This window comes from Herbaspirillum sp. WGmk3, assembly GCF_023952535.1.
Taxonomy (GTDB): Bacteria; Pseudomonadota; Gammaproteobacteria; order Burkholderiales; family Burkholderiaceae_D; genus Herbaspirillum; species Herbaspirillum huttiense.
Genome location: NZ_JAKYWT010000001.1, coordinates 980,164 through 1,210,259, shown reverse-complemented (window position 1 = coordinate 1,210,259; position 230,096 = coordinate 980,164). Strand labels below are relative to the sequence as shown.

The following is a 230,096-nucleotide window of genomic DNA, read 5'->3' as shown; positions in this document are numbered from 1 at the left end:
CTGCCCCCGCAGTTCCGGGCAATGTGTCCTCTTTCAAAGGTTTTCCATGCGCCGTAGCCTCTTTTCGCTGTTGACCGTCCTCGGCCTGCTGGCCGCGCTGCATGCCTGGATAGGCTGGCAGCTGTTGCCGGCCCTGACCACCCACGCGGGCTGGATCACGTTGGGCGCAGCGTTGTTGCTGCTGTCCTTCCTGCTGATGCCGGTAGCGCTGACCGTGCCTTATCTCAAGCGGCGCGGCCTGTCCGAAATCGCCGCCGACCGCGTGGCCTGGGCCGGCATGCTGGCCATGGGGGCGTTCTCTTCGGCGCTGCTGCTCACGCTCTTGCGCGCGCTGGCGCTGGCCGCGCTACCGTGGCTGCACCTGCCGCCCATCCAGCAGCACGAGATGGTGGAACTGAGCGCCTGGCTGGTGCTGGCCCTCACCGCAGCGGCCACGGTCATCGGCTATCTCAACGCCCGCCGCACCGCTGCCGTGGTGGAGGTCAGCGTGCCCATCGCCAACCTGCCCGCAGCGCTGGAGGGCTTCACCATCGTCCAGATCAGCGACATCCACGTCGGCCCCACCATCAAGGCGCCCTATCTGCAAGCCATCGTCGACAAGGTCAATGCGCTGCAGCCCGACGTGGTGGCCATCACCGGCGACCTGGTCGATGGCAGCGTGCGCCAGCTGGCCCCGCACACCGCGCCGCTGGCGCAACTGCGGGCGCGGCATGGTGCCTACTTCGTCACCGGCAATCACGAGTACTACTCCAATGCCCACGAATGGATCGATGAAGTCCGTCGCCTGGGTGTGACCGTGCTGATGAATGAACACGTGGTCCTGCGCCATGAAGGGGCGGGTCTGGTGCTGGCCGGGGTGACGGACTACACCGCCCATCATTTCGACGAAGCCCATCGCAGCGATCCGCACGCCGCCATTGCCGATGCGCCCACCGGCCATCCGCGCGTGCTGCTGGCGCACCAGCCGCGCAGCGCCACGGCGGCCGTCGAGGCCGGTTTCGACCTGCAACTGTCGGGCCATACGCATGGCGGACAATTCTTCCCGTGGAATTTCTTCGTGCCGCTGCAACAGCCGTATGTGGCCGGGCTCAAGCGCCTGCAAGGCCTGTGGGTCTACGTCAGCCGCGGCACCGGCTACTGGGGCCCGCCCAAGCGGCTGCTGGCCCCGTCCGAAATCACCCGCGTGCGCCTGACCACCCGCTGAACCGAGTCACTCCTCGTCCAGCCGCGCCAGCCGCCGCATGGCTTGCGGCGGTTGGCCGAACAGCCGCAGGCAGGCGCGCCGCATGCGCTCGGCATCGCCAAAGCCGGTGGCGCGGGCGATGCTCTCCAGGCTGTCCTGTGATTGTTCGATGCGCAGCCGCGCCGCTTCTGCGCGCATCTGTTCGATGGCGCGCGCCGGGGTCTGGCCGGTCTCGGCCGCAAAGCTGCGATCGAACTGGCGGCGACTGAGACAGGCCACTTCGGCCAGCGTGTCGACGGTCACTTCCTGATGCAGATGTGCGCGCGCAAAACTGAGTGCGCGGCGGATGCGCTCCGAGCCCCCATCCATTTCCTGCAAGGCCGAGAATTGTGACTGGCCGCCCGGACGGCGGTGATACACCACCAGTTCGCGCGCCACCGATTTGGCCAGTTCCGCACCGTGGTCTTCCTCGATCAGGGCCAGCGCCAGGTCGATCCCGGCGGAAATGCCGGCCGAGGTCCACACCTTGCCATCGCAGGAATAGATGCGGTCGCTGTCCACCTTCACCTGCGGATGCATCTGTTGCAGCTTGGCCGCCATGCGCCAGTGCGTGGTGGCGCGCTTGCCATCGAGCAGGCCTGCGGCCGCCAGCACGAAAGCCCCGGTGCATACACCGGCGATGCGGCGCGAACGGTTGGCTGCGCGCAGGATGTAGCGGCGCAGTGCTTCGGACACCAGCCCCTCGCGCGGCGCACCGCCCCCCGCCACCACCAGCGTATCGAAACTCGCGCGGCCAATGCGCTCGGTCTGGATCATCGCCCCGGCCGAACTGCGGATCAGGCCGCCCGGCTCGGAATGCAGCGTGATCCGGTAGAGCGCGCGTCCGCTCACGCGGTTGGCGGCATCGAAGGCCGACAGCGGGCCGGTGAAATCGAGCATGCTGCAATCGGCAAAAATGAGGAAGGCGATGTCGCGCGCGGGCATGGTGCAGAAAACGTCAAATGGCCGGGAATGCCGGAATTATGACATTCAAGCCATGCGGCTGCACGCCACACTGCAAGGCCTGATCCTTACCGGAGACTGCCTTGTCCACGCTATCCACCCATCCCGCCACCGTCCCCGGCAGCCCGTCGGCCCATCGCTGGAAGGTCCTCGCTGCAGGCGTTGCCGCCAATGCCAGCTTCTCGGCCGTGTTCTCCGGCCTCCCCGTGACTTCGCTGGTGCTGCGCAGCGACTATCACCTGAGCAATGCGCAACTGGGCCTGGCGCTCGGATTGCTGAGCCTGGGCGTGGCCCTGGGCGAACTGCCCTGGGGCGTGCTGACCGATCGCCTGGGGGACCGCAAGGTGCTGCTGGCCGGACTATTGGGGACCAGCGCCGCGCTGTGCCTGTTGATGGCGATGGCGCGGCCGGGGCAGGGCGGTTCGGCCTTCGTGTGGCTATGCGTTGGTCTCACGCTGGCAGGATTGCTTGGCGGCAGTGTCAACGGCGCCAGCGGACGCGCCATCATGGCCTGGTTCGCAGAGGGCGAGCGGGGACTCGCCATGAGCATCCGCCAGACGGCAGTTCCGCTCGGCGGCGGTATCGGCGCCTTGCTCTTGCCCACGCTGGCTGCGCGAGCCGGCTTCGGTGCGGTGTATGGCTTCCTGATGGCCCTGTGCCTGGCCAGCGTCGCGCTGGTGTTGCTGTGGCTGCGCGAGCCGCACAAGGCATCGCACGCGCACGCGGCAACCCCGGTTGCGATGCCGGCCCTGCGCAGTCCGCTGGTGTGGCGGCTGGCACTGGGCACCGGCCTCTTGTGTGCGCCGCAGGTGGCGCTGATCAGCTTCGGCGGCATCTTCCTGCATGAAGTGGGGCAGGCCGGTCTGCTCCTCATCAGCGTGTTGCTGACGCTGGTGCAAGTGGGCGCAGCGGTGGCGCGCATCGCCAGTGGCCGCTGGACCGACCGGCGCGGCCAGCGCCGTCCTTATCTGCGCGCTTGCGCATTGGGCAGTGCGCTGCTGTTCCTGCTGCTGGGCGTGTCTTCGCTCAGCGGCCTCTCCATCTCTCTGCAATGGCTGGGCGGCGTGCTGGTGGTGGCGGGCGTGGTGGTCTCCGCATGGCATGGCGTGGCCTATGCCGAACTGGCCGTGGCGGCGGGTCCGGCACAGGTTGGCACCGCGCTGGGGCTGGGCAACAGCTGCGTGTTCGGCGTCTTCTTCCTCACCGCCCAGGCCATTCCGCTGCTGCTGCACTGGCACGGCTGGCCCGCCGTGTGGATAGTCACGGCAGGGGTGGCCTTGCTGGTGTGGCCGCTGTTTCCACCTGCGCGCAAGGCACCGGCATCAAGCTGATCTGGCGAAAAAGACCGGTCTTAGACGACCGGTCTAATTTTCCGTTAGAATGGGCCGCATGCGAGAACACTACGACCACAACAAGCGTCACATCCTGCAAGCCGGCCATGCGCTCATTGCGCAGAAGGGCTACACCGGCGTCGGCCTGGCCGAGATCCTGGCGGCGGCGCAGATTCCCAAGGGTTCCTTCTATCACTACTTCGGATCGAAGGAACAATATGGCCGCGAACTGATCGAGCATTATGTGGCAGGCTATCTGGACCGGCTGGATCACGTCCTGTCCGACCGCAGCCAAGGCGGCAGCGCCCGCGAGCGCCTGCTGACCTACTGGGGATACTGGCTGGAAAGCCAGTGCTGCGAAGAAGCCGAGCAGCGTTGCCTGGTGGTCAAGCTCTCCGCCGAAGTGGCCGACCTCTCCGACGACATGCGCCAGGTATTGCACGGGGGCACGCAGCGTTTCATCGAACGCATCGCCGCCTGCATCGAGGAAGGCATCGCCGAAGGCTCGCTGCACACTGTGCTGCAACCGCTGGCCACGGCCACCATGCTGTACCAGCAGTGGCTGGGTGCCAGCCTGCTGTCCAAGCTGGGCCGTGACCGCGCACCGATGGAAGCGGCCATGCTGGTCACGCGGCACGTGCTGGTCGCACCGCAGTAATCAAGCCATATCAGGCCAGAAGGATTCGATGGCGCGCCGCGCCTCTCAATGAACCGAATACGGAAAGGATTTCCATGACTCAATTGCCCAAGACCAACCGCCGCATCGTCCTCGCTTCGCGTCCCGCTGCCGCTCCCACTGCAGAAAATTTCCGCCTGGAAGAAGTGGCCATTCCGGAAGTACAGGAAGGCCAGATGCTGCTGCGCGGTGAATGGCTCTCGCTGGACCCCTACATGCGCGGCCGCATGAGTGATGCGCCTTCCTACGCACCGCCGGTGGAAATCGACGGCGTCATGACCGGCGGCGTGGTGTCGCGCGTGGTCAGCTCGCGCCATCCCGATTTCAAGGAAGGCGACCTGGTCATGGCCTATACCGGCTGGCAGGAATACGCCATCTCCGACGGCAGCGGTGCCAACAAGCTGCCCGCCGATTTCGCCCATCCCTCGCATGCGCTGGGCGTGCTGGGCATGCCCGGCTACACCGCCTACGCCGGCCTGATCGACATCGGCCAGCCGCGCGCCGGTGAAACCGTGGTCGTGGCCGCCGCTACCGGTGCGGTCGGTTCGCTGGTCGGCCAGATCGCCAAGCAGCGCGGCTGCCACGTGGTCGGGATCGCCGGTGGCGCGCAGAAGTGCGAATCGGCAGTCAAGGAACTGGGCTTCGATGCCTGTATCGACCACCGTGCGCCCGACTTCGCCGCGCAACTGAAGGCGGCTTGCCCGCGCGGCATCGACGTGTATTTCGAAAACGTTGGCGGCGCCGTCCTCGATGCGGTTATCCCGCTGCTCAACATTCACGCCCGCGTGCCGGTGTGCGGCCTGATCGCCCACTACAACGGCGGCGGCCTGGCCACCGAGAGCAGCGCCATTCTGCGCCGCTTGCTGACGCAGCGCATCCGCGTGCAGGGCTTCATCATCTTCGATTACTACGTCAATCGTCCCGACCTGTATGCGGCCTTCCAGAAGGAAGTCGGCACCTGGCTCAAGGAAGGCAAGCTGCACTACCGCGAAGACGTGGTGCAAGGCCTGGAGAAGGCCCCTGAAGCCTTCATGGGCCTGCTGCAAGGCAAGAACTTCGGCAAGCTGGTGGTGAAGCTGGACTGAGTCCGCGCACCGTCCACCGCACGCCTTTTCCGGGGAAGCTACCCGGCCACCGGCACGGCCTGTGAAGGCCGTGCCGACTCGACAAGGATTCCTGCATGATTCCGTTTTCCGTCCTAGATCTGTCGCCGATCAACCAGGGCAGCACCGCCGCCCAGGCCTTCAACAACAGCAAGGAACTGGCACAGCGCGCCGAAGCCCTGGGCTACAAACGCTACTGGCTGGCCGAGCACCACAACATGCCCGGCATCGCCAGCGCGGCCACGTCCCTGGTGATCTCGCATGTGGCGGCCAACACCAAAACCATCCGCGTCGGCTCGGGCGGCATCATGCTGCCCAACCACTCGCCGCTGGTCATCGCCGAGCAGTTCGGCACGCTGGAGTCGCTCTACCCCGGCCGCATCGACCTGGGCCTGGGCCGCGCGCCGGGTTCCGACCAGCGCACCGCGCGCGCCCTGCGCCGCCACATGGGCGGGGATACGGCAGACAACTTCCCGCAGGACGTCATCGAACTGCAGGAATATTTCGACGAACCCTCGGACTACCAGAACCTGCGTGCCGTCCCGGGCAGCGGTCTCAAAGTGCCGATCTGGCTGCTGGGTTCCAGCATGTTCAGCGCCCAGCTGGCGGCCGAACTCGGTTTGCCGTTCGCCTTCGCGTCGCACTTTGCGCCGGGCTTCATGAAGTCGGCCGTGCAGATCTACCGCGAGCGCTTCAAGCCGTCGGCGACCTTGAAGAAGCCTTACGTTATGCTGGCCTTGAACGTCTTCGCCGCCGATACCCAGCGCGAAGCCGAGCGTCTCTTCACCTCGCTGCAGCAGCAGTTCCTCAATCTCATCCGGGGCACGCCCGGCCAGCTGCGCCCGCCGGTGGATGACATCGATGCGCTGTGGCAGCCGGGAGAACAGGCCCATGTCGAGCGCTCGCTCTCCTGCGCCGTGGTCGGTGACCGCGAGACCGTGGAAGAAGGCCTGCAAGCCTTCATCGATGAACATGCGCCCGATGAGCTCATCATCACCGCGCAGATCTACGATCACGCGGCGCGCCTGCACTCCTTCGAGATTGCAGCACAAGCGCGCGAGGCATTGAAGGAATCGGTCACCATCTGATCGACGGTTTGCACGTAAAAATGGCGGCAGGGACTTCAGTCCTTGCCGCCATTTTTTCATCCCTGCGAGGTGATGCAGGTGATGCGGGTGATGACCTTATTCCATCCCCAGCATCCGCGCGAGGCTGTTGCCGCTCTTTTCGCTGACCAGATGAATGTGTTCCTCCAGCGAGACCAGATGCGCTTCCATGGCTGCCACCGCACCCTCGCTATCGCCGCGCTCGATCAGGTCGACGATATGCGTATGTTCATCGTGCTCGCAGGCTGCATATCCGGCCGGCTCATGCAGCGCCACGATCAGCGAGCAGCGTGACACCAGTTCGCCCAGATAGCGCTGCAGCGTGGCATTGCGCGACAGCTCGGCTACCCGCATGTGGAAGGACGAGGCCAGGCGCGCCCAGTGGGTCTGCGCATAGCTGTGCATGACCTGGTGCTCTTCCTTGAGCTGGCGGCGCAGCTTGGCCAGGTCGGCGCGCGTCGCATTGCGCACGGCCAGCCGCATGATGGCGCCTTCCAGTGCGCGCCGCGCCTCGAAGATCTCGCGGGTCTCTTCCGGTGTCGGCATGGCCACCACGGCACCGCGATTGGGCCGCAACTCGACGATGTGTTCGTGCGCCAGTTTCTGCAGCGCCTTCTGCACCACCGTGCGCCCCACGCCGAACAGTTCGCACAGCGCCGCCTCCGGCAGCTTGGTGCCGGGGGTGAGGCGCTGGCTCATCACGCTGTCGAAGACGGTCTGGTAGATGCGCACGATGATGTCCTCGCCCGCTTCGCCTTCCAGTACCAGGGGCGCGGTATCGGCCAGGTCGTCGTGCCGCACGCGCGGACGGCCGGGGCGGCTCTGGCGGGCCGGTGCCGCTGCCGGTTTGGTGGCGTGCTCCTGGGACTTGCCAGTTCGGGAAGTCGGCTTGGCCGTCTTGCGGGGAGAGAGGTCGCTCATCGTCTAGTCATGGGGTGGATCATGCCCGGTCTCACGGTGCTGCCTGCAGGCTGCGCCACAGGCGCGTCGCCAGCCCGATCAGGGCCAGGTCGCTGCCGGCCGGGCCGAGCAATGATACGCCGATCGGCAGTCCGGCGGGAGTGGTGAAGGGCATGCTCACCTGCGGCAAGCCCGCCAGTCCGGCCACGCAGGTCAGGCGGAAGGTGCGCGCACGCACCTGGTCGATCTCGGCCGCCGTGGCGTCACGCAAGGGCGCCACGCTGGATGCGGACGGCATCACCGCCACTCCGTCGGCGCCCAGCAGGGAGCGTACACGATGCCGCACCAGATCCTGTTTCTCGCGCGCGGCGCGGGCGGTGTCGGCGCTGATGTTCTGCGCCATGTCCCAGCGCGCCTGCACCGCAGGACCGAACACCGGACGCGCGGAACTGATCCACGCCCCATGGCATTGCCAGGCATCGAAGGCCGAGGCATGGATGTAGGCCTGACGCCACCTCTCCAGTTCGCCTTCGTCGCCCGACAGCCGCATGTGCTCGCCGGGCAGTTCGCTGCGCAGTGCGTCGTAGACCCGCTGCACGACCGGATGGAACTCGGCCTCGGCCAGTTCCAGCAGATCGAACGGCAGCAAGACCTTGCGTAGTTGCGCGGATCCGGTCTTGGGCAGCAGCACCTGCCCGACCCGTTCGAAGGTCCCCGCATCATGCGCCAGCCAGGTGGCCGTATCGAAGCTGGGGCACAGCGGCGCCATGCTGGCCGTGGAGAGCAAGCCGAAGCTGGTACGCAGGCCCCACACGCCGCAATAGCTGGCCGGTACGCGGGTCGAGCCGCCGGTGTCGGTGCCCAGCGCGAAGTCGCACAGGCGCGCCGCCACCGCAGCGGCCGAGCCGCTGGAGGAGCCGCCCGGCACGCGCTCCGGTGCGGCGCTGTTGACCGGCGTGCCGTAATGATGGTTGTCGCCGTGAATGCTGTAGGCCAGTTCATCGGTCAGGGTCTTGCCGACCAGCGTGGCGCCGGCCTGCAGCAACTGCTCCACCAGCGCATTGCTGCGCGTGGGGATGGGATGGCTGCGCAGCCAGTCCGGGTTGCCGGCGCCGGTCGGGTGGCCGGCCACGTCGAACAAGTCCTTGGCAGCGAAGCGCAACCCGGCCAGCGGGCCGCTGGCAGCGCCCGGCAGGGTGAAGCGGCCATGCGGCACGAAGGCGCCCACGTGGTCATTGATCTCGAAAGCGGTGGTGCGGGTGGCCGTGGCCTGGGCAGTGCTCAATTCATTCTCCTGGTGCGTCATGCCGGCTCAGAACGGCTGGCGTAATTGTTCGAGGCTGTCCACGTGGTCGCAGATCGCGCCGGGTGTGGTGAACCAGATCTCGCCGCGATCGCGCGCCGCCGCCAGGTGCTGCAGGGCGGTGCGCAGATGGCGCAGGCGATAAGGCTGGCCGACCAGGTAGGGATGCAGGGCAATGCCCATCACCAGTGGCTGGCGCAGCGCCTGTTCACGCATCTCGTCGAAGTTGTCCACGATCATGCGGGCGAAGTCGCGGCCATCCATCTGGCGCGCCACGATCATGGGGATGTCGTTCAATTCCTGCGGATAGGGAATCGACCACAGCGTCTCGCCGGTGCGGGTGCGCATGCGTACCGGCTGGTCGTCATGGGCCCAGTTCAGGTTGTAGCGATAGCCGGTTTCCTGCAGCAGGTCGGTCGTGACCAGGCTCTCCGAAATCCAGGGCGAGAGCCAGCCCGTGGGCTCTACCCCGCTCTCAGCCTGGATGCGGGTGCGGCAGTGGCGCAGCAGGGCCGCTTCGGCTTCCTCGTCCAGCGTGCCTTGCTGATGCGCATTGGTGTGGCCGTGACCAATCAGTTCATCGCCGCGCGCGGCGAAGGCTTCCACCAGTTCCGGGCAATGATCGTAGAGCGCGGTGTTGATGAGCACGCCGGCCGGCAGGCCCAGTTGCTCGAACAGTTCCAGACAGCGCCAGGCACCGACACGGTTGCCGTATTCACGCCAGGCATAGTTGAGGACGTCGGGCTCCGGACAGACCGGTCCCAGCTTGGCACCCAACCCTTCACCGAAGGCGAAGTGCTCAATGTTGAAGCCCAGGTATACCGCCAGTCTCGCGCCATTGGGCCAGCAATAGTCGGGCCGGCGATGGATGGGCGAATAGCCGAAGCGGCCATGCGAGCGCAGCACGCCATAGGCATCCCGTCCATCATCATGGCCCAGCGCTTCGCCCGCATTGGGCGGCAGGATCGTCGCTTGCATGCGGCCTCCTTACAGCTCGGCCAGGCCGGCGCGCACCAGCAGGCGTTCGGCACTGTCGTTCCACACATCCATCTGCACGATCAGCCCGTGGCGGATGACGTAGCGGTCCACGTAGCGATTGCCTTCGAAGGCCTCGCCATCGGGCCACACGCCAAACAGCGTGCCACGGTTGTAGACGATGGCTTGTTCGACCGTGGCACCGGCTACCACTTCAGTGCCCTCGAAACGCTTCTTGACCCAGCCATAGCGGGTGGCGTTGAAGGCTGCGCATTGCGCCGGGTCGATCATTTCCCGGCCGCCGGTAAAGCGGATCTTCAGCTCCGGCGAGACGAAGCGGCGCGCGGCCACGGGGTCGGGAATCATCAGCACGCGCAGGTATTCGTCCACCAGGGCGGCCGGATCATAGGGCAGGGGAGGCAGGGTTGTTCCCTGTCCGGTGATTGATGATGGTGCGGCGTGCATCATTTTCTCCATGGTTTGCACAAGCGTTGTGCATTATTGAATGCAAGTTAAATATCCGATCAGCAGCAATATGCCGTATTTAATGCCGCCACTATAAGAGAGATATTGTCGGCAAAAAATAATGCTTCCTGCTGCGCTTGGCATAGCCCTTGCATAAGTCATGCCGGGCAAAGCCACACACTCACTTCTCGGAACCTTATGGAGGCAACACCATGATTCGCCTGACCCGCCGTACCCTCATCGCCGCCGCAGCCGCGACCCTCGCCGCCGCGCTGTCGCCGCTGGCATTGGCCGCCGACCCCATCAAGATCGGCCTGGTCACGGCCCTTTCCGGCCAGTCGGCCCAGGCCGGCGAAGCCTTGACGCGCGGCATGAGCATCGCCATCGACGAGATCAACGCCAAGGGCGGCCTGCTGGGCGGGCGCAAGCTGGAACTGGTGCGCCGCGATGACGAAGGCAATCCGGCCAAGGGCGTGGTGGCCGCGCGCGAACTGATCTTCAAGGAAAAGGTGGCAGTGCTGTTCGGGGGCCTGGATACGCCGGTCTCGATGGCCATCGTGCCCATCATCAACCAGGAGAAAGTGCCCTTCGTCGGCCCCTGGGCAGCCGGCACCGGTGTGACGAAGAATGGTGCCAATCCCAACTACGCCTTCCGCGTTTCGGCAGTGGATGAACTGGTGGACAAGGCCATGCTCAACTACGCGCAAAAGACCTTCAAGAGCAGCAAGGCCGGCCTGATCCTGGTCAACAACCCGTGGGGCGAATCGAATGAAAAAGGCATCGTCGCCGCGCTCGCCGAGAAGGGCCTGAAGCCCGCCGGCATCGAGAAATTCGAAGCCAGCGACGTCGACGTGGTGCCGCAACTGAGCCGCCTGAAGGCGGCCGGTGCCGACACCCTCTATCTGGTCGGCAACGTCGGCCCCTCGGCCCAGGTGGTCAAGTCGCTCGACCGCATGGGCTGGAAGGTGCCGGTGGTCTCGCACTGGGGCCCGGCCGGCGGCCGCTTCACCGAACTGGCCGGACCGAACGCGAAGAACGTGCACTTCATCCAGACCTTCAGCTTCTTCGGCAAGCTCTCGCCGGTGGGCGAGAAGGTGGTGGCCGAACTGAAGGCCAAGTACCCCGCCATCAAGGGCCCGGACGACATCACCCCGGCCGTGGGTGTGGCCAATGCCTATGACGGCATGCAACTGGCCGCACTGGCCATCGCCAAGGCCGGCTCCACCAACGGCGATGCGGTGCGCGAAGGCTTCTACAAGATCGACCGCTATGAAGGCCTGATCAAGACCTACGTCAAGCCCTTCAGCCCGACCGTGCATGACGCCCTGCAAGCCGATGACTACGTCTGGGCGCAATTCATCGACAACCGCATCCTGCCGGTTGGCCTGGCCCAGTAACACCTTTTGCAAAGACGATGCGCCACCCTGCACGCGCGGGCAGGGTGGCGCCAGGAGAACGCGATGCTGCTGTTGTCGGCACTGATCAGCGGATTCGGACTGGGCAGCATGTACGGTCTGATGGCGCTGGGTTTTTACATGACGTATGCCGTCTCCGGCACCGTCAATTTTGCGCAGGGCAGTTCCATGATGCTGGGGGCCGTGCTGTGCTTCACCTTCGCCCAGACGCTGGGCTGGCCGATGTGGCTGGCCATCGTGCTGGCGCTGGCCGCCTGCGCGCTCTACGGCATGCTGGTCGAGGTACTGGCCGTGCGTCCCTTCGCGCGCCAGGGCTCCAATGCCTGGCTGATGTCCACCGTGGCCCTGGGCATCGTGCTGGACAACCTGGTCATGCATACCTTCGGCAAGGAACCGCGCAGCCTGCCTTCGCCGCTGGCGCTGTCCTCCATCGAACTGGGCGGCATGGGGCTGGGCGTGTATCCGCTGCACCTTCTCATTCCCGCCATCGGCCTGGCGCTGGCCGCACTGCTGCACACCATCTCGCGCCGCACGCGCTGGGGCACGGCCCTGCTGGCCGTGGTGCAGAACCGTGATGCGGCGCGCCTGATGGGCATCCCGATCACGCGCGCCATCGCGGTCGCCTTCGCGCTCTCGACACTGCTGGCCGGCGTGGCGGGCGTGCTGATTGCGCCGCTGTTCAACGTCAATGCCGACATGGGCACGCTGTTCGGCCTCAAGGCCTTTGCCGTGGCCATCCTCGGCGGCATCACCAGCGCCTGGGGCGTGATGATCGCGGGCCTGCTGTTTGGCATGGCCGAGGCGCTCATCACGGCCACCCTCGGTTCCGGCTATACCCAGATCATCACCTTCGCGCTGGTGATCGCGGTGCTGGCCATTCGTCCCAATGGCCTGTTCGGCCGCGCACAGGTGAAAAAGGTATGAATCGTTTACCCCATTCCATCGCCCGCAGCCTGCAGGCGGCGGCCCATCCGGCAGCGGCTCCTGCGCCAGGCAGGGTCAAGCTCGGGCTGGGCACGCCCGCTGCCCTGGCGTTTTCTGCCGTCGGCCTGATCGCGGCCATCACGCTGGCCTTGTCGATCAACAGCTACTACGTCTTCGTGCTGGCCGGTATCGCCCTGGTGGCCATCGTCGGCATCGGACTAAATGTGCTCATCGGGCTGACCGGCCAGGTTTCCTTCGGCCATGTCGGCTTCTACGCCGTCGGTGCCTATACGGTCGCCATCCTCACCACCAAGGCCGGACTCTCCTTCTGGCTGGCCTGGCCGCTGGCGGCCGTGGTGGCGGGGGCGCTGGGCGTGCTGCTGGCCTTGCCGGCGCTGCGCGTGAAGGGGCCATATCTGGCGATGATCACCATTGCCTTCAGCTTCATCATCCAGCACGCCATCATCGAACTGCGCGACCTGACCGGCGGCCAGAACGGCATCATGGGCCTGGCTGCGCCCGCCTTCCTGGGTTTGCAGGCGGAGCGTGCGATTGCGGTGCTGGGACTGATCACGGCCGCCGTCGTGCTGGCCGCCTACTGCTGGCTCTCGCGCGGCAGCTGGGGCGCGGCCATGCGCGCGGTGCGCGACAGCGAGACGGCCGCCGAATCCATCGGCCTGAATCCGCTGGTCATCAAGACCGTGGCCTTTGCACTCTCGGCGGCACTGGCCGGTCTGGCCGGCGGTCTCTTCGCACCGCTCTCCACCTTCGTCACACCGGATACCTTCAGCTTCATGCAGTCCATACTGTTCGTGCTGGTGGTGGTGCTGGGCGGCTCGGGTTCCATCCTCGGTCCGGTGATCGGTGCCGTCATCGTGGGGGCCTTGCCGGAATTGCTCTCCAGCCTGGAGGACTATCGGCTGCTGTTCTTCGGAGCCTTGCTGCTGCTGGTGCTGTGGGTGGCCCCCGATGGCGTGACCGGTCTGCTGGGCAAGCTGGCGGCACGCCTGCGCAAGCCGGTGGAGGCCGTTCCCGCTGCCGCCTTGCAGGAGGATGCAGAAGAGGTTGCGCTGCCGGTACGTGCGCGCCGCACGCTGGCTGCCGATGGCCTGACCATGGTGTTCGGCGGTGTGCGCGCCGTCAGCGATCTCGGCTTCGAGGTCCCCGGCGCTGCCGTTACCAGCCTCATCGGACCGAACGGTGCGGGCAAGACCACGGCGCTGAACATGCTCTCCGGTTTCTATCGTCCCAGCGCCGGCCAGTTCACGCTGGGCCAGACGCCGCTGGCAGGGTTGCCCGCCTTCCGCATCGCGCGCCACGGCGTGGCCCGTACCTACCAGACCTCGCAACTGTTTGGCAGCCTCACGGTGGCCGACAACGTGGCCCTGGCCTGTGGCCGTGGGCGTCTGGGCGGACTGCTGTCGGCGCGGGGTTTCGTCTCCGGCGAAGTGCGTGCGCGTTGCCGCCAGCTGCTCGATTTTTGCGGCTATCGCGGTGCGCTCGATATCCCCAGCGCCGATCTGGCCCACGTTGACCGCCGCCTGGTGGAAATTGCGCGCGCGCTCGCGGCCGATCCCGATGTGCTGCTGCTCGACGAACCGGCTGCCGGTCTCTCGCGCGAAGACAAGACCCTGCTGGCGCAACTGCTGACCCGCATCGCCGAGGCCGGCATCAGTGTGGTGGTGGTCGAGCATGACATGGAACTGGTGATGCAGATCTCGCGCCGCATCGTGGTGCTCGATGCCGGCCAGCGCCTGGCCATCGGCACGCCGCAGGAAGTGCAGAACGATCCGGCGGTGCGCAAGGCCTATCTCGGCGAGGGCACGCAACAGGCCGTAGCGGCCGTGCGCGCTGCCGTCAGCGGCGCGGACGAATTGCTGGGCGTGGGCGAGCTGGTCACCGGCTATGGGGCCGAACCGGTCCTGCACGGCATCAACCTGCAGGTGCGCCAGGGCGAGATGATTGCGCTGCTGGGCGCCAACGGTGCCGGCAAGTCCACCCTGATGCGCTCGCTGGCCGGGCTGCATCGGCCGGTGCAGGGCGGCATCCACGCCGGTGGCGTGAACCTCATGCACCTGCGCGCCGAACAGATCGTGCGCCACGGCGTGGTGCTGGTGCCGGAGGGACGGCAGGTGTTTCCCGAACTCTCGGTGCTGGACAATATCCGCCTCGGTGCCTTCCTCTATCCGCAGGATGTGGAGGCGCGCGTGGAAGAAATGCTGGGCCGTTTCCCGCGCTTGCGCGAGCGCCTGCATCACCGTGCCGGGTTGCTCTCCGGTGGCGAGCAGCAGATGCTGGCCATTGCGCGCGGGCTGATGTCGCGTCCGCGCGTGCTGTTGCTGGATGAACCTTCGCTGGGCCTTGCCCCCAAGGTGATCGCCGAATTGTTTGCCGCCCTCGATCAACTGCGCCGCGAAAACATGACCATCGTGCTGGTGGACCAGATGGCTGCACTGGCGCTGTCACTGGCCGACCGCGCCTACGTCATCGAAGGCGGACGCGTGGTGGCGCAAGGCACGGCCGCCGAGATCGCCGCCAATGATGCGCTGGCCAAGGCCTATCTCGGCGCGCATTGACACTGAGTCACAGCAAGGATTGCACATGGAATCGACCCAGCCTTACGCCGTCAACCTGCCCGACGTGGTGGCCGAAGTACGCCAAGCGTTTGCACGCTACGAAGTCGCGCTCACCACCAACCAGGTCGAGGTCCTCGATGAACTGTTTCTCGACGGCCCGCACACCGTGCGCTACGGTGCCACCGAGAATCTGGTCGGCACCGAGGCCATCCGCGCTTTCCGTCAGGGACGTTCACCGAAGAACCTGATGCGCAGCCTGCGCGCCACTGTCATCACTACCTATGGCCGGGACTATGCGGTGGCCGATACCGAATTCACGCGCGAGGGTGAACCGCGCATCGGCCGCCAGAGCCATACCTGGCTGCGTTGCCCGCAAGGCTGGCGCATCGTGGCCGCGCACGTTTCGTGGATGGATGCGCCCAAAGCGCCGGCCGCCTGAAAGCCCGGCCATCCGCAGGTATCATCCTCGCAGCAGTTTTTTCATCTCGACAAGAACATCAGGAGTCAGCCATGTTGTACAGCAAGACCTGTCTGGGCGGAATGGTCACCGCTCCCCATCACCTGGCCGCGCAGGCGGGCGCGCAGATCCTGCGCGAGGGTGGCAATGCGGTCGAAGCCATGGTCGCGGCGGCGGCCGCCATCGCCGTGGTCTATCCGCACATGAACGGCATCGGCGGCGATGGCTTCTGGGTCATCAGCGAACCGGGACAGGAACCGGTGGCCATTCGCGCCTGCGGTCCCTCGGCGGCGCTGGCGACCAAGGAGTTCTATGCACAGCACGGCCACAGCGCCGTGCCCACGCGCGGGCCGCATGCGGCGCTGACGGTGGCCGGTGCGGTCGGTGGCTGGGCCGCGGCACTGGAGCATGCGCGCCGCTATGGCCGCGCGCTGCCGCTGCCGGTGCTGCTGGCCGATGCCATCCGCCATGCGAAGAACGGTGTGCCCATCACCCGCTCGCAACATGAACTGACCCGCGACAAGTGGGACGAGCTCAAAGACCAGCCCGGCTTTGCCGCCACCTATGCCGCCGACGGCATCCCGGCCCAGGGCAAGGTGCTGAAACAGTCAGCCCTGGCGGACAGCCTGTCGCGCCTGGCCGAGGCCGGTCTGGATGATTTTTATCGCGGCGATCTCGCGCAACGCCTTGCTGCAGGCCTGGAAGCGGCTGGCAGCCCGGTGCGCCGCAGCGACCTGGAAGCCTTCCGCGCGCAGGTGGTCAAGCCGCTGATGGTGCAGTTAACGTCAGGCCGCGTCTACAACCTGCCACCGCCGACACAGGGCGTCTCGGCCCTGATGATCATCGGCCTGTTCGATCGTCTCGGCATCGCGCAGGCCGAAGGCTTCGACCACATCCACGGTCTGGTGGAAGCCACCAAGCGCGCCTTCATCCTGCGCAACCAGCACGTCACCGATCCGGCCCACATGAGCGTGGATGCTGCGCACTGGCTGCTGGCCGAGGCGCTGGAGCAGGAAGCCAAAGAGATCGACATGCAGCGCGCCGCCCCCTGGCCGCATCCCGCCAATCCGGGCGACACCATCTGGATGGGCGCCGCCGACGCGCAAGGCCGCGTGGTGAGCTACATCCAGAGCATCTTCTGGGAATTCGGCAGCGGCGTGGTGGTGCCCGACACCGGCATCGTGTGGCAGAACCGGGGTGCCAGCTTCACCCTGGATGACGGGGCCAACCAGCTGCAACCGGGCAAGCTGCCCTTCCATACGCTGAACCCTTCGCTGGCACGCCTCAACGATGGCCGCACCCTGGCCTACGGCACCATGGGCGGGGAAGGGCAGCCGCAGACCCAGGCAGCGGTCTTCACGCGGCACGTGCTGTTCGGCCAGAACCTGCAGGCGGCCGTGAGCGCACCGCGCTGGCTGCTGGGCCGCACCTGGGGCGATGTCTCCACCAACCTGAAGGTGGAAGGGCGGGTGCCGGCCGCCACCATCGACGCCTTGCGCCAGGCCGGCCATGAAGTGCAGGTGGTGGAGGACTACACCGACATGATGGGTCACGCCGGTGCCGTGTGCGTGCATCCGGACGGGCTGATCGAAGGGGCGACCGATCCGCGTGCCGATGGCGTGTGTGCCGGAGTCTGACGGGCTGCTCGTCCTTTCTGCATTGCCATCCTCTGCGCTCCCGGCACTGCCGCTGTGCGCGCCGCTTCTCGCGGAGGGCGAAGATCCTCACCAAGACTCGCCCTCCGTTGTCTTTTTGCATTTCCCGTTTGACAGGAAATGACGCTTATTGCGCTCTTTTATCGCTTTTGTCTCCACTTTGAATCGAGAGGATTGATGAGTTTTTTGCCGTAGAAAAAAATTCTCGAAGTTTTTCTGGAAATGCGATGAAAAACCATAGCTGTTCTGGCAAGATGCCGTAAACCTATGCGGTTCACAGGGGAGCCGTCATGCATCAAGCCGCGTCGCAATTTTGTCTGAATTGAACAAGAATAAAGCCCCATCCCCGCCCAATCTGTCGTCGCTGATTACGCTGGGGGTGGTCATTACCGTGCTCATCACGACCGTGTCGGTACTGATCCTGGTGGATCAGTTCACGCGCGGCTATGCGCGTTCCGAAAGCGAAACGCGCATGAAGCAGCTGGCCTGGCAGATGCAGGATGCGCTGGAGCGCGGCATGAACGAGCGCGAAATCGACCTGCGCCTGCTGGTGCAGCGGCCGTCGGTCCGTTCCGGCCGCGATCTGCCGCGCATCCGCCGGGTCTTCAACGAACTGCAGGCCAACGTGCCGCATTACGCCTGGATCGGCCTGGCCAATCCCGAGGGCATCGTGCAGGTGGCCACCAACGGCTTGCTGGAAGGGGCCAGCGTGGCGCAGCGCCCCTGGTTCCAGGAAGGCAGCAAGGGCGAGTACAGCGCCGACTTCCATCCGGCCGTGCTGCTGGCGCAGAAGCTGCCGCCGCAATCCAATCCCTGGCGTTTCGTCGACCTCTCGGCCCCGGTGCATGATCTGAACGGCCATTACCTCGGCGTGGTCGGCCTGCATCTGTCGTGGTCCTGGGCGCGCGACATCGCCGCCAAGCTGCTCGACCCGGCCGGCAACCGCTATGACGTCGACGTCATCATCGTGCGCGACGATGGCACCGTCATCCTCGGCCCCAAGGGCATGGAAGAGACCAAGCTCGATACCGCCAGCGTGCGCGCTGCGCAAGGCAGCGACAATGGCGGCTCGCTGATCGAGACCTGGCCCGATGGCCGCCGCTACGTCAGCGGCTATGCCCGCACGGGCGTCAAGGGCGGCATGAAGCTGCACTGGAGCGTGATCGTGCGCCAGCCCGAGACCGTGGCGCTGCAGGCCTTCCGTGATCTGGAAAAGCGGGTGATCGTGGTCGGTGCGCTCTCCGGGGCGATCCTGGTACTGCTGGCCTTCTTCCTCGCGCGTCGTCTGGTGGCCCCCATCAACGCGCTGTCGGCCGCGCTGGAGCAGCGTGCCGCGGGCCGTGGCGACCTGCCCATTCCGCAGGTGAACAGCTACCGCGAGATCCAGCTGCTGTCCTCGACCCTGGTCAACATGGTCGAGCGCGAAGAGACCTACCTGCGCGAAGTGCGCTCCCTCAACGAAAGCCTGGAGCAGCGCGTGGCCGAGCGCACCAGCCGCCTGCACGAGACCGCCAGTGCCTTGCAGGAAGCGCTGGACCAGCAGCAGGCCAACCAGATCCAGCTGGAAGAGAGCGCCGCCGAACTGCGCGCCATCCTGGAAAACGCCCAGGATGCCTTCATCGCCGCTGACGAACAGGGCCGCGTGGTCGAATGGAACCGCCAGGCCGAACTGCTGCTGGGCTGGCCGCGCGACCAGGCCATGGGACGCGACATGGCCGAACTGATCATTCCGCCGGACATGCGTGCGGCCCACAATCGCGGCATGGCGCAATTCCTCAAGGATGGCACCAGCGTCGTCATCAACAACCGCATCGAGCTGCAAGCCCAGCATCACGATGGCCACGAGCTGCCCATCGAGATCACGGTCGGCCACGTCAAGCGCCAGAGCGGCCACCTGTTCATCGCCTTCCTGCACGACATCACCGAGCGTCTGGCCTTCCGCGACCAGATGCGCGAGCTGGCCCTGACCGACGTGCTGACCAGCCTGCCCAACCGCCGCGCCTTCAGCGACCGCCTGCCCGAGGGCATGATGCGGGCGCGCCGGGCCGACCAGTTGCTGGCGCTGTTCTTCATGGACATCGATGGTTTCAAGGGCGTCAATGACCGCTACGGCCACGAGGCCGGCGACGAACTGCTGGTGGAGTTCGCACGCCGCCTGCAACGCTCGGTGCGCGATGTCGATACCGTGGCCCGCCTGGCCGGTGACGAATTCGTGGTGATCCTGGAAAACCTGCAGACCCAGGAAGACGCGCTGATGGTGGCGCAGAAGATCCTCAATACCATCCGCGAACCCTTCCAGCTGACGCACTCCACCGTCAACATCTCCAGCAGTATCGGCGTGGCGGTCTACCAGCCCAACCTGGACGGCGAAGTCGGCCCCGAGGAACTGCTGTCCATGGCCGACAAGGCCATGTACGCCGCCAAGCGCCTGGGCAAGAACCGCGTCGAGCTGGGACGCGCGGGCGACGTCTGATCCGCCGGGCGCGATCGCGCCCGGTTTCCGCTTTCCTTCCTTTCCCTTCTTTCTCTCTCCGGACTCGTCATAGCTGACGAGCCGCTCCGTCTCATTTACGGTTTGTTTACGCTCGCGCGCCAAACATTTACCGGGATTTGATGCTGCTTTCCCTATCGTTCGACTGTCTCGTTTTCCGTCCCTGGAAGCGAACAACAACGTCAACAATGGAGTGGGAAATGTTGCAAACGGATTTTCTCTACATAGGCATGCTGCTCGTCTGCGGCCTCTCGATGTGGGCCTTCATCGCCCTTTGCAGCCGTCTGGAACGGCAGGAAGGGGAGAAGAAATGAACCTCATGTATCTGCTGGGGCTGGTGGTCTCCATCGCCCTCCTGCTGTACCTGGTCTACGCCCTGATCAAGCCGGAGGATTTCTGACATGGACAGCAACAATTATTTCCAGCTCGGCCTCTACCTGGCCGTCCTGCTGGTCCTCTCCCTGCCGCTGGGCTGGTACATGGCCCGCGTGATGGAAGGCAAGTCCCGCGTGAACCGTCTCTTCGGCGGCATCGAGCGCGTCTTCTATCGCCTCTGCGGCATCAGCCGCGAGCACGAGATGGACTGGAAGCAGTACGCCATCGCGGCCGTGCTGTTCAATTTCCTGGGCCTGATCGTGGTCTACCTGCTGCAACGCGTGCAGCAATGGCTGCCGCTGAACCCGGCCGCGCTGGCCAACGTCAGCCCGGATTCGTCGTTCAACACGGCGCTCAGTTTCGTCACCAACACCAACTGGCAGGGCTACGTGGGTGAAGCCACCATGAGCTACCTGACCCAGATGGCCGCACTGGCCGTGCAGAACTTCCTGTCGGCCGCCACCGGGATCGCCATCGCCTTCGCCCTGATCCGTGGCTTCGCCCGCCACAGCAGCAAGGGCATCGGCAACTTCTGGGTCGACATGACCCGCAGCACGCTGTACGTGCTGCTGCCGCTGTCGGTGGTGTTCGCGCTGGTACTGGTGCAGCAGGGCAGCATCCAGAACTTCCGTGCGTATCAGGACGTGAAGACGCTGGAAGTGACCAACTACACCGTGCCCAAGCTGGACGCCGCAGGCCAGCCCCTGAAAGATGCCAAGGGCGAACCGGTGACTGAAGCGCAAAGCACCGACAAGCAGACCTTGCCCATGGGCCCGGTGGCATCGCAGGAAGCCATCAAGATGATCGGTACCAACGGTGGTGGCTTCTTCAACGCCAACTCGGCGCACCCGTATGAGAACCCGACGCCGCTGACCAACTTCCTGCAGATGCTGGCCATCCTCATCATCCCGGCAGCACTGTGCACCAGCTTCGGTGTGCTGGTCGGCGACCGTCGCCAGGGCTGGGCCATCCTCGCCTCGATGACGATCCTGTTCGTGGTGTTGACGCTGGTGCTGATGTACGCCGAGTCGCAACCCAATCCCATGCTCGCTTCGCTGCACGCTTCCGGCACCGGCATGATGGAAGGCAAGGAGACCCGCTTCGGCATCCCGGCCTCGGCGCTGTTCGCCTCCATCACCACGGCCGCGTCCTGCGGTGCGGTCAATGCCATGCATGACTCGCTCTCGCCGCTGGGCGGACTGGTGCCGATGCTGCAGATGCAGCTGGGTGAAGTGGTGTTCGGCGGGGTCGGCTCGGGCCTGTACGGCATGCTGATCTTTGCGGTGCTGGCGGTGTTCATCGCGGGCCTGATGATCGGCCGTACGCCTGAATACCTGGGCAAGAAGATCGGCGTGTTCGACATGAAGATGATGTCCATCGCCATCCTCATGACCCCGGCGCTGGTGCTGATCTTCACGGCCCTGTCGGTGATGGTGGAGGCAGGCCTGGCCGGTATCGCCAACCCCGGTGCGCACGGATTTTCGGAAATCCTTTACGCATTCAGCTCGGCCGCCAACAACAACGGCAGCGCCTTCGCCGGGCTCTCGGCCAACACGCCGTACTACAACATCACCACCGGCATCTGCACCTGGCTGGGCCGCTTCGGCATCATCGTGCCGGTGCTGGCCATGGCCGGTTCGCTGGCCGGCAAGAAGCGCCTGGCCGCCACCTCCGGCACCCTGCCCACGCATGGCCCGCTGTTCGTGGCGCTGCTGATCGGCGCGGTGATCCTGGTCGGTGCCCTGACCTATGTGCCGGCGCTGGCGCTGGGACCGGTGGTCGAGCACCTGCAGATGATGGCGATGTAAATGATTGGATGGATTCCGCCGGGCACTGCGCCCGGTGGAGCAACCCGCAACGGATACCCTTATGACTACCCCTTCCAGCAATACTCCGGCCAGCAGCACCCAAGCCGTGCCGGCCGATGCCATTCCTTCCGCCGCGCAGACTGCGCGCTGGATGTTCGATCCCAAGATCGTCAAGCCGGCCCTGGCCGATTCCTTCCGCAAGCTGTCGCCGCGCGTGCAATGGCGCAATCCGGTGATGTTCGTGGTCTACCTCGGCAGCATCCTGACCACGCTGCTGTTCATCCAGGCCATCACCGGCAAGGGTGAAGCCCCGGCTGGATTCATCTTCGCCGTCGCTGCCTGGCTGTGGTTCACGGTGCTCTTCGCCAACTTCGCCGAAGCCCTGGCCGAAGGCCGCAGCAAGGCGCAAGCCGCCGCCCTGCGTGGCGTCAAGAAGAGCGTGATGGCCAAGAAGCTGCGCAGCAGCGACCAGACACGCGGTGGCGTCGCCGCTGCCGCCGCCAAGTGCGAAGTGGTCGAAGGCGGCAGCCTGCGCAAGGGTGACCTGGTGCTCATCGAAGCGGGCGATACGGTACCCGCCGATGGCGACGTCATCGAAGGCGTGGCCACTGTCGACGAGAGCGCCATCACCGGTGAATCGGCCCCGGTGATCCGCGAATCCGGCGGCGACTTCTCGGCCGTCACCGGCGGCACGCGCGTGCTGTCGGACTGGATCGTGGTACGCGTCTCGGTCAATCCGGGAGAAGCCTTCCTGGACCGCATGATCGCCATGGTCGAAGGCGCACGTCGTCAGAAGACTCCCAACGAACTGGCGCTGACCCTGCTGCTGGTGGCACTGACGCTGGTGTTCCTGCTGGTGACGGTGACCTTGCTGCCGTTCTCGATCTTCTCGGTCACTGCCGCCGGTGCTGGCTCGCCGGTCACGGTGACGGCGCTGATCGCCCTGCTGGTGTGCCTGATCCCGACCACCATCGGCGGCCTGCTCTCGGCCATCGGCGTGGCCGGCATGAGCCGCATGATGCAGGCCAACGTGATCGCCACCTCCGGCCGCGCGGTGGAAGCCGCCGGTGACGTCGACGTGCTGCTGCTGGACAAGACCGGCACCATCACGCTCGGCAACCGCCAGGCCGCCGCCTTCATGCCGGCACCGGGCGTGGCCGAGCGCGAACTGGCCGATGTCGCCCAACTGGCCTCGCTGGCCGATGAAACGCCGGAAGGCCGCAGCATCGTGGTGCTGGCCAAGAACCGATTCAACCTGCGCGAACGCGAGATGGCCAACCTGGGCGCGGAATTCATTCCGTTCTCGGCCCAGACCCGTGTCTCCGGCATCGACATCGGCAACCGCCGCATCCGCAAGGGCGCTGCCGACGCCATCCGCAAGCTGGTGCGCTCGGCCGACCAGCGCCTGCCGGCCCAGGTGGAAAGCGATGTGGAAGCCATCGCCCGCCGTGGCGGCACACCGCTGGTGGTGATCGAATGGAACAACGAGGCGGCCGTCATCAACCAGGGCGCACCGATCCGCATCCTCGGTACGGTGGAGCTGAAAGACATCGTCAAGGGCGGCATCAAGGAACGCTTCGGCGAACTGCGCCGCATGGGCATCAAGACCATCATGATCACCGGCGACAACCGCCTGACCGCCGCGGCCATCGCCGCTGAAGCCGGGGTCGATGACTTCCTCGCCGAAGCCACGCCGGAACAGAAGCTGGCCCTGATTCGCCAGCACCAGGCCGAAGGCAAGCTGGTGGCCATGACCGGCGACGGCACCAACGACGCCCCGGCGCTGGCCCAGGCCGACGTGGCCGTGGCCATGAACAGCGGCACCCAGGCGGCCAAGGAGGCCGGCAACATGGTCGACCTCGATTCCAATCCGACCAAGCTGATCGAGATCGTCGAGATCGGCAAGCAGATGCTGATGACGCGCGGCAGTCTCACCACCTTCAGCATCGCCAATGACGTAGCCAAGTACTTCGCCATCATCCCGGCCATGTTCGTGGCCAACTATCCGCAGCTGGGCGCGCTCAACGTGATGCGCCTGACCAGTCCCGATTCGGCCATCATGTCGGCGGTGATCTTCAATGCGCTGGTGATCGTGGGACTGATCCCGCTGGCCCTGCGCGGCGTGCGCTATCGCGCGCTGGGTGCGGCCGTGCTCCTGCGCCGCAACCTGCTGATCTATGGCGTGGGTGGCCTGCTGGTGCCGTTCGTGGGCATCAAGCTGATCGACCTGCTGCTGACCGCCTTCGGTCTGGTCTGAACCCGATTACGACTCTCAAGGAAAGTCACATGAAAACCTCGACTCCCCATCCGCTGCGTCCGGCCATCACGCTTTTCATCCTGTTGGGCGTGTTGCTGGGCGGCCTGTATCCGCTGCTGGTGACCGGTCTGGCGCAAGCGTTCTTCCCGCAGCAGGCCAATGGCAGCCTGATCGAACGCCAGGGCCAGGTGGTCGGCTCGGAGCTGATCGGCCAGAACTTCACCAGTCCGGCTTATTTCTGGGGCCGCCCCTCGGCCGCTGGTACCTTCCCCAACAATGGCATGGCCTCCGGCGGCAGCAATCTGGGCCCGACCAATCCGGCCCTGAAGCAGGCCGCTGAAGACCGCGCCAAGGCCTTGCAGGAAGCCGATCCCGACAACAAGGGAGCCATCCCCATCGACCTGCTGACGGCCTCGGCCAGTGGCCTGGATCCGCACATCAGCCCGGCTGCGGCCGAGTACCAGGCCGGCCGTGTGGCCCGTGCCCGTGGCCTGACGGTGGCCCAGGTACGTGCCCTGGTGCGCGTCAACAGCGAGGCACCGCAATGGGGCTTGTTCGGTGAACCGCGCGTCAATGTGCTCAAGCTGAACCTGGCGCTGGATGCGGCGGCGCCCTTGCCCAAGACGGAAGCGGCCAAGTAAGTCCTTCGCTGTCTGCAGGATGGCCGGTGGCACGCAACCCGCGTGCCACCGGCTTTTTGCCACTACAATGCAGCAACCCTGAACGCCCGATATGAACGCCCGCCCCGATCCCGACGACCTGCTGGAACGCGTGATGCGCGACGAAGAGCGCCAGGCGCGCGGCCGCCTGAAGATCTTCTTCGGCTTCTCGGCCGGTGTCGGCAAGACCTTCGCCATGCTGGAAGCCGCCCAGGCGCTGGTCGCGCAAGGCACGGACGTGATCGCCGGCGTGGTCGAGACCCATGGCCGCGCCGAGACCGAGGCCCAGCTTGCCGGCCTCACGCGCCTGCCCATGCGCATGGTGCCCTACCGCGATCGCCAGCTGCCCGAGTTCGACCTGGATGCCGCACTGGAGCGCAAGCCCGGCGTGATCCTGGTCGACGAACTGGCGCACTCCAACGTACCCGGCTCGCGCCATGCCAAGCGCTGGCAGGACATCGACGAACTGCTGCGCGCCGGCATCGATGTCTACACCACCCTCAACGTGCAGCACATCGAAAGTCTCAACGACGTGGTCGGCCAGATCACCGGTATCCGCGTCTTCGAGACGGTGCCCGACCATGTCTTCGATGAAGCCGACGATGTCATGCTGGTGGATATTCCGCCCGATGAATTGCTGGCTCGCCTGCAGCAGGGCAAGGTCTACCTGCCGCAGCAGGCCGAGAAGGCCGGGCGCAATTTCTTCCGCAAGGGCAACCTGATCGCGTTGCGCGAGATTGCCTTGCGCCGGACGGCCGACCGCGTCGATGCCGACATGCGCCAGTACCGCGCTGACCGCTCCATCGCCCAGCTGTGGCAGGCGCGCGAGCGCATCGTGGTGGCGGTCGGCAGCGGTGCCGGCGAGGAACGCCTGATCCGCGAAGCGGCCCGCCTGGCCGCCAAGCTGCAGGCCGAATGGCTGGCAGTCCACGTGGATCTGCCGGGCCAGCGCCAGGCGATGGAGGCGCGCGAACGCGTGGTCTCTTATCTGAAACTGGCGCAATCCCTGGGCGCGGAAACGGCCAGCATCAGCGGTGAGGAATTGTCCGCCGCGTTGCTGCAATTCGCCCGCAGCCGCAATGCCGGCAAGCTGGTGATCGGCCAGGAAGAGGGCGGCCTGCGCCACTTGCTGCGCTGGCCGCGCGGCACTCTGGCCCAGCGCATCGCGCGTAGCGGTGGCGAGATCGACCTCTACACCATCGCCCGCAGCCGCACCCGGGTGCCGCAGGAACAGACCCGCACCGACAGTGCCGCCAGCGCCGCCGAAGCCCTGCTCACGCGCCGGCGCCGCACGCGTGGCACGCTGTGGGCGGTGGCCAGTTGCATGGCCACCACGACGCTGGCCTTCGTGCTCGATGGCAAGCTGCATCCGGCCAACGTCATCATGCTGTACCTCGTCGGTGTGATGCTGGTGGCGATGCGCTATGGCCGCGCGGCTTCGGCGCTGGTATCGGTGCTGTCGGTGCTGTCCTTCGATTTCTTCTTCGTCGATCCGCGTTTTTCCATCACGGTGTCGGACGCGCAGTACCTGCTGACACTGGCCGTGATGCTGGCGGTGTCGCTGTTCATCAGCTCGCTCACCGCGCGCCTGCGCCGCCAGGCCAGCGTGGCCATGCAGCGTGAAGGACGCGCCGCCAATCTCTACATGCTGGGCAAGGAATTGTCGGCGCTGCTGACGCTCGACCAGATCCTGGAAATCGGCCGCCGTCATCTGGCCGCCGTGTTCGGGGCGCGCATCGCCTTCTTCCTGCCCGACAGCGCCGACCAGCTGCGCCTGGCCGAGCCCGAGCAGGACAGCGGCGGTCCGCACGTCCTCAAAAGCGTGGACGCGGGCGTGGCGCAATGGGTCTACGACAACGGCCAGGCCGCCGGCAAGGGCACGGCCACCTTGCCCTCCGCAGCGGCGCTGTACCTGCCGCTGACGGCCACCATGCGCACGCGTGGCGTGCTGGCCTTTGCCATCGAAGGTGCCAGTGAAGAGGAGCGCCAGCTGGCTGCCGCGCAACTGGCCCTGCCCGAGAATCGCCAGATGCTGGAAATTTTCTGCTCGCAGATCGCCATGGCCATCGAGCGCCTGCACTATGCCGAGGTGGCCCAGGATGCGCTGGTGACCATGGAATCGGAACGCCTGCGCAATTCGCTGCTCTCGGCCATCTCGCATGACCTGCGCACGCCGCTGACCTCGCTGGTGGGCAGCGCCGACGTGCTGGCTGCCAACGAGCGCCTGGACGAGGATGCTCGCGCCATGGCGCGCACCATCAGCGAACAGTCGCAGAAGATGGTCGGGCTGATGAACAACCTGCTGGACATGGCGCGCCTGCAGGCAGGCGTGGTGACCTTGAATCGCCAATGGAATGCGCTGGAAGAATTGACCGGCTCGGCCCTGCGCCTGCTCTCCAAAGCATTGGAAGGGCGCCAGGTGGACACGCGCATCGCGCCGGACCTGCCGCTCTTGCGCGTCGATGCGGTATTGCTGGAACGGGTGCTGGCCAACCTGGTGGAAAATGCCATCAAGTATTCGCCTGCCGGCAGCCCCATCGCCATCAGTGCGCACGTGGAAGACAGCGATGGCCAGCCCCAGGTCAAGGTCTGCGTGAGCGATCACGGGCGCGGCTTTCCGCCGGCCATGACGCAGCACGCCTTTGAAAAATTCACGCGCGGCGACAATGAATCGTCCACCCCCGGCGTCGGCCTGGGCCTGGCGATCTGCCGTGCCATCATCGAGGCGCATCAGGGCCGCATCTGGATCGCGCCGCAGGAAGCCGGGCAGGGTGCGACCGTCTGCTTCATGCTGCCGGTGGAAACGCAACCCGCCCTGCCGGAGGAATAAGGACACCCCATGCAAGAACACGCAGGCAACATCGTCTTCATCGAAGATGATCCGCACATCCGCAAACTGGTCAGGAGTGCGCTCGAACAGGAGGGCTTCATCGTCCACGAAGCCAAGAGCGCACGCGAAGGCGTCACCGAAGCGGGGACCCGCAAGCCTGACCTCATCATCCTCGACCTCGGTCTGCCCGATGGCGACGGCAAGCAGGTCATCAGCGAGATCCGCAACTGGAGCAGCGTGCCCATCGTGATCCTCTCGGCCCGCACGCAGGAGTCCGAGAAGGTGGAAGCGCTCGATGCCGGCGCCGACGACTACCTGGTCAAGCCCTTCGGCATGCCCGAGCTGCTGGCCCGCATGCGCGCGCAATTGCGCCGCCATGCGCGGGCGTCAGGCGCAGGGCAGTCCAGCGGCCGCTATCGTCTTGGGGATGTGGTGGTGGACCTGCCGGCCCGCAGCGTGAGCCGCAACGGCGAGGCGCTGCACCTGACGCAGATCGAATATCGTCTGCTGGCCACCCTGCTGCGCGATGCCGGGCGCGTCATCACGCACCGGCAATTGCTCGTGGCCGGATGGGGTCCTTCGCATGCGGAGGATGGCCACTACCTGCGCATCTACATGCAGCGCCTGCGCCAGAAACTGGAGCGCGATGCGGCCCAGCCGGTGCACATCCTCACCGAAATCGGCGTGGGTTATCGGGTGGCCGATGTGGTGGCCGAATGAAACTGAAGTGAACCGGCCTCAGGGCCAGTTCAGCAGCGGCAGGGCCAGCACCACCATCACGATGCAGCCCAGATTGAGCAGCAGACGCTGGCGCTTGAGCACGAACGAGAGCAGCCAGGCTCCGGCCAGAAAGACGATGAAGTTGGCCAGGTATTGCTTGCCGGCAGCGGCCACCGGCAGCTCCGGTGCATCGGCCAGTCCCGAGAATTTCCAGGCGCAGACCAGGGCGGCCAGCACGGCGCAGTTGAAATAGGTATTGACGGTCGGGAAGCTTTCTTCCAGATGATCGGAGACCTCCACGCTCTCGCAGCGGCCTTCGCGATAGAGCGCTTCCAGCCAGTGCCATTCACCACGCCAGCGATAGAGCAGGGTGCCGTCTTCGCGCGTCTCCTGGGCATGCGGGGTGCCGAGCCGCGCGTTCATGAACTCAGGTGCGGTGTTGCGCCATTCGGCGGTCTGGGCGGCGCGGAAGCGTTGTTCCAGCGCGCGCGCCTTGCGGCGTCGGCCCAGTTGCTTCAGGGCCAGCTGGGCCAGGGCCAGGGAATTGAACAGGTAGATCCACTGCAGGATGGTGGCGTAGTCGGCTTGCATGGGCAGGTCGGTCAGTAGGGGCAAGGATAAGGATGCCGCATCTTGCCGTCAGCCCGCCCGATTGTCCAGCCCGGCTGTGTGCCCAGACGGGAATGCCCGCCAGACGGCGGTTCTAGCGCGATATGAACCTAAAGATCCCCCCAGATATCGATCTGGCGGCGGATCTGGCCGGTGCGCGCATCGCAGATGAAGAGAACTTCCCGCAGAGCATGGCGCACCACGTAGCGGAAGTATTCGTGGTCGGTGCGGGCCACGAATTCCTCGCTCTCAATCTTGCCGGGCATGAAGTCGCTGATCTGGCGTCGGCACTCCTCGCGATGCTGCAGGGCCTGCGGCGAGGGGCCGTAGTCTTCCGGTGCGCGGTAGGGCGCAACGGCCTGGGTGAGCGGCGCGATGCTGGCGCAGAGCACGAAGATCAGCAGCGCCACCAGCACGCAGCGATAGCGCCGGCGCTGGGCGGTACGCAGGAACAGATGGCGCGGCGAGAGCGGGTGGAGGCGATCCTCGCCACGTTTCCAGTGCAGACGGCTACGCATGATGATGCACCTCCTTGTGATGTTCTCTTGTCAGAAGACGGACAGGGCTCAGAAGCTCTTGTTGACCGAAGCGATCCACTGGTTGCTGCCGATGTTCTTGCCACGCAGCGTGTAGCCGGCGTCGGGCGCATTGCTGCCGGTCCAGGCCAGCCCCAGCACGTAGCCGGAGAAGTCGCGCGTGAGCCCCAACTTCCAGTCGGTGTAGGAGAGGTTGGAAGCATTGGCGCCGGTATAGCGCTGGCGGCCGATGTGGGCCAGTCCGGTGATGCCGGCAAAGAGTTCATGCGTCACGGACAGGTCGGCATAGGTACTGCCGCGCGTATCGGCATTGCCGAAGGTATTGCCGGTGCTGTACGAATACTTGAAGGCGATCCACTTGGCATCCACGCCGAGGTAGACCTCGGTGGTATCGGGTTTGGTCATGCCGGCCGGATAGCTGCCGGGATAGGCGTAGTGCAGCACGCCGATGTCGCCGGTGAGCCAGTCGGTGAGTGCTGGTTTCCAGCCGCCGTAGAGATCGGCTTCGAGGCTGGCGGAGGCGGCCGGGTTGGTATCCGAGATCCAGCTGATGTTGGACATCCAGACACCGGCATACAGGCCATTGTCATGGGTCAGATCGAAGCCGCCTTGCAGGGCCGGTTTCTGGTTGGTCTGGGTGGTGCCGCGGAAGACGTACTGGCTGACGATGCCGATGTTGCCGGCCAGGTGCAGCGGGGAGGCGTTGGCCTCCGGGGTGGTGGGTGCGGCTTCCTGCGCCTGGGCCGGAGCGATCACGGCGATGGCCAGAAGCGCGCCGGCAGCGGCCAGGGTAGCCAGACCGGCCAGTTGCGCATGGCGCAGGCGACGCTGGCCCAGCGGTGCCATGTCTTGCTGTGCGGGATCCTGGATGTGTTGTTGTGTGTGGCGGTTCATGATGCTGGTGGCTCCGTGGTTGAAGAGCCGCAAGCTTAGATTTTGATGCGTTTAATCCGGGTAAAACTTTGCTGCCGGACTGTAAACGTCGCGTAAAGGAGGAGCGTCATTCCTGAGCGCCGGTAATCACTTGCATCGAAGTACTCCGCTCTTTTGCCATACATCAAAACACGGGCGCGCTGCCTCGAAATTTTTTGTTGTGCGTCCGAAGGAATTTCTAAGTTTTCCTGATTTGTCCCGGCGACTGATCTTTTCACGACTGATCGGTCGCATATTCCTGCCCTTGCGCTTGCATGCCGCTTGCGCTGTTCTGGCAGGAGCTTGTATGGACGCACCCCCGACATCAATCCGGACATCGATTCCGCCCACGGCCGAGGCCTTCCGGCAATGGGTGGCCGAGCCGCAGCATCGGCGTTTCATGCGCCTGCGCTTTCCCCATGGCGATGGCCCGGATGCGCCCTTGCTGGTGCAGCGGCTCGATGCCGAGGAGTCGCTCTCGCGTGACTTTTCCTTTGTCGTGGAACTGCTCACCGATGATGCGCACCTGCCCCTCAAGTCCATGTTGGGCAAGCTGCTGGTGATCGAGCTGGTGCGGGAAGATGGTCACCTGCGTTACTTTTCCGGGTACGTGTTCGCGTTCTCCCGGCAACGCGCCGATGGAGCGGTGGTGGTCTACGAAGCGCAGCTGGGGCCCTGGTTCAGACTGCTCTCCTGGCGGCGCGATCACCATCTTTTCCATGACAAGACCCTGCATCAGCAGACCGCCGACATCTTCGCCGACTACCCGCTGCATGCACGCTGGCAGTGGCAGGTCAGCAGTGGCGATGCCACCATGACCGACGCCTTCCAGTACGGGGAGAGCGATCACAATTACCTGAGCCGCCGTTGGGAAGCCGCCGGCTGGCATTACTGGTACGAGCACGATGCCAGCGGCCATACCCTGATCGTGGGCAGCGACAGTTGCCAGCAAGCCGCCATCGATGGCGAACAAAGCGTGCGCTTCCACGCGAACGGCGGCAGTGCCGAAGACGATGCCATTGACCGCTGGTCGCCGCAGCGCGAGATGGCGGCGAGCAGCGTGGTGCTGGGCAGCTTCGATTTCAAGTCGCCGACACCGCGCTGGATGGAGGTGCCGACGCTCAATCGACAGGGCGTGGCACCGTCCATCGAGCACTATCTCTACACCGGCCACCATGGCTATCGTGACAGGGACGATGGCGATGCGCAGAGCCGCTTGCGGATCGAGGAGATCGAGGCCCGTGCGCGGCAGGTGGAAGGGCAGGGCAACTGTCGCACCATGATGCCGGGGCGCTGGTTCCGGCTGGTGGGGCATGTCGAGTGTCCGCGCTTTTGCGGGCCATCGTCCCGGGGGCGGGACGAGTTCCTGATTCTGAGCGTCCGTCATCGCATCCACAACAATTACTTTCCTCTGGCGGCGCAGGATGCCGTGCCTCCTTACCGCAACGAATTCCGCTGCATGCGCCGCCAGATCCCCTGGCGTCCAGGTCCCGGCTACAACAGTCAGGTGCCCATTGCACGTGGCGCACAGACCGCTACGGTGGTGGGCGTGCCGGGGCAGCCGGCGCTGTGGACCGATGAATACGCACGGGTCCGCGTGCAATTCCACTGGGATCGCGAGGGGCGTCATGACATTGGCAGTTCCGCCTGGATCCGCGTGGCCAGTCCCTGGGCGGGCGCGCAGCTGGGCGCGCTGGCCTTGCCCCGGGTTGGCGCGGAAGTGCTGGTGCAATGGCTGGATGGCAACCCGGACCGGCCCGTCATTGTGGGTAGCCTCTACAACGCTGACCATCTGCCGCCCTGGGCGCTGCCTGCACAGCGCGCGCTGACCGGCCTGCGCAGCCGCGAGCTCACCGACGATGGCGGCAACCGTGCACTGGGCCGCAGCAACCATCTGATTCTCGACGACACGGCCGGACGCCTGCAGGCGCAGTTCAGGAGCGATCAGTATCACAGCCAGCTGTCACTGGGCCACCTGTGCCGCATCGACGACCAGCAAGGCCGCCAGGAGGCACGCGGCCAGGGATGGGAATTGCGCACCGATGCCTGGGGAGTGCTGCGGGCCGGACGCGGCATGCTGGTCACTACCGAAGCCCGGCCCCGCGCACGCCGCCACGCCAAGGACCTGGGCGAGACCCTGGCGCGGCTGGTGCGCGCCCGCCAGGAGCAACAGGCACTGGCGCGCCTGGCCCAGCAGGCCTCGGCGCAGGAGGCCGATGCGCAGCAGGCGCAGGTAGCCGCCGCCTTGCATGCGCAGAACCAGGCCCTGCGCGGCAACGATGGGCCGGATGAGGAGGAGGCTTTCCCGGAACTGGCCACGCCGCTGCTGGTGCTGGCCAGCCCGGCCGGCATTGCCGCCAGCAGCGGACAGGATATGCATCTGGCCAGCACCGCAGACACGGCGGTCACGGCTGGCCGCCACCTTGCCCTCAGTGCGGGTGGCGGCTTCTTTGCCAGCGTTCGCGAGAGCCTGCGGCTGTTCGTGCAGAAGGCCGGGCTGCGCCTGGTGGCGGCGGCCGGGGACATTGATTTGCGCGCGCTATCGGACGGCATTCATCTGCTGGCCAAGCTGAAGATCACCCAGAGCGCCGATGAAATCGTCCTCAGTGCGCATCAGCGCATCCTGCTCAATGGCGGCGGCAGTTATGTGCGGCTGGATGCGCAGGGGATAGAACTGGGGACGCGAGGGCAGTTTCAGGTGCGGGCGAGCGTGAAGCATTTTGAAGGCGGGAATGCGATGCCGGCGCCGCAGGTGGAGGGGGCGGGGATGGCGGTGTTTGATGAGCGTTTCAGATTGGTGGATGAGCTCAAACGACCGCTAAAGAACGTCCGCTACCGGGCTCGTAGCAGCAGTGGAAGAACCTGGGAGGGGAGGAGCGATGTCCAAGGATGGACACCGTATTTCAGTACTGATCGGCCGGAAAATCTGGAGATCGAGATTTTGCATGAGGTAGAAGAGGAGACAAATGATGCAGCCGTTGATGCAGAAAAAGAAAAGGAAGAAAAGGAAGCTGAGCCGCAAGATAGCCAAGAGCGCCGGGACGACGAATCGGACGGAGGGGTCTGGCGTCGAGGTAATCGTACACAAGGATGATGCTGGAGAATGGATCAAGCCGACGACTGGAGAAATTTTTTATATCAATGAGGATGCGCTATTTCCAGACTTGGAATTTGAATTCATGACTGATGTGCCAGGACCTTATGTGTGGAAATGGGTGATGATCTGGAGCGCTCAGGTAAGCAGCCTGAGCGAAAAGGCGAGAGGGAGAACTGTCAAGAATCTCAGCAAGTCAGGAACATTCACACAGGACGACAGACATTGGGATGCCCGAAAAATTGGCGCTGTTATTGGCGGCACGCTGAGGGTAGTCGTACAGGTCGGTCAAAGGGAATTCATCCGAACGGTAAAGGTGTTGGCAAAGCAGCCCGGTGCGGATCGCATCAAAGCCTACATTCGGACTCGCGATGAGCCACTAATGGAGAGGTTGATCCAGCAGGAGTCCCGGTTCAAGCACGTCATCAACAAGGACCTGGAACCCATTGTTGCCGGAGATAGAGGGTTTGGTGTGGTTCAGCTTACCAACCCGATGCCGGGTTATTCGCAGATATGGAGCTGGAAAGAAAACGTCGATGCCGGGATTGCCCTGCTGCGGAAGAAGCGGGCTGCAGCAAAAAGAGATTTTGAAAAAGAAAAGCCTGTTTCATACACAGAGGAGATGCTGGATACGGAAACTATCACGCGATGGAATGGCGGAAAGTACCACGAATGGGATCAAGACAAGAAGAAGTGGGTCCGTCAGAAAAGCATCCTATGTGATACGAAGACGGGAAATATCGGATGGGATATGACGCTGGAGTCGAATTCCGGAAAAACGGAAAGTGAACTGCACGACCGAGATAAATTGACTTATTCAAAGATGAAGGCGGGACAAGATGAAGAACATGCTTGGAAATATTCGGGAGTTTGTTATGCGGACCATATCGCTGCGAAATAAAATTTTTATTCTCTTGTTGGTCCTGCCGTGGTCTCCCTTTGCAGGAGAGCTTCCCAAGATCAGTGAAAAAATCCTTTCTCAATATCGCGAGCAATCCAAAGAGGGAAATCCGTCATGGAAATATGTGCTGGTTCATGCGGACGGTTCGGAGGCGAATACCGGTAGTTCGGCGCGGCCAGTCTATTTGCTCAACATCAGCGCAGACCCCGCGAGCAACTTGATTTCTTCATCCGAGATCGACAAGCTCGTCAAGGGGGAGTTCAGCCTGGAACTTCAATCCGACACGCTCCTGAGTCAGGGGCAGACGGACTACATCGTTCTTGCCATGTCACGACCTGCACAAAACAACCCACGCTATGTCCCCTGCATGATCGGTGCTGGCGAGGATCGAGCCTATCTGTTGGCCATCTCTTCGGGAACGCTGAAGGTCGTCAACCGATTCTTTGGGGGCTGTGCAACCAGTTATGAGGTGATCCGAGAGGGCGCTGACCTTGGATACCGGGTTGCCGAGGAGGGGCAAACACGCCGAACGGTGCGATACATGTTGCGTGGCGATAGCATCGTCAGGGAGCCTGACTATCGCAAGACAGGCGACTCAAAATGAACCTGCCCTCTCGGAACCTGATTCATGGATTTTCAAATCGATCCTGTATGCGCAGTATTGATGTGGACGCTTCGGAATTCAATCAATAATTTTAGAACTACGGGACAGGAGCTTTGTATGCGTATCAGTTTCAAGACGGTGTGTTTCGGGATGGTCTTCTTGTTGGGAGTGGCGAGCGCTTGTGCTGCGGTCGTGTTACCAGAAGAGAAATTGGCGAAAATAAGAAAAACGCATTTCTTGCGTAGTGATGGGCTTCCGCAATACGCCTTTGTGTATGAAGACGGTGGTAACTGCTGCGAGATGCCGCCGCTAACGCCGGTGTATTTGCTTAATCTGCTGGTCCATGGGCCTCTTGAGCTGCTGTTTTCGGAAGAGATCAATGCCTTGCTCAGCAAGAAATTCGTCCTGGAGATCGATAACGATAGTCTCATCCGATCAGGCAAGACACATTACGTCCTAATGACCATCGCTCCTTCGGAGCAACAAAGCGACGCCTATCCGCGCTGCTCCAGTGGCGATCCGGAGAAGAAGGCTTATCTTCTCAAACTGACCAGGTCCAAGGTGGACATCATTCATCGCAATATGCTTGGCTGCGACACAGGGTACTCGATGGTGATGGATGGAAAACCACTCGGCTATGAGGTGAATCATGTCGGGGAACCAGTGGAGTTTTTGCGCGTGCGTGACGGAAAAGTGATTCGTCAGATCATGCCTGTGGAGTAGCGCGGACTACCTGCAGAAAGAGCGCTCGCCTCTCACTTGACTCGCCCTGATGACAAGAAGGAAGTTCCTCATGTTCACCCCGCCGAACCTCGACATCGAATCCATCCCCGACGATTTCATCCGCGCCGTCCTCTTCCCCTTCGCCATGGCCGACTACGACGGCGAGCAAGCCATCCGCCTGAGCGCGGTGCCGGATTCCGATGTGCTGCAGGGACTCCCCATCGACCTGGTCAACGAGGCCTTGTCGGCCGCCCAGGAAGCGGGCCTGATCGAGATGGTGGAAGAACGTCCCGGTGCCATCGCCATGACCCCGCTGGGCAAGAAGAAATTCCTGCTTGTGCGCGACGGCTTCTACGACGACGATGCCATCGACGATCTGCGCCGCATCCTGGCAACGCTGGACCTGCGAGCCTTGCGCCTTTCCGGTGACTACCGCCAGCACCGGCAGAGCTGCACGGCGCTGGCCGCTTGTCCGGATCAGCCTTGCCCGCGCACGGGCCGCTGGCTCGCAAGGCGGCTGGAACAGCGGCAATGCGAATTGCGCGAAGGGGATGCCATGCCCTTGCCCGAAGTGGACGCGCAGGACCGGCCCGTTTTCTGGTATCTGATGAAGACCTGATCAATATCCCCGTCCAGCCCAGTTGGGCGGCCGCTTCTCCAGAAACGCCTGTATCCCCTCCATCGCCTCCGCATCCATGATGTTGCAGGCCATCACCTCGGCTGCATGCGCATAGGCATCGGGCAGCGCCATCATCTGCTGGCGGTACACCATGGCCTTGCCGCGCGCAATCGAGATGGCGGGCTTGCTGCAGATCTCGCGCGCCAGCGCTTCGGTGGCCGCATCGAGTTCATCCGCACGCACCGCCTGGTTGATGAGTCCCCATTGCGCGGCGGTGTCGGCATCGATGAATTTGCCGGTCACCAGCATCTCGAAGGCGCGCTTGATCGGCAGGTTGCGCGTCAAGGCCACCGCCGGGGTGGAACAGAACAAACCGACGTTAATGCCCGAGACCGCAAAGCGCGCAGCCTCGCTGGCCACTGCCAGGTCGCAGGCCGCCACCAGCTGGCAGCCGGCTGCCGTGGCCAGTCCCTGTACCTTGGCGATGACCGGCACCGGCAGCGCGCGCAAGGACTGCATCAGGCGGCTGCAACGATCAAACAATTGCTGGTAATACGCCTGCTCGGGCGTGGCGCGCATCTCGCGCAGGTCATGGCCGGCGCAGAAGGCGCGGCCGTTGGCGGCCAGGATCACGCAGCGTACCTGCGGGTCCTGCGCCAGTGCATCGAGCTGCGCCTGCAAGGCCTCCAGCATCGCTTCGGAGAGCGCATTGAATTGCGCCGGCCGGTTCAGGGTGAGGGTGGTGATGCCCTGCGCGTCATGGCGCAGCAACAGGTCCTGGCTTGCGTCTTGCATGGTGTCTCCTCCATTGGTGATGGGCACCGTGTGTTGCCTTACACCATGCCCAGCAATGCTTCCAGATCTTCGTCCTCGCCCTGCGGCGCGGACATGTCGAGCACGCTTTCAATGTGATGCAGGTGCGCCAGCATGGTCGCCACGGCGTCTTCGGTGCGGCCGGCGGAGATGGCGTCGATGATGTCGCCATGGTCGTCGTGGGTGCAGGCCGGCACCGTCGGCGAATCGTACAGCACGATGATGAGACAGGTCAGCGATGCCAGCTCGCGCATCATCTTGCTCATCACCGGGTTGTCCACCATGTCGGCGATGCGGATGTGGAATTCGCCCGAGAGCCGGATGATGGCGCGCCGGTCATTGCTGGCGCGGGCTTGCGCTTCTTCGGCCACGTGGGCGCGCAACAGCGCGATGTGCTCGGGCCGCGTGTGCTCGCACAGGTGGCGCAGCAGCGCCGGTTCCAGCAGGCGGCGCGCGGCAAAGATGTTGCGCGCCTCTTCCGGCGTCGGGCTGGCCACGAAGGCGCCGCGATTGGGGATGGTCGTGATCAGGCCCTCATGCGCCAGCCGCGCCAGCACCTCGCGCACCCGCGTACGGTTCACGCTGAAGATGCCGGCCAGCTTCTCCTCGACCAGCTTGGTGCCCGGCGTGAGGCGGTGTTCCATGATGGCCCCGACGATGCGCTCATAGATGGCGTCGCCGGCCAGCGGGCGCACGCTGAAGGCCTGGCCGGGCAGGGGGCTGGTGTCCGGATGCTCGTGCTTGCTGGTTTTCTTGCGGGGGCTGCTGGCGGAAGTCGGGCGCATGGGTCTCTGTGATGACATGGGTTTGCCCGCCATGATAGCGGAAAATTGTGGAAATGGATTGTCACAAAATGGGGTGATGAATGTTGCACTCTTGCGGGGCGGATTTGTGCTCCGGCTTGGCTGGATTGGATTGCTTTGGTGCGTGCGCTCTCGTTTCTCGTCGGCAATTGAAGTCGGAAAATTCTATGGAAAAGCCCGTTGCAAAAGGGATTTGGGACGATTTCCCAAACCGTGCGACGGGCGTTTTTCAAGCTGGCACAGGCTTTGCATAAACGGTGGCAATAGAAAAAAGGATTGTCACAAAATAATTCGTTCCGATTGTCCACCTGGGAGAAAACCATGCAACAGCAAGTCCGCAAGTCCCCCTCCGGCCTGTTCTTCAAGGCGCTTGCCCTGGCCGGCCTCGTGGCCTGCAGTACCTTGGGCGCCGGTTCGGCCATGGCCCAGGCCAAGCCCAAGATCAAGCTGGCCTATGCCAAGTGTGCGCACTGCATGTCCATGGCCATGGTGCCGGGGCTGGCGCAGAACGTGGAGATCGAAGGCATCAACTTCACCGCCGGCAGCGATGCGCTGACTGCGCTGGTCTCCAAGAGCGTGGACATCGCCCAGGTCACCTACCTGGCCTACGTCAGCGGTCTGGACAAGGGCTTTGACCTGGTGGCCGTGTCGGGCCAGGTCAACGGCGGTTCGGAGATGCTGGTCGGCAAGGACAGCAAGCTGGCCTCGGATGACTGGGCCGGACTCAAGAAGCTGATCGCGCAATACAAGGCCGAAGGCAAGCCCTTCCGCATCGCGGCCTCGCGCGGCAATGCGCAGGACCTGCACATGCGCGGCGAACTGGCCGGCCACGGCATCGATCCGTCCAAGGACGTGCAGTTCGTCAACATCCCCAACCCTTCCGACCACGCCGCTGCACTGTCGCGCGGCGAGGTGGAACTGATCTGTTCGGTCGAGCCCTTCGCATCGCAGATCCGCATGACCGGGGTTGGCAAGCATTTTGCGTATCCGTATGACCAGGCGGCGGGGCGTCTGACCAACCTGATCGTCACCCGTTCGGATGTCATCAAGGAGCATCCTGCCGAGGTCAAGGAAACCGTGGCCGCCGTGGTCAGGCTGGTGGATGGCCTGCAGAAGGACAAGCAGGGCTGGATCAACAGCATCGTCAAGGGCACCGGCCTCGATCCCAAGATCGCCACCGAAGCCCTCAACAATGCCTATCCCGACTACCGCATGTACCGCACGCAAACCAAGGCCATCGCCGGGATGATGAAGGATCTGAAATACGTTTCTACCGATGTGTCTGCGCTGGCCGAGAAGAACATGGACTACAGCTTCCTGATGAGCGTGACCGGCAAGCCCAAGACCGAACTGGGTTATTGATCCAGCACCCCACAGCATTGAAGGAATCATCATGAGCGGATGGAAACAATCCCTGTCGGAAGCCAAGTGGCGCTTTGCGGTGCCGCTGTTGCTGGTGCTGTTCTGGGAGGCCTTCTCCCGCTCGGGCGTGATTCCGGCGTCGCTGCTGCCGGCACCTTCGCGGGTGTTCGCCACCTGGATGGACTGGATCTTCGGCATCAATGAAGCGGCCCAGGACAGCAGCGGCAAATGGATCTACGACGCCATGGCCAGCTGCCTGCGCGTGACCGCCGGCTACCTCATCGCGGCGCTCTCGGGCATCGCCCTGGGCGTGGCCATCGGCTGGTGGCGCTGGGTCGAGCGCACCATCGAACCGACGGTGCAGATGCTGCGGCCGATTCCGCCGGTGTCGTGGATTCCGCTGGCCATCATCTGGTTCGGCATCGCCAACAAGCCGGCCATCTTCCTGGTGTTCCTGGGGGCCTTCTTCCCGATCCTGATGAATACCGTCCACGGCGTCAAAACCGCCGACCGCAATCTGCTGCGCGCGGCCGCCATGGCCGGTGCAAAGCAGAGCCAGTTGCTGCGTTTCGTGATCCTGCCGGCGGCCATGCCCAGCATCTTTGCGGGCCTGCGCATCGGCATCGGCAGCGCCTGGATGCTCACCGTCACCGCCGAGATGGTGGCCGTCAAGAGCGGGCTCGGCTATGCGCTGTGGGATTCGTATTACTTCCTGCGCTATGACCTGGTGATCGCGGCCATGATCAGCATCGGCCTGCTGGGTTTCCTGGCCGACTGGATCCTCAAGCAGATCATGCATTCCATGCTGCGCTGGCAGCACGTGGCCACCGTGCAGGGCAAGGCCTGAGCACGCATTCAACCATCAAGGACATCGCATCATGGCATTCATCGAATTGAACGATATCGTCAAGGTCTTCAAGGACCGCAAGCGCGGCACCGACATGCTGGCCATCGACCACGTGAGCCTGCGTCTGGAGAAGAAGGAATTCCTCTGCCTGCTCGGCCCCTCCGGTTGCGGCAAGTCCACGCTGCTGAACATGATCGCCGGTTTTGAATTCCCGACCAGCGGCGTGGTCACGGTGGCCGGCAAGCCCATCACCGGCCCCGGCGCGGATCGCGGCATGGTGTTCCAGCAGGCCAACCTCATGCCCTGGCTGCCGGTGTGGGACAACGTCGCCTTCTCGCTCAAGCTGCAGGGCAAGAGTGCGGCCGAGCGGCGCGCGGCAGCCCAGCCCTTCATCGAGACGGTCAAGCTCAAGGGCTTCGAGAACCACTATCCGAGCGAACTCTCGGGCGGCATGGCGCAGCGTGTCGGCATTGCCCGCGCGCTGTTGCAGAACCCCTCGGTGATCCTGATGGACGAACCCTTCGCCGCCCTCGATGCGCAGACCAAGATGGAGATGCAGGAAGAACTGGTGGCCCTGTGGCAGCGCTATGAGGGCACCATCGTCTTCGTTACCCATAGCGTGGACGAAGCCCTGATCCTGGCCACCAAGGTGGCGGTGATGACGCATCGTCCGGGTCGCATGCGCGAGCTGATCGACATCGATCTGCCGCGTCCGCGCGATACCACCACGCCCGAATTCAACCAGTACAAACGCCACGTGCTGAGCCTGATCCGCGAGGAATCGGCGCTGGCCCATGCCGACGCTGCACTGCTGGCAGCCTGAAAGGAAACAAGATGATCCCACGCACCCTGCTCGGCATGCTCACGCCGTCCTCCAACACCACGCTGGAGCCGGTCACCACCGCCATGCTGGCCGATATCCCGGAAGCCAGCGCCCACTTTGGCCGCTTCCGCGTGACCGAGATCGCGCTGTCCAACCAGGCGCTGGCGCAGTTCGATGACAGCGAAATCCTGCGCGCCGCCGAACTGCTCTCGCATGCCAAGGTTGGCAGCATCGCATGGAATGGGACGTCCTCGGGCTGGCTGGGTTTCGATGCCGATGAGCGCCTGTGCCGCCGCATCACCGAAGCCACCGGCATCCCGGCCTGCACCTCGGTGCTGGCCCTGAACGAGATCTTCGATCTCACCGGGGTGAAGCGCTTCGGGCTGGTCACGCCTTACCTGGACGACGTGCAGGCCGCCATCATCAAGAACTATGCGGCCTCGGGCCTGGAGTGCGTGTCCGAACGCCACCTGCGCAAGCAGGACAATTTCTCCTTCTCCGAAGTAGGCGCGCAAGAGCTGCGCGCCATGGTGCATGAGGTGGCCAAAGACAAGCCGCAGGCCATCACCATCTTCTGCACCAATCTGCGCGGTGCGCCGCTGGTGGAAGAACTGGAGCGCGAGGTCGGCATCCCGATCTACGACACCATCTCCACCGTGGTGTGGAAATCGCTGCAGCAGGCCGGGGCCGATCCCTCGCGCATTCGCGGCTGGGGCAGCCTGTTCCGCGACGTGCGCTAACGCTCACGCTGGCGCGGGCACCGGCCGCAGCGGCGGCCTCTTCCATTTTCATCTTCAGTCTCACGCCCCGGCGCATGCCGGCGGCGCGGGGTGATACACGCTTGTTCGAAAGGAATACGGATGGACAGCTTTGACCTGGTGATCCGCAACGGCACTGTTGCAACGGCCTCCGACATCATGCAATGCGACGTCGGCATCAAGGACGGCAAGGTCGCCATGCTGGGACGGGGCCTGCCGCCCGGCCGCGAGGAGATCGATGCCAGCGGCAAGCTGGTGCTGCCCGGCGGCGTGGATGCGCATTGCCACCTGGACCAGCCGATGGAAGAGGGCCTGCGCATGGCCGACGATTTCCGCAGCGGCACCATCTCGGCCGCCTGCGGCGGCACCACCACGGTGATCCCGTTTGCGGCCCAGGCCAAGGGCGGCTCGCTGCGCGCGGCCGTGGAGGATTATCATCGCCGCGCCGAGGGCAAGGCGGTGATCGACTATGCCTTCCACATGATCGTCAGCGACCCCAGCGAAGAGGTGCTCAAGAACGAACTGCCGCAACTGGTGCGCGAGGGCTATACCTCCTTCAAGATCTACATGACCTATGACGATCTCAAGCTCAATGACCGCCAGATCCTCGACCTGCTGGCGCTGGCCCGCAGGGAAGGGGCGCTGGTCATGGTACACGCGGAAAATGCCGACTGCATCGGCTGGCTCACCGAGCAGCTGGAAGAGGCCGGCCTGACCGCGCCCAAATATCACGCCCACTCGCGCCCGATGATGGTCGAGCGCGAAGCCACCCATCGCGCCATTGCGCTCTCGGAGCTGGTGGATGTGCCCATCCTGATCGTGCATGTCTCCGGCCGCGAGGCCATCGAACAGATCCGCTGGGCGCACGGCCACGGCCTGCGCATCCACGCCGAGACCTGCCCGCAATACCTGGTGCTGACGGCGGATCACCTCGATGACGGCTACCACGGTGCCAAGTGCGTCTGCAGCCCGCCGCCGCGCGACAAGGCCAACCAGCAATATGTCTGGGATGGCCTGGCCAGCGGCCTGTTCACGGTGTTCTCTTCGGACCATGCGCCCTTCCGCTATGAAGATCCGCAAGGCAAGAAGCCGGGCGGCAAGGAGGTGCCGTTCCGTTACATCCCCAATGGCACGCCGGGACTGGAGACGCGCATGCCCATCCTGTTCTCCGAAGGCGTGGGCAAGGGCCGCATCGATCTCAACCGCTTCGTGGCCCTGACCGCCACCGACCCGGCCAAGATGTATGGCCTTTATCCGCGCAAGGGCACCATTGCCATCGGCGGCGATGCCGACATCGCCGTCTGGGATCCGCATCGCCAGGTCACGGTCAGCAACAGCATGCTGCATCACGACGTCGACTACACCCCCTATGAAGGCATGCAGCTGACGGGCTGGCCGGTGCTCACGCTCTCACGCGGCGAGATTGTCTGGCGCGATGGTGAGGTACTGGGCACACCGGGGCGCGGGCAATTCCTCCCCTGCGGCTTGCCGGATCCGGCCCGGCCCAAGGTGCAGATTCCTGACTAACAGGAATTTATAAATAATTTATCGATTAATTGTCAGTTTGGCCTTTAGCGCGCGTGTTGCAAGCCGTAATGTGCATGGGGGGAGGATCGCCATGCATTGCCTGGCGGCAAGCTGGGGCCGCGTGGTCGTGTCATTCCCGCCAATGACGTTCCGTTCGACATTTCCGACAACGACCACGCCTCCACGCCCATGATGAATCGACTCTCGCTGAAGAAAAAACTCTGGCTACCCCTGGTGTTTTCCTGGATAGCCTTGCTGTTCCTCTCCGTCTGGCACGCATACCAGACCCGTGACCTGCAGATCGCCGAACGCCAGCGCGGCCTGGAGGACGTGACCGAAATGGCCTATACCACCGTGGCCGGCTTCGCCAAGCTGGAGGCCGACGGCAAGCTCTCCCGCGCCGAGGCGCAGCAGGGCGCCATCGCCCGCGTGCGCGACCAGCGCTATACCGGTGACGGCTACGCCACCCTGGTGGGTGCGGACTCCACCATCGTCATGCATCCCATCAACACCAAGCTCGATGGCCGCAACATGCTCTCCTTCAAGGATGCCAAGGGCAACGAGCTCTACAAGATGATCGCCGCAGCCGGTGCCTCGCCGGCCGGCAAGGGTTTCCTCGAATACTGGTGGCCGCGCCCCGGCAGCGACAAGCCGAGTCCCAAGATGGGCTTCGTCAAGCGTTTCAAGCCCTGGAATTGGGACCTGATCTGCAGCGTCTATTCCGATGACATCGAGGCCGACTTCCGCCGCGCCCTGGTACAGGCCGTAGTGGTACTGGTGGCCTTGGGCGTGCTGCTGTCCATCATCGCCGGACTGGTCTCGCGCAACATCTTCCGCTCCATCGGCGGCGAGCCCGCCGAAGCCGCCGAGATGGCCCGCAAGATCGCCGGCGGCGACCTCACCGGCACCATCCGCACCAGCGGCGGCGACCAGCACAGCCTGGTGGCGGCCGTGGCCTACACGCGTGACCGCCTGGTCGATACCGTGCAGGGCATCCAGGGCGCGACCACCTCCATCAAGACCTCGGTCGATGAAATCGCCAACGGCAACATGGACCTCTCCAACCGCACCGAGCAGCAGGCCGGTTCGTTGGAGGAGACCGCCTCCGCGATGGAAGAACTGACCTCCACCGTCAAGCAGAACGCCGCCAATGCCCAGCACGCCAACGAGCTGGCCTCGGGGGCTGCCAAGGTGGCGATCCAGGGCGGCGAAGTGGTGGGGCAGGTGGTGCAGACCATGGCCTCCATCAATGCCTCCTCACGCAAGATCGTGGACATCATCAGCGTCATCGACGGCATCGCCTTCCAGACCAATATCCTGGCCCTGAATGCCGCCGTGGAAGCGGCGCGCGCCGGTGAGCAGGGGCGCGGCTTTGCCGTCGTCGCTTCCGAAGTGCGCTCGCTGGCCCAGCGTTCGGCCGCAGCTGCCAAGGAGATCAAGCAGCTGATCGATGACTCGGTCGGCAAGGTCGATGCCGGTACCCACCTGGTGCAGCAGGCCGGGGAGACCATGCAGGAAGTGGTGGCCAGCATCCAGGGCGTCTCCACGGTCGTCAGCGAGATCGCCACCGCCAGCCACGAGCAGAGCGCCGGCATCGAACAGGTCGGTGAAGCCATCACCCAGATGGATGAAACCACCCAGCAGAATGCCGCCCTGGTGGAACAGGCCGCCGCCGCCGCGCAGTCGCTGCAGGAGCAGGCCGACAAGCTGGTCAATCTGGTCGGCGTCTTCACCCTGGATCGACAGGGGCAGGGGGGCTTGGCCGTGCGCTGAGGCTGGGCGGCCGCCTGGCCGCTTTTTCTTTCACATCGACCAAAAGCGGGGCGGTTGCTGCGGGACGGCAGGCCGCCCTTTTTACATGGGGCGCTCGCCGGCCCGCAGTGGTGCATGCTGCACCAAATGCGTTATCGCGGATAAATAATTTTCAAAAATGCGATTTGGCAGCAGGAAGTGCTGCCAAGAGCGTTTCCTGCCATCAAATACGGCAGCACTATTGGCCGCCTCTTCTCTACCATGGGAGCCGTTTGGATGCGCTGCAGCATGCCTGCTGCAACGCGCCGTGTCCCCTCTGGAGCCCCTGATGTCCACCGCCATTGCCGCACCCGCCCGATCCGCCAGCCCCGCTTCCTCCCGGCCGCAGCCGATGAGCCGGCTGTTCCTGGTGTGCGTGGTGGTGGCGATCTGCATCTGGGGCGGCAACTGGCCGGTGATGAAGTTCGGCAGCCAGTTCATCCCGCCGCTGTGGTTTGCGGCCAGCCGTTTCCTGTCGGCGGCCATCCTCAGTTTCATCATCGCCGCAGCCCTCGGCAAGCTGCGCCTGCCCACCCGCCAGGAGTGGCCGGTGGTGGCCGGGGTGGGCGTGCTGCAGATGGGCCTGTTCACGGCCCTGGTGACCGGCGCGCTGCACTTCGTCATGCCGGGCCGCGCTTCGCTGATCGCCTATGCCACCTCGATCTGGGTGGTGCCGGGCGCAGCGCTGGTGTTGAAGCACAAGCTGAGCACCCAGCAATCGCTGGCCACCGTCTGCAGCTATGCGGGCATGGCCGTGATCGTGCTGCCGGCACTGCTGCATGCAGACATGCACAGCATGATCGGCTACCTGATGCTGGGCGCGGCGTCGCTGTCCTGGGCCATGAACATCCTGCAGATCAAGATGACGCCGGGCGTGAAGCTGGACTTCGACCTGCTGCCCTGGCAGACCCTGGTGGCCGCGGTACCGCTGTGCGTGCTGGCGCTGCTGGTGGATGGCGCGCCGACCTTCCTGGCCGATCCGCACTCCTGGGGCGTGATTGCCTACACCGGTCCGCTGGCTACTGCGCTGACCTTCCTGATCGTGCTGCAGATGACCCAGCGCCTCTCGCCGGTGACGGTGTCGGTGTGCATGCTGGGGGTGCCGGTGGTGGGCCTGACGCTGTCTTCGCTGATCTTCGGCGAGACGCTCTCGGCGGACCTGCTGCTGGGCATGGGCCTGCTGTGCCTGGGCCTGGTGTTGCCGGCGCTGCCGTCGCTGGGTTTGCGCCGTGCCCTGAGCAAGGCCTGATTTTTCGGACTAGCGATCAGTGAGATAACGCGCAACGCGCTCACCGAGCAATTCGCGCAGGGCACGCACGGTGGGCGAGAGGCTCATCCGGTGCGTGCACACCAGATTCAGCGGCGAGGCCTCGCCCTGGTAATCCTCCATCAGCGCTTCCAGTTTTCCGTTGCGCAGGTCGGCCAGCACGTCCAGCCGCGACTTGTAGGCAATGCCCCGGCCCTCCACGGCCCAGCGGTGTACCAGTTCGCCATCGTCGCAGACGCGGTCGCCGCTCACTTGCACTTGTACCGGTGTGCCGTCCTTGAAGAAAGTCCATTGCGAATGCAGCATGTCCGACAGCAGATAGCGCAGGCAATTGTGCTGGCGCAGGTCGGCCGGCGTGCGCGGGCGGCCGTGGCGGGCGAGGTAGTCGGGCGAGGCGCACAGCACGCGGCGGTTGTCCGGGGCCAGGGGCAGGGCTACCAGGCTGGAATCTTCCGGCGGGCTGTAGCGGATGGCCACCTCCACCGGCTGGCGGAACATGTCGGCCACACGATCGCTGATGCGCACCTGCAGGCTCACCGCCGGATGCTGGGCGAGGAATTCATCGAGCCACTGGCACATCAGGTTGCGCCCGAGATCGGAGGGCACCGACAGTGACAGGTTGCCGCCGACCACGCGCCGGCCATGGGCCACGGCATCGCGTCCGGCATTGACTTCGGCCAGCACGTTGCGGGCGTATTGCAGGTAGCGTTCGCCATCGGGTGTCAGGCGCAGGCTGCGGGTGGAGCGCGCCAGCAGGCGTGCGCCGAGTTCGCCTTCGAGGCGTTTCATGGCGGCACTGGCCACGGCCGGGGTGACATCGTGTTGACGGGCGGCAGCGGAGAGGCTGCCGTTGTCGGCGGCACAGACGAAGATGGCAAGGTCTTCCAGGCGGATCATGAGCGGGAACGATGAAGAAGACGAATCAAAGCGCTCATTCTACTTTCAATTTATTTTTGAAAATGTTTCTGCCACGCTCCGCTTTTTTGAAACCGCATCCTGCCCGATGATGTCATTCAAGCCGCAGTCGATCATTGATGCGCATTTCAGAGCATTAAGCAAAATTGAATGCTCAACGCCAACACCATTAAACGCAAGGAACCCCCATGAGCCTGCTCCACGCCGCCCGCAAACGCCACTCCACCAAGGCCTTCGATCCCAGCCGCAAGGTCCCCGAGAACATCATCGCCGAACTGCGCGAGCTGCTGCGCCTGGCCCCGTCCTCGGTGAATTCGCAGCCCTGGCATTTCGTGGTGGCTTCCAGCGATGCCGCCAAGGCCCGCATCGGCAAGGCTGCCGAAGCCGGTTATCCCTACAACCTGCCCAAGATCCTCAACGCCTCGCATGTCCTGGTGCTGTGCGCCCGCACCGGCATCAGCGAACCGCACCTGGAAACCCTGCTGGAGAAAGAAGAAGCCGACGGCCGTTTCGTCAACGCCGAGGCCAAGGCCGGCCAGCGCGGTTCGCGCCTGCTCTACAGCAACCTGCATCGCTATGAACTGAAGGATGCCCAGCATTGGATGGAAAAGCAGGTCTACCTGGCCCTGGGCACGCTGCTGCTGGGCGCGGCCGAACTGGAAGTGGATGCGGTGCCGATGGAAGGTTTCAATGCCAAGGTGCTGGACGAAGAACTGGGCCTGCGCGAAAAGGGTTTCACCAGCGTGGTGCTGGTGAGCCTGGGCTACAGCGGTGCCGATGACTTCAACGCCAAGCTGCCGAAGTCGCGCCTGGCGGCCGAGACCGTCTTCACCGACCTGTAATCGGCAGCACGCGCTGGTCCCTCACACCTGATGGATCAGCGCATTGGCTGCCTGCTGCAAAGCGGGCAGCACGCGTGCCAGTGTTTGTTCCTGCGATTCCACCGCCAGCGGAAAGCTCAGACTGAGCGCACCCACCACCTTGGCATGCCGATTCTTGAGCGGCACCGCAATGCCACGCACACCGGTCTGCAATTGCTGCTCCACCAGCGCATAACCCTGCTGGCGTGCCTGCGCGATCAATTCGTAGAGGCGATCCGGATCGGTGATGGTGTGGGGCGTGAAGGGCGTCATGGCACAGGTGGCCAGCCACTCGCGCACCTGCTGCTCGGGCAGCGCGCCCAGCATCACGATGCCGGGTGAAGCCAGTTGCGCCGGCACCCGTGCGCCCAGCACGAAGCCGGTGGTCATTACGCGTGATGTGCCATTGCGCGCGATGAAGACCAGGTCCCAGCCATCGAGCACGCTGGCATAGACGGCCTCGCCGGTCTGCCCGGTGATCTGCTGCAGGTGCGGCTGCAGGATGCGCGGCAGCGGTGCCGAATCGAAATACGACCAGCCCACTTTCAGCACCCTGGGCGTCAGGGCGAAGGTCTTGCCTTCGCTGTGCAGGTAGCCCAGGTGTTCCAGCGTGAGCAGGTAGCGCCGCGCCGCCGTGCGCGAAAGCCCGGTGCGGGCCGCCACTTGCGCCGAGGTCATGCGCTGGTTGTCGTAGTCGAAGGCTTCCAGGATCAGCAAGCCCTTCTCCAGTCCGGCGATCCAGTCGCGCCGGGCCAGGCCGCCTTCGCCGGCCTCGCTGCCATCTTCCGGCGCGTCGATTTTCTCTACATCGCTCATCGCGGATTCCTCTTGTGCATGCTCCTCATACCCACATCATCAGCGTGTTGGCCGTGGTCTGCAGGGCCGGGACGCCGCGCGCGATGGCGTCCTCGCGCGAGCAGGCGGCGATGTTGGAGGTCACGCTCAGGGCGCCGATGACGCGGCCATTGCGGTTCTTCACCGGGATGGCGATGCCGCGCATGCCCATCTCGAACTGGTTCTCGGTAATGCCGTAACCCTGCTTGCGCATGGTGACGATCTCGGCAAAGAGCGCGGCCTTGTCGGTCATGGCCATGTGGGTGTGCGGGATCAGGGTCACGCGGTCGAGATAGGCGGTGATCTCCGCATCCTCGCGCATGCCCAGCAGCACCCGGCCGGCCGTGGTGGTGTAGGCCGGCAGGCGCGTGCCGGGTTCGAAACCGGCATTGACCAGCTGCGCGGCCGTGACGCGGGTGACGTAGACGATCTCGTCGCCATCGAGCAGCGAGAAGTTGGTGGACTCCTGCAGCTGCTGCGTCAGTCGCTGCAGGAAGGGCACCACCGCGCGCGGCACCCGCGCCGATTCCAGATAGGACTGGCCCAGGTTCAACAGGCGCGGCATGAGCCAGAATTTCTTGCCGTCCGAGGCCGCCATGCCGGTATGCACCAGCGTCAGGAGATAGCGGCGCGCAGCGCTGCGGGTCAGGCCCACGCGCTCGGCCACTTCGCTGGCGGTCAGCTGCGGCGACTCGCTGGTGAAGGCGGTGATGACGTCAAAACCCTTCATCAATCCTTCGATCAGGTCTCGCTTCTGGATGTCCAGTTCTACCGAGTTTTGGTCGATCATCGTAAAAAAAGTCCAGAAATGAGTGATTGGCGAACAAGTTGCGCGATTATCGCACGCTTTGCTTCATATCGGCCTTTTTGCGGGGGGTGGGCTTGGCTATACTCGGCTCCGAGACAAATCATCGGGATCATGATGAACACCATAGAAAACAATCCTGTCCCCACCAATCCGCTGGGCATCGATGGCATCGAGTTCATCGAATACGCCACCACCGAGCCGCTGGCGCTGGGTGCCGTGCTGGAGCGCATGGGCTTCGAACAGGTCGGTCGCCATCGCTCGCGCGAAGTGGTGCTCTACACCCAGGGCGAGATGAACGTGATCGTCAACGCCGACGTATCGGCCTGGTCGGGTTTCGACCATGAGGTGCAGGCCACCAACCTGAGCGCCATCGCGCTGCGGGTGCGCGATGCCAACGAGGCCTATCGCCGCGTCACCGAACTGGGGGCCTGGCCGATTCCCACCCGCGCCGGGGCGATGGAACTGAACATCCCGGGCGTGCATGGCTGTGGCGACTCCATCATCTACTTCGTCGACCGCTATCGCGACTTCTCCATCTACGACGTCGACTTCAAGCCCTCCAGCCAGGAGCGGCGCAAGACCACGGCGCTGTCGGGCATGCATTTCTTCGGCCTGGTGCAGGCCGTGGGGCCGGAGCGCACGCGTGAATGGATCGACTTCTATTCCTCGTTGATGGGATTTTCGGTGCTGCCCGAGGGGCAGTTCTTCGGCATCCTGCCCAAGGGCAACCTGCTGGCCAGCCCCTGCCGCCAGTTTTACATCCAGCTGGTGGAGCCGCCCGAAGGCACCGAAGACATCCAGTGGGAAGAAGAGTGGCTGCGCCTTGGCCTGGGCACGCCCGACGTGCTGCAGGCGGTGCGGCAATTGCAGGAGCGCGGCGTGATCTTCGTCGACCGCGCGCCTACCCAGATCAGCGAGCGCGGTGCGCTCACCCAGCTTTACAAGGGCGGCGTCAGTTTTGAACTGGTCCGCAGCCAGAAAGACAAGAACTGAGACCATGAAGGAAATCACAGGCACGACCCGCACCTTCCCCGTCATCGGCTGGCCGGTGGAACAGGTGAAGGCACCGACTCTGTTCAACGCGTATTTCAAGCGCCACGGGCTGGATGCGCGCGTGATCCCGTTCAAGATCGAACCGGAGCGCTACTGCGAGGCCGTGCGCATGTTCATGAAGACGGAAAACGTGGGCGGCATCTTCGTCTCCATTCCGCACAAGCCCATGACCCTGGAGGCGGTCGAACAGGCCACCCTGCGCGCCCGTGTGGCCGGTGCCTGCAATGCGGTCTATCGCGATGCCGAGGGTGTGGTCTGGGGCGACCTGATCGACGGCGAAGGCTTCATCCGCGCACTGGCGCGCACCGCCGCCGACCGTCCGCTGGTGTGGAACAGGACGCGCGCCCTGGTGGTCGGTACCGGCGGTGTCGGTTGCGCCATCGTCGCCTCGCTGGCGGCGCAGGGCGTGGCCGAGATCAGCGTCTTCGATACCAATCGCGCCGGGGCCGAAGCCTTGCTGGCGCGCGTGGAGGCGGCCTATCCGGCGACCCGCGTGCGCTTTGCGCAGCCCGACGCCAGCGGTGTCGACCTGCTGGTGAACTGCACGCCGCTGGGCATGCACGTGGGCGACCCGATGCCCTTCGCGCTGGAAGGCGTGAGTACGGAGGCCATCGTCGCCGACTGCGGCATGAAGATCGAGATGAGCCAGTTGCTGGTGCAGGCGCAGGCCAAGGGCTGCCGCATCCAGAAGGGCAAGGAGATGCTCATCGAGCAGGCGCCGCTGTATCTCGAACTGTTCGGCTGGCCGGGTGTGGCCGCGGACGACTTCCGTCATCTGGAGGCATTGTGAACCTCGACAATTTCGGCATGGATACCATCACCCTGCCGGGTGGACTGGAATCCAAACTGGCCGCCTCCAAGGCGGCTGGTTTCTCGCAGCTCATGCTGTGGTCCAAGGACCTGGTCGGCTATCCCGGCGGACTGGAGGCGGCCGTCAAGCTGGTGCGCGAAAGCGGCGTGCGCGTCACCGGCATCCAGGTCATGCGCGATTACGAAGGCCTGCAGGGCAGCCTGCACGACTACAAGGTGGACGTGGCCCGCAACCTGCTGCAGATCTGCAAGGCGGTCGGTGCGCCGCTGCTGATGGTGTGCTCCTCGACCTCGCAACACGCCAGCGGCGACACCCGCCACATCGCGCGCGACCTGGCCAAGCTGGCCAACCTGGCGGTGCCGCTGGGCATCCGCGTGGGCTTCGAGGCCTTGTCCTGGGGGCGTCACATCAATCAATACATGCAGGCCTGGGAAGTGGTGGAGATGGCCGATCACGCCAATCTCGGCGTGGTCATCGATTCCTTCCACATCCTTGCCAATCGCGGCGCGCTGGAAGACCTGGATGCCATTCCCGGCCGCCGCATCGTCATGGTTCAGCTGTCCGATTTCATGTGGCGCGAGATCCGCACGCCCGAAGAACGGCTGGAGACGGCGCGCCATCTGCGCGTCTTCCCCGGCGAGGGCGAGCATTCGCTGGAGCTCTCCGACATGGTGCGCCGCCTGCATCGCGGCGGCTATCGCGGCGACTACAGCTTCGAAGTGTTCAACGACGATTACCTGCAGATGTCGCCGGCCGTGGTGGCCGAACGCGCGCGCCGCTCGGCCAAGTGGGTGACCGACCAGGTGCTGCGGCGCGGCCTGCGGGTGCGTGAAGCGGTGGCCGCGTAAACGCACAAACCGATCCTTAACCTGCATTCAACAATCAGAAATCAGCATCAGCAATCGGCATCAGCAGCACCACCGGCTCGCCACAACAAAACCATAGCGAGCGGGTTTGACGATGCGACACCGTCCTTCAGGGAGCGGGCCGCATGATCACAACAGAGGAGACCCCATGACACCGCAGCGCCCTTCATCCTGATCCACCGGCCCCTTCCCTGAACACGCCAGGGTGCAGCGGGCCCTCCGTTTCCTCCCGTTCGGAACATGCCGCGCAGCGCGCCGGCAGGGGACGCATTGCGTGTGCCGGGAGTCACGCTCCACCACCATCACCACAACCACAAACACAACAGAGATCCGAGACATGACACCACGATCCACCCGCCCGACAAGCGCACTGCGCACGCCCGTCGCCATGGGCCTGCTGCTGGCCGCCTCCACCACGGCCCTGGCGCAGAGCACCAGCAACGTCACTCTGTATGGCACGGTCGACCAGTACCTGGGCTACATGCACAGCAGCAGCGGCAAGAGCCTGTGGGCGCTCAACGATGGCGCGATCCTGCGCAGCCGCATCGGCCTCAAAGGCTATGAGGATCTGGGCGGCGGCTATGCCGCCACCTTCACGCTGGAAAACGGATTCGCCGGCGACACCGGCGGCCTGGCCAACAGTACACGTTTGTTCGACCGCCAGTCCTGGGTCGGCATCAAGACCCCGGCCGCAGGGGAATTCCGCGTGGGCCGCCAGAACAGTGTGCCCTTCTTCATCGGCGGTGCCATCGACTACACCGAGCGCACCACCTATGGCTCCATCATCAATACCTTCGGCGTGCCGTCGCGCTTCGACAATGACCTGTCGTGGAAGTCGCCGCGCTGGGCCGGCTTCCAGTTCGATATCCACTACGCCATGCCGGAGACCGCAGGCGAGGGACTGGGCCGCCGTGGTGTCTATCAGTTCGGTCTGGATTACACTAACGGCCCGTATCGCGCAGGCTATGCCGGCCTGGTGGCAAAACCCAATGCCGGCGGCCTGTACAGCAATACGGTGCAATACCATAACGTGTATGCCGACTACGACTATGGCCCGGGCAAGATCTACCTGGCCTACGTACGGAGCAACAACACCACCGCCAACGCCAATGGCAACAATGCCGCGACCATCCTCAACAATGTCAGCAATCCCAACAATTTCTTTGCCGGTAACGATCCGAATATCCAGCGCTTCTACAACGTCTACCAGGTCTCGGCGGACTATCGCCTGACCCCGCAGCTGCGCATCGGCGCGCTGTATGGCGTGATGGTCGACACCTCCCACAAGGATGGTGGTGCACAGGGCGGCAACGTGGGCGCCTACTATGACCTCTCCAAGCGCACCACGCTCTATGGATTCGCCAACTACATGAAGAACCAGGCCAATGCCGGCTGGCGCTTCAGCGGCTCGGCCGGACCGGGCAGCAACCTGGCCGGGGCCGACATCAATGGCAAGAGCCTGATCGGACTGCAGATGGGTATCCTGCATCGCTTCTGAGTTCGCCCCTGAGCCAGCCATTTCTTAATATCGGCAGGCCGTCATCGCATCAGCATGACGGCCTGCCCGGCAACACCACGGAGACACCATGCAATCCTCTCATTCCAGCGATCACTCGCAGCAGAGCAAGAAGGCCGCCGCCAGCGGCTGGATCGGCTCGGCGCTCGAATACTATGACTTCTTCATCTACGCCACGGCTGCTTCGCTGATTTTCCCGCAGCTGTTCTTCCCCAAGGGCGATCCGACCACCGCCATCATCGCCTCGCTGGCCACCTATGGCGTGGGCTATGTGGCACGTCCCATCGGCGCCTTCGTGCTGGGCCACCTGGGCGACACCCACGGCCGCAAGAAGGTGCTGCTGTGGTGCATGTTCCTGATGGGTTTTTCCACCATCGGGGTCGGGCTGTTGCCGACCTATGACCAGGTCGGCCTGTGGGCACCTGCACTGCTGGTCATCATGCGCCTGGCCCAGGGCTTTGCCGTGGCTGGTGAAATCTCCGGGGCCAGTTCCATGATCCTGGAGCACTCGCCCTTCGGACGGCGCGGCTACTACTCCAGCTTTACCCTGCAAGGGGTGCAGGCCGGGCAGATCCTGGCGGCCGCGGTGTTCCTGCCGCTGGCGCATTACATGCCGGCCGAGCAGTTCAATGTGTGGGGCTGGCGCATTCCCTTCCTGCTGAGTTTCCTGGTCATCATCGCCGGCTGGATCATCCGCCGCACCGTGGATGAGACCCCGCTGTTCAAGGCCACCGACAAGAATGAACTGAAGCGCCGCTCGCCGGTGGTGGAAGCCTTCCGCGACAGTTCGCCCAACATGCTGCGCGTGGTCTGCATGGCGCTCATGAACGTGATCCCGGTGGTGGCCACCATCTTCGGCGCGGCCTATGCGGTGCAGCCGGCCTATGGCATCGGCTTCGCCAAGGATGTCTACCTGTGGATTCCGGTGGTCGGCAATATCGTGGCGGTGCTGGTGATTCCCTATGTGGGCAAGCTGTCGGACCGCATCGGCCGCCGTCCGCCCATCATCGTCGGTTCCTTGCTGGCGGGCCTGTTCGCCTTCGCTTACCTGTATGCGATCAGCATCCGCAACGTCGAACTGGCTTTCGTGATGTCGATCCTCATGTGGGGCGTTGTTTACCAGGGTTACAACGCGGTCTTCCCCAGCTTCTATCCGGAACTGTTCCCGGCCCGTTCGCGCGTCTCGGCCATGGCCATCGCGCAGAACGTGGGCACCGCCATCACGGCCATGCTGCCGGCACTGTTCACCGCCGTGGCACCTCCGGGCTCCAGCAATATCTGGCTGACCGTGGGCGGCATCGCCTTCGGCATCACCATCGTGTCGGCACTGGCAGCGCTGTCCGCCCGCGAGACCTATCGCATCCCGTTGGAAAAACTGGGCGAGCGTGATGCCCAGCCGATGCCGCTCAACGAGTATGAGCGTCTGCGTGCGCAGGCTGATCTGGAAGGGCGTTACGCCAAGTCCTGATCCGGTCTGGCTGTAGAAAAGAAGTAAAAAAAGCGCTGTTCCTTGTGAGGGGAACAGCGCTTTTTGTATGGCAGGTAAATTATTTCCAGTCGTGCTCGGGATCGATGCGCTTGCGTCGCAACAGCATCAGTGTACCCAGCAACAGCAGCAATACCACCACCACCGCGCCCACGCCCATGCCGATGCGCGCCACCAGCAGCAGCGGCGAACGCGGGCCGCCCTGGCGGATCACGGCCACGTCCTCGGGTTTTACCTTGAGCTCAGGGTTGCCGTAATACTTCAGCAGATAATTCGACAGCGCTGCCACATCCTCGTTGGAGAGTTTGTTGAGCGCATTGGGCTGGTCACCGAAGGGCGGCATGAAGACATGGCCGCCGTCTTCGGTCTCGCGTTCCACACCATAGAGGATGGTGGCGATCAGGTTGTTGGCATTGACGCCCGCCGTGGCCGAGTTGTGGAACAGCGAAGGATAGTAGCCATCGCGCGTACCTTGTCCGTTGTAGCCGTGGCAGGAAGCGCAGCTGGCCGAGAACAGGCGCGCACCGCGGATCTCCTCGGGACTGTCGGCGCCCAGCGTGCGGCCACGGAACTGCGCCAGCGCATTGCCGGCCTTGCCCTGTTCGAAGCGCGTGCCCAGCGTGGGCGGCGTCGACGAATCCGGGCCGACGGCCGGGGTCTCCTTGAGGTAGACGGCGATGGCGCGCAGGTCCTCGTCGGTCAGTTTGGAGAAGCTGTGCGTGATCGCCTCGGCCATGCTGCCGGCGGCCTGGGCACGGCCTTCCACGCGGCCGGTCTTGAGATAGGCGACCAGCTCATCCTGGCTCCAGGTGCCGATGCCGGCCGTGGGATGCGGCGTGATGTTGGGCGCATACCAGGGGCCGACCTGGGCACCGGAGAGCGCGAGATTGGTTTTCTCCTGCATCAGGAAGCCGCGCGGTGTATGACAGCTGCTGCAATGCGCCGGGCCTTCGGCCAGGTAGCGTCCGCGCAGCCATTGCGCAGAACGCTGCGGGGCCGGGGCCAGCGGCTGGTCCTTCAGGAACAGCGCATTCCACACCTTCATCGACGCCCGGATATTCATCGGGAAGGGCAGGGCGGTCTCGCGGGTGGCGGTATCGACCGGTGCCACGCCCTTCATGAAATACGCATATAGCGCATGCACGTCTGCATCGTTCAATGCGGCATACGCGGTGTACGGCATGGCCGGATACAGGTTGGCGCCATCGGCGCGCACGCCGCGCCGCAGGGCGGCGGCGAATTGCGCTTCGCTGTAGTTGCCGATGCCGTGCGACTTGGAGGGCGTGATGTTGGTCGCGATGATCTCACCGACCGGCGAGGCGATGGCCAGGCCACCGGCCATGGGTTTGCCGCGCGGCGCGGTGTGGCAGGCGATGCAGTCGGAGGCCACCGCCAGGTAGCGGCCGCGCTCGATCAGTGCCGCTTCGGGCGAGACGGCCGGAGCCGGTGCTGCAGCGGGCACATCAGGTGGCGCGCTCGCCGGCTCGGGTGTCTGCGCCATTGCAGACGTGGCCAGCAGGGCAGCGGCGAGGGCGAGGAGGTTCAATGGTCGCATGCTCGTCCTCAGGCTTTCTGCAGTTGACGCACGATGGCATCGGCCGCCTTCAGGCCCAGTGCCGCCATGCTCAGGGTGCTGTTGCCGCAGGCGGTGCTGGGCATGGCCCCGCCACCGGGCAGGAACAGGTTGTCGTGATCGTGCGCGCGGCAGTCGGGATCGACCACCGAATTGGCCGCATCCAGTCCCATGATGGTGCCGCCCATGATGTGCTTGCTCTGCGCAAAGGCGGGGCTGACCTTGATGTCGGTGGCGCCCATGGCTTGCGCGATCTTGCGGCCGATGGGCAGCGAATACTGTTCGGCCGACTTGCGGGTGTAGTCGCCCACGTCGTAATGGATGGACGGACGCGGCAGGCCCAGCCAGTCCTTCTTGGCCGAGAGCGTGAGGCGGTTGTCGGCATCGGGCAGCACTTCATGCGCCAGCACGACGTCGGCGGTGCAGGCGGTCATGCGGCGGATTTCTTCGTCCAGCGCCTGGCCGACCAGTCCCTTCTTCAAGGCGGCGAACGTGACGAAACGATTGCGCGCGAAATTGTTGTAGCGGAAGTAGGCGCCCGCATGTTCGGAACGGAAGCTGCCCTGCGAGGTTTCCATGATGCCGCTGTTGACCACCGGACCGACACCGGACCAGTAGGGTTCGGACAGCGTGAGCGTCATGGTCAGTTGCGGATGGTCCATCATGTTGCGGCCGACCTGGTCGGAGCTGTTGGCCAGTCCGTGCGGGTTGCGGCTGTTGGCCGACATCAGCAGCAGCTTGGGCGTTTCGATGCCGTTGCAGGCCAGCACGAAGATCTTGCCGGTGACGCGATGGCTGACCTTGTTGGCATCGAAGTAGTTGACTGCGTTCACGCGGTTGGCCTCATCGGTCTCGACCCGGTACACCACGGCATCGGTGAGGATGGTGGCACCCTTGGATTCGAGGCGCGCCAGTGCGGTGGCGGCGTCGTACTTGGCACCGACCGGACAGACCGGCACGCAGTTGTTGTTGGCGCAGCAGGCCGGGCGCTCATCGTAGGGCATGCCGCTGTTGCGCGCCTGGGCCGTCGGGATGTTGTGGTAACCCAGTTCCCGGACCACGTCGGTGAAGCGTTGCTCGCCCGGGCTGAAGGGCAGGGCCGGCATGGGGTAGGGCGCCGAGCGTTGCGGCGGCCATTGCAGGGCCGGGTCGGACGGACCGCAGATGCCCAGCTTGTGTTCGACGCGGGTGTAATACGGTTCCAGCACGTCGTAGCCGAAGGCCCAGTCGCGGCCCACGCCATAGAGCGTGTGCAGCTGCATGTCTTCCGGCGTCAGGCGCCAGCAGGTGCCGGCCCAGTGCCAGGTGGAGCCGCCGGCATAGCGGATGAAGGTCTGGGCGTATTTGTCGGGACCGGAGAGTTCCAGGTAGTGATCGTCCGGATTCTCGCTGGAGGGCATGGGATGCGGTGCCCACGGACGCGGCGGATAGCAGGAGGAAGGATCGCCCTTGAGCGCCAGCGGCAGGTTGCGGAAGTTTTCCACCACCTCGGCGCGCGCCACGCGCGGGCCGGCTTCCAGCATCAGTACGGGGATGCCGGCATCCAGCAGTTGTTCGGCGATGAGCACGCCCACCACGCCGGTGCCGACGATGACCACCTCGGCCTTGTTGTTGCTGTTCATACGTTGATTTTCCACAGGTTGCAGGGATCAGAAGCGCGGCATGTCGGCCAGCGGCACCGTGACCTGGCGCCAGCGGTTGGGACCGCTGATGCCGTAGGAGGGGATGGCGACCACGTCCAGCGTGGTCTGGTAGGTCAGCGCTTCTTCGTAGGTGAAGACCGTGGCATTGCGCTTGGGCGAAGAGCAGCCGGTATACCAGGCGAAGATGATCCAGTAGGCCAGCGTCTGCTGCGGGCCGGCGGGGATATCGGCGAAGAAGTCTTCCACCTTGCGGGCCTGCTTCTGTTCGGCGATGGCCAGCAACTGGCGCATCAGGGTGTCGAGGTCGGCGTGTTCGCGCGCGGCCACTTCCAGCATGCGCGCGCCCACCGCCGGATTGAGGCGGTGATTGACCAGCAGCGCGGACAGGCGCATGAAGGGGGCCAGTTGCGGGCTGTCAGGCTGCGGGATGGCCCAGGAAGGCAGGCTGGACAAGGCGACGTAGCTGCCCAGCAGGCTCACGCCGGTCAGCAGCAGGCTGCGCCGGGACATGGTGACTTGACGGGGAAATCGGTTCATTGGCGGCGTTGGCATGTGCCTGGTGCGAGGAGGGCCCGAAGGCGGCGGCCTCGATGGCCAAGACGATGCGGATTGTGGTGGAGAGGGAGTGAAGCTGTCTGTCGGCTGTATTGCTGGTGTTTGCGCTGCTGTATCGGTGCTGTATCGGGATATCGGTGCGACTGTATTGCTTGCGGATCGCTGACTGTTTGCTGACGTGATACTGCAGTTTGATCGCTGCGCATGTTAACAGGGTTTGCCCCGGCGTGCAGGGCGCTGTTGCAGCAAGGCATCTGCCGGGTAAAACGCCTTCTCTTCCGGCGATTGGTTGGCGGGAGAGTTCGTGATAATCCCTGCGGGGAATGGCAAGCCCTGCGCAGGATCGGCAGAGCGGGCCACGATGACAGGCGTGACATTCAATACGATCAGGGGCGGTGACGATGGGGTGGTTCAAGAATCTGAAGATTGCCAGGAAACTGCAGCTGGCATTTCTGGCAGTGCTGTTGCTGATGGCGGTGCTGGGTATCTTCTCGATCAGCCAGCTGGCCAAGGTCAAGAATGCGTCCTCTGAAATCTCGCGTGACTGGATGCCGGCACAGAAGAAGCTGGGCGACATCAAGCTGTACTTCGTGCGCCTGCGCGGCACCGAATCGCAACTGGCGATCTACGACGGCGATGTCGAGGCGATGAATGGCCTGGTCTCGCGCAGCCAGGCCATCCTGACCGGTCTGGACAAGACCATGAAGGATTACGCCGCCACCCTCGATACCCCGCAGGAGCGCGAGATCTATCCCAAGGTCGCGGCGCAGATAGCGGAATTCCTGGCCGAGCACAAGAAGATCGTGGCCGCCTTCCTGGCCAAGGACAATGCGCAGGGGCGCGATCTCTTTCTCGGCTACTCCAACAAGCTCTATCCGCAGATCCTCGCTGATCTGGAAAAGCTCATCAAGATCAACCAGGAGGGCGGCGATGCCGCCACCGCCGGTGCCGATGACACCTTCAGCCAGTCGCGCGTGGGCGTGCTGGGACTGCTGATCGCGGCCCTGGCCATCGGCATGGGCCTGGCGATCACCATGGGGCGCATCATCGCCGCCCCCTTGCAGGATGCCGTGGGCATCGCCCGCCGCGTGGCCGGGGGTGACCTGGGGGCCGAGATCAGCGTGCACAGCAAGGATGAAACCGGCCAGCTGCTGCAAGCCCTGCAGACCATGAACGAGGGCTTGCGCCAGGTGGTGGGCCAGGTGCGCAATGGCACCGACAGCATCGCCACCGCCTCCACCGAGATCGCCACCGGCAACCTGGACCTGTCGCGCCGTACCGAGCAGCAGGCCACTGCCCTCGAAGAAACCGCTTCGGCCCTCGAAGAACTGACCTCCACCGTCAAGCAGAATACCGACAACGCCCGCCAGGCCAACCAGCTGGCCATGGCCGCCTCGGGCGTGGCCGCGCGTGGCGGCGGCGTGGTGGGCGAGGTGGTGCAGACCATGGAAGCCATCAACGATGCCTCCAACCGCATCGTCGAAATCATCAGCGTGATCGATGGCATTGCCTTCCAGACCAACATCCTGGCCCTGAACGCCGCCGTGGAAGCGGCCCGTGCCGGCGAGCAGGGGCGCGGCTTTGCGGTGGTGGCCTCCGAAGTCCGTTCGCTGGCCCAGCGTTCCGCTTCCGCTGCCAAGGAGATCAAGCAGCTCATTGACGATTCGGTCAGCAAGGTCGGGGCCGGTACCACGCTGGTGCGCCAGGCCGGGTCGACCATGTCGGAAGTGGTGGAGAGCGTCAAGCGCGTGACCGATGTGGTCTCCGAGATCTCGGCGGCCAGTACCGAACAGAGCGTGGGGATCGACGAGATCAACCGCGCCGTCTCGCAGATGGACGAAGTCACGCAACAGAACGCGGCCCTGGTGGAGCAGGCCGCCGCCGCCGCGCAATCCATGCAGGAACAGGCGGCCGGCCTGGCCAATACGGTCAGCGTCTTCAAGCTGCGCTGATTCCCCGCAGTCCGTGGCCGGGCCTGGCTGGCCGGCCACGCGTACTGATGAGCTTGCGGCCACCCCCCTACCTCCCGCCGCCTTCCCGGCCCCTGCGGCCTTCCTCCCGCGATTGCGCGCGGCGCAGCTATTTACCTCCCCAAGGTGCAACTTTTGCGGTGTATGACAACCTTAGTCATACCGTGGGCAATCGTATAATGACGAAAAACTCGTCAGAACTCATTTCATCAATAGGCGTGAGATGCGTTCTGTCCAGAAAGGGCGCTGGCAAGGAGCGCAACGCGGCCAGCGCCCTTTCTGGACAGAACCCGGAGGGAGCGGCCCGTTTGGGCGAATTGCTGCGTTACGAATTTGGGTCAAGACGCCCAGTCTTGACCCAAATTCGCGCCTTGCACTTCATCCCAAACGGGACTCGCTCGCACTCACGCCTATTGATGAAATGAGTTCTAAATCTTTGCACAATAATAAGCACCGAGCCTTCATCCACATGAGCCATCTCCCGCAGTCTCCCTTACCTGCTGCCGCTGCGACGCTGCGGCCCAGCCGCATTTCGTTGATCAGCACGGGCATTGCCGGTTTCGACGAAATCCTGGGCGGCGGCCTGCCGGCGGGCAGCCTCTATCTGATCCAGGGACTGGCCGGGAGCGGCAAGACCACGCTGGCCTCGCAGGTCGGTTTTGCGCAGGCACGCAGCGGCAACAAGGTGATGCTGCTGACGCTGATCGCCGAATCGCACGCCAAGATGCTCAATCATGTGAGCAATTTTGACTTTTTCGATGAGAGCCTGGTCGGCGACCAGATGCAGATGTTGAGCGGCTACGGTGCGCTGGCCAGCGAAGGCCTGCGCGGCCTGCTGCGCCTGATCAGTGCCGAACTGAATCGCCATCGCCCGGCCATGCTGATCATCGACGGGTTCCGCTCGGTGCGGGATTCCGGTCCGTCGGACCTGAACCTGTCCGAATTCATGCATTCCCTGAATGCGCTGGTGTTCACCATGAATTGCACCACCCTGCTGCTGTCGCCGGTGGAAGGCAACATGCCCGAGTCCGAAAACACCCTGGTCGATGGCGTCATCGAACTGAGCCAGCACGAGTCCGGCATGCAGCTGGAGCGCGAGATCAAGGTCTTCAAGCTGCGCGGGGCCAATCACCTGCTGGGCAAGCACGTCTTCGAGATCAACCAGAGCGGGGTCGAGATCTTCCCCCGCTTCGAAGCCACCGCCACTCGCGCCGGCAAGGTGCCGGGTACCTCGGATCGTTATGTCAGCGTCGGTATCCCGTCCTGGGACAAGTGCATCGGCGGCGGCGTGGTCAGCGGTTCGCTGACCTGTCTGCTGGGCAGCCCCGGCGTGGGCAAGACGCTCATGGGGCTGCACTTCATCGAACAAGGCTTGAAGGACGGCCAGCAATGCCTGATCCTGGGCTTCTACGAATCCCCCGAACGCCTGCTGGCCAAGGCCCGCAAGGCCGGCATGCAGCTTGATGAACATATCGATAGCGGCGCGCTGCAGGTGATGTGGCAGCTGCCGCTGGAAATGCTGTGCGACGACCTCGCCAAGCGCATGCTGGACAACATCGCGCGCCGTGGCGTGACGCGCCTGTTGATCGATGGCGTGGATGGCCTGCGCAGCATCGTGGTGCAGCAGCAGCGCATGCGTCCCTTCCTGGTGGCGCTGACCAATGAACTGCGCGCGCGCGGCGTGACGACTTTCATCACCGAGCAACTGCCGTACTTCCGCGAATCGCAGCCCCAGGTCGACCCCAATTCCTCGCAGCTGTACGAAAACATGATGCTGCTGGAATACGTGGTGAAGGACAGCGTCAACCGCCGCCAGATTTCCGTGATGAAACTGCGCGAGAACGGCTACGACGGTGCCAGCCGCCTGATGAACATTTCGGATGCCGGCATCGAGATCGATGGCCTGGTGACCCCACTTGCCGCGCCGGTTGCGGATGGACGTTGACCATGTCCGGAGCGTCACCCCCACAGCAGGCGGCACTGCCCCTGCTCCTGATCGTCGACGATGAGATCGATATCACCGATACCTATGCCATGCTGCTGGAGCTGCATGGCTATCGAGTGGTGACCGCCATGCACGGGGCCGACGCGCTGGCCAAGGCGCAGCAGGCCTGGCCGGACCTGGTCATCTCGGACTGCATGATGCCGGTGATGAACGGGCTCGAGCTGTGTGCGGCCCTGCGCGCGTTGCCGGGAGGCGCCACGCTGCCCATCATCCTGTGCAGCGGTGCTCCGGAACGTCACGATCTGTCGCAATCCAGTCACAACCTGTTCCTGCGCAAGCCGGTCTTCTTCGAGCAAATGCTGGCCGAAATCCAGCGCCTGCTGACCCCTCGCCCCTGATCCTTCCCCCCGCCTGAGTCCGCCTGCAGCCAAGCTCTGCCTTGGCCGGGCGCGGCCTTGCGTCTTGCTTCCCTTCGCTTTTGCCGGCACGCACCTGGCGGCGTGCCGGCCCCGCCTGTGCCTTGCGTTTGCGCAATGTTGTCCAAGTTTCAGGAATTTCCTGATATCGCGTTTTGTCGCCAACCATCACCATCAGTCACAACAAGTCACCGTGACATCTGGTGCGGGACAGAGGGCAGGAGGGAGACGTGGTGGCAACTATCAGCAAGGCACCGACCGTGATGGTCGTGGAAGATCATCCCGAGTCGCGCGAGATGCTGTGCGGCATCTTGCAGCAGGGCGGACTGCAGGTGGTGGCGGCAGCCGATGGCGTGGATGCCATCGCGCAGATGCAGGAGCAGGCCCCCAGCCTGGTGCTGACCGACCTGCGCATGCCGCGCATGGATGGCATGGAGCTGGCGCGCTACATCAAGTCGCATGAACGTTTTTCCTCGATTCCGGTGGTGCTGATCAGCGCCCACCTGCCGGCGGCCAGTGCGCGCATTCCCACGATCGCCGCTTTCCTGCTCAAACCCTGTTCGGTCGACCACCTGCTCGGGACGGTCACCGGCCTCTTGCGCCAACACGCGCAAAGCCAGGCCCAGTGGAGTTTTCAGGTGTAAGGCATCTGCGAGTTTTTATGATTTTATCCGCAGATATTTTCTGTATAACGTTGTGATTATGGAAAGCATTTCCACGCCTGCAGCTGGCTCCGGGGTCAGGTTCCGGAGGGGGAGCGGGGATGCTCCGGCAGTCATAAAAACAGGTTTCGTCCGGAACATAAGAGTGATGAAAGTACTTATCGTAGAAAGCGATCTCGACTGGCGTAACACGTTGAGCGCACATGTGGGGGAATTGGGTTACGAGATCTCGGTCTGCTCGGCACTGGGCCAGGCCAGGGACATCCTCAAGAGTCGTCAGCCCGACATCCTGTTATCCGACATCGGCTTGCCAGACGGCAGCCTGCTGCCCGAACTGGCATCGTTGCGGCAGAATTTCCCGTCCATGGGCATCATCATCCTGACCGCTGCTACCCGCAGCGAGGAACGGGTGCGCTGTATGAGCGACGGGGCCGATTATTACCTGGTCAAGCCGGTCAAGCTGGAAGAAGTCTCGGCCACGCTGACGGCCCTGGCGCGCCGCATGAAGACCGCGCCGCACCAGAGTTCGCCGCAGTCGGAGAAATGGGCCTTCAACCGCCGCTCGGGACGCCTCTCCAGTAATGGCGCGGTGGCACTGCAATTCACCGACAAGGAAAGCACTGCCCTGGCGGCGCTGCTGCAAAGCCCCAACTATCCGGTCTCGCACGCGCAATTGTTCGACCTGCTGCGTTCCGGCGGCGAGGAATACGATGCGCATCGCATCGATGCCCTGATCTACCGCGTGCGCCAGAAATTGCGCTCGCTGGAGGAAGCGCCCATGCAAATCCGCAACATCTATGGCGAAGGCTTCCTGATGCTGCGCCGGTCCTCGGCGGTCGATATCGTGCTGGAATCCTGAGGCTGCGCTGCTGCTGCCGGCTCGCATGGGCGGGGGGCGGGCAGGGCGCTCCCGGATTTTGGTCAGTTGCTTCACATTGTCATGAAGCTCGCTTTGCAGCAGTGGCTGCCTGGCGGGCTTCTTTGCTTTTCCAGGTCAGGAAACTTCATATCGGCCCGGAACCGGCAGGGATGCTGCCAGCGCCTGCCCGGGCAGCAAGAAATGCTGCGTTGCGGAAGCTTTGCCGGTTTTTGGGGTATCATTAAGCAAGTTTCGACGCTAAATCGTATTTCTTCGCTTTACGTTTTCCGCTGAATCTGTCCTTCGCAGACATGTCCTGATCTTTCCTGGCATGCCCTCTGCGGCCACCCGAACGAACAAGTTGAAGCAGGCCATCCGGCCCGCTGCGGCATTGCCATGGGCGTCATTGTCCCGGGGCGATGTGGCGGCGGACCGGATCGCCGCTTTGCCGTTAGTGAACCATCATGACCACTTCCGCTGAATCTGCTGAATTTACCGGGGCTCTGAACGAGTCCCAGCACCGACCGCTCACTTCCTCCGACTACCGCACCCTGGGGCTGTCCGCCCTGGGCGGCACGCTGGAGTTCTACGACTTCGTCATCTACGTGTTCTTCGCGGCGGTGGTCGGCAAGCTGTTCTTCCCGGCCGACATGCCGGAATGGCTGCGCATGCTGCAGACCTTCGGCATCTTCGCCGCCGGTTACCTGGCGCGTCCGGTGGGTGGCATCATCATTGCCCACTACGGCGACGTGATCGGCCGCAAGCGCATGTTCACGCTCTCGATCTTCCTGATGGCGGTGCCCACGCTGGTCATCGGCCTGTTGCCGACCTACGCCAGCATCGGCGTGGCCGCGCCCATCCTGCTGCTGTTGATGCGTACCCTGCAGGGCGCTGCCATCGGCGGTGAAATGCCCGGTGCCTGGGTCTTCGTGGCCGAACACGTGCCGGCCAACCGCTACAGCTTCGGCGTCGGTTCGCTGACCGCCGGCATCACCGGCGGCATCCTGCTGGGTTCGCTGATGGGCATCTTCATCAACAGCGTCTACGCACCGGCTGAAGTGGCGGGCTACGCCTGGCGCATTCCCTTCATCCTGGGCGGCGTGTTCGGACTGGTCTCGGTCTACCTGCGCCGCTATCTGGAAGAGACCCCGGTGTTCCGCGAGCTGGCGGCGCGCCGCAAGGAATCCAATGAACTGCCGCTCAAGACCGTGCTGCGCGAACACCGCGCCGCCAGCGTCCTGACCGCGGGCATGACCTGGTGCCTGTCGGGCGCGGTGGTGGTGGTGATCCTGATGACGCCGTCCTACCTGCAGACCGTACACCACTTGCCGGCCAAGCTGGTGATGCAGGCCAATTGCGCCGGCACCCTGATGCTGACCATCGGCTGCCTGGCCATCGGCTGGCTGTGCGACCGCATCGGTACCCGCGCCAGCATGATCATCGGCTGGGGTGGCCTGGGCCTGTCGACCTGGTGGTTCTACGGCCAGCTGCCGGGTTCGCCCGAGTCGCTGATCTGGGGCTATGCACTGGTGGGCCTGTTCGTGGGCAGCATCTCGCTGACCCCCATCGTCTCCACCCGTGCCTTCCCGCCGCCGGTGCGCTTTACCGGCCTGTCCTTCGCCTACAACATGGCCTATGCCGTCTTCGGCGGACTGACGCCGGTGCTGATCTCGCTGTGGATCAAGGCCGACCCGCAGGGCCCGGCGCTGTACGTGATCGGCCTGTCCATCCTGGGCGTGCTGCTGGCCTTCGTGCCGATGAGCAGCAAGGGCTACAAGGCCTGATCGCTCCCCTCCTGCAAGGCTGACCAGGCCCGGTGACCGCAAGGTGCCGGGCCTTGGTTTTTTGGGCGTCGGCTCGCGTACAATGCCGCCCAACCGGAACTCCACCTCGCCGACGACCATGCCCCTCGCCTTCCTGCCCGCGCGCTTTGCCAGGCGCAGTTGCCTGTGTCTGATCTGGATGCTGCTGGCCGTGCTGCTGGCGGCGTGTTCCCGCCATCCCCTCCCTGCCGAAAAGCTCTCCCAGGACGTCTACATCTGGCAGCGCCAGTGGACTCCGTCCCTGCGCACCGCACTCTCCGCTTCCAATGCCCAGGTGGCGCGCTGGCACGTGCTGGCGGCCGAACTGGGGGCCTCCGGCCGCTGGATCGACATCACGCCCGATGCCGAGGCGCTGGCCAATACCGGCCGCCCGCTGCTGATGACGGTGCGCATCAACGGCCAGCTGGCGCGCTTCGATGCGGCCGCGATCCAGGATCATCTGCTCGCACTGCTGGCCGCCTGGCGCCAGCGCGGCCTGCAACCGGCTGCGCTGGAAATCGACTACGACTGCGCCACGGCGCGCCTGCCCGAATACACCGCCTTCCTGCGCAGCCTCAAGGCCCGGATTGCACCGACGGATCTGACCGTGACGGCCTTGCCGACCTGGCTGGCCAGCCCGCAGCTGGCGCCACTGCTGGCCGTGGCCGATGCTTCCACGCTGCAGGTCCACGCCGTGCTCGATCCGCGCCTGGGCCTCTTCGATGGCGAGCGCGCCCGCGACTGGATGCGCCAGTACGCCGCGCAGACGCGCCGCCCCTGGCACGTGGCGCTGCCGGCCTATGGCTCGCGCGTGAGCTGGGACAGCCAGGGCCGCATCGCCGCAGTCGAAAGCGAACGTGCGCTCCTGACCGGCGGCCTGGGGCGTGAACTGATGGCTGAACCGCAAGTGATGGCGCGCTTCGTGGCCGAAGTGGAAGCGGCCCCGCCGCCGGGACTGGCCGGGCTGATCTGGTTCCGCCTGCCGACCGGCGATGACCGCCGCGCCTGGAGTCTCTCGACCTGGCTGGCCGTGCTGGAACGCAAGCCCCTCAAGGGCGGCCTTGCCGTGCAACTGGTCGCCGGACAGGGCAACGACGCGCCCGCCGATATCCGCATCGACAATGCCGGCAATGCCGACGCGCCCTTGCCGCTGCGCGTGCGGGTGAACCTCGCGCCACGGGATGCAGCGTCTTCAGGGAACGTCTGCAGTGGTGACGGCATCAATGGCTACACGCTGGAAAGCGATGCCCGGGGACGCTACCTGCGCCTGGGCCAGGCCGGCCTGCTGCGCGCCGGCAGCAGCCGTACCATCGGATGGCTGCGCTGTGCCGACGGCACGCCGGCCCCCGAACTCACACTGGAAATGGGATCCTGATGACAAACATGAAGTGTTCTGCCGCTGCCCCCCGCGCCACGGGCCAGCGCAGCCTGCCCCGCCTGGGCCGCATGACCAAAATCGCCTGCGCCGCCAGCAGCCTGCTGGTGCTGGGTGCGGCCACGGTGGTGGCCTGCGGGCCGGATTTCCCGCTGCAATTGCTGGATGACCGCGCCGGTACCCTCAGCAATACGCCCGCCAATTCCTTCGCCTGGGAAGCTGCGCACCTGGTGACGCCGGCCGACAAGCTGCAAGCCGATGAGCGCAGCGGCTACGAACAGGCCGCCGGCCAGCCTGACGATCCGCGCTCGCTGCGCATGATCGAGAAGGGCCAGCTGGAGGGCGCCCAGTGGGCTGCCCTGCAGGCCATGCGCGCCGCTTCCGATGGCGAGTCCGCCTATGCGGCCGGTGCGGCCCTGCCGCCTGCCATTCGTCTCTACACGGCAGGGGCGCAGGACTTTCGCGCCAATGCCCTGGCAGCGGCACGCCAACGTTTCGAAGCGGTACTGGCACTGCCGCCGCAGCAGGCCAGCGAACGCGCCGTGTGGGCGGCCTTCATGCTGGGCCGTCTGCACGCCATCGAGGGGCGGCGTGCCGAGGCGATTGCCAGTTTCACCAGAGCGCGCACGCTGGCCGCGGGCGGCGCGCCCGATCCGCTGGGGCTGGCCGTGGCCAGCTACGGCGAGCAGGCGCGGCTGATGCTGTCGGGGCAGAGCGGTCCCTGCAACTGGTCCGATTTCAATGAAGGGCGGGATTGCGGCGAGACCATCCCGCCGGCCGATTTCAAGCAGGCGATCCGCTTGTATGCAGAGCAGGCGGCACGCGGGTCAACCAACGCGCAGGATTCGCTGACGGCACTGGCCTCATGGAGCCTGGGACACGCCGACATCAGCGCGGCGCTGATCGATGATCCGGTCGCACAGCGCCTGCTGGTGGCCTATGCGCTGGCGCGCGTGGGCGACATGGCCGAAGGCAGCGGCAACGGCGACAGTTACTACGATCCGTCCGCGCCCAACAGCGGTTCGTCCGGCTATCCCGATGCGGCGCGCAGTGCCAAGGTCAAGCCCAACAGCGTTCTGGTGACCCTGGTCGATGCCCTCAAGCGGCGCGGCCTGGAAAAGATCGAAGGGGCCGACCGCGTGGCCGCGCTGGCCTATCGCACCGGCCGCTACGACCTCGCTGCCACGCTGGCGAACCGGCAGGAGACCGCCTTGTCCTGGTGGGTACGCGCCAAGCTGGCGCTGCGCAAGGGGGACACCGCCGCCGCCGTGCAAGCCTACGCGCGCGCTGCGCAGGCCTTCCCGCGCAATGACGCCAGCCTGGACCCATCCAATGCCAGCCTGCTCATGGGCGAACAGGGCGTGCTGACGCTCTCGCGCGGGCAATATGTGGAAGCGCTGGCGCAGTTCCACCAGGCTGCCAGCGACAGCGCCCGCCAGTCACGCGGTGGCTACTACGGCGACTATGCCTACGCCAATGACATGGCCTATGTGGCCGAGCGCGTGCTGACCACCGATGAACTGAAAACCTACGTCGATGCCCATGCCCCGGCCTCGCCCATGCCGGCACCGGAGGCCGTGGCCAAGGCGGTGCAGAAGCAGGGTGGAGGACCGCAGTCGGTGCGCTGGGTGGCCGTGGGCCTGTCGGCCATAACCGTCGAAGACAACCTGCGCCAGCTGCTGGCGCGGCGCCTGGTGCGCGACGGGCGCGTGGAAGAAGCGCTGCCCTACTTCCCGGACGATCGCGACGAGCGCTTCATCCAGAGCACCTACGATGCTGAGGGCCACGAAGTCCCGGCCGGCTGGCGCATGCGCGCCAAGGCGCGCGAGTACGGCCAGGCACTGGACCGCGGGCAGCATGCCTGGCGCGCCAGCAGCCGTGCCCAGGGCTGGTACGAGGCCGCCGTCATTGCGCGCCGCCAGGGCATGGAGATCATGGGCTATGAACAGGGACCGGACTATGCCGTCTACGGCGGCAGCTATCCGGGCGGTGCCGGACGCGGCATGGGTATGTATGGCAACGAGGACAAGCCATTGCCGGACAACCCGCAAGCCAGAGCCCAGGCCGATCTCCCCGGTCCGCTGGTGACCGACGGCGAGCGCCAGCGCTATGCCGCCACTGAAGCCAAGCCCTACAAGCGTTTCCATTACCGGGATATCGCGGCGGACTACGTCATGAAATCCGCCGATGCCTTGCCCGCGCGCTCGCAAGCCTTCGCGGCGGTGCTGTGCCAGGGGGTGAATTTCGTCTATTACGATCAGCCGCGTGCAGAACAACTCTATCTGCGCTACGTGAAGGAAGGGGCGGCGGTGCCGTTTTCGGCCGACTTCGGCCAGAACTGCGTGGAGCCGGATTTTGCCGCTGCCGCCCGCTTCCCGTACGTGCAGGCATGGCGCACCACGCGCCGCTGGGTGGCGCAGCATCGCGCGTTGAGCGCGGCGCTGTTGCTGGCGGCCGTGGCGGGCGCAGGATTGGGCGTGGCGCAATGGCGCCGCCGCCGGCGTGCGGCAAAGCCGGTCGCCTGAGTTTCAGTTGACCAGCTCGCGCTTCAATTCGGAGATGAGGGCGGGATGCAGCGAGCCGGCACAGAGGAAGGCCGGCCACTGCCCCTTGACCAGATCCATCTCGCGCTCATCGCGGCATAGCAGGATCACCGGCACGTCGGCCAACTGCTCCTGCGCCTTGAGGTAATGCGCCAGGCGCAGGCCACTCATGCCTTCCATGGCCAGCTGGGCCAGCACCACGTCGGGCCGGTCCAGGGCAATGTGCTCGATGGCGTCAGTACCGCTGCTGGCGATCTGGATGTCGATGTCGTTGATGGCCAGCCATTCGGTCAGCGCACGGCTGACTTCGGGCTGAGTGGTAGCGATCAGGGCGGTCTTGTGCATGAGCGGGCTCTCGCGAAGTCGTGGGGGCAAGCTCATCATGCACCGGCGGCAACATGCCTGCCATCGGGTTTTTCCTGAGCCCGGCCGCGCTACATGCTGCTCATGGCTTCGCAGCTTTCTGCGCAACGCTGGCAGGCAGCCGCACATTCCTGCATGCCCTCATTGTCGTTGCAGCGGTCCTGGCATTGGCGGCAAACTTCGGCGCAGACAGCGCAGATCTGCCTACAGTATTGTGAACCCGCCAATTGCCAGTTCGCCGAGAGCTGGCACAGTTCGGCACATTCCATCAGCAAGCGCACATCGTCCGCAGCCAGCTCCTGGGCGCCAGCCGGGCTGAGGCCAAAGGCTGCCTTGCGACAGGCGTCATGGCATTGCTGGCAGGCCTGCATGCAGGTCAGCATGGAGGAAGACGAGGAGCTCATCTGCTGGCTCTGTCTGGCTTGCGATGGGCTCGATTGGCCGACATTGCCGGTATCGAAGACGGTACGGGTGTCCTGGGTGGTGGTCATGATGCTCTCCTTGTATGGGTTGAGCCTGGCGATGTTTGCAGACATGCTCAGGTATTGACGATCTCCCCGCCATTGGGATGCAGCACCTGACCGGTCATGTAGGAGGCGCCTTCGGTGGCAAGAAAGACATAGGCCGGTGCCACCTCATCGGGCTGTCCCGGCCGTCCCAGCGGCACGTTCTTGCCGAAGCTGGCCACTTCTTCCTCACTGAAACTGGCGGGAATCAGGGGCGTCCAGATCGGCCCCGGTGCCACTGCATTGACGTGGATGCCGGCCGGTGCCAGCTGCTGCGACAGCGAACGCGTGAAGGCCACGATGGCGCCCTTGGTGGCGGCATAGTCCACCAGATGCTTGCTGCCGCGATACGCGGTCACCGAGGTGGTGTTGATGATGCGCGCGCCCCGCGTGAGGAAGGGCATGGCTTCCTTGACCAGATAGAACATCGAGAAGATGTTGGTGCGGAAGGTGTGCTCCAGCTGCTCGGCCGAGATCTGTTCGATGCTTTGTGCGGGGTATTGCTGGGCCGCATTGTTGACCAGCACGTCCAGCCTTCCATAGGCATCCATCACGGACCGCACGGCGCTGCGGCAGAACTCCGGCGAACCGACGTCGCCGGGGATCAGCAGGCAGGGTGCATCCATGGCCTGGATGTCTTTCTGGGTCAGTCGCGCATCCTCTTCCTCATCCAGATAGACGATGGCCAGCTTTGCCCCTTCGCGCGCATACGCCAGCGCCACGGCACGGCCAATGCCGCTGTCGCCGCCCGTGATGAGCGCGACCTTGCCTGCCAGCCGCCGTCCGGGTTGGCCGGCCGGTGCGCTGTGCGGGCGCGGGTGCATCTCTTGTTCGCTGCCGGGTTGATGGGTTTGGTGCTGGGGCGGAAGGCCTTCGGGTTTGGTATCGCTCATGCTGTCCTCCATGTATGGATGGCTTATAGTAAAAAGTCCATACGAGCCGGTCTGTAGTCCCGCACCGTGATGTGGGTGCGGTCGCTCACTGACGGTGATGACGGAGAGGCTGAAGATGAGGTGCGTGCCGACCTCTAATGCACGAAGCCGCCCTTGATGAAGCGTACCGGTTCGGCATCCATGGCAGCGATGAGCTGGTCGATGCCGCCGGCCGCTTCTGCATTCGCGGGCTTGGCCGCTGCGCCTGCCAGGGGAGAGCGGCACAGCATGTCGCTCTGCGACCAGGCCCCGTCGCTGCTGCGCGCACGCAGCCAGCCGTCGCGGTCGGCGATCAGTTCGGTGCCGGGCAATTGCGACACCGTCAGGCCCGTGAGGATGGCGATGGCGCGCAAGGCGCTGGCGTCATGGCTGGCGCAATCGATGGTGCCGACCGCGCTGCGCGGCGCACCAGCATCGCTGCCCAGCAGCACCGATTGCAGGCGCGGATCTTCCGCCGGTGCGCTGGCCCCCGCCACTACCAGCCGGATGCGCTGGCCCTGCCATTGCCGTGCATGCGTCACGCTGGCGCGGCGGCAATCCAGCGCCAGGTCGGGCAGGGCCACCGGACGCGGCCAGGTGCCGGTCTCGCGGGCCGCCACGCCGGCGGCATTGGCTTTCATGAAATCGATCAGGTCCCAGCGCTCGGTCACGCTCAGGCGCTCGGCATAGCCGGGCATGCTGCCCTTGCCATGACGCAGGCTCCAGTAGAGGTCGCCGTCGAAACGCCGCCACAGCAAGCCACTGGACAGGTTGGGCGGGGCGATCGGCAGCGACAGGGCAAGGGGCGTGTTGCCGCGTCCATCGGCGCCATGGCAGGCCAGGCAATGGCGTGCATAGACTTGCTCACCGCGCACGATGCTGGTGGCTGAAAAAGGCGCAGGAGAGGTCTGGAAACTGGTCGGCGTGGCCGCCGTGGTGAGCAGCGTGGCATCGGGCCATGGCGCGCACCAGCCCAGCGCCAAGGCGACGCCCAGCAGCGGCCAGCGGCCGCGCCGCCAGCGCCAGGCCAGGGCCAGCAGCAGCAAGGCTGCGCCCTGCCAGGCCAGCGCGGCGAGCAGGGCGCGCACCACGTTGCGGTCGATCAACATCACTTCGCCGGACAGGCGCAGTGCAAAGGGCCAGGCCGGCTGGCCATCGATGGTTGGCACCAGATGCAGCCAGCCCAGCAACTGCAACAGGCCTAGCTGCAATGCCTGCATGGTCTGCAGGATCAGGTTGATGCAGGCTTCCCAATCGAGCTGCAGGCTATTCGTCCACGACATCGCTTACCAGCTGTCATCCAGGCCCAGGTGGCGCAAGGCTTCGTGGCGCAACTGCGCCAGCTTCGGATCGCCGCGATGGCGCGGGTAGGGCAGGTCGACCTGGATCTCGGCGCGGATGGCGGCCGGCCGCTGGCCGAAGATGATGACCCGCTGCGCCAGGAACAGCGCCTCTTCCACATCGTGCGTCACCAGCAGCGAGGAGAAACCGCGCCGCTGCCACAGCGCCACCAGTTCGCTCTGCATGGACAGGCGCGTGAGCGAGTCCAGCTTGCCCAGCGGTTCATCGAGGATCAGCAGTTGCGGATCATTGACCAGCGCCCGCGCCAAGGCCACGCGCTGGGCCATGCCGCCGGAGAGCTGATGCGGGAAGACATCGGCAAACTCCTCCAGGCCCACCAGCGTGAGCGCATCGTCCACGCGATGGCGCTGCTGCTTGAGCAGGCCGCGTGCCTGCAGGCCCAGGGCGACGTTGTCCCAGACGGTGCGCCAGGGATAGAGCGTGGGGTCCTGGAACACCACGATGCGCGAGGGATCAGGCCGGGTGATGGGCTGGCCGTCTTGCCGGATGTGGCCGGCCGTGGCCGGTTCCAGCCCGGCCACCAGGCGCAGCAGGGTGGACTTGCCGCAACCGCTGGGACCGAGCAGGGCGACGAATTCGCCGGGCGCAACCTTGAGCGAAACCTCGTCCAGCACTTGCAGCGGGCCTTGCCCGCCCTTGCGCTCGAACCAGTGGCTGACCTGTTCGATATCGATCTGCGCGCCGGTCACGCCGGCCTCGGTAGTGGCCGACGAAACGGCGGCGGGAGAAGTGATGCTTACCATTTGACGGTGCCTTTCTGCCACGACAGGGCGTGATCGCGGACCTTGAACAAGAGCGTGATGAGTCCCGAGCACAGGATGGCCATCACGAACAGCGCCGCATACATGTTGCTGTAGGCGGCCCAGCCCTGGGCCCATTGCAGGTACCAGCCCAGCCCGGCTTTCACGCCCATCATCTCGGCCGTGACCAGCACCGAGAAGGCCGCGCCCAGTCCCATGAAGAGTCCGACGAAGACCTGCGGCAGTGCCGCCGGAATCGCGACCCGCAGCACCAGGAAGCGTTCCGACGCGCCCAGCGTGCGGGCCACGTCGTAGTAGCTCTTGCTGACGGCGGCCACGCCTGACCACGTGAGCACGGCAATCGGGAAGAAGCTGGCCAGTGCGATCAGGAACACCGCGGCGGCATAGCTGGAGGGCGCGAAGAAGAAGGCCAGCGGCAGCAGCGCCGAGGCCGGCACCGGCCCCAGGAAGCGCAGCACCGGATGCACCCAGTAACCGGCGATGCGCGACCAGCCTATCCATACACCGACCACGAAGCCGACCGTGGCACCGCTGGCAAAGCCGTGCGCCAGCAGCCGCAGCGAATGCGCGGTGGACAGACCCAGGCGCGGCCAGTCCTCGCCATAGACTTCGATGAGCGCTTGCGGCGGGGCGAAGAAGGGCGTGGGCAGCACGCCCAGCTTGGCGGTCAGGATTTCCCACACGCCCAGCAGCAGCGGCAGGGCGATCAGCCATTGTGCCGCCGGACGCAGCAGGAACACCACGCGCGCCGTCCACGGGCCGCCCACCGACAGCAGCGCCAGCACGGCCGCCACCGTCAGTGCGGCCACGCCGAATTCATCGGTATAGGCCCAGTCGGAAAATCCGACTTCCTTGTTCGGCCATTGCAGCACCAGCGTACCCAGTGCCAGCCAGGTGACGGCAGCCAGCAGGCCGCCGCGCCATAGATTCAGGCGGGCAACGCGTTGCAGAGCGGCCGCTGGCGGCGCAGCGCCAGCTTGCCCGGGCAGGTGATCAGTGGTGGTAGTCATGTCATGCTCCGTTGTAGAGGGCGGGCTGGCGATCAGGCCAGTACATCGACCGTCACGTGATTGGCGAAGCGCGCCGGATCGGTGCTCTTCTTGAGCACGCCTGCGGTGTGGAAATCACGCGCGAAGTATTCGACTTCAGAGCGCAGCACGGTGCCGGTCGGATGGTTGTGATAGGTGAGGTCGGTGAGCAGGGCGCGCAGGTCTTCCACCGGGATCTTGGGGGAATATTTGGCGTAGAGCTTGGCGGCTTCGTTGGGGTTTTCCGCCACGTAGTCCGAGGCCTGGATGATGGCGCGCACCACGGCTGCGGCCGCCGGCCGGTTGTTGCGCACGAACTCGCCACGCGCACCGGTGATGCAGCAGATCTTGTCCTGGTATTCGCCCTTGGCGTTGTTGCCGATCTCGGCGAAGACGCCGCGATTGCGCTTTTCGATCAGGTAGAGATTGGGGTCGCCGTCGGCGATGGCTTGCACTTCGCCTTTCTTGACGGCCACGTCCAGCAGGTCGGCCGGATAGACGCGCCACTCGACGTCCTTCTCCACATTCACGCCGCGCTTGGCCAGGTGGATGGCAAAGAAATTCTTGGCCGGGCTGTTGATGTCGGACACGCCGATGGTCTTGCCCTTGAGCTGCTTCCAGTCCGAGACACCGGCCTCCTTGACGCCCAGCATGCGCAGGCAGCCGCCGTGGGCCGAGCCGATCACCTTGACGTCGAAGCCCGATTCCAGCGGCTTGAGCCAGCGGTGGATCAGCCCCACGCCGACGTCGGCCTTGCCGGTGGCCAGGGCTTCGAGCAGCTGGTCGGTGGAGCCGCCCCAGTTGAGCAATTCCACCTGCAGGTTGTTCTTTTCGAAGAAGCCCTTTTCTTGCGCCACCACCACCGGCGAGAGGCAGAAGGCGACCTGGCTCCAGGCGAAGGTGACCTTCTGTGGCGGGCCGGCCGACCAGGCCTGGCTGGCCGCCAGCGTGCCGCCCACACCGGTCAGTGCGGCCAGCGCGGCACCGCCACCGGCACGCAGCAGGCTGCGGCGTTTGGGGCTGGCGAGATCGGCGTGGAGGTCTTGGTCGGGCAGCAGGATGTCTTGGGTCATGGTGGCGTGGCTCCGCAAATGGAAGGAAGGGGGCTGGGACCGGCATGGACAATGCACGCCCAGCTTTGTCAGAACGCCAATATGCAATAGCGCCGCGTGATCGCAAACGAACAAGATCGACAATGGATATGCGACAGGAAATGGCTATCGATATGCGGATTGCTTCCTTGCTCGCGGCCGTGGCGTGGCGGGACACTGGCTGCCTTTTTTCGCCTCATCCACCCTTGCCTGCAGGAGGACGCCATGACATCCCTGAACCATTACCTGAGTGAAAAACGCAGTGCCGTGCTGGCGCGTGAAGCCCTGATCGCGGCCGGCAATGCCGGCCCCAACCAGCTGGCTGCGCGCGTGAGCGCCGAGGGCCGCAGCGGCGTGCGCCGCATCCGCATCCGCGACCACCAGGTCATCAGCGACAGCCCGCCGGACTTCGCCGGCTACAACCTGGGACCGAGTTCGCCGGAGCTGCAACTGGGCGTGCTGGGTTCGTGCGTCACCCACATCTTCCTGATCCAGGCAGCGCACCGGCAGGTCCCCATCGATTCGCTGGAGGTGGAAGTCAGCGGCCGCATCGACCCGCGCGGCGGCCGTCCCGGCCATGAAGACATTCCGGTCTGGCCGCATGACATCGGCTATGTGGTGCATCTCGACTCGCCCGCGTCAAAGGAGGAAGTGCAAGCCCTGTTTGAAGCCGTGGAGGCGACTTGCCCCATCCTCAATCTGTTGAGGAACCCGCAGCAGATCCGCGCCGAAGTGCGCCATCGCCAGACCGAGGCCGCCGAGGCCAAGGCCGGCGGCCATGGTGCAGAAAACGTCATCGCCTGAAACGCCGCCTGCCTGCGCTGGCGACGCCGTGCAGGCCGGGTCGCAAGCGCATGGCGCAAATGATTTATAGTCTGGGTCTGAACCGGCGCAGACCGGTTGCTGCGGACCGCAGCCATCCGTTGTCCACAGAGAGGGAGACATGTCCACACCCGATTCATCCACCCGGCAGCTCTGGCGCTTGCGCGAGTTCGTGACCGGGTTTGCCGGGCTGCTCGATGCGCGTGCTGACCAGGCCGCCATCCTGCATGGCGGCGCTGCCTTGCTGCGCAACCTGGTGGCCCACGATGACTGGCTGCCGGATGCCTATGCCCAGCCGCATCCCGAGCGCTACCAGCAGTTCCTGCTGCATGCCGATTCGGCGCAGCGTTTCTCGGTGGTGAGCTTTGTATGGGGACCGGGCCAGCGCACACCCATACATGACCACACGGTCTGGGGTTTGATCGGCGTGCTGCGCGGGGCCGAGCATGCGCAGTCCTTCGCCTGGCAGGAGCAGCAGCTGCAGCCCGTGGGGGAACGCGCGCTGTTGCAGGCCGGGCAGGTCGAGGCAGTGTCGCCGGATCTGCCACCGCTGCACGATGTGCATCAGGTCAGCAATGCCTTTGCCGACCAGGTCTCGATCAGCATCCACGTCTATGGTGCCAACATCGGTGCCGTGCGGCGTTCCGTCTACCATCCCGATGGACGGCGGGTGCCGTTCATCTCCGGTTATTCCAATTCCACCTTGCCCAATATCTGGGACCAGTCCACCGACGCTGCCACACCATGAGTCAAGAACACGCTACTGCTTCCCTGCCCGTGAGTTCCTATGCTGAAGTCCGCGCCGCCTTGCTGGCGCGCGAGGAAATCGCCCTGCTCGACGTGCGCGAGGAAGCGCCGCATGCGCAATCCCATCCGCTGTTTGCCGCCAATTTTCCGTTCTCGCATCTGGAGTTGAATGCCTTTGCCCGGCTGCCGCGCCGCGATGTCCGCATCGTCACGCTCGATGATGGCGAAGGCCTGGCGGTCCGCGCCGCGCTGCGCCTGCGTGCGCTCGGCTACACGCGCGTGAGCGTGCTGGCCGGCGGCGTGCGGGGCTGGCGCGAGGCCGGGGGCGAGCTGTTCCAGGACGTCAACGTGCCCAGCAAGGCCTTTGGCGAACTGGTCGAATCGAAGCGTCATACACCGTCGCTGGCGGCCGAAGAGGTCAAGGCCCTGCTCGACAGCGGTCAAGACGTGGTGGTGGTCGATGCGCGCCGCTTCGACGAATACCAGAACATGAACATCCCCGGTTCCATCAGCGTGCCCGGTGCCGAGCTGGTGCTGCGCCTGCCCGCCATTGCGCCCGATCCCAGGACGCGCGTGATCGTCAACTGTGCAGGCCGCACGCGCAGCATCATCGGTACGCAGTCGCTGGTCAATGCAGGCCTGCCCAATCCGGTCCATGCATTGCGCAATGGCACCATCGGCTGGACGCTGGCGGGGCAGACGCTGGAACACGGACAGGCACGCCGCTTCCCGGAAACGGTCGAGGCCAGCCAGCGCGAACAGGCGCGTCGGCAGGCGCGCAGCGTGGCTGATCGTGCGGGCGTCAAGCGCATTGCACTGGCACGCCTGGGTGAACTGGCGCAGCCGGACCGCACCGTCTACCGTTTCGATGTACGGACGCCCGAGCAATACCGATCCGGACATCTGCCGGGCTTCCTCTCCGCGCCTGGCGGGCAGCTGGTGCAGGAAACCGAGATGAATGCCCCCGTGCGCGGTGCCCGCATCGTGCTGGTGGATGACGATGGCGTGCGCGCTGACATGACTGCCTCATGGCTGGCACAGATGGCGTGGGAAGTGTTTGTGGTCGACGGCGTGACGGCGGCCGATTTCACGGTCAGCGGCGACGCCCCGCGCGAGCTGCCGGTGGCGGCACTGCGGCCCGAGCAGCGCATCAGCGCGCAGCAGTTGCAGCGCTGGCTGCAGGCCAATGACGGTACGGTGGTGCTGGATGTGGCCCTGAGCGCGCGCTATGTGGCCGGACATGTTCCGGGGGCCTGGTTCGTGTTGCGCTCGGAGATGGCGGCGGCAGCGCGCCGCTTCCCCTCGGCCACGCGCTTCGTGATCACGTGCGGCAGCGCCTTGCTGGCGCAGTTTGCGGTGCCGGACCTGCAGGCGCTGGTGAGCCAGCCGGTGTTCCTGCTGGAGGGCGGCAACGCGGCCTGGTCACAGGCCGGCCTGCCGCTGGAGAAAGGCGAGACCCATCTGCTATCGCCGCGCATCGACCGCTATCGCCGTCCCTATGAAGGGACCGACAATGCGGCCAGCGCCATGCAGGCTTATCTCGATTGGGAATTCGGCTTGGTGGAACAATTGGGGAGGGATGGGACGCATGGGTTCTTCGTGATCTGAAGAACGCGTGTCGTCTGGAAGAAATTTGATCGTTCAAGCTTGAAATGAAAAACGGCCCACCGAAGTGGGCCGTGTTCCATATCATCTGTCCTGTGGGGGAGGCTGACGCCCGCGTGTCCACAAGCTCACCGAAAAATGGTAGCACACGTGGCAATGGATAGGAAGATGGAACATGGGCAATACCTTGACGGCATCGCAAATCGACAACATCATCGGCGCGCTTTCAGCCACCCGACTGGCGACTTTCCAGGGCGCGGCGGGTTTCTCCGCCAATACCCATCCCATCGACAAGTACAGCTGGCATGCCTTGATGTCTGCGGCCTTCTTTGCGTCATTGCATGTGTGCGAGGTCACTGTCAGAAATGCCGTGGACAGCGCCCTTTGCAGTACCTATGGGAAGGACTGGCCATGGAATCGCAATTTCGAGCGCAGCCTGCCCAATCCCAAAGGACCGCATTTTCAGCCCCAGTCCGAGTTGATGCGTGCGCGGGGAAAAATGCAGAGCGGTGCCACAGGCAAGGTCATCGCCGAGCTCAGGTTCGCTTTCTGGTGCCATCTGTTCACCGTGCGCTATCAAGGACGTATCTGGGACAGTCAGATCCTGCATTGCTTTCCCAATTTTCCGCATCCGGTTCGGCCCGCACAAGCCCGGCAGGTGATTCACGCGGAACTGGAGCGCTTGCGCAGGTTCCGCAACCGTATCGCTCATCACGAGCCGATTCTGGCCGATCCGCTGGCACATCTGCAGTCGAGCATCCAGTCGCTGCTGCATTGGCGTTGCGCCGATCTCGCTGGTTGGCACGCGCAGTGGGAAACGGTCACTCGCCATTTGCAGTGCAAGCCGTGAACGCGGATCGCGATGCGATGCGATGAGACTGTCCGTCTCGTTTGCAAGATAACTTGTCGCTTAACAGCGTCACATTGTTGTCACAGGAATGAAATATGATCCGCGGTCTATCCAAAAATCACGACGCGGGCGAGCACGGTGGAAAGTCATTTCAGTCTGACTCCGGCGACAGGGAGCAAGTTGTTCCAACCGACAGCGGGAGCGCTGGCGGTCCAGGTGCCGGTGGTGCAGTTCGATGAGAACAACGCTACCGTCCTGGAGATCTTCGGCCAGCACAAGGAGCTGGTGAGCCTGCCCGTGGTGGAGCGGCAGCGGCCCATCGGGCTCATCAGCCGCCACATCTTCATGTCCCAGATGTCCAAGCCGTATCACCGCGAGCTCTACGAGCGCAAGAGCTGCATCGCGTTCATGGACAAGGACCCCCTCATCGTCGAAGCCGATACCCCCATCGAAACTCTGGGTGCGCTGGCCGTGGCCTCGGGCGACAAGACCCTGGCCGATGGTTTCATCATCGTCGACCAGGGCCAGTTGGCCGGGCTCGGTGCGGGCCTGGCCCTGATGCGCGAACTGGTGGCGATGCAGGAAGAGAAGAATCGCCAGGTCATGCAAAGCATCGACTACGCCAGCGTGATCCAGCGCGCCATGCTGAGCGCCTCGCGCGCGGCCATGACCGAGGCGCTGGCCGATGCCTGCCTGGTGTGGGAACCGCGCGATGTGGTCGGCGGCGACTTCTATCATTTCGAACCGCATCCCGGCGGCTGGTTTGCTGCGGTCGCGGACTGCACCGGCCATGGCGTGCCGGGCGCCTTCCTGACCCTGATTGCTTCCTCGTCACTGAAGCAGGCGCTGGAACTGCACGGCCCGCACGATCCGGCACGTCTCATGCGTGAAGTGAACCGCAGCATGAAGCGCGTGCTGGGACAGCACGGCCAGTCCGGCAAGCCCTCCGAATCGGACGACGGCATGGATGCCTGCTTCTTCTGGTTCGACAGCGCCACCCGCACCCTCACCAGCAGCAGCGCCAAGATGCCGCTGTTCCTGCTGGTGGCCGATGGCACCGAGGTGCTGACCATCGAAGGCAAGCGCGTCGGCTTGGGCTACGTCGATACGCCCGACGACATGCAGTGGGACAACCACAGCCAGCACCTGGCGCCGGGGTCCATGATCTTCGTCTGCACCGATGGCGTGATCGACCAGATCGGTGGCCCCAAGCACATCGCCTTCGGCAAGCAGCGCCTGCGCCGTACCCTGCTGGAACACGGCAGCCTGGCCATGCCGGCACTGGGCCGCGTGGTGATGGACATCCACGGGCATTACCAGGGCACGCAGCGGCGGCGTGACGACATCTGCTTCTTCGGCGTCCGCCTGGATGCCGCGCAGCCAGGCTCTCAACCAGATTCTCAACACGGAACACACGCATGAACGGTATCCAGCAGGAGTGGGCGGAGTTCCACAGCTATGTCGCACGGCGCGACATCGTCTTCTACTACGTCGGCTATTTTTCCCAGACCATCATCGCCGCCATGGCCGAGGCCGTGAAGCTGCGCGCCGAGCATACCGGCGCGCTGGCGCAGACCCGGCGCAAATTGTTCTCTTCCTTCATCGAGATGGCGCAGAACATCGTGCACTACTCGGCAGATCTGCATGAGAAGGAAGGAAAAGTCACAGAGCCGCCAATGCGCCATGGGGCGGTCTACATCACCCAGACCGATGGCCGCTACTTCCTGCATTGCGCCAATCCGGTCGATGCCGAGATGGCCGACAAGCTGCGCGAGAAGCTGGAACACCTGCGCTCGCTGACCAATGAAGAAATCAAGGCGGCCTACAAGGAAATGCTGCGCGCCGAAACACCGGCCGACAGCAAGGGTGCGGGCCTGGGTTTCCTGACGGTGGCGCGCGATGCCAGTGCACCGCTGGACTTCGAATTCTCCCAGCCCGCCGCCGATGGCGCGCAGACCTTCTATCTCCGGGCCACCATCTGAGGGCCCGCTGCCTCTGACACACGACACCATGGACAATTTATTCATCGCCGCCAGCGCCAGCTCTCCCGAAGTGGACTTCCGCTTCGACCAGCGCACGCTTTCGCTGAAGGGCGAATCCTATCCCGAGAATGCCGCCCAGTTCTGGGGCGAGATCATTACCACCTTGCGCCGCTTCCTGGCCGACGATGAGCAGGGCAGCACCATCACCGTCAACGTGGCGCTGGCCTACTTCAACAGCTCCAGCACCAAGATGCTGTTCTCGCTCTTCGATGCCCTGAACGAGAAGGCCGAGAGCGGCACCGAAGTGGTCCTCAACTGGTACCACGACGAGGAAGACGACACCATCTTCGAATTCGGCCAGGAGCTGCAGGAAGATTTCGCCGCGCTGGTCTTCCACGATCACGCGGTCCAGAGCTGATGGACGGCGGCGACCTTTTCGCGGCCGAAGCCGAAGCCCTGCACCGCGCCAATGCGGTGCTGGCCGATCCTGCCAGCGAGCCGGCCAGCCATCGCGCAGCGCTGGAAGAACTGGTACAGCACTATGGCCAGCTGATGCGACAGAGCCGCCGCCTGATTTCGCGCAGCGACCGCACCGAGCGCGAACTGAACCTGCTCAATGCGCGCCTGAAGCAACTGAGCGATGAGCTCGATTACAAGGCGCGCCATGACAATCTCACGGGTGCGCTCAATCGCGGCGCTGTGTTCGAGCAGGCGCACCAGATCCTGCAGCAATCTCCGATGTCCCTGATCGTGCTGGACATCGATTTCTTCAAGCGCATCAACGATGAATTCGGCCACCCGGCCGGTGATGCGGTGATCCGCGAGCTGGTAGCGCGCCTGCGCACCACGCTGGCAGGCAATGGCGTCATCGGGCGCGTCGGCGGCGAGGAGTTCACCATCCTGCTGTCCGGCGTGGCGCTGGAGCAGGCCGTGATCCTGGCCGGACGGATTCGCCAGGCGATTGCCGGTGACCGCTTCCAGTGCCTGCCGGCGCGGCCGGTCACCTCCAGCTTCGGTGTGGCCTGGGCCGCCGCCGGCAGCGATTTCGAGGAAGCCTACGCGCGCGCCGACCAGGCCTTGTATCAGGCCAAGCGCGGTGGACGCAATCGGGTGGAGTCGGAGGAATCGGTCACCGGCTGAGCTCCGGTGACCGTGATGGAGCGGGGGCAGGGCAAGTGGGCGGTATCGGCCGCCCCGTCAGTTTTCTTCACTCAGTAGCGCGTCATCGCCGCCACCAGCGCGGCCAGCGAGCCCGCGTTCATCTTGCGCATGACCTGCTGGCGATGGGCCTTCACGGTCCGTTCCGAGGTCCCCAGTTCGGCGGCGATCTGCTTGTTCAGCCGTCCTTTCACCAGACGTTCCAGCACTTCGCGTTCGCGACGGGTGAGGGTCTTGAGGCGCTGGTGATGCTCCTGCCGCTGCTGCATCTGCGGGCCCGATTCATCGAAGGGCATCAGCGCCCCGCGGAAGGCTTCCACCAGCTGCTGGCGCACCATCGGCTGGGTGCCGGCATCGCCGGCCGGACCGCTCATGAGGCGCTGGCCGGGGTCGTGCGGGCCGTAGCGCTTGTCCTCCGGGGAGGAGGCCGGCGGTGCGCCGGTGATGACGATCAGTGGCCGGCCCAGTTCACGTTCATCCAGCAGCGAGCGCAGACGTGGCGCGTCGAGGTTCTGCATGTGGACTTCCAGAACCAGTCCGCCACGCGCGGTACCGGTGGTGTGCTGCAGAAACTGGTCGGCCGAGGGGTGATGGGCGACATGGAATCCGGCGGCTTCCAGCAGCCGGACCAGCGGTCCGCCGTGAGAATCTTCACCACCGACGATATGAGCGAGATGTGCAGTTGTCATGTTTTTCTTCCTTGACCGATAGGGACGCATCGAACGGGTTCAATGGGCTTCACCGCTCCCTTGCCGGGGAAACTGTTGCAGTTGACAAGGACATGCGGGAAGAAAAACGCAGTTTTACCGGGATGTCGAAAATAGTCGACGAAGCTTGAAATTCAGGCCGGTAAGTTCAAATTTATTCGGAAATTTCCTCGTTATTTTTCGATATCGTGTTGCGGCGCAGTGGCCGATGAGGGCAAGCGGCCGAAATGCCGGCCTGATCGCCATCAGGAAGACGGCCCTCGTCCTCCTGGCATGCGGCTTGATGCGCACCGCCAACTCCAGCGCCAACGCCAACAGCCGGCTCATTGCCGGCTGCGTTGTTCGGACGGTGCTGCAGCGGGGATCAGGACGCTGAGGACTGCAAGGCTGCGTCCTCGACGGGGGGGGCGCAATACACCTGCGCCCGGCCGTGCGCTTTGGCCTGGTACAGGTTCTGGTCGGCCAGGGCAATCAGCGCGGCCGGCGTGCTGCTGTGACCGGGTACATCGACCGAGGCCACGCCGATGCTGAGCGTGACGAATTCGCTGGCTTCGGAGCGGGCATGCGGCAGGTGCAGGCGGGCCACGGCGTCGCAGACGTCGCGTGCCAGTTTCAAGGCCTGCTCGCGGCCTGCCATGGGCAGGATGCAGGCAAATTCCTCGCCGCCGTAGCGCGCCACGCAATCATAGCTGCGGTGGAAGTTGCTGCGGATGGCGTGCGCCACTTCGGCCAGGCAGTGGTCGCCGGCCTGGTGGCCGTAGTGGTCGTTGTACTTCTTGAAGTAGTCGATATCGATCATCAGCAGCGACATGGCCTGGCCGGAGCGCTTGCACAGCTCCCATTTCTCGGCCAGCTCGCTGTCGAACTTGCGGCGGTTGAACAGGCCGGTGAGCGAATCGGTGACGGCGATGTTGCGGTAGAAATCGGATTGCAGTTTCAGCGTCAGGTGCGTCAGCACGCGCGCCTTGAGCACCGTGCCGTTGATCGGTTTGCTGATGAAATCCACGCCGCCCGCATCGAAGCCCTTGACCTCGTCTTCCTCGCTCTGCAAGCCGGTCAGGAAGATCACCGGAATGCCCAGCGTGGCGGTGTTCTGCTTGAGCCGTTCGCAGGTCTCGTAGCCGTTCAGGCCGGGCATGTTCACATCCATCAGGATCAGGTCCGGCACCACCTTCTCGCACAGCTCGATGGCCTGCAGGCCGCTGGTGGCCATGAAGATCTCGTAGTCACCCTTGAGCAGGGCATTGGCGAGACGGATGTTGATGGGCTGGTCATCGCACAGCAGTACGCGCGGACGGCTGCCGCGCAGGGATGAGAGTTCTTCCAGGATGCGTTTCAACGAGGTTCTCCGAAATGGTCATCGAGATGGGCCAATGCCGCCGGGAAGTCGAGTTTCTCGATCAGTTCCCACAACTGCTGGTAGCGCGTCTGCTGCATCAGCCCATGGCGCTTGCCGATGGCTTCGGCCAGGTCCAGCGCTTCGAGGTTGCTCGACAATAGCAAGGCCCGCAGCGCCTGCCTATCAGGAAAATCGGAAGCCTCTGCTGTCGCTGTCGCCGTCGCCGGCTCCGCGCCGGCCTGCGGCGCAGCCGGCCCCGGTGAGCCGGAAACACCCTGCAGCGCCTGCATCGCCAGTTGCTGCAAGACCACACCCGCATCGCGCCGCACCGCGACCAGTTCTTCGCGCCAGGCCGGGAAAAGACGATCGGACGGCACTCCTTCGCCAGCGCGGCACACGCGCTCGCTCCCGGCGAAATACGCCGCCAGGCCGCTGGCCCCGATGGTGGCGCACAAGCCCTTGAGCGCATGGGCGGCCTGCTCGATGCCGCCCTGCGAAGCCTGCGCCAGCGCCGCGTCGTAGTCCGCGAAGAGGCGTTCCAGTTCCGGCCCGGCGGCATCCAGCGTGGTGCGATAGACGTCGCTGGCCTGACGGTAGCGGCGCATCAGGTCAGCGTAGACGTCGACCTGCTGGCGGTCGGCGGGCTGTATGTCCACGCGCGTGGCCTCGGCGGGCAGCGTCTCTTGCGCAGCGATGCTGCGCTCATGCTGGAGATGCGCCAGCAGTGTCGGCACCAGCGTACTTACGTCGATGGGCTTGGCGATGTGTCCCGCCATGCCGGCATCGATGCAGCGGCGGCGGTCTTCCGGCGAGGCATTGGCGGTCATGGCCAGGATCGGGATGTGGCGCAGATCCTGCTGGCGGCGGATGCGCCGGGTGGCTTCGATACCGTCGATGCCGGGCATCTGCAGATCCATCAGGATCAGGTCGTAGTGGCGCTCCGGATCGCAGGCCATGGCCACGCCCGTGCTGCCATTCTCGGCGCAGCTGATGTGCGCGCCATACAGGGACAGCAGGCCGGTGGCGACCTGGCGATTGACGGCATTGTCTTCCACCAGCAGGATATGCACGCCTTCCAGTTCGCGCGCGGCCTCGCCGGCGGGCGCATGCTCGGCCTCGGCAGGCTCGTCCGCTGCACGCGCCTGCGACAGCGGCGTGGCGTCCTCGATTTCCATGGGAAGGTCGAACCAGAAGCGGCTGCCGCGTCCCGGTTCGCTGCTCACCTGCAACTGGCCGCCCATGAGCTGCACCAGATGGCGGCTGATGGCCAGCCCCAGCCCGGTGCCGCCATAGCGGCGGGTGGTGGAGGCTTCGGCTTGGGTGAAGGCATCGAAGATGTCCTGCAGCCGTTCCGGGGCAATGCCGATGCCGGTGTCGCTGACTTCCACCCGCAGCATCACTTGCCGGGTGCTGTCCGCCGCCAGCCGCCGCAGCTCCACGTCAATGCGGCCCAGATGCGTGAACTTGAGCGCATTGCTGATCAGGTTCACCAGCACTTGCTGCAGTCGATAGACATCGCCTACCACGCGCTGCGGCAGGTCGCCATCCAGCTCGATGTGCAGGCTGACGCCCTCCTGCGGCGGGTTGCCGGCCAGGATCGCGGTCAGGTCGTGGCGGAAATGCTCCAGCGAGAACGCCTGCATATCCAATTGCACCTGCCGGGCATCCATCTTGGAGAAATCCAGCAGGTCATTGAGCAGGTTGAGCAGGGACTTGGCCGAGATCTCGGCCTTGTTCAGGTAGTCGCGCTGGGCCGGTTGCGGTTGCGTTCTCTGCAGCAGCTGGATCATCCCCAGTACGCCATTCATGGGGGTGCGGATCTCGTGGCTGACGCTGGCCAGGAACAGGCTCTTGGCGGAGTTGGCCTGTTCGGCCTTCAGACGCGCCTCGACCAGGTTGTTTTCGAATTCGATGCGCTGGGTGATGTCCAGGTTGATGCCGATCACGCGCACCGGCGCGCCCATGCCGTTGCGGTCGACGTGGGCACGTGCCTGCACGAAGCGGATGCTGCCGTCGGCGCGCACCACGCGAAACACCGGCTCGAATTCTCCGGTACCGGCCAGCGCCGCCTGCAGGGCCGATTCGACATAGCCGACATCGTCGGGATGCACGCGCCTGCGCCAGCCCTCATAGGTGGTCACCTGCCCGCTGCGGCCATCGCCGATGCCGTAGATCTCGGCGATCTGGCGGTTGAACTCAAAGGTGTCCCCGGTACGGTCCCAGACCCACACGCCCAGCTTGGCCACTTCGGCGGCCAGCATCAGCTGGTCGCGGGCGGCCGCCAGTTCGGCTTCCTGCTGGCGCTGCAGGCTCATGTCCATGGCGATGTAGAGGTCGCCGATGTGGCGCTGGCGGTGATCCAGCATGGAGGTCTGCTGACGCGTGACCGGCAGCGTCACGCCATCCTTGCGGCGGTAGCGCAGGTCGCTGACGGCCTTCTCGTCCAGTGTCGCCTGGGCGCGGATGGCGGGATGGTTGAGGCGGCCCGAGAAGGCTTCCTCCTTCATCTGCCCGATCACGTCCTCGGCGCGATAGCCCAGCATGCGTTCGGCCCCGCGATTGAACAGCGTGATCACGCCGTCCGGTGCCGTGGCGATGATGGCTACGCCGGTGGCCGAACTGAGCACGTTGTTGAGCAGGGCGTTGGACTGCTGCACCTGGTCCAGCAGCGACTGGTTCTGGGCCAGTGCCTCGCTGAGCTGGTTGCGGTTGTGGGTGATCTCGGTGACGTCGTGCGCCACGACATAGAAGCCGTTGACTTCACCTTGTTCGTTGACGTCGGGGATGTAGGTGGTGAGGACGTGCTTGTAGCCGTTGACGGCATCGGTGAAGGTGCGCTCGAAGGTTTGCTTCTCTCCGGCCAGCACCGCGTCAATATGGGGCAGGGCGCTTTCATACAGTTCCGTGCCGACCAGATCCAGCATGTACATGCCGGTGATTTCCCCATGCTCACGCCCGAAGACACGCTCGTAGGACGCATTGGCGAAGCGGTTGATGAGATGCTTGTCCCAGTAGCCGACCAGCGAGGGCATGACGTTGAGCACGGTCTGCAGCATGGTTTTGGCCTGGTGCAGCGCATGGGTGCGCTGCTGCACGGTCAGCTCCAGTTCCTCGTTGATGCGGTGCAGCTGGCGCTCGATGCGCTTCTCGCGGGTGATGTCGCGCAGCATGAAGGCCTTCCCGATCTGCCGGCCTGCACCATCGCGCAGCGGGAACATCAGGGCCGAGGCGTAGCGTATCGACTCGCCCTGCAAGCTGATCACGTGGGGCTCCTCCTGCTGGCTGGTGCCGGGACTGAAGCCTGGGGAAGTGGAGCGTGTACTGCCCTGCTGGTCCAGCTCGCGCAGCGCTGCGTGCGTGGAGAGGGCCGTGCCCAGTGCACGTCCTTCGGGCAGGCCCAGGGTGTCGCTGGCCCCCCGGTTCCATGAAGTGATCAGTCCCCGGGCATCGGTGGTGACGATGGCGTCGGGCGAGCTGTCCACCACGGCAGCCAGCAGGGCACGGGCTTCCTGCAGCTTGCGTTCACGGGTGGAGAAAACCTGATAGGCCAGCGCGCTGGCCAGGATCAGCATGGCCAGCGTGATGCAGGAAAGCAGCGTGGCACGATCACTGATGAACTGGTGGGCCTGCGCGTATTCGGGAGCGGCCCGGATGCTCAGTTTCCAGGCCCGGCCATAGAGAGGTACGGCCGTTTCCAGACTGACGGCACCCTCGATCTGGTCAAAGCCGCTGCTGCGGAACAGCTCGACGGCTGCGGTATTGCTGGCGACGTCCTCCACCAGAATCTCCAGCGCATGCATGTTCCAACGCCGGCTCAGTTCGGAGAGGATGTCATGCACCGACAGCGGCGCGTAAGCCCAGCCGAGGATTCTTTCCTGACGCTGCTCCATGGTCGGCGGCGTGACCGAGCCGGCATAGATGGGCAGCAGGAACAGATAGGCATTGGCCGTCCGGCCTTCCTTCTGCACCAGCCTGATCGGTGTGGTCAGTTCCGCGCGGCCGGTCAGCATGGCGTGATCGGCGGCCGAGCGGCGTTCCGGCGACGAGGCGATGTCCAGGCCCAGGGCCGGCCGGTTGGGGGCGAGGGGCTCGATGTATTCGATTACGTAGCGGTCGCCGGGGTTGTCGGCGAGCTGGGTGATGCCGGAAAACAGCAGGCGGTCTTCGCGCATCTTCTTCTCGTAGGCGGGCAGCGCCGCGAGCGGAACGTGGCGGATGAAGCCGAATCCGCCGGCCCAGGGAAATTCCTGAGCCAGATCGCGGCTGTCCATGTAGCGCAACAGTTTTTCGCGGCTCAGGTCGTCCGCACCGATGGCCAGGATGGCCCCCCGGGTACCACGCAGGCCGTGTTCGTAACGGCGCAGCAGGGATTCGATGTCGTCGCGGATCCAGCGGCTGTCCAGCGCCAGGCTGTCGCGTACCTCCTTCTGGTTCAGGTGCGACAGGCCGGCCACGCCGGCCAGCAAGAGGCTGAAGGCGATCAGCAGGAACAGGCAGGTATTTCGGGTGATTCTTGTCATGGTGTCATTTTTTATAGTGGAACAGCATCGCGTCCCCCAACGCGAACGGGCGCAACGCGCCCGGTCATGCTGATTGCACCAGCCCTGAGGCGGCCGGGCAATCGGGAAATTCCCGGGTCCGCCTGCCGGCTGACAGGTTTCCCCTCAAGCCTTTTGCGGACCGACAAGCACCGGTTGCATCAGTGCAACACGATCCTCGCCTTCAGCGGCATCTCATCGATCTGCTCGAAGCGCCGCAAGCGTGCCAGGATGGCTTCGTCCAGTACGTGTTCCTTGTTCAGCAGCAGCACGCCGGACTTGGTGCGCAGGTCCTCGGCCAGCTTCATGCCGACCCGCAGCTCGGCCGGGGACAGCAGGCGGGTCTGCTGTTCCAGCGCCATGCGCTGCTCTTCCATCATGGCGATGAAGGTGTTGACCACCACCGGGTCATAGCGATGGCCGGCATGCGTGCGCAGCATGGACAGCGCTTTCTCGGGACTCACGTTGTGGCTGGTGATGCCGCCATTGCACAGACCTTCGAAGTCGCGCACCACGGCCAGGATGCGCGAGCCCAGCGGGATGGCGTCGCCTGACAGGCTTTCCGGCACGCCCCGGCCGTCATGGCGCTCGTGCTGGTGGCGGATGATCTCGCCGGTCTCGGCCAGGGTCGGGATGGGTGTCAGCAGCATCTGGCCCTTGACCGGATGCCACAGGAACCGCTGCAATTCATCGCTGCTCATCTTTTCGATGGGCTTCTTCACAAGTTCATCGGACAGGTCCAGCTTGCCGATGCCGTGCAGCATGCCGGCCATCATCATCTCCTTGGCGTGATGGGCGGTCATCCCCATGCGCAGCCCCAGCTGTTCGCACCAGCGTGCGATGCGGGCGGACTGGCCGTTGGCCAGGCCGGCGCGCAGTTCACTGATGTCGGAGAACACGTGCAGCATGGAGAGGAAGGCCTTCTGTTCCTCTTCCTGGGCGTTCTCCAGGAACAGCACGGTCTGGCGCAATTCTTCCGTACGCGCCTGCACCTGACGTTCCAGTTGGCGATTGAAATCGGCCAGTTGCAGGTTCTGTTCGCGCACCTTGCGTTCCAGCGACATCTTCTGCTTGCGCAGCTGCTGTTCCTCCAGCGCATGGGTCACGATCATGAGCAGCTCGCGGTCTTCCCAGGGTTTGGAGAGGTAATGGTGGATGCCGCCATCGTTGATGGCCGAGATGGTGCTGCCGATCTCGGAATACCCGGTCAGCAGGATGCGCATGGTGGCCGGCCATTGCTGCTTGACCTGGGCCAGGAACTGGGCGCCGTTCATACCGGGCATGCGCATGTCGGAAATGACCAGGTCGACTTCGGCGCTGGCCAGGATATCGAGCCCGGCCTCGGCGCTGGTGGCGGTCAGCAGGCGATAGCCCTGCGGCCGGAAGGTGCGTTTCAAGGCCGACAGGATGCTCTGTTCATCATCGACCAGCAGCACGCAGGGCGGCGGCAGGGCGAACGGGTCGGCTTGTTGCAGGGTCTGGAGTTCCTGGCTGTGGATGGCGGTCATGATGCTTCTCCTGGTTCGCCCGATGCCTTGCACGGCGGCGGGGCGCTGGCGGGATCGATGGGCAATTCGATCCGGAAGGTGGTGCCTTTGCCCGGTGCACTGCTGACATGAATATCGCCGCCATGCTTCTTGATGATGCCGTAGGACAGCGACAGTCCAAGCCCGGTCCCGCTGCCGACCGGCTTGGTGGTGAAGAAAGGTTCGAAGATGCGGTTGATGTGTTCCGGCGCGATGCCGTGCCCGGTATCGCTGATGGAGACGGCGACGCGTTGGCCGCAGCGTTCGGTGCGGATGGTCACGCTGCCGCGCTCCTGGATGGCCTGGGCGGCATTGACCAGCAGGTTCATGAAGACCTGGTTCAGTTCCGAGGCCAGGCACTTGATCATGGGCAGCTCGCCGTATTGCTTGATGATGGTGACCTTGTACTTCAGTTCGTTGTTGGCGATGTTGAGCGTGCTGTCCAGGCCGCGATGCAGGTCGGCCATCTGCCAGTTGCTCTCGCCGGTGCGCGAGAAATCCTTCAGCGACTGCACGATGTTCTTGACGCGTTGCAGGCCTTCGTTGGATTCGGCCAGCAGCTCGGTCACGTCTTCGCTGAGGAATTGCAGGTCGGCGCGCTCCTCGAAGGCCTGCACCTCCGACTGCGCCACGCTGGAGGGCAGGCTGCCGTTGGTGACGCACTGGTACAGTTTGATGCCTTCCAGCAGCGTGGCCACATAGTTGCCCAGGGTGTTGAGGTTGGCGTTGACGAAGCCGATCGGATTGTTGATCTCGTGCGCCACCCCGGCGGCCAGCTGGCCGATGGAGGCCAGCTTCTCGGACTGCATCAGCTGGGCCTGGGCCATCTTCAGCTGTTCGATCAGGGCGCGCTGTTCCTCGGCCTGGCGCTGCAGGGTGTCTTCCATCTGCTTGCGGCCGGTGATGTCGGTCATCAGGCCGATGACTTCCAGCGGCGTGCCCTCGGCATCGCGGATCAGGCGCAGGGTGTCGTGCATCCACAGGTAGCTGCCGTCGTGGGTGCGGAAACGGTATTCGTAGATCTTCTGGTCCTCCACGAACAGCATGGCCAGGCTGGAGAAGATCGCTGCCGTGTCGTCGGGGTGGATGTGGTTGAACCAGAAGTTCGGGTCGTCCAGCATTTCCCAAGGCTCGTAGCCCAGCACGCGGGAGGCGTTTTCGCTCACGAAGGTGAGCTGGAAATCGCCCGAGGGCACGCTGCTGTAGATGATGGCGGGGGTGTTGCCGATGATGTGGCGATACCGTGCATTGGCCTTGACCAGCGCCCGGGTGTCGGGCGCGTCATCGGCATGGGTGCGTTGGCTGGCGCACTCGTTGGCCATCAATGCTTCGCTGTGTCCCATGTTCGCCTCCTCAGCGATGGCTCCGGATCAGGGGCTGGAGCCGCGCCCTCCATATCAGGCAGCGCGGGGCAGGGCCACGCGCTTGTTTTCCTGCGTGGGCAAGGCCACGGCCGTAGCTGCCATGCCGTCCAGGTTGAACACGCTGATGGCCTGGATCATTTGCTGCGTCGACTCCTCCAGGCTGCCGGCGGCGGCCGCTGCTTCTTCCACCAGCGCTGCATTGCGCTGGGTCACTTCATCCATCATGACCACGGCTTCGTTGACCTGGTGGATACCGGTCTGCTGTTCGCCCGAGGCGGCGGTGATCTCGGCCACGGCGGTGGCGGCCTGCGTGACCGAGCGCATGATGCCGCCCATGGTGTCGCGCATGTCACCGGCCAGCTTCACGCCGGCACCAACCCGCTGCGAGGATTCGTCGATGAGCTGTTTGATTTCCTTGGTGGCCTGGGCCGAGCGTTGTGCCAGGTTGCGGACTTCACCGGCGACCACTGCAAAGCCGCGTCCCTGTTCGCCGGCGCGCGCTGCTTCCACGGCGGCATTCAAGGCCAGGATATTGGTCTGGAAGGCGATACCGTCGATCAGTCCGGTGATCTGCTTGATCTGCTCGGCGCTCTTGTGGATGGCATCCATGGTGTCGTTGATGTGGTGGATGGAGGCTTCGCCATCGCGCGTGGTGGCCAGCGCTTCTTCCACCAGGCGGTTGGCCTGACGGGCGTTCTCGCTGTTCCGGGTCACGGTGGAGGCCAGCTCTTCCATGCTGGCAGCGGTTTCTTCGAGGCTGCTCGCTTGTGATTCGGTACGCGAGGAAAGGTCCATGTTGCCGCGTGCGATCTCGCCGGTGGCCTGGGCAATGTGCATGCCGCTGCGGCGCACGTCGCCTACCGATGCCACCAGATTGACCCGCATCTGCTCCATGGCCTGCAGCAGGGAACCCATTTCATCGCGGCGCGCCTGCAGGTCGGCGGCCGACAGATCGCCGCCCGCGACCCGGCGCGCCTGCGCCACGGCACGCCGCAAGGGGTTGAAGATGCGCGTAGCCAGGGTCATGCGCAGGAGCGCCAGGCTGCCCAGGGCGACGCCGGTAGCGGCCAGGGTCGGCAGGCTGCTGGCGTGTTCGGCACACTGCCCGTTGAGGAAGGCCAGCGCACAGATGCCGGCGGCCGCAGTGCCCAGGCCCAGATCCAGCCGTGTCTTCAGCGATACCTGCGATACCTGGCGCAACTTGCCGCGCAGGCCGGTCGGCACCACTTCTCCGCGATGCACCGCGATGCGGGCGCTTTCCTTCTTGAGTTCCTTGTAGGCCTGCTCGGCGGCGGTGATCTCGGCGCGCGTGGGCTTGGTGCGTACCGACATGTAGCCGGTGCATTTGCCGCGTTCCCAGATCGGCGTGACGTTGGCCTTGACCCAGTAGAAGTCGCCATTCTTGCAGCGGTTCTTGACCAGTCCGGTCCAGGGCAGGCCGGCCTTGAGCGTGCTCCACAGGTCGGCGAAGGCCAGCTCCGGCATGTCGGGATGGCGCACGATGTTCTGCGGCGCACCGATCAGCTCTTCTTCCGTGAAGCCGCTGATGTGGATGAAGGTCGGGTTGACGTAGGTGATGCGGCCTTTGATATCGGTCTTGGAGACGATCGAGGCATGGGCATCGATCTCGCGCTCTTGTTGAGTGACGGGCAGGTTGAGACGCATGATCGATTCCTGAAAAATTGATTGATGGAATCATTAAAACACAAATTCATTGAAATCGCTAAAAAAATGATTCTTTGTGGGAATAACCGTTAAATTCGTTGTTGCGGCCCCACTGTGTTATCAAGGCGAAAACGCTTTTTCAATGCGCTTGAAATATCTCATTAGTCATTGATTTATAAGGGTAATCGTAGTTTATTCAGGCGTGGTTCACGGACTTTCCCCAAGCCATGCAAAGACGATTCACTCATTTATAAAATGATTAAATTGATTTAATCGGTTAATCGCGATCTAATGATGAGCATCAGACAGAAATTCCGGGGCAAACGGGCCGCGAAGCAAGCGGCAGCACAAGGGGGTGATGTGAACAACAAGAACAAGGTGGTGGTCCTGACCGTCATTGCCACCATCGTGGCGGCCACTGTGCCGGTGATCGGCATGCTGTGGCTGTCGCGCCAGGCGGTGATCGATGCCGAGCACGAGCGCCTGACGCGCTATGCCGAGTCGGTCGTGGATCGCGCCGAGGCCACTTTCCAGAATACCCAGCGGGCGCTGAAGTCGATGTCGCCGCTGCTGCTGTTTCCCTGCTCGGATGAGCACATCGCGCAGATGCGCCTGATCGCCGTCAGTTCCGGTGCCATCGAGGAAATGGGCTACTACGAATACGGCCAGCTCAAGTGTACCTCCTGGGATCGCCGCGCGCAGGCGCTGCGCCGTCCGCAGCCGGAGGCGGTGTTTGCCACGGCTGACGGCGTCGGTGTGGCGCTGGAGCAGGCTTCCTACGTCACCGATGGTCCCAGCATGATGTCCATCCAGTACGGTGCCCATGCAGCACTTGTGCATCGCGAACGCTTCGTCGACGTGGTGCTGGAAGATGGCGTGCACGTGGTGCTGGCACGCAACGGTTTCGGGCTGGTCGCGCAATACGGCATGCCCATCGCCAGCGGCATGGCCGGTCGAGCCTTGCGCGGCGTGGGCAATCAGGATTTCGATGGGTTCTTTGTCTCCACCATCAGCCGCGACGGCTGGACCGCCGCCGCCATCATTGACGGCCAGCATGTGGTGGAGACCATGACCAGCGAGCAGCGCTGGTTCCTGCCGGTGGGCGTGCTGCTCGCGCTGGGACTGGTGATGCTGGTGCTGCGGGTATCGCAGGCGCGCCTGTCGCCGCTGGCGGATTTGCAGCTGGCGGTGCGCAAGAAGGAATTCATTGTCTACTACCAGCCCATCATCGAGCTGGCCAGCGGCCGCTGCATCGGTGCCGAGGCACTGATCCGCTGGCGACGGCCGGATGGCAGCATCGTGCGGCCCGACCTGTTCGTGCCGCTGGCCGAGGAGAGCGGACTGATCCTGCCCATGACCGATCAGGTCATCGCGGCCGTGGTGCAAGAACTGGGCGATACCCTGCGCGCCGACCGGGCCCTGCACGTGGCGGTCAACGTCGCTGCCCACGATATCAAGACCGGCCGCATCATCGACGTGGTCAGCCAGACGCTTGCCGGAACCGATATCCGCACCGAGCAGTTGTGGATGGAAGCCACCGAACGCGGCTGCATGGACATTGCCTCGGCCCGCGTGACGCTGGCGCGGGCGCGCGAACTGGGGCATTCGATGGCGCTCGATGACTTCGGGACCGGCTATTCCAACCTGCAATACCTGCAGGGCCTGCCCATGGACGCGCTCAAGATCGACAAGTCCTTCGTCAGCACCATCGGCACGGGCGCAGCCACCAGCGCCGTGATCGATCACATCATCGCCATGGCCAAGAGCCTGAATCTGTTCATCGTCGCCGAAGGCGTGGAAACCCTGGAGCAGGCCGCCTATCTGGGCCAGCACGGGGTCGACTTCGCCCAGGGCTGGCTGTTCGCCAAGCCCTTGCCGGCAAACGAGTTCATTGATTTCTACCGGGCCACGCTGGCCGATTACGGTACCGGGCCGGAGAGCATTCGCAGCGACCGCACGGACCTTGCGTCGACCCCCTTGAATGCCTGAGCGCCACAGGGTGAATTTTCCGGCCTGATCCGTGCCGGGCCGTGCTCAGTTCAGCATGGCCCTGCTGCAGTGGCTCGCACGCGCAAGGCCAGCGCCAGTGCCTGATCCATCCCCGCCATATGGCGTACCAGCATGGCCGGGATCATGCCCATGACGATATCGGCCAGCGGCGCGTTGCCATCGTCCAGATAAGGCCGCAGCCGGTGCAGCAGCGCCAGCAGTTCCGCATGGTCGCGGCGATGGGCGCGCAGATCGCTGTAGCCCATCTCATCCATCATCTTTTCTTCTTCCCGGAATCCTGCCTCGATCTGCGCCACCAGGGCTGCATAAGCGCTGGCAAAACCGGCTGGCGGCACGATCGCCAGCGCGGCCACGCTCTCAAGTACCTCACGGTGCTCGGCATCCATCTCCGCCAGCAGGGCCGGAATGCGCTGGGCCAGTCCGTTGCTGTCGTCAGACGGGGCGAGGGAAACGACACGATCGGCAGTGGGAATCATGGCCAGCCTCCTGATACAGGGCGCGACCGTACGCAGGTCGGGGCGGAGACATCCGCATCGCCGGCAGGGCGCGGGCGTGCCGGAGGGATGTTCACTGCCGATTCTAGGAGCCTGGCCTCGAAATAATTTGAGATAGCTCAAGCCAGCCCGGATTGGCGGGGTGCTGCACCGCGGCCATATGAAGAAAAGCCCCACGGCACCGTCAGGGTGGCGTGGGGCCGGTCTTGCCGGCCGACGGGGTGTCGGCCGTGCGCTTGTAAAAAGCGCCGTTCCTGGCTCTGCAAGTAGGTGCCGTCAGGGGGGCAGCACCTTGCGCAGCATTGCTGCCAGTTCAGGCGGGGAAAACTTGGCGACATAACCATTGGCGCCCACCGAACGCACATGGTCTTCGTTGGCGGCACCGGTCAGTGAAGAATGGATCACCACCGGCAATTGTTTGTAGAGGTCCGAGGCCTTGATCTTGCGGGTCAGGGTGAAGCCATCCATCTCCGGCATTTCGAGGTCGGTCAGCACCATGGCGACCTTGTCGGTGAGCGACTTGTGTTCCTGTTCCGCTTCGCGGGCCAGCTCCTGCAGTTTCTTCCAGGCTTGCAGGCCGTCGGTCATCATCACGTAGGGCAGCTTGAGATCGTTGAGGCACTGCTCGATGAGGGCACGCGCCATGCGCGAGTCGTCCGCAGCCAGGACCACCGAGCCCGGCTTGATCTTCAGTTCGTTGCTGCCCGGCGGGGGCGGCTGCATCTGTTCCTTGACCGGCGAGACCATGTTGAGGATCTGTTCCACGTCCAGCACCTGCACCAGGCGGCCACCATCCTGGGCCGAGTCGAGGCGGGCGATGCTGGTGACCACGTTGCCGGAGGCATTGGAGTCGGCCGGCAGGACCTGGCTCCAGTCCAGGCGCACGATCTCTTCCACCGATTCCACCGCGAAAGCCTGGGTGTGCCGGGCGAACTCGGTGATGAGCAGGATGTTCAGTCCATGGCCCGGCTTGCAGCCGGCCACTGCCGGCAGGTCCACCACCGACATCACCTGGCCGCGGATGTTGACCATGCCCAGCATCGGGGAGCGCATGCCGGCGGCGGCGGTGATGTCCATCATCGGGACGATCTCGCGGATCTTGAAGACGTTGATGCCATACAGCTCGCCCGGCTTGTCGGTGGTCCCTTCCGGGTTGCCGAGGCGGAACAGCAGCAGTTCAAACTTGTTGCTGGAGGTCAGGTTGGTGCGTTCGTCGATTTCTTTTTGAAAGGCGTCCATGTCGTCCCCGAGGTTCAGAATTGTTCCCAGTCACCGTTGTCGGCGCTGTCGTGCTGGCTTTTGGCCGGTGTGGCCGGGCGTGCCGCCGGTGCCGTCTGGCCCAGGCTTCTGGCATGCGGTGCGGCTACTGCCGGACGGGCCGGAGTGATGTTGCGCGCCGCGGCGGCGGCCATCGCCGGCTTGGCATGCACCGTGGCCGGAACGTCGCTGGCATCGAGGCGGAACACACCCACCGTCTGGCTCAGGCGCGCCGCCTGTTCCTGCAGGGCCTTGGCGGCGGCAGCAGCCTGTTCCACCAGAGCGGCGTTCTGCTGGGTGTTTTCATCCATCTGTACCACCGCATTGTTGATCTGCTCGATGCCCTGGCTCTGCTCGGCCCCGGCGGCGGTGATCTCGGCCACGATGTCGGAGACGCGCTTGACGCTGGCCACCACCTCGTTCATGGTCTGGCCGGCTTCGCCGACCAGCTTGGTGCCGGTATCGACCTTGGCCACCGAATCGTCGATCAGGGCCTTGATTTCATGGGCGGCCGAAGCGCTGCGCTGGGCCAGCGACCGCACTTCCGAGGCGACCACCGCGAAACCGCGTCCCTGCTCCCCGGCACGGGCCGCTTCCACGGCGGCGTTCAGGGCCAGGATGTTGGTCTGGAAGGCGATCCCGTCGATGACGCCGATGATGTCGGCGATTCTGCGCGACGATTCATTGATGGCATCCATGGTGTGAACAACCTTGCCCACTACCTGGCCTCCGGCTTCGGCCACCTCCGAGGCAGAGACCGCCAATTGGTTGGCCTGGCGGGCATTGTCGGAGTTCTGGCGCACGGTGGAAGTCAGTTCTTCCATGGCCGAGGCGGTTTCTTCGAGGGCACCGGCCTGCTGTTCGGTACGCGAGGACAAATCCATGTTGCCGGTGGCGATTTCGGCCGAGGCGGTGCTGATGGTGTCGGTGCCGGTACGGACTTCCTGCACGATGTTGAGCAGGTTGTCGTTCATCTGTTTCAGGGCGGCCATCAACTGGGCGGTTTCGTCGCGGCCGCCGTCGGCGGGGATGCGGGCGGTGAGGTCGCCTTCGGCCACCTGGCGGGCAATCGAGACGGCCTGGGTCAGCGGACGCGAGACCAGGCGGGCAATCCACCAGGACAAGGTCAGGGCCAGCAAGACACAGATGGTGATCAGTACGAAGATGGCCATGCGCGCTTGCTCGTACACCTTGCCCGCTGCCAGTTCCGAGGCCGCAGCGCCTTTGGCGTTGACCTCGGTCAGTTCATTGATCATGTCCTGCAGCTTGCGATAGACGGGCGTGGAGTCGGCAGTGAGGACCGTATAGGCTGCCTGCTTCTGGCCATCAATGAACAGCTTTTCCATGCGCTCGTGGGCGGCCTTGTAGGCGGCGATGTTGCGTACGATTTCGGGTTGCAGCTCCTTTTCGCGCGGATCCGAGACCAGAGTGGCATAGCGCGCCATTTCCTTTTCGAGCAGCGCCATCTGCTTGTTGCCACGTTCGCGCGCAGCCTGTTCTTCCTTCTTGTCGTCGGTCAGCACCTGCTGCATGTCGAAGCTGCGCGAACGGGCCAGCGCCAGGCTGATCTTGGACAGGCTGTCGATGCTCGGCAACCAGTCACGCGCCAGCTCGGCAGAACTCTTGTTGACTTGCTCAAGCTGGATCAGCGAGAAGCCCCCCAGACCCACAATGAACACCAACACCACCAGGAAACCGGCGTTGAGCTTGTGGGCGATCTTCAGATCGTAGAACCATTTCATGATGACACTCCTGATCAAGGCGCTGGATTTGGAATAGTGATGTGCGCTCAGGAACCATCATAGGACGGCCAAACAAATAAATCAAATAAAACAATTTAAGCAGTTGTTTTATTTCCTTAAGGATTTTCCTGAATCCTGAGGAAATTTGGCGTTTTCATGCTTTCTGCAGCCACTTTTCGACGGCATTCATCAGCCCGACCTGGGTGAAGGGTTTGCTGAGGTAGTCGTCCATGCCGGCGTCGAGGCAGCGCTGGCGGTCGCCTTCGATGGCGCTGGCGGTCAGGGCGATGATGGGCGTGCGCGGGCGGCCGTTGGCCTGTTCAAAGGCGCGGATTTCGGCGGTGGCCTGGTAGCCGTCCATGATGGGCATCATGCAATCCATCAGCACCAGGTCATAGCTGGCACTGCGGAGGGCATCCAGGGCCATCTGGCCGTTTTCCACCTCTTCCAGGATGCAGCCGCGGCGCGCCAGCAGGATGCGCAGCAACTGGCGGTTGATTTCGGTATCTTCGGCCACGAGGATGCGCGCCCCGGTAAGGGGCGAAGCTGCACCTGCAGGCGCAGGCGGCGGCGTCAGCGCCGACAGCGGGGGCAGCTGCGCGGGAGGCGCTGGCGGGAAGGAGGCTGCGCTGGCGGGGGCTTCCGGGGCAAGTGAAGCCTTATTCTTCATTACCGTCTCCGGGGCCGCGTCCGGGCGGGCTGCAGCCACCCCTTCCGGGCAGAGGATGTCGAAACTGAATTTGGTGGACTGGCCCGGCACGCTCTGGCAGGCGATCTTGCCGCCCATCAGTTCCACCAGATTCTTGCTGATGGCCAGGCCCAGCCCGGTGCCGCCGAAGCGGCGCGAAATCGAGGTGTCGGCCTGGGTGAAGGGCTGGAACAGCTGGGCCAGCGCTTCCGGGGCAATGCCGATGCCGCTGTCGGCGATGGCGAAGAAGAGCCGCCAGCGCTCCGGACTTTCTTCTTCACGTTGCGCCGACATGCTCAGCCGCACATAGCCGGCCTGGGTGAATTTGATGGCATTGCTCAGCAGGTTGCCCAGCACCTGCTTCAGGCGCGAGGGGTCGCCGACCAGACAGAGCGCGTCTTCGCAATCGATGCGCACGTCCAGCTGCACGTCCTTGTTGTGGATCGAGGGCCGGTACAGTTCGGCCACCTCACGCACCAGCCGCGCCGGGTGGAAGGCCACGCCCTCCAGATCGAGCTTGCCGGATTCGATCTTGGAAAAATCGAGGATGTCGTTGATGATGCGCACCAGTCCGCCGGTGGCGTTGTGGATGCTGTCGGCATAGTGCTGCTGTTTGCTCGACAGGCCCGATTCCATCAGCAGTTCGGACAGGCCCAGGATGCCGTTCATCGGGGTGCGGATTTCATGGCTGACCATGGCCAGGAAACGCGACTTGGCCTCGTTGGCATGGTCCGCTTCTTCCTTCAGTTCCAGGGCCAGCTGCGCATCCTGCTCGCGCCGCTGGACCTGGCGCAGGGCCACGCCGAAGCCGCCGATGAGGCCGACCAGACTGATGGCCGCCACCAGCATCAAGGGATACATCGATTCCAGCCATTCGCTGAAATAGACCTTGTCGGTCACACCGATTTCCAGATACATCGGCGCATTGCGCACCGGCCGGTGGATGCCCAGCCAGTGGGCTTGCATGAAGTAGTAGGGTTGCTTGGCGTCGGTGCCGGGCGGGCGCGGCAGGTGCAGGTCGGCCAGCGGCTTGATGTCGCGCCGCACGGTGGTGTCGTGCACCAGGGAGGTGGCGATCAGGGGTTTCTCGTCCTCGCGTGCGAGCAGGATGGAAAAGGGTTTGTCCTTGGTCACCGCACTGAAGAAATCTTCAAAGAACGCGCAGGGCAGCGCCACCACCACGATGGCCAGCATGCGGCCCTGGCGATCATTGATGCGGCGGGTCAGATAGAAGGTCGGCACCCCGGCCGCGCGCGAATTGACCGTTTCGCTCAGGAAGTCTGCGGTCGAGCCATTCTGGCTGTGATGAAAGAAGTAGTCGCGGTCGGTGAGGTCCAGCGGCGGCGCCGGGAATACCCGCGAGAGGCTGATGATGCGGCCCTGGGCATTGCTGATGCCGATGCCCGAGATGAAGGGCAGGCCGCGGATCTTTTCGCGCATGGTCTGCGAAAACTCGGCGGTACTGACGTGCGCGCGCAGCTGGACGTCGTCATTGATGTTGGCCGCTTCAATGTCGTACTGGATGCTGTCGAGTACCAGCCGGGCCGAGGAGATGGTCTGGGCGGTGCTTTCGGCCAGCACCGTGGACAGCGTGGCCAGGTCGTTGCGCCAGTCGTTGAGGCTGGCGCGGTACAGCAGGCTGCCGGAAATGATGACGGTCGCTGCCAGCAGCCCCAACAGCAGGGCACCGAGCGTGACGGCGGATTTGCGGATGCGCGGCGGTGCGGGCGGCGAGCCGGGAGCGGGCGTGGATGGCGTCATGGGCAGGGCGGGCAGGGAAGATGCGCCCGTGCAGGTCAGGACTGGGGAAGGGAGCGCGCGCAGCGCCCGATTTCATCCAGCACCAGCGCAAAGCTGGCCTGCAATTGCGCCAGTTCTTCCGGACGCGGCGTCTGGCCATTGCGGGCGGCCTGTTCGGTCTGCTGCAGCAGCATCGTCAGCGCCTGGGCCTGGAACATGGCACTCATGCCTTTGAGGCTATGGCTTTCGTGCCGGCTGCGCTCGGCATTGCCATCCCGGGCGGCCTGCTCCAGCCGGGCAAAGATGGCCGGCGCGCTGTCGGCGAAGGTGCGCGCCAGTGAGGCGACGGTGCCGGTGTCCCCGCCCACCGCTTCCAGCAGTTGGCTCGGGTCGATGTGGTGATAGTCGGTCAGTGACTGGCCCAGTTGCACGGTAATCCCCTCTGTTCTCATGGCTTGGCGGCCGATTTACTTCGGCTCTTGCAGCGGCAATGTGAAGCTGAACGTCGATCCTTGATGTTGTTTGGACTGTAACATGAGTTGGCCCCCCATGAGCGTCACCAGCCGTTGCGCGATGGTCAGCCCGAGGCCCGCGCCGTCCTTGGCGCGGCGCTCACTGTCATCGGCCTGGGTGAACTTCTCGAAGATGGTATCGAGTTGCCCGGCGGGAATGCCGATGCCGGTGTCCTTGATGCGGATCGCCAGCTGGTCGCTGCTGCGGTCAACTTCGACCAGCACGCGCCCGGTGTCGGTATAGCGCACGGCATTGCCAATCAGGTTTTCCAGCACGCGCAGAACCTTGCGCTGGTCGCATACGATGATCTGCGGGACGTCGTCGCTGATGCGGCATTCCAGCTGCAGGCCCTTGGTCTGGGCTGCCTGGTAATGGCGGGCGATGGCCTGGCTGACCAGTTCGCGGATGTTCTCCGGTTCCCGATGCACGGCCACGCGGCGGTCTTCCAGGGCCGTGACCTCGAGGATGGATTCGACCAGTCCCAGCAGGCGGTTGCCGCTGTCGTTGATGGCGGTGGCGTATTGCGCCAGCGGCGACTCGCCCAGTTCCTCACGCAGCGCATCCGAATAGCCCAGCACGCCGTTGAGCGGGGTACGGAATTCATGCGACATGTTGGACAGGAAGCGCGACTTGGCGTGGCTGGCCTGCATGGCTTCCTGGCGGCTCCTGACCAGCGAGCCGGCCAACCAGATCAGTGCGGCATTGAAGATCAGCACGGCCAGGGTGATCAGCGAGGCCAGCGTCAGGGTCCGGTTGCGTTCACGGTAATAGGGGGCCAGGCGCTCTTCGATATCGATGCCCACCGAGGCGTAGAGCGGATAGTCGCGCAGCTTGTGGAAGGCGTAGATGCGCTCGCGGCCATCGATGCGGCTGGCAGCCTCGATCACGCCGTTGCCTTGTGCCAGCATGGCCGCGAGGACCTTGCTGCCGTTGACCTGTTCGCCCATGGAATCCATGTCACCGGTGCGGCGTACGCGTGCCACACCGTCGGCACCGAGCAAGGTGATCACGCCATGGTGCCCGACATCAATCTGGTGGTACAGGCTGGTGAAATATTGGGGATCGATGGACACCACGATCACGCCGCCAAAGCCGCCGTCAGGACGGTTGATGCGGCGGGTCAGCTGCAGCGACCATTTCTTGGAGACGCGCCCGAGCACCGGCTTGCTGATGAACAGCTTGTCCTCGCCACCCTGCATGTGCACCTGTACGTGCTCGCGGTCGGCCAGGTTCAGCGGAGTGAAGGGCTTGCTGGAGAGCACCACGTCACCCTTGGCATCGACGATGGTGAAGAGGTTGTAGACATTGCGTGCCACCAGGCCTTTGGAGATCTCGGTGGCCAGGTCCAGCGACTGGCCGCGCTCGGCATAGCGATAGCGCAGATAGAGCGCGGCCTGGTCGGCGGCCTCGATGGTGCGGTAGGCATGTTCGAGGAACAGCCGCGACAGCGACTGGGCATCGCGGCGGGCATCCTGCAGATGGTTCTCGCGGCTGGCGTTGAGTTCCTTGAACGCCCCCAGCCAGAGACCGCAGATCAGCAACAGCGAAAACAGGCCCAGGGCCAGGCGCAGGTCGATGCGCGCGAACCGGAGGGGGAGAGGGGGGTGTTTCCGGTCATCCATGGCACTGCTGGCCTTTCCTGGTTGATCCCTTAGCGGGTCTCGCGCTCCCTGCGGGCACAGCAGGCCCGCATGTAACCGCGCAATTCATCAAAATTGACCGGTTTGGGGAAGAACACCACCCCGGCCGGAATACCGCCGCGCATGGCCATCTCTTCCGCATCCAGGCTGCTGACGATGGCAATGCTCACATCCTGCAGCTCCGGATCGTGGAGGATGGTCTTGACCACTTCGTAGCCATCCATGCCTTCCATCACGATATCGGCCAGCACCACGTCGGGTTTGCTGCGCGCGATCTCCAGCAGCGCCTTGTAACCGTTGTCGCAATACACCAGATCCAGCGGCAAGCCCCAGGAACCGAGGGCACCGGCATACAGCTCGCGCTGCAGGCGGTTGTCCTCGATCACCAGTACGGCGGTGCGGCCGTTGCCGGGACGCGCTGCCGGACTGCTGCGTCCGTGCTCGGCCGTCTCGCCGGACGACGAGGAGCCCGGTGTGGACTTGTAGGCATGCACTGCCGCCAGCGGAATGCGGCGGTGCCCGCCCTTGGTCTTCCAGGCCTCAATGATGCCGGCCTCCACCAACTGCTGGACGGAGGACACCGAGATGCCCAGGATGTGCGCCGCTTCCTGCGTGGTGCACACCTCGGAGCTGGTTGTCTTTGCGGTTTTCATAAATTCATTATCGGTATTTTACACAAATAAATCAAATTCATTAGATAGAATTTGAATTCGGTATAATCGTTTTTCGACGAAAAGCAACAGTGCTGCACATGGGCAAGCCTTTGACGGCCCATTATGCAGAGAATTTCGTGAGTTCGTCAGATTTTGTGTATTTTGCCTGCGTTTACCGCAGGCGGCAGCAATTATCGCGCGCTGGGAGCGCCTGCCGCTGCGGTTTCAGAGGGTATCGAGCTGGCTGCGCAGGTCGGCCGCGCGTTGTTGCAGGGCCTGGACATCGTCGGGCTGCATTTTTTTGATCTGCTGATAGGCCATGCCCATGCGCGGGTTGTTGCCGAAGGTGGATTGATGGCGCAGGAAGAAATCCCAGTACAGGGCATTGAAGGGGCAGGCGTCGGCGCCGGTTTTCTGCTTGGGATCGTAGGCGCAGCCTTGGCAATAATCGCTCATGCGGCCGATGTAGGCGGCGCTGCTGACATACGGTTTGGTGGCGATGATGCCGCCATCGGCCCACTGGCTCATGCCGAGGGTGTTGGGCAGTTCCACCCACTCGAAGGCATCGATGTAGATGCCCAGGTACCAATGGTGCAGTTCCTTGGGATCGAGCCCGGCCAGCAGGGCGAAATTGCCGATCACCATCAGGCGCTGGATGTGATGCGCATGGGCCGTCTCCAGCGACTGGCCGATGGCGTGGCGCAGGCAGTTCATGCGGGTTTGTCCGGTCCAGAACCAGGCTGGTAGCGGCAGGCGGTGCGCCAGTGCGTTGCGCTCGTCATAGCCGGGCATCTGCGACCAGTAGATGCCACGCACATATTCACGCCAGCCGATGATCTGACGAATGAAACCTTCCACCGCCGCCAGCGGCGCTTTGCCTTCCCGCCAGGCCTCCTCGGCGCGGCGCACCACTTCCAGCGGATGCAGCATCTTCACATTGAGCGCGAAGGACAGCAGCGAGTGAAACAGGCGCCGGGCCTTGCTGCTCATAGCGTCTTCATAGTCGCCGAAGTGCGGCAGCACGGTGGTGATGAAGTGATCCAGGTGCTGCAGGGCTTCGGTACGGTCCAGCGGCCAGCGCAGCTGCGTGGCCTGGGGCTCGCCGAAGCTGCGCACACCTTGTGCCTGCAGCATCTCCCACAGGACGCCATGGTCGTGCGGCTGGCGCCAATCCCGGGGCTCGGGCGGATTGCCGGGCCAGCGCTTGCGATTGTCGTGGTCGAAATTCCATTGGCCGCCTTCGGGCTTGCCGTCGGCATCGAGCAGCAGTTCGAAGCGGCGGCGCATCTGACGATAGAAATGCTCCATCAGCCATTGCTTGCGGCCTTCAAAGAGGCGCGGCAATTCATTGCGCGCAGTGAGGAAGTGTTCACTGTCGACCACGGCGGTCTGGCCCTGATGGGCTTGCGCCCAGGTGTCGCCCCATTGCTGCAGGGCCTGGTCGACGCGCCATTCATCCGGTGCCTGCCATTCAACGCGGCTGGCCTGGTAGTGCGCGGCCAGGGCATCGAGATTGTCTACCAGCGACTGGCGGTTGCTGGGATCATCCAGACGGATATAGCGTACCCGGTGTCCGGCCGCGCGCAACTGCTCGCCGAAGGCCCGCATGGCCGCGAAGATGGCCAGGATCTTTTGCGCGTGATGCAGCACGTAGTCGGTTTCGGAACGCACTTCCATGAGCAGATAGACCACCTCAGGATAGGCGTGGTCGAACCAGGAATGCTGCGCATTCAACTGGTCGCCCAGGATCAGGCGGAGGGTGGAGGCGGGAGTGGCGTGCGTGTCGGTCTTTTTCTTCATGATCTGCGAACGGAAAATCGCTCAGGCAGCGTGCTGACGGCCATAGCGCCCCAGCGCCACGAACGCCGCCAGCTTCAGCACGCAAGGCAGGGCCGCGTAGACCAGCGGCAGGCTGCTGCTGGGCCCTTGTCCGGGTTGGTAATCGAGGGCTGACAGCAGTGGCAGGGCGATGCCCGCCAGTGCCAGGGCCAGCTTGCCCAGCATGGTCAGGATGCCGAAGGCGGCACCCACCGAAGCGCGCTGCGTGACCACCCGCGCCAGCAGGACGGGGGGCAGCAGCAGGTCGGCACCCAGTGCTGCACCGGTGGCCAGGCACACCAGCAGAAACGCCCAGCGGTCGCCCGGCCCCAGCAGGACCGCACCGACAAAGCCGGCAATGGAGAGCAGCATGGCCTGACGCCAGCAGGCGATGGTGCCGAAGCGGCGTGCCAGCGCGCTCCAGAGCGGCAGTCCCAATGCGGCGGCACCGAAGTAGGCTGCAAGAAAGCCGCCGGCCAGCGCGCGTTCCTGTAATTGATCCTCGATGAAGAACAGCGCCAGCGTAGCCGGGATCGCGGCCGACAGGGCATTGAGCAGATAGGGCGGCAGCAGCGAACGAAACGCCCGGTTGGCCCACAGCCCGCGCAGCGATACGACCCAGCGCTCGCCCTGCGCCATCATCGGCGGAGCCGGCTGGCGCAGCAGCAACAGCAGCGCCACGCCCAGGACCGCGCCGAAGAACAGGCAATACCAGGTAATGCGCTGGTCGATCAGCGCCGGATCGGCGGCCAGGATGCCGACCGGCACCACACTGGCCAGGATCACGCCGCCCAGCCCCGCACCTTCACGCCAAGGGACGGCGCGCATGCCTTGTTCCGGCAGGCGCGAGCCCCACGACAGATAGGCGATGCTCAGCATGCTGTGCGCGCCATAGGCCAGCACCAGCATCGCCACCAGCCACACCATGGCCGCCTGCGGCGTGGAGGGTGGCTTCCAGAGACAGATGAAGGCAACTGCAAGCACTACCCCGGCAGCCGCCATCCAGCGCTTCTGGCGTTGCGCCGAGCGATCCAGCAAGTGACCAAACAGGGGATCCTGCAGCATGTCCAGCAGGCGCGCGGCGAACAGCACCCAGCCCAGCGGTGCCAGGGCCACGCCGACATGGCTGGCGTAGTAAGCCGGGATCTGCACGAACAGCGGCAGCGCGGCCATTGCCAGCGGCGCGCCCAGCAGGCCGTAGGCGGCATTGCTCAGGCGCGCGGAGGGGGGCGTTGCGGGCTGCGCGGCTGTGCTCAAGGCGTTTCCCCGAGCAGGCGGCGGCGCAGGCTTTCATCGCGGCTGGGCTGGCCCAGCCAGATGTTGAAGAAAGAGCGGGCCAGTTCGGGATCGGCGATCTCGGCCAGCATCTTGTCGCGGTCATACAGGCGCATGCCGCGCTGGGGCAGGTATACACCGACCAGCTCGTCGCCGTCGGCGACGTCGACGAAGGCGCGGTTCAGTTCGCTTTTCCAGCGCGCCAGTGTCGGGCCGGCGATGGGGGCCGGGCTCATGCGCTGGATCTCTTCAATGGAGGTGGAGGCCAGCTTGTCGCGGCTGATCTTGACCTTGTAGTCGAGTTGCAGCGCAAAGGGCTGGCTTTCATCCAGCGGCTTCTGCGCTGCCCACAGCGTGGCCTGATAGATGCGGAAACCCAGCCAGGTCATGGTGCCGCTGCCCACGGTCTGGATCTGCGCGGGCAAGGCTTCGCGCCAGGGTTGTGCAGCGTGTGCGGCGCGGCCGGGCCAGAGGGTGAACAGCGCCATCAGGAACAGGGCGCAGCAGGTGAGATGCAGGCGCCGCTTGCGCAGACCTTGGCGCAGATCGAGGGAGCGAACGGTGGCATTGGGCATCGGGGGTCTCCTCATGGGCAAGAAGCAGCATCACAGTCTTGTCAGCGAGCAATACAGTGCGCTGCATGCCGCCAATACAGTCGGCGGTGTTCTTCAGTACACGCTGAGAGCCTTGGCAATACAGTCTGCAAGGCGATCAGCAATACAGTGACGAGGTGTCAGCAACACCTCCGACAACAAGATTACTACCAGTATAAGATAAAAGATACTGATCGGTATTTAATATTTACCAATCGGTATTGGTGGTGGGGTGTACGGAAAAAATCGTGCGCAGCGCTGCTCATCGTGTCCACTTGCGCTCATAGTCCATTTCCTCGAAATGCTGCAGCAGGAAGTCGATGAAGACGCGCACCCGGGCCGGCAGATGCTTGCGGCCCTGGTAGGCGATGTTGATGGTCAGGCGCGGCAGGTCCCATTCGTCCAGCACTGGCACCAGGCGGCCGGCGACGACGTCGTCATAGATGATGTAGTTGGGCTGGATCAGGATGCCCAGGCCTTCCAGTGCTGCTGCGCGGATGATCTGGCCATCGTTGGACTGCATCAGGGCAGTGATGTCGAGCTGCCGTTCGCGGCCATCGCGATGGGTGAAGTGCAGCAGGTTGGGATGGTTGGAGTGGCTGTACACCAGCAGGTCGTGCGCGGCCAGGTCATCGAGCGCGCGCGGCACGCCGCGAGCGGCGAGATAGCCGGGCGAAGCCGCCAGGATGCGGCGCGTGGCGGCCAGCCGGCGCACGGCGATATTGGAATCCGGCTCGAACTCGCGGGTGCGGATGGCGACATCGATGCCGCTGTCGAGCAGGTCGACGTAGCGGTTGGCCGCGACCACCTCCAGCGTGATGTCCGGATAGAGACGATGAAAGCGCGGCAGCAGCGGGCTGATGTGCTTCATGCAGAAGGACAGCGAGGAAGTCACCCGCAGCAGGCCGCCGGGGGCGACGCTGTTGGCATTGACCAGGGCTTCGGCTTCCTTCATTTGCGTGAGCGCCGCCTTGCAGTGGCGATAGAAGGCCTCGCCCGCCTGGCTCAGCCCCAGCCGGCGCGTGCTGCGTTCCACCAGGCGCGCGCCCAGGCGCTCTTCCAGCGCGGCCAGGCTGCGGCTGGCGGCAGCATTGGACATCCCCAGCGCCTCGGCGGCGCGCGAAAGGCTGCCCAGCTCGGCCACCTGCACGAAGAGTTCGAATTGATTCCAGCGGTCCATGGGACGGGCTTTCCGGGAAGGGGGAGCAGGCCGAAGTGGAAAACAGTTTTCCACTTTCGTCATATATCTGCGAAAAGATAAGACCTATATTACCGCTCAGCGGAAAAATCAGTCCAATCACAACACACACGCACAACACACAACAGCGACGAGGAGACCATGCTCAATCTCAATGAAGACACCATCACCCAGGCCGTGCTGGCGCGCCATGCCGGCATGCCCGATGAACGGCTGCGCCAGATCATGACCAGCCTGGTGCAGCACCTGCACGCCTTCGCGCGCGAGGTACAACTGACCGAGGAGGAATGGTTCGAGGGCATCCGCTTCCTCACCGAGACCGGGCAGCTGTGTTCCGACAAGCGCCAGGAATTCATCCTCCTGTCCGATACCCTGGGACTGTCGACGCTGGTGATGGCGCAGCAGAATCACAAGCCCGCCGGCTGCACCGAGGCGACCGTATTCGGTCCCTTCCACGTGGAGAATTCGCCGGTCTATCCGCTGGGTGCGGATATCTCCAACGGAGCCAAGGGCCAGCCCTGCTTCGTCAGCGGCAGCGTGCGCGGGCGCGATGGCCAGCCCGTCGCGCATGCCAGGATGGAAGTGTGGCAAGCCGATGAGGATGGCTTCTATGACGTCCAGTATCCCGACCTCGACCAGTTGCAGGCGCGCGGCACGCTGCATACCGATGCGCAGGGACGCTACCACTTCCGCAGCATCCTCGCCAATTCGTATCCGATCCCGCATGACGGACCGGTCGGCAAGATGCTGGAGACGCTGGGCCGTCATCCTTGGCGGCCGGCGCATCTGCATTTCCGCATCCAGGCCGAGGGATATGAGACGCTGATCACCCATGTCTTCCGCCGCGGGGACGCGTATCTGGAGTCCGATGCCGTCTTCGGCGTGCGCTCCACGCTCATCGCCGACTGGCCGCGCCATGAGGCCGGACGCGCGCCCGATGGCAGCACCTGTGAGCAACCGTTCTACACGCTGGACTATGATTTCATCCTCAATCCTCAGCGCACCTGATCCTGCCATGTCCCTGCCTGCCAACAACAGTTTTACCTATACCAGTTCCGCCGCCCGTGTGATCTTCGGTGCCGGCAGCCTGCAGCACCTGGTGCGCGAAACCGACCTGCTGGGCGCGCGTCGCGCCCTCGTGCTGTGCACGCCCGGCCAGCGCGCCGAGGCCGAGCGCGTCGCCGCCCTGATCGGTGAGCGCTGTGCCGGGATATTCGACCAGGCCGTCATGCACGTGCCCATCGAGACCGCGCGCCATGCCCGTGAAGTCGCACGCGAACTCGGTGCGGACTGCGCCATCGCCATCGGCGGCGGTTCCACCATGGGATTGGGCAAGGCGATCGCACTGGAATCCGAACTGCCCATCCTGGCCATCCCGACCACCTATGCCGGCAGCGAGATGACGCCCATCTATGGCATCACCGAAGCCGGCCTCAAGAAGACCGGGCGCGATGCGCGCGTGCTGCCGCGCACGGTCATCTACGATCCCGAACTGAGCGCGGGTTTGCCGCTGAAGCTGTCGGTGACCAGCGGCATCAATGCCATGGCGCATGCAGCCGAAGGCCTCTATGCGCCGGATGCCAACCCCATCATGTCGCTGCTGGCCGAAGAGGGGTTGCGCGCACTGGCGGAGGGCTTGCCGCAGCTGGTGGCGCGCAGCGCTGATCTGGCCGCGCGCAGCCAGTGTCTGTATGGGGCCTGGCTGTGTGGCACGGTGCTGGGCAATGTCGGCATGTCACTGCATCACAAGCTGTGCCACACGCTGGGCGGCAGCTACAACCTGCCGCATGCCGAGACGCATACCGTGATCCTGCCGCACGCGCTGGCCTACAACGCACCGGCGGCACCGGAAGCCATGCAGCGCATCGCGCGCGCCCTGGGGACCGACGATGCCGCGCAAGGTGTGCATGCATTGGCTGCCCGGCTGCAGGCACCGTTGTCCCTGCGCGAGCTGGGCATGCCGCATGAGGAGCTGGATCGCTGCACCGACATCGCCCTGCAGAATGCCTATGCCAATCCGCGCCCGCTGGAGCGGACGGCATTGCGGGCCTTGCTGGAGAATGCCTGGCAGGGGCGTGCGCCTGAGTGACGTATAGTGTGGCGGTGCAAGCGTTACGTAGACAACGTTGAGACCATCAGGAGACCGCCATGCCACGAACCACCCGCAGGCCCATGCTGTATCCGGCCTTGTTGAGTCCTTGCCTCATCGCGCTGCTCGCCGCATGCAGCAGCGCGCCCGAGAAGCCTGTCACCGACACGCCGGTGAGCACGCCGCAAAGCTGCACCGCCTTGCGTACCTTCACCCTTCCGGCCGCAGCCATCGGCCTGCCCACGCGCGGCGCACGCGTGACGGCCATCGAGAGCGTGGTTGCGAGCGGCGACGGCGCCAAGGCTGTTGGTGCTTACTGCAAGGTGAGTGGCGAGATCAGCCCGGTCGATCCCGCTGCACCGGCGATCCGCTTCCAGGTGGACCTGCCGGCGCAGTGGAATGGAAAGGCCCTGATGTTCGGTGGCGGCGGCTATGACGGCACCATTCCGGACGTGGCCGCCAACGTCCCTGCCGGCGCGGCCACGCAGCCCGGTCCCTTGGGGCGCGGCTATGCCACCTTCGCCAGCGATTCCGGCCACCAGGCCAATGCCACCACGTCGCGCGATGGTTCGTTTGGCAGCAACGACGAAGCCTTGCGCAATTTCGCGGGCGATGCCTTGAAGAAGACGCGCGACGCGGCGCTGGCCATCGTCACCGCCCATTATGGACAGCGGCCTGCACGGGTGTATTTCGCCGGCGGCTCCACGGGCGGACGTGAAGCCCTGGCCATGGCCAGTCGCTGGCCGTCTGATGTGGATGGCGTGATTGCCTTGTATCCGGCCTGGAATGCCGTCGCACTGAACCTGCAGTTTGGCCGCATGACGCAGGCCATGGCGCAGCCGGGGGCTTATCCCGATGCGGCCAAGCGCAAGCTCCTGTTCGATGCCGCCATGGCGGCGTGTGACCGTCTTGATGGGGTGGCCGATGGCGTCATCAGCAACGTTGATGCCTGCAATGCGCGTTTCGATCCGGCCACGGCCTCGCTCAACGGCAAGCCCTTGCGTTGCGAAGGCGGAGGCGAGGGCGGCGACGGTTGCCTGTCGGACGCGCAGATTGCTGCCTTCAAGGTCTTCAGCACGCCGCTGGAGTTGCCTTATCCACTGGCCAGCGGCGAGACGCGCTATCCGGGATTCAACATCTGGGGCACGGATTGGGGCATGGGCACGGGCAGTCCTTTCCAGGCCATCATCCAGACACTGGGACTGGGCACCGAGCAGCCCGCCAATCCGATGCCGGGCGTGAGCAGCAAAGGCAGTCCGCCGTATCACAGCACCTTCTGGGATCAGTGGGTGCGCTACTTCGTTACGCGCGATGTGAACTTCAATCCGCTGGCGCTGGATCCGCTGCGGCCGGGCGGATATCAGGCGCGGGTGGTGGCATTGAACGGCTTGCAGGATGTGAATCAGACTGATCTCTCGGCCTTCCGCAACAAGGGCGGCAAGATCCTGATCGCGCATGGCACGGCCGATGCGCTGGTCAGCACGCAGGCCACGCGGCAGTATCTGGGGCGCTTGCAGAAGGCGATGGGGGAACAGCAGCTTGAGGGCTTCGTGCGTTATTACGAGATCCCCGGCTATGGGCACGTGTTTGGTACGGCTTTCAATGCGTCCTGGGATTCACTGACTGCGCTGGAGCAATGGGTGGAGCAGGGGAAGGCCCCGGTGGATCAGATCGTGGTGGATACCACCGTGGTACCGGGCCGCAGCCGGCCGCTGTGCCGTTATCCGGCCTGGCCGCAGTATCGCGGGAGCGGGTCCGTGAATGAGGCGGGGAGTTTTGTTTGTGTGGGGCGGTGAGGCATTGATGCATTTACGCATCAATGTTTGGCATAGAGTCTGGCGACGACCATTCCAACGCGGCTGACTTTACCCGTGATGACCTCTTGGTCGCCCTGCGCCAGGATCTGCAACAAGGCCCGGACTTCCGGGTTTCTCCCGTGCTGGCCGATGAGAAAGCCGACGGGGTTGGCGTATAAGCGGTAGCGCATGACCATGCTCCAAATAGATGAGGGCATACGCTAGCTTTTTTGCGGTCCGGCCACAAGATGTACATGAAGAGGAGGCCGGCTTGAACCGGCCCGTTCATCTCCATGCCAGACGTCAATCCACCTCAGGCCGCAACTCATCCTGGAACTGCGCCACTTGTGCACCGCGCACCGAGCAGCCGATGCGGCTGCCGGGGAAGGCGGGGTCGCGCGAGGGTTCGATGACCAGGGTCCGTTCCCCCAGCACGTTGGACTGGCCGCGGTAATAGTCGAAGCGCGTCGTGCGGTGCCAGCCGCCGCGATCGAAGATTTCCATGCGCACGTAGTTGCCGTCCAGTTCGCGGCTGGTGCGCTTGAAGTTGGGGATGGCCGCGCCCAGCACCTTGGCCAGCTGTTCCGGCGCGGCCGGGCTGTAGAAGCCCCAGCTCATCTTCTGCAACTGGCCGTTGCTTTCCGTGCGCTCATCGTAATAGCCGCTCAGGGTCTGGCCGTAGGCCTGCGCGCTGCCAGCGGCCGCAATGCGGTTGCTGCCGGGTGTGCGACGGTCCGGCACATCGATGCTGGCTACCGGGCCCTTGAGCGTGACTACGAAGGCCGGCGGCAGGCTGCCGGAGAACTGGCGCAAGGTGGCCGCAAAGCTGGCGTCGCAGCTGGCCAGGGCCTTGATCACGTTCTCGTACGGTCCGCGCTGGTCGGTCACTGCGCTTGCCTGAACCTTGTTGCGCAATTCATTGCGGGCCTCGTTGCGCTGTGCTGCTTGCTGCGCCTTGATCTCCAACCGCTGCTGCTTGATCTGCAGCTTTGCCATCCGCTCTTCCGGCGTGGAGCAGGCGGTGGTCAACAGAAGTGTGCCGGCTGCGAGCAGCCAGGTGCGTGATGCGGACATGATTTCCCCTTGAAGTGTCTGCTGGTTGTAGGTCTTGTGTGTTGCTCCGGAGTGCCACTGTATTGCTCGCGCCATGCGAAGGTGTATTGCTCCGGTTTGCTGCTGTATTGCTTTGGTCTTGCTTGTGTATTGCCACTGTATTGCTGGCTTCTGGCTACGCTCCCAGCGCCGTACTGCTAGCCGCCATCTCCAGCAGCGCCTGCAGCGCAAGGTCTTGGGTACGATGCTGCCGCGCCGGCCTTGCAGTACATACGCACAGGTGATAGTGCGTCCCTTGCTCGTGATGCAGAAACGGCGTGGCATCGGCGGCCACGGGACCTTCGTGCCGGGCGGCATTGTGACGAAATTTGTAATCGGCCTCCTTGCCACACCACAGGCGATAGAAGGCGGCTTCCCGTTCATCCCCGCTGAGCTCTGCCAGGCCAGACAATTCTTGCGGCGTGAAGGCGAGATCGGCCAGTGAAGACAGGTCGCGTGCGGGAGCCGGTGCTTCGATGTCCACTCCGATCTGCGTGCCTACGCTGACGCCGCAGGCGATCCAGCCACGGCTGTGCGAGAGGCTGGCCGCTGGCTGTGTGATGCCATCAGCGGGCGCGCCGGCGATGCGCACCAGCGGGGCGGCACCGTGCCGTTCGCTCACTTCGATATCGTCCAGGCGGCAACCGCTGGCCTGCATCAGCGCATGCCGCATCAGCAGCCGCGCCAGCAGGAATTCGCAGGCGCGCTGCGGGCGCAGGAAGCCTTGCAGGCGCGTGCGCTCATCCGGAGACAGGACCGCAGCCAGCCGGCCCAGCGTGGCCGGGCACGCGTCCGCGCCGACGAAGGCGCGGCCATCCACGACCCAGGCCACGGTGGATGGCATGGCGGCTTACTGGCCCAGCTTGACGATGTCACCCTTGAGGGCGACACCGGCCATGGTGGCACCGGCGTGGCATTCGAACTGGGTGGCGCTGGCCATTTCATTCTTCTTGTAATAGCTCACGATGTTGACCACGCCATTGCCGCCCAGCTCGCGGGCCTTCTTGTGCAGCTGTACCAGCGCCGAGAGGAAGACCCACTTGCAGGCCTCTTCATCACTCTTGCCGACGGCATTGGTCTTCTGGTTGGTGACGTCGGTGGCGATCTTCTCCAGCACTGCCGGGTGCGCCTGGCCGGCAAAGTAGAACTTGACCGTGCCATCCAGGATTCCTTCCTTGTCCTTCATGTCGGCGGTACTGTCCAGCGGCAGCAGGTGCTTGGTATCGCGCGCCTGGGCCGGCAGGGCGGCGGCCAGCGCCAGGGTGAGTGCGAGGGTGAGGGAAATTGTCTTCATATCGCTTGTTTTCCTTGTCATGAGTGGATGCAGAGGGAGGGGCAGGAGGAGGTCAGGGCCAGCGCCTGAAGATCAGCGAGGTGTTGATGCCGCCGAAGGCAAAGTTGTTCGACATCACGTACTCGCACTGCAGCGCCCGGCCATCGCCGGTGAGGTAGTCCAGGTCGCCGCACTCCGGGTCGGGCTGCTGCAGGTTGATGGTGGGGGCGAACCAGCCGTGGCGCATCATCTCGATGGACAGCCAGGCTTCCAGCGCTCCGCAGGCCCCGAGGGTGTGGCCCATGTAGCTCTTGAGCGAGCTGATCGGCGTACCGTTTCCGAACACGCGCGCGGTGGCCTGGGTTTCGGCCATGTCGCCCTGGCGCGTACCGGTGCCGTGCGCATTGATGTAGCCGATGGCCGAGGGCGGCAAGCCGGCGTCGTCCAGCGCCATCTGGATGGCTGCCTGCATGGTGGCCGCATTGGGATTGGTGACGTGGGCACCGTCGCTGTTGGTGCCGAAGCCGACGATCTCGGCATAAATACGGGCACCGCGTGCCTGGGCGTGTTCCAGGTCTTCCAGGATCAGGCTGCCTGCCCCTTCGCCCAGCACCAGGCCGTCGCGGTCGCGGTCGAAGGGGCTGGGGGTGAGCAGCGGCGTGTCGTTGCGCACGCTGGTGGCGTAGAGGGTGTCGAAGACGGCAGCCTCGGTGGCGCACAACTCTTCCGAACCGCCGGCCACCATCGCCACCTGGCGCGCGCTGCGGATGGTTTCATAGGCATAGCCGATGCCCTGGCTGCCCGAGGTGCAGGCGCTGGAGGTGGTGATGATGCGGCCGGTGATGCCGAAGAACACGCCCATGTTCACCGGTGCCGTATGCGCCATCATTTTGAGGTAGGTGTTGGCATTGATGTCGCGGGTGTTCTTCTCGGCGAACATCATGGCGAAGTCGGCAATGGCATTGGGCGTACCGGCCGAAGATCCGTAGGCGATACCCAACTGGCCGCTCTTGAGCAGCGGATCTTCCAGCAGCCCCGCATCGGCCAGAGCCCATTCGCTGGCGCGCGTGGCCATCAGGGCGACCCGGCCCATGCTGCGGGTGGTCTTGCGGTTGTAGCGTTCGGACAGCGAGAATTCCACGGCCGGGGCCCCCAGGCGGGTGTGCAGGCCGATGTATTCATCCCATCCGGGCATGCGCTGCACGGCATTGCGCAGGGTCTGCAAATGCGCCAGCGCGCTGCTCCAGTCGGTGCCGATGGGGCTGATGCCGGCCATGCCGGTGACTACCACCCGGCGCTCGTTGCGGGGGCGCGTCATGCCAGGCCTCCGTTGACCGAAATCACCTGGCGGGTGATGTAGGCTGCATCGGGCGACATCAGGAAGGCCACCGCTGCCGCCACTTCCTCGGGTTTGCCGGCGCGGCGGGCGGGGATCAGCTTGAGGATCTCGTCGACGGGGGCGTCTTCGGTCATGTCGGTATCGATCAGGCCGGGCGCGACGCAATTGACGGTGATATCGCGCTTGGCCAGCTCCAGCGCCAGTGCCTTGGTGGCACCGATGACACCAGCCTTGGCGGCGCTGTAGTTGACCTGGCCGCGATTGCCGATCAGGCCCGATACCGAGGCCAGGGTCACGATGCGGCCGGCCGCGCGCCGCCGCACCATGGGCATGACCAACGGATTGAGGACGTTGTAGAAGCCATCGAGGTTGGTGCGCAGCACGCTGTCCCAGTCTTCGCCGGGCATGGCGGGGAAGGCGTTGTCGCGGGTGATGCCGGCATTGCAGACCACGCCGTAGTAGCAGCCGTGCTGTTCCACATCGGCCAGCAGGGCTTGCGCGGCCTGCTCACGATGGGCCACGTCGAATTGCAGCACGCGGGTCTGGCGGCCCAGCGCGGTGATCTCGGCGGCGACCTGGTCGGCAGCGTCGCGCCGGGCGTGGCAATGCAGGACGATGTCATATCCCTCGCGTGCCAGGCGCAGCGCAATGGCGCGGCCGATGCCCCGGCTTGAGCCGGTAACGAAAATGCTGTGTGCTCCCGATGTGGTCATGCCATGCCTTCTTGAAGATAGTGTGTTGCATCGTGCGGCTGGAATACCGACACGGTGGCTTGCGCCAGTTCTTGTTGGGTCGCCAGGTCGATGAGGCGGCACTCGAAGGAACCCAGTCCGTTCTCGGCCTGCAGCAGCAACTGCACCGACACGCCCAGCCGCATGCCGGTGGCGAACTCCGGCACGCTGCAACCATAGCGGCGTGCCCCCAGCAGGAAACCGATCTTGGCCTGGCCGCCCTTGATCCGTTCCTGGTAACCAGCCCAGGCTGCGATGCTCTGGGCCATGTATTCGATGCCGACCCAGGCGCCTACGCCAGTGCCGTTGTGGAACAGGCTCTCGGGACGGATCTCCAGCTCGGCCTGCAGCCGGTCTTCACTCACTGCGACCACGCGGTCGATGAGAATCATCGGCGCGGCGTGCGGCAACAACTGCTCTACCGGCGGGATGCTGTGCGGGAGCGAGCTCATGCGTTTTCCTCGCGCGAAAAGACCAGCGCGACATTGCTGCCGCCAAAGGCGAATGAATTGGAGAGTACGTGCTGCAGTGGCCTGCCGAGGCGCTGGCCGACCACGACCGGAGCCAACGGCGGCAGCGCCGGATCGGCAACGCCATCCCACAGGTGGGGCGGCAGCAGGCCCTGCGGGTTGTCATCCTGCATCAGCAGCCAGCACAAGCCGGCTTCTATGGCGCTGGCCGCACCTAGGGTATGGCCGGTGAAGGGCTTGGTCGAACTCACCGGCACCTTGAGCCCGAACAGTGCCTGCACCACCCGTGACTCCATCGCATCGTTCTGCGCCGTGGCCGTCCCGTGCAGGTTGATGTAATCGATCTGCGCGGCATTGAGTCCGGCGCGGTGCAGGGCCTGGCCGATGGCCAGTTGTGCGCCCCGGCCTTCGGGGTCGGGGGCCGAGATGTGATAGGCATCGGAAGACTCGCCCCAGCCACTGAGCCGCACCGGTGCGGGTTCGCGCGTGAGCAGGAACAATGCAGCACCCTCGCCGATGTTGATGCCGCACCGATGCAGCGAGAGCGGATTGCAGCGTTCGCTGCTTACCGATTCCAGCGCCGTGAAGCCGGAGATGGTGAATTCGCACAAGGTATCGACCCCGCCGCAGAGGACGGCATCGCACAGGCCCATGTTGAGCAGGCGCGCGGCGCTGGCGATGGCCTTGCCGCTGGAAGCGCAGGCGCTCGATTGCACGTAGGCCGGGCCGCTCGTGCCCAGCGTCAGTTGCAGCGCGGCGGCCGGCGACCCCAGCTCCTGCTGGCCGTAGTGGTAGCCGGGCGGGAAGCTGCCGCTGGCGGCACGCGCTGCAAAGGCGGCTTCGCCCTCGGCGATGCCGGAGGTGCTGGTGCCCAGCACGATGCCGATGCGTTCTGCACCGTAACGGGCGATGGCGGCATCGACCTGGGGACGGATGCGGTCCAGCGCGGCCAGCGCCAGGCGGTTGTTGCGGCTGCGCTCGCGCAGCGGCAGGTGGTCGCCTGCGGGAAAGAGCGTGTCATCGGTCACCGCGCCCAGGGCCAGCGGCGCACCTTGGGCGTCGCGGTAGCGCGCATCGGCGTGCAGGCCGCTGTGGCCGGCCAACAGGCGCGCGCGGATGGCCCCATGCGTGCTGCCGAGCGGACAGACCATGCCGAGGGCGTTCAGATAAAGGCTCATGCGTGTGGCGATGTCATTCAGAGGTCACCACCGACTGTATGGTCAGCTTGTAGTGGTAACGCAGATTGTTCAGGATCACTTTGCCTCCCCAGCGGCGCTGGTCGGGGTAGTCGATCACGGCAATCGTTTCGCCGTGGAGCAGGAGGGTACGTTGAGCCCGGGCTTCGCGCAACTCCCAGCCCTCGGGAAGGGCCTGGCGGATGGCGTCAGCCGGCCACAGGGTCAGCTGGACGTCCTGCAGTACATCTTCACCTTGCACGTGGCTGGGCAGCATGGGGTGGCGCCAGACCTGCAATTGCTGGCCGTCATAGTGAAGCGACATGACACGCTGGCCAAACGCCAGGCCGACCAGGTCGACATGGCTGGCATCGATTTCCAGCGCCGTGTCGAGCTGGTCGACACGGTTGCCGCGCTCCACCGTCAGGTGTTGCTGCAGGCTGATGTCCTGGCCCAGCGCGGCTGGCGGCAGGCGCAGGGACAGGCGCGCCGACGGCCGCGTATCCGGGGGTAGCGGGCTGGCACAGGCGCCCAGCAGCAGGACGATGGCGGCGCTCATGGCGGCCAGCAGGCGGTAGGGCTTCATGCGGATTCCTTGTCCGGCTGTGCGCGCTGAACCTGGAGCGGTTCGCGGCCGGGATGGGTGAACAGAGGGGCCAGCAGCCATACCAGCAGCATGCCGCACAGCATGGTCAGGCCGAAAGCGTGCAGCGGCGGGCTGTGGCTCAGGGCCAGCAAGCCGAAGGACAGCAATGCGCTGGCTGCCGACAGGCCCACGGTCAGCCAGGCGTGGGGACGCTGGTGGCCGGAGGCTTCCAGCAGGAAGATGCCGTAGTCCACGCCCAGCCCCAGCACCAGCAGTCCGGCCAGGACGTGGAACAGCTGCAGCGGCAGGCCCAGCCAGCCGAACAGGCCCAGCGTCAGCAGCGAGGCCAGCAGCGGCGGGGCCAGCGCGCGCCAGGCGCGGCGGCGATAGCGCAGCGCCAGCAGGGCGAAGATGGCGGCGTAGGCACACAGCAGCGCCCAGCCCATGGTGATGCGGTATTGGCGCAGTACGGCCGAAATGTCGCCCACCTTGTCCACCCATTGCACGCCCGGCAGTCCATCGGCCACGGCGGCCAGGCGGTCCAGCTGGCGATAGTCGGTCAGGCCGCGCAGGGCCACGATGCTGGCGTACTGGCCCTCCACTTGGCCCAGCCAGAGGTGGCGCGAGGTGGCACCGGCCGGGGTGGCCAGGAATTCTGCGGGGGTGAGCGGCTGGGCGTTGTCCAGCATGCGCTGGCGCAACGCTTGCGCCCATTGCGGGCTCTCATCGATGGCTTGCGCGGTGAGGATGACGGCGTCGGGCGCTGTACCTTGGGGCTCCAGCAGTGCGCGCCGCAGCAGGGTCAGGTTGTCCTGCTGGCGCTGTTGCGAGGGGACCCAGTTGGACACGGCCTGTACGCCGCTGATGAGCTTGCCTTTTACCAGGGGTTGCAGCTTCTCGCGCAGGGCTTCTTCCTGCCGCAATACGGCCTCGGGGGAGGCGCCGCGCACCAGGTAGAACTGGACCGGGGCGGCCATGTCCAGCAACTGGCTGATGCGGATCTGGTCCTGCAGCAAGGCCGGCGGACTGTTCTGCAAAGCGCGGATGTCGTCGCTGCTGTGCAGGCGGGTGATGCCGGCGAGGGCCAGCCCGATCAATGCCACCGCCGCCGGCAGAACCAGGTGCCAGGCCGCGCCGCCCAGCAGGTCAGGCCAGCGGGCGATGCTGCGGCCGAAGCGTTGCGCTTGCGGGCTGGCACGCAGGCTGTGCGGACCGATCAGGCGGGGGAACCAGCAAGCCACCGTGAGCCAGGCAAACACCAGTCCCAGGGCCGAGAACACGGCCATTTGCTGCAGGCCGGGGAAGGGCGTCAGGGCCATGCCGAGATAGCCGATCAGTGCCGCCAGCAGCATCAGCGCCAGCCCCGGCAACAGGCGGCGCAGCAGGGTTGTCGAGTCCTGCGTGGCCGGCGCGGCCAGGCGCGCGCAGAGAAAGTAGATCCCGTAGTCCTGGGCGATGCCGATCAGGCTGGCACCGAATACCAGCGTCAGCAGATGGATCTTCCCGAACAGCAGCATGCTAACCGACAGCGCACCGAGGCAGCCGACGGCGATGGACAGGGCGATGTAAAGAATCGGCTTGAGCGAGCGGAAGCTCAGCCACATCAGCAGCAGGATGCCCAGCAGCGAGCCGGCACCGATGGTGGCGCTTTCGCTGCCGGCCTGGGCGCTGGCAGCGGCCGCATGCAGGATCACGCCGCCGGTGATGACCTCGCCGGCCTCGCCGTGTGCCGCCTGGCGCGCCTGCGCCAGCAGCGGCACGATCTGCTCCTGCGCCTGCATGGAAAACGCCGGGGCCTTCAGTTCCAAGAGCAGCAGGGCGTAGTTCACGCCATCGCGCTCGACGAAGAGCTGGCCGTCGCGCGGGCGCACGGGCGTCTCCCTGGCGCGTTCCTGCACCCAGTCGCTGAAGAGTCCGAAAGGATCATCCTGCCAGGCACCCAGGCGGGGTCCGCCGAACGCGCCGTACAGGCCGCTCAAGGCGCGCTGGCTCCATGCCTGCGGCGTGCCGCTTGCCAGCTGGGCGCGCTGGGCCTCACTGAGCAGCAGGCTGCGGCTGCCCGCCAGGCTTTCGAGCCATTGGTTTTGCCATTGCGCGTTGTCGCCGCTGATCGGGGCGATCAGGCCGGAGTGCGCGCGCAAGACCGTGAGGTAAGCCTGCGCGCCGGCCTGGGCCCGGCTCCAGTCGCGGTCGCCCACCAGCACCACCAGCTTCTGCTGGGCCGCATCGACCATGTGCGAGAAGGCTTGCTGGCGTACCGCATCGCGGCCACTGGTGCCCGGCAGCAAGGCCAGGATGTCGGTATCGGGACTGGCGCGCTGGCCCAGCCACAGCCAGGCATTGTGGCCGGCCACCAGCAGCACCGCCAGCAGCCAGGCCAGCGCCAGCAGGCGCGGCAGGCGGCGCGCGGGCTTAGTCAAACAGGGCTCCTTCGTCGGCCGTCATCGCACCCTCGCCGGTCTTGACGGCCGAAAAACGGATCTCGGTGCGGTCGCCGCTGGCTTCCTTCATGTCGACCTTTTCCACATAGCCGGCACCGGCCAGGCTGATGTCGCCGATGGCCTTGGCCAGTGCCGGCTGGCGCGCCTTGAGCGCGACCTGCCAGTGGCCCTCGCGCAGGCTGCCATCGAGTTCGAAGAGCGTATCGAGCTGGCTCAGGTCGCCTGCCAGCAGGGAGAACAGCACGCTGTTGATCATCTTGACCACCGGCTCCTGTTGCGCATCGAGCTTCATGGCCACGCGGCCATCCTGGATCTGCACGATGGCCTCGCGCGTGATGCGCAGGGTGCTGGGGAAGGGCTGCAGTGTCTGCCACAGGATGCCCCGGCCCTTGAGCACGCAGAAGCGGCCCTGGGCCTGCAGCGGCTTCTTGATGCCGGTCAGTTGCTTGGTCTGGTCGAAGCGTCCGCACATCACGGCCGGCTTGGCCAGGGTGGCCTGGATCTGTTGCACCGGGGCGGCGGCGTGAGCGGGCAGCGCCGCCAGCCAGGCCAGGGAGACGAGGAAGGTTCTTGCGTTCATGGGGCAGGAGGCGTCAGTCCGAGCTTGTGCCACAGTACCGGGGGCGATACGAAGCACATCTCGTGGTTGTTCATCTGCACCGCCACCTGGACGGTGGAGGCGCGGGTCAGGCGTGCGCCGCTGGCGGCATCGCTGATGAGGTAGTCGATGCGCAGGCGGTTTTCCCACTCGACGATGGCGGCACTGACGCGGATGCGCTGGCCGAAGCGGGCCGGTGCGGCATAGCGCAGGTGCAGATCGATCACCGGCCAGCCATAGCCAGATTCCTTCATGGCCGGATAGTTGTAGCCGAGGCCATCGAGCAGGGCGCAGCGCGCGGCTTCCATGTATTCGACATAGCGGCCATGCCAGACGATTTCCATCGGATCCAGGTCATAGAACTGGATCTGCAATTCGACTTCGCCGCGCCACGGGGAATTGGCCAGGGTGACTTTGCCCGCCGGCAGGACGGTCTCACTCATACAGGCTCCAGGCCTGGGCGCGGATACGCTGCAGCAGCAGGCGCAGGTCGGGCTCCAGCATGCGGTCTTCATCGACCACGGCAATGTCTTCGGCCAGCGCGGCCTGCATGGCGGCCAGGCGGCCGGCGGGCAGATCCTGCAAGGGCGTGTCGCCGGCCTGCTGGCGCTGGCTGCGCAGCCAGACACCCTGGCGTACCGTGATCAGCAGGGCGGCGGCGACCTGTTCGGTCAGCTCCAGCACGCGCAGGCAATCGCGTGCGGCAATCGTGCCCATGCTGACCTTGTCCTGGTTGTGGCATTCGGTGGAACGCGAGAAGACCGAGGCCGGCATGGTCAGCTTGAGGGCTTCGGCGGTCCAGGCCGAGGCGCTGATCTGCAGCGCCTTCAGGCCATGGTTGATGGGGGCGCGCGGGCCTCGGGCACCGGACAGATTGGCCGGCAGGCCGTTGTTGTAGCGCTGGTCTACCATCAACGCCATCTGGCGGTCGAGCAGGTCGGCGATGTTGGCCACGGCGGTCTTCATGCTGTCCATGGCGAAGGCGATGTGGCCGCCATAGAAATGGCCGCCATGCAGCACGCGTTCGCCGTCGGGGTCGATCAGCGGGTTGTCGTTGGCACTGTTGAGTTCGTTCTCGATGAACTGGCGCAGCGACGGCAGGGCGTCATTGAGCACGCCGATCACGTGCGGCGCGCAGCGCACCGAATAGCGATCCTGCAGGCGCTTTTCGTTACGGTGCGCCTGGCCGCACGGCAGGTCGCGCTGCAGCCAGCCGGCCACCTGCTGCTGGCCCGGATGCGGCTTGGCCGAGAACAGGGTGGCATCGAAATGGTGGGCATTGCCGTCCAGCGTGAAGCTGCTCATGGCCGTGATGCGGGTGGCCAGCTGGCACAGGTAGCGGGCGCGGTCGAAGGCCAGGCAGGCCAGCGCGGTCATGACGGCCGTGCCGTTCATGATGGCCAGGCCCTCCTTGGGACGCAACCGCAGCGGCGTCATCCCCGCTCCCGCCAGTGCCTCGGCGGCCGGCACCGTAGAACCGTCGCGCCAGACCTGGCGTTCACCGCACAGCACCGCCGCCAGGTAGGACAACGGCGTCAGGTCGCCGCTGGCACCCACCGAGCCCTCGCAGGGAATCTGCGGCAGCAGATCATGGTGCAGCAGGCCGGTGATCTGTTCCAGCAGCGCCACGCTTACGCCCGAGAAACCCTGGCACAGCGAATTGAGGCGGGCGGCCAGGATGGCGCGCGATTGCTCCGGCGTGAACAGCGCGCCCAGGCCGCAGCCGTGGTAGGTGTAGAGGTGGTGCGGCAGTTCCGGGACCAGTTCGGGCGGGACGGTCACCGTGCAGGAATCGCCATAGCCGGTAGTGACGCCATAGATGGTGCCATCCTCGCGCAGCAGGCGGTCCAGGAAATCGGCGCCGCGCGCGATGCGCGCACGGAAGCTGTCGGCATCGTGCAATTGCGCCGTGCGCTCGCGCCGCGCCAGTGCCACGACATCCTCGATGGAGAGAGGCTGGGCACCGAAGCGGATGGGGCTGCTGCTGGCGGAAAAGGAAACGTCAGTGTGAGGCATGGTGTTCGTCCAGGGCCGAGTCGGCCCAGAAATCATAGAAATTGAACCACTGGTAGGGCGCTTGCAGGCAATGCGCTTCCAGTCGTGCGGCGTAGGCGCTCGCCAGTTCGGCCAATACTTCGTCGCGCTGCTTGCGCGGCAGGACGATGCGGTCGCGGAAGGCTTCGAAGCTCACCTCCGCGCCCTCGGCGCTGCGGCGCGAGAACATCAGGTAGACCGGACATTGCAGCAGTGCCGCCATCACGTAGGGCCCGATCGGGAAAGGCGCGATCCGGCCCAGGAAGGATGCGCGAGCTACCCGAGGCTGCGGCGAGACCGGGACGCGGTCACCGGCGATGACCACGAACTCGCCCTGCGCCACTTTCTCGGCCAGCACCATGGCGGTGGCCGGGGACATGTCGGTGACCTGCATCAGGTTCAACTGGCTGCCGGGATCGAGCTGGGCCAGCATCTGGTTGAACGCCTGGGCATGCCGCGTGTGCACCAGCACCGTGAGCTTCAGAGCCGGATGCTGGCGGCCGATCACGCGGCACAATTCGAGGTTGCCCAGGTGGGTGCAGATGATGAGTCCGCCGCGTCCGGCGGCGATGGCATCGGTGATATGGGCGCTACCGCTCAAATGAACTTTATTGATCGGGAACAGCCCGCCCCACAGCAACATCTTGTCCAGCAGGCTTTCGCCGAATGCGGCGAAGTGAAGGAAAACGCCAAAAAGTCCGGACCGCAGCGGCAGTTGCGGACGGTAGCTGCGGACTTGCGCCAGGAAGCTGCGCGAGGCCTGGCGGGCGCGGCCATTGGCGGCGATGTACCAGCACAGCACCGGATAGAGCATGAGCCGGAAGGGCAGCCGGCCCAGCAGGCGATGGACCGCGAACAGCAAGCGCATGCCGGCCACGAAGCTGACTTCGTTGATTTGCGCCCAATGGCGCGCGCGGGGTGGCTGGCTCATGCGCTGCGTCCGCCCAGCCGACGCCAGCTGCCGCGCGCCAGCAGCACGGGCGCACGCAGCAGCATGCCGAAGAACAGGCGGGCATGCATGCGCGAGATCAGGACATTGTCCAGCCAGACCTGGAAATGCGACACGCCGTCGGCCGGATAGCGCACCCGCGTGGCGAGGTTCTGCACGCGCAGACCGCGCCAGTAGAGGCGTACCAGGATCTCGGTGTCGAAATCCATGCGCCGGCCGATGTGAGCCTGGTCCATCAGCTGCAGCGTCGGAGCCAGCGGATAGAGCCGGAAGCCGCACATCGAATCGGCAATCTCCAGTGAAAGCGTGTTGATCCACACCCAGACGTGGGTCAGGTAGCGCGCATAGAGCCGGCCCTTGGGTACGCTCTCGTCGTAGATCGGCTTGCCGTTGATCACGGCGGCCGGCGCTGCCTGCGAGGCCGCCAGAAAGCGCGGGATGTCGGCGCTGTCATGCTGGCCGTCGGCATCGATCTGCAAGGCGTGGGTGTAGCCGGCTGCTGCAGCGTGGCGCAGGCCGGTCATGACGGCACCGCCCTTGCCCTGGTTGTGCGGATGGACCAGCAGCGTGATGTGCTGCGGATCGGCTGCGGCCAGCTGCTGCAGCACGGTGGCGCAGGCGGGACTGCTGCCATCGTCAACCAGGATGCAGGGCAAGCCGTGGCCGCGCACGGCGGCGACCACCGCGCCGATGGCGTGTTCGTGGTCATAGACCGGGATCACCACGATGGTGCTGTGTGAGATGCCGGTCTTCATGCCGCCCCCAGCAGGAAGCGGCCGCTGGCATGCTGCCCGGCCTCCGAATGCAGACGGAAGGCCAGTTGTGACTTGGCCGCATCGTGTTGCAGTTCCAGCACGACGCGCATGCCGGGCGTGATGACGCGCTGGAATTTCAAGGCCTGCAGGCCCAGGAACCTTGGTGGCAGGCTGAAATAGCGTCGGCCCAGGATCAGCGACCACTCGGTCTGCACCACGCCGGGCAGGATGGGCGAGCCGGGAAAGTGGCCCTGGAAGTAGAGCAGGTCGGCGGGGATCTCCAGCCCCAGTTGGACCTGCTCGGCGGTGCGTTCAAGTTCGGTCACCCTGGGCAGGGTCGGCGGGCTGGTATTTGCCGCGCCCGTGTTTTCCAGGAGTGCCGTCAGTGCCGAGAGCGTGACCTTGCCCTGCGGGTTCAACGGTAGCGCGGGCAGGTAACGCCACAGGCGAGGCAGGGCGATGGCTTCGACGGCATCGGCCAGGCTGGCCTTGAGGGCGGCATTGAGGGCCAGTTTGCCCTGGCCATCCAGCACGGCCTGGCCTTGCGCCGTCGGCACCACGAAGGCGGCGATGAACTGGCGCGCCCTGCGGCCCTGGTGCACGATCACGCGCACGTCTGCCACCAGCGGGCTGGCGGCCAGTCCTTGTTCGATGCGGGTCAGAGAGATGCGCTTTTCTTCGAGCTTGACGATGCGGTCGCTGCGTCCGCGCAGTTCGAAAGCCGCCGGCAGGCCATCCACCAGCACCGCGCGGTCAGCCATGCTGAACCACTGTTCATCGGGCAGATGCGGAGAACGGACTTGCAGCGCGCCTTCGGCACCGATGCGTACCGACACGCCGGGCATGGCCTGCCAGTGTTCGAGGCGTTGCAGCAGATCACTCTCCGGCTGCCGCCAGGCGATGCCACCGGTCTCGGAGCTGCCATAGATTTCCAGCGGACGGTGACCCAGCAGGCGGGCGGCATCGCGCGCGGCCTGTGCCGGCAGTGGACCGCCGGACGAGAAAATGGCGCGCAACTGCCGCGCGTCCGGCTGCGTGGCCTGCTCGGGCAGACGCGTCAGATGCGCCGGGCTGGACAGCAGCAGCCAGGGACGCGGACCCGTCATGCGCTGCAGATCCTCCGGGAAGAAGGCGCTGCCGGCATGGATGGGACGTCCCGCACAGAGTGCCCAGAGCACTTTGAACAGCAAGCCGTAGATGTGCTGGTGCGAGATCGTGGCCACCACGTCGGCCTGGCCCACGATGCTGCCGAAGAGCGCCTCCAGCGTGGCCACTTCATTGGCCATCTGGCCGAGCTGCTTGGGGATGGCCTGCGCCTGGCCGGTACTGCCGGAAGTGTAGACCACCAGCCCGGTGAAATCGGCGCGCAGGGCAGGCCAAGGTGCGAGAGCATCGTCAGGGATGGTATCCGCAGCCGGCCACAGGGCCGGCCAGTGGGCACCGAAGTCTCCCGCGAATGCATCGACCTCGGTACGCAGCTGGCGGCAGGTCTCGGGCAGGGTATCGCTGGGCAGGTAGGCTGTCTTGCCGGCCAGCCAGATACCAAACAAGGCGGCGGCGAAATGCAGTGTATCCGGATGGAACAGCGCAATACGCTCGCCGGGCGTGGCCATGATCAGATGCCGCCAGCGCAGCACCTCGGCGCGCCAGGCGGTGTGCGTGAGTGCGGCCCCATCGCGCCACCCGATCACGCGCTCACCGTCGAAGGCCTGGAAGGGGAGCTGCAGCAGATCCAGCCGCGTGGTCGTGTTCATGGCGGCCACCTCACGCATGATGCTGGCGGCGTACATACAGACGCACCAGATATTCGCCGGCGAACAGCACGCCCATGGCGACGTAGGAGATGACTCCGGTGTACATCGACCACACCGCAGGGGAGGCCCACAGGGCGGTGCCCAGGGCGATGCTGCCGTTGACCGCGAAGAACAGGCACCAGACCTGGGTGACCCGGCGCGTGTAGGCGACGACGAACAGGGGCAGGTCCGGAGAACTCAGGCGCGCCATGCGTTCGATCACCGTGGGCGGCTTGTAGAGGCTGTAGCCGAACAGCGCCAGCATGCCGGCGCTGATGGCCACCGGATAGAGCTTCAGCGGCAGCAGCGCGTTCCAGAGCAAGGCCGGTGCGGCCAGCGCCAGCGCGGCCACGCCCATCCAGCGCAGGGGGCGGCCAGTGCGGCTGGTGAACAGGCGCACGGCGGCGATGAGCACCAGCAAGAGGGCCAGCAGGCGCGGCTCAAGCTTGCCGTGGGCATACCAGATCAGCAGGGGATACAGCAGGATCAACAGCGGGCCGGCCAGGCTGGCCAGCCGGGACATCGCAGGAGGCTTCATGCCTTATGCGTGCGCTTGTTCGCGCATCAGGTTCGCCAGGATCTCGACCACATCCTGCACGGTACGCACGCTACGGAAGACGTCGGGCTGGATGCGCTTGCCGGTAGTCTGGTTGAGTTTGACGACGATGTCGACGGCATCAATGCTGTCGATGTCGAGGTCGGTGTAGAGGTTGGACTGGGGCGTGATGGCGGCTTTGTCAAGCTCGAACATCTCGTGCAGCATATCGACGATCCACACGGTGATTTCGTCCTTGGTCATGTCAGGTGTGAGAGTGGTCATGATCTGCTTCTCTTGCAAGTGGCTTGGCGGGGTCGTTATTGAAATGTGCAGCGTGGAGGGCTGCTCAGGCGGTGGCCTGGTGGCTGGCTACCAGCGCAGCCAGCGCCTGAACCGAGGCGAAGTGCTTGCGGGTTTCTTCGGAGTTGGCCGAGAGCTTGATGCCGTAGCGTTTCTGCAGGCTCATGCCCAGTTCCAGCGCGTCGATCGAATCCAGCCCCAGGCCATCCCCGAACAAGGGCGCGGCGCTGTCGATATCGCCGGGAGTGAGGTCCTCCAGGTCGAGGGCCTCGATGATGAGTTGCTTGATGTCTTGTTCCAGATCGTGCATCGCCTAGTTCTCTTTCGTGAAGTACTGTTGCAGGTAAGTCGTCAACTGGCGCGCCGCCAGAGTCGGTTGGTCGGCGCCGGCTGCTTGCTCGCTGGCGATGATGTGGTCGAGATGGAGGTCTTCGCCGATATGCAGCCGGAAATGTGCGCGCGTAGCAGGTACCTTCCACCATTTCTCGCCCTTGGCGAGGGTGCCGGGCGTGCAGCGGATGCGCACCGGGGTGATGGCCCATCCGCCGCGTACGGCCACATTGGCTGCGCCGCGCTTGAGGCTGATCCGGCCATCGCTGGGCGTGCGGGTGCCCTCCGGGAAAATGATCAGGTTGCCGCCGCTGCGCAGGGAGCGGATGCAGTCCTCGATCAGGTCAGGTCCCTGGGCATTGCTGATGTAACCCGCCGCACGGACCGGGCCGCGCGTAAAGGGATTGCGCCATAGTGCGCCCTTGACGATGCAGTCGGCATGGCGCACGAAGGCCATCAGCAGCACGGTATCGATGAGCGTGGGGTGGTTGGCCAGGATCAGGAGACCATGGCGATCCAGCCGTTCGAGTCCGGTAATTTCATAGCGGATCACGCCGCTCATGTGCATGACCTCGACGAAGGCGCGAAATGCCAGGCGGATGATGTGGCGTGCCCACTTGACGCGCTGCTGCGGATCGCGGACCAGGCACTGCAGGATGGGGAAAACCACGAGCCGCAACATCAGCCCGCCCAGGCCGAAGAGCGCAAAGCACATCCCCGTGGCCACGATGCGCCAGCCACGGTCGATCAATGCCAGGGCCCGTTCAAGCATGCCGCATCCAGTGCCAGCGGCGGCCATCGGCCTGGCGGTGCAGGGTGGACGTGGACGCGTCGAGGAAGAAGCGCAGCACCGCGGCCGCGCCAGCGGTGGCATTTTCAGAGGGGAGGGTGCCGTGGCCCGGCTGAATCGGTTGCCATTGCAGAGACACGGTCGGAAGCGCGCCGTGTTCGTCGGCGGCCTGCATCAGCCAGGACCAGCCGCAGGGCTCTTCGTGTTCATCGGCGAAATCGGAAAAGAGCGTGGGGAGCGGTGCATCGGCGACCACCAGCAGGACCTGCCGCGCGCCATCGGCCAGCAGGCCGCAGGCTTCGATGACGGCATGTTCGACCGTACTCTGGCCGGCTGCGATGGCCACCGTATTGGCCTGGCTGCCACGGGCGATGGAGAACAGGCCGGCGTTGGCGTTGTGTACCGAGAGACTGAAGGCGGTGGGCGACATGGGCGCAGCAGCGGCCAGGGCCATTTGCAATTCCACCGAACGGGCGCATTCGCCGTGGCGCGAGGCAAACACGACCGGCATGTCTTGCGCGTCCTTGCTGGCGTCGTCGGCGGGGCTGGATGCAATGGCAGGCGAGGCCGCACTCAGTGCGCCATAGGCCGCCTCGAGCGCCAGCTTGCCCACTGGGCTGGTCCGTCGACGCAGCATGGGCGGCATGGACTTGACTGCTGGTTCCCCCGAACCAGCGGCCTGGCGATCATCGCTGATCCAGCGTTGCCAATCGGCATGGGATTCGATACCCGGAACCCACTGCGCGTGCGACGCGATTGAAAAACTGACATCCCCTGAATACATATCTTGAAAAGCCCGAGGCTTCTGCTTGGCGGTGTTATTTACCGGATCCCCCTACCAGTTCGGACCCCATTCATCGGTGCGGCCCGCGGTCAACACGCTGTTTTCTTGTTGATTTACAGCGTTTATCCGGTGTCTTGAAACGTTACAATTTGTAAGACCGGGTAATGGTACGACAAAACCTCATTGAAATAACACGAAATTTTCACGAAGAATCGCGGAGAGCCATGACCCAAGGGCTTATGCACTGAGTGGACGTTGTCGTTTGGGTACGCGCTCTGTCGTCCTGCAGGGTAAAACTGTGCTGAATTTTGTGCCTGATTCTCTAACAATTTTTGACATGCTCGATCCAAATTGGGCCGCTACAGTTCAAGAGATTGTTCATTCAGCAAGATCAGGAGGGGGGTACCCGTCCGGGATTCGGCATCGTCAAGACGGCAAGTCCATGCAATCGCTGAGGACAGAAAGACAAAACCACCAGGAACCGGCGTGATGCCGATTGCTGATGGTCGTGATGTTGGTGGAGCCGGCGGGAATTGAACCCGCGTCCAGAAGCACTCTACAGACAGTTCTACATGCGTAGTGCAGTCAATTGGTTTTAACCCTGGCGACGCGGACGCACACGCTTCGACAGGACGAGTTACCTTGGATTTAATGACGTATGAAGTAACCCCATACGCCACGATTCCCTGTAAATGACTCTACCGCTGTTGCCAGCACACCCCAGGGAAGAAGTGCTGTAGAGCTAGAAGTTTCTTAGGTTTCTAGGTGCGATTTACGCTGCGAGAGCGTAAGATTCGTCGTTTGCATTTAAGCAGTTCCGGATGGATTAACGAGGTAACCAGTCCTCGGCATGCCCTGTTCCGCTTTGCAACCCCTGTCGAAACCAAGTCGGCCCCGTGGTGTTGAAGCTTCGCAAATCCCGCTGGGCGCGTGAACTTGCGTATTACGCTTGCCTCTCTCCGAGTCTCTTCAAGAGGCGCCCGCTTGTTCGGCGGGAGGTGAATTATAACCTACTCCCTACTGTATGGGCAGCGTATGGCTTTTCAAGAGCCGCGCCGCCCGCTGGCGCATCGCCTGCTCACTGGATGGTCAGCTCGACCCGCGCCTTCGGTTCCTTTTCAGGAATGCCCGCGCCATCCAGCTTGGGTGCGATCAGGAAGATGCGCGCCGGATCGATCACGCTCTGTTCCTGCAAATAATTTCGCACCTGGTCGGCCCGGCGCTGGGCCAGGTTGCGCAAGTCATCCTTGGTCACCTCGGTGTGATCGAGGATCAGCTTTTCCATCTCGGCTTCGGGCAGGCTCTTGCTCAGGCCGATCATGTTGCGCGGCTTGTCGAACTTGGCATCCTTGTAGACGCGCTCCAGGTACTGGGCGCGCTCGGCCGCGCTCACGCGCACCGGGCCGTCCGGCTGGCCTTCCTTGGCGATCAGGTCGGCACGCTTGAGGCTGCGCATGGCACGTTCCAGCGCTTCGCGGCGCAGGCCCTGGTCATCGACCTGGGGATCGACGCGACCGGTGATGTCGAGCTTGATGCCCGGACGCTCATGCAGCGCGTAACCCAGCGCATCCAGTTTCTTGCGCACCTCGTCGGTGACTTCCGAGGAGCCCGGCGAGAACTCGATGTAGCGCAGCTCGCCAATGTGCTCGTCCGCGCGGAACATCGATCCGATCAGCGCGAAGGGCGAGGTGACGGCCTTGACGATCAGGTTCACGAATACCCGCACGATGATGCCGCCGACCGAAAACTCCGGATCCGACAGCGAGCCCGAAATCGGCAGGTTCAGGTTGATGTTGCCATCGCGGTCCTTCAGCAGCGACACCGCCAGCATCACCGGCAGATTGGTGGCATCCGGGCTGTCCACGCGTTCGCCGAAGCTCAGCTGTTCAATGCGCAAATCGTTTTGGGCCACCAGCTTGTCGTTCTCGATCTTGTATTGCACATCCATCGAGAGCTTGCCCTTGGTGATCGGATAGCCGGCGTACTTGGCCGAGTAGGGCGTCAGGCGCGGCAGCTGCACACCGTTGGCGCTGGCCTTGAGATCCAGGTACATGGGCTTGAAGAGCGGATTGAGCGAGCCCGAGATCTGCAGGGGAGCATCATTGTCGATCTTGCCGCTGATGTTGACCGGTGCCGATTGCGGTTTCTCCGAAGAGATCTGCCCGATGCTGCCGGACAGTCCCGTCATGTTGGCGGTGTAGTTGGGTTTGACGAAGTTGTCGGTGTAGTTGATGTTGCCGCCTGCCAGCACCACCTGGCCGACTCGCACGATGGGCGCATCGGCGGGCGCGGTCGCGGGCGTGACCGGGGTGGCGGACACGGTCTTGCGCGAGCTTCCCGTGTTGGCAGGCTTGTCGGTTTTCTTGCTGTCGTCCGTGATCGAGCCCTGTTCCTGCGCATCAGCCACCACGATGTCCTGCAAGTTCAGGCGGCCCTTGTCGGAAAGGATGGCGCGGGCGTAGAAGTTGGACAGCGTCACCTTCTCCAGCGCCACTTGCGGACGTCCGCCCAGCTTGGCCTGGATGCCGGCCAGTTCCAGCGTCCGCCAGCGCAGGAAGTCGGTGGAGGTCTGCTTGTCCTGCATGCGCAGGTTGGTGATGGCGGCGCTGCCCTTGTAGTCCAGCGCCAGCTTGCGATCGTCCAGCGGGGGCGTCAGCTCCAGCTTGCCCTTGGCGCTGGCCAGGCCGCTGCTGATGGTGACATTGAGCACATCGGTGAAATAGTGCTGGAAGGGCGTGATGGGCAGATCCTTCACCTCCAGATCCAGCGCCACGCTCCTGAAATGCGCTGCCGCCTGCCCGGCCAGATCGGCGCTGCCGTTCTTGTCGAAGCGCGCCTGCAGCTTGAAGGGGATGGCCTGGTCCAGCGTATCGGTGAGCGTGGGTGCCTGCAGCGAGAGCGATTCCAGCGCCAGCGGCTGTGCGCCCTTGCCCGGGGGCGTCAAGCGCAGGTCGGCCAGTTGTACCTTGCTGTCGTCGAGCTTGAGATGGCCGTCACGCAGCTGCAGTGTGGTCTGCCCGGAGAGTTTGCCGGCTACGCCGCTGATGGGGGCGCGTGACAGGTAATTCTGGTAGCCGGCGAGGTCGATGTTCTCCAGCGTGATCTTGCCTGCCACGCCGGGTTTGAGCGGCTGCAGCTGGCCGTCGAAGGCCAGCTTGCCATGGCCGTTTTCCACCGCCGACAGGGCCAGGTGCGCGGGCTTGGCATCAGCGGCGGTAGAGAGCTGGGTGGCGTTGATGTCGATCTTGCTCAGCTTGATCGCTTGGGCGGGCGTCGCATTGGCTTCGTCGCGCCAGTTCACTTCTCCGCCGCGCACGGTCAGTTGTTGCAGCACGATGGGGGGCGCCGGCTGGGGTGCGCTGGCCGCAGGAGCGGGGACATCCTTCTTCGCGGTACCTGCGCTGTTCTTGCCGCCGGCACTGCCGCCACCGGCCAGCGCGCGCTGCCAGTTGATCTCGCCGCGTGCATTCATGCTGGCCCAGACTTGCGGCTGCTCCAGCGTGAGCTGGGTCAGTTCGCCGCTGGCGGCCAGTAGGTCAAATTGCTTCACCTGCAGCGCTACCGACTTGGCTTTGAGCAGCGGCGCGCGGGCCTTGTCCTGCAGAGCGATGTCATCCAGGCGCACATCGCCGGCCAGGGTGACGGTGGGCCTGTCGTCCTTGCGGGTAAAACCCAGATCCAGCTTGGTGCTCAGCTTGGCACTCTGGATGACGACCGGTAATTCGGCAGGGACGAAGGGCAGGTAGCCCACCAGGTCGAGCTGGTCGATATCGATGGCGAAGGCCGATTCCTGTGTCGAGGCGAAGGGTTTGCTGCGGCCCTTCAGGTGCAGCGGCGTACCGTTGATGGTGGCCGACAGTTGCGGCTGCACGAAGCTGTCAATGTTGCCCGGCAGGTTGGAGATGAAGGGCAGGCCCACCTGCAGCGCGGCGATGTCGATGTTCTTGCCGCTGACCTTGTCCTCGAAGCGGATCTGTCCATCCTGCAGTTGCACGTTGGCCAGCGAGAAGCGCGCCTGGCCTTCGCTCTTGGGCTGCGCGGCCAGGCGATCAAGGATGTCGGAGAAGTTGTAATGGCCGCTGCCCTCGGTATCTACCCGCACCACGTGCAATTGCGGCGTACTCAGCCTGATCTCGTCCAGCACCGGTGCCAGGCGCAGCAGCGAGGCGGCCGAGAGGTCGGCCAGCAAGCCCTTGGCGCTGAAGAAGGGCTGCGTGCCATCGGCTTCATAGAGTGTGATGTCGGAGGCGCGCAGGGCCAGCTTGAAGGGGTTGAAGGCGATCTCGCCGATTTCCAGCTTGCGGCCGATCTGGGCCTGGGTCTGGTCGACGGCGATCTTGCGCACCAGAGCAGGCAGGGCGGCCCAGCTCAACGCGGCCAGGACCAGCAGGACGGCCAGCGTCCAGCCGGCCCAGCGCAGCGGGCGTCTCATTCGTTGCCAGGCGAGGTGCTGGGTGAGTGAGGCGCGGTCCGGCTTGCTCATGACGGTTTCCCTTGTCGGTGCCGGTCCGTCCTGGGGCGATGCCTGCGCAGGTGGCCGGTTCTGGTTGTGATGGTGTGTGGTGCTGCGGCGTGCGCCGGGTTGTCGCCATTCTAATGCGAGGCGACATGGCACTGCTAGGAGGGAAATGGCGCGCTCAAGTTTCCTTGCGCGCGCCAGCAAAGGCGGGAAAGCGGATCAGTCCAGCAGGGTCAGGATGTCCAGCGGTGCATGCAGCAGCGCATCGGCCTGCCACGCAGCCGGTTCGGTATGGCCGCAATAGCCCCAGGCGGCGGCAATGGTCGGCATGTTGGCGGCGCGCCCGGCCTGGATGTCGCGCAGGTCGTCGCCGACGTACCAGCAATCCTCGGGGGGCAGCCCCAGGCGCTTGGCAGCTTCCAGCAATGGCGCGGGATGCGGCTTGGGATGCGGGGTGGTGTCGCCGGAGACGATGCATCCGGCATGGCCCAGCCCGATCTGCGGGGCCAGCACGTCGGTGAAGCGTGCCGCCTTGTTGGTGACGATACCCCAGGCGATGCCGCGCGCTTCCAGTTGCGCCAGCAGTTCCGGGATGCCGTCGAAGAGGCCGCTGTGGGTCGTCATGTTGGCCTGGTAGCGGTCCAGGAAAAGTACGCGCAAGTCTTCATATTCCGCATCGCCCGGATGGATGCCCAGTGCCGCACCGATGAGCCCGCGGGCACCGGCCGAGGCGACCGGACGCAAACTTTCATAGGGGGCATTTTCCAGGCCCCTTTGCTGGCGCAGGTAGTTGGCGGCGGCCGCCAGGTCGGGGGCAGTGTCGGCGAGCGTGCCGTCGAGGTCGAACAGGATCGCGCGGGGAGGGCGGAGTGGCATGGGCTTCAGGATGGCAGGAAGAAAAGCGCCGCAGCGGACAGCTGCGGCGAGGGGAACGAACCGGCGAGGCGCGAGCGAGGCGGCTCAGCCCAGCTTGGTACAGGCCACCAGGTAGTTCACGCTGGTGTCGTCGTTGAGCGAATAGATCTTGGTCAGCGGGTTGTAGCCCATGCCCTTGAAACCATCGATCTGCAAACCGGCTTCGCGCGTGTAGTGCGCCAGCTCGGCCGGGGTGATGAACTTGGCATAGTCATGCGTGCCCTTGGGCAGCAGCCGCAGCACGTATTCGGCACCGATGATGGCCATGACGTAGGACTTCATGTTGCGGTTCAGCGTGGAGAAGAAGAGCTTGCCGCCCGGCTTGGCCAGATTGGACGCAGCGCGCACGATGGCGGCCGGATCGGGGACGTGTTCCAGCATCTCCATGCAGGTCACGACGTCGTACTGGCCGGCTTCACGCGCGGCCATGTCTTCGGCGGCGATCTTTTCGTAGCGCACCTGCACGCCGGATTCCATGCTGTGCAGGTCGGCCACTTTCAGGGCCTTGTCGGAGAGGTCGATGCCGGTGACGTCGGCCCCTTTCTTGGCCATCGATTCCGCCAGGATGCCGCCACCGCAGCCGATGTCGATCACCTTCTTGCCGGCCAGCGGGGCGCGGGCGTTGATCCACTCCAGGCGCAGCGGGTTGATTTCGTGCAGGGGACGGAATTCGGAACCCGGGTCCCACCAGCGATGGGCCAGTTCACTGAATTTCTGGATCTCTTGGGGATCGGCGTTCATGGTCGCATTGGTCGTGTTCATGGGGCCTAATGATAGCCCAATCCGACGCAGCGGGTAGCCTGCGCCAGGTCAAGATGCGCCGCAATGAAGGGGCAAGTGCTTGCAAAAGCCTGCATGACCAGCAAATGAAACAGGAATAAAAAAACCCCGCCGAAGCGGGGTTTTCATAACAGCCTTGTAGCAGCAATCGATTACTTGCGGGTACCCACAACTTCGATTTCCACGCGACGGTTCTTGGCGCGGCCAGCAGCGGTCTTGTTGTCAGCGACCGGTTGCGACTTGCCCTTGCCTTCGGTGTAGACGCGGTTGGCTTCAACGCCCTTCGAGACCAGGTAGGCCTTGACGGACTCAGCACGGCGAACCGACAGCTTCTGGTTGTAGGCGACGGAGCCGATCGAGTCGGTGTGGCCGACGGCGATGATGACTTCCAGGTTGATCGCCTTCAGGTTGCCAACCAGTTCATCCAGCTTGGCCTTGCCAGCCGGCTTCAGGGTTGCCTTGTCGAAATCGAAGAAGGCGTCAGCAGCGTAGGTGACCTTTTCCGAGGTCGGGGCAGCGACAGGAGCAGGAGCCGGAGCAGGAGCAGCAGCGGCAACCGGAGCCGGTGCGGGCGGTTCTTCGCACGGACCGTTCACGTAAGCGGTTTGCCAGCACAGACCGTAACCGCTGCGGGTCACGACGTCACGGCCATCTTGCAGGTACAGGCTGCCGGGACGAACCTTGATGTCCTTGGTTTCCTGAGCGGTGGCAGACAGTGCGATGGCTGCGGACGCAGCAGCGAAGACGAGTTTTGCTAATTTGTTCATGTTTCTCCTCTCGGGTGAGATATCCGCAGATAAACTGCGCTACAAGATTACGACATCAAAAAAATGAATAATATCATGTGTTCAGGTCGTCACAGGCCCTTGTTCCATGGGGCTAGTAATGAACTTAGCCGCCATTCTGCCACACGGATTGACCTTCAGCGATGCTTGCCAATTGGTCCAGACAACGTTTTTGGGACTGTGTTGTTTCTTCGCAACGCGATATTTTCGGGCCGTTTTTGTTCCTTTAAGGCTGAAAAAAGCCGGATTTTTTAAAGAAAATCCTTATATTTCATACAGTTCGCGCATTTTCACTCGGGCAAGTAGTTGCCATTTTCTCCGCAGCATCGCGATTCCCGGTCCCTCCGAATTCTCCTGATGGCGTGCACCGGGAAAGTGAGTTTCGGAAAATTTTCCCCAAATTGGTCATTTGACAGCAACCTGCGGCGGAGAAACATTCGATGCCGGGCGGCAATGCCGGTCGCTGAGTTCGGGCGCTCTAATATATATAGGCGTTCGGACCTGGCATTTCGTCGCTCCCAGGCGCTGGGAGGAGCTTTGCGGCGCTTGCGGTGATGTCCGGCACCGGGCCGGGTGTCCTCGCGAAGCATGCCGTTGCAGGGTCATTGAGGGCGTTTGACGGGCTTTTGACCCTCCTGGCGTGCTAGAATGCGCTGTTCTGATCAGTCCAAGGGCCACGCCCGCCCGGCACGATTTTCTGGCCGGGAAACATCTTTCGACTCTCCAATGGATCAATTCGCTAAAGAAACCATCCCCATTTCCCTCGAAGAAGAGATGCGCAAGAGTTACCTCGATTACGCCATGAGCGTGATCGTGGGTCGGGCACTGCCGGATGTGCGCGATGGCTTGAAGCCGGTGCACCGCCGCGTGCTGTATGCGATGCACGAGATGAACAACGTCTGGAATCGCCCGTTCGTGAAGTGCGCGCGCGTGGTCGGTGAAGTCATGGGTAAATACCACCCGCACGGCGACGCCTCCATCTACGACACCCTGGTGCGTATGGCCCAGGACTTCTCGCTGCGCTACACCCTGGTCGACGGCCAGGGCAACTTCGGTTCCATCGACGGCGACGGCGCTGCGGCGATGCGTTACACCGAGTGCCGCCTGGACAAGATCTCCAACGAATTGCTGGCCGATATCGAGAAGGAAACCGTCGATTTCGTGCCCAACTACGACGGCAAGGAAAAGGAACCCTCGGTCCTGCCGACGCGAATCCCCAACCTGCTGGTCAACGGCTCCTCCGGCATCGCCGTGGGCATGGCCACCAACATCCCGCCGCACAACATCACCGAAGTGATCAACGGCGCGCTGCACCTGCTGGCCAATGAACACTGCACCATCGATGAACTGATCGAACTGGTCCCGGCACCGGACTTCCCGACCGGCGGCATCATCTATGGCGTCTCGGGCGTGCGCGATGGTTACCGCACCGGCCGTGGCCGCGTGGTCATGCGCGCCAAGACCCACTTCGAAGAGTATGGCCGCGAAGGCCGTATCGCCATCATCGTCGATGAGCTGCCCTACCAGGTCAACAAGAAGGCACTGCTGGAACGCATCGCCGAGCTGGTGCGCGACAAGAAGCTCGAAGGCATTTCCGACCTGCGCGACGAATCCGACAAGTCGGGCATGCGCGTGGTCATCGAACTCAAGCGCGGCGAAGTGCCTGAAGTGGTGCTCAACAACCTCTACAAGCAGACCCAGCTGCAAGACACCTTCGGCATGAACATGGTGGCGCTGGTCGATGGCCAGCCGCGCCTCTTGAACCTGAAGCAACTGCTGGAATGCTTCCTGTCGCACCGTCGCGAAGTGGTCACCCGCCGCACCGTGTTCGAACTGCGCAAGGCGCGCGAACGCGGCCACGTGCTCGAAGGCCTGGCCGTTGCACTGGCCAACATCGATGACTTCATCGCCATCATCCGCGCCGCACCGACCCCGCCGATCGCCAAGGCAGAACTGATGACGCGCGCCTGGGATTCGTCCATGGTGCGCGAGATGCTGGCCCGCACTGGCGAAGGCAATCCGGGCGGCATCGAAGCCTTCCGTCCGGAAAGCCTGCCGGCCCATTACGGCATCCAGTCCGACGGCCTCTACAAGCTCTCCGACGAACAGGCGCAGGAAATCCTGCAGATGCGTCTGCAACGCCTGACCGGTCTGGAGCAGGACAAGATCGTCAATGAATACAAGGACGTGATGGCGCAGATCGCCGACCTGCTGGATATCCTCTCCAAGCCGGCCCGCGTCACCGCCATCATCACCGACGAACTCAACGCCGCCCGCAATGACTACGGCATCGGTGCCAAGGACGAGCGCCGCTCCACCATCGAGCACAACGCCACCGACCTGGCCACCGAAGACCTGATCACCCCGCAGGACATGGTGGTGACGCTGTCGCACACCGGCTACATGAAGTCGCAGCCGGTCTCCGAGTATCGCGCGCAGAAGCGCGGCGGCCGCGGCAAGCAGGCCATGGCGACCAAGGATGACGACTGGATCGACCAGCTCTTCATCGCCAATACGCACGACTACATCCTGTGCTTCTCCAACCGTGGCCGCCTGTACTGGCTGAAGGTCTGGGAAGTGCCGCAGGGTTCGCGCAATTCGCGCGGCAAGCCCATCGTCAACATGTTCCCGCTGCAGGATGGCGAGAAGATCACGGTGATCCTGCCGGTGTCGGGTGCCAATCGCAGCTTCCCGGATGACCGCTATGTCTTCATGGCGACCAGCCTCGGCACGGTCAAGAAGACCCCGCTGTCGGACTTCTCCAACCCGCGCAAGGCCGGCATCATCGCCGTGGACCTGGACGAAGGCGACTTCCTGATTGGTGCCGCCCTGACCGATGGCGCGCATGACGTGATGCTGTTCTCCGACGGCGGCAAGGCCGTGCGTTTCGATGAAAACGATGTGCGCCCGATGGGCCGTACCGCCCGTGGCGTGCGCGGCATGAATCTGGAAGAAACCCAGCAAGTCATCGCCCTGCTGGTGGCCGAGAACGAACAGCAGTCCGTGCTCACCGCCACCGAAAACGGCTTCGGCAAGCGTACCCCGATCACCGAGTACACCCGTCACGGCCGTGGCACCAAGGGCATGATCGCCATCCAGACCAGCGAGCGCAACGGCAAGGTCGTGGCCGCCACGCTGGTCGATTCCAGCGATGAGATCATGCTCATCACCACCGGCGGCGTGCTGATCCGCACCCGTGTCTCGGAGATCCGCGAGATGGGCCGCGCGACCCAGGGCGTGACCCTGATCGCAGTGGAAGACGGCACCAAGCTGTCGGGCCTGCAGCGCGTGGTCGAGTCCGATGTGGAAGACGTGATCGAAGGCGAAGGCGCAGAGGCGGCCGGCGGCGAAGCACCAGCCGCAGGCGAGTAAAGCAAGTCCAGGGCGGCGGGCCGCGTGCCCGCCGTCTTTTTTGATGGCGAACGCAGACATGGTTTATAACTTTTCCGCCGGTCCGGCGGTATTGCCCAAGGAAGTGCTGCAACAGGCAGCCGACGAGATGCTGGACTGGCATGGCAGTGGCATGTCGGTCATGGAGATGAGCCATCGCGGCAAGGAATACATGTCCATCATCGAAGCCGCGCTGGCTGATGTGCGCGCGCTGATGAACATCCCTTCCAACTACAAGGTGCTGTTCCTGCAGGGCGGGGCCATCGCCGAGAACGCCATCATCCCGATGAACCTGGCGGCGCTGCGTTCGCCGGCAGGCAAGCATGAAGCCGGTGTGGCCGACTACATCAACACCGGTTCCTGGTCGACCAAGTCGATCAAGGAAGCGGGGCGCTACTGCAGCGTGAACGTGGCAGCCTCCTCGGCTGATCACAAGTTTTCCAGCATCCCGGCACGTGCCGACTGGAAGCTCTCGCGCAATGCCGCCTACGTGCACATCTGCAGCAACGAGACCATCGACGGCGTCGAATACCAATATACGCCCGAGGTCGCCGCCGACACCGATGGTGCACCGCTGGTGGCCGACATGTCCTCGCACATCCTCTCGCGCGAGGTGGATGTCTCGCAATACGGCGTCATCTATGGTGGCGCCCAGAAGAATATCGGCCCGGCCGGCGTGACCATCGTCATCGTGCGCGAAGACCTGCTGGGTCACGCGCTGCCGTTCTGTCCCTCGGCCTTCGACTGGAAGATCGTGGCCGACAACGATTCCATGTACAACACCCCGCCGACCTACGCGATCTACATCGCCGGCCTGGTGTTCCAGTGGATCAAGCGCCAGGGTGGCGTGGCCGCGCTGGAAGCGCGCAACATCGCCAAGGCCGAGCTGCTCTACGGCTACCTGGACAGCACCGATTTCTACAGCAACCGGATCGCAGCGGACTGCCGTTCCCGCATGAACGTGCCGTTCTTCCTGCGCGACGATGCGCTCAATGACACTTTCCTGGCCGGCGCCAAAGAGCGCGGCCTGCTGCAGCTGAAAGGCCACAAGTCGGTCGGCGGCATGCGTGCATCGATTTACAACGCGATGCCGATCGAGGGCGTACAGGCTCTCGTCGATTATCTGAAAGACTTCGAACAGCAGCACGGCTGAGGCCGCATCTGGCCGGGCGTATCATCGCCCGCGCAGTGCTGGCCGTGGCCGTGCGCCAAGCCAACGCCATGCCCGGTGCGCCGCCGGCCGCTCGTAGCGCCCGTGCGCCGTGCAGAACCTGAAAGAGCAAGATGAGTGACGACAAGTTGCTGCCCCTGCGCCAGAAGATCGATGCCATCGATGCGCAGATCCTCGACCTGCTGAACCAGCGCGCCCGTGTCGCGCAGGAAGTGGGCCACGTCAAGGCCGAGACCAATGCCCCGGTGTTTCGTCCCGAGCGCGAAGCGCAGGTCCTGCGCCGCGCCGCCGACCGCAATCCCGGCCCCTTGCTGGGCACCGATATCCAGACCATTTTCCGTGAAGTGATGTCGGCCTGCCGTGCGCTGGAAAAGCGTGTGGTGGTGGCCTATCTCGGCCCCGAAGGCACCTTCAGCGAACAGGCCGTGTACCAGCAGTTCGGCCATGCCATCGAGGGCTTGCCCTGCGTGTCCATCGATGAAGTGTTCCGCGATGCCGAAGCCGGTACCGCCGATTTCGGTGTGGTGCCCATCGAGAATTCATCCGAAGGCGTGATCAACCGCACGCTCGATCTGCTGCTGCAGACCACGCTGACCATCAGCGGTGAAGTGGCGATCCCTGTGCATCACAGCCTGATGACCGCCAGCGGCAACATGGAAGGCATCACCCGCATCTGCGCGCATTCGCAGGCCCTCGCCCAGTGCAATGCGTGGCTCAATCAGAACTATCCTGCCATCGAACGCCAGGCGGTGGCCTCCAACGCCGAGGCCGCGCGCATGGCAGGTGAAGACAAGAGCGTGGCGGCCATTGCCGGTGAAATCGCGGGCCAGAAGTACAACCTGCAGACGGTCAACGCCCACATCCAGGACGATCCGCACAACCGCACTCGCTTTGCGGTGATCGGCCGCCTGCGCACGGCACCGTCGGGGCGCGACCAGACTTCCATCGTGCTGTCGGTGCCCAACAAGGCCGGAGCGGTCTACAACCTGCTGGCACCGCTGGCGCGGCATGGCGTGTCGATGACGCGCTTCGAGTCGCGTCCGGCCCGCATGGGCGCGTGGGAATATTATTTCTACGTCGACCTCGAAGGTCATGAGCAGGATGAGAAGGTCGCCAAGGCGCTCGAAGAGCTGCGCCAGAACGCCGCCTTCTTCAAGCTGCTGGGCTCCTATCCGCTGGGCCTGTGAGCGCCTGCCGTCCCGCCATTCTTCAAGGCTGAGTTCAACGTGTTCAAGAAAGTCGTCATCTTCGGTGTGGGTCTGATCGGCGGCTCGTTCGCCCTGGCGCTGCGCCGTGCCGGCCAGGCCGCGCACATCGTCGGCGTGGGCCGCTCGCTGGCCAGCCTCGAGCGAGCGCGCGAGCTGGGCATCATCGATGCCATTGCCACCGATGCGGCCGCCGCCGTTACCGGTGCCGATCTGATCCTGGTGGCCGCGCCAGTGGCGCAGACCGAAGCCATCCTCGCTTCCATCAAGCCGCATCTGGAGGCCCGGGCCATCGTCACCGATGCCGGCAGTACCAAGAGCGATGTGGTGGCCGCCGCCCGCAAGGCGATGGGGGAGCGTATTGCGCAGTTCGTCCCGGCGCATCCGATTGCGGGCCGTGAAAAACATGGTCCGGAAGCCGCGCTGGCCGAATTGTATGAAGGCAAGAAAGTGGTCATCACCGCCTTGCCCGAGAACAGCGAGTCCGATGTCGAAACCGTGGCCGCCGCCTGGCGCGCTTGTGGTGCGATCATCCATCGCCTCTCGCCGCAGGAGCATGACGCGGTGTTCGCTTCGGTGAGCCATTTGCCGCACGTGCTGGCCTTTGCGCTGGTGGATGACATCGCCGCCAAGCCGCATGCCGGGACCCTGTTTCAGTATGCCGCCAGCGGTTTCCGCGATTTCACCCGCATTGCTGCCTCCTCGCCCGAGATGTGGCGCGACATCACGCTGGCCAACCGTGATGCCTTGCTCACCGAGGTCGATGCCTATCTGGTGCAATTGCAGGGCATACGCGCGATGATTGCCGACAGCGACGGCGCGGGCCTCGAAAAGATCTATGCCAACGCCCAGCATGCCCGCCAGCAATGGGCGGCCGCCATCGAGGCGGCCGAGCGCAAGGCCAACTGAACATTCTTTCTTGGCCACATCGTCAAAGCCGCCTGGGCGGCCCGATTCCATCACCGCATCATCCACAGAAAAGCAAGCAAGATGAAACAGCCTTCCTACCCCCGCCATATCGACCTGAACCCGGTCCCGCACGTGCAAGGCACGGTCAAGCTGCCGGGCTCCAAGAGCATCTCCAACCGCATCCTGCTGCTGGCGGCGCTCTCGGGCGGCACCACCCGCATCTTCGACCTGCTGGCTTCCGACGATACGCTGGTCATGCTGATGGCCCTGCAGACCCTGGGGGTGAAGTGGGAGCAGATCGAAGGTACCCAGGATTACATCGTCCATGGCGTCAACGGCGTGCTGCCGGTGCACCAGGCTGATCTCTTCATGGGCAATGCCGGTACCGCCATCCGTCCGCTGACGGCGGCCCTGGCCGTGCTGGGGGGCGACTACACTCTGCATGGCGTGCCGCGCATGCACGAGCGGCCGATTGGCGACCTGGTGGATGCCTTGAATGCCGTGGGCATGCGCATCGAGTACACCGGCAATCCCGGCTACCCGCCGCTGCATATCCGCCGTGGCCAGCTGACATCGGCGCGCATGAAGGTGCGCGGCAACGTCTCCAGCCAGTTCCTGACGGCCTTGCTGATGGCCGCGCCCCTGATGGCGCGTGAGGAGGTCATGCAGATCGAGGTGGTCGGTGAACTCATCTCCAAGCCTTACATCGAGATCACCCTGAACCTGATGCGCCGCTTCGGCGTCGAGGTCGAGCGCGACGGCTGGCAACAGTTCACCGTCAAGCCGGGCCAGCATTACCGCAGCCCCGGCAGCATCCACGTCGAGGGCGATGCGTCGTCGGCCTCCTACTTCCTGGCCGCCGGTGCCATCACCGGCGGCCCGATCCGGGTCGAGGGCGTGGGCCGCGACAGCATCCAGGGCGACGTGCGCTTCGTCGAAGCGCTGGAGCAGATGGGCGCGACCATCACCATGGGCGAGAACTGGATCGAGGCCTCCTCCAATGGCCCGCTCAAGGCCATCGATGCCGACTTCAACCACATTCCGGATGCAGCGATGACCATCGCCGTGGCGGCGCTCTACGCCGACGGTCCCAGCACCCTGCGCAACATCGCCAGCTGGCGCGTCAAGGAAACCGACCGTCTTTCGGCCATGGCGACCGAGTTGCGCAAGCTGGGTGCGCAGGTGGAAGAGGGCGCTGATTACCTCACGGTGATCCCCCCGGCCGAGATCGGTACGGCCGCCATCGATACCTATGACGACCATCGCATGGCCATGTGCTTCTCGCTGGCGGCGCTGGATGGTGCATTGCGGCGCGGCAACCGTATTCGCATCAACGACCCCAAGTGCGTGGCCAAGACCTTCCCCGATTATTTTGACGTTTTCAAAAAGATTGCCGAGCAAACCTTGATCTGATACACCCTGTCTCTGAAAGTAAAAGCACTAAATTATTCACAGATAAAGGGTTCAGGCCATGGAAAAAGCAAAGATACCGGTCATCACCATCGATGGCCCGACCGCCTCCGGCAAGGGCACCGTGGCGCAGAAGGTGGCGCGGCAACTGGGTTTCCATTACCTGGATTCGGGCGCGCTGTACCGCCTGACGGCGCTGTCCGTGCTGCGCCGCGGCGTAGCCCTGGATGACGAACACGCCCTGGCCAAGGCGGCCGAGCACCTGCACTGTCATTTCGATGGCGGCCACATCTTCCTGGCCAATGAAGACGTGACCCAGGCCATCCGCGCCGAAGAGGTCGGCAATACCGCCTCCAAGATCGCGGCCCTGATCACCGTGCGCCAGGCCTTGTACGGCCTGCAGTTGTCATTCAGGAAACCTCCCGGCCTGGTGGCCGACGGCCGCGACATGGGCACCGTCATCTTCCCCGGTGCCCGTCTGAAGGTGTTTTTGACCGCCAGTGTGGAAGCTCGCGCTACAAGACGCTATAAGCAATTGATTGACAAGGGTTTTTCTGCTAATATCGAAGACCTCTCCAGAGATTTGAAGGAGCGCGACGAACGCGACATGAATCGCTCGTCGGCCCCCTTGAAGGCTGCGGAGGGTGCATATCACCTGGATACATCCGACATGACCGCTGACGAAGCGGTGCAGCAGGTACTCAGCTGGTACGCTGCCCTGGGACACTGAAATCCGTTGCAATCCGCTTGAAACGGCCCGTTCAGTACCCATCATGGGCAAGTCCTTGTTGTACCCGTAGTGCCATTGGTGCCCGGCAGATGCAAAGTCTGACGGGTGTTGATAAACCTAACCCAGTACCCATGTCGTCGGCGGCAACGAAGACGGCAGTGCAAGTCAGCCTGATTGCATCACACGGATACCGGCCAATCTTTCTTACTTTCTTTTATGTCTACCACTACCGTTATCGCTGCAGGTGTTGATACCTCCAGCGAATTTGCTGCTCTGTTCGAAGAATCGCTGTCGCGTCAGGACATGCGTTCGGGTGAAGTCATCTCGGCAGAAGTCGTGCGCCTGGATCACAACTTCGTGATCGTCAACGCCGGCCTGAAGTCCGAAGCGTTCATCCCTGTTGAAGAATTCAAGAACGACAACGGCGAAGTCGAAGTCAACGTCGGCGACTTCATCTCCGTTGCGATCGAATCCCTGGAAAACGGTTTCGGCGACACCATCCTGTCGCGCGACAAGGCCAAGCGTCTGGCATCGTGGCTCTCGCTGGAAAAGGCGATGGAGTCCGGCGAGATCGTCACCGGTACCGTCAATGGCAAGGTCAAGGGCGGCCTGACCGTTCTGACCAACGGCATCCGTGCCTTCCTGCCGGGTTCGCTGGTCGACACCCGTCCGGTCAAGGACACCACCCCGTTCGAAGGCAAGACCCTGGAATTCAAGGTCATCAAGCTGGACCGCAAGCGCAACAACGTCGTTCTGTCGCGCCGTGCCGTGATCGAAGCCTCGATGGGCGAAGAGCGCGCCAAGCTGATGGAAACCCTGAAGGAAGGCACCGTCGTCACCGGTATCGTCAAGAACATCACCGACTACGGTGCGTTCGTTGACCTGGGTGGCATCGACGGCCTGCTGCACATCACCGACCTGGCATGGCGTCGCGTACGTCACCCGTCGGAAGTGCTGTCGGTTGGCCAAGAGATCACCGCCAAGGTCCTCAAGTACGATCAAGAGAAGAACCGCGTCTCCCTGGGCGTCAAGCAACTGGGCGACGATCCGTGGACCGGCCTGTCGCGTCGCTACCCGCAAGGCACCCGCCTGTTCGGCAAGGTCACCAACCTGACCGACTACGGTGCATTCGTGGAAGTCGAACAAGGCATCGAAGGCCTGGTGCACGTCTCCGAAATGGACTGGACCAACAAGAACGTGGCCCCGAACAAGGTTGTCCAGCTGGGCGACGAAGTCGAAGTCATGGTTCTGGAAATCGACGAAGAGCGTCGTCGTATCTCCCTGGGCATGAAGCAGTGCAAGCCGAACCCGTGGGACGACTTCGCCATGAGCCACAAGAAGGGCGACAAGGTCAAGGGTTCGATCAAGTCGATCACCGACTTCGGCGTGTTCATCGGCCTGCCGGGCAACATCGACGGCCTGGTGCACCTGTCCGACCTGTCCTGGACCGAAGCTGGCGAAGAAGCCGTGCGCAAGTTCAAGAAGGGCGACGAGCTGGAAGCCGTTGTGCTGGCCATCGACGTGGAACGCGAGCGCGTCTCCCTGGGCGTGAAGCAACTGGAAGGCGACCCGTTCAACAACTTCGCAGCCCTGAACGACAAGGGTGCGATCGTGACCGGTACCGTCAAGTCGGTTGAGCCCAAGGGCGCCGTGATCCAGCTGACCGACGAAGTCGAAGGCTACCTGCGCGCTTCCGAAATCTCCCGCGACCGCGTGGAAGATGCCGGTACCCACCTGAAGGTTGGCGACGCCGTCGAAGCCCTGGTCATCAACATCGACCGCAAGGCTCGCAGCATCCAGCTGTCGATCAAGGCCAAGGACAACGCCGAGACCCAGGAAGCCATGCAGAAGATGTCGGCTGACTCCAACGCTGCTTCGGGCACCACCAGCCTGGGCGCGCTGCTGAAGGCCAAGCTCGACAACAAGAACTGATCTTCCGGTCACGATGACAAAGTCGGAGCTGATCGCCCGTCTGGCTGAGCGTTATCCGCAACTTGTTGCCAAGGATGCGGATTACGCGGTCAAAACCATCCTCGATGCCATGGTCGACGCGCTCGCGACCGGCCAGCGCATCGAGATCCGTGGCTTTGGCAGCTTCGCGCTCAACCGCCGTCCGCCGCGTATCGGCCGCAATCCCAAGTCCGGCGACAAGGTGATGGTCCCTGAAAAACGGGTCCCCCACTTCAAGCCGGGCAAGGAATTGCGCGAACGCGTCGATGCGATGGTCGGCCAGCCAATCCGCGAGGATTGACCCGGCTGGGCCTGTGACCAGGCAGTTCTTGCGGTGCGCAGATGAAGTTTTCTGCGCCCGCGAGCAGTAAGAATGGTTGAAAGCTGCACACTCGCGCACCGCGAGGTGAACGGGTGTAAAGGCAGATCAACAAAATGAACGGCATCTTTGGATGCCGTTTTTTTTCACGTACAATCCCGATTTACCCTGGATTGACCGGGAATGCGCGCGAAATCGACGCGATTTTTCCGGCCAGCGCAATAATGCCGCGGACCGGCACCGCCCTCGCGCATCGCCCTTATCGTCATGGGTGTTGCGCATCGCTTGCCGGCGAGCTTGGCCTTCGGGCCTCCGGGCTAACCACGACCCGCCAGAAAGGATTACGCCATGAAAATACTGTCCCGATTGATCGCGGCCATCCTGTTCGTGTTCTTCTTTTTCTTCGCCCTGCGCAATACCCAGGAAGTGACCATGCATTTCTTCCTCGGTTATGAACGCACCGACCCGCTGGTACTGGTGCTGCTGGCCTTCTTCGTGATCGGCGCGATCCTGGGCGTGCTGGCCATGGTGCCGCTGGTGATGCGCCACCGCCGCGAAGCCTCGCGTTACAGGAAAGCCCTGTCGCAAGTCCAGAAGCAGCAGGAAGAGATCGCCCAGGTGCAGGCCCAGCCGCCGCAGCCTGACAGCGTGATCACCGCGCAGCACATCCTCTAATTGCCCCTCACTGTTTATGGAATTTGAATTTTGGTGGTTGCTCGGCATCCCGGTCTTCTTCGGCCTGGGGTGGATTGCCGCGCGGGTGGATATCAACCAGTTGCTGTCCGAGTCGCGCACACTGCCGCGCGGCTACTTCAAGGGGCTCAACTTCCTCCTGAACGAGCAACCCGACAAGGCCATCGACGCCTTCATCGAAATCGTCAAGCTGGATCCCGAGACGGTGGAACTGCACTTCGCCCTGGGCAACCTGTTCCGCCGCCGCGGCGAGACCGAGCGCGCCATCCGCGTGCACCAGAACCTGCTGGCGCGTCCCGACCTGCCGGCCGAGCACCAGGGCCATGCGCTCTATGAACTGGGCCAGGATTACCTGAAGGCGGGCTTGCTGGACCGCGCTGAAGAAACCTTCAACAAGCTCATCGACACCCCCTACAGCGCCCAGGCCGGCCGCGCCCTGCTGGAGATCTACCAGCGCGAGAAGGAATGGGAGCGCGCCATCTCCGCCGCCGAAATCCTGCAAGCCACGGGTGCCGGCGGCCGCCAGCGCGAGATTGCCCAGTTCTACTGCGAACTGGCCGCTGATGAACTGGTGCGCACCAACACCGATGCTGCCATGGCCCTGCTGGACAAGGCCCTGGCCGCCGACCGCAAGAGCGTACGCGCCACCATGCTGATCGGCGATGCGCTGCGCGCGCGCGGCGACATCGAAGGCGCGCTGGAAACCTGGCGTCGGGTCGAGCACCAGAGCGTGCCGCACACCGCCCTGGTGGCGCAGCGCCTGATGGATGGCTACATCGCCGTCGGTCGCCCGCAGGAGGGCATCAACCTGCTGCGCGCCTACCTGGCGGAAGCCCCGTCGATCGATCTGCTGGAAGTGGTCTTCAAGGCCGTGCTGGACGCCGACGGCATCGATGCCGCCAATGTGCTGGTGAGCGACGAACTGCGCCGTACGCCGACCCTGCTGGGCCTGGACAAGTTCCTGGAAGCGCGCATGATGAGCGCGCCCCAGACCGTGCGCCCCGAGCTGGCCGTGGTCAAGACCCTGGTGCACGGCTATACGCAGAAGCTGGCGCGCTACCAGTGCAGCCATTGCGGCTTCAAGGCGCGCCAGTTCTACTGGCAATGCCCGGGCTGCAGCCAGTGGGAAACGTACCCGCCGCGCCGCACTGAAGAATTGAATGTCATGAATTGAGGCCCTCGCGGGCCGTACTTGAACTCTGGATCTACCATGAAAATCACCATCATCGGCACCGGCTACGTAGGCCTGGTGACCGGGGCCTGCCTGGCCGAACTGGGTAACGACGTGTTCTGCCTGGACGTTGACCAGCGCAAGGTCGACATCCTCAACAACGGCGGCATTCCCATCCACGAACCTGGCCTGGAAGAAGTGGTGGCCCGCAATCGCGCTGCCGGTCGTCTGCACTTCTCCACCGATGTGGCAGCCAGCGTGGCCCATGGTGACATTCAGTTCATCGCCGTCGGCACCCCGCCGGATGAAGATGGTTCGGCGGACCTGCAATACGTGCTGGCGGCGGCCCGCAACATCGGCCGCCATATGGAAGGTTTCAAGGTCGTGGTCGACAAGTCCACCGTGCCGGTCGGAACTGCCGACCGCGTCACGGCAGCAATCAGGGAGGAGCTGGCCGAGCGTGGCAAGACTGAACTGAGCTTCTCGGTCGTCTCCAATCCGGAATTCCTGAAGGAAGGCGCGGCCGTCGAAGACTTCATGCGTCCTGACCGCATCGTCATCGGCCATGACCAGACCGCCGAAGGCCTGCGTGCGCAGACCCTCATGAAGAAGCTCTACGCACCCTTCAACCGCAATCACGAACGCACCTACTGGATGGACGTCCGCTCGGCCGAGTTCACCAAGTATGCGGCCAATGCCATGCTGGCCACGCGCATTTCCTTCATGAATGAACTGGCCAACCTGGCCGATCGCGTCGGTGCCGACATCGAATCCGTGCGCCACGGCATCGGCTCCGATCCGCGCATCGGCCACAGTTTCCTGTACGCCGGCTGCGGCTATGGTGGCTCCTGCTTCCCCAAGGATGTGCAGGCGCTGGAACGCACTGCGCGGGACTATGACCAGTCGCTTCTGATCCTGCGGGCCGTGGAGCAGGTCAACGACCTGCAGAAACACGTGCTGGGCAAGAAGGTCGTGACGCGCTTCGGCGAAGACCTCGCCGGCAAGCATTTCGCCATCTGGGGGCTGGCCTTCAAGCCCAATACCGACGACATGCGCGAGGCCTCTTCGCGCGTGCTGATCGGCGAACTGGTGCGCCGTGGTGCCAGCGTGGCGGTCTATGATCCGGTCGCCATGAAGGAAGCTGCGCGCGTGCTGGAACTGGACTTCGCCGACGAGTCCGACCGTCTGCAGCAGATCCGCTTTGCGGCTTCGCCGATGGATACCCTGCAGGGTGCCGATGCACTGGCCATCGTTACCGAATGGAAGGCTTTCCGCAGCCCCGATTTCGAACGCGTCAAGGCAGCGCTGAAGCATCCGGTGATCTTCGACGGCCGCAACCTGTTCGATCCGCAGCTGATGGCCGACAGCGGCATCGAGTACTACGGCATCGGCCGTTCTCTCCAAGCCCGCGCGCAGTAAGCTGCCGCGCCCCTGAACCTGAAGACGGACAAGATCGTGGACAAGAACATCGCGGCAGCCTGGGATTCCGCCCGCATCCTCATCGTGGGCGACGTCATGCTGGACCGCTACTGGTTCGGCGAAGTCAATCGCATCTCGCCGGAAGCCCCGGTACCGGTGGTGCGCGTGGAGCGCAAGGAAGAGCGCCTGGGCGGTGCCGCCAACGTGGCCCGCAATACCGCCAGCCTGGGTGCGCAGACGGCGCTGCTGGGCGTGACCGGCGACGATGAACCGGCGCGCGTGATGGAGAGCATGCTGGGCGAGATGGGCATTCGCAGCCATCTCAACCGCGATCCTGGCATTTCCACCATCGTCAAGCTGCGCGTGATCGGCCGCCAGCAGCAGCTGGTGCGCATCGATTTTGAAGAAGCGCCTACCGATACGGTGTTGCGCGACAAGCTCACGCAATTCAATTCACTGGTGGCCGATTACGATGTGATCATCTTTTCCGATTACGCCAAGGGCGGCCTGGTCAACGTTGCCGAGATGATCGCGACGGCCAGCAAGCTCGGCAAGCGTATCCTGGTCGATCCCAAGGGCGATGATTTCGCGCGCTATGCCGGGGCCTCCGTGCTCACGCCCAACAAGTCGGAACTGGTGCGCATCGTCGGCCAATGGAAGAACGAGGAAGACCTCACCGCACGCGCCCAGAAGCTGCGTGCCGAACTCAACCTGGAAGCGCTGCTGCTGACCCGCTCGGAAGAGGGCATGAGCCTGTATCGCGAGGGCGAGGTCACGCACTTCCCGACCATGGCGCGTGAAGTCTTTGACGTCTCCGGTGCCGGCGATACCGTCATCGGTACGTTGGCCGTGATGCTGGGCGCAGGTGCGTCGCTGGTCGATGCGGTGACCATGGCCAATCGTGCCGGCGGCATCGTGGTCGGCAAGCTGGGCACGGCCACCGTCACGCGCGAGGAGTTGCTGGCGGCCTGATTTGAGGACTGTTTCTAGCGGAATTTCGGTCAACAGGCGGGTTCGGTTTTCGTTGAGCAAGGGCAGTCCATTTTCCGGTGGACTGCCCTTTGTTTTTTCCTCCAACCGAACGTTGAAAGTCGAAAGGACACATCATGTTGAAGAAAACCCTGCTATTCATCCTCAGCTTCTTCGCCGCCACCGCCCTGGCCTGGGCCGAGGTGGACGTCAACAAGGCCGACCAGGCCGCCCTGGATGGGGTGCGCGGCATCGGACCCTCGATGTCCAAACGCATCCTGGAAGAGCGCCAGAAGGGCGGTGCCTTCAAGGACTGGGCCGATCTGGAGAAGCGCGTCAAGGGCATCAAGGACAAGGCGGCCGTGAAGTTGTCCGCCAATGGCCTGACCGTCAACGGCCAGGCCAAGGCGGGAGCCGCTGCACCGGCCGCCAAGGAAGGTAAAGCCTCACGCGCTGAGAACAAGGGCAAGGAGGGCGCGGCCAAGTCCGGCAAGAGCGACGACAAGACGGCAGAGAAGAGCGCTGACAAGGCCCAGGACAAGGCCGGCGGCAAGTGATGCAAAGGCAGGCCAGGGAGTTGGGGAGCCTGTCGTTTCCGGCGGTGCAAGCGTCAACGAAAGTCGGTTCTCACTATTCATATTGGTATATGCAATTGTGAACAACTATTTCTTGTTTCTGCAAAAATTTGGGGTTAAAGTCGTCCGAAGCCTGTCGTTAACGTCGGCAACAACGTCCATTCTGCGCTGATGACCATGAGAATCGCCGAGCTACCCGCCAATGAAGCCGCCCGTATCGACGCCCTGCATTCGCTGCGCATCCTCGATACGCCCCGCGAAGAGCGATTTGACAGGCTGACGCGCCTGGCGCGGCGACTGTTCGACGTGCCGATGGCGGTGGTGACCATGATCGACGTCAACCGGCAGTGGTTCAAATCCTGCGTGGGCATGGGCGACGCCTCGGAAACCTCACGCGACATTTCTTTCTGCGCTCATGCCATCCTGCATGAAGGCATGACCATCGTGCCCGATGCCAAACTGGATGAGCGTTTTGCCGAAAATCCACAGGTCACCGGCGAACCCTTCATCCGTTTCTACGCGGGCTGCCCCATCCGCAGTGAAAGCGGGTTCACTCTGGGAACCCTTTGCCTGGTCGATCTCAAGCCGCGCGCCTTCGATGCGGATGAACAGGCCCTGCTCAAGGATCTGGCCGCCATGGTGGAACAGGAGCTGGCCGCGGTGAAACTGGCCACCATCGACGACCTGACCGGTGTCTCCAACCGGCGCGGCTTCGAGGCGCTGGCGCGGCACGCCATGGCCACCACAGCAAGCGCACCGGGCGCCCGGCCTGCATGCTGGGATTCGACCTGAATCACTTCAAGCAGATCAACGATCGCTTCGGCCATGCCGCCGGCGACCTGGCGCTGGCCGATTTTGCCGGCCTGCTGCTGACGACCTTGCGCGAGTCCGATGTCGTCGGCCGCCTGGGCGGGGATGAATTCGCGGTGTTCCTGACCAATACCGCCGAGACCGATGTGCCGGTGGTCCTGTCGCATCTGCAGAAGGCCGTACAGGCGTTCAACCAGAACGGTGGGCGCGAGTACCAGCTGGATTACTGCGTCGGCGTGGCCCAGTACGATGCGGCCAGCCATGCCGATCTGTCAGACCTGATGGGCAGCGCGGACCACGCCATGTATCAGCGCAAGAAGGCGCGCAGCGCCCCGGCTTGAAGGGACGGCAGCGCAGTGGATGCAGGCAAAGGCGTTGGCGGCGGCGAAATAGCTTAAAATGCCCCCCTGAGCCAAAAAGCCCACAGCAGCCACTCCATGTCCTATCAAGTTCTCGCCCGTAAATACCGTCCCCGCAGCTTCGACACCCTGGTCGGCCAGGAACACGTCGTGCGCGCGCTGACGCACGCGCTCGAACAGCAGCGGCTGCACCACGCCTATCTCTTCACCGGGACCCGCGGCGTGGGCAAGACCACGCTCTCGCGCATCCTGGCCAAGTCGCTCAACTGCGTCGGCCCTGATGGCACCGGCGGCATCACCGCTGCACCCTGCGGCGTGTGCGAAGCCTGTGTGGCGATCGATGCCGGCCGCTTCGTCGACTACATCGAAATGGATGCCGCCTCCAACCGTGGCGTGGACGAGATGGCGCAGTTGCTGGAGCAGGCCATCTATGCACCGTCGAATGCACGCTTCAAGGTCTACATGATCGACGAAGTGCACATGCTCACCAACCACGCCTTCAACGCCATGTTGAAGACGCTGGAAGAGCCGCCGGAGCACATCAAGTTCATCCTGGCCACCACCGATCCGCAAAAGATTCCCGTGACCGTGCTGTCGCGCTGCCTGCAGTTCAACCTCAAGCAGATGCCGCCCGGCCACATCATCGGCCACCTCGACAACATCCTGAACCAGGAAGGCATCGAATTCGATCCGCCCGCGCTGCGCCTGCTGGCGCAAGGGGCCTCGGGTTCCATGCGCGATGCGCTGTCGCTGACCGACCAGGCCATCGCCTATGCCGCCGGCAAGGTCACCCTGGAAGCGGTGCAGGGCATGCTGGGTGCGCTGGACCAGTCCTACCTGATCCGCGTCCTCGATGCGCTGGCGGTGCAGGATGGTGCCGCCTTGCTGGGTGTGGCCGATGACATGGCCACCCGCAGCCTGTCGTACAACGCCGCCCTGCAGGACCTGGGCACGCTGCTGCACCAGATTGCACTGGCGCAGGCAGTGCCGGCGGCGCTGGCCGATGACCTGCCCAATCGTGAAGATATCCTGCGCCTGTCCGCTCAGTTCAGTCCGGAACATGTGCAGTTGTTCTACCAGATCGCCGTCCACGGCCGCAATGAACTGGGCCTGGCCCCCGATGAATATGCAGGTTTCAGCATGACGCTCCTGCGCATGCTGGCCTTCCGCCCGGTCAGTTCCAGCGCGAGCGGTCCGGTACCGGCAGCGCCCGCGCCGGGTGGTGCTCGTCCGGCCACGCCGCGCCAGGCTGCCCCGTTGCTGGCGCCGCAGGCGGCCGTGACCAGTGCGCCGGTCAGCCGCGCGCAACCGGCCGCTGTATCCGCTGCTGCGCCGGCCGCACCGGCGTCAGCGCCTGCCCCAAGCCCGATGGCAGCAGCGGCGCCCGCACCAGCAGCACCGATGCCTGCAGCCCCCGCAGCCCCCGCGGCTCCGACATCCGCCCGTGAAGCTGCACTGATGGCCTTGCGTGGTGGCAAGGGCGGCAAGGGCGCTGCCCGACCCGCCGCGGCTACGCCAGCCCCGGCACCCTCAGCGGTCCCGGCAGCAGCTGCGCCGATGGCCAGCGCGCCGGCCGCCGCTCCAGCTGCCGCAGCGGCACCGGCTCCCAAGGCTGTCCGTGCCGCCTCCGCCATGCCGCCGGACATGCCGGAACCGCCGCCGTTCGATTCCATCCCGCCCTGGGAAGATGACACCGGTGCGTCCGCCATGCCGCCGTCCGCCCCCATGCCGGAGTTCGCGGAGCAACGCATGCAGGCTGCTCCCGCCGCTGCCCCAGCGCCAGCCGCACCGGCCTCCGCAGAACCCCCCGCGCCCCAGCGCCCGGCCGCCACGCCCGCACAGCAGCAGGAAACCGCGCGCATCGCCGCCGAACTGGGCTGGGATGGCCACTGGCCGACGCTGGCTGCCAGCCTCACCACGCTGCGCGGCGTGGCGCACCAGATGGCATTTCAGAGTGAACTGGTACGCTGTGAAGCGCTCAATGGAGGCAATGTGTGCTTCCATCTGCGTATCCCGCTGGAAACCTTGCGCTCCTCGGGCAGTATCGAAAAACTGATCGCCGCCCTGTCCGAGCGTTTCGGCAAGGAAATCCGCGTCGAGACCGAGATCGGTGCCGTCTCCGATACCGCCAACGCGGTGGCCGAGGCCGAACGGGCCGAGCGCCAGCGCAAGGCCGAACAGAAGATGAAGAGCGATCCCTTCGTGATGAGCATGATGCGCGAGTTCGGTGCCACCATCGTGCCGGGGTCGATCCAGGCGTTGTGAGACGTGCACGGCGCTGCTGGCGAGATTGCCGGCCGCCGAGCCAAACGCGATAGAATTCCGTGAATTGAAACAAGGAGCAATGAGCATGATGAAAGGTCAACTGGCAGGTCTGATGAAGCAAGCACAGGCCATGCAGGACAACATGAAGAAGGCCCAGGAACAGCTGGCCAGCATCGAAGTCGAGGGCCAGTCCGGTGCCGGCCTGGTGAAGGTGGTGATGACCTGTAAAAACGACGTCAAGCGCGTCTCCATTGACCCGTCGCTGCTGGCTGACGACAAGGACATGCTGGAAGACCTGGTCGCTGCAGCCTTCAACGACGCCGTCCGCAAGGCCGAAGCCACCGCCCAGGAAAAGATGTCCGGCGTGACCGCCGGCATGCCGCTGCCCCCGGGCTTCAAGATGCCGTTCTGATGCTGTGCCGGCCCGGTGGCTGCGACCGCCGGGCGCAGGCAGCATCGCGCAGGACAGTCTGATTCTGATGGAATGCAGGATTGCTTAGTGGAGGCACCATGTTCATCGTCTCGATCACGTACACCAAGCCGGCAAGCGAAATCGATTCCTTGCTGACCGCGCACAAGAAATTCCTCAACCAGCAATATGCCGAAGGCGTATTCCTGATGTCCGGCCGCAAGGTGCCGCGTACCGGCGGCATCATCATTGCCGACTGTGCCGACCGTGCCGAGATCGAAGCCATCATGGAATCCGATCCCTTCTTCATCGGCGGCGTGGCCGAATACGAGATCATCGAATTCGTACCCTCCATGACGGCCGAGGCACTCGAAGCCTTCCGCTATTCCGTAGACCGCAATTGAAAACGCCCTCCAGTCTCACCCTCCTGACCGAATCGCTGCGCCGGCTGCCCGGCATCGGCCCCAAGACCGCGCAGCGCATGGCTTTCCACCTGCTGCAGCACGACCGCGACGCCGCCGCCGGCCTGAGCCAGTCGCTCACCAAGGCGCTGGAGACCATTCGTCACTGCGCCCTGTGCAATACCTTCACCGAGCAGGTGGTCTGCGAGACCTGCCAGGACAGCCAGCGCGACCACACCCAGCTGTGCGTAGTGGAGTCGCCCTCGGACCAGGTCATGATCGAGCAGACCCTGACCTTCAAAGGCCTCTATTTCGTGCTCATGGGCCGGCTCTCGCCGCTGGACGGCATCGGCCCGCGCGACATCCATCTCGAAAAACTCATCACCCGCGCTACCGATGGCGTAGTCAGCGAAGTGGTGCTGGCCACCAACTTCACCAACGAAGGCGAAGCCACCGCCCACTACATCAGCGAAACGCTCAAGGCCCGCGGCCTGAAGGTGAGCCGCCTGGCGCGCGGCGTACCGGTCGGGGGCGAACTGGAATACGTCGACGCCGGCACCATCGCCCGCGCCATGCTGGATCGCCGTTCGACCTGAACCCGAGGCGACCGCAAGATTCGCACGAATCGCGGACGAGATCGTTTTCAGATGAAAAACTTGCAGGCATGACGTCGCCCATGCAGGTCAAAATGCGCGACATCGCGCGCATGCTGCAATAGAATGTGGACTTGCCGGCGTGCACGTACGACGTCAGGCCAGGAGCCGCAAGGGGGTGACCCACCCACATACCGCGCACTGCTCTTCGCCCGCCGCGCAGCATCACCCGAATCCATCGCATTCCAGGACACTGGCCAATACCCCACAAGAGCCCGGTCCGCAGCATCGACCAAGAGGAGAACACCGGAGCGCCCGCGCAGGCCGCGCCTGCCAGGTATCCGGTGCAAGCACGATGAGCACAGCCACATCCAAGCCCGGCCCGCTGGCCGGCATCAAGGTTCTTGAACTGGGCACGCTGATTGCGGGTCCTTTCTGTTCGCGCATGCTGGCCGAGTTCGGTGCCGAGGTCATCAAGATCGAAGCGCCCGGCGATGGCGATCCCCTGCGTCACTGGCGCGTGCTCAAGGACGGCACCTCGCTGTGGTGGTCGGTCCAGGCGCGCAACAAGAAGAGCATCACCCTGAACATGAAGGATGAGCGCGCCCAGGAGATCGCCCGCCAGCTCGCGCTGGACGCCGATGTCATCATCGAGAACTACCGCCCCGGCGTGCTCGAGAAGTGGAAGCTCGGCTATGAGGACCTGAAGCAACTCAATCCCGCCACCATCATGGTGCGCCTGTCCGGCTACGGCCAGACCGGTCCGCTGCGCGACCTGCCGGGCTTCGGTGCCATCGGTGAATCGATGGGCGGCATCCGCTACGTCTCCGGCCATCCGGACCGCCCGCCGGTACGCATTGGCATTTCCATCGGTGACTCCATCGCCGCATTGCACGGTGTGATCGGGGCCATGATGGCGCTGCGCCATCGCGATGTCAGCGGTGGCCGCTGGAACGGCAAGTCCGGTGCGGACTGCGTGGCAGGGCAGGGCCAGATGGTCGATGTGGCCTTGTACGAAGCGGTCTTCAACATGATGGAATCGATGGTGCCCGAGTTCGATTTCGCCGGCGTGGTGCGGGAGCGCACCGGCGGTGCGTTGCCCGGCATCGTCCCCTCCAACACCTACACCACCGGCGAAGGCATGAACATCGTCATCGCCGGCAATGGCGATGCCATCTTCAAACGTCTGATGAGTGCCATCGGCCGCGACGACATGGCCAATGATCCGGGCTTGGCACGCAACGATGGCCGCGTGCCGCGCACCGAAGAAATCGATGCCGCCATCCAGCAGTGGTGCAGCACGCAGACCATCGATTCGGCCCTGGCCACGCTGCAGGCGGCTGACGTCCCGGTCGGCAAGATCTACTCCGTCAAGGACATGATGAACGATGCCCAATTCCTGGCGCGCGACATGTTCGAGCAGCACCAGTTCGCCGATGGCACGCCGGTCAAGCTGCCGGGCATCACGCCCAAGATGTCGGAAACGCCCGGCCAGACCCGATGGCTGGGCCCGGAGCTGGGTGCCCACAGCGATGAAATCCTGCAATCGCTGGGGTATGATGAGGCCCACATCAAGAAGCTGCGGGACGCAGGCGTGGTCTGAAGCAGCATGACAAAGGCGGGCACCGGCACGGGGTCGCCTGCAAGAAGCTGGACAACAAGCAGCACCCCCCATCCACACACGGAGGAGACACAATGAAATTGAGCTGGAAGCAATTGCTGATCGCCGCTGGCCTGTTCCTGGCCGGCTATTTTTCATTCAACGGCAGCGCCGGCGCACAGGCGCTGGAAAAACCCAAGGTCTCCATCGCCGTGGGTGGCAAGAACCTGTTCTACTACCTGCCGCTGACCATTGCCGAGCAGCTCGGCTATTTCAAGGATGAAGGCCTGCAGGTCGAGATCTCCGACTTCGCCGGCGGTGCCAAGGCGCTGCAGGCCATGGTGGGCGGTAGCGCCGATGTGGTCTCGGGCGCTTTTGAACACACCATCAACATGCAGGCCAAGAACCAGCCCATCGTCGCCTTCGTGCTGCAGGGCCGGGCCCCGCAGATCGTGCTGGCGGTCAACAACAAGACCATGCCCAACTACAAGACCGTGGCCGACCTCAAGGGCAAGAAGATCGGCGTCACCGCACCGGGTTCTTCCACCAGCATCATGGCCAGCTACGTGCTGGCCAAGGCGGGCCTGAAGCCTACCGACGTTTCCTTCATCGGCGTGGGTGCGGCAGCCGGCGCCATCTCTGCGATCCGCTCGGGCCAGATCGACGCGATCGCCAACCTCGATCCGGTCATCTCCATGCTGGAGCAGAACAACGAGATCAAGGTCATCGCCGACACCCGAACCCTGAAGGACACCAATGATGTCTTCGGTGGCCCGATGCCGGCGGCAACCCTGTATGCACCGGCGGCCTTCGTGCAGAAGTATCCCAACACCACGCAAGCCCTGACCAATGCCATGGTGCGCGCGCTGAAGTGGATCCAGAAGGCCGGTCCCTCCGACATCATCAAGGCCGTCCCGGAAAGCTATCTGCTGGGCGACCGTTCGCTCTACATCGATGCCTTCATGAAGGTGCGCCAGGCCATTTCGCCGGACGGCTACTTCCCGCCGGGCGGTCCGGATACGGCGCTGCGCACGCTGAAGGCCTTCGAGCCCTCGCTGGCGGACAAGCAGATCGATCTGTCCAAGACCTTCACCAATTCCTTCGTACAGAAGGCCAACGCCAAGTACAAGTAAGCACAGGCAAGGCGCTCCCGTCCCGTGCGAACGCACCGCAAATGCCCGGCAACGGGCATTTGCGCATCTTGGGCCGGGAGCGCTGAGCTTCCTTTCAAGTTCTTTCGTCTCCTCCAACCGGGCTGCAACCGCCCGCACCACCATGACGCCAGCACTCCAGTTCGACAACATCACCTGCACCTTCGTCTCCAAGGACGACCGTTCCCAGCGCTATACAGCCGTGGCCAATACCGATCTCTCGATTGCACCGGGTGAATTCGTTTCCGTGGTCGGCCCCACCGGCTGCGGCAAGTCCACCTTGCTCAATGTCGGGGCCGGATTGCTGCAACCGTCCTCGGGCAGCGTCAAGGTATTCGGTGAGGAACTCAAGGGCATCAACCGCCGCGCCGGCTACATGTTCCAGGCCGAGGCGCTGATGCCCTGGCGCAGCGCGCTGCAGAACGTGATCGCCGGCCTGCAGTATCGCGGCCATGAGGAAAAGGCGGCACAAGAATTGGGCGAACAATGGCTGGCGCGCGTGGGCCTGCAAGGCTTCGGCGACCGCTATCCGCACCAGCTCTCCGGCGGCATGCGCAAGCGCGTGGCGCTGGCGCAGACGCTGATCCTGGACCCGGACATCATCCTCATGGACGAACCTTTCTCCGCGCTCGATATCCAGACCCGCCAGCTGATGGAAAACGAAGTGCTGGACCTGTGGAACGCCAAGAAGAAAGCCGTGCTCTTCATCACCCACGATCTGGATGAAGCCATCGCCATGTCCGACCGCGTGATCGTATTGGCGGCCGGCCCCGGCACGCACCCCATCGGTGAATTCAGGATCGACCTGCCGCGCCCGCGCGACGTCGCCGAGATCCGCATGCATCCGCGTTTCGTCGAACTGCACCAGCAGATCTGGGATGTGCTGCGCGATGAAGTGCTCAAGGGCTATCAACAACAAAAGCGCGCAGCGTAAGCCGTACCGAACAGATCAGGGAAGAGAATCAGCATCATGTGGAAATTATTTAAACCGAATCACAAGAACATCCGTTTCTGGCAGTTGATGGTGTTGGCCATCGTGCTGCTGGTCTGGCACGTGGCCACGCGCAATCCGCAGACCGCCTTCTTCTTCGGCGAACCGCTGAAGGTGGCGCAGCGCATCTGGGAATGGTTCACCGTCGGCAGCGGCTCGCTGGAAGTGGGCATCGGCGACACCACCTTCTTCACCCTCAGCTTTCCGGCAGAAATCTATTCACACCTGTTGATTACGCTGACCGAAACCGTGCTGGCCTTCCTCATCGGCACCGTCTTCGGCCTGGCCATCGGCCTGTGGCTGGCGCTCTCGCCGACTGCCTCGGCCATCCTCGATCCCTATGTGAAGGCGGCCAACTCCATGCCGCGCGTGATCCTGGCACCGATCTTCGCGATGTGGTTCGGCCTGGGCATCTGGTCCAAGGTGGCGCTGGCGGTGACGCTGGTGTTCTTCATCGTGTTCTTCAACGTCTACCAGGGCGTCAAGGAAGTCAGCCCGGTGGTACTGGCCAATGCCCGCATGCTGGGGGCCAATGCGCGCCAGCTGCTGCGTACGGTCTACCTGCCCTCGGCTACCTCGTGGGTGTTTTCCAGTCTGCACACGTCCATCGGCCTGGCCTTCGTCGGGGCGGTGGTCGGTGAATACCTGGGCTCGGCGCGCGGCGTGGGCTACCTGATCCTGCAGGCCGAGGGCAGCTTCGACATCAACACCGTCTTTGCCGGCATCGTCGTGCTGACCGTTTTTGCGCTGGTACTGGACCTGGCCGTGGGGGTGATCGAGAAACGGCTCATGAAATGGCAGCCCAAGAGCGGCGAGACCGAGAAGCTCTGAGCCTGTCGCGAAGGGGCGTGGGTTTGGGGTGATATGAAGCTTTTGGCGCAAGATTCGTCGCAAAAGGGCAGCGGTAGCGATACCGCTGCCCTTTATATATTCAGATAGTGACGTTTTGTGTCCAAAAGCGGGAGAAATCCCGGTTGATCTCAGCAATAGGGAGTAGCATGGCCGCCTATTGCAGGTTTCACGTACATAAAGGTCAGCGAAGTGGACGAACAACAGTCGGAATTCAGCTGGCTCTCCGGTGGTGGCGAGATGGGGAAACTGATCCGCGCGATGGACTGGTCGTCCACCCCGCTGGGTCCCCTCGACAGCTGGCCACAAAGCCTGCGCACGGCGGTCAGCCTGTGCCTGTCTTCCACCTTCCCCATCCTGATCGCCTGGGGGCCGCACGACATCCAGATCTACAACGACGCTTATCGTCCCATCTGCGGGGCCAAGCATCCCGAGTCGATGGGCCAGGATTTCCGCATCTGCTGGGCCACCGCCTTGCCGGTGGTGGGCGATGCCTTCGACCGCGCGCATCAGGGAGAGGGCACCTACATCCGCGACCAGCGCATGTTCCTGGATCGTTACGGCTATCTGGAAGAAGCCTTCATGACCTTCTCCTTCTCCCCGATCCGGGTCGAGTCGGGCGAGGTCGGCGGCGTGTTCCACCCGATCTCCGAATCCACCGACAAGGTGCTGGGCGCGCGCCGCACTGCCGCCTTGCGTGAACTGGCGACCGCACTCGGCAAATGCCTCTCCATCGACGATCTGTGCCTGGGACTGGAACAGCGCCACGCCGCCATGGAACTGGACTTGCCCTTCACGCTCTTCTACCAGCTCGAAGGCGATGTCCTGCAGCGCCGCGGCTTGGCCGGCATCGCTGCCGACAGTGCGCTGGCACCGGCCAGCGTGCGTCTGGATGATGTGCAAGCCTGGCCTTTCGCGCAGGCTCTGGCCGAACAGCGCATGGTGCAGGTCGACGATCTGGCCGCGCGCTTCGGCCCCTTTGTGGCCGGGCCGTATGAAGAAGCCCCGGTGCAGGCCGTGGTCCTCCCGGTCACCGTGGCCGGGATGGAACAGCCCTTCGGTTTCGTGGTGGCGGGCGTGAGTGCGCGCCGTGCGCTGGACGCCGAGTACCAGGATTTCTATGCCCTGCTGGGTGGAGCACTCAGCACGGCTGTCTCCAACGTGCTGGTCTACCTGCATGAACAGCGCAAGGCCGAGGAGTTGGCCCAGATCGACCGCGCCAAGACCGCCTTCTTCTCCAACATCTCGCACGAATTCCGCACCCCGCTTACGCTGATGGTCGGCCCGCTTGATGATGCCCTGGCCGATCAGGCCGAGCCGCTGGGGCCGGCGCAGCGCAAGCGGCTGGAGGTCACGCACCGCAATTCGCTGCGCCTGCTCAAGCTGGTCAATGCGCTGCTGGATTTCTCGCGCATCGAGGCCGGACGCGCCAAGGCCAGCTTCGTCGCCACCGATCTGGCCAGCCTCACGGAAGATCTGGCCAGCGTATTCCGCTCGACCCTGGAAAAGGCCGGACTGCACTACGAGGTCAAGACCACGCCGCTGCCCGAGCCGGTCTTCGTTGATCGCGACATGTGGGAAAAGATCGTCTTCAACCTGCTCTCCAATGCCTTCAAATTTACCTTCGAGGGCAGCATCACGGTGCTGCTGGAGCCGCTGGCGCAGAGCGTGCGCCTGTCGGTCACCGACACCGGCTCCGGCATTGCGCTGGACCAGCAGGCGCGCGTCTTCGAGCGTTTCCATCGCATCGACAACGCGCACGGCCGCACCTATGAAGGCACCGGCATCGGCCTGGCCCTGATCCAGGAACTGGTCAAGCTGCATCACGGCCAGATCGGCGTGCACAGCGTGCCGGGCGCGGGCTCGACCTTCTTCGTCGAGATCCCGTTCGGCACCGCACACTTGCAGGCCGATGACGTGATCCGGGCCGACGCCGTGGCGATCAGCCAGGACCGCCAGCCCGGCCAGGCCTTTGTCGAGGAGGCGCAAGCCTGGCTGCCTGCAGCCACCTCAGCGCTGCTCTCCACGACGGCCGCCGAACCCGTCACCGCGGCGGCCCCGGCCTTGCCTCCGGCAGGCGACGCGGCGCATCCGGTACGCATCGTCATTGCCGACGACAACCGCGACATGCGCGACTACCTGCAGCGCCTGCTCGGTGACTACGCCGACGTGCAAACCTGTCCCGACGGCGAGGCCGCCTGGGAAGCCGTATGCGCCGCGCCACCGGACCTGGTCCTGAGCGACGTGATGATGCCGGTGCTGGATGGCTTCGGCCTGCTGGCCCGAATCAAGCGTGATGCGCGTACGCGCGAGGTGCCAGTGATCTTGCTCTCGGCACGGGCCGGTGAAGAAGCGCGCATCGAGGGCATCGCCGCCGGTGCCGATGATTACCTGGTCAAGCCCTTCGCGGCCACCGAGCTGTTGATACGCGTCAAGAGCCAGGTGGATGCGGCACGTCGCCGGCAAGCTGCGCGCGAGGCGCTGCAAGCCAGCGAGCGCTATTTCCGTTCGCTGGTCGATGCCTCCACGGCCATCATCTGGACCACCGGCCCGGATGGCCGCACCAACTATTTCAGCCGTCGCTGGCACGCCTTCACCGGCCTGCCGGCCAGCGCCATCGCCGATGGCGGCCACATCGCCTGCATCCATCCGGAGGACCGCGAGGCCGCCCTCGCCGAGTTCGTCCGCTGCCAGCAGACACGCAGCGCCTTCCACGCCGTCTATCGCTTGCGCCATGCCGATGGCGGCTATCGCTGGGTGATCGATTCAGGTACGCCCTTGCAGACAGAGGACGACCAGCCCGGTGGTTTCGTCGGTGCCATCGTGGACGTGCATGAGGAACGGGAAGCCAAGCGCAACCTGGAGTTGCTGGCGCAGGACCTGACCACCATCAACCGCCGCCAGCGCGAATTCCTGGTGACGCTGGCGCACGAGTTGCGCAATCCGCTGGCCCCGATCCGCAACGGGCTGGAAGTGATGAAGCTGATGGGGGCCGGCAACGAGCGCCAGCACAACATCCACCAGATGATGGATCGCCAGATCCGCCATCTGGCGCACCTGATCGAAGACCTGCTCGATATCTCCCGCATCACCGAGGGCAAGATCAAGTTGAGGAAGCAGCACATGTCGGTCAAGTCGGCGCTGGCCAGCGCGGTCGAGATCAGCATGCCGCTGATCGAGAAGAATCGCCACAAGCTGGAACTGGAAGCTCCGGAAAGCGACCTCTTCCTGCAAGCCGATACCCATCGCGTGGTGCAGGTGGTCAGCAACATCCTCAACAATGCGGCGAAATACACGCCCCCGGGCGGCCTCATCCGCGTGATGGCGCGCATGGATGGCGACGATGTCCTCATCAGCATCAGTGACAATGGCGTGGGACTGGCCGCCGAGGATATCGGCACGGTATTCGACATGTTCACCCAGATCCAGTCCGAGGTGGATCGCGCTCAGGGCGGCCTGGGCATTGGCCTGCACCTGGTCAAGCGGCTGGTGGACCTGCATGAGGGCAGCGTCTCGGTCACCAGCCCCGGCCCCGGTCTGGGAGCCACCTTCGCGGTGCGCCTGCCGCAGACCACGGCGCAGGACCGCAGCGAGGCGGCCGGCGAGCTGCCCCAGGCGGAGAGCGGCAAGGGACTGGACATCCTGATCGTGGACGACAACTTCGACAATGCCGACATGCTGGCCATGCTGCTCAATTATCGCGGCCATGCCACCCATGTAGCCGGTAACGGGGCCGAGGCCTTGCGGCTGGCGCAGGAGGTCAGCCCTGATGTCGGCTTCATCGACATCGGACTGCCCGACATGTCGGGCTATGCACTGGCCACGCAGTTGCGCGCGACCGAGGCGGGCGCGCGCATGAAGCTCATCGCGCTCACCGGCCGCGGTGCCGAGTCGGATCGCCAGGAAGCGGCCGCCGCCGGCTTCGATCACCACCTGACCAAACCGGCACCGCTGGAGCGGCTGGTGGCGCTGCTGGCGGAGACGGGGCAGGGCAGCTGACCCAGGTCCGGAACGCGCTTCATCGAACCAAGCCAGGCAAAAAAAATGCTCCTCATCGAGGAGCATTTTTTCTTGCACCGGCGTTGCAACTTTCAGGTTAACGCCGGCGCAGCGCGGTGACGAACTGATGCGCGGATGCATCGCTTAATTAAATGCCGATGCGTCCTTGCATCATCACATCAACGCTTCAATGCAGGCTGCGAGCCCTTGCCCAGGATCAGGTTGGCGATGACGGCCACCACCACGTTCAGGGCCAGCGCAATGAGGCCGGTATAGAGCGTGTAGGTCTCGCCGCCGATCAGGAAGCTGTGGACCGGCTTGATGCCGTCACTGAAGGCCAGCCAGCTGCCGCCGACGATGCCCACGGCCCAGCCGCACAGCAGTGCGCGGGCACCGAACCAGCCGACAAACAGACCGAACACCAGCGCCGGGAAGGTCTGCAGGATCCACACGCCGCCCAGCAATTGCAGGTCCAGCGCGAACTTGGTCGGCAGGAACAGGATGAACACCAGCGCCCCGAACTTGACCACCAGCGACACCACCTTGGCCACCTTGGCTTCGCCTTCATGGCTGATGCCAGGATTGACGTAAGGCTTCCAGAAGTTGCGGGTGAACAGGTTGGAGGCCCCGATGGACATCACCGCCGCCGGCACCAGCGCACCGATGGCAATGGCCGCAAACGCGAAGCCCGCGAACCAGCCCGGGAACAGTCCGTTGAACAACGCCGGCACCACGTCGTTGTTGGCCTGCACCTTGATGCCCGCCGCATACGCCATGTAGCCCAGCAGCGCAATCAGACCCAGCAGCACCGTATAGGCCGGCAGGAACACGGCGTTCTTGCGGATGGTATTGGCATCCTTGGCCGCGAAGATGCCGGTCAGCGTGTGCGGATACATGAAGGCCGCCAGTGCCGAACCCAGTGCCAGTGAAGCGAAGGGCAGGAACTGCGTGGGTTTCAGGGTCAGGCCGGTAGCGCCGCCCTTGACTGCGAACGCCTCGCGCGCCGAGTTGAACACGGCACCATAGCCGCCCAGCTTGGCCGGCACCACCACCACCGCCACCAGCACCACGATGTAGATCATGATGTCCTTGACGAAGGCGATCAGCGCCGGTGCCCGCAGGCCGGCCGAGTAGGTGTACAGGGCCAGGATCACGAAGGCCGCCAGCAGCGGCAGTTCACCGGTCAGGCCCAGGGCCTTGATGACCACTTCCATGCCGATCAGCTGCAGGGCGATGTAGGGCATGGTGGCGACCACGCCGGTCAGCGCAATGGCGAACTCCAGCGGACGCGACTGATAGCGTCCCCACACCACATCGGCGGCGGTCACGTGGCCGGCCTTGTGCGCCGCATGCCACAACTTGGGCATGATCACGAACACGATCGGGTAGACCAGGATGGTATAGGGCAGGGCAAAGAAGCCATAGGCCCCGACCGCATACACCAGCGCCGGTACCGCGATGACGGTATAGGCGGTATAGAAATCGCCACCGACCAGGAACCAGGTGATCCAGGTGCCGAAGTTGCGGCCACCCAGGCCCCACTCATCGAGATGGGCGCCCTTGTTGCTGGGACCGGCCATCCATTTGGAGGCCAGGAAGCCCATCACGGTGACCAGGACAAAGAAGAACAGGAAGACCCAGAGCGCGGTCCAGTGGATGTTGGACGTCTCCATCATTCGACTCCCTTCTTCAGGCCATCACGATAGACCAGCCAGATGATGAGCGAGGTCAGCGGTACCCAGGCGAACTGGTACCAGTAGAAGAAGGGGAAGCCGAACAGGCTCGGCAATTCGGCGTTGTAGAAGGGGACCCAGAGCAGGCCGATGAAAGGCAGCAGAAGTAATAGCCGCATGATTGATGCTCCTCGAACTTTTGGCGGAAGAATTTTTATGTCGGCGCTGGCCCGGCCTTGCGAGCCGGGTGCGCCTTGAAAGTTGCACGGGAATTATAGGGAGAATCGGCAAATCGCGTCCGCCGCCCCCTGGCAGGAGCGGTCCTCGCGGCTGCAGGCTCGGCCGAATTCGCGTAGTCTGCCGTGTGTGATCCTCCCGCCAATCTTTGCCATGAGCCCGAGTCTGTCCGTTCCGCGTGATGCCGCTTTCCCTGGTGCAACTGACGTGAGCAGCAATGCCGATACCGACCTGCTGCCCGCATTGGCGCAACTGTTGCAGCGTCATCGCCAGGTGCTGGTCCTGACCGGGGCCGGCATCAGTACCGCGTCCGGCATTCCCGACTACCGCGACGACAGCGGCGTGCGGCGCGGCCGGCTGCCCATCCAGGGCACCGAGTTCCGGCAGTCGGAAGCGGCCCGCAAACGCTACTGGGCGCGCAGCATGCTGGGCTGGCCACGCCTGGCGCAGGCCGCGCCCAATGCGGCGCACCGCGCGCTGGCGCAATTGCAGCAGGCCGGCCATCTCGGCGGCATCCTGACCCAGAACGTCGATGGCCTGCACCAGCAGGCGGGCAGCCGCGACGTGATCGAACTGCATGGCAGCATCCATGCGGTGCGCTGCCTGGCCTGCGACACCGTCTATCCGCGCGCCGAGATCCAGCAGGAGCTGGCACGCTGCAATCCCTCCTTGGTCAACCTGCAGGCCGAGGCCTTGCCCGATGGCGATGCCCGCCTGGAACCGGAGGCCGATGCCGCCTTCCATGTGCCGGCCTGCGTGGCCTGTGGCGGCATGCTGCAACCGGACGTGGTGTTCTTCGGCGATGGCGTACCGCCCGCGCGCACGGCCCAGGCCGAAGCGGCGGCCCAGGCCTGTGATGCCATGCTGGTGATCGGCTCTTCGCTGATGGTGTTGTCGGGCTTCCGCTTCCCGCGCACGGTGGCTGCGGCCGGCAAGCCAGTGGTGGCGATCAACCGCGGCGTGACCCGTGCCGATGACTTGCTGGCCTTCAAGCTGCGCGAGGATGCCGAGTCGGTGCTGCCGCGCCTGGCCACACTGCTGGGTGCGGACCGGCCCTGAGCTACTCCTGTGCTTGCCCAGGCGAGCAACGATCAACTATCGACATGCGGATTGCTTCGTTCAGTTCCGTGCCGCGCATCCCTACACTGGCGGGCGACCCTTCTTCTCCCGGAAAGCGAACCTGCCATGTTGAAGTCCCTGCGGCCCCTGCTGCGCTTGTCGCACATCGTCCTCCTTGCCACCGTCCTGATCGGCAGCGCACAAGCGGCACCGCCCGTGCGCGAACTCAAGCTCGGCTTCGTGCCCGGCCCTTACATCGATGAATTCAAGCTGGGCGTGCAGCCCCAGCTGGAGCAGAAGGGCTACAAGATCCGCTACTACGAATTCTCCACCGGACTGGAAGCCAACAGCGCCGTCTTCAAGGGCGACATCGATGCCAACGTGATGCAGCACTCGGTGTTCCTGGCCTCCTACAACGAACGCAACAAGACCGACCTGGTCGGCATCGTGCAGGTGCCCACGCCGCCGATGGGGCTCTATTCGCGCAAGCACAAGAGCCTGGACAATCTCAAGAAGGGTTTTACGGTGGCCGTGCCCAATGACCCGGTCAACCTGCAGCGCGCGCTGTGGATCCTGCAGCGCCTGGGCTGGATCCGCATCCGCGAGAACAAGCCGGTGGACGTGACCGAACTGGATGTCGTGGAAAACAAGGTGGGCCTGAAACTGGTCCTGCTGGAAAACGCCCAGGGACCGCGCGCGCTGGATGATGCGGATTTCGCGGCGATCCAGGGCAACTTCGCGATCTTCGCCAAGTTGAAGCTCTCCGAAGCCTTCATCCTGGAAGACATGAAGCCGCCCTACATCAACGTGGTGGCCGTCAAGAAGACCAAACAGGACGAGACCTATGCACAGGACATCGTGCAGGCTTATCGTTCCGAATTCTTCCAGAAGGCCATCCGTTCGGAACCCTTCTATGACGGCTTCACCTTGCCCGATTATTTCAGCGCCACCAGCGCGCTCAAACTCGGCAAGAACTGACCCCTGCACCTGAGCCGGACCGCGCTGGAGTCTGCAGCGCGGTCCGGCTTTTTTGTCCATGTCTTCACAGTGGCGGGCTCATGCTGCCCGTACTGTTTGCTCCCCCCCCTGCAGACGCCAGTGGACGCGGCAGTCCGAGGTGCTCGCGCAAGGTGCTGCCTTCATAGTCATATCGGAATAAACCCCGGCGCTGCAGCAGCGGTACCACGCCATCGACGAAGTCTTGCAAGCCGCCTGGCAGGGCATCGGGCATCAGGTTGAACCCATCGGCGGCACCCGCCTTGAACCAGCGTTCGATCTCATCGGCAATCTGCTCGGGCGTCCCGACCAGCACGCGATGTCCGCCGCCACCGCACAGCGCACGGATCACGTCGCGCACGGTATGCGTGCGTCCGCGTACCAGCGACAGCGTGGCCTGGAAGAAGGTGTGGTTGCCATTGCCGCCATTGGGCAGGGCGAGCTTGTCCGGCAGGGGACGGTCCAGGTCCAGGCTGGCGACCGGCACCCCCAGGATGCCGGCCAGGCGCTTGAGGCTGTAGCTCCAGGGAATCATGTCGATCAGTTCGTCACGCCGTTGCAGCGCCTGCGCCTCGGTGGCACCGATGATGGTGGCCAGTCCCGGCAGGATCTTCACCGCCTGCGGCCGACGTCCCAACGCGGCGGCGCGGGCGTGGATGGCCAGGCGGTAGGCGCGCGCTTCCTCGATGGTGTGGGCGGCCGAGAACACGGCCTCGGCATGGCGTGCGGCCAGTTCCCGGCCATCGCCTGAACCGCCGGCCTGCACCAGCACCGGCTGGCCTTGCGGCGTGCGCGGCAGGTTCAGCGGCCCCTGCACCTGGAAGTGGGCGCCGCGATGGGCAATCGGATGCACGCGCGTATCGTCGATGAAGCGGCCGCTGGCAGCATCGCCGACGACGGCATCGTCTTCCCAGCTGTTCCACAAGGCCTTGACCACCTGCGTGAATTCGTCGGCGCGGGCATAGCGCGCCGCATGGTCGGGGACTTGCTCCAGCCCGAAATTGCGCGCCGAGGGCAGGTCAGCCGTGGTGACGATGTTCCAGCCGGCGCGGCCGCCGCTGACGTGATCCAGCGAGGCGAAGCGGCGCGCGATGTTGTAGGGCTCGTTGTAGCTGGTGGAGGCCGTGCCGATCACGCCGATGCGGGTGGTGGTGGCAGCGATGGCGGCCAGCAGCACGGTCGGCTCCAGCGCCGTGATCGGGCGGAAATCGATCTGCTCGATGATGGCCGCATTGTCGGCCAGAAAGACCGCATCGAACTTGGCCGCCTCGGCGATGCGCGCCACCTCGACGTAATGCGAGGCCTTCACGAAAGCATGCGGATCGGCCCCCGGCAGACGCCAGGCGGAGGGGATGAAACCTGAATGCAGGATGTTGACGTTCAGGTGCAGTTGCTGCGGCGGCTTGGGCGGCTGTGACATGCGGATTCCTCGGAGAAGACAAAGCGGGTCGTCGATTGTGGAACGCGCCCGCCGTGACGGCCACGAATGCTTTCGCATGAACTTATGCGGACAAGGCCGCTACAATGCGGCTGGACCGAACCGAGACAAGTTGAGGATGTTGCCGATGGCTGTTGTGCATGCTGCGATGATGATGGTGCTGGGCCTGCTGGCACTGGGCCTGGCCGTATGGGGCGGGTTTGCGCTGTGGTTCCAGCTGCCGGGCGCCGCCTGGCTGCGCATCGCCGCCATCGTGCTGTGGAGCTTGCCGCCTGCAGCGACGCTGGCGCTGGTGGCCGGGGTGCCGGGCCTGCCCGGCCTGCCTCACTCCTGGCGCTGGGGCCCGGTGGCCCTGGTGCTGGCCGGTATTGCCATGGCCGGCTGGTGGAGCAGCATCCGCCCCAGCCACGCGCGCGACTGGGCCGATGATGTGGCGCGCATGCTGGTGTCGCAGGTGCAAGGCGATACCGTCACGCTGGACAACGTGCGCAACTTCAACTGGCGCACCGAGACTGATGTCGACATCCGTTGGGAATCGCGCCAATATGATCTCGCGCAACTGGTCTCGGCCGACTTGCTGCTGTCCTACTGGATGGGGCCGGCGATTGCGCACACGCTGGTGTCCTTCGGTTTTGCCGATGGACGGCGTCTGGTGTTCTCGCTGGAGATCCGGCGAGAACGCGATGAAGCCTTCTCGGCCCTGGGCGGCTTCTTCCGCAAGTTCGAGACCGTCATCGTTGCCGCCGACGAAGCCGACATCATCCGTACCCGTACCAATGCACGCGGGGAGGATGTGTATCTGTATCGTCTGCAATTGCGCCCGGACCAATTGCGCCGCGTCTTCCTCGGCTACCTCGAACGCGCGGCGCAATTGCGGGAGCGTCCGCGTTTCTACAACACCCTCACCAGCAACTGCACCACCATCGTCTTTGAACTGGCGCGCCGTCTCTCGCCCTCTCTGCCGCTGGACTATCGCCTGCTGCTCTCCGGCTACTTCGCCGATTACGTGTTTGACCATGGCGTGCTGACACCGGGATACAGCTTCGCGCAATTGCGCGAGGCCGGGCGCATCACCGAACGCGCCCTGCAAAGCGGGCCGGAACCGGACTACAGCAAGCGCATCCGGCAGGGTGTACCGGGCGTGTCCACGGCCGAGCTGCGCTGAGTCACAGGGCCTGTTCATACTCAATCTCGCAGATGAAGCGTGAACAGGCCCTAATCCGTTTACCGGATATCCAAACACAAAATCATTCGTATTCCCTCGCCGCGAAGCTGATTACGATTTCCTTCTTTGCACGACCCGGCGGCCTGCCGGGTGCGTCCTCGCTACCACCGAGAAGGAAACGCCATGCCCGAAGCGGTCAATCATTTTCCCCTGCCGGCGGCGGGGGCTGACTCCGCCTCTGCTGCGCCGGACAACACGTCGCACAGCCCGCGCGTGCTCACTGCACGCAGTCTCTTCTTCATTTCATGGACCGCACCGCTGGTGCTGCTGCTGGCCTGGGAAGCGCTGGCCCGTGCCGGCGTGCTCTCGCCGCAGGTGCTGCCCGCGCCCAGCAAGGTCTTGCAGACGGCACTGAACCTGATCGCCCAGGGCCGCCTGCTGTCGGACCTTGGTGCCAGCCTCTTGCGCGCCGCTGCCGGGTTTGCCATCGGCGGCAGCATCGGCTTCGTGCTCGGTACGCTGGTGGGCTTCTCACGCTTGGCCGAGGCGCTGGTGGACCGCAGCGTGCAGATGGTGCGCGCCGTGCCTTTCCTGGCAGCGTTGCCGCTGGTGATCGTGTGGTTCGGCGTGGGCGAGGGCGGCAAGGTGTTCCTGGTCTCGCTGGGCGTGCTGTTCCCCATCTACATCAATACCGTGCTGGGCATCCGCCAGGTCGATCCCAAGCTGCTGGAACTGGGCCGCGTGACAGGGCTGTCCAACTGGACCCTGATCCGCCGCATCGTCCTGCCCGGTGCACTGCCATCGATCCTGGCCGGGGTGCGCTATGCACTGGCCGTCGCGTGGCTGGCGCTGGTGATCGCCGAGACCATCGCCGCCAATACCGGCATCGGCTCGCTGGCCATGGATGCGCGTGAATTCCTGCAGACCGACGTGATCGTGCTGACCATCGTCATCTATGCCGGCATCGGCGTGGTGTCCGATGGCATCGCCCGCCTGCTGGAGCGCCGTCTGCTGGCCTGGCATCCCAACTACGCAGCCAAGGGGAAATGATGAGCGAGACCTTGTTTGAGCGCCATACCCTGCACCCCGCCACGGCCGATGAACTGGCCGTGAGCGTGGCCGGCCTGAAGCGCCGCTACGGACAACGCACCGTGATCCAGGGCCTGAACCTGCGCATTGCGCGCGGTGAATTCGTGGCCCTGCTGGGCGAGAGCGGTTGCGGCAAGACCACCTTGCTGCGCGCGCTGGCCGGACTGGATCCCATCGATGGCGGCCGCATCGACGGACCGGCGCAGCCCGCCGTGGTCTTCCAGGAACCGCGCCTGATCCCGTGGGATCCGTTGTGGCGCAATGTCTCACTGGGCCTCGATGACCGCCGGGGCAAGCCGCTGGCGCACGCCGCCCTGGAAGAGGTGGGCCTCGGTGACCGGCTCGACGACTGGCCGCGCAATCTCTCCGGTGGCCAGGCCCAGCGCGTGGCGCTGGCACGCGCCCTGGTGCGCGAGCCGCGCCTGTTGCTGCTGGATGAACCCTTCGCCGCCCTCGACGCACTCACCCGCATCCGCATGCATGCCCTGGTGCGCCAACTGCTGGCACGGCATCGCCCCGGGGTGCTGCTGGTGACGCACGATGTGGATGAAGCCATCGTCCTGGCCGATCGCATCCTCGTCATGCGCGAAGGGGCCATTGCCAATGATGTCCGCGTCGCCCCCGAAGCGGCCCATGACCGCAGCCATCCTGCTGCCCAGGCCCTGCGTGCGCAATTGCTGGCAGAACTGGGCGTGGTGGCCGCCCAGGCTGCGTAGCGGCGGCATTAAGTTTTCCTGAATGCTGTTTTTTTCCTCATTAAATCCTGCTTAATGCTCATGTCCCACGATTCCAAGCCTGCCAATCTCCATCGTCGTCAACTGTTGCAAGCCGCGCTGGGTGGTGCGGCCCTCGGCGCCAGCGGCCTGCCGCTGCTGGCGCGCGCCGCCGGCAAGTCGCGCACTACCGATACGGTGCGCCTGGCCTGGGGCAAGGGTGGTTTGCCCGGTATCGCCCGCACGCGCGGCGAGTTCGAAAAGACGCTAGCCCGTGATGGCATCAAGGTACAGTGGATCGGCCCTTTCCCCAACCATGCGCCGTCGTTGCAGGCCGTCACCGGTGGCAGTGCCGACTTCGGTTTCGGTGGCAGCACCACCCCCGCACTGGCGGCGATGATCGCCGGCTCGCCGCTGGTATTCACGCAGTTCGCCGTGGTCGAGCCGCGCAGCACGGCCATCATCGCCAAGGATGGGTCGGGCATCAACAAGGTCAGTGACCTGGTGGGCAAGACGGTGGCAGTCAATCGCTCCGGGCTCGGAGAATTCCTGCTGGTGGCCGCGCTGGAAAAGCACGGCATCGCGCGCGACAAGGTCAATTTCGTCTATCTCAATCCGCCGGATGCGGGCCCCGCTTTTTCGCAGGGCAAGGTCGATGCGTGGTCCATGTGGAGCCCGGGCGTGGACATCGCGCGGGTGGAGTACAAGGCGCATGACGTGTTCTTTGAAGGACGTGACCTCGATTTCCTGATCGACTTCAACTCCTACGTCACGCACCGCAAGTTTGCCGAAGAGAATGCCGACATCGTGCGCGCCGTCAACGCCGCCTATCGTGCCGAGGGCGAGTGGATCAGCAAGAATCCGCGCGAGGCCGAAGCGCTGGTGCAGAAGGATGCCGGCTATTCCGACGCGGTGCGCGATTCGCTCATCAAGCTGGCGCGCCGCTGGGAATTCCACGGCACCGACGACGCCAAGTTCATCGCCACCTTCCAGGGCGCGGCCGACTGGCTGGCCGCACGCAAGATCCTGCCGCAGAAGGTGCAGGTGAGCGACTACATCGTGAAGGTGTGAGCGTGCCAGTCGCATTCATTTCACGAGGACTCACTGCATGAAGCGTCGCCACTTTCTCACTGGTCTTTCCGCCCTGGGCATGGCCGCGCTGGGCAGCCGGGCCGCAATGGCCGCCCCTTCCGGCACGCGCCTGATCGTGGCCGACCAGAACGAATTCCTGCGCCAGCTGCTGGAGGCCAGCGGCGAGCGCAAGTCGCTTGATGTCGCACTGGAATTGCCCAATTTTGCGGGCGGCCCGGCCATCTTCGAGGCCATCCGTGCTGGTGCGCTCGATGTCGCGTATGTCGGTGATACGCCGCCCATCCAGGCGCGCGCAGCGGGCGTGAAGCTGCCCATCATCGCCACCTTCACCCGCGAGCTCTCGCAATACCGGCTGGTGCAGCGCGCCGGTGCGGGCGTGGAGAAACTGTCCGACTTGCGTGGCAAGCGGCTCAGCTATGTGGAAGGCTCGGGACGCCAGGTGTTCCTGATCGATGCCTTGAAGCGTGGTGGCCTCACGCTGGCCGATGTGCAACTGGTCAACCTGCGCGTGGCCGATCTCAACGATGCGCTGCGTGCCAAGGCGGTCGATGTGGCCGTCCTGCTGGAGCCGCATGTGACGCGTCTGGCCAAGCAGATCGGTGCCACCACCGTCCCCGATCCGGAAGTACGCAAGCTGCTGCCCTCGACGTCCTATCTCTACGCCCGTCCCGAGGTGCTGGCCGATGCGCAGAAGTCGCAGGCCATCGCCGCCTTCATTGCCGCCTTCGTGCGCGCCGGCACGTGGAGCAATGCCCATGAGGAAGAGTGGGGGCGCTTTTACTTCACGCAGTTCCAGCGCATCGATGCGGCCGGCACCGCGGCCATCCTTGCGGGACAGTCGCCGCTGAAATTCCAGACCGCCGCCGAGGCCATTCCGCATCACCAGAAACTCATCGACATCCTCTACGAAGCCAAGGCCGTGCCGCAGCGTTTCGACGCCGCCGGCGCCTTCGTCTCCACCTACGACAAGCTGATCGTCGCCAACCGCTGAGGCCCTCATGAGTGCACACGCCCGCCTGGATTCGCCTGCTGATGAATTGCCGCTGGCTGCACCGGCGGCGGCGTCCTCCATCGCACCTTCGCCATCGCTGATGCCGGCGCGCCTGCCGCCGCGTGCGCTGCTGTTGGGGCCGGCACTGCTGCTGGCGATCTGGGAAGCGGCCTCGCGCCTGGGCTGGCTGTCGCCGGAAACGCTGACCGCGCCTTCGCAGGCGCTGCTGACCGGCCTGCAGATGCTGCGCGATGGCAGCCTGCTGCCGCATTTGCTGGCCTCGGCCGCGCGGGCCTACAGTGGCCTCTTCATCGGGCTGGCCACCGGCGTGGTGCTGGCGCTGTTGTCCGGCCTCACCCGCAGCGGCGAGGCGCTGATCGACGGGCTGGTGCAGGTCAAGCGCGCCATTCCCACGCTGGCCCTGATCCCGCTGGCGATTCTGTGGCTGGGCATCGGCGAGGCCATGAAAATTTTCCTGATCGCCACCGCCGTCTTCGTCCCCATCTACATCAACACCCACGCCGCCCTGCGCGGCATCGACATCGGTCACGTGGAGCTGGCGCGCACGTTGCATCTCTCACGCGCTACCTTCCTGCGCAAGGTAGCGCTGCCGGGGGCCTTGCCGGGCTTCTTCACCGGGCTGCGGCTGGCAGTCTCGCTGTGCTGGACGGCACTGGTGGTGCTTGAACTCATCAACACCCAGACCGGCATCGGCTACCTGATGAACCGGGCACGCGACTGGGGCCAGACCGATGTGATCGTGGTTGGCATCCTGATCTATGCCGTGCTGGGCCTGTTGTCGGACCTGGTGGTGCGCGCCATTGAGGCGCGCGTACTGCGCTACCGGAGGACCGCATGAGTCCGCAGGTATTGAGCACGCCGGGCGCCATCCACGCGCGTCACCTGAGCCGCCGCTTCGGCAGCAAGACCGTGCTGGACCAGCTCGACCTGGACGTTGCGCCGGGCCAGTTCGTGGCCCTGCTGGGCGAATCCGGTTCCGGCAAGACCACCTTGCTGCGCGCGCTGGCCGGGCTGGACCAGGACGCCACCGCCACAGGAAAACTGGCGCTCACCGGCAACGTGAGCGTGCTGTTCCAGGATGCGCGGCTCCTGCCCTGGCTCAGTGTGCTGGAGAACCTGACGCTTGGCCTGGAGGCCGCTACCGCCAGGCCGGCGGCACTGCAGTTGCTGCAGGAAGTGGGCCTGGCTGAACAGGCGCACGCCTGGCCTGCGACCCTGTCAGGCGGACAGAAGCAGCGCGCGGCACTGGCCCGTTCGCTGTTGCGCACGCCGCATATCCTGCTGGCCGATGAACCCTTCGGCGCCCTTGATGCGTTGACCCGCCTGCGCATGCAGGGCTTGCTGCGCCGCCTGGTGGAGCGCACCCGTCCGACCGTGATCCTGGTCACCCACGATGTGGATGAAGCGCTGCTGCTGGCCGACCGCATCCAGGTGCTGGAACAGGGCCGCATCGCCCAGGACCACGCGGTGAACCTGTCCCATCCCCGGCGCGCCGACGATCCCGGTTTCGCCGCCCTGCGCCAGGTGCTGCTGCAGCGCCTGGGTGTCGATTCCCTCGCCTGAAGACCACTACAAGGAGCCGCCATGTCGCGCCCACGCCAATTGCACCTGAACCTCTTTCTCATGAGCCGCGGTCACCATGAAGGCGCGTGGCGCCATCCCGGTGCCAATCCCAAGGCGCTGACCGATCTGGAACTCTATGCAGACGCAGCGCGCCTGGCCGAAGTCGCCAAGTTCGATGCGGTGTTCCTGGCCGATACCCTGGTTGGCCCGGAGGGCGGCCAACAAGCTACCTCCGGCCTGCTCGACCCCTTGCTGCTGCTGACGGCGCTGGCCTTGCGCACCGAGCGCATCGGTCTCATCGGCACGGCCTCCACCACCTACAACCACGCCTACACGCTGGCGCGCCAGTTTGCCTCGCTGGACCATATTTCGCGCGGCCGTGCCGGCTGGAACATCGTCACCTCCTGGGCCCCGCGCGCGGGCCAGAACTATGGCCTGCCCGAAAACGTGGACCATGGCAGCCGCTATGAAATCGCCGAAGAATTCGTGGCCGCCGTCGATGCGCTGTGGCGCAGCTTCCCGGCGGCGGCCGTGCTGGATGACCGCGCCGGTGGCCGCTTCCTCGATCATGCGGCAGTGCAGCCGGTGCACTTCGAGGGCAAGCATGTACGCACACGCGGTCCGCTCAATGTGCCGGGCAGTCCGCAAGGGCGGCCGGTCTACGTGCAGGCTGGCCAGTCCGAAGCGGGCCGTGCGTTTGCGGCGCGCTGGGCCGAAGCCATCTTTACCGCGCACGGCCATCGCGCCTCTGCGCAGGCGTTCTACCAGGACATCAAGGGCCAGGCAGCACGCCTGGGACGCGCCGCCCAGGACATCGTGATCCTGCCCGGCATCAGCGCCGCCATCGGCAGTACCGAAGCCGAGGCACAGCAGGTCTGGGAAGAACTGGATGCGCTCACCAGCATCGAGACTGGCCTGGCGCGTCTGTCGGCGCGCTTTGGCGGCCACGATTTTTCTGCCTTGCCGCTGGACCGCAAGCTGACCGCCGATGACTTTCCCGACCCAAGTCTGGTGCAGGCCTCGCGCAGTCGCGCCGTCGGTTATGTCGAGACCACGCTGCGCGAAGGACTGACCCTGCGCCAGCTGCTCAAGCGCCTGGCCGGTGCGCGTGGACACCTGGCCGTGGCCGGTACGCCCGAACAGGTGGCGGACCTGATCGAGGACTGGTTCAACGCGGGTGCGGCCGATGGCTTCAACGTCATGCCGCCCATCATCGGCCAGCAATTCGAATTGTTCACCCGCGAAGTGGTGCCGCTGCTGCGCCAGCGCGGACTGTTCCGCGAAGACTACGAGACCCATACCTTGCGTGGCCACTTCGGCCTGCAGGAGGTGGCGGCCCAGCCCGGCTGGCAGGCCGGCGCGAACAAGGTTGCGGCCTGATGCCCGCAGTATCCGATCCCGAATTCCTTACTGAAGAGAGTCCAACATGAGCGTCAATTTCATCGGCATGGTCACCACCCACAAGAACTCCGAGATCCATCCCTCGGTCGGGCAGGCCATCGATACCGACTACCTGCTGCGCTTTGCGCGCGCCCACGAAGAGGCCGGCTTTGACCGGGTGCTGGTGCCGTATCATTCCAATGGCCCGGATGCCATCCTTACCATCGCGCAAGTAGCTGCCGCCACCCGGCGCATCCAGCTGATGCTGGCGCATCGCCCCGGTTTCGTCGCGCCCACGCTGGCGGCACGCCAACTGGCGACACTGGACCATTTCAGCGGCGGACGGCTGGGCGTGCACATCATCTCGGGCGGCTCCGACATCGAACAGCGCCGTGACGGCGACTACCTCGATCATGACCAACGCTATGCCCGTACCGATGAATACCTGCAGATCCTGCGCCAGGTGTGGACTGCCGACAAGCCCTTCGATCACCAGGGTGCGCACTATCGTTTCGAGCAGGCGTTCTCTGAAGTCAAGCCGCTGCAGCAGCCGCAACTCCCGATCTTCTTCGGCGGGGCCTCCGAGGCCGCCATTCCGGTGGCCGGCCGCCATGCCGATGTCTATGCGCTGTGGGGCGAATCGCTGGAGCAGGTGCGCGACCTGACCGGACGCGTGCGAGCAGAAGCAGCACGGCATGGACGCGAGATCAGTTTCTCGGTGTCCTTCCGCCCCATCCTGGCGGCCACCGAAGAGCAGGCCTGGGCACGTGCCGAACGCATCCTCGATGAGACGCGCCGCCTGCGCTCGGGCAATGGCACGCGCCATCCGGCCTACACCGGACCGCAAGAGAGCGAAGGCGCGCGCCGTCTGCTGGCTGCCGCCGAGAAGGGCGACCGGGTCGACAAGCGCCTGTGGACGGCCATTGCCAGGGAGACCGGTGCGCGCTACAACTCCACCGCACTGGTCGGCACGCCCGAGCAGGTGGCCGAGGCGCTGCTCGATTACTACGATCTGGGCGTGACCACTTTCCTCATCCGTGGCTTCGACCCGCTGGAAGATGCCATCGACTATGGCCGTGAATTGATCCCGCGTACGCGTGAGCTGGTGGCACAGCGTCTGCAGCAACGGGCAGCGGAGAAGCAGGCCGCCTGATTTATCCACTGCCTGAAATGAAAATGGCTCCGCATGCGGAGCCATTTTTTGTTGAAGGACCGATCAGATCACGCCGACTGCAAGGCCTGTTCCAGGTCAGCCAGCAGATCGTCGATATGCTCGATGCCGATGGACAGGCGCACCGTGTCTTCGGTGACGCCCGCCTTCTCCAGTTCGGCGGGCGACAACTGACGGTGCGTGGTGGAAGCGGGATGCGTGGCCACTGACTTGGCGTCACCGATGTTGACCAGCCGCGTGAACAGTTGCAGCGCATCCTGGAAGCGCGCGCCGCCGTCGCGGCCATTGGCCACGCCGAAGGTCAGCACGCCCGAGGCGCGGCCCTTGAAATACTTCTGCGCCAGCGCATGGTCGGGATGATCTTCCAGCCCGGCATAGTTGACCCAGCGTACCTTCTGGTGACGCTTGAGGTATTGCGCCACGGCCAGCGCATTGGAGGTGATGCGGTCCAGCCGCAGTGACAGGGTTTCGATGCCCTGCAGGATCTGGAAGGCGTTGAAGGGGGAGAGCGCGGCGCCGGTATTGCGCAACGGGACCACGCGCGCACGGCCGATGTAGGCAGCCTCGCCCAGCGCCTCGGTATAGACCACGCCGTGATAGCTGACGTCGGGTTCGTTGAGGCGCTTGAAGCGTTCCTTGTGCTTGGCCCACGGGAACTTGCCCGAGTCCACGATGGCGCCGCCCAGCGTAGTGCCGTGCCCGCCGAGATATTTGGTCAATGAATGGACCACGATGTCGGCCCCATGCTCGAAGGGACGCAGCAGATAGGGCGTGGCCACGGTGTTGTCCACGATCAGCGGGACGCCATGGCGATGCGCGATCTCGGCCACGGCAGCGATGTCGGTGACGTTGCCCAGCGGGTTGCCGATGGATTCGATGAAGATGGCCTTGGTGCGCTCATCGATCAGCGGGGCAAAGGACTCCGGCTGGCGCGGATCGGCGAAGCGCGTCTGGATGCCGAACTGCGGCAGCGTGTGGGCGAAGAGGTTGTAGGTACCGCCATACAGGGTGGAGGCCGAGACGATATTGTCGCCTGCTTCGGCAATGGTCTGGATCGCGTAGGTCACGGCGGCCTGCCCGGAGGCCAGGGCCAGCGCGGCGATGCCGCCTTCGAGTGCGGCCAGGCGTTTTTCCAGCACGTCCTGGGTCGGGTTCATGATGCGCGAATAGATGTTGCCCTGGACCTTCAGGTCGAACAGGTCGGCACCGTGCTGGGTATCGTCGAAGGCGAAGGCCACGGTCTGGTAGATCGGCACGGCCACGGCGCGCGTGGTCGGGTCAGGATCGTAGCCGCCGTGGACGGAGAGGGTTTCGAATTTCCATTGTGGGTTGTCTGGCATGTTGTCTCTCTTTGTCTTGGATGGAATGCGCAAAGCAGGGGGAAGCCCAAGCGCCACGCTAGCGCGAGCCTGCATCCGGTGCCAAGAAATGTTTTCTCATAAGCATATGCAGGCGAGGCCAATGCCGATGCTGGTGACGATGTACTGATTCGCAGGCAGCAAGGCAGTTGTGCTGGATGTCATGCGACCTATGGTGCGCTTGTCATTGGCATCGAATAGTTTCGGCAGTCACTGCAAAGATCGCGGCGATCCGTGTCGGCCAATGGCGACACGCCGATACTGGCGCGCTCGTTCATCTCGCTGGTGCTGCCTGCTCATGAGCCTCTTCGATTCGCTGCTGCGGCAGCCGCAGTCCCGTCGCCTGCTGCGACTTTCCTTTCCGCATGACGATGCGCCTGCCTGTGCGCTGGTGATCAACCGCTTCGAGGGCAGCGAGGCGATGTCGCGCGATTTTCGTTTCGTGCTGGAGCTGCTCAGCGACGAGGCCGCGATTCCGTTGACCTGTCTGCTGGGCAAGCTGCTGTGCGTTTCCTTGGTGACGGCCGACGGGAGCCTGCGTCCTTTCACCGGGCATGTCATGTCGTTTCGCTTCGTGAGGACCGATGGCGGGATTGCCTTCTATGAAGCGGTGCTGGTGCCATGGTTGCATTACGCGCATCTGCGGCGGAACTGCCGGCTGTTCCATGACCAGACCATTGAACAGCAGACCGAATCGATCTTGCGGGACTATGCCGGCTTGGCGCACTGGCGCTGGCAGGTAAGCGAGGAGGAGGTTCCGAGCTCACTCTGCACGCAGTGGGAAGAGACTGACCACAACTACCTCGCCCGGCGCTGGGAGGCCGAAGGCTATTGCTACTGGTACGAGCATACGGCGCAGGGCCATACGCTGGTGATCTGCGATGACAGTACCCGCGCGGAGGCGATTGAGGGGTCTTCTGCGGATATCCGTTTCCATAGCGCGGGAGGAGCCGAGGACGAAGACGCCATCGCGCAATGGCAGGTCGTGCAGCAGGGGACGACAGCGCAGGTAGCGGTGAGCGGGTTCGATTTCAAGCAGCCATCGCCGCGTCATGTGGAGATCATGACGGTGGTGGAACAGGGCGAGATCGCACGCAAGGAGATCCACCAGTACACCGGTCATGATGGCTTTCGCACCTTCCTGGAGGGCGACCGGCTGGCCCGTCGGCGCATGGAGGAGATCGAGGCCGGCAGTCTGCTTTTCGAGGCGCAGGGCAATCACCGGCAAGTGGCACCGGGGCGGCGATTTCGGCTGCTGGAGCATTTTCACGCGAAGGCTGGCGATCCGCAGTTCGTGATCCTGGAGGTGGTCCATGAGGCCAGCAACAATTACCTGCAGGATGCAGATGTGCCGGCGAGCTACGCGAACCGCCTGCGTTGCCTGCCGTGGGACACGCTCTGGCGGCCGGGCCCGGGCTTTGACAGCCAATCCACTACGCTGCTGGCATTGCAGACGGCGACCGTGGTCGGGCCGGAAGGGCAGGGGAGTCTGCACGTCGATGCGTATGGACGCATCCAGGTGCGCTTCCATTGGGATCGCGCACGCAGTGGCAGTTGCTGGATCCGTGTGGCCACCCATTGGGCGGGTGCGCACAGCGGCTGGAGTTCGCATCCGCGTGTGGGCTCGGAGGTGGTGGTGCAATGGCTGGACGGCAATCCGGATCATCCGCTGGTTACCGGCTGCGTCCACAACCAGGACAACATGCCACCGTGGGAATTGCCGCAGCAGCGAGCCTTGAGCGGATTGCGCAGCCGTGAGCTGACGCCGGAGGGCGGCAATGCGGCCGGTGGCCGCAGCAATCACGTGATTCTCGATGACAGCTGCGAGCGCATGCAGGTCCAGATCCGCAGTGATCATCTGGCCAGCCAGCTCAGCTTGGGTCATCTGACGCGCATCGAGGGACAGGCGGGACGCAAGGAGGCGCGTGGCGAGGGCTTTGAATTGCGCAGCGATGGCCACGGCGCGCTGCGGGCGCAACGCGGTCTGTTGCTCACGACGCATGCGTGCGCAGAAGCGGAAGGGCAGCTCACCGCGATGGAAGAGACGACGGCCGATCTGCAACGAGGCGGCCAATGGCAGGCCGAACTGGCGCAGGCGGCCGTGCAGGCTGGCGCACAAATGGCGGGCGAGCAGGAGAACGTCGCACAAATCCTGCAGCAGCAGTGCGCTGCGATTGCGGGCCAGACCAAGGGAGCGGTGCTGGAAGAAGGCGTTCCGGCATTTCTGGCTCCACATCTGGTACTGGCCAGTCCGGCGGGCATCGAGACCGCCACCGCAGGGTCGACGCATCTGTTGAGCCAGCAGCACACGGCCATCAGCAGTGGTGGCCATGCCAGCCTGAGTGCCGGAAAGAGCCTGCTGGTCAGCGTGCGCGAGGCGGTGCGCCTGTTCGCTTGCAAGGCGGGCATGAAGCTGGTCGCCGCAGCCGGTGACATCGACGTTTCCGCGCTTGCCGCGAGCGTGAACATTCTTGCGCGTCTGAACATTACGCAGACGGCCAATCGCATCAGCATCGAGGCCAAGGAAGAGGTCGTCATCAATGGCGGCGGCAGCGTCATGCGCTGGCACGCCGGCGGTATCGAACAGAGTACGTCGGGCCAATGGCGAGCCCATGCCGCCGGGTATGCGCATGACGGTCCGGTCAACGGGCCGGTCCCGGTCTTACCGGATCCCCCCGCCCTGGGCGAACTGAAGCAGCAGCGGCGGCTGGCCTTGGTGCTGACCTCGCACGCCGTGCAGGGCAAGGTCTTTGCGCATGAGCCCTATCAGCTCTTCAAAGCTGGCAACCGGGTCGCCGAGGGTGTGACCGATGCCCACGGCCAGGTGCTGATTACGGTGACGGACGAGGAGACGGCCAGCTATGAGGTCAGGCTCAGCAACGGCCATGTCTTTGAGCTGCCGGTCAGGGCGCGGCTGGACGATATGGACGCACAACTGGCTGCACGAGGCTATCGCGCCCGCGAGGACGATGCTCGCGATCGTGAGCGCAACCGGGCGATGCGCGAGGGTTGAGCGGCGCGTCTGCATTTGCCTGAACTTGATGCACTTCACCAGAGAGGATTCATGAGCACCACCCAACAGGCCAGCACGGTCCCGCTCAGCCAGGCACATCCTCGCAGCCGAGGCAGCGCGCAATGGTTGCTGGAAAGCGCGCAGGACAAGGACTGTCCCATCCATCGCTGTAACCGGCTGCAGATGCTGTATTGCGGCGAGCAGGCGTTTGCACGGATTTGCGACGACATCCGCCGCGCAAAAGATAGCGTCGAGATCATCTGCTGGGGCTTCGATCCGGCCATGGAATTGGAACGGGGCACAGGAGCATGGCCACGTGGTGAGACCTGGGGTGATTTGTTGCGCGATGTGGCAGCGGGCCGCTACAACGAGGGCAAGCCGGTGCAGGTGCGCTTGCTGTCGTGGTATGGCGTGATCGGTAGCGCACTGGCGCACAACATGCCGGGCTACCAGCGGCCGAGTGATTATGAGCAGAGGCAGGGGCCGATGCGTGGCGAAGCCAGCGTGATACGGCCGGATGCGGGCGGCATGCCGGATCCTGTGGCCGTGCGTGATCGGCGTGAAGTGTTCAACGCAAGCTGGTATCGCGCGGCAGAAGCGGGCGCCATTCCGAATTTGAATTTGCGGGTACGTGATGGCGATATGCGTGCGGTATGGGGCAGCCTGGAGAAGGAGGCGGGCAAGCGCAGCTTTCTGGAGACGGCGGGGATGGTGCTGGTGGCCACCGATCATCAGAAGAGCATCCTGATCGACTATGAATATGAGGGAGGAGCGCAGGCTGTGGGATATGTGATGGGCCTCAATGCCGTTACCGATTATTGGGATACGGAAGCACACCTGTATCACGACCCGCGGCGTGGCGAAGGATGGGAAGGGCGTACGGAAGATGGCCGTCCCGGATTGAAGCCCTATCAAGATTACGCTTGCCGCATCGAAGGGGAGGCGTTGGTCAGCATCAGCAAGAATTTTACGGATGCCTGGAATCGGGCAAAAGGCAAAGGGGGACCGCTCGCGCGCACGCACGACGTACACCAGCCGCCGCCTGGCTTGTGTGCCGCACTGAAGGGTGAACGCAGCGTCAATGCGCAGATCATCCGCACTCAACCGGAAGAAAATGACAAGAGCATTCAACGACTGTATCGGCAAGCCAGCAGCTTTGCACGTCATTACCTGTATGTGGAAAACCAGTATTTCCAGTACGAGCCGTGGGTGCGGCAGATCAAGGAGGATCGTCGCAAGTTCATGGAATGGTGGCAGCGTGCGGGGCAGAGCGTGGACGATCTGCCCAACCTTCACGTGATGGTGGTGATGCCGACGCCGGAACTTCCGCAGATGGTGCCGCGTACGTATGACGCGGTGCGCTCATTAGGTCATGGGGACTCCATGCCGAATCAGGACAAGCTGGTGGAAGAGGATAAAAAAGGGACGCTAGGACAAAGTGCCGCTGCCGTGGGCAGCAAAGAAGACGTGGCGCGGGAACTGGATGGATTGGGCATACGCACCTTGGTCGGCACCTCATGGACTTATGACCATGATTGGCGAGGACGAGCGCCGCTGAAAGAGGGCGTGGCACCGACGATGGCGGACCGGTACCGCGAGATCTACATCCACAGCAAGCTGATGGTGATTGACGACGCGATGTTGACGGTGGGCAGCGCGAATTTGAATTTGCGATCAATGGCAGTGGATGCGGAGATGAATGTGGCTTGCGATGATCCGGTGTTGAGTGCGGAGGTCAGGAGGCATGTTTGGGGGAGGCATACGGGAGGGATGCTGGATGGAGGTGGGGGAAGTCCGAGGGAGATCGCCGTCACGTTTGAAGAGTGGATCAAGCTGATGAAGGCGAACGCCTTTAAGAAAAATAATGGTGGTCTACCGATCGGCTTTCTTTTCCCTTTCAGGGATGAGCGCGTGAGCAGAACTCGTTTGGCCTAGTTCTATGATGAATTATCTTTTTAAGGCGCTGATGTTAAGCATGCTTCTTCTCAACACGAGTGCGTACCCGATGAAAAATTTGCCACGTAACATGCCCTTAAGAGCATTTGATCCACACCGCAGTGATTTCAGTTGCCGCTATGAGGAAGATGTTCTTCCGCCAATCGAGGAAGAAGCAGAGCAATGGTTTCAAGAAGCACTTGCTCTGACCAGCCCGTCTCTATGGCCGAATCAGCGTGACTATTCCGGAGCGGCGGTTCTATGGGAAAAGTCCGCTGATCGAAACCATTGGAAAGCGATACTGAATCTGGCCAGCGCGTACACACACGGACAAGGTGTGAAACGGGATACTGAACGGGCAGTGCTGTTGATAGAACGGGCCATGTTGATGGGGATTCCCTCTGCCTTTGATGTCATGGGCACCTACCACCAACAGGGAATAGGTGTGAAGCAAGACACCAGCCGTGCCTATGCGTTTTGGCAATTGGCCGCAGAGATGGGCAGTCCCAGCGCGCTCGGGTATTTGGGAGGAAAACTGGATGCGCTTTATGACAGCCCGCCAGCATTCTGGGGTAACCGCACGATCGCGCGCAGGATGCTGGAATGCGGGCTGAATCAAGGGAACGCCGAGGCTGCTTTCAATCTTGGTGGCGCGAGTGTTGGCGACAACGTTGAATTTGATCAGGACAATGATCGAGCCCGCATTGTTCTTCAGGAGGGTTTAAGACTCGGTAGCTACCTGTCAGCAATATTTTTGGCTAGCGCTTTCCGACATGGCGACCCATTATCCGTTATCGGTATCGACAAGGCCCGTGAAGACCGCTACAGGATTTTCTCCGATGCACTCCAGCGCAACCCCGACCTGCGTTTCCCCAATCTCGACAAGGTACTTCCCCTTCCTCCGGCCAAGCTGCCCATGTGGAATGGTGATCGCAAGACTTTGCTTGAGGCTGCCAGGGCAATCTTGCAGAAGCCTGCAGGGCTTACACCCCCTATACCCGATCCAGCTTGGCTGCGCACCGGCCGTGCACGGATCCCGGATGGCCAGCAATTGCCGACGCACCCACAGAGACAGATTGCACCGCAATTCGAAACTACCGCAGCTCCGGAAACAGGGTACTGGCAGGCCCGCCTGATGCGCCCCATCACGGAGCGCCACCGCACATGGAACGCCGAACAACTGCCCTTGCGTTATGAACAGGGAGAACTGTTTGATCGCAGCCGCGCCGGTTTGCAGGATGAGGACGGCCGCATCCAGTTTCATTACCTTGGCATGCCGGTCGATCTTCTCGCGCCGCCGCCGGTGGTCGAAGATCCCCGAGTACGAAGACGTGTTGCGCGTTACGCAGAGATTCCCCAGACCGAGCGCCGCTACCGCAGCCATTCGCCTTGTCCGCACAGCGGCATCTGGCGACCCTATCTACCGGAAGATCATCCCAAACATCAAAGTTTCAACCGCTGGGATCGTCAGGTGTATCTGAGAAAGGGCATGCCCTTCCCGGATGTCATCCGTCAGCGTCCCGGCATCAGCGAGAAAGATCTCCTGTGGCAGTGGCTGGGCAATGCCAATGAAGAACGCGAGGGACTCGAACACATCAGCCTTGATCAGAAAAGCGGCCCGGCCAGTCCGGAGGGGCAGCATTGAGTCCATCCAGATCGTCTCCTTGCCTTCTTTACTGCACCTTGACGATCACATAGGCGGTTGCAAACACCCGTCCCGCTGCCACGGCTTGCCCGGGCAGCCGTTGCAGCGTAGCGGTCAGCCGCTTTTCTACCGTGAACTGATACGCGGGGGCAGCAGGCGCCGGCGGCAGGCAGCGTGACGCATTGCTGGCGTCGAGCCGATACCATCCGGCGTTGCGGCCCGCTGGCAGCGGTCTGGATAAACCTTGTCCGGCCAGCGGCGAGCTGAGGAATTGCATCGGCTGCTGGCTGTCGCTGTCGCTCAGGCTGATGCCCACACCCTTGGCCAGAGAAGGATCCAGGCCGTAGTAGTCCGAGAGCAGATACCGCACGCCCTGATCCTGATTGACATACCCCAGCTGCCGCGCTGCCGCCAGTGCGCCCGGTGAGACCTGAATGCCAAAGGCAGTCTGGTTGTCGTCAGTGCCGGCGGTGTTCGGCGGTCGGGTATTGACGCCCTCGTCACAGCGAAAGGCCAGCGTGAATTCCACCTGCCGTGTCTCGCCCTGGTTGAGTTCCTCTTCCGAGATCGTCGGAAAAACCACTTCCGGCGTCACGTTCTGCACCACGCACGAGGGCAGCACGCTCAGGGTGGCCGCCTGGCGCATGCCGAAGGCGATGCCGTTGGCGGCACCGAAGAAGAGGAAGCGCGTCGCGTGATCTTCACCATCATCATCCATGTCGCCGCTGGCGCGGTTGTACCCCGGACCCCGCAACATCAGGTATCCATTGGGCTGCAGACAGCGGTAGGGAACGGCCGTCTGCAAACGGTTGTTCGGGCGGTCGCCGCACCAGTTGCTGGTGCCGGTGCCGGGACTGAGATCGGAGACACGGGCGATCTCTGCCTTGACCGGACTGAGATGCCTGGCGCGGATCAGGATCTTCTTGCTGGCTTCATCGACGTCGTAGTTCTCAAGACGGGCCGATTGGTAATAGCGCGAAAACACCTTCCCTGAGCGCAGATGCGTGAGCCGGATCGCCACACCGGGAAACCAGGTGCGGTAGAAGCCCGGCAAGCCATCCTGCGTGCCGATCTCGGCAAATCCGCCCACGCGGTCATCGCCATTGGTGGAAAACACTTCGGATATCTGTCCGGCATCGGCCAGATCACAGGTCCACAGCAGCGTATCGCCGCTGATGCCGGAGGCCTCGGCGGCCGTCGCCACCGCACTTCCCAGCAGTGTGCCGGCCGGCTGCAGGACGGTACTGGCGAGATTGATGCGGCCGAACCAGAACTGGGCCGAGCCGCCATCGCTCAAGGGCGTAAAGGGATAGGCGATGCGATTGTTGCGCTTGCAGATGGCCTCTGCCGGCACCGACAGCAGGCATAGCGCCAGCAAGGCAAGCAGCAGGTGCAAAGGGCAGGGCAGGACCCAGGGCGCAGGTACGCCGGGCCTGGCGTGATCGGGCGGGCGAGCAGACAAGGGAAAACTCCGGCAAGGATGGGAAGCCCTGCATGTTCGCGCAAGCGCACCTGTGCGCGACATGGGCCAGCTCTGCAATGTGCATGGGCCAAATCCCATTGTGCGGCGATGCCCGCGTTTGGGATTTTGCCCATTGCTGAATCAGCGATTGCCAAGGGCTGCTTGGGGGAGCGCCGATTCTGCTGCGCCACCTGCCTGCCTATGATTCGTCTGGTGCCGGACACATCGGTTGGTGTCGGCATTCTTCGTGGATCGACCGAATTCTCCTTGGGGGTAAAAATGAAAAAGCATCTCGCAATTCTGTTGCTGGTCTCGCCGTCGGTGGTACTGGCGGCAGGCAGTACCATCAATTTCCGTGGCCAGGTCAACAGCCAGACCTGCCAGGTGATGGTCGACGGTGCGGCCAATCCGGTGGTGCTGCTGCCCACGGTGGCCACCGGCGACCTCGCGGCGACAGGCGCTTCAGCGGGCGAGACGCCCTTCGTGGTCAGTGTCAGTGGTTGTACGGCATCTGCCACCGATAAACTGAAGGTCAAGACGCAATTCCTGGCCAGCGCCGCCACCAGCGGCAACAACATTCCCAACCTGGGCAGCGCCAAGAACGTGGCGCTGCAATTGCGCAAGAGCGTCGGCGGCGATCCGATCAGCCTGGTGGGGGGCAGCGGCGTGTCGGTCGAGGGGCTGGAGATCGCCGCCGGCAGTACCAGTGCTTCTCATACCTTTGCCGTACGCTACGTCGCCGAAGGCGGCGCGGCCGAAGCGGGCTCCGTGATTGGCTCGGTGCAGTACGCCCTCGACTACTTCTGATGCGCCTGTCCGGGCGCGGACTTCCGTTTCCCCGTTGGTCTCACCCCTGTCGCTGCCGGGATATTTCCCGGCGGCGCATCTCCGTTTTTGCCATGAACAGAACAAGCTTGCGCGCAGGTCTCCTCATGTTGCTGGTCTTCCTGCTGAGTGCGCACGCCAGCGCCAGCGTGACCATGCTCGGTACGCGCGTCATCTATCCGGCCGACGCCGGCGAGCAGGTGCTGCGCTTCAGCAACCCTGATGATCATCCCAATCTGGTCCAGTTGTGGCTGGATGATGGACACGCCGGCCGGCCCGATGGGCAGGCCTCGCCCTTCCTGGTCATTCCGCCGGTGTTCCGCATCGAGCCGCATGGCGGCCAGGTGGTGCGGCTCTCCTACATCGGCGCAGCGCTGCCGCAGGACCGCGAGTCGCTGTTCTTTCTGAATTTCCTGCAGGTGCCGGCCCTCAAGGCCGATTCGGTCAACGACAATCAGCTGGTGCTGACCGTGCGCAGCCGCATGAAAGTCTTCTATCGTCCCCCCGCCCTGGCCAGCGAGGCCGATGCGGCGCGCGCACCCGCGGCGCTTTCCTTCGCCATCGACAGCAGCGACGGGATGGCCAGCATGGTGGTGCGCAACGGCAGTGGCTATCACCTGATGGTGCAACAGGCCGATCTGGTCTTGGGTGACCAGGCGCAAGCGCTGGCCAGGACCACGGTGATCCGGCCTTTCCAGGAACTGCGCTGGCCGCTGGACCATGTGCCGGCCGACCGTGCAGGCATGCGCATGCGTCTGCGTCTGCTCAACGATGTGGGTGTGGAAGTGCCGCGCGACTATTCCGTGCAGTGAGGTGATCACGGTGAGTGTGCATCCCTCGCCTCTGCGGCGCGTGGCCCGGTCTGTCCTGTCGCTCGGGGCCGGGCTGCTGGCCTGGCCGGTGGCCGTGGCCGGCCCGGCGGAGAACAGCTATCGATTCCTGGAATCGCTGGAGATGGCCTCGCCCATCAACAAGGGCAGCCTGTCACGTTTCAATCGCGTGGGCAATGTCGAGCCCGGCATCTACAGTGTGGATGTGTTTGTCAATGGCAGCTACAGCCACCGCCGCGCATTGCGCTTCGACCTGGTTGAAGGGATGGGCGCGGCGGCCTGCTTCAAGGCCGAGGACGCCGTCTTGCTCGACCTGCGGCAGGATCTGGTCGCGCAGCTGGGCCAGCGCGAGTGCGCCCGCATCGACGAGCTGGCGCCCGGGGCGCAGGCCGTGTTCGATCTCTCACGCCTGCGGCTGGATGTCAGCCTGCCGCAGGCGCAACGCAACCATGTCGCGCGGGGCTACATCGACCCCGCGCTCTACGATGCCGGTGACAGCATGGGTTTCCTCAACTACAGCATCAGCCAGTATTACGCCCATACCGCCCAGGCCAGCAGCAGTTCGGTCTACGGTTTTACCAACAGCGGCGTGAACCTGGGCCTGTGGCGTTTGCGCCAGCAAGGCAGCCTGGGCTATGACAGCCGCAGCGGACTGCGCTGGAATCCGGTGCGCACCTATGCCCGCCGCGCCTTGCCCGACTGGACCAGCGAATTGACCGTGGGCCAGAGCTATACCTCCGGCAAGCTGCTGTCGGGATTGGCCTACCAGGGACTGGAACTGAGTTCGGACGAGCGCATGCTGCCCGATTCGCAGCGCGGCTATGCACCGGTCATTCGTGGCACTGCGCGCAGCAACGCTCAGGTCATCGTCAGCCAGAAGGGGCGCGATATCTACCGCACCACCGTCGCTCCGGGCAGTTTCGTGATCGACGATCTGTATCCGACCAGCTACAACGGCGATCTTGATGTCACCGTCATCGAGGCCGATGGCACCCGGTCCCGCTTCAGCGTGCCTTACTCGGCGCTGCCGGAATCGATGCGGCCTGGCAGTGAGCGTTACAGCGTCACACTGGGCCGAACCCGCGATACCGACAGCAGCTTGCCGTTCGTGGATGCGCTCTACCAGCGCGGGCTGAGCAACAGCATGACCGGCAGCCTCGGACTGCGCCTGGCGCCGGCATACCAGTCGGCGGTGCTGGGCACCACCCTGGCCGGGCCAGCCGGTTCGCTGGGCTTGTCGCTTAACTATTCGCATGCCGATACCGGTGGCGGTGCGCGTGGCGGCTGGATGATGGGCGTGTCTTATTCACGGGCCTTCGATGTCACCGGCACGCAGTTCTCCATCGCCAGCTATCGCTACTCCACGTCCGGTTACCGCGAACTGGCCGACGTGATCAGCGAGCGCCAGGTGCGGCGTACCGGATTCTCTTCGCTGGCCAGTTCCACCAGCTATCAGCAGCACTCGCGCATCGATCTCTCGCTCAGCCAGCAACTGGGGAGCCTGGGCTCGCTCTATCTCTCCGGCCTGACCCAGACCTTCCACCATGACCGCAGCCGCATCACGCAATTGCAGTTCGGGTATTCGACCTTGTGGCGCAACGGCGTGAGCCTGAACCTCGCCTTCCAGCGGCAGCAGGTCAGCAGTGTGGCCCGGACCGCCAATGATCTGGACGGGCGGCTGGCAGCGGTGGCGCAACCGGGCTCCTCGTTGATGCTGTCGCTGTCGATCCCGCTGGGGCGCGAGGGCGGTGAGCGGCCTGTCGCCAGTACGTCGGTGGTCCGGGCGGCGGACCAGGACCTCTATCAGACCCAGGTGTCCGGCATGCTGGCGGGCGAGCGCCAGCTCAGCTACAGCGTGGGGGCCAGCCATGTGCCGGGCGGCCAGCAGGACAGCGTCAACGGCAACCTCGGCGCGCGTTTGCCCAAGGCCAACCTCAATCTCAATCTCACGCACGGGCGCGACTACTGGCAGGTGGCCGGCAACGTGCGCGGCGCGCTCGCCGTGCATGCCGGCGGTATCACCCTCGGTCCCTATCTGGGCGATACCTTTGCCCTGATCGAAGCCAAGGGGGCGGAAGGTGCGCGCCTCTTCAACGGCCAGGGGGCGGTAATCGACAGCCACGGCTACGCCTTGCTGCCCTCGCTCTCGCCCTATCATCGCAACGTGGTCGAACTGGCGGCCAGCGGCAAGCGCCACAAGACCGAATTGCTGGAAAGCCAGCGCACCGTCATCCCGTATGCCGGGGCCACGCTCAAGCTCAGTTTCGGGACGCGCACCGGCCACGCCTTGCTGATCCGCCTGCAACGCGATGGCGCCTCGCCCTTGCCGATGGGAGCCGATGTGCTCGATGCGCAAGGCGGCGTGATCGGCATGGTCGGGCAGGGCAGCCAGGCTTATCTGCGCACGGACCAGCTGCAGGGCGAGCTGCTGGTGCGCTGGGGCGACGGCCAGCAGGAGCGTTGTTCCGCGCGCTACGATCTGCAGGGGCAGGATCTGGCGCAGGAGCTGATCCGGCTGGAAGCGGCCTGCGTGGCCGCACCCCGCCGTGCCGAGTTCCTGCCGGCAGAGGCCGCACAACCGCGCCTACCGGGAGCGCCGCAATGAGCCGCTGCCGGATCGCTCGGCTGGCGCGCTGGGTGCTGCTATCCATGCTGCTCTGCTGCACGCGAGCCGAGGCCGGGCTCATGCCCGAGCGCACGCGCCTGGTCTTCAGCCAGGGAGAGCGCGAACTCAGCCTGCGCCTGGCCAACACCAACCCGCATGCCGTGGTGGTGCAGAGCTGGGTAGACCAGGGCGAGGGCAGCCAGGCACCGGACACGGTCCAGTCTGCGCTGTTCGTCCTGCCTGCCGTACAGCGGCTGTCGCCGCAGGCCATCGGCCAGGTCCGGGTGCTGACCACCGGCGAGCCGCTGCCGACCGATCGCGAATCGGTGTTCTGGCTCAATCTCTACGAGATCCCCCTGCTGGCGGATGCGCCGCAGGCAAGCGCGCCGCGCTTGCTGCTCGGGCTCAACACCCAGATCAAGGTGTTCCATCGTCCCCACGGCCTTGCCGATCCGGGGCCGCAGTGGAGCGATGCGCTGCACTTCCGGCTGCAATGGCAAGCCGGGCAATGGGTCCTGGTCTGCCGCAATGACAGCCCATATTTTGCTTCCCTTGCCAGCCTGCGGGTCAGCGACGGTCGCCGCGAACTGGTGCCGCGCGCCGCCCCCGACCAGATGGCACCGCCCTATGGCGAACAGGTCTTCGTGCTGCCCGTGGACGATGCCACCCTGCCGTGGCAGCAGCCGCGCCTGAGCTTCCAGCTCATCGATGACGACGGGCGATCCAGCGAGCACGCAAGGTCCCTGATGCCGCCCAACCTGCCATGAAGGAAATTCCCATGCATGCCGCCGCTCAATGCGCCCACTCTGCCGCCGTCCCGCCCATGGATCGCAGGCACTTGCTGCTGGCCTTGCGTCGCCGTCAGTTCCAGCCCTTCCTGCAGCCTATCGTCGGCGAGGACGGCGACTGGCAGGGGGCCGAGATCCTGATGCGCTGGCAGCATCCGCACGCCGGTGTGCTGGCACCGGCGGTTTTTCTGGAGCGCTTGTCCGAGGAGGGCCTGCTGGCTGCCACCACGCGCCAGATGCTGCATCAGGTGCGGGCGGCGTGGGGTAGCGCACCCGCCTGCCTGGGGCAGCCCTTCGTGCTGTCCTTCAATGCCTGTGGTGAGCAGTTGCAGGGTGAGTCGCTGGTGGCCCAGTGCCAGGCCCTGCTGCGCCGCCTGCCGTGGCCGCAGTTGCAGCTGATGATCGAGATGCCCGAGCGCGGTGCCGACCTCGGACCGGAGCGCTGCCGCCGCCTGTTCGCCCAGTGCGAGCGGGCCGATATCGCCATCGCCCTGGATGATTTCGGCATCGGCGACGCGCGCCTGCACCAGCTGGCCTGTGGCCGCGTCAGTTGCCTCAAGCTCGATCGATCGTTTGTTGCTGCCATGCAGGGCAATTCCCTGTACAGTCGCCTCATCGAAACCATCGTCAGCCTGGCCGCCGAGTTCGATGCGACCGTCACCGCCGAAGGCATCGAGACCCGGGGGCAGTGGCAGCGCTTGCGCCGGATGGGGGTGCGGCGTTTCCAGGGATATTATTTCGCCAGGCCGCTGGCGATGCCGGAGTTCTTCCGGCAGATGCAGCGCCGCCGGGACCAGGCGGCCACCAACTGAGCAGCGCGGAAAGGGAATGCCAACATGGCGACCAAGGGGACATTGATACGGGTCGGGATCGCAGATGATTATCCGGTCGTGTTGCGGGGCATCGAAGCCATCCTGGCCACCTGCGCCGACCTGGCGCTGGCCTTCTCGGCCGAGAGCATCGCGCAGCTGATGAGCTGCCTGGAGCGTGATCCGGTGGACGTACTGCTGTGCGACTATGCCTTTGATGATGACCCCCAGGCCGACGGGCTGGACCTGCTCAAGCGCCTGCGCCGCCAGCATCCGGCGATGAAGGTGATCTTCCTCAGTGCCCATGCCCAGCCGCAGATCATTTCCAGCGCCCTGGAGCTGGGGGCGGCCGGTTTCATCGGCAAGAACCGCAGTGATTTCGTCAACCTGCCGCAAGCCGTCTGCAGCGTCCATCACGGCCAGGTCTATCTGCCGCAGTCGCTGTCGTCGGCCTTGCTGGGCAGTCTGTTCAATGTCAACGCACGCCAGACCGGGCTGGCCCAGTTGTCCGAGCGCGAGCTGGTGGTGGCGCGCATGATCTGCCAGGGCATGTCCATCAGCGACATCGCCGAGCGCCTCAACCGCAGTCCCAAGACCATCAGCAACCAGAAGGTGGCGGCCATGAAGAAGCTGGGGGTGAGCAATGACGTCGAACTGAGCCGGATCTTCCAGAACCTGGGCCACTGAGAGCCGCGATGCCGCGCCAGATCCTTGCCCTGTCGGAGCGCTACTATCGCCGGCTCCTGTATGGCTGCGCCACGCTGTTGTCGGTGGCCATCGTCTGCGCGGTGATGTTTCTGGGCTACAGCGCCTTCACGCAATTCCGCGAACGGCAGATCGGCAGCTTCACCAGCAAGCGCGAGCAGATCAAGTCCGAGGTCGATCGCCTCACCGCGCGGGTGGTCCAGTTCGCCGAGATGTATGCCCGCCTGCAGCATCTCTACAAGAAGGAACTGATGGTGCTCGATACCTACAGCGAGCGCGTGGATCCCGGCGAGATCACCCGCAGTCCCGAGAGTCTGACGGTGGTGCCTTTTTCCCTCGTGATACGCGGTGACACCGCCGCCGACCGCCTGCGCCTGGCCACGCTGCTGCTCCTGCTGCGGCAAGCCTCGGCCTTGCCGATGTTCAATCCGGCCGAGCCCGGTGTCACGCTGGACGGCTTCATCTATACCGCCGAGGCCGGCTTCCTGGCGGTCTCGCCGCCGCTGTCCGGCGCGGAAGAGCAAGAGGTACGCCGGCTCGGCATCTCGCCCTACATCAGCGCCATCAGCGCGCCGGTCGATGCGGCCTTCGCCGCCGAGCGCGAACGGGCGGCGCGCGCCCAGGGCAGCACCGGGCAGCGCGTGCTGTGGATGAGTCCGGCCTTGAGCGCACCGCTGCAGCGCTCGGCCGTGACCCGGCTGGCCGTGCGCATTGCGCTGGACAAGGGCGATCAGGCAACGGCCGTGTTCTCGGTGCCGGCCAGCCAGTTCCGCCAGTTCTTCATGAAGAACGAAGAGATGCCCGGCCTGATGGTGTTTGAAGGGCAGGGCAGCACACGTTTGCTGAGCAGCCCCGATCCACACGTCAATCCGCTGCTGATGCGCCACATCCAGGAGCATGTGCGGCATGCCACCGATCCGCACGATCACGTCGGCCACTTCCACGATGACGGCAGTTTCTTCATTGCCCAGACCATCGAGGGGCCGGAGTGGGTGGTGGTGCTCACCTTCACCTGGCGCGACGTGCTGGCCGGCTTGCAGGGCGACTTCACGACGGGGGCCGTCTGGGGTTTGTTTGCGTTGCTCTTCGTCTGGGTCGCTACCCTGTATTTCGACCGCTGCGTGATCGGGCCGCTGCAGAAGAAGGCGCTGGCCATGGTGGAGAGCCGTCAGTTCAGCCAGACCATCATCGATACCCTGCCGGTCGGCATCGCCGTCTATGCGCCCGGCTCGGGCGAAGTGGTACTGCGCAATGCGGTGGCTTCGCGCATGCTGGAGCAGTCGGCGCTGCCCTGCGCGGCCTTCTACGCGCAGATCCTCACCGCAGTGCGGGTCGGCGACAATCTGCGCCAGGCCATGATCGAAGCCGAACTGCCGCTGCGCGATGGCGGCATCAGCCATCTGGGCGCGGTCTGGTCGCGCACCCGCTTCTCGGGCCAGGATGTGCTGCTGCTGGGCATGATCGATCTCAACATGCAGAAGGCGCACGAAGCCCTCATGCGCGAAGCCAAGAGCATGGCCGACCGCGCCAACCAGGCCAAGTCCATGTTCCTGGCCCAGGTCAGCCACGAGATCCGCACGCCCCTGCATGGCGCCATCGGGCATATGGAGCTGCTGGCGCGGGAAGAGCTGTCGTTGCCGCAGCGGCAACGCATTGAGCTGATCCGTCATGCCTTCGACATGCTCATGGGGCTGGTCAACGACATCCTCGACATCACCAAGATCGAATCGCAATCCATCACGCTGGCCTCGGAAACGCTGCAGCTCAACGACTTGCTGGAAGAGTGCGCGCAGCTGTTCGCACCGCTGGCACTGGACAAGGGACTGGCCTTCTCCTGCCTGCCCGCCGTGGCACTGGAAGCACCGGTGCTGGGCGATCCGCGGCGGCTGATGCAGATCCTGCACAACCTGGTCGGCAATGCCGTCAAGTTCACTGCGCAGGGGCGCATCCGCTTGTCGGTGCGGCTCCTGCGCCGCGAACCGGCGCGCATGGTGGTGCGCTTCGACGTCAGCGATACCGGCATCGGCGTCTCGCCCAGTGCCCGGCAACGCATCTTCAAGTCGCTGCAACAGGCCGATGACAGCATCAGCCAGCGCTTCGGCGGCACCGGTCTCGGTTTGTCGCTGTGCCGCCGCCTGGCCGAGCTGATGGGAGGCGATATCACCCTCGACAGCGAGCCGGGCCGGGGCAGCGTCTTCGGTGCGGAAATCACGCTGGCGCTGGTGGAGGGAGGCGGCACGCTGCCGGTCTCGCGCCCCTTGGCAGGCAAGACCGTGGCATTGCATTGTCACGATGCGGACATGGCAGCCACGCTCCGCGACTATCTCGCCGCGTGGGGTGCAGCGCGGCGTGACAGCGCCAGTGCGCCCGGCGCTGTGATCCATCTGGTCGCACCGGATTGCGTGGATGATTTCATCGCCTGCGCGCAACACCAGTCCGTGCCGGCCGTGCTGATCTGTCCTGACGTGGCCATGCGCGCCAGCCTTGCGCCTGGCTGGCAACAGGTCAGCGCCTTCGACCGGCACGACTGGCTGCGCGCGCTGGCCAGCCAGCCTGCTGCTGTGGAGCCGCAACCGGTGGCAGAACTCGTCAGTGTGGCCGCCGGACTCGACGTGCTGGTGGTCGAGGATGACTATGTGAACCTGACCTTGATGCAGCAACAATTGCAGGCGCTGGGCTGCGCCTCTCCGCGGCTGGCCCGCGATGGTCTGGATGCACTGGCGCAATGGCAGGCGCACCCGGCCGATGTGCTCATCACCGATCTCGGCATGCCCGGTCTGGATGGCGTGGCGCTGGCCACGCGCGTGCGCGAGCAGCAGCCGCACGCCCGCATCATCGCCACCACGGCGGCGGGGCCGGGCAGTCTGGGGCAACTGCCGGCAGCGCTGTTCGATGCTCTTCTGATCAAGCCAGCCTCGCTGCAGCAGATGCAGGAGATCCTGGCGCGCCTGGTGCGCACGGTGCGCACGGTGCGCACGGTGCCTGCGCCATCGTTGCAGGCAGTGCAGACGGTGCCGGTCGATCCGTTTGAACGGGTAGTGCGGGAGGCATTCCGGCAGAGCTGGCCGGCAGAAAAAGAGAAGCTGCAGCAAGCCATCGATCGCGATGAGCATGAACGCGTGCTGCGCATCCTGCATCGCCTGCAGGGTGGACTGCAAGCCATGGGGCTGGATGACCTGGCCGCGCGCAGTGTCGAACTCCAGCACGCCATCACGGCGGGCGAGCCCTCGGCGCTGACGGCCTGCAGGGAATGGATGCAGGCCATGGAGTCTGCTAGCTGAGTGCGAACAAGTTCTTCATGTTCATCCCACATTTTCTGTCGATTGAGTGTTCGGGGCTGTGCACACCACAATGGCCGCTCTGCAGATCCTGAAGCGGGGTGGTAACAAGCACGGATGAATTTCCCGACAGGCAGCGTGCGTGGATATGCGCATGCCCATGCTTGTTGCGGCGATCTTGGTGAAGGAATTGACCAAAAAATATCCGCCGCCTGCATCATGCAGCCGCGGATTTTCCCGTTTTTTTCACAAGGGAGGCACGCGGTGTGAGCCTTGCTGCGCGCTGGTGCAAGAACGGGCGAGGATGCCGTCGCGTGGTGCAGGGCCAAAAAATCAGCGCGTGACGCTGCGCGTCTGCTTGGGCAATTCGCCAAAGCGCTCGCGATAGTAAGCCGAGAACCGTCCCAGATGCCCGAAGCCGAACTCGAAGGCGGTATCGGTGATGTTGGCACCGGGATGCGTGAGCAGGCGCTCGCGCACGGCATCGAGCCGGATGTTGCGCAGCAGGTCCATCGGCGCCACGCCATATTGCTGGTGGCACAGCGCATTGAGCGCGCGCACGCTCACGCCGGCCGCACCGGCCAGGTCGGCCAGCGCCAGCGGCGCGCACAGGCGGCTGCGGATGTAGCGCTCCAGCATGTCCAGGCGCTGCAGCTTGCCGGCACCGACCAGGCTGTCGGCCGATTCGCTGGCCGCACGCTGACCGCTGCTGGCGGCATGCACGGGCTCCACCGTGGACGTCAGTTGCGAGAGCAGGAATTGCGCAGCGCTGCGTTCGAAGTGCTGCACCCATTCTCCCTGTCCGGCCCCTTGGCCGGGCAGGGCCAGCACGCGCAGCAGCGACTGGATCAGCAAGTCCCAATAAGGCGCGGCCTGCTGCGGCAGCAGGAACACCGAGGGAACCTCCATCGGCCCGCGCTGGCCGACCGCACGCAATTCCTCGAACAGGGCCAGCGGCACTTTCAGGATCAGTTGCTCGGAGCCTGCCTGCCACCACAGGCGCAGATTCTTCTTTGGTGCAATCAGCGCCGTATGGCCTTGCGGGATGCACACCTTGCGGCCATCGGATTCGATCTCGGCGCTGCCCGAGAGCGTCATGTGGACCAGCGCAAAACCATTGAACAGGCGCGGCCGCACGACGACCTCGGCACCATACTTGAGCATGAAGATCTGCAACTGCTGGATTGCCGCCTTGAAGAGCACGGTATCGACATCGTCGCCCTTCCAGAACAGGTCATGTTCCGCGAGTTCGTTGGCGACCTGGGCGTGACAGTCGACCTTGCGGGTGGAGTGAAAAACGCGGCGACGATACAAGGGCTCCAGACTGAGCGCATGGACAGTGTTGAGCATGTTAACCTCTTAACGCTGCCCTTCCGCACGGGCCGGTGGCGGAAGAGCGGTGGTACCGGGGTGGGGTGCGGCTGCGTGCAGACGGCGCGGGAGCCGGTCTGCCATGCACCTTCATGGACGATGCGAACGAAGTGCGCGCTGTCTGCTTTCCCTCAGCCAGCGGCGGCTGCGTTCAGCGTCATGCAAGTGCAAGTTTCATGCCCGGGATGGAAGCTCGTCGGCGGTGCGCAGAACAAAGCGCGCCAGCATGGGCGGGGTGGATCATGTCGGTCTCCTCTACGGTCTTCTGGTCGGACCCTGCTGCCGTGGACGCGGGCCTCGTTGCTGTGGGGCACGGCTCTGCGGCCGGCTGATCGCCGATTCTATGCGTTTGCCGGGTGAACGTACAATATCAAATCAGCATCATGGTATGCCTCGGAGGTATAGTGGAACTGCGTCATCTCAAGTATTTCAATGCCGTCGCCAGCACGCTCAGTTTCAGCCGTGCGGCCGAATTGCTGCACATCGCCCAGCCGCCCCTGAGCCGGCAGATCCGCCAGCTCGAGGAAATGCTCGGGGCCGAGCTGATCGACCGCGCCTCGCGTCCGATTGCGCTCACCATGGCAGGCAAGTTTTTCTATGAACAGACCTTGCAGGTATTGTCCCGGCTGGAACAGATCGAGGAAGGAACGCGCGTCATCGCCCACGGACAGCAGCACTGGTTCAACATCGGTTTCGTGCCCTCGGCGCTGTATGGTTTGCTGCCGGAGATGATCAAGCGTTTCCGCGCCGACATGCCGGACATCGAAATCGGATTTTCCGAGATCGTGACCATGGAACAGATCGAGGCACTCAAGTCCGGACGCATCGATGTAGGCTTCGGACGCCTGCCCATCAGCGACCCTGACATCCTCTGCGAGACCATCGTGGAAGAACCGCTGGTGGCGGTGTTCCCGCTGGGCCATCCGCTGCTGGCGCGCAGCAAGGTGACGCTGGCGCAGCTGGCCGAGGAACGTTTCATTCTCTATCCGGCCAAGCCCCGTCCCAGCTATGCGGACCAGGTGCTGGACATTTTTTCCAGCCGCGCCCTGCGGCCGGCCATCGTCAAGGAAGCCAACGAGATGCAGACCGCCATCGGCCTGGTCGCCGCCGGCGTGGGCGTGACCCTGGTGCCGCGTTCGGTGCAGGGGCTGCATCGCTCAGATGTGGTGTACCGGCCGCTGTCCAACAAGGGCGTGCATTCGCCGGTGATCATGAATTTCCGCGCCAATGACCGCTCGCTGTTGCTGCAAACATTACGGTCGACAGCGGCCTCGATTGCGCGCATGCATGCCGAGGAGTACGCCTGATCGCAGACCTCCGAAGGGCGAGATGCAATGCACACGGGCCATGCAATCGCATGGCCCGTGGTCGTTCAGTTCAGCGCAGGATCACGCGGCCAGACGCGGACGATTGATATCGGCCTTGGGCAGGTCCTTCTGTTCCGGCAGCAGGTTGAAGTTGAACTCGATGGCATAGAAGGGCGCATCGACTTCATGCTTGCGGATCTCGGCCGGATCGGTGACGTGCTTCAGTTCCGGCACCAGCCCTTCGCGGGTGGCGAAGGCGAAGTCATCCCACAGGTACGGATCGCCGGCGATGTTGATCTGCGTGGTCAGCTTGCGATAGCCCGGCACGGTGACGAAGAAGTGGATGTGCGCAGGACGGCTGCCATGACGGCCCAGCTTGTTGAGCAGGCGGTCGGTGGCGCCACCCGGCGGCACGCTGTAGCCGACCGGCACGCGGCTGCGGAAGCGATAGCGGCCTTGTTCGTCGGTGCGGATGGAGCAGCGCAGGTTGAACGGGCTCTGGTCCGGATCGAAGAAGGAATAGCGGCCCAGGTGATTGGCGTGCCAGACTTCCACCAGCGCATTGGCCAGCGGCTTGCCGTGTTCGTCGAAGACCTGGCCTTGCATGAAGAGGGTGTCGCCCGGCTGCGGGTCCTTGTCCATGCGCGCAAAGCCCTTCTGCTCGGGCGCACCCGACACGTACAGCGGTCCTTCGATGGTGCGCGGGGTGCCGCCCTGCACGCCACGGCGCGCTTCGGCTTCATCCATGCGCAGGTCGAGGAAGTGCTCGAAGCCCAGGCCGGCGGCGATCAGGCCGAACTCGCCCGACTTGCCCGCCGAGGTCAGATAATCCACGGCAGCCCAAAATTCTTCCGGCTGCACATCCAGCTCTTCAATCGTATAAAACATGTCGCGCACGAGGCGGTTGACGATGGTCTTGACACGCTGGTTGCCCTCCGCGAGTTCGGTGCTTTCGATTTTTTGCAGTACGGCGTCGATGGCTTTCTTGTCCACGTTGTCTCTCCTGTCTCTGGTTGGATATGTGTGGGGGTGAGTGCGGTTGGTCCGGGCCGATGGATCAGGCCACGGAGACCAGCGGGGTCTTGCGGTCGCGGCGCAGCGCGTTGACGCGATCTTCATCCAGGGTGATGCCGAGGCCGGGGCCGGTCGGCAGTTCCAGGGCGAAGTCGCGGTAACGCAGCGGCGTGGCCAGGATTTCTTCGGTCAGCAGCAGCGGTCCGAACAGTTCGGTGCCCCAGGCCAGGGTGCCGAAGGTGGCAAACAACTGGGCCGAGGCCATGGTGCCGATGGCGCCTTCCAGCATGGTGCCGCCATACAGTTCGACCTGGGCTGCAGCGGCGATGGCCGCGACTTGTTGCGCACCGGCCAGTCCGCCGGATTGATTGATCTTCACGGCGAATACATCGGCTGCACCCACGCGGGCCAGTTGATAGGCATCCTGCGGACCATGCAGGCTTTCGTCGGCCATGATGGCGATGCGGTTCTTCTGGCGCAGGCGGCCCAGGCCATCGTGATGGCTGGCGGCGATGGGCTGCTCCACCAGGTCCACGCCGGCATCGGCCAGCAGCTGCATGCCCAGCATGGCCTCGGTCTCGGTCCAGGCCTGGTTCACATCCACCCGCACGCTGCCGCGCTCGCCGAGGGCGCGCTTGATGGCGGCCACGTGGGCGCAATCCTGCTGCACGGTGCGCGCGCCGATCTTGAGCTTGAAGATGTTGTGGCGGCGCTGGGCCAGCATCTTCTCGGCCTCCTCGATGTCGCGCGCCGTGTCGCCGCTGGCCAGGGTCCAGGCGATCGGCAGGCTTTCCCGCACCCGGCCACCGAAGAGCGTCGACAGGGGCACGCCCAGGCGGCGCGCCAGTGCATCCGACAGCGCGGTCTCGATGGCGCATTTGGCGAAGCGGTTGCCTTGTACATGCTCGGCAATGTGATGCATGCGTGCGGCGACCTGATTGGCATCGGCGCCCAGCAGCAGCGGCGTGATGTAGGTGTCGATGTTGACCTTGATGCTTTCCGGACTTTCTTCGCCATAGGCGAGGCCACCGATGGTGGTGGCCTCGCCCCAGCCGGCCACGCCATCGTTGCCGGTGATGCGCACCAGCACCAGGGTCTGGCGGTGCATGGTGGTCATCGACAGGCGGTGCGGGCGGATGGTGGGAACGTCCAGCAGCAGGACCTCGACGGTTTCGATGGAGGTGGCGGGCAGGGTGGAATTCAAGATGCAGTCCGTAGAAAAGAAGAGGGCGAAAACTGACGATGTCTGACTTGGGATGGATGATAGGAACAAAGCCGCCCGGGTGTCCAAGACCGATTCGGGCATGCTGCATACCTTTTGGGTATAACGTGGAGGGTATGCAAAAAACGGACAAGACTGCCCCGCAACTATGCAAATGGCGGATATTCGTCCTTGCGCAGTCTGCCTAAGATGGCTCATCGTCCAGGCCCCGCCTGGCATCCAACGATGAGGACCGTCGCATGAGCACATCCACCGAACTCGAACAGCAAGGCTATGCACCGCTGGTGCAATTCCCCCGCACCGATGGTGCGCGCACTCCTTACAAGGTATTCAGCTCCAAAGAGGTCTATGACCTGGAGCAGGAACGCATCTACCGTGGCGAGACATGGAGCTTCCTGGCGCTGGAAGCCGAGATTCCCAATAACGGCGATTACAAAAGTACCTTCGTCGGCGACACCCCGGTGGTGGTCACCCGCACTGAAGATGGCACCCTGGCCGCCTGGGTCAACAAGTGTTCGCACCGTGGCGCCATCGTCTGCCGCACCCCGCGCGGCAATGCCAGTTCGCACAGCTGTGCTTATCACCAGTGGAGTTTCGACTCGCGCGGCAACCTGCTGGGCGTACCTTTCCGCCGTGGCCAGAAGGGCGCCACCGGCATGGCCAAGGATTTCGATCCCAAGTGCCACGGCCTGCGCCAGTTGCGCGTGGACAGCTACAAGGGCCTGGTCTTCGCCACCTTCAGCGAGACCGTGGAATCGCTGCCGGACTACATCGGCGCCGAGATGCGCCCGTGGATCGACCGCATCTTCCACAAGCCCATCGTCTACCTCGGCTGCACGCGCCAGTATTCCAAGTCGAACTGGAAGCTCTACCTGGAAAACGTCAAGGACCCGTATCACGCCAGCCTGCTGCACCTGTTCCACACCACCTTCAACATCTTCCGCGTGGGCATGAAGGCGCGCTCGCTGGCCGACAAGCATCATGGCCTGCACAGCATCATCACCGCCACCAAGAATGAAGTGGAGACGGCGGATGCCTACAAGCAGCAGGAGATCCGCTCCTTCGACGAGGGCTTCTCGCTGCAGGATCCGTCGGTGCTGGGCCAGATCAAGGAATTCGAGGAACTGACCACCAACCACATCCAGCCCATCTTCCCGCAGCTGGTGGTGCAGCAGATCCATAACACCCTGGTGGCGCGCCAGTTGCTGCCCAAGGGACCGAGCAACTTCGAACTGGTCTTCCACTTCTTCGGCTACGAGGACGACACCCCCGAGCTGCGCGCGCTGCGCATCAAGCAGGCCAACCTGGTGGGCCCGGCCGGCTACATCTCGATGGAAGACACCGAGGCCACCGAACTGGTGCAGCGTGGCACTGCACGCGATCCCGACCACTGCTCGGTGATTGACATGGCGCGCGACAACCCCGACCAGGAAGACACTTTGATTACCGAAAGCCTGATCCGCAAGTTCTGGATGGGCTACCAGAAACTGATGGGCTTCCCGTCCATCGAGAAGGCATGAGCGAGGCAAAGCAGATGCAAAACATGGAACAGATGAGCTTGTGGTTCGAGCTGCACCAACTGCAGGAGCGCTACGTGCATGCGCTCGACAACGACCGCCTGGAACAGTGGCCGGAGTTTTTCACCGACGACTGCCTGTATGAAATCGTGCCGCGCGAGAACGCCGATGCCGGCCTGCCCATCGGCATCATCCATTGCGACAGCAAGAAGATGCTGCAGGATCGCGTGCTCTCGCTGCGCCACGCCAACATCTACGAGGCGCACACCTATCGCCACATGACTTCCGGGCTGGTGTTCACGCAGAACGCCGACGGTTCGGTGGATGCGCAATCGAGCTACGTGGTGGTGCAGACCTTGCAGAACGGCGAGTCCTTCGTCTACCAGGCCGGCCGCTATGAGGACCGCGTGGTCAAGACCGAGGCCGGCTGGCGCTATGCCCGCCGCCGCGTGATCTACGACACGCTGCGCGTGGCGACCCTGTTGGCCACTCCGATCTGAGGCGGCCATGAGCGAGTGGTTCGATGTCGGCCATGCCGATGATTTCGCCGAGGGCGAAGTGGCTGCGGCCCGCGCGGGCAGCCAGGCGGTGGCGGTGTTCCGCCTGGGCGAGGAAATCTTTGCGCTCAAGGACTTGTGCACCCACGGCAATGCCAAGCTCTCCGATGGCTATGTCGAAGATGGCTGTGTCGAGTGTCCGCTGCACCAGGGGCTGTTCGACATACGCAGCGGTGCACCGCGCTGTGCGCCGGTGACCGAGGCGGTGCGCAGCTTCCCGGTGCGCGTGGTTGCAGGCCGGGTCGAGATTGGCGTGGGCGGGGAGGGCGACGCAGCCGCCATCGCCAGCGCCGAACCGGCATTGCAGCCAGTGCAGGCCACGCTGGAAAACATCACACGCGCAGCCCCGGACGTGGCCATCCTGCGCCTGCGCTGTGCAGCGCCGCTGTCCTATCGCGCCGGCCAGTACATCGATCTGCTGCTGGAAGACGGCCAGCGCCGCAGCTATTCCATGGCGACCTATGCCAGGGACGGTAGTGATGTGCTGGAGCTGCATGTACGCCACCTGCCCGGCGGACTGTTTACGGACCGCCTCTTCAACGGCATGCAGCCGGGGCAGCAGTTTTCGCTCGAAGGACCAGCCGGCAGCTTCTTCATGCGCGAGGGCAGCGAGCCGGTGATCCTGCTGGCCAGTGGCACAGGATTTGCTCCGGTCAAGGCACTGGTGGAAGAGGCCATCGCCACCGGCAGCACGCGTGCGATGCGCCTGTACTGGGGCGGTCGCCGTGCCGCCGACCTGTATCTCGATGCACTGTGCCGCGACTGGGCGGCGAGCCTGCCCTGGTTTGAATACGTGCCGGTGCTGTCCGAGGCCGATGCCGCCAGTGGCTGGAGCGGACGCACCGGATTCGTCCACCAGGCCGTGATGCAGGATGTACCGGCGATGCAGTCGTATCAGGTCTATGCCTGTGGCGCGCCGGTCGTGGTAGAGTCAGCGCGGCGCGATTTCACGGCCACCTGCGGCCTGCCGGGGACGGCTTTCTTTGCGGATGCCTTTGTCTCGAAAGCCGACCTGCGTAAATAGTTTTTCCCGGCCGGGCTTGCGGTGAAATCCAGGTTTCACGCGCCGCTGCGCTTCCAGCTTCACACCGAATTCAAACCAAAGAATCTAGAGGGGAATCCAGGCATGAATCGACTCACTAAAGTGGCAGGTGCGGTAATGATGGCGATGGCGGCGGGCGCAAGCCTGTCCGTGCAGGCGGCCGATGTGGTGAAGGTGGGTTTCCTGACCACCCTGAGCGGCCCGGCCAGTGCGCCCGGCGTGGATGAGCGCGAAGGCTTCATGCTGGCCATGAAGATGCTGGGCAACAAGCTCGGCGGCGTGCCCGCCGAAGTCATCGTGGTCGATGACCAGTTCAGCCCCGATGCCGCCAAGCAGGGCGCGGACCGCCTCATCAAGCGCGAGAAGGTCGATATCCTGAGCGGCTTCGTCTATTCCAACATCCTGCTGGCCGTGGCCCCGGCGGCCTTCGCCAGCAAGACCGTGGTGGTCAGCGCCAATGCCGGTCCGGCGCAACTGGCCGGTGCAGGCTGTAATCCGTATTTCTTCAGCGCCAGCTACCAGAACGACGCCACCCATGAAGCGGCCGGCAAGCTGATGGCCGACAAGGGCTACCAGCGCGTGGCCATCATCGCCCCCAACTATCCGGCGGGCAAGGATGCCTCGGCGGGCTTCAAGCGTTTCCTCAAGAAAGACCCTGCGGTCGAACTTTTCCCCAAGCTGGGCCAGCTCGATTTCGCTACTGAGATCGCGCAGTTGCGTGCGGCCAATATCGATGCCCTGTATTTCTTCCTGCCGGGCGGCATGGGCGTGAACTTCGTCAAGCAATATGCGGCCGCCGGCATGGACCCCAAGATCGTGCGCGTGATGCCCGCCTATGATGCGGACCAGCAGATGCTCTCCAATGGCGACCTGATCGCCGGCGTGGCCAACACCGGCCAGTGGTCGGCCGATCTGCCCAATGAACAGAACCGCGCTTTCGTGGCGGCCTACGTCAAGGAATACGGCCATCAGCCTTCGATGTTCGCCTCCCAGGCGTATGACGCAGCCATGCTCATCGACAGCGCCGTCAAGGCCATCGGCGGCAAGGTCGAGAATCGCGAGGCGCTCATTGCAGCCATCAAGGCGGCCAACTTCAAGTCGGTGCGCGGCGGCTTCAAGTTCGCGGCCAATCACTTCCCGATCCAGAATCAGTATGCGCGGGTGGTGACCAAGGGCGCGGACGGCAAGTACGTCAACAACATGACCCAGACGCTGCTGCCCGATCACGTCGACGCCTATGTCGGTCAATGCAAGATGCCTTGAGGACGGTGCACCTTGGGTAATCTGATCTTCGAGCAGGTGCTCAACAGCCTGCAGTTCGGCGTCATGCTGTTCCTGATCGCCTCGGGATTGACGCTGATCTTTGGCGTGATGAACTTCGTGAACCTGGCGCACGGCAGCTTCTTCATGATCGGCGCCTACGTGGCGGCGGTGGTGGCCGGGGCCAGCGGTTCCTTCTGGCTGGGCCTGCTGGTGGCCCTGCCGGCCACGGCAGCGCTGGGCTTCCTGCTGGAGTGGCTGGTGTTCCGGCGGCTCTACAAGAAGGACCACATGGTGCACGTGCTGGCCACCTTCGCCTTCATCCTGATCTTCAACGATGGCGTGCGCATGATCTGGGGACCGCAGCCCCTGCCGCTGAACATGCCGCCGGCCTTCGCCGGGCCGGTCAATCTGTTCGGGCTGCCGTATTCCAGTTATCGCCTGCTGGTCATGGCGGTGGGCGTGGTGGTGGCCGTGGCGCTGTACTTCCTCATCAACCGCACGCGCATCGGCATGTGGGTGCGCGCCGGCGCCAACAACCTGGAAATGGTCACGGCCATGGGCATCAACATCCGCCTGCTGTTCCGGCTGGTGTTCAGCTTCGGGCTTCTGTTGGCGGCGCTGGCGGGCATCATGCTGGGGCCGCTGGTGGCGGTGCAGGCCGGCATGGGCGATGACGTGCTGATCCTGGCCTTCGTGGTGGTGGTCATCGGCGGCATCGGCTCGGTGCCGGGCGCGGCCATCGGCGCGCTTATCGTAGGCGTGGTCGATACGCTGGGGCGCAGTTTGCTGCCGCAGCTCTTCGCGCTCTTCCTCAGTGCCGATGCGGCCGCCTCGGTCGGCCCGGCGCTGGGCTCGATGATGATCTACCTGGTGATGATCGCGGTGCTGTTCTGGCGCCCCAGCGGTCTGTTCCCTGCCCGTACCTGAGGAATCCCATGCAACGTCTGTTCGTTCCCCTGCTGCTCGTCCTGGCGGTGCTGCTGCCGCTGCTGGCGCAGGCCAGCGGGATGGAGTACTACATCGGCGTGGTCACCCGCATCCTGATCTTTGCGATGGTGGCGGCCAGCCTCAATTTCATTCTTGGTTACGGCGGCATGGTCAGTTTTGGTCATGCAGTGTTCTTCGGGCTGGGTGCGTATGTCACGGCCATCGCCAGTTTCCATGGCGTGACCAGCGCCTGGCTGATCTGGCTGCTGGCCGCGCTGGTGACGGCCCTGGTCGGTCTGGTGATCGGCGTGATCGCACTGCGCACGCGGGCGGTGTATTTCATCATGATCACCATGGCGCTGGCGCAATTGTTCTACTACTTCTTCGTCGGCTTCCGGTATTACGGCGGCGACGATGGCCTGCAGGTGACGGCGCGTCCGCTGCTGGGCTTCGGTCTCGACATGAGCGGCGACAACGCCTTCTACTGGGTCGTGCTGGCCTGGCTGGTGGCCAGCTTCGTGCTACTGCAGCGGCTGCTGGCTTCGCGCTTCGGGCTGGCCTTGAATGCCATCCGCCAGAACGAGCGGCGCGCCCAGGCCATCGGCTATCCGGCGCTGCGCTACAAGCTGGCGGCCTTCGTGATCGCCGCTGTCATCGCGGGACTGGCCGGCAGCCTCATCGGCATGAGCAATCTCTTTGCCAGCCCCAAGCTGCTGCACTGGTCGCAGTCCGGCATCCTGCTGGTGATGGTGGCGCTGGGCGGGGTCGGCTATTTTTACGGCGGCCTGCTCGGTGCCGCGGCCTTCCTGTTGCTGGAGGAAGTGTTGTCCACCCATTTCGAATACTGGCAGATCTATGTCGGCCTGATCCTCTTGCTGGTGGTCATGGTGGCACCGCGCGGCGTGAGCTCGCTGACCACCATCGGCAAGACACTCAAGCAGGGAGAGCAGCATGGGGCATGAACAGGCAGCGGTGGCCCTCTCGGTCAAGGGCCTGAAGAAAAACTACGGCGGCCTGGCGGCCACGCGCGATGTCGATCTGGAGATTGCAGCGGGCCACGTGCACGCCATCATCGGTCCCAATGGCGCTGGCAAGACGACCTTGCTGTCCCTGCTTTCCGGGGCGCTGGCAGCCGATGCGGGCCAGGTCCACCTGTTTGGCCAGCCCATGCATGGCCACGCGGAACAGGCGCGGGTGGCGGCCGGGCTGGTGCGTTCGTTCCAGATCACCAGTGTCTTCGATGAACTGAGCGTGCTGGACAACCTGCAGGTGGCCGTGCAGCGCGGGCAGCATCGCAGCTATGGCTTCTTCCATGCCAGCGCGAGTGATCGCGCCGCACGCGAAGCGGCCATGACGGTGGCGCGCCGGGTCGGATTGGAGAAGGTCGTGCATCAGTTGTCGTCGCAGCTTTCACATGGTGCGCGGCGCCGGCTGGATGTGGGCCTGGCCATCGCCTGCGGTCCGCGCGTGCTGTTGATGGATGAACCGATGGCCGGCATGGGCCATGAGGAATCCGGCGACATGATCGCGCTGATCCAGTCCCTCAAGGAGGAGCTGACGGTGGTGCTGGTGGAACATGACATGGAGGCCGTCTTCGCCCTGGCCGACCGCATGACGGTGCTGGTGCAGGGGGCGGTGCTGGCCACCGGCAGCGTGGACGAGATCCGCGCCAATGCCGAGGTCAAGCTGGCCTACCTGGGCGAGGAGGAAACGCAATGAGTGCTTTGCTGGAAGTGGAAGGCCTGACCGGCGGCTATGGTGCGAGCCAGGTGCTGTTCGGGATCGACATGCAGGTCAGGGAAGGCGAAGTGGTAACCCTGCTGGGCCGCAATGGCATGGGCAAGACCACTACGCTGCGCACCATCCTCGGATTGAATCGCCCGACCGGCGGCGTGGTGCGCTTTCGTGGCGAAGCCATCCACAGCGCCAGTGCCGATGCGATTGCCCGGCGCGGCATCGCCATCGTCCCGGAGGGGCGGCAGATTTTCAAAAACCTGAGCGTGGAAGAAAATCTGTCCGCCTTCGCGGCGCGCCGCAACGGCCGCGACAATCCGTGGACGCTGGAAAAGATTTATCAACAGTTCCCGCGCCTCAAGGAGCGCCGCCACAATGGCGGCGGCCAGCTCTCGGGCGGCGAGCAGCAGATGCTCGCCATCGGCCGGGCGCTGATGACCAATCCGCATCTGCTGATCCTGGATGAAGCCACCGAAGGGCTGGCGCCGCTGGTGCGGGAAGAAATCTGGACTTGCCTGAAAGCCTTGCGCGAATATGGGCTGACCATCATCGTCATCGACAAGTACATCAAGCGTCTGATCGGCTTTGCCGACCAGCACACCATCCTCGAAAAGGGCAAGGTGGTCTGGCAGGGTGATTCGGCGCAGCTGTCGGTGCAGACGGAATTGTGGGATCAGTATCTGAGCGTGTAAGGTGCTTGTTCGCGGATATTGATCCATTAACGCAGGTTTAATGCTGTTGCAAACAGCGTTAAGGAAAACTGAATGCTCCCCCATCAAGTCAAGACGGACGCTCGGCGCGTTCTTTGTCCCGTCGCCGAGTGCGAAGCGGGTTACAACCTCAAGGCCGCCTTTCCGGATTTTCCGCAGGTGCTGCAGCAATGGCAGCAGGCGACAGCGGCCATTGCCACTACCTTGCTGACCGAGTCCGACATCGCCTATGGTGATGCACCGCTGCAGCGCTTCGATTTCTATCGTGCGCAAGGGGCGCAGCGGCCTTTGCTGGTGTTCATCCACGGTGGTTACTGGCAGGGCGGCGACAAGCGTGACATCGGCTTCATCGCCGCGCCTTACGTCAAGGCGGGCATCAGCGTGGCAGTGATCAATTATTCGCTGGCCCCGCAGGCAGGCATCGAGGACATGGTGGCGGAGGTACAGGCGTTGCTTGCCACCATTGCGCAGCAGGCGGATCGCCTGGGCATCGATGTGAATCGTGTCTCGCTGATGGGGCATTCGGCGGGCGGCCATCTGGCGGCCTTCGTGGCCGCGCAGGCGAGTGCCTTGCCGGTGCAGGCCGTCTTTGCCATCAGTGGCGTGTTCGATCTGGTGCCGTTGATCCCGACTTCGCTCAACAAGGCACTGACGCTGGACGAGCAGCGTGCGGATGCGCTCTCACCGGTGCTGCAGGCCGGGCCCACTGGCACGCGCATGCATACCATCATCGGCGAATTGGAGACCGCGCAATTCCATCTGCAGGCGGCCGTGATGGCCAACTGCTGGCCGCAGGTGGTGGCGCATCATGTGGTGCCGCAGACGCATCACTACACGGTGCTGTTCCCGCTGGCTGATGGAGACACTCCGGTGTGCCGTGCGGTGATTGCGGAGATCGGTGATGCAGGCCGCCGCTGAGGACGACCTGCAGGGAGGCGTGGGGCTCAGGAAACGGTCGATGAAGACAGCATGCGCTCCACATAGCGCGCAATCAGGTCAATCTCCAGATTGACCTTGCTGCCCGCCTTCAAATGCTTGAGCGTGGTCACTTCCACCGTATGCGGAATCAGGTTGATGGAGAAGCGGCAGGCATCGGCCAGGTCTTCCACGCGGTTGACCGTCAGCGACACGCCATTGACCACGATCGATCCCTTGTAAGCCAGGTACTTGCCCAGCGCCTTGGGGGCATCGACGATCAGCTCGCGCGATTCACCCACGGGCTCGAAGGAATGCACCTGTCCCAGGCCATCGACGTGGCCGGAGACCAGGTGGCCGCCCAGGCGCTCGGCCAGGGTCAGGGCCTTTTCCAGATTGACTTCGCCAGGGGCGTCCAGCCCGGCCGTCAGGCGCAGGCTTTCCCGCGAGACATCGACGGTAAAGCCGCTGGCGGTCTTCTCCACTACGGTCATGCAGGCACCATTGAGCGCAATCGAATCGCCCAGGCCGACATCGGCCATGGGCAGGCTGCCCGCATCGATGGTCAGGCGCACACCGGCGTCAGGGCCGGCTGCCAGGGGGGTGACGGAGGTGATGGTGCCGACGGCGGCAACGATTCCTGTAAACATGATTCAGTCCTGATACAAAAAATCTGAAAGAAAAAGCAAAACGCTTACGCGAAACGGGCAAGGATACGCAAATCCGGCCCGACCTGCTTGACCTCGTGGAAGTGGATGCCGATCTTGCCCGACAGGTCCTCCAGCGGCGGCAGTTCGAACATGTTGCGGCCATCGCCGATCAGGGCCGGGGCCAGGTAGACCAGCAGTTCATCCACGCAGCCTGCGCGGATCAGCGCGCCATTGAGCTTGGCGCCGGCTTCCACGTGCAATTCATTGATCTGGCGCTGGCCCAGTTCACGCACCAGGCCCGGCAGGTCCACCTTGCCTTCGGCGTTGTCGAGCAGGATGACTTCGGCCCCCTCGGCTTCCAGCGCGGCGCGCTTTTCGCGGTCATCGGTGGCGGTGAAGACCCAGGTATTGCCGCCCTGGATCACGCGCGCTTCGGGCGAGACGATCAGCTTGCTGTCGACCACGATGCGGCGCGGCTGGCGCGGGGTGTCGATGGCACGCACGGTGAGTTGCGCATCGTCCTTCTGGATGGTGCCGATGCCGGCCATGATGGCGCAGGCGCGGGCGCGCCAGATGTGGCCGTCGTCGCGCGCGGCCTGGCTGGTGATCCACTGGCTCACGCCATTGTGCAGGGCGGTCTTGCCATCCAGGCTGGCGGCGCTCTTCATGCGTACCCACGGACGTCCGGTGCGCATGCGATGCAGGAAGCCGATGTTGATCTCGCGCGCCTCTTCCTCCAGCAGTCCGCAGGCGACCTCGATGCCGGCCGCCTGCAGGCGGGCCAGGCCCTGTCCCGCGACCAGCGGGTTGGGGTCGGCGATGGCGGCGACCACGCGCGCCACGCCGGCGCGCACCAGCGCATCGGCACAGGGCGGGGTGCGGCCGAAATGGCTGCAGGGTTCCAGCGTGACGTAGACGGCGGCGCCGCGCATGTCGTGGCCGCGCGCGGCGGCGTCGGCCATGGCCTGGATTTCGGCGTGGTTGCCGCCGGGCGGCTGGGTGAAGCCGGCACCGATAATGCGCCGGTCCTTGACGATGACGCAGCCCACGCGCGGATTGGGGGTGGTGTCGAGCATGCCGAAGCCGGCTTGCAGCAAGGCCAGGGCCATGGCTTGCTGGTCATTCTCGATGTCGAACAGGTAGAGCGGATCTGCAGTGGAAGTCATGGTGTGCTAACACGAAATAGGCGGCAAGGCCTGCCAGGGGCGAGGCCGGATGCCCGTCAATATACACGGCTTTGCCGGATCGCCCGCAAGGCCGGCGGCACCGGCGATCTACTCGGGCGCGGCCAGGCTGCACTGGCTATCGAGGATGGGATTGCAGATACGTACCCGCCCCAGGAAGTTGATCACCACCGCACGCGAATTCATGCCGCTGCTGAAGTACCAGCTGCCGCGCGTGACCGGCTGGCCGTCCGGCTGGTAGGCCACCAGTTCGCCGCCGGTGGTGTAGGCCACGGCGATGCCGACCTCCAGTGCGCGATGATGGGCGACCACTTGTTGTCCGACCCGGATCTCCCAGCCGCTCTGCCAGTCGCGGCCATCGCGCGGACGCATCTCGGCGCGGCGGCCGGCGCGCAGGGCTTCGGAACGGGTCAGTTGCACGCCGTGGAAGAAATCGCTGCCGGCCGCCGCCAGCTGGTGTTCGGTGGAGAGCTGTTGCAGCGCCGGGATGCCGGCGGCCAGCACCAGGGCCGCGATCAGCAGCACCACCATGAGTTCGATGAGCGAGAATCCGGTTGCGCGCATGAGGTCACCAGCACTCCTTGCCGTCGGCGCGGCGATTGCCCCGGTTGTCGGCTTGCAGCACGGCGCATTGGGCATCTTCATAGGCGGTGTTGACGCCGCTGCCGCCCGGCGTGGCGATGACCAGCACGCAGCTGGCCAGATCCTCATCCTCGCAGGCCCTTGCGGACAGGGCATAGGCGCTGGTTTGCGGCGTGGCCCCGGAATACCACTTGAACCCCTGGGCCGCGCTGCCCGGCTGGAAGGGCCGGTAGCGATGCTGGTAGGCGTAGTGCCGTTCCTGTTGCAGCAGCACGTGGAGGATGGCCGCGCGTCCTTCGGCGCGGCTGGCTTTCTTGACGATGTGAAGGTAACCGTTCCAGCCGAGCCCGGCCAGCAGGATCACGATGGCCAGGCTGACCAGGATTTCCAGCAGTGTGAAGCCATTTGCCGGAGCGGGAGAGGAGCGCAAGGGAGGGTGCATGGTCATTCCGTCAAGGGAAGATAGAGAGGACGCCAGGCCCGCAGCGGGCAACTGGCGGGCATGCTGCCGGGCCGGGCTGGCAACTGCACCAGCGCCTGCAGCGCCACGATGGCACCCTGCCGGCCGTAGCCGACGGCGCTGAGGCGATAGAGGGTGGGAGCCTCTTCGTCGTCGGGGAGCTTGCTGGGGCTCTTGTCGGACTTCGGCGCCAGACGTTCGATCAGATAACGCGGCGTCGCCACGCCGGGCAGGGCGCGATAGCGCCGTCCGGTGAACTGGCCGTAGGTGGCCGAGAGGGCGTCGGGCCCATGCAGTTGTGCAGGCTCCCAGCCGGCGCGGTCGTGTTGGCCCACGCACAGGCCGGCACCGGCGGCATCGCTGCGGCAGGCGCGCCTGGCAGTGAATTGCCCGGGATCGATCTGGCGGTGGTAGCGCAGGTCGTCGCAGGCATCTTCCAGCGCCGCCTGGGCGGCCAGCCTGGCCTGGGCACGTTCGCGATGGTTGCGCGCGCCGCGTTCCTCCAGCAGGAGCAGTGAGGTGGTGGCCGCACCCAGCAACAGGATCACGCTCAGCAGCATGAGCGTGATCATCAGCGTGGCACCGCGCTGGCGCGGGTGACATGGTGGCCTCTTCATTTCCCGGCCTCCGCCATGGACAGGTTGCGCAGCATGACGCTGCCTTGAAAGACCGCACGCCGCCGCTGCTCCTGCCCGGTCTCGGTGACGCGCCACGCCGGATCGCTGCGTCGGCCGGGGAGGAACAGGTCGTAGCTGCGGGTTTCACTGCCCGGCGCGGCCGGCCGTCGCTGTACGCCGCGCACCAGCAGCGCGATGCGCACCAGGATCACCCGGCCCCAGGCCTCGCCCGGCATGGCCGAGGCATCCAGCCAGCGATCTGGACGGCCATCGCCATCGCTGTCGATGGCATAGCGCAATTGCATGGCTTCCACTGCACGGGCGATGGCGTCCGAGGTCCAGTTGCCGTTTTTGCCCTGGTAGCGGCAGCGCAGCTCGGGCTCGTCGCCGGTGCCGGGTGCGATGTAGTAGATGACCCAGTGGCGCGCGGCTTCTTCCGGCTTGCCCACCGGAGCTTGCGCGCCGCTGCAGTGGCTGATTTCGGCATGGCTGCCGCGCGGGGCACCGAAGAAACCGAGCATGAGGAGATCGCTGTGGTTGACGCCGTCACCGGTACTGCTGCCGAACAGTCCGGCGGCGGGATCGAGGGCGTCGGCCTGGCGGCTGTCATCCAGCCCGCGCAGGCCCGGCAGCAGGGCGGGCGAGCTGCCGTCGGGCAGGCTTTCCAGCGGCAGATGGCCGGCTTGGCGCAACACTTGTTGCAGGTGATCCAGGGCCACGCGGCCGGTTTCCTCGACGCGGCCGGCATCGTCCATCTCCTGGTAAGCCTCACGCGCCTGCTGCAGCAGCGTACCGGCCACCAGCACCACCAGGAGGCCGATGGCCAGCGCAATCATCAGTTCGACCAGGGTCAGTCCGGCCTCATGCAGATGCATCGCGCGCGTCGGGAAGAGGGGCCGGGCCGGCATCGTCAGCGGCCCAGGTTCAGGCTCACCAGCGGCGCGGCGGCAACGGCCATCCCCTTGGCCGCGCCGGGGCGATGCCAGGCCATCTTCAGGACGGCAGGGCTGCTTTCGAGGCCGTCGCAGCGCCAGTCTTCGGGGGGCGGGCGCGGGCCGTCACGGCAGACGGTGACGCGCGCTTGCGGGAAATCGCGGACCAGCCGGCCGCTCCAGTCGGCCAGGCTGGCCCGGGCGAAATCGGCCGGGCTGCAGGCACTCTGTTCGCAATCGGCATGGGCCGTGAACGGCTTGCCCGCCGCGAGGGAAAACAACAGGGGATCGGCGACGCCAGCGCTGGCCGGCAAGGCTGCGCGCAATTCGGCCAGTTCCTGCGCCAGCAGGGTGGCACGGGCGTGCAGGCTGCTGTCCTGGCTGCTGCGCAGCGCGTGCAGTTGCAGCATGGCGATGGCCAGCGCACCGGTGCCGATGACCAGCATGGCCACCAGCACCTCCATCATCGAGAAACCTGGGGAGCGACCGCGCATGGGAAATCCTGGAAAGGAAAGCCCGCGAGTCTAGGGAAAAAGAAAATGCCGCTCCAGCAAAACCCCGAATCAGTGCGCTGCTATCGAAAACTTCAGAAGGAAGAGCCCGGTTGCTTGAGGAAGTCGACTTCTTCCGGCGTGCTCTCGCGCGCCAGGATGCGGTTGCGGTGGGGGAAGCGTCCGAAGCGCGCGATCACGGCATGGTGTCGTCGCGCATAGTCGGCATAGCCGTCAAAGGTCGCCTTGTCTTCGGCGCTGGCCGCCTTGGCCAGTGCGCCCATGAGCTGTACCACGTACTCCTGGTCGTCGAGGTCTTCGGCGTGTTCCAGCGGCAGGTAGAGGAACACCCGGGCCAGCGGCGGCAAGTCTGCATCCAGGCCCATGGCCAGCGCCAGATGGCTGCACTGGCGTGCCAGTTCATCGTGGGCGAAGGCCTGGGCGGTGTCGCGGTAGATGTTGCGCGGCATCTGGTCCAGCAACAGGACCAGGGCCAGCATGCTGCGCGGGGATTCGGTCCAGTCATCGAGCTGGTTGGCGGCCGCCTGCTGCACCAGGGGGGCGAAGCGGGTGCGGCATTCGGCGTCGATGTCGGGGTTCTTGCTCCACCAGAGTTTCTTCTGGCGTTCGGCCACCTGATGCGGGGGGAGCTGCTCCCAATCGGGGCCGAACCAGAAGTCCAGTATCGCGTCGACGCCGGCGTGCGGGCTCATTCGGCCAGCACCGTGATCTGCACGTCGCCCAGGGTGACTTTCTGGCCGACGGTGATCTTGCAGGTCTTGCGGGTTTCCAGCTTGCCGTCGACCTTGACCTGGCCGTCGGCCACCAGTTGCTTGCCGGCACCGCCGCTGTCGCACAGGCCGCAGAGTTTGAGCAGCTGGTTCAGTTCGACGTAGGGATGGCCCTGCAGCGGGAAGGTGATCTTTTGCATGTGCTTTCTTTCGGAAACCCCGGCCGCAACAGGCGGCACGGGGGACCGGTACGGTACGCCCGGCGCGGCCATTTGTCCAGCCGCCCCGACGTTCAGGTGGCGCTTTCCAGCGTTTGCTGCGCCTTGTCCAGCCAGGTGGAGAGGCTGTCGGTCAGGTCCTTCTGGCTGAAGGAACAGCTTTCTTCGGTGAAGAGGCTGCCCGCTTCCAGCCGGCCGAGCAGGTCTTCGGCGACCTGGCGATAGCGCGGCGGCAGGGCGGTCATGACCTCTTCCTGGGCCCGCCAGGTACTGCACAGGCTGGCGATATTGCCTTGGCCGGTGCGCAGGGCATCCAATGATGCACGCATGAAATGCAGTCGGGAAGCGGCAGGATGGCTCATCGAAGCTTCCCGTCTCAGGCGCGCGCAGCGATGACGAACAGCGCAATCACGCTCAGGTAGCCGATGATCCACACCGCCGAACGGGCCGAGGGCTTGTCCGTCAGGTACAGCACCGTGTAGAGGATGCGGGCGGCGATGAAGACCAGCGCGGCGCTATCGATCTGTCCCTGCGCTGCGCCCACTTGCTGCGCCACCAGCACGGCGGCAGCGAAGAAGGGGAAGGCTTCGAAGTGGTTGCGGTGCGCATAGTCGGCGCGGCGGCGCACGCCGGTCTGCTTGTCCAGCCAGGCGCGCGGTTCGGCATTGTCGAAGTCGCGCCGGCCATACTTGGCCACGGCGATGGTGAACACCGGCATCAGGCCGGCAATCAGGATGCACCAGTAGGATAGGGTCATGCAGGAGGTCTCCTCGTTGTGATGTCAGTTGTCAGTGAATCAAAGTTCCTTGGCAGCGAAGGTGTTGCAGGCGCTGACCTTGCCTTCGGAAATACCGCGCTTGAACCAGGTCACGCGCTGCGCCGAGCTGCCATGGGTGAAGGAATCCGGTACGACCACGCCGCGCGCCTGGCGTTGCAGGGCATCGTCGCCGATGGCCGAGGCGGCATTCAAGGCATCCTCGATATCGCCTTCTTCGAGGATGTGACGCGCCTGGTTGGCGTGATAGGCCCAGACTCCGGCGAAGCAGTCCGCCTGCAGTTCCAGCCGCACCGACATGGCATTGGCCTGCTTTTCGGTGGCATTGCGGCGGGCAGCATCGACCTTGTCGGAGATGCCCATCAGGTGTTGCACGTGGTGCCCCACTTCATGCGCGATCACGTAAGCCTGCGCGAAATTGCCGGACACCTTGAAGCGCTGCTTCATCAGTTCATAAAACGACAGGTCGATATACACCTTCTGGTCGCCGGGGCAGTAGAAGGGGCCGGTGGCGGTCTGGCCGGTACCGCAGGCGGTCGGCGTGCTGCCGGAAAACAGCACCAGCTTGGGCCGCACATATTGCTTGCCGTTGTTGGCGAAAATCTGGCCCCAGGTATCTTCGGTATCGGCCAGGACGGTCGAGACGAAGCGCGCCATCTGGTCATTGGGCGAAGGCTTGTGGGCCGGTGCCTGCTGTTGCACCGGCGCAGGCGAGCCGCCGCCGGAGAGCAGGTTGAGCATGGTCAGCGGGTTGATGCCCAGGAAGTAGGAGGCCACCAGCGCCACCGCGACCGTGCCCAGCCCGATGGAGCGCCCGCCGAAGCCAAAACCGCCACCCCCGCCGCCACCCTCGCCACGGCGGTCTTCCACGTTGTCGCTTTCGCGATTGCCTTCCCATTTCATGATGTGTTCTCCGGTGCTGCAGTCTGCAATGGCGCGATTGTAATGGATGGCATGGGCCGCGGCATGTCGGACGTTGTCTGACCGTGTGAGGTTGCTCTGTCCGATTCCGCCGGATGAGCTGGCGGTGTAGGTTGAGGCAGCAGGAGGGTGACAAAGCATGGAGCGGCTTGGCGCTGTCGGCAATCGATGCCACACTGTTCCCGGCAGCCTGCATTCCTAACGCTCACAACGACAACAGTACAGGAGACGACATGATCATCTGGCTCATTCTTCTCATCGCCGGCGCGCTGGCCCTCATGATGATGCGCGCCAGCGCCTGGGTCTGGCTGGTCGCTGAAGCGGTCCTGATCTGGCTGGGCGCGCGCCTGGCCGATATCGAATTGCCGGTGCTGGTGCTGCTGGCCATCCTTTTCTTCACGCCCACGCTGCTGGTGGCGATCAAGTCCGTCCGACAGTCGCTGATGACACGTCCGGCGCTGGACCTGTTCCGCAAGATCGCCCCACGCATGTCCGCCACCGAACGCGATGCCATCGAGGCCGGTACCGTCTGGTGGGATGCCGAACTGTTCTCCGGCAAGCCGGACTGGAAGCGCCTCTTCGACCTGCCCGCGCCGCGCCTGACGCCGGAAGAGCAGAGCTTCCTCGACAACGAGGTCGAGCAATTGTGCGCCATGGTCAGCGACTGGGACACCAGCGTGAAGACCCAGGACCTGCCGCCCGACGCCTGGCAGTTCATCAAGGACAAGGGTTTCCTGGGCATGATCATTCCGCGTCAATACGGCGGCAAGCAGTTCTCGGCCTACATGCATTCGCAGGTGGTGATGAAACTGGGCTCGCGCAGTTCGGCTGCGGCCATCGCGGTGATGGTGCCCAATTCACTGGGTCCGGCCGAATTGCTGCTGCATTACGGCACCGACGCCCAGAAAAATCATTACCTGCCGCGCCTGGCGCAGGGGCTGGAGATTCCCTGCTTTGCGCTGACCAGTCCCTATGCGGGTTCGGATGCGGCCGCCATTCCCGATGTGGGCATCGTCTGCAAGGGCGAGCATGAGGGCCGCGAGACGCTGGGCTTTCGCGTCACCTGGAGCAAGCGCTACATCACCCTGGCACCGATTGCCACCGTGCTGGGCCTGGCCTTCCGCGTGCGCGATCCGGATGGCCTGCTGGGCAGCGATGCCGAACCCGGCATCACCTGCGCCCTGATCCCGACCGACCATCCGGGCGTGATCACCGGACGCCGTCACTGGCCGCTCAATGCCGTCTTCCAGAACGGGCCGACCGAGGGGCGCGATGTCTTCATTCCGATGGAATGGGTGATCGGCGGTGCCGGGCAGGTCGGACGCGGCTGGCGCATGCTCATGGAATGTTTGGCGGCAGGGCGGGCGATTTCGCTGCCGTCCTCCAGCGTCGGTTTTTCCAAGCTGGCCGTGCGTGGCACCAGCGCCTACACGGCCATGCGACGCCAGTTCAAGATCGAGATCGGCAAGTTCGAAGGCGTGCAGGAGGCCCTGGCGCGCATGGGCGGGCATCTCTACATGATGGATGCCACGCGCCGCCTGTCGGCGCTGGCAGTGGATGCGGGCGAGAAGCCCTCGGTCATCTCGGCCATCTCCAAGTACCACGTCACCGAGCGCGGGCGCATGGTGGTCAATGACGGCATGGACGTGATCGGCGGCAAGGGGATCTGCATGGGGCCGGGCAACTTCCTGGCGCGCGCGTATCAGCAGGTGCCCATCGCCATTACTGTGGAAGGGGCCAATATCCTGACGCGCTGCCTCATCATCTTCGGCCAGGGCGCGATCCGCTGCCATCCCTACGTCCTGCAGGAGCTGGCCACCGCCGCCGATGAAGACCGCGAGCGCGCCGTGCAGGAATTCGACCGCCTGCTCTTCGGGCATCTCTCCTTCGTGGCTGCCAATGCCGCGCGCAGCTTCGTGGGCGGCATCAGCCGGGGCTGGCTGCTGCCCTCGTCCAGCCATGCCGCACGTGCCACGCAGGGCTATTTCCGTGCGGTGGTGCATCTGTCGTCGGCCTTTGCGCTGCTCACCGATGTGAGCATGGGCGTGCTGGGCGGAACGCTCAAATTCCGCGAACGGATATCGGCACGGCTGGGGGATGTGGTTTCGCAGCTTTATCTGGTGTCGGCGGTACTGAAGCGGTTCGAGGATGACGGCCGGCAGGAAGAAGACCTGCCCTATGTGGACTGGTCGGTGCAGGATGCCTTGCATCGCGCCCAGGAAGCCATCATCGATGTCTTGCACAACTTCCCCAATCCGTTCATCGCGGTACTGCTGCGGGTGCTGATCTTCCCGCTGGGCCTGCCGTATCGCAAGCCTTCCGATGTGCTCGGCACGCGCGTGGCCCAGGCCATGCAGACCCCGGGTGAGAGCCGCAACCGCCTGGTGGCCGGTGCCTACCTGCCGCGCGAGGGCGATCCGCTGGCCTGCGGCGAGAAAGCCTTCGTGCTCGCGCCGGTGGTGCAGCAACTTGAGCATCGCCTCAAGTCCGACATCAAGGAAGGCAAGCTGCCGCCGATGCCGCAGAGCCTGCTGGAAGTCCCGGCCTGGAGTGCGCTGGCGCTGGAACGCCAGCTGATCTCGCAGCAGGAGAAGGAAGCGGTCGATGCCTTTGCCCACTATGGCGACCAGAGCGTGCAGGTCGATGACTTCGGCGCAGATTTCGACCGTGCGGAGATCGTGGCGCAGCAGCGTTCATAAGGAGATGAAGGTTTGCGTTATCCTGCCGGTTCCCGCGTATTCCACAGGATGAACCATGACCCCGCAGCCCCGCATCTACATGGCCGGCCCCGACGTCTTCCAGCGCGACTATGCGCAGCACAAACTGCAGATCAAGCAGTGGTGCGCCGACCTCGGGCTGGTCGCCCTGTGCCCGGGTGATGACGAGGTCAGCGGCGACAGCAAGGCCGAGGTGGCGCGCCGCATCTACGAGATCAACGTGGCCCTGATCGACTCCGCCGATTATGTGGTGGCCAATGTGTGCGATTTCCGTGGCCATGAGCCGGACTCGGGCACGGTCTTCGAGATCGGCTATGCCGTCGGGCGCGGCAAGAAGGTGTGGTGCTACAACACGCCTGCGCAAGACTTGCTGCAACAGGTGCCGCAGGCTGAACCGGGCGTCTGCCATGACGGCATGTTCATCGAGGACTTCGGCCTGCCGCGCAACCTCATGCTGGCGCATGCCGCCGAGCTGGTACAAGGCGACGTGCATGACTGCCTGCAAAGGGTAGCGCGCTGGCACGCGGGCCAGCGCTGATCGCCACCGCTTTCCTGCTTCACTGCTGGGGCAGGCGCCCCAGCAGGTAGAACTCTTCATTGGGCCGCATGCTGGTCACGTTGGCCAGCCGGTTCGACATGCCGAAGAAGGCCGCGATGGCGGCCATGTCCCACGCATCTTCCTCATTCCAGCCATGCGCCTTGAGCGTGGCGAAATCCTCTTCATTGACAGCCCAGGCGCTGGCCGAGACCTTCATGGCGAAGTCCAGCATGGCCTTCTGCCGCGCGCTGATATCGGCCTTGCGGTAATTGATGGCGATCTGGTCGGCCAGCAGCGGGTCCTTGGCGCGGATGCGCAGGATGGCACCATGCGCCACCACACAGTACTGGCACTGGTTGGCATTGCTGGTGGCCACCACGATCATCTCGCGCTCGGCCTTGGTGAGGCCGCCGGGTTTGTCCATCAGCGCATCGTGATAAGCGAAGAAGGCGCGGAATTCATCCGGACGATGCGCCAGCACCAGGAACACGTTGGGGATGAATCCGGACTTTTCCTGCACGGCCAGGATGCGACTGCGGATGTCCTCCGGCAGGGTATGAAGATCGGGGATGGGAAAGCGGCCGATGGGCGCATCGGGAGCGGTGGCTGGGGTCATGCTTGTCTCCTTGTTCATTTGTTGTGGATGCTGCATCAAGAACTTAGCACTTCTGGCCCACAGGTAATGTCGCCGGACTGACGGTGAAGCTTTTTGCTTTAGATTTCCTTTTTGGAAACCTTTCTGAAATATTATTAAGATATATCTTGAAATGCGGCGAATTAAGATATATCTTGGCTATATCGATCGACCCGCAGCGTGCGTCAGTCGCTGCCTCAGCCACCTGACAATAAGGAAATACCATGTTCAAGCATTTATTCAATCAACCCGGCGAACCCGGCCACGGCCCCAAGCACCAGCGTCACGACCGCCCGCATCATGGCGGCGGCCTGTTTGAAGATGACGAGCCGCGCGGTCCGCGTGGCCATCATGGCCCCGGTGGCCGTGAAGGCGGCGGCGGACGCGGTGCGCGCATGTTCGAGCAGGGCGCGTTGCGCATCGTGATGCTGCATCTGCTGCAGGAAAAGCCGCGCCACGGCTACGACATGATCAAGGCCATCGAGCAACTGGTCGGCGGCGGCTACAGCCCCAGCCCCGGCGTGATCTACCCGACCCTGACGCTGCTGGAAGAAATGGGCCATGCCTCGGTGCAGGGCGAGGATGGCGGCAAGAAGCTTTACACCCTCAGCGCCGAGGGCAAGGCCTATCTGGAAGAAAAGGAAAACGCCGAGCTGCTGCAGCAGGTGCTGCGCAAGTTCGAATTGCGCCGCCAGGAGCGTCCCGACGCCGATTCGCCCGAACTGCGCCGCGCCGTGCAGAATTTCCGCATGGCCCTGCATACGCGCCTGGCCAAGGGCAAGCTGGCCAAGGAAGAACTGCACGCCATCATCGACATCATCGATCGCGCCGCCGTGGCGGTGGAACGCGCCTGATCCGGCGATCCGGGATTTTGGAAAGGAACTTCACATGAAAGAACATCGCTACCGCATCACCCTGGAGCATCTGGCCACCGCCTCGGAGGGACAGCCTTTGCACGCGCCCCTGAGCTTCGAGGCCGGCAACCATGACGATATCTTCAGTATCGTCGCCCGCCTGCGTGGCAACGGGCAGTTCGACAGCGACACCAGCGCGCAGCTGGCGCTGGGTTTGAAACTGTTCTCGGAGGTGATGCTCAAGAATCGCAAGCATCCGCTGTTTGAGGACATCCAGCCGGCCTTGCGCGACTTCATCATGAAGCTGAAGTCGCAGGGCAAGGCCGCTGCCGCAGCGCAGGGCGAAGCCGCCTCCGAATAAGATGCGCGCCGGACCTTACTGATTGGCCGGCGCAATCATCTCCGCATAGTCATACAACGCACCGAGGATGTCCTGGGTGCGTTCGTCATCCGCCTCCTCCTGCAACTGGTCGATCTGCTCGAACAGTTGCGCGACGGTACGCGCACCGCCAGCGCCTTCAAACAGGCGCGCAGCGCGGTGTTCTTCCCAGTGCTGCGCTTCCTCGGGGCTCAAGGTCTCGGGGAAGTTGCGTGCGCGATAGCGGAACAGGATTTCATTCAAGCGCATATCGTCAAAGGCTACGCTGGCCCCGGCCAGCGCCTGTGGCGGCAGGGCACGCAGCTGCGTCAGCTGGCGGCGGTCGCCGTTGCCGATGAAGCCGCCGTACAGATCTTCATCCACGTCCGGCGACGCCTCGTGTTCGCGCTGGTAGACCTCGCGCCACAGCGGGCCCAGGTCGGGCAGGGCGGCGGCCTTTTCCGCGTGGCGCAGGGCCAGGTCGACATCGATGTTCAGCTGCGCGGCGCGCTCGGCAGACAGCGTCTTGAGGCTGCCGACCACCATCGGCGACTTGTTCAGGTGAATGCTCTTGACCGGCAGGCGGACCATGCCTTCAGGCATCTCGTCGCGCTTGGTGAACATGCGTTCACGTACGGTGGCCGCATCCATGCCCGCCAGTACGCTCGGGTCATAGCCGAGATCCCAGGCGATCACTTCATTCTTGTTGGTCGGATGCATGCCCAGCGGCCACATCAGCGCCAGGCAGCCATTGGCTACCGGGAACATGCCGGAGACGTGCAGGAAGGGTTTGGCGGCCGGCAGGCCGATTTCCGCTGCGGCCTTGTCCTTCTTGTGCAAGGCCAGCGCGAAGTCGAACAGGCGCGGATTGTTCTGGCGGATCAGGCGTGCCAGGGCGATGGTGGCGCGCACATCCGACAGCGCATCGTGCGCCGCCTCATGCACCAGGCCATTGGCCTTGGACAGATGCTCCAGCTTGAAGCTGACGCTGCCGTCTTCCTTGGTCGGCCACTGTATGCCCTCGGGGCGCAGCGCATAGGTCAGGCGCACCACGTCGAGCAGGTCCCAGCGGCCGCAGCCGTTGGCCCATTCGCGGGCATAGGGATCGATCAGGTTGCGCCAGAACATGAAGCGCGTGACTTCATCATCGAAGCGGATGGTGTTGTAGCCCACGCCGATGGTGCCGGGCTCGCCCAGCGCCTGCTCGATGCGGGCGGCGAACTCATGTTCGGGGAC

General features: G+C 64.3%; 199 protein-coding genes, 1 other RNA gene and 1 pseudogene (1 of these 201 running past the window's edge). 113 read left to right on the top strand and 88 right to left on the bottom strand.

Annotated elements, in window-relative coordinates:
* Nucleotides 1–46 precede the first annotated feature (46 nt).
* A complete protein-coding gene (locus MKD49_RS05300; protein WP_252695655.1) occupies nt 47–1,204 on the top strand; it encodes a metallophosphoesterase in 1,158 nt (385 codons plus the stop codon).
* Between the two features lie 6 nt (nt 1,205–1,210).
* Here the strand turns inward: MKD49_RS05300 and MKD49_RS05295 are convergent, their stop codons facing one another.
* Nucleotides 1,211–2,167: a GlxA family transcriptional regulator gene (locus tag MKD49_RS05295; RefSeq protein ID WP_252695654.1), complete on the bottom strand. Its 957-nt coding sequence runs from the start codon at nt 2,165–2,167 to the stop codon at nt 1,211–1,213.
* A gap of 101 nt (nt 2,168–2,268) precedes the next feature.
* On the opposite strand from MKD49_RS05295, the gene MKD49_RS05290 reads away from it, so the two are divergent.
* From MKD49_RS05290 to MKD49_RS05275, 4 genes are all read left to right on the top strand, one after another.
* Nucleotides 2,269–3,516, top strand: coding sequence for an MFS transporter (locus MKD49_RS05290; protein ID WP_252695653.1), 1,248 nt, complete (start codon nt 2,269–2,271; stop codon nt 3,514–3,516).
* Between the two features lie 58 nt (nt 3,517–3,574).
* The gene (locus MKD49_RS05285) at nt 3,575–4,174 is read left to right on the top strand and encodes a TetR/AcrR family transcriptional regulator (protein WP_039787399.1); all 600 of its coding nucleotides are present in this window, start codon (nt 3,575–3,577) and stop codon (nt 4,172–4,174) included.
* A gap of 74 nt (nt 4,175–4,248) precedes the next feature.
* Nucleotides 4,249–5,277 (top strand): NADP-dependent oxidoreductase, encoded by a 1,029-nt coding sequence (locus tag MKD49_RS05280; protein ID WP_252695652.1) that lies wholly within the window; start codon nt 4,249–4,251, stop codon nt 5,275–5,277.
* A gap of 95 nt (nt 5,278–5,372) precedes the next feature.
* Nucleotides 5,373–6,383, top strand: a complete 1,011-nt coding sequence (locus MKD49_RS05275) for an LLM class flavin-dependent oxidoreductase (RefSeq protein WP_134136597.1) — start codon at nt 5,373–5,375, stop codon at nt 6,381–6,383.
* A 96-nt stretch (nt 6,384–6,479) separates the two neighbouring features.
* Here the strand turns inward: MKD49_RS05275 and MKD49_RS05270 are convergent, their stop codons facing one another.
* The 4 genes from MKD49_RS05270 to MKD49_RS05255 are packed head-to-tail and all read right to left on the bottom strand — an operon-like array spanning nt 6,480 to nt 10,044.
* Nucleotides 6,480–7,322: a GntR family transcriptional regulator gene (locus MKD49_RS05270; RefSeq protein WP_252695651.1), complete on the bottom strand. Its 843-nt coding sequence runs from the start codon at nt 7,320–7,322 to the stop codon at nt 6,480–6,482.
* A 31-nt stretch (nt 7,323–7,353) separates the two neighbouring features.
* Nucleotides 7,354–8,586 (bottom strand): amidase, encoded by a 1,233-nt coding sequence (locus tag MKD49_RS05265; RefSeq protein ID WP_252695650.1) that lies wholly within the window; start codon nt 8,584–8,586, stop codon nt 7,354–7,356.
* A 27-nt stretch (nt 8,587–8,613) separates the two neighbouring features.
* On the bottom strand, nt 8,614–9,582 hold the full coding sequence (locus tag MKD49_RS05260) for a polysaccharide deacetylase family protein (RefSeq protein ID WP_252695649.1): 969 nt from the start codon (nt 9,580–9,582) through the stop codon (nt 8,614–8,616).
* Nucleotides 9,583–9,591: 9 nt separating this feature from the next.
* Complete coding sequence (locus MKD49_RS05255) at nt 9,592–10,044, bottom strand: hypothetical protein (RefSeq protein ID WP_051156467.1); 453 nt, start codon at nt 10,042–10,044, stop codon at nt 9,592–9,594.
* 212 nt (nt 10,045–10,256) lie between these two features.
* Here MKD49_RS05255 and MKD49_RS05250 point away from each other — a divergent pair, with 212 nt between their 5' ends.
* The 12 genes from MKD49_RS05250 (at nt 10,257) to MKD49_RS05195 (ending at nt 28,211) form a co-directional block, all read left to right on the top strand.
* Complete coding sequence (locus MKD49_RS05250) at nt 10,257–11,441, top strand: ABC transporter substrate-binding protein (RefSeq protein WP_034332429.1); 1,185 nt, start codon at nt 10,257–10,259, stop codon at nt 11,439–11,441.
* Between the two features lie 63 nt (nt 11,442–11,504).
* Entirely contained in the window at nt 11,505–12,383 is an 879-nt protein-coding gene (locus MKD49_RS05245; protein WP_034332430.1) for a branched-chain amino acid ABC transporter permease, read from the top strand.
* Nucleotides 12,380–14,959: a branched-chain amino acid ABC transporter ATP-binding protein/permease gene (locus tag MKD49_RS05240; RefSeq protein ID WP_252695648.1), complete on the top strand. Its 2,580-nt coding sequence runs from the start codon at nt 12,380–12,382 to the stop codon at nt 14,957–14,959. The genes MKD49_RS05245 and MKD49_RS05240 overlap by 4 nt, the downstream gene beginning before the upstream one ends.
* A gap of 25 nt (nt 14,960–14,984) precedes the next feature.
* Nucleotides 14,985–15,398 (top strand): oxalurate catabolism protein HpxZ, encoded by a 414-nt coding sequence (gene hpxZ, locus MKD49_RS05235; RefSeq protein ID WP_252695647.1) that lies wholly within the window; start codon nt 14,985–14,987, stop codon nt 15,396–15,398.
* 71 nt (nt 15,399–15,469) lie between these two features.
* Nucleotides 15,470–17,053, top strand: coding sequence for a gamma-glutamyltransferase family protein (locus tag MKD49_RS05230; protein ID WP_252695646.1), 1,584 nt, complete (start codon nt 15,470–15,472; stop codon nt 17,051–17,053).
* Between the two features lie 340 nt (nt 17,054–17,393).
* Nucleotides 17,394–19,544, top strand: coding sequence for a diguanylate cyclase domain-containing protein (locus MKD49_RS05225; protein WP_252695645.1), 2,151 nt, complete (start codon nt 17,394–17,396; stop codon nt 19,542–19,544).
* Nucleotides 19,545–19,872: 328 nt separating this feature from the next.
* Entirely contained in the window at nt 19,873–19,962 is a 90-nt protein-coding gene (kdpF, locus tag MKD49_RS05220) for a K(+)-transporting ATPase subunit F (RefSeq protein ID WP_017452361.1), read from the top strand.
* A gap of 1 nt (nt 19,963) precedes the next feature.
* Complete coding sequence (kdpA, locus tag MKD49_RS05215) at nt 19,964–21,745, top strand: potassium-transporting ATPase subunit KdpA (protein WP_252695644.1); 1,782 nt, start codon at nt 19,964–19,966, stop codon at nt 21,743–21,745.
* A gap of 61 nt (nt 21,746–21,806) precedes the next feature.
* Nucleotides 21,807–24,002 carry a potassium-transporting ATPase subunit KdpB gene (gene kdpB, locus MKD49_RS05210; protein WP_305882117.1) on the top strand — a complete coding sequence of 732 codons (2,196 nt, stop codon included), beginning with the start codon at nt 21,807–21,809 and terminating at the stop codon, nt 24,000–24,002.
* 29 nt (nt 24,003–24,031) lie between these two features.
* Complete coding sequence (gene kdpC / locus MKD49_RS05205; protein ID WP_039787008.1) at nt 24,032–24,643, top strand: potassium-transporting ATPase subunit KdpC; 612 nt, start codon at nt 24,032–24,034, stop codon at nt 24,641–24,643.
* A gap of 91 nt (nt 24,644–24,734) precedes the next feature.
* Nucleotides 24,735–27,491 (top strand): sensor histidine kinase KdpD, encoded by a 2,757-nt coding sequence (locus tag MKD49_RS05200; RefSeq protein ID WP_252695643.1) that lies wholly within the window; start codon nt 24,735–24,737, stop codon nt 27,489–27,491.
* Nucleotides 27,492–27,500: 9 nt separating this feature from the next.
* On the top strand, nt 27,501–28,211 hold the full coding sequence (locus tag MKD49_RS05195) for a response regulator (RefSeq protein WP_039787013.1): 711 nt from the start codon (nt 27,501–27,503) through the stop codon (nt 28,209–28,211).
* Nucleotides 28,212–28,229: 18 nt separating this feature from the next.
* Here MKD49_RS05195 and MKD49_RS05190 read toward each other — a convergent pair whose 3' ends face one another.
* The 3 genes from MKD49_RS05190 to MKD49_RS05180 all read right to left on the bottom strand — a co-directional run bounded on the left by MKD49_RS05190 (nt 28,230) and on the right by MKD49_RS05180 (nt 30,250).
* Nucleotides 28,230–28,826, bottom strand: coding sequence for a hypothetical protein (locus tag MKD49_RS05190; protein ID WP_252695642.1), 597 nt, complete (start codon nt 28,824–28,826; stop codon nt 28,230–28,232).
* 104 nt (nt 28,827–28,930) lie between these two features.
* On the bottom strand, nt 28,931–29,338 hold the full coding sequence (locus MKD49_RS05185; protein ID WP_252695641.1) for a hypothetical protein: 408 nt from the start codon (nt 29,336–29,338) through the stop codon (nt 28,931–28,933).
* A 48-nt stretch (nt 29,339–29,386) separates the two neighbouring features.
* Nucleotides 29,387–30,250, bottom strand: a complete 864-nt coding sequence (locus MKD49_RS05180; protein ID WP_252695640.1) for a TorF family putative porin — start codon at nt 30,248–30,250, stop codon at nt 29,387–29,389.
* A gap of 325 nt (nt 30,251–30,575) precedes the next feature.
* On the opposite strand from MKD49_RS05180, the gene MKD49_RS05175 reads away from it, so the two are divergent.
* The 5 genes from MKD49_RS05175 to MKD49_RS05155 all read left to right on the top strand — a co-directional run bounded on the left by MKD49_RS05175 (nt 30,576) and on the right by MKD49_RS05155 (nt 36,209).
* Nucleotides 30,576–33,362: a type VI secretion system Vgr family protein gene (locus MKD49_RS05175; protein ID WP_252695639.1), complete on the top strand. Its 2,787-nt coding sequence runs from the start codon at nt 30,576–30,578 to the stop codon at nt 33,360–33,362.
* A complete protein-coding gene (locus MKD49_RS05170; RefSeq protein WP_252695771.1) occupies nt 33,250–34,263 on the top strand; it encodes a hypothetical protein in 1,014 nt (337 codons plus the stop codon). Before MKD49_RS05175 ends, MKD49_RS05170 begins: the two co-directional genes overlap by 113 nt.
* Nucleotides 34,202–34,867 (top strand): hypothetical protein, encoded by a 666-nt coding sequence (locus tag MKD49_RS05165; RefSeq protein ID WP_252695638.1) that lies wholly within the window; start codon nt 34,202–34,204, stop codon nt 34,865–34,867. The genes MKD49_RS05170 and MKD49_RS05165 overlap by 62 nt, the downstream gene beginning before the upstream one ends.
* A 117-nt stretch (nt 34,868–34,984) precedes the next feature.
* Nucleotides 34,985–35,590, top strand: a complete 606-nt coding sequence (locus MKD49_RS05160; protein ID WP_252695637.1) for a hypothetical protein — start codon at nt 34,985–34,987, stop codon at nt 35,588–35,590.
* A gap of 70 nt (nt 35,591–35,660) precedes the next feature.
* The gene (locus MKD49_RS05155) at nt 35,661–36,209 is read left to right on the top strand and encodes a hypothetical protein (RefSeq protein ID WP_252695636.1); all 549 of its coding nucleotides are present in this window, start codon (nt 35,661–35,663) and stop codon (nt 36,207–36,209) included.
* Here MKD49_RS05155 and MKD49_RS05150 read toward each other — a convergent pair whose 3' ends face one another.
* Nucleotides 36,210–37,004, bottom strand: coding sequence for an enoyl-CoA hydratase (locus MKD49_RS05150; RefSeq protein ID WP_252695635.1), 795 nt, complete (start codon nt 37,002–37,004; stop codon nt 36,210–36,212). It lies immediately after the preceding gene.
* A 38-nt stretch (nt 37,005–37,042) separates the two neighbouring features.
* Nucleotides 37,043–37,807 (bottom strand): GntR family transcriptional regulator, encoded by a 765-nt coding sequence (locus tag MKD49_RS05145; RefSeq protein WP_085946179.1) that lies wholly within the window; start codon nt 37,805–37,807, stop codon nt 37,043–37,045.
* 339 nt (nt 37,808–38,146) lie between these two features.
* On the opposite strand from MKD49_RS05145, the gene MKD49_RS05140 reads away from it, so the two are divergent.
* The 7 genes from MKD49_RS05140 (at nt 38,147) to MKD49_RS05110 (ending at nt 46,182) form a co-directional block, all read left to right on the top strand.
* Nucleotides 38,147–39,187, top strand: coding sequence for an ABC transporter substrate-binding protein (locus MKD49_RS05140; RefSeq protein ID WP_051057365.1), 1,041 nt, complete (start codon nt 38,147–38,149; stop codon nt 39,185–39,187).
* A 31-nt stretch (nt 39,188–39,218) separates the two neighbouring features.
* On the top strand, nt 39,219–40,034 hold the full coding sequence (locus tag MKD49_RS05135; protein WP_034330553.1) for an ABC transporter permease: 816 nt from the start codon (nt 39,219–39,221) through the stop codon (nt 40,032–40,034).
* A 31-nt stretch (nt 40,035–40,065) separates the two neighbouring features.
* Complete coding sequence (locus MKD49_RS05130; protein ID WP_034330555.1) at nt 40,066–40,857, top strand: ABC transporter ATP-binding protein; 792 nt, start codon at nt 40,066–40,068, stop codon at nt 40,855–40,857.
* A gap of 11 nt (nt 40,858–40,868) precedes the next feature.
* The gene (locus MKD49_RS05125; protein WP_039787027.1) at nt 40,869–41,597 is read left to right on the top strand and encodes an aspartate/glutamate racemase family protein; all 729 of its coding nucleotides are present in this window, start codon (nt 40,869–40,871) and stop codon (nt 41,595–41,597) included.
* A 120-nt stretch (nt 41,598–41,717) separates the two neighbouring features.
* On the top strand, nt 41,718–43,142 hold the full coding sequence (gene hydA / locus MKD49_RS05120; protein ID WP_252695634.1) for a dihydropyrimidinase: 1,425 nt from the start codon (nt 41,718–41,720) through the stop codon (nt 43,140–43,142).
* Between the two features lie 192 nt (nt 43,143–43,334).
* Nucleotides 43,335–44,915: a methyl-accepting chemotaxis protein gene (locus MKD49_RS05115; protein ID WP_252695770.1), complete on the top strand. Its 1,581-nt coding sequence runs from the start codon at nt 43,335–43,337 to the stop codon at nt 44,913–44,915.
* 307 nt (nt 44,916–45,222) lie between these two features.
* Complete coding sequence (locus MKD49_RS05110) at nt 45,223–46,182, top strand: DMT family transporter (protein ID WP_134223233.1); 960 nt, start codon at nt 45,223–45,225, stop codon at nt 46,180–46,182.
* 9 nt (nt 46,183–46,191) lie between these two features.
* Here the strand turns inward: MKD49_RS05110 and MKD49_RS05105 are convergent, their stop codons facing one another.
* A complete protein-coding gene (locus MKD49_RS05105; RefSeq protein ID WP_034330560.1) occupies nt 46,192–47,097 on the bottom strand; it encodes a LysR family transcriptional regulator in 906 nt (301 codons plus the stop codon).
* A 206-nt stretch (nt 47,098–47,303) separates the two neighbouring features.
* Here MKD49_RS05105 and nfsB point away from each other — a divergent pair, with 206 nt between their 5' ends.
* The gene (nfsB, locus tag MKD49_RS05100) at nt 47,304–47,957 is read left to right on the top strand and encodes an oxygen-insensitive NAD(P)H nitroreductase (RefSeq protein WP_209534259.1); all 654 of its coding nucleotides are present in this window, start codon (nt 47,304–47,306) and stop codon (nt 47,955–47,957) included.
* 21 nt (nt 47,958–47,978) lie between these two features.
* Here the strand turns inward: nfsB and MKD49_RS05095 are convergent, their stop codons facing one another.
* Nucleotides 47,979–48,791 carry an IclR family transcriptional regulator C-terminal domain-containing protein gene (locus tag MKD49_RS05095; protein WP_051156421.1) on the bottom strand — a complete coding sequence of 271 codons (813 nt, stop codon included), beginning with the start codon at nt 48,789–48,791 and terminating at the stop codon, nt 47,979–47,981.
* A gap of 25 nt (nt 48,792–48,816) precedes the next feature.
* Nucleotides 48,817–49,599, bottom strand: a complete 783-nt coding sequence (locus tag MKD49_RS05090) for an IclR family transcriptional regulator C-terminal domain-containing protein (protein WP_039787035.1) — start codon at nt 49,597–49,599, stop codon at nt 48,817–48,819.
* Nucleotides 49,600–49,728: 129 nt separating this feature from the next.
* On the opposite strand from MKD49_RS05090, the gene MKD49_RS05085 reads away from it, so the two are divergent.
* The 5 genes from MKD49_RS05085 (at nt 49,729) to MKD49_RS05065 (ending at nt 55,331) form a co-directional block, all read left to right on the top strand.
* On the top strand, nt 49,729–50,610 hold the full coding sequence (locus tag MKD49_RS05085) for a 4-hydroxyphenylpyruvate dioxygenase (RefSeq protein ID WP_088755638.1): 882 nt from the start codon (nt 49,729–49,731) through the stop codon (nt 50,608–50,610).
* Nucleotides 50,611–50,614: 4 nt separating this feature from the next.
* The gene (locus tag MKD49_RS05080; protein WP_252695633.1) at nt 50,615–51,460 is read left to right on the top strand and encodes a shikimate dehydrogenase; all 846 of its coding nucleotides are present in this window, start codon (nt 50,615–50,617) and stop codon (nt 51,458–51,460) included.
* Nucleotides 51,457–52,329, top strand: a complete 873-nt coding sequence (locus MKD49_RS05075) for a sugar phosphate isomerase/epimerase (protein ID WP_034330567.1) — start codon at nt 51,457–51,459, stop codon at nt 52,327–52,329. The genes MKD49_RS05080 and MKD49_RS05075 overlap by 4 nt, the downstream gene beginning before the upstream one ends.
* A gap of 406 nt (nt 52,330–52,735) precedes the next feature.
* Entirely contained in the window at nt 52,736–53,845 is a 1,110-nt protein-coding gene (locus MKD49_RS05070; RefSeq protein WP_252695769.1) for a porin, read from the top strand.
* A gap of 88 nt (nt 53,846–53,933) precedes the next feature.
* Nucleotides 53,934–55,331, top strand: coding sequence for an MFS transporter (locus tag MKD49_RS05065; RefSeq protein WP_134136622.1), 1,398 nt, complete (start codon nt 53,934–53,936; stop codon nt 55,329–55,331).
* Between the two features lie 79 nt (nt 55,332–55,410).
* On the opposite strand, the gene MKD49_RS05060 is transcribed toward MKD49_RS05065, so the two are convergent.
* The 3 genes from MKD49_RS05060 to MKD49_RS05050 are packed head-to-tail and all read right to left on the bottom strand — an operon-like array spanning nt 55,411 to nt 59,075.
* A complete protein-coding gene (locus tag MKD49_RS05060; protein WP_252695632.1) occupies nt 55,411–56,904 on the bottom strand; it encodes a cytochrome c in 1,494 nt (497 codons plus the stop codon).
* 8 nt (nt 56,905–56,912) lie between these two features.
* The gene (locus tag MKD49_RS05055) at nt 56,913–58,544 is read right to left on the bottom strand and encodes a GMC family oxidoreductase (RefSeq protein WP_134136625.1); all 1,632 of its coding nucleotides are present in this window, start codon (nt 58,542–58,544) and stop codon (nt 56,913–56,915) included.
* 27 nt (nt 58,545–58,571) lie between these two features.
* Nucleotides 58,572–59,075: a sorbitol dehydrogenase family protein gene (locus MKD49_RS05050; RefSeq protein ID WP_232729669.1), complete on the bottom strand. Its 504-nt coding sequence runs from the start codon at nt 59,073–59,075 to the stop codon at nt 58,572–58,574.
* A 446-nt stretch (nt 59,076–59,521) separates the two neighbouring features.
* On the opposite strand from MKD49_RS05050, the gene MKD49_RS05045 reads away from it, so the two are divergent.
* The 8 genes from MKD49_RS05045 (at nt 59,522) to MKD49_RS05010 (ending at nt 70,674) form a co-directional block, all read left to right on the top strand.
* Nucleotides 59,522–61,072 (top strand): methyl-accepting chemotaxis protein, encoded by a 1,551-nt coding sequence (locus MKD49_RS05045; RefSeq protein WP_252695631.1) that lies wholly within the window; start codon nt 59,522–59,524, stop codon nt 61,070–61,072.
* A gap of 487 nt (nt 61,073–61,559) precedes the next feature.
* A complete protein-coding gene (locus tag MKD49_RS05040) occupies nt 61,560–63,035 on the top strand; it encodes an ATPase domain-containing protein (protein ID WP_121043674.1) in 1,476 nt (491 codons plus the stop codon).
* A 2-nt stretch (nt 63,036–63,037) separates the two neighbouring features.
* Entirely contained in the window at nt 63,038–63,433 is a 396-nt protein-coding gene (locus MKD49_RS05035; RefSeq protein WP_252695630.1) for a response regulator, read from the top strand.
* A 248-nt stretch (nt 63,434–63,681) separates the two neighbouring features.
* The gene (locus tag MKD49_RS05030) at nt 63,682–64,095 is read left to right on the top strand and encodes a response regulator (RefSeq protein WP_243442940.1); all 414 of its coding nucleotides are present in this window, start codon (nt 63,682–63,684) and stop codon (nt 64,093–64,095) included.
* Nucleotides 64,096–64,261: 166 nt separating this feature from the next.
* Nucleotides 64,262–64,972, top strand: a complete 711-nt coding sequence (locus tag MKD49_RS05025) for a response regulator transcription factor (RefSeq protein WP_121043668.1) — start codon at nt 64,262–64,264, stop codon at nt 64,970–64,972.
* Nucleotides 64,973–65,436: 464 nt separating this feature from the next.
* Nucleotides 65,437–66,756 (top strand): MFS transporter, encoded by a 1,320-nt coding sequence (locus MKD49_RS05020; RefSeq protein WP_121043664.1) that lies wholly within the window; start codon nt 65,437–65,439, stop codon nt 66,754–66,756.
* Between the two features lie 118 nt (nt 66,757–66,874).
* Entirely contained in the window at nt 66,875–68,149 is a 1,275-nt protein-coding gene (locus MKD49_RS05015; RefSeq protein WP_252695629.1) for a DUF3142 domain-containing protein, read from the top strand.
* A gap of 8 nt (nt 68,150–68,157) precedes the next feature.
* Nucleotides 68,158–70,674, top strand: coding sequence for a hypothetical protein (locus MKD49_RS05010; protein ID WP_252695628.1), 2,517 nt, complete (start codon nt 68,158–68,160; stop codon nt 70,672–70,674).
* 3 nt (nt 70,675–70,677) lie between these two features.
* Here MKD49_RS05010 and MKD49_RS05005 read toward each other — a convergent pair whose 3' ends face one another.
* The 7 genes from MKD49_RS05005 to MKD49_RS04975 all read right to left on the bottom strand — a co-directional run bounded on the left by MKD49_RS05005 (nt 70,678) and on the right by MKD49_RS04975 (nt 76,696).
* Entirely contained in the window at nt 70,678–71,037 is a 360-nt protein-coding gene (locus MKD49_RS05005; RefSeq protein WP_252695627.1) for a PleD family two-component system response regulator, read from the bottom strand.
* An 89-nt stretch (nt 71,038–71,126) separates the two neighbouring features.
* Nucleotides 71,127–71,546, bottom strand: a complete 420-nt coding sequence (locus tag MKD49_RS05000) for a four-helix bundle copper-binding protein (RefSeq protein ID WP_209582479.1) — start codon at nt 71,544–71,546, stop codon at nt 71,127–71,129.
* A 47-nt stretch (nt 71,547–71,593) separates the two neighbouring features.
* Nucleotides 71,594–72,454 carry an SDR family oxidoreductase gene (locus tag MKD49_RS04995; RefSeq protein WP_121043655.1) on the bottom strand — a complete coding sequence of 287 codons (861 nt, stop codon included), beginning with the start codon at nt 72,452–72,454 and terminating at the stop codon, nt 71,594–71,596.
* A gap of 134 nt (nt 72,455–72,588) precedes the next feature.
* Nucleotides 72,589–73,755: a cytochrome c gene (locus tag MKD49_RS04990; RefSeq protein WP_252695626.1), complete on the bottom strand. Its 1,167-nt coding sequence runs from the start codon at nt 73,753–73,755 to the stop codon at nt 72,589–72,591.
* A 3-nt stretch (nt 73,756–73,758) separates the two neighbouring features.
* A complete protein-coding gene (locus MKD49_RS04985; RefSeq protein ID WP_252695625.1) occupies nt 73,759–74,577 on the bottom strand; it encodes an ABC transporter ATP-binding protein in 819 nt (272 codons plus the stop codon).
* Entirely contained in the window at nt 74,571–75,605 is a 1,035-nt protein-coding gene (locus MKD49_RS04980) for an ABC transporter permease (RefSeq protein WP_252695624.1), read from the bottom strand. Before MKD49_RS04980 ends, MKD49_RS04985 begins: the two co-directional genes overlap by 7 nt.
* A 32-nt stretch (nt 75,606–75,637) precedes the next feature.
* Nucleotides 75,638–76,696, bottom strand: a complete 1,059-nt coding sequence (locus MKD49_RS04975) for an ABC transporter substrate-binding protein (RefSeq protein ID WP_166675583.1) — start codon at nt 76,694–76,696, stop codon at nt 75,638–75,640.
* Between the two features lie 243 nt (nt 76,697–76,939).
* Between MKD49_RS04975 and MKD49_RS04970 the strand changes: the two genes are divergently transcribed.
* The 8 genes from MKD49_RS04970 to MKD49_RS04935 all read left to right on the top strand — a co-directional run bounded on the left by MKD49_RS04970 (nt 76,940) and on the right by MKD49_RS04935 (nt 83,860).
* Complete coding sequence (locus MKD49_RS04970; RefSeq protein ID WP_121043643.1) at nt 76,940–77,518, top strand: OsmC family protein; 579 nt, start codon at nt 76,940–76,942, stop codon at nt 77,516–77,518.
* Between the two features lie 139 nt (nt 77,519–77,657).
* Nucleotides 77,658–78,284 (top strand): cysteine dioxygenase, encoded by a 627-nt coding sequence (locus MKD49_RS04965; RefSeq protein ID WP_121043640.1) that lies wholly within the window; start codon nt 77,658–77,660, stop codon nt 78,282–78,284.
* Nucleotides 78,281–79,891: a rhodanese homology domain-containing protein gene (locus MKD49_RS04960; RefSeq protein WP_252695623.1), complete on the top strand. Its 1,611-nt coding sequence runs from the start codon at nt 78,281–78,283 to the stop codon at nt 79,889–79,891. The genes MKD49_RS04965 and MKD49_RS04960 overlap by 4 nt, the downstream gene beginning before the upstream one ends.
* A gap of 172 nt (nt 79,892–80,063) precedes the next feature.
* Entirely contained in the window at nt 80,064–80,738 is a 675-nt protein-coding gene (locus tag MKD49_RS04955; RefSeq protein ID WP_252695622.1) for a hypothetical protein, read from the top strand.
* Nucleotides 80,739–80,876: 138 nt separating this feature from the next.
* Nucleotides 80,877–82,160, top strand: a complete 1,284-nt coding sequence (locus MKD49_RS04950) for a PP2C family protein-serine/threonine phosphatase (protein ID WP_121043631.1) — start codon at nt 80,877–80,879, stop codon at nt 82,158–82,160.
* On the top strand, nt 82,157–82,720 hold the full coding sequence (locus tag MKD49_RS04945) for a SiaB family protein kinase (RefSeq protein ID WP_034336877.1): 564 nt from the start codon (nt 82,157–82,159) through the stop codon (nt 82,718–82,720). Before MKD49_RS04950 ends, MKD49_RS04945 begins: the two co-directional genes overlap by 4 nt.
* A gap of 28 nt (nt 82,721–82,748) precedes the next feature.
* Nucleotides 82,749–83,138 carry a DUF1987 domain-containing protein gene (locus MKD49_RS04940; RefSeq protein ID WP_034336874.1) on the top strand — a complete coding sequence of 130 codons (390 nt, stop codon included), beginning with the start codon at nt 82,749–82,751 and terminating at the stop codon, nt 83,136–83,138.
* Complete coding sequence (locus MKD49_RS04935) at nt 83,138–83,860, top strand: GGDEF domain-containing protein (RefSeq protein ID WP_034336871.1); 723 nt, start codon at nt 83,138–83,140, stop codon at nt 83,858–83,860. Before MKD49_RS04940 ends, MKD49_RS04935 begins: the two co-directional genes overlap by 1 nt.
* A 71-nt stretch (nt 83,861–83,931) precedes the next feature.
* On the opposite strand, the gene MKD49_RS04930 is transcribed toward MKD49_RS04935, so the two are convergent.
* The 6 genes from MKD49_RS04930 to MKD49_RS04905 all read right to left on the bottom strand — a co-directional run bounded on the left by MKD49_RS04930 (nt 83,932) and on the right by MKD49_RS04905 (nt 95,017).
* Complete coding sequence (locus MKD49_RS04930; protein WP_121043628.1) at nt 83,932–84,567, bottom strand: response regulator transcription factor; 636 nt, start codon at nt 84,565–84,567, stop codon at nt 83,932–83,934.
* A gap of 382 nt (nt 84,568–84,949) precedes the next feature.
* Nucleotides 84,950–85,924, bottom strand: coding sequence for a diguanylate cyclase (locus MKD49_RS04925; RefSeq protein WP_252695621.1), 975 nt, complete (start codon nt 85,922–85,924; stop codon nt 84,950–84,952).
* Complete coding sequence (locus MKD49_RS04920; protein WP_252695620.1) at nt 85,921–90,444, bottom strand: CHASE domain-containing protein; 4,524 nt, start codon at nt 90,442–90,444, stop codon at nt 85,921–85,923. Before MKD49_RS04920 ends, MKD49_RS04925 begins: the two co-directional genes overlap by 4 nt.
* A 179-nt stretch (nt 90,445–90,623) precedes the next feature.
* On the bottom strand, nt 90,624–91,970 hold the full coding sequence (locus MKD49_RS04915) for an HD domain-containing phosphohydrolase (protein ID WP_252695619.1): 1,347 nt from the start codon (nt 91,968–91,970) through the stop codon (nt 90,624–90,626).
* Nucleotides 91,967–93,331 (bottom strand): ATP-binding protein, encoded by a 1,365-nt coding sequence (locus MKD49_RS04910; RefSeq protein ID WP_252695618.1) that lies wholly within the window; start codon nt 93,329–93,331, stop codon nt 91,967–91,969. The genes MKD49_RS04915 and MKD49_RS04910 overlap by 4 nt, the downstream gene beginning before the upstream one ends.
* Before the next feature lie 54 nt (nt 93,332–93,385).
* Nucleotides 93,386–95,017: a PAS domain-containing methyl-accepting chemotaxis protein gene (locus MKD49_RS04905; protein WP_252695617.1), complete on the bottom strand. Its 1,632-nt coding sequence runs from the start codon at nt 95,015–95,017 to the stop codon at nt 93,386–93,388.
* A gap of 360 nt (nt 95,018–95,377) precedes the next feature.
* Here MKD49_RS04905 and MKD49_RS04900 point away from each other — a divergent pair, with 360 nt between their 5' ends.
* Nucleotides 95,378–97,006 carry an EAL domain-containing protein gene (locus MKD49_RS04900; protein ID WP_252695616.1) on the top strand — a complete coding sequence of 543 codons (1,629 nt, stop codon included), beginning with the start codon at nt 95,378–95,380 and terminating at the stop codon, nt 97,004–97,006.
* A gap of 50 nt (nt 97,007–97,056) precedes the next feature.
* Here the strand turns inward: MKD49_RS04900 and MKD49_RS04895 are convergent, their stop codons facing one another.
* The 11 genes from MKD49_RS04895 to MKD49_RS04845 all read right to left on the bottom strand — a co-directional run bounded on the left by MKD49_RS04895 (nt 97,057) and on the right by MKD49_RS04845 (nt 110,620).
* Nucleotides 97,057–97,503 carry a bacteriohemerythrin gene (locus MKD49_RS04895; RefSeq protein ID WP_252695615.1) on the bottom strand — a complete coding sequence of 149 codons (447 nt, stop codon included), beginning with the start codon at nt 97,501–97,503 and terminating at the stop codon, nt 97,057–97,059.
* 294 nt (nt 97,504–97,797) lie between these two features.
* Nucleotides 97,798–98,760 (bottom strand): chemotaxis protein, encoded by a 963-nt coding sequence (locus MKD49_RS04890; RefSeq protein WP_252695614.1) that lies wholly within the window; start codon nt 98,758–98,760, stop codon nt 97,798–97,800.
* A gap of 14 nt (nt 98,761–98,774) precedes the next feature.
* Entirely contained in the window at nt 98,775–100,520 is a 1,746-nt protein-coding gene (locus MKD49_RS04885; protein ID WP_252695613.1) for a methyl-accepting chemotaxis protein, read from the bottom strand.
* Between the two features lie 154 nt (nt 100,521–100,674).
* Nucleotides 100,675–102,969 carry a response regulator gene (locus tag MKD49_RS04880; RefSeq protein ID WP_252695612.1) on the bottom strand — a complete coding sequence of 765 codons (2,295 nt, stop codon included), beginning with the start codon at nt 102,967–102,969 and terminating at the stop codon, nt 100,675–100,677.
* Nucleotides 102,970–103,004: 35 nt separating this feature from the next.
* Nucleotides 103,005–103,379: an Hpt domain-containing protein gene (locus tag MKD49_RS04875; RefSeq protein ID WP_252695611.1), complete on the bottom strand. Its 375-nt coding sequence runs from the start codon at nt 103,377–103,379 to the stop codon at nt 103,005–103,007.
* Nucleotides 103,380–103,415: 36 nt separating this feature from the next.
* Complete coding sequence (locus tag MKD49_RS04870) at nt 103,416–105,083, bottom strand: hybrid sensor histidine kinase/response regulator (RefSeq protein WP_252695610.1); 1,668 nt, start codon at nt 105,081–105,083, stop codon at nt 103,416–103,418.
* Nucleotides 105,084–105,112: 29 nt separating this feature from the next.
* Nucleotides 105,113–105,754: a response regulator gene (locus MKD49_RS04865; protein WP_134136643.1), complete on the bottom strand. Its 642-nt coding sequence runs from the start codon at nt 105,752–105,754 to the stop codon at nt 105,113–105,115.
* Between the two features lie 225 nt (nt 105,755–105,979).
* A complete protein-coding gene (locus MKD49_RS04860; protein WP_252695609.1) occupies nt 105,980–107,554 on the bottom strand; it encodes a cryptochrome/photolyase family protein in 1,575 nt (524 codons plus the stop codon).
* 21 nt (nt 107,555–107,575) lie between these two features.
* The gene (locus tag MKD49_RS04855) at nt 107,576–108,829 is read right to left on the bottom strand and encodes an MFS transporter (protein WP_252695608.1); all 1,254 of its coding nucleotides are present in this window, start codon (nt 108,827–108,829) and stop codon (nt 107,576–107,578) included.
* Nucleotides 108,826–109,422, bottom strand: coding sequence for a chalcone isomerase family protein (locus MKD49_RS04850; RefSeq protein ID WP_371925434.1), 597 nt, complete (start codon nt 109,420–109,422; stop codon nt 108,826–108,828). The genes MKD49_RS04855 and MKD49_RS04850 overlap by 4 nt, the downstream gene beginning before the upstream one ends.
* A gap of 280 nt (nt 109,423–109,702) precedes the next feature.
* Nucleotides 109,703–110,620, bottom strand: coding sequence for a LysR family transcriptional regulator (locus MKD49_RS04845; RefSeq protein WP_252695607.1), 918 nt, complete (start codon nt 110,618–110,620; stop codon nt 109,703–109,705).
* A gap of 159 nt (nt 110,621–110,779) precedes the next feature.
* Between MKD49_RS04845 and MKD49_RS04840 the strand changes: the two genes are divergently transcribed.
* From MKD49_RS04840 to MKD49_RS04830, 3 genes are read left to right on the top strand one after another with little or no spacing between them, the layout of a single operon-like run.
* Nucleotides 110,780–111,646 (top strand): intradiol ring-cleavage dioxygenase, encoded by an 867-nt coding sequence (locus MKD49_RS04840; protein WP_121043593.1) that lies wholly within the window; start codon nt 110,780–110,782, stop codon nt 111,644–111,646.
* 7 nt (nt 111,647–111,653) lie between these two features.
* On the top strand, nt 111,654–112,727 hold the full coding sequence (locus tag MKD49_RS04835; protein WP_204725929.1) for a maleylacetate reductase: 1,074 nt from the start codon (nt 111,654–111,656) through the stop codon (nt 112,725–112,727).
* Nucleotides 112,728–112,786: 59 nt separating this feature from the next.
* Nucleotides 112,787–114,523 carry a tannase/feruloyl esterase family alpha/beta hydrolase gene (locus tag MKD49_RS04830; protein ID WP_252695606.1) on the top strand — a complete coding sequence of 579 codons (1,737 nt, stop codon included), beginning with the start codon at nt 112,787–112,789 and terminating at the stop codon, nt 114,521–114,523.
* A gap of 20 nt (nt 114,524–114,543) precedes the next feature.
* On the opposite strand, the gene MKD49_RS04825 is transcribed toward MKD49_RS04830, so the two are convergent.
* The 26 genes from MKD49_RS04825 to ompA form a co-directional block, all read right to left on the bottom strand.
* Nucleotides 114,544–114,714, bottom strand: coding sequence for a hypothetical protein (locus MKD49_RS04825; protein ID WP_252695605.1), 171 nt, complete (start codon nt 114,712–114,714; stop codon nt 114,544–114,546).
* A 112-nt stretch (nt 114,715–114,826) separates the two neighbouring features.
* Nucleotides 114,827–115,597, bottom strand: coding sequence for a hypothetical protein (locus MKD49_RS04820; RefSeq protein ID WP_121043584.1), 771 nt, complete (start codon nt 115,595–115,597; stop codon nt 114,827–114,829).
* Nucleotides 115,598–115,751: 154 nt separating this feature from the next.
* The gene (locus tag MKD49_RS04815) at nt 115,752–116,459 is read right to left on the bottom strand and encodes a 4'-phosphopantetheinyl transferase superfamily protein (RefSeq protein ID WP_121043581.1); all 708 of its coding nucleotides are present in this window, start codon (nt 116,457–116,459) and stop codon (nt 115,752–115,754) included.
* A 6-nt stretch (nt 116,460–116,465) separates the two neighbouring features.
* On the bottom strand, nt 116,466–116,909 hold the full coding sequence (locus tag MKD49_RS04810; RefSeq protein WP_121043578.1) for an excinuclease ATPase subunit: 444 nt from the start codon (nt 116,907–116,909) through the stop codon (nt 116,466–116,468).
* Between the two features lie 52 nt (nt 116,910–116,961).
* Nucleotides 116,962–118,206 (bottom strand): beta-ketoacyl-ACP synthase, encoded by a 1,245-nt coding sequence (locus MKD49_RS04805; RefSeq protein WP_252695604.1) that lies wholly within the window; start codon nt 118,204–118,206, stop codon nt 116,962–116,964.
* Complete coding sequence (gene fabG, locus MKD49_RS04800) at nt 118,203–118,940, bottom strand: 3-oxoacyl-ACP reductase FabG (protein WP_252695603.1); 738 nt, start codon at nt 118,938–118,940, stop codon at nt 118,203–118,205. Before fabG ends, MKD49_RS04805 begins: the two co-directional genes overlap by 4 nt.
* Complete coding sequence (locus MKD49_RS04795; RefSeq protein ID WP_252695602.1) at nt 118,937–119,410, bottom strand: hotdog family protein; 474 nt, start codon at nt 119,408–119,410, stop codon at nt 118,937–118,939. The genes fabG and MKD49_RS04795 overlap by 4 nt, the downstream gene beginning before the upstream one ends.
* On the bottom strand, nt 119,407–120,606 hold the full coding sequence (locus tag MKD49_RS04790; protein WP_252695601.1) for a beta-ketoacyl-[acyl-carrier-protein] synthase family protein: 1,200 nt from the start codon (nt 120,604–120,606) through the stop codon (nt 119,407–119,409). The genes MKD49_RS04795 and MKD49_RS04790 overlap by 4 nt, the downstream gene beginning before the upstream one ends.
* Nucleotides 120,607–120,619: 13 nt before the next feature.
* Nucleotides 120,620–121,189: a DUF3261 domain-containing protein gene (locus MKD49_RS04785; RefSeq protein WP_252695600.1), complete on the bottom strand. Its 570-nt coding sequence runs from the start codon at nt 121,187–121,189 to the stop codon at nt 120,620–120,622.
* On the bottom strand, nt 121,186–123,609 hold the full coding sequence (locus MKD49_RS04780) for an MMPL family transporter (RefSeq protein WP_252695599.1): 2,424 nt from the start codon (nt 123,607–123,609) through the stop codon (nt 121,186–121,188). The genes MKD49_RS04785 and MKD49_RS04780 overlap by 4 nt, the downstream gene beginning before the upstream one ends.
* Nucleotides 123,602–124,210, bottom strand: a complete 609-nt coding sequence (locus MKD49_RS04775; RefSeq protein WP_121043562.1) for an outer membrane lipoprotein carrier protein LolA — start codon at nt 124,208–124,210, stop codon at nt 123,602–123,604. Before MKD49_RS04775 ends, MKD49_RS04780 begins: the two co-directional genes overlap by 8 nt.
* On the bottom strand, nt 124,207–124,671 hold the full coding sequence (locus tag MKD49_RS04770; RefSeq protein WP_039787290.1) for a thioesterase family protein: 465 nt from the start codon (nt 124,669–124,671) through the stop codon (nt 124,207–124,209). Before MKD49_RS04770 ends, MKD49_RS04775 begins: the two co-directional genes overlap by 4 nt.
* The gene (gene hutH / locus MKD49_RS04765) at nt 124,664–126,244 is read right to left on the bottom strand and encodes a histidine ammonia-lyase (protein ID WP_252695598.1); all 1,581 of its coding nucleotides are present in this window, start codon (nt 126,242–126,244) and stop codon (nt 124,664–124,666) included. The genes MKD49_RS04770 and hutH overlap by 8 nt, the downstream gene beginning before the upstream one ends.
* A complete protein-coding gene (locus tag MKD49_RS04760; RefSeq protein WP_252695597.1) occupies nt 126,231–127,193 on the bottom strand; it encodes an acyltransferase in 963 nt (320 codons plus the stop codon). Before MKD49_RS04760 ends, hutH begins: the two co-directional genes overlap by 14 nt.
* On the bottom strand, nt 127,190–127,966 hold the full coding sequence (locus MKD49_RS04755) for a glycosyltransferase family 2 protein (RefSeq protein WP_252695596.1): 777 nt from the start codon (nt 127,964–127,966) through the stop codon (nt 127,190–127,192). Before MKD49_RS04755 ends, MKD49_RS04760 begins: the two co-directional genes overlap by 4 nt.
* A complete protein-coding gene (locus tag MKD49_RS04750; protein ID WP_252695767.1) occupies nt 127,963–129,720 on the bottom strand; it encodes an AMP-binding protein in 1,758 nt (585 codons plus the stop codon). Before MKD49_RS04750 ends, MKD49_RS04755 begins: the two co-directional genes overlap by 4 nt.
* Before the next feature lie 10 nt (nt 129,721–129,730).
* Nucleotides 129,731–130,297 (bottom strand): hypothetical protein, encoded by a 567-nt coding sequence (locus tag MKD49_RS04745; protein ID WP_121043555.1) that lies wholly within the window; start codon nt 130,295–130,297, stop codon nt 129,731–129,733.
* 3 nt (nt 130,298–130,300) lie between these two features.
* Nucleotides 130,301–130,579: an acyl carrier protein gene (locus MKD49_RS04740; RefSeq protein WP_083859617.1), complete on the bottom strand. Its 279-nt coding sequence runs from the start codon at nt 130,577–130,579 to the stop codon at nt 130,301–130,303.
* Between the two features lie 64 nt (nt 130,580–130,643).
* Nucleotides 130,644–130,907 carry a phosphopantetheine-binding protein gene (locus MKD49_RS04735; RefSeq protein WP_034333069.1) on the bottom strand — a complete coding sequence of 88 codons (264 nt, stop codon included), beginning with the start codon at nt 130,905–130,907 and terminating at the stop codon, nt 130,644–130,646.
* 3 nt (nt 130,908–130,910) lie between these two features.
* Nucleotides 130,911–131,699: a 1-acyl-sn-glycerol-3-phosphate acyltransferase gene (locus MKD49_RS04730; protein WP_121043551.1), complete on the bottom strand. Its 789-nt coding sequence runs from the start codon at nt 131,697–131,699 to the stop codon at nt 130,911–130,913.
* Entirely contained in the window at nt 131,692–132,501 is an 810-nt protein-coding gene (locus tag MKD49_RS04725) for a beta-ketoacyl synthase chain length factor (RefSeq protein ID WP_209582555.1), read from the bottom strand. Before MKD49_RS04725 ends, MKD49_RS04730 begins: the two co-directional genes overlap by 8 nt.
* Nucleotides 132,502–133,016: 515 nt before the next feature.
* Nucleotides 133,017–133,397, bottom strand: a transfer-messenger RNA (tmRNA) gene (gene ssrA, locus MKD49_RS04720).
* Nucleotides 133,398–133,579: 182 nt separating this feature from the next.
* Nucleotides 133,580–136,984, bottom strand: a complete 3,405-nt coding sequence (locus MKD49_RS04715) for a DUF748 domain-containing protein (RefSeq protein WP_252695595.1) — start codon at nt 136,982–136,984, stop codon at nt 133,580–133,582.
* 195 nt (nt 136,985–137,179) lie between these two features.
* Nucleotides 137,180–137,836: an HAD-IA family hydrolase gene (locus tag MKD49_RS04710; protein ID WP_209534222.1), complete on the bottom strand. Its 657-nt coding sequence runs from the start codon at nt 137,834–137,836 to the stop codon at nt 137,180–137,182.
* A gap of 84 nt (nt 137,837–137,920) precedes the next feature.
* On the bottom strand, nt 137,921–138,637 hold the full coding sequence (gene ubiG, locus MKD49_RS04705) for a bifunctional 2-polyprenyl-6-hydroxyphenol methylase/3-demethylubiquinol 3-O-methyltransferase UbiG (RefSeq protein WP_252695594.1): 717 nt from the start codon (nt 138,635–138,637) through the stop codon (nt 137,921–137,923).
* Nucleotides 138,638–138,807: 170 nt separating this feature from the next.
* Nucleotides 138,808–139,422, bottom strand: a complete 615-nt coding sequence (gene ompA / locus MKD49_RS04700) for an outer membrane protein OmpA (protein ID WP_006462111.1) — start codon at nt 139,420–139,422, stop codon at nt 138,808–138,810.
* A 744-nt stretch (nt 139,423–140,166) separates the two neighbouring features.
* Between ompA and gyrA the strand changes: the two genes are divergently transcribed.
* From gyrA to MKD49_RS04585, 23 genes and pseudogenes are all read left to right on the top strand, one after another.
* Nucleotides 140,167–142,812 (top strand): DNA gyrase subunit A, encoded by a 2,646-nt coding sequence (gyrA, locus tag MKD49_RS04695; protein ID WP_134223183.1) that lies wholly within the window; start codon nt 140,167–140,169, stop codon nt 142,810–142,812.
* Between the two features lie 58 nt (nt 142,813–142,870).
* Nucleotides 142,871–143,983, top strand: a complete 1,113-nt coding sequence (serC, locus tag MKD49_RS04690) for a 3-phosphoserine/phosphohydroxythreonine transaminase (RefSeq protein WP_039787311.1) — start codon at nt 142,871–142,873, stop codon at nt 143,981–143,983.
* A gap of 131 nt (nt 143,984–144,114) precedes the next feature.
* Nucleotides 144,115–145,188, top strand: a complete 1,074-nt coding sequence (gene pheA, locus MKD49_RS04685) for a prephenate dehydratase (protein WP_121043536.1) — start codon at nt 144,115–144,117, stop codon at nt 145,186–145,188.
* A 39-nt stretch (nt 145,189–145,227) separates the two neighbouring features.
* On the top strand, nt 145,228–146,115 hold the full coding sequence (locus tag MKD49_RS04680) for a prephenate dehydrogenase (protein ID WP_134136662.1): 888 nt from the start codon (nt 145,228–145,230) through the stop codon (nt 146,113–146,115).
* Nucleotides 146,116–146,196: 81 nt separating this feature from the next.
* Nucleotides 146,197–147,528, top strand: a complete 1,332-nt coding sequence (gene aroA / locus MKD49_RS04675; RefSeq protein ID WP_252695593.1) for a 3-phosphoshikimate 1-carboxyvinyltransferase — start codon at nt 146,197–146,199, stop codon at nt 147,526–147,528.
* 58 nt (nt 147,529–147,586) lie between these two features.
* On the top strand, nt 147,587–148,255 hold the full coding sequence (gene cmk / locus MKD49_RS04670) for a (d)CMP kinase (RefSeq protein WP_034332767.1): 669 nt from the start codon (nt 147,587–147,589) through the stop codon (nt 148,253–148,255).
* Between the two features lie 216 nt (nt 148,256–148,471).
* Nucleotides 148,472–150,187: a 30S ribosomal protein S1 gene (gene rpsA, locus MKD49_RS04665; RefSeq protein WP_008331552.1), complete on the top strand. Its 1,716-nt coding sequence runs from the start codon at nt 148,472–148,474 to the stop codon at nt 150,185–150,187.
* Between the two features lie 13 nt (nt 150,188–150,200).
* Entirely contained in the window at nt 150,201–150,506 is a 306-nt protein-coding gene (locus MKD49_RS04660; protein WP_006462119.1) for an integration host factor subunit beta, read from the top strand.
* A gap of 366 nt (nt 150,507–150,872) precedes the next feature.
* A complete protein-coding gene (locus MKD49_RS04655; RefSeq protein ID WP_034332766.1) occupies nt 150,873–151,199 on the top strand; it encodes a lipopolysaccharide assembly LapA domain-containing protein in 327 nt (108 codons plus the stop codon).
* A gap of 16 nt (nt 151,200–151,215) precedes the next feature.
* The gene (gene lapB / locus MKD49_RS04650) at nt 151,216–152,391 is read left to right on the top strand and encodes a lipopolysaccharide assembly protein LapB (RefSeq protein ID WP_034332765.1); all 1,176 of its coding nucleotides are present in this window, start codon (nt 151,216–151,218) and stop codon (nt 152,389–152,391) included.
* A gap of 36 nt (nt 152,392–152,427) precedes the next feature.
* Nucleotides 152,428–153,807 carry a UDP-glucose/GDP-mannose dehydrogenase family protein gene (locus MKD49_RS04645; RefSeq protein WP_204725920.1) on the top strand — a complete coding sequence of 460 codons (1,380 nt, stop codon included), beginning with the start codon at nt 152,428–152,430 and terminating at the stop codon, nt 153,805–153,807.
* Nucleotides 153,808–153,843: 36 nt separating this feature from the next.
* Entirely contained in the window at nt 153,844–154,779 is a 936-nt protein-coding gene (gene rfaE1, locus MKD49_RS04640) for a D-glycero-beta-D-manno-heptose-7-phosphate kinase (protein WP_276843677.1), read from the top strand.
* Nucleotides 154,780–154,913: 134 nt separating this feature from the next.
* Nucleotides 154,914–155,333 (top strand): helix-hairpin-helix domain-containing protein, encoded by a 420-nt coding sequence (locus tag MKD49_RS04635; protein ID WP_252695592.1) that lies wholly within the window; start codon nt 154,914–154,916, stop codon nt 155,331–155,333.
* A 195-nt stretch (nt 155,334–155,528) separates the two neighbouring features.
* Nucleotides 155,529–156,502 (top strand): annotated as a pseudogene (locus MKD49_RS04630) (diguanylate cyclase).
* 96 nt (nt 156,503–156,598) lie between these two features.
* Nucleotides 156,599–158,785, top strand: coding sequence for a DNA polymerase III subunit gamma/tau (locus tag MKD49_RS04625; protein ID WP_252695591.1), 2,187 nt, complete (start codon nt 156,599–156,601; stop codon nt 158,783–158,785).
* Nucleotides 158,786–158,870: 85 nt separating this feature from the next.
* Nucleotides 158,871–159,197: a YbaB/EbfC family nucleoid-associated protein gene (locus tag MKD49_RS04620; protein WP_008331542.1), complete on the top strand. Its 327-nt coding sequence runs from the start codon at nt 158,871–158,873 to the stop codon at nt 159,195–159,197.
* 98 nt (nt 159,198–159,295) lie between these two features.
* Entirely contained in the window at nt 159,296–159,598 is a 303-nt protein-coding gene (locus tag MKD49_RS04615; RefSeq protein ID WP_034332759.1) for a YciI family protein, read from the top strand.
* Nucleotides 159,595–160,191 (top strand): recombination mediator RecR, encoded by a 597-nt coding sequence (gene recR / locus MKD49_RS04610; protein ID WP_034332758.1) that lies wholly within the window; start codon nt 159,595–159,597, stop codon nt 160,189–160,191. Before MKD49_RS04615 ends, recR begins: the two co-directional genes overlap by 4 nt.
* A 352-nt stretch (nt 160,192–160,543) precedes the next feature.
* Nucleotides 160,544–161,791, top strand: coding sequence for a CaiB/BaiF CoA-transferase family protein (locus MKD49_RS04605; RefSeq protein WP_209534215.1), 1,248 nt, complete (start codon nt 160,544–160,546; stop codon nt 161,789–161,791).
* A gap of 92 nt (nt 161,792–161,883) precedes the next feature.
* Nucleotides 161,884–162,921 carry an ABC transporter substrate-binding protein gene (locus MKD49_RS04600; RefSeq protein ID WP_121043519.1) on the top strand — a complete coding sequence of 346 codons (1,038 nt, stop codon included), beginning with the start codon at nt 161,884–161,886 and terminating at the stop codon, nt 162,919–162,921.
* Nucleotides 162,922–163,063: 142 nt separating this feature from the next.
* Entirely contained in the window at nt 163,064–163,873 is an 810-nt protein-coding gene (locus MKD49_RS04595) for an ABC transporter ATP-binding protein (protein ID WP_034332754.1), read from the top strand.
* Nucleotides 163,874–163,909: 36 nt separating this feature from the next.
* A complete protein-coding gene (locus MKD49_RS04590; protein WP_252695590.1) occupies nt 163,910–164,761 on the top strand; it encodes an ABC transporter permease in 852 nt (283 codons plus the stop codon).
* 210 nt (nt 164,762–164,971) lie between these two features.
* Nucleotides 164,972–168,778 carry an ATP-binding protein gene (locus MKD49_RS04585; protein WP_252695589.1) on the top strand — a complete coding sequence of 1,269 codons (3,807 nt, stop codon included), beginning with the start codon at nt 164,972–164,974 and terminating at the stop codon, nt 168,776–168,778.
* Nucleotides 168,779–168,957: 179 nt separating this feature from the next.
* Here the strand turns inward: MKD49_RS04585 and mctP are convergent, their stop codons facing one another.
* The gene (gene mctP / locus MKD49_RS04580; RefSeq protein ID WP_252695765.1) at nt 168,958–170,451 is read right to left on the bottom strand and encodes a monocarboxylate uptake permease MctP; all 1,494 of its coding nucleotides are present in this window, start codon (nt 170,449–170,451) and stop codon (nt 168,958–168,960) included.
* The gene (locus MKD49_RS04575; RefSeq protein WP_034332747.1) at nt 170,451–170,630 is read right to left on the bottom strand and encodes a DUF3311 domain-containing protein; all 180 of its coding nucleotides are present in this window, start codon (nt 170,628–170,630) and stop codon (nt 170,451–170,453) included. The genes mctP and MKD49_RS04575 overlap by 1 nt, the downstream gene beginning before the upstream one ends.
* A 211-nt stretch (nt 170,631–170,841) precedes the next feature.
* On the opposite strand from MKD49_RS04575, the gene MKD49_RS04570 reads away from it, so the two are divergent.
* Together MKD49_RS04570 and MKD49_RS04565 are read left to right on the top strand one after the other, a co-directional pair.
* Complete coding sequence (locus tag MKD49_RS04570; protein WP_252695588.1) at nt 170,842–171,747, top strand: NAD-dependent protein deacetylase; 906 nt, start codon at nt 170,842–170,844, stop codon at nt 171,745–171,747.
* 126 nt (nt 171,748–171,873) lie between these two features.
* Nucleotides 171,874–172,725, top strand: coding sequence for a MetQ/NlpA family ABC transporter substrate-binding protein (locus tag MKD49_RS04565; RefSeq protein WP_252695587.1), 852 nt, complete (start codon nt 171,874–171,876; stop codon nt 172,723–172,725).
* 64 nt (nt 172,726–172,789) lie between these two features.
* Here the strand turns inward: MKD49_RS04565 and MKD49_RS04560 are convergent, their stop codons facing one another.
* Entirely contained in the window at nt 172,790–174,163 is a 1,374-nt protein-coding gene (locus MKD49_RS04560) for an LLM class flavin-dependent oxidoreductase (protein ID WP_252695586.1), read from the bottom strand.
* 145 nt (nt 174,164–174,308) lie between these two features.
* On the opposite strand from MKD49_RS04560, the gene MKD49_RS04555 reads away from it, so the two are divergent.
* From MKD49_RS04555 to MKD49_RS04515, 9 genes are all read left to right on the top strand, one after another.
* Nucleotides 174,309–175,346, top strand: coding sequence for a DUF4105 domain-containing protein (locus MKD49_RS04555; RefSeq protein WP_199725101.1), 1,038 nt, complete (start codon nt 174,309–174,311; stop codon nt 175,344–175,346).
* A gap of 183 nt (nt 175,347–175,529) precedes the next feature.
* The gene (locus MKD49_RS04550) at nt 175,530–176,396 is read left to right on the top strand and encodes an ABC transporter permease subunit (RefSeq protein WP_083859480.1); all 867 of its coding nucleotides are present in this window, start codon (nt 175,530–175,532) and stop codon (nt 176,394–176,396) included.
* Complete coding sequence (locus MKD49_RS04545) at nt 176,396–177,151, top strand: ABC transporter ATP-binding protein (protein ID WP_051057381.1); 756 nt, start codon at nt 176,396–176,398, stop codon at nt 177,149–177,151. The genes MKD49_RS04550 and MKD49_RS04545 overlap by 1 nt, the downstream gene beginning before the upstream one ends.
* Nucleotides 177,152–177,211: 60 nt before the next feature.
* On the top strand, nt 177,212–178,219 hold the full coding sequence (locus MKD49_RS04540) for an NrtA/SsuA/CpmA family ABC transporter substrate-binding protein (RefSeq protein ID WP_121043960.1): 1,008 nt from the start codon (nt 177,212–177,214) through the stop codon (nt 178,217–178,219).
* A gap of 37 nt (nt 178,220–178,256) precedes the next feature.
* The gene (locus MKD49_RS04535; protein WP_252695585.1) at nt 178,257–179,231 is read left to right on the top strand and encodes an ABC transporter substrate-binding protein; all 975 of its coding nucleotides are present in this window, start codon (nt 178,257–178,259) and stop codon (nt 179,229–179,231) included.
* A gap of 7 nt (nt 179,232–179,238) precedes the next feature.
* Nucleotides 179,239–180,090 carry an ABC transporter permease gene (locus tag MKD49_RS04530; protein ID WP_252695584.1) on the top strand — a complete coding sequence of 284 codons (852 nt, stop codon included), beginning with the start codon at nt 179,239–179,241 and terminating at the stop codon, nt 180,088–180,090.
* Nucleotides 180,087–180,815: an ABC transporter ATP-binding protein gene (locus MKD49_RS04525; protein ID WP_252695583.1), complete on the top strand. Its 729-nt coding sequence runs from the start codon at nt 180,087–180,089 to the stop codon at nt 180,813–180,815. The genes MKD49_RS04530 and MKD49_RS04525 overlap by 4 nt, the downstream gene beginning before the upstream one ends.
* 21 nt (nt 180,816–180,836) lie before the next feature.
* A complete protein-coding gene (locus MKD49_RS04520) occupies nt 180,837–182,195 on the top strand; it encodes an LLM class flavin-dependent oxidoreductase (RefSeq protein ID WP_252695582.1) in 1,359 nt (452 codons plus the stop codon).
* 46 nt (nt 182,196–182,241) lie between these two features.
* Nucleotides 182,242–183,348: an LLM class flavin-dependent oxidoreductase gene (locus tag MKD49_RS04515; RefSeq protein WP_252695581.1), complete on the top strand. Its 1,107-nt coding sequence runs from the start codon at nt 182,242–182,244 to the stop codon at nt 183,346–183,348.
* A gap of 68 nt (nt 183,349–183,416) precedes the next feature.
* Here the strand turns inward: MKD49_RS04515 and MKD49_RS04510 are convergent, their stop codons facing one another.
* Entirely contained in the window at nt 183,417–184,706 is a 1,290-nt protein-coding gene (locus MKD49_RS04510; protein WP_252695580.1) for an O-acetylhomoserine aminocarboxypropyltransferase/cysteine synthase family protein, read from the bottom strand.
* 316 nt (nt 184,707–185,022) lie between these two features.
* Here MKD49_RS04510 and MKD49_RS04505 point away from each other — a divergent pair, with 316 nt between their 5' ends.
* The 3 genes from MKD49_RS04505 to MKD49_RS04495 are packed head-to-tail and all read left to right on the top strand — an operon-like array spanning nt 185,023 to nt 191,317.
* A complete protein-coding gene (locus MKD49_RS04505; RefSeq protein ID WP_252695579.1) occupies nt 185,023–187,737 on the top strand; it encodes a type VI secretion system Vgr family protein in 2,715 nt (904 codons plus the stop codon).
* A 51-nt stretch (nt 187,738–187,788) separates the two neighbouring features.
* Nucleotides 187,789–189,672, top strand: coding sequence for a phosphatidylserine/phosphatidylglycerophosphate/cardiolipin synthase family protein (locus tag MKD49_RS04500; protein WP_252695578.1), 1,884 nt, complete (start codon nt 187,789–187,791; stop codon nt 189,670–189,672).
* Nucleotides 189,673–189,676: 4 nt separating this feature from the next.
* Entirely contained in the window at nt 189,677–191,317 is a 1,641-nt protein-coding gene (locus MKD49_RS04495) for a tetratricopeptide repeat protein (RefSeq protein ID WP_252695577.1), read from the top strand.
* A gap of 28 nt (nt 191,318–191,345) precedes the next feature.
* On the opposite strand, the gene MKD49_RS04490 is transcribed toward MKD49_RS04495, so the two are convergent.
* Complete coding sequence (locus MKD49_RS04490; protein WP_252695576.1) at nt 191,346–192,779, bottom strand: fimbrial protein; 1,434 nt, start codon at nt 192,777–192,779, stop codon at nt 191,346–191,348.
* A 279-nt stretch (nt 192,780–193,058) separates the two neighbouring features.
* Here MKD49_RS04490 and MKD49_RS04485 point away from each other — a divergent pair, with 279 nt between their 5' ends.
* The 7 genes from MKD49_RS04485 to MKD49_RS04455 all read left to right on the top strand — a co-directional run bounded on the left by MKD49_RS04485 (nt 193,059) and on the right by MKD49_RS04455 (nt 202,622).
* The gene (locus tag MKD49_RS04485; protein WP_209534203.1) at nt 193,059–193,586 is read left to right on the top strand and encodes a fimbrial protein; all 528 of its coding nucleotides are present in this window, start codon (nt 193,059–193,061) and stop codon (nt 193,584–193,586) included.
* A gap of 125 nt (nt 193,587–193,711) precedes the next feature.
* Nucleotides 193,712–194,416 carry a molecular chaperone gene (locus tag MKD49_RS04480; RefSeq protein WP_252695575.1) on the top strand — a complete coding sequence of 235 codons (705 nt, stop codon included), beginning with the start codon at nt 193,712–193,714 and terminating at the stop codon, nt 194,414–194,416.
* A 10-nt stretch (nt 194,417–194,426) separates the two neighbouring features.
* Complete coding sequence (locus tag MKD49_RS04475) at nt 194,427–197,039, top strand: fimbria/pilus outer membrane usher protein (protein ID WP_252695574.1); 2,613 nt, start codon at nt 194,427–194,429, stop codon at nt 197,037–197,039.
* Nucleotides 197,036–197,806, top strand: coding sequence for a molecular chaperone (locus MKD49_RS04470; protein WP_252695573.1), 771 nt, complete (start codon nt 197,036–197,038; stop codon nt 197,804–197,806). Before MKD49_RS04475 ends, MKD49_RS04470 begins: the two co-directional genes overlap by 4 nt.
* 11 nt (nt 197,807–197,817) lie before the next feature.
* Nucleotides 197,818–198,639, top strand: a complete 822-nt coding sequence (locus MKD49_RS04465; RefSeq protein WP_252695572.1) for an EAL domain-containing protein — start codon at nt 197,818–197,820, stop codon at nt 198,637–198,639.
* A gap of 24 nt (nt 198,640–198,663) precedes the next feature.
* Nucleotides 198,664–199,323, top strand: coding sequence for a response regulator transcription factor (locus MKD49_RS04460; RefSeq protein WP_039784218.1), 660 nt, complete (start codon nt 198,664–198,666; stop codon nt 199,321–199,323).
* An 8-nt stretch (nt 199,324–199,331) separates the two neighbouring features.
* Nucleotides 199,332–202,622 (top strand): hybrid sensor histidine kinase/response regulator, encoded by a 3,291-nt coding sequence (locus MKD49_RS04455; RefSeq protein WP_252695571.1) that lies wholly within the window; start codon nt 199,332–199,334, stop codon nt 202,620–202,622.
* 330 nt (nt 202,623–202,952) lie between these two features.
* Here MKD49_RS04455 and MKD49_RS04450 read toward each other — a convergent pair whose 3' ends face one another.
* Nucleotides 202,953–203,969 (bottom strand): AraC family transcriptional regulator, encoded by a 1,017-nt coding sequence (locus MKD49_RS04450; protein WP_121043456.1) that lies wholly within the window; start codon nt 203,967–203,969, stop codon nt 202,953–202,955.
* A 425-nt stretch (nt 203,970–204,394) separates the two neighbouring features.
* On the opposite strand from MKD49_RS04450, the gene MKD49_RS04445 reads away from it, so the two are divergent.
* Nucleotides 204,395–205,297 (top strand): LysR family transcriptional regulator, encoded by a 903-nt coding sequence (locus tag MKD49_RS04445; RefSeq protein WP_039784226.1) that lies wholly within the window; start codon nt 204,395–204,397, stop codon nt 205,295–205,297.
* Nucleotides 205,298–205,378: 81 nt separating this feature from the next.
* Here the strand turns inward: MKD49_RS04445 and catA are convergent, their stop codons facing one another.
* Entirely contained in the window at nt 205,379–206,290 is a 912-nt protein-coding gene (gene catA / locus MKD49_RS04440; RefSeq protein WP_121043453.1) for a catechol 1,2-dioxygenase, read from the bottom strand.
* Nucleotides 206,291–206,354: 64 nt separating this feature from the next.
* Nucleotides 206,355–207,515: a muconate/chloromuconate family cycloisomerase gene (locus tag MKD49_RS04435; RefSeq protein ID WP_305882116.1), complete on the bottom strand. Its 1,161-nt coding sequence runs from the start codon at nt 207,513–207,515 to the stop codon at nt 206,355–206,357.
* Nucleotides 207,516–207,772: 257 nt separating this feature from the next.
* Between MKD49_RS04435 and andAc the strand changes: the two genes are divergently transcribed.
* The 9 genes from andAc (at nt 207,773) to MKD49_RS04390 (ending at nt 216,201) form a co-directional block, all read left to right on the top strand.
* On the top strand, nt 207,773–209,053 hold the full coding sequence (gene andAc, locus MKD49_RS04430) for an anthranilate 1,2-dioxygenase large subunit AndAc (protein WP_034335827.1): 1,281 nt from the start codon (nt 207,773–207,775) through the stop codon (nt 209,051–209,053).
* A complete protein-coding gene (gene andAd / locus MKD49_RS04425; RefSeq protein WP_252695570.1) occupies nt 209,050–209,550 on the top strand; it encodes an anthranilate 1,2-dioxygenase small subunit AndAd in 501 nt (166 codons plus the stop codon). The genes andAc and andAd overlap by 4 nt, the downstream gene beginning before the upstream one ends.
* 7 nt (nt 209,551–209,557) lie before the next feature.
* Entirely contained in the window at nt 209,558–210,631 is a 1,074-nt protein-coding gene (gene andAb / locus MKD49_RS04420) for an anthranilate 1,2-dioxygenase ferredoxin subunit AndAb (RefSeq protein WP_252695569.1), read from the top strand.
* 102 nt (nt 210,632–210,733) lie between these two features.
* The gene (locus MKD49_RS04415) at nt 210,734–211,912 is read left to right on the top strand and encodes an ABC transporter substrate-binding protein (RefSeq protein ID WP_209567466.1); all 1,179 of its coding nucleotides are present in this window, start codon (nt 210,734–210,736) and stop codon (nt 211,910–211,912) included.
* 12 nt (nt 211,913–211,924) lie between these two features.
* A complete protein-coding gene (locus MKD49_RS04410; protein WP_034335816.1) occupies nt 211,925–212,839 on the top strand; it encodes a branched-chain amino acid ABC transporter permease in 915 nt (304 codons plus the stop codon).
* An 8-nt stretch (nt 212,840–212,847) separates the two neighbouring features.
* Nucleotides 212,848–213,801, top strand: coding sequence for a branched-chain amino acid ABC transporter permease (locus tag MKD49_RS04405; protein ID WP_252695568.1), 954 nt, complete (start codon nt 212,848–212,850; stop codon nt 213,799–213,801).
* Complete coding sequence (locus MKD49_RS04400) at nt 213,791–214,558, top strand: ABC transporter ATP-binding protein (protein WP_252695567.1); 768 nt, start codon at nt 213,791–213,793, stop codon at nt 214,556–214,558. Before MKD49_RS04405 ends, MKD49_RS04400 begins: the two co-directional genes overlap by 11 nt.
* A complete protein-coding gene (locus tag MKD49_RS04395; RefSeq protein WP_134223149.1) occupies nt 214,555–215,265 on the top strand; it encodes an ABC transporter ATP-binding protein in 711 nt (236 codons plus the stop codon). Before MKD49_RS04400 ends, MKD49_RS04395 begins: the two co-directional genes overlap by 4 nt.
* A gap of 72 nt (nt 215,266–215,337) precedes the next feature.
* Complete coding sequence (locus tag MKD49_RS04390; RefSeq protein WP_252695566.1) at nt 215,338–216,201, top strand: alpha/beta hydrolase; 864 nt, start codon at nt 215,338–215,340, stop codon at nt 216,199–216,201.
* A gap of 26 nt (nt 216,202–216,227) precedes the next feature.
* Here MKD49_RS04390 and MKD49_RS04385 read toward each other — a convergent pair whose 3' ends face one another.
* The 12 genes from MKD49_RS04385 to MKD49_RS04330 form a co-directional block, all read right to left on the bottom strand.
* Complete coding sequence (locus MKD49_RS04385) at nt 216,228–216,848, bottom strand: riboflavin synthase (RefSeq protein ID WP_034335801.1); 621 nt, start codon at nt 216,846–216,848, stop codon at nt 216,228–216,230.
* A gap of 44 nt (nt 216,849–216,892) precedes the next feature.
* Nucleotides 216,893–218,014 (bottom strand): bifunctional diaminohydroxyphosphoribosylaminopyrimidine deaminase/5-amino-6-(5-phosphoribosylamino)uracil reductase RibD, encoded by a 1,122-nt coding sequence (gene ribD, locus MKD49_RS04380; protein WP_252695565.1) that lies wholly within the window; start codon nt 218,012–218,014, stop codon nt 216,893–216,895.
* A 108-nt stretch (nt 218,015–218,122) separates the two neighbouring features.
* Complete coding sequence (locus MKD49_RS04375; RefSeq protein ID WP_209567464.1) at nt 218,123–218,596, bottom strand: GspH/FimT family pseudopilin; 474 nt, start codon at nt 218,594–218,596, stop codon at nt 218,123–218,125.
* 4 nt (nt 218,597–218,600) lie between these two features.
* Nucleotides 218,601–219,056 (bottom strand): type IV pilin protein, encoded by a 456-nt coding sequence (locus tag MKD49_RS04370; protein ID WP_252695564.1) that lies wholly within the window; start codon nt 219,054–219,056, stop codon nt 218,601–218,603.
* Nucleotides 219,057–219,058: 2 nt separating this feature from the next.
* Nucleotides 219,059–219,691 carry a PilX N-terminal domain-containing pilus assembly protein gene (locus MKD49_RS04365; RefSeq protein ID WP_121043412.1) on the bottom strand — a complete coding sequence of 211 codons (633 nt, stop codon included), beginning with the start codon at nt 219,689–219,691 and terminating at the stop codon, nt 219,059–219,061.
* A complete protein-coding gene (locus MKD49_RS04360; RefSeq protein ID WP_252695563.1) occupies nt 219,688–220,566 on the bottom strand; it encodes a PilW family protein in 879 nt (292 codons plus the stop codon). Before MKD49_RS04360 ends, MKD49_RS04365 begins: the two co-directional genes overlap by 4 nt.
* Before the next feature lie 35 nt (nt 220,567–220,601).
* Entirely contained in the window at nt 220,602–221,117 is a 516-nt protein-coding gene (pilV, locus tag MKD49_RS04355; RefSeq protein WP_252695562.1) for a type IV pilus modification protein PilV, read from the bottom strand.
* Between the two features lie 92 nt (nt 221,118–221,209).
* A complete protein-coding gene (locus MKD49_RS04350) occupies nt 221,210–221,827 on the bottom strand; it encodes a DUF924 family protein (RefSeq protein ID WP_209582626.1) in 618 nt (205 codons plus the stop codon).
* A complete protein-coding gene (locus MKD49_RS04345; protein WP_034335781.1) occupies nt 221,824–222,045 on the bottom strand; it encodes an RNA-binding S4 domain-containing protein in 222 nt (73 codons plus the stop codon). Before MKD49_RS04345 ends, MKD49_RS04350 begins: the two co-directional genes overlap by 4 nt.
* 92 nt (nt 222,046–222,137) lie before the next feature.
* Nucleotides 222,138–222,425, bottom strand: a complete 288-nt coding sequence (locus MKD49_RS04340; RefSeq protein ID WP_252695561.1) for a hypothetical protein — start codon at nt 222,423–222,425, stop codon at nt 222,138–222,140.
* 14 nt (nt 222,426–222,439) lie between these two features.
* Complete coding sequence (locus MKD49_RS04335) at nt 222,440–222,820, bottom strand: MAPEG family protein (RefSeq protein ID WP_039784256.1); 381 nt, start codon at nt 222,818–222,820, stop codon at nt 222,440–222,442.
* Between the two features lie 39 nt (nt 222,821–222,859).
* Nucleotides 222,860–223,741, bottom strand: a complete 882-nt coding sequence (locus MKD49_RS04330; RefSeq protein WP_121043397.1) for a neutral zinc metallopeptidase — start codon at nt 223,739–223,741, stop codon at nt 222,860–222,862.
* A 251-nt stretch (nt 223,742–223,992) separates the two neighbouring features.
* On the opposite strand from MKD49_RS04330, the gene MKD49_RS04325 reads away from it, so the two are divergent.
* Nucleotides 223,993–226,458 (top strand): acyl-CoA dehydrogenase, encoded by a 2,466-nt coding sequence (locus MKD49_RS04325; RefSeq protein WP_252695560.1) that lies wholly within the window; start codon nt 223,993–223,995, stop codon nt 226,456–226,458.
* Nucleotides 226,459–226,513: 55 nt separating this feature from the next.
* Nucleotides 226,514–227,014 (top strand): nucleoside 2-deoxyribosyltransferase, encoded by a 501-nt coding sequence (locus tag MKD49_RS04320; protein WP_252695559.1) that lies wholly within the window; start codon nt 226,514–226,516, stop codon nt 227,012–227,014.
* A gap of 19 nt (nt 227,015–227,033) precedes the next feature.
* Here the strand turns inward: MKD49_RS04320 and MKD49_RS04315 are convergent, their stop codons facing one another.
* Entirely contained in the window at nt 227,034–227,630 is a 597-nt protein-coding gene (locus tag MKD49_RS04315) for a peroxidase-related enzyme (RefSeq protein WP_209582633.1), read from the bottom strand.
* Between the two features lie 242 nt (nt 227,631–227,872).
* Here MKD49_RS04315 and MKD49_RS04310 point away from each other — a divergent pair, with 242 nt between their 5' ends.
* Both MKD49_RS04310 and MKD49_RS04305 read left to right on the top strand, forming a co-directional pair.
* Nucleotides 227,873–228,502: a PadR family transcriptional regulator gene (locus tag MKD49_RS04310; RefSeq protein ID WP_039784268.1), complete on the top strand. Its 630-nt coding sequence runs from the start codon at nt 227,873–227,875 to the stop codon at nt 228,500–228,502.
* A 34-nt stretch (nt 228,503–228,536) separates the two neighbouring features.
* Nucleotides 228,537–228,863, top strand: coding sequence for a DUF3861 domain-containing protein (locus MKD49_RS04305; protein ID WP_121043385.1), 327 nt, complete (start codon nt 228,537–228,539; stop codon nt 228,861–228,863).
* A 15-nt stretch (nt 228,864–228,878) separates the two neighbouring features.
* On the opposite strand, the gene sbcB is transcribed toward MKD49_RS04305, so the two are convergent.
* On the bottom strand, nt 228,879–230,096 hold the 3' portion of the coding sequence (gene sbcB / locus MKD49_RS04300; RefSeq protein ID WP_252695558.1) for an exodeoxyribonuclease I. Its footprint extends 219 nt past the window's final position; 1,218 of the gene's 1,437 nt are visible here — the last part of the coding sequence; its start codon lies beyond the right edge, outside the window — the gene reads right to left on this strand; its stop codon occupies nt 228,879–228,881.

Excerpts from the sequence above, each read along its gene's own strand:
- MKD49_RS04405 (WP_252695568.1), top strand. The coding sequence starts at position 212,848 with ATGCAACGTCTGTTCGTTCCCCTGCTGCTCGTCCTGGCGGTGCTGCTG.
- MKD49_RS04470 (WP_252695573.1), top strand. The coding sequence starts at position 197,036 with ATGAGCCGCTGCCGGATCGCTCGGCTGGCGCGCTGGGTGCTGCTATCC.
- hydA (WP_252695634.1), top strand. The coding sequence starts at position 41,718 with ATGGACAGCTTTGACCTGGTGATCCGCAACGGCACTGTTGCAACGGCC.
- rpsA (WP_008331552.1), top strand. The coding sequence starts at position 148,472 with ATGTCTACCACTACCGTTATCGCTGCAGGTGTTGATACCTCCAGCGAA.
- MKD49_RS05135 (WP_034330553.1), top strand. The coding sequence starts at position 39,219 with ATGAGCGGATGGAAACAATCCCTGTCGGAAGCCAAGTGGCGCTTTGCG.
- MKD49_RS05065 (WP_134136622.1), top strand. The coding sequence starts at position 53,934 with ATGCAATCCTCTCATTCCAGCGATCACTCGCAGCAGAGCAAGAAGGCC.
- MKD49_RS05085 (WP_088755638.1), top strand. The coding sequence starts at position 49,729 with ATGATGAACACCATAGAAAACAATCCTGTCCCCACCAATCCGCTGGGC.
- MKD49_RS04815 (WP_121043581.1), bottom strand. The coding sequence starts at position 116,459 with ATGCCATCCACCGTGGCCTGGGTCGTGGATGGCCGCGCCTTCGTCGGC.
- MKD49_RS04375 (WP_209567464.1), bottom strand. The coding sequence starts at position 218,596 with ATGCGCGCAACCGGATTCTCGCTCATCGAACTCATGGTGGTGCTGCTG.
- MKD49_RS04565 (WP_252695587.1), top strand. The coding sequence starts at position 171,874 with ATGTTGAAGTCCCTGCGGCCCCTGCTGCGCTTGTCGCACATCGTCCTC.
- MKD49_RS04505 (WP_252695579.1), top strand. The coding sequence starts at position 185,023 with ATGAGCCTCTTCGATTCGCTGCTGCGGCAGCCGCAGTCCCGTCGCCTG.
- MKD49_RS05150 (WP_252695635.1), bottom strand. The coding sequence starts at position 37,004 with ATGCAAGACGCAAGCCAGGACCTGTTGCTGCGCCATGACGCGCAGGGC.
- MKD49_RS05015 (WP_252695629.1), top strand. The coding sequence starts at position 66,875 with ATGCCCCTCGCCTTCCTGCCCGCGCGCTTTGCCAGGCGCAGTTGCCTG.
- MKD49_RS05155 (WP_252695636.1), top strand. The coding sequence starts at position 35,661 with ATGTTCACCCCGCCGAACCTCGACATCGAATCCATCCCCGACGATTTC.
- MKD49_RS04930 (WP_121043628.1), bottom strand. The coding sequence starts at position 84,567 with ATGACAACTGCACATCTCGCTCATATCGTCGGTGGTGAAGATTCTCAC.
- hpxZ (WP_252695647.1), top strand. The coding sequence starts at position 14,985 with ATGGAATCGACCCAGCCTTACGCCGTCAACCTGCCCGACGTGGTGGCC.
- MKD49_RS04810 (WP_121043578.1), bottom strand. The coding sequence starts at position 116,909 with ATGAAGACAATTTCCCTCACCCTCGCACTCACCCTGGCGCTGGCCGCC.
- MKD49_RS05090 (WP_039787035.1), bottom strand. The coding sequence starts at position 49,599 with ATGATCGACCAAAACTCGGTAGAACTGGACATCCAGAAGCGAGACCTG.
- MKD49_RS04365 (WP_121043412.1), bottom strand. The coding sequence starts at position 219,691 with ATGAAGAGGCCACCATGTCACCCGCGCCAGCGCGGTGCCACGCTGATG.
- MKD49_RS04305 (WP_121043385.1), top strand. The coding sequence starts at position 228,537 with ATGAAAGAACATCGCTACCGCATCACCCTGGAGCATCTGGCCACCGCC.
- MKD49_RS04735 (WP_034333069.1), bottom strand. The coding sequence starts at position 130,907 with ATGCACGATCTGGAACAAGACATCAAGCAACTCATCATCGAGGCCCTC.
- MKD49_RS04495 (WP_252695577.1), top strand. The coding sequence starts at position 189,677 with ATGATGAATTATCTTTTTAAGGCGCTGATGTTAAGCATGCTTCTTCTC.
- MKD49_RS04575 (WP_034332747.1), bottom strand. The coding sequence starts at position 170,630 with ATGCGGCTATTACTTCTGCTGCCTTTCATCGGCCTGCTCTGGGTCCCC.
- MKD49_RS04520 (WP_252695582.1), top strand. The coding sequence starts at position 180,837 with ATGTCGCGCCCACGCCAATTGCACCTGAACCTCTTTCTCATGAGCCGC.
- MKD49_RS04745 (WP_121043555.1), bottom strand. The coding sequence starts at position 130,297 with ATGAAGCCTCCTGCGATGTCCCGGCTGGCCAGCCTGGCCGGCCCGCTG.
- MKD49_RS05285 (WP_039787399.1), top strand. The coding sequence starts at position 3,575 with ATGCGAGAACACTACGACCACAACAAGCGTCACATCCTGCAAGCCGGC.
- MKD49_RS04805 (WP_252695604.1), bottom strand. The coding sequence starts at position 118,206 with ATGACGCGCCCCCGCAACGAGCGCCGGGTGGTAGTCACCGGCATGGCC.
- pilV (WP_252695562.1), bottom strand. The coding sequence starts at position 221,117 with ATGCGCGGTCGCTCCCCAGGTTTCTCGATGATGGAGGTGCTGGTGGCC.
- MKD49_RS04760 (WP_252695597.1), bottom strand. The coding sequence starts at position 127,193 with ATGAGCCAGCCACCCCGCGCGCGCCATTGGGCGCAAATCAACGAAGTC.
- MKD49_RS04620 (WP_008331542.1), top strand. The coding sequence starts at position 158,871 with ATGATGAAAGGTCAACTGGCAGGTCTGATGAAGCAAGCACAGGCCATG.
- MKD49_RS04570 (WP_252695588.1), top strand. The coding sequence starts at position 170,842 with ATGAGCCCGAGTCTGTCCGTTCCGCGTGATGCCGCTTTCCCTGGTGCA.
- MKD49_RS04560 (WP_252695586.1), bottom strand. The coding sequence starts at position 174,163 with ATGTCACAGCCGCCCAAGCCGCCGCAGCAACTGCACCTGAACGTCAAC.
- MKD49_RS04485 (WP_209534203.1), top strand. The coding sequence starts at position 193,059 with ATGAAAAAGCATCTCGCAATTCTGTTGCTGGTCTCGCCGTCGGTGGTA.
- MKD49_RS04785 (WP_252695600.1), bottom strand. The coding sequence starts at position 121,189 with ATGAAGCCCTACCGCCTGCTGGCCGCCATGAGCGCCGCCATCGTCCTG.
- MKD49_RS04920 (WP_252695620.1), bottom strand. The coding sequence starts at position 90,444 with ATGACAAGAATCACCCGAAATACCTGCCTGTTCCTGCTGATCGCCTTC.
- MKD49_RS04710 (WP_209534222.1), bottom strand. The coding sequence starts at position 137,836 with ATGCCACTCCGCCCTCCCCGCGCGATCCTGTTCGACCTCGACGGCACG.
- MKD49_RS05245 (WP_034332430.1), top strand. The coding sequence starts at position 11,505 with ATGCTGCTGTTGTCGGCACTGATCAGCGGATTCGGACTGGGCAGCATG.
- MKD49_RS04590 (WP_252695590.1), top strand. The coding sequence starts at position 163,910 with ATGTGGAAATTATTTAAACCGAATCACAAGAACATCCGTTTCTGGCAG.
- MKD49_RS04990 (WP_252695626.1), bottom strand. The coding sequence starts at position 73,755 with ATGTCGTGGACGAATAGCCTGCAGCTCGATTGGGAAGCCTGCATCAAC.
- MKD49_RS05125 (WP_039787027.1), top strand. The coding sequence starts at position 40,869 with ATGATCCCACGCACCCTGCTCGGCATGCTCACGCCGTCCTCCAACACC.
- MKD49_RS04960 (WP_252695623.1), top strand. The coding sequence starts at position 78,281 with ATGAGTCAAGAACACGCTACTGCTTCCCTGCCCGTGAGTTCCTATGCT.
- MKD49_RS04330 (WP_121043397.1), bottom strand. The coding sequence starts at position 223,741 with ATGAAATGGGAAGGCAATCGCGAAAGCGACAACGTGGAAGACCGCCGT.
- MKD49_RS04525 (WP_252695583.1), top strand. The coding sequence starts at position 180,087 with ATGAGTCCGCAGGTATTGAGCACGCCGGGCGCCATCCACGCGCGTCAC.
- MKD49_RS04830 (WP_252695606.1), top strand. The coding sequence starts at position 112,787 with ATGCCACGAACCACCCGCAGGCCCATGCTGTATCCGGCCTTGTTGAGT.
- MKD49_RS04480 (WP_252695575.1), top strand. The coding sequence starts at position 193,712 with ATGTTGCTGGTCTTCCTGCTGAGTGCGCACGCCAGCGCCAGCGTGACC.
- MKD49_RS04775 (WP_121043562.1), bottom strand. The coding sequence starts at position 124,210 with ATGAACGCAAGAACCTTCCTCGTCTCCCTGGCCTGGCTGGCGGCGCTG.
- MKD49_RS04460 (WP_039784218.1), top strand. The coding sequence starts at position 198,664 with ATGGCGACCAAGGGGACATTGATACGGGTCGGGATCGCAGATGATTAT.
- MKD49_RS04600 (WP_121043519.1), top strand. The coding sequence starts at position 161,884 with ATGAAATTGAGCTGGAAGCAATTGCTGATCGCCGCTGGCCTGTTCCTG.
- MKD49_RS04725 (WP_209582555.1), bottom strand. The coding sequence starts at position 132,501 with ATGTATTCAGGGGATGTCAGTTTTTCAATCGCGTCGCACGCGCAGTGG.
- MKD49_RS05130 (WP_034330555.1), top strand. The coding sequence starts at position 40,066 with ATGGCATTCATCGAATTGAACGATATCGTCAAGGTCTTCAAGGACCGC.
- MKD49_RS05055 (WP_134136625.1), bottom strand. The coding sequence starts at position 58,544 with ATGAACAGCAACAACAAGGCCGAGGTGGTCATCGTCGGCACCGGCGTG.
- MKD49_RS05200 (WP_252695643.1), top strand. The coding sequence starts at position 24,735 with ATGAACGCCCGCCCCGATCCCGACGACCTGCTGGAACGCGTGATGCGC.
- MKD49_RS05110 (WP_134223233.1), top strand. The coding sequence starts at position 45,223 with ATGTCCACCGCCATTGCCGCACCCGCCCGATCCGCCAGCCCCGCTTCC.
- MKD49_RS04535 (WP_252695585.1), top strand. The coding sequence starts at position 178,257 with ATGAAGCGTCGCCACTTTCTCACTGGTCTTTCCGCCCTGGGCATGGCC.
- hutH (WP_252695598.1), bottom strand. The coding sequence starts at position 126,244 with ATGCCTCACACTGACGTTTCCTTTTCCGCCAGCAGCAGCCCCATCCGC.
- MKD49_RS05070 (WP_252695769.1), top strand. The coding sequence starts at position 52,736 with ATGGGCCTGCTGCTGGCCGCCTCCACCACGGCCCTGGCGCAGAGCACC.
- MKD49_RS04905 (WP_252695617.1), bottom strand. The coding sequence starts at position 95,017 with ATGCGTCTCAACCTGCCCGTCACTCAACAAGAGCGCGAGATCGATGCC.
- MKD49_RS04870 (WP_252695610.1), bottom strand. The coding sequence starts at position 105,083 with ATGGATGACCGGAAACACCCCCCTCTCCCCCTCCGGTTCGCGCGCATC.
- aroA (WP_252695593.1), top strand. The coding sequence starts at position 146,197 with ATGAAACAGCCTTCCTACCCCCGCCATATCGACCTGAACCCGGTCCCG.
- MKD49_RS04915 (WP_252695619.1), bottom strand. The coding sequence starts at position 91,970 with ATGACCGCCATCCACAGCCAGGAACTCCAGACCCTGCAACAAGCCGAC.
- mctP (WP_252695765.1), bottom strand. The coding sequence starts at position 170,451 with ATGGAGACGTCCAACATCCACTGGACCGCGCTCTGGGTCTTCCTGTTC.
- MKD49_RS04985 (WP_252695625.1), bottom strand. The coding sequence starts at position 74,577 with ATGGTAAGCATCACTTCTCCCGCCGCCGTTTCGTCGGCCACTACCGAG.
- MKD49_RS05275 (WP_134136597.1), top strand. The coding sequence starts at position 5,373 with ATGATTCCGTTTTCCGTCCTAGATCTGTCGCCGATCAACCAGGGCAGC.
- MKD49_RS04910 (WP_252695618.1), bottom strand. The coding sequence starts at position 93,331 with ATGGGACACAGCGAAGCATTGATGGCCAACGAGTGCGCCAGCCAACGC.
- MKD49_RS05025 (WP_121043668.1), top strand. The coding sequence starts at position 64,262 with ATGAAAGTACTTATCGTAGAAAGCGATCTCGACTGGCGTAACACGTTG.
- MKD49_RS04595 (WP_034332754.1), top strand. The coding sequence starts at position 163,064 with ATGACGCCAGCACTCCAGTTCGACAACATCACCTGCACCTTCGTCTCC.
- MKD49_RS05240 (WP_252695648.1), top strand. The coding sequence starts at position 12,380 with ATGAATCGTTTACCCCATTCCATCGCCCGCAGCCTGCAGGCGGCGGCC.
- MKD49_RS04450 (WP_121043456.1), bottom strand. The coding sequence starts at position 203,969 with ATGCTCAACACTGTCCATGCGCTCAGTCTGGAGCCCTTGTATCGTCGC.
- MKD49_RS04955 (WP_252695622.1), top strand. The coding sequence starts at position 80,064 with ATGGGCAATACCTTGACGGCATCGCAAATCGACAACATCATCGGCGCG.
- MKD49_RS04740 (WP_083859617.1), bottom strand. The coding sequence starts at position 130,579 with ATGACCACTCTCACACCTGACATGACCAAGGACGAAATCACCGTGTGG.
- MKD49_RS04880 (WP_252695612.1), bottom strand. The coding sequence starts at position 102,969 with ATGACGCCATCCACGCCCGCTCCCGGCTCGCCGCCCGCACCGCCGCGC.
- MKD49_RS05270 (WP_252695651.1), bottom strand. The coding sequence starts at position 7,322 with ATGAGCGACCTCTCTCCCCGCAAGACGGCCAAGCCGACTTCCCGAACT.
- pheA (WP_121043536.1), top strand. The coding sequence starts at position 144,115 with ATGAGTGACGACAAGTTGCTGCCCCTGCGCCAGAAGATCGATGCCATC.
- MKD49_RS04360 (WP_252695563.1), bottom strand. The coding sequence starts at position 220,566 with ATGCATCTGCATGAGGCCGGACTGACCCTGGTCGAACTGATGATTGCG.
- MKD49_RS04835 (WP_204725929.1), top strand. The coding sequence starts at position 111,654 with ATGTCCCTGCCTGCCAACAACAGTTTTACCTATACCAGTTCCGCCGCC.
- kdpC (WP_039787008.1), top strand. The coding sequence starts at position 24,032 with ATGAAAACCTCGACTCCCCATCCGCTGCGTCCGGCCATCACGCTTTTC.
- MKD49_RS04465 (WP_252695572.1), top strand. The coding sequence starts at position 197,818 with ATGCATGCCGCCGCTCAATGCGCCCACTCTGCCGCCGTCCCGCCCATG.
- MKD49_RS04645 (WP_204725920.1), top strand. The coding sequence starts at position 152,428 with ATGAAAATCACCATCATCGGCACCGGCTACGTAGGCCTGGTGACCGGG.
- MKD49_RS05170 (WP_252695771.1), top strand. The coding sequence starts at position 33,250 with ATGCAGAAAAAGAAAAGGAAGAAAAGGAAGCTGAGCCGCAAGATAGCC.
- MKD49_RS04340 (WP_252695561.1), bottom strand. The coding sequence starts at position 222,425 with ATGAGCCATCCTGCCGCTTCCCGACTGCATTTCATGCGTGCATCATTG.
- MKD49_RS04635 (WP_252695592.1), top strand. The coding sequence starts at position 154,914 with ATGTTGAAGAAAACCCTGCTATTCATCCTCAGCTTCTTCGCCGCCACC.
- MKD49_RS04860 (WP_252695609.1), bottom strand. The coding sequence starts at position 107,554 with ATGAAGAAAAAGACCGACACGCACGCCACTCCCGCCTCCACCCTCCGC.
- MKD49_RS04515 (WP_252695581.1), top strand. The coding sequence starts at position 182,242 with ATGAGCGTCAATTTCATCGGCATGGTCACCACCCACAAGAACTCCGAG.
- MKD49_RS04850 (WP_371925434.1), bottom strand. The coding sequence starts at position 109,422 with ATGCCCAATGCCACCGTTCGCTCCCTCGATCTGCGCCAAGGTCTGCGC.
- MKD49_RS04310 (WP_039784268.1), top strand. The coding sequence starts at position 227,873 with ATGTTCAAGCATTTATTCAATCAACCCGGCGAACCCGGCCACGGCCCC.
- MKD49_RS04315 (WP_209582633.1), bottom strand. The coding sequence starts at position 227,630 with ATGACCCCAGCCACCGCTCCCGATGCGCCCATCGGCCGCTTTCCCATC.
- MKD49_RS04625 (WP_252695591.1), top strand. The coding sequence starts at position 156,599 with ATGTCCTATCAAGTTCTCGCCCGTAAATACCGTCCCCGCAGCTTCGAC.
- lapB (WP_034332765.1), top strand. The coding sequence starts at position 151,216 with ATGGAATTTGAATTTTGGTGGTTGCTCGGCATCCCGGTCTTCTTCGGC.
- kdpB (WP_305882117.1), top strand. The coding sequence starts at position 21,807 with ATGACTACCCCTTCCAGCAATACTCCGGCCAGCAGCACCCAAGCCGTG.
- MKD49_RS04945 (WP_034336877.1), top strand. The coding sequence starts at position 82,157 with ATGAACGGTATCCAGCAGGAGTGGGCGGAGTTCCACAGCTATGTCGCA.
- MKD49_RS04895 (WP_252695615.1), bottom strand. The coding sequence starts at position 97,503 with ATGATTCCCACTGCCGATCGTGTCGTTTCCCTCGCCCCGTCTGACGAC.
- MKD49_RS05295 (WP_252695654.1), bottom strand. The coding sequence starts at position 2,167 with ATGCCCGCGCGCGACATCGCCTTCCTCATTTTTGCCGATTGCAGCATG.
- MKD49_RS04890 (WP_252695614.1), bottom strand. The coding sequence starts at position 98,760 with ATGGACGCCTTTCAAAAAGAAATCGACGAACGCACCAACCTGACCTCC.
- MKD49_RS04335 (WP_039784256.1), bottom strand. The coding sequence starts at position 222,820 with ATGACCCTATCCTACTGGTGCATCCTGATTGCCGGCCTGATGCCGGTG.
- MKD49_RS04935 (WP_034336871.1), top strand. The coding sequence starts at position 83,138 with ATGGACGGCGGCGACCTTTTCGCGGCCGAAGCCGAAGCCCTGCACCGC.
- cmk (WP_034332767.1), top strand. The coding sequence starts at position 147,587 with ATGGAAAAAGCAAAGATACCGGTCATCACCATCGATGGCCCGACCGCC.
- serC (WP_039787311.1), top strand. The coding sequence starts at position 142,871 with ATGGTTTATAACTTTTCCGCCGGTCCGGCGGTATTGCCCAAGGAAGTG.
- MKD49_RS05000 (WP_209582479.1), bottom strand. The coding sequence starts at position 71,546 with ATGACCACCACCCAGGACACCCGTACCGTCTTCGATACCGGCAATGTC.
- MKD49_RS04795 (WP_252695602.1), bottom strand. The coding sequence starts at position 119,410 with ATGAGCTCGCTCCCGCACAGCATCCCGCCGGTAGAGCAGTTGTTGCCG.
- MKD49_RS05255 (WP_051156467.1), bottom strand. The coding sequence starts at position 10,044 with ATGCACGCCGCACCATCATCAATCACCGGACAGGGAACAACCCTGCCT.
- MKD49_RS05060 (WP_252695632.1), bottom strand. The coding sequence starts at position 56,904 with ATGCGACCATTGAACCTCCTCGCCCTCGCCGCTGCCCTGCTGGCCACG.
- kdpF (WP_017452361.1), top strand. The coding sequence starts at position 19,873 with ATGAACCTCATGTATCTGCTGGGGCTGGTGGTCTCCATCGCCCTCCTG.
- MKD49_RS05175 (WP_252695639.1), top strand. The coding sequence starts at position 30,576 with ATGGACGCACCCCCGACATCAATCCGGACATCGATTCCGCCCACGGCC.
- MKD49_RS04370 (WP_252695564.1), bottom strand. The coding sequence starts at position 219,056 with ATGCACCCTCCCTTGCGCTCCTCTCCCGCTCCGGCAAATGGCTTCACA.
- MKD49_RS05280 (WP_252695652.1), top strand. The coding sequence starts at position 4,249 with ATGACTCAATTGCCCAAGACCAACCGCCGCATCGTCCTCGCTTCGCGT.
- ubiG (WP_252695594.1), bottom strand. The coding sequence starts at position 138,637 with ATGAACACGACCAATGCGACCATGAACGCCGATCCCCAAGAGATCCAG.
- MKD49_RS05095 (WP_051156421.1), bottom strand. The coding sequence starts at position 48,791 with ATGAGCGATGTAGAGAAAATCGACGCGCCGGAAGATGGCAGCGAGGCC.
- MKD49_RS04605 (WP_209534215.1), top strand. The coding sequence starts at position 160,544 with ATGAGCACAGCCACATCCAAGCCCGGCCCGCTGGCCGGCATCAAGGTT.
- MKD49_RS04840 (WP_121043593.1), top strand. The coding sequence starts at position 110,780 with ATGCTCAATCTCAATGAAGACACCATCACCCAGGCCGTGCTGGCGCGC.
- MKD49_RS05230 (WP_252695646.1), top strand. The coding sequence starts at position 15,470 with ATGTTGTACAGCAAGACCTGTCTGGGCGGAATGGTCACCGCTCCCCAT.
- MKD49_RS04845 (WP_252695607.1), bottom strand. The coding sequence starts at position 110,620 with ATGGACCGCTGGAATCAATTCGAACTCTTCGTGCAGGTGGCCGAGCTG.
- MKD49_RS04755 (WP_252695596.1), bottom strand. The coding sequence starts at position 127,966 with ATGAAGACCGGCATCTCACACAGCACCATCGTGGTGATCCCGGTCTAT.
- MKD49_RS04555 (WP_199725101.1), top strand. The coding sequence starts at position 174,309 with ATGGCTGTTGTGCATGCTGCGATGATGATGGTGCTGGGCCTGCTGGCA.
- MKD49_RS05180 (WP_252695640.1), bottom strand. The coding sequence starts at position 30,250 with ATGAACCGCCACACACAACAACACATCCAGGATCCCGCACAGCAAGAC.
- MKD49_RS05260 (WP_252695649.1), bottom strand. The coding sequence starts at position 9,582 with ATGCAAGCGACGATCCTGCCGCCCAATGCGGGCGAAGCGCTGGGCCAT.
- MKD49_RS05300 (WP_252695655.1), top strand. The coding sequence starts at position 47 with ATGCGCCGTAGCCTCTTTTCGCTGTTGACCGTCCTCGGCCTGCTGGCC.
- MKD49_RS04500 (WP_252695578.1), top strand. The coding sequence starts at position 187,789 with ATGAGCACCACCCAACAGGCCAGCACGGTCCCGCTCAGCCAGGCACAT.
- andAc (WP_034335827.1), top strand. The coding sequence starts at position 207,773 with ATGAGCACATCCACCGAACTCGAACAGCAAGGCTATGCACCGCTGGTG.
- MKD49_RS04730 (WP_121043551.1), bottom strand. The coding sequence starts at position 131,699 with ATGCTTGAACGGGCCCTGGCATTGATCGACCGTGGCTGGCGCATCGTG.
- MKD49_RS05140 (WP_051057365.1), top strand. The coding sequence starts at position 38,147 with ATGCAACAGCAAGTCCGCAAGTCCCCCTCCGGCCTGTTCTTCAAGGCG.
- gyrA (WP_134223183.1), top strand. The coding sequence starts at position 140,167 with ATGGATCAATTCGCTAAAGAAACCATCCCCATTTCCCTCGAAGAAGAG.
- MKD49_RS04415 (WP_209567466.1), top strand. The coding sequence starts at position 210,734 with ATGAATCGACTCACTAAAGTGGCAGGTGCGGTAATGATGGCGATGGCG.
- MKD49_RS04345 (WP_034335781.1), bottom strand. The coding sequence starts at position 222,045 with ATGCAAAAGATCACCTTCCCGCTGCAGGGCCATCCCTACGTCGAACTG.
- MKD49_RS05185 (WP_252695641.1), bottom strand. The coding sequence starts at position 29,338 with ATGCGTAGCCGTCTGCACTGGAAACGTGGCGAGGATCGCCTCCACCCG.
- ompA (WP_006462111.1), bottom strand. The coding sequence starts at position 139,422 with ATGAACAAATTAGCAAAACTCGTCTTCGCTGCTGCGTCCGCAGCCATC.
- MKD49_RS05005 (WP_252695627.1), bottom strand. The coding sequence starts at position 71,037 with ATGCACAAGACCGCCCTGATCGCTACCACTCAGCCCGAAGTCAGCCGT.
- MKD49_RS04865 (WP_134136643.1), bottom strand. The coding sequence starts at position 105,754 with ATGAAAACCGCAAAGACAACCAGCTCCGAGGTGTGCACCACGCAGGAA.
- MKD49_RS04715 (WP_252695595.1), bottom strand. The coding sequence starts at position 136,984 with ATGAGCAAGCCGGACCGCGCCTCACTCACCCAGCACCTCGCCTGGCAA.
- MKD49_RS04530 (WP_252695584.1), top strand. The coding sequence starts at position 179,239 with ATGAGTGCACACGCCCGCCTGGATTCGCCTGCTGATGAATTGCCGCTG.
- MKD49_RS04655 (WP_034332766.1), top strand. The coding sequence starts at position 150,873 with ATGAAAATACTGTCCCGATTGATCGCGGCCATCCTGTTCGTGTTCTTC.
- MKD49_RS05010 (WP_252695628.1), top strand. The coding sequence starts at position 68,158 with ATGAAGTGTTCTGCCGCTGCCCCCCGCGCCACGGGCCAGCGCAGCCTG.
- MKD49_RS05160 (WP_252695637.1), top strand. The coding sequence starts at position 34,985 with ATGCGTATCAGTTTCAAGACGGTGTGTTTCGGGATGGTCTTCTTGTTG.
- MKD49_RS05080 (WP_252695633.1), top strand. The coding sequence starts at position 50,615 with ATGAAGGAAATCACAGGCACGACCCGCACCTTCCCCGTCATCGGCTGG.
- MKD49_RS04350 (WP_209582626.1), bottom strand. The coding sequence starts at position 221,827 with ATGAGCCCGCACGCCGGCGTCGACGCGATACTGGACTTCTGGTTCGGC.
- MKD49_RS05035 (WP_252695630.1), top strand. The coding sequence starts at position 63,038 with ATGTCCGGAGCGTCACCCCCACAGCAGGCGGCACTGCCCCTGCTCCTG.
- MKD49_RS04965 (WP_121043640.1), top strand. The coding sequence starts at position 77,658 with ATGTCCACACCCGATTCATCCACCCGGCAGCTCTGGCGCTTGCGCGAG.
- MKD49_RS04395 (WP_134223149.1), top strand. The coding sequence starts at position 214,555 with ATGAGTGCTTTGCTGGAAGTGGAAGGCCTGACCGGCGGCTATGGTGCG.
- MKD49_RS05165 (WP_252695638.1), top strand. The coding sequence starts at position 34,202 with ATGAAGAACATGCTTGGAAATATTCGGGAGTTTGTTATGCGGACCATA.
- andAb (WP_252695569.1), top strand. The coding sequence starts at position 209,558 with ATGAGCGAGTGGTTCGATGTCGGCCATGCCGATGATTTCGCCGAGGGC.
- MKD49_RS05020 (WP_121043664.1), top strand. The coding sequence starts at position 65,437 with ATGACCACTTCCGCTGAATCTGCTGAATTTACCGGGGCTCTGAACGAG.
- MKD49_RS05115 (WP_252695770.1), top strand. The coding sequence starts at position 43,335 with ATGAATCGACTCTCGCTGAAGAAAAAACTCTGGCTACCCCTGGTGTTT.
- MKD49_RS04750 (WP_252695767.1), bottom strand. The coding sequence starts at position 129,720 with ATGAACACGACCACGCGGCTGGATCTGCTGCAGCTCCCCTTCCAGGCC.
- MKD49_RS04660 (WP_006462119.1), top strand. The coding sequence starts at position 150,201 with ATGACAAAGTCGGAGCTGATCGCCCGTCTGGCTGAGCGTTATCCGCAA.
- ribD (WP_252695565.1), bottom strand. The coding sequence starts at position 218,014 with ATGACTTCCACTGCAGATCCGCTCTACCTGTTCGACATCGAGAATGAC.
- andAd (WP_252695570.1), top strand. The coding sequence starts at position 209,050 with ATGAGCGAGGCAAAGCAGATGCAAAACATGGAACAGATGAGCTTGTGG.
- MKD49_RS04400 (WP_252695567.1), top strand. The coding sequence starts at position 213,791 with ATGGGGCATGAACAGGCAGCGGTGGCCCTCTCGGTCAAGGGCCTGAAG.
- MKD49_RS04790 (WP_252695601.1), bottom strand. The coding sequence starts at position 120,606 with ATGAGCCTTTATCTGAACGCCCTCGGCATGGTCTGTCCGCTCGGCAGC.
- MKD49_RS04995 (WP_121043655.1), bottom strand. The coding sequence starts at position 72,454 with ATGAGCGATACCAAACCCGAAGGCCTTCCGCCCCAGCACCAAACCCAT.
- MKD49_RS05040 (WP_121043674.1), top strand. The coding sequence starts at position 61,560 with ATGAGCCATCTCCCGCAGTCTCCCTTACCTGCTGCCGCTGCGACGCTG.
- MKD49_RS05250 (WP_034332429.1), top strand. The coding sequence starts at position 10,257 with ATGATTCGCCTGACCCGCCGTACCCTCATCGCCGCCGCAGCCGCGACC.
- MKD49_RS05145 (WP_085946179.1), bottom strand. The coding sequence starts at position 37,807 with ATGCGCCCGACTTCCGCCAGCAGCCCCCGCAAGAAAACCAGCAAGCAC.
- kdpA (WP_252695644.1), top strand. The coding sequence starts at position 19,964 with ATGGACAGCAACAATTATTTCCAGCTCGGCCTCTACCTGGCCGTCCTG.
- MKD49_RS04970 (WP_121043643.1), top strand. The coding sequence starts at position 76,940 with ATGACATCCCTGAACCATTACCTGAGTGAAAAACGCAGTGCCGTGCTG.
- nfsB (WP_209534259.1), top strand. The coding sequence starts at position 47,304 with ATGAGCCTGCTCCACGCCGCCCGCAAACGCCACTCCACCAAGGCCTTC.
- MKD49_RS05195 (WP_039787013.1), top strand. The coding sequence starts at position 27,501 with ATGCAAGAACACGCAGGCAACATCGTCTTCATCGAAGATGATCCGCAC.
- MKD49_RS04770 (WP_039787290.1), bottom strand. The coding sequence starts at position 124,671 with ATGAGTGAGACCGTCCTGCCGGCGGGCAAAGTCACCCTGGCCAATTCC.
- MKD49_RS04975 (WP_166675583.1), bottom strand. The coding sequence starts at position 76,696 with ATGACCCAAGACATCCTGCTGCCCGACCAAGACCTCCACGCCGATCTC.
- MKD49_RS04825 (WP_252695605.1), bottom strand. The coding sequence starts at position 114,714 with ATGCGCTACCGCTTATACGCCAACCCCGTCGGCTTTCTCATCGGCCAG.
- MKD49_RS04550 (WP_083859480.1), top strand. The coding sequence starts at position 175,530 with ATGCCCGAAGCGGTCAATCATTTTCCCCTGCCGGCGGCGGGGGCTGAC.
- MKD49_RS04545 (WP_051057381.1), top strand. The coding sequence starts at position 176,396 with ATGAGCGAGACCTTGTTTGAGCGCCATACCCTGCACCCCGCCACGGCC.
- MKD49_RS04325 (WP_252695560.1), top strand. The coding sequence starts at position 223,993 with ATGATCATCTGGCTCATTCTTCTCATCGCCGGCGCGCTGGCCCTCATG.
- MKD49_RS04385 (WP_034335801.1), bottom strand. The coding sequence starts at position 216,848 with ATGTTTACAGGAATCGTTGCCGCCGTCGGCACCATCACCTCCGTCACC.
- fabG (WP_252695603.1), bottom strand. The coding sequence starts at position 118,940 with ATGACCACATCGGGAGCACACAGCATTTTCGTTACCGGCTCAAGCCGG.
- MKD49_RS05050 (WP_232729669.1), bottom strand. The coding sequence starts at position 59,075 with ATGTCCCGGCGCAGCCTGCTGCTGACCGGCGTGAGCCTGCTGGGCAGC.
- MKD49_RS05045 (WP_252695631.1), top strand. The coding sequence starts at position 59,522 with ATGGGGTGGTTCAAGAATCTGAAGATTGCCAGGAAACTGCAGCTGGCA.
- MKD49_RS04390 (WP_252695566.1), top strand. The coding sequence starts at position 215,338 with ATGCTCCCCCATCAAGTCAAGACGGACGCTCGGCGCGTTCTTTGTCCC.
- MKD49_RS04510 (WP_252695580.1), bottom strand. The coding sequence starts at position 184,706 with ATGCCAGACAACCCACAATGGAAATTCGAAACCCTCTCCGTCCACGGC.
- MKD49_RS04320 (WP_252695559.1), top strand. The coding sequence starts at position 226,514 with ATGACCCCGCAGCCCCGCATCTACATGGCCGGCCCCGACGTCTTCCAG.
- MKD49_RS04455 (WP_252695571.1), top strand. The coding sequence starts at position 199,332 with ATGCCGCGCCAGATCCTTGCCCTGTCGGAGCGCTACTATCGCCGGCTC.
- MKD49_RS04540 (WP_121043960.1), top strand. The coding sequence starts at position 177,212 with ATGTCCCACGATTCCAAGCCTGCCAATCTCCATCGTCGTCAACTGTTG.
- MKD49_RS04980 (WP_252695624.1), bottom strand. The coding sequence starts at position 75,605 with ATGACTACCACCACTGATCACCTGCCCGGGCAAGCTGGCGCTGCGCCG.
- MKD49_RS04885 (WP_252695613.1), bottom strand. The coding sequence starts at position 100,520 with ATGAAATGGTTCTACGATCTGAAGATCGCCCACAAGCTCAACGCCGGT.
- MKD49_RS04940 (WP_034336874.1), top strand. The coding sequence starts at position 82,749 with ATGGACAATTTATTCATCGCCGCCAGCGCCAGCTCTCCCGAAGTGGAC.
- MKD49_RS04615 (WP_034332759.1), top strand. The coding sequence starts at position 159,296 with ATGTTCATCGTCTCGATCACGTACACCAAGCCGGCAAGCGAAATCGAT.
- MKD49_RS05105 (WP_034330560.1), bottom strand. The coding sequence starts at position 47,097 with ATGATCCGCCTGGAAGACCTTGCCATCTTCGTCTGTGCCGCCGACAAC.
- MKD49_RS04820 (WP_121043584.1), bottom strand. The coding sequence starts at position 115,597 with ATGTCCGCATCACGCACCTGGCTGCTCGCAGCCGGCACACTTCTGTTG.